The organism is Caproiciproducens sp. LBM24188 (assembly GCF_054130445.1).
On record NZ_CP196862.1, the window covers coordinates 115,343 to 346,028 of the forward strand.

A 230,686-nucleotide genomic window follows, 5' to 3' on the forward strand; every position below is an offset into this window, starting at 1 on the left:
CATTAAAAAGAAGTTCAGTCCCAGCCGTGAACCGCTGGCCGAATACCTGGCGATTCCCAATAAAGGAGATTTCGACAACATCTGTTTTATTCTTCAAATTGACTGCACCAAAGCGGGCAGTTTTGGAAAAAACAAAGCCGAGACGGAAAATTTCGTACGCCAATACATAGAACCGTTTGTGAAGCTTTTGGAAAACGCCTATGTTCAGGAAAGAATGAATTTCATTAGCAGAGGGGCCGAGCAGCTTGAAACACAAACCATTGACACTCATTGAGGGGAGCAGCGAAATCAATAACGGATTTTACGAAAAAGTCAATCAAATTATCGAAGAAGAACGCAAGAAAAACGCGGCAGTCCAAATGCACCGCTCCGACGGAAGCGATGAAATAAAATGCACTTTCTGACGGAAATGCACTTCCTAACGGTTCTATCCCCCAAAAGTTTTTTTGAATGTACCCACTGATTCCACCGCGTTTTCCCTTCCGAAACGGAGCTTTTTTAGAAAATGACTCCTTCACACTTACACTTCACACAGAGGGCGTCCGGCTGCTGCCGGGCGCCCTTTTTCCGTTTTTGCAGGCATACGCCAAACCGCGCAAAATACTTTGAACTTCAAAACGGTTGACAAATGGTTTTCTTTCTGATAAAATACAGAAATTGTAATTTCCTTTCGTTTGAACATCAAAACAAATTTTGGGAGGTGACTGCATGGACAGCGAGTCCGAAAAGATCAATAGCTTTCTGGTTTCGGTATTCAACAATATTCTTCGCATGGAAGAAGCCAGCCTGAAGGAACGAGCCGGCAATCTTTCCATGCGGGAAATGCATGTCATCGAAGCGGTCTGCGACGCTGTAACGCGCCAGCAAAACACCGCTTCAGAAATCGCTCTCTCCCAGAATATTACTGCCGGCACGCTTACTACCACGGTAAGCACCTTAGAGAAAAAAGGCTTTTTAATCCGCCGTCAGGACGACCGCGACAAACGCATGGTCCGAATTTTTCCCACGGAAAAAGGGAAGACTGCAAATGAAATTCATCAATCCTTTCACCACGAAATGGTATCTGCAATTCAATCGGTTTTGAAAGAAGATGAGTTAAAGGCTTTTGTCCGGGGACTGGCGGCCGTGCAGCACTTTTTTGAAAGTAAAAACAAGGATTAGAGGAGTGTAATACGATGGCAGTCAGAATTATAACGGACAGCACCTCGGACATTACGCCCGAACAGCAGAAAGAGTTTGGGGTTACCGTCGTTCCACTGCTGGTTCGCTTTGGGCAGGAGGAGTTTGTGGACGGGGTCACCCTGACCAATGAAGAATTTTACGAGCGGCTGCGGCACTGCGACACCCTTCCCACCACCGCGCAGGTAACGCCCGACCGCTTTACAGAGGTATTTGCTTCCATTCCTCCAGAAGATGAAATTGTGGGGATTTTCCTTTCCAGCGATATGAGCGGCACGTATCAATCCGCCTGCATCGCAAGGGATTTGATTGGCCGGAAGAATATTTTTCTGGTCGATTCCCGCAACGTGACCTTTGCCCTGGGCATTTTGGTGCTGGAAGCCGCGCGCCTGCGGGACGTGGGCGCGAACGGGGAAGCCATCAAGCGAGAAGTGGAAGCGCTGATTGAGCGGCTTCGCTTTTTCGCGGTGGTGGACATGCTCAAATACCTGAAAATGGGCGGCCGGCTTTCCTCCTCCTCTGCGCTGCTGGGCACCATGCTGCGCATTAAACCGATTATCACCTGCAGAGGCGGCCTGGTAGATGTGGTGGAAAAGCGGCAGGGCCGCAGGGCCGCGTTGGAAGCCATCGCCGAAAAAACACGGCTGGAGCGCCCCAATCCGAATCATCTGGTGGTGTTCGGCGACTCCGTAGCCCCCGAGCTGACCGAAATGCTTAAGGCGATGACCGCCGGGCTGTACGACCCCCAGCTGAGCCGGACCATGCCGCTCGGCTCTGTGGTGGGTACGCACGCCGGTCCCGGCTGTGCGGGAATCGCTTATTTTGTCTGATAAAAACGTCCGCTCCCTTTCCGGGAGTAACCAAATAACGGGATTCCCGTTTCGTGGGACGCACCGGACACAGATTGATTGTTCCCCGCTCCTCTGGAAATTTTTGGTAAAAAGAGAAAGGATTCATCACGATGAGTTTTCAATACTGGGAACCGGAAGCGCGTACCGCGTCCCAATTTTGCTGGATGAGCTCAACCGTTCGGGTGAATTGAAGCCCGGCTGCCTGCTTGCGCTAGTGGCGTTCGGCGATGGGCTCACCACGGGCGTCTGTGTCATCCGGTGGACCAAACATGAAACCGAAAGGATCTCTTAGTATGACTTACGAAACCGTAGTAAAGCTTCTGGCGCAGTACCGGGACATGGATACGGACGGAATCAGCATGGAAACCAAATTTGAGGACCTGGGCATCGATTCCCTCGATATGGTGGATCTGGTGATGGCACTGGAAGACGAATTCGGCGTGGAGCTGAATGTGGAAAATGAAAAAATCCTGACGGTACGTGATCTGGTGGAATTCATCGACAACCAGAAGCGCGGCGCGTCGGAAGAATAAATTGGTTGGCGGCTCCGGATTCCCGTGCGAATCCGGACGCTTTTTGTTATGTTCCTTTGCCTGTAAAGTTTGCAAACAGAGAAAGGGCGAATGCGAGGTTAAGTGCGCTTAGAAAAAGGAACGCAACCCGGAAACGACACTGGAAAAACGGGAGCGCTTTGCGCAGGAGGGCGGCGCGGAAAAGGACTGTTTATGGCCGGCCAGTCCGCCGCCCCAGTCCATAAGGAACAGCCCGCCGCTGAATCATCCCCGCGATGTTCACGCAGGCGGAAACTATACTGGAAAGAGGGATACCATGGATACGTTAGCATTTGTATTTTCCGGTCAGGGGGCTCAATACCCCGGCATGGGAAAAGAGCTTTACGAAACCTCTCCCGCCGCGCGGCGGGTCTTTGACGCGGCAGATGCCATCCGCCCCGGCACTTCAAAGCAGTGTTTTGAAGGAACCGCAGAGGAGCTTGCCCAGACGATTAACACGCAACCTTGTGTGTTCTGCATGGACCTGGCCGCGGCGGAAAGCCTGCGTGAAGCGGGGCTGGAACCGTGCGTTGCGGCGGGATTTTCGCTCGGTGAAGTCGCCGCGCTCACCTTTGCAGGTGCGTTTGATTTTGAAACCGGGTTCCGTTTGGTCTGCCGGCGCGCAGAATTTATGCAGGAGGCGGCGGAACGGTACGACGGTGCCATGGTCGCGGTGCTCCGGCTTCCCCCCGACACGGTGAAAGAGCTTTGTGAACGATTTGAAAACACTTATCCGGTCAACTACAACAGTGCGGCCCAAACGGTGGTTGCCCTGCTAAAAGCAAATCAGGAAGCATTTGTCAAAGCCGTGCAGGAAGCGGGAGGAAAGGCCGTTCCCCTGGCCGTGAGCGGCGGATTCCATTCCCCGTTTATGGACCGCGCGGCGGAACAGCTGAGGGAAGTGCTGGACGAGATTGAAATGAAGGACCCGAAGATTCCGGTTTATGCCAACAGCACTGCGCTTCCCTATGATAAGGATCCGAAGGATCTGCTTGCGCGCCAGGTCAACCACCCGGTGCTCTGGCAGAAAACAGTAGAAGCCATGGCGGCCGGCGGCATTGAAACCATGATTGAAGTCGGCCCCGGCAAAACGCTCTGTGGCCTGATTAAGAAAACCGCTCCCGGCGTGCGGATTTTGAACGTGGAAAACACAGCCGGAGTGGAAGCGGCAAAGGAAGCGTTTTCTGCAGAATAATCTCGCATCGAAAAAATTTTAAGGCCTGAATTGTATAAAAACCGCATACTTTCTTTGATAAACGAACAGAGGGGAAGGAATCAAATGGACGTAAAGCAAATTCAGGAGATTGCCGAAGTAATGCGCGACAACGGACTCACCCTGTTGGAGCTTACGCAGGGTGATGTTTCCCTGCGCATGGAGCGCCAGCCCGCTCAGAATATCATTATTCCGGCGCAGGGGCTTGGCCCCGCAGTAGCGGAAACCGCCCCTGCGGCAGCGCCGGAGCCCCACGCTCCGGCCGATCCCAACTGCGTAGAGGTAAAAGCCCCCATGGTGGGCGTGTTTTATCAGGCACCCGCACCGGATGCGGAACCGTTCGCACCGGTGGGTGCCCATGTGAACAAGGGCGACACCCTCTGCGTTATTGAAGCCATGAAGTTGATGAACGAAATCAACGCGGAATGCAGCGGCAAGGTGGCAGAAGTCTGCGTGAAAAACGGACAAACCGTGGAATACGGGCAGGTCCTGATGAAAATCATTCGGGAATAATTTGTGGAAGGAGCTGCACAGCAGTCTGATTCCGTTTCTGGAAACAAAGCACGGCATTTCACCGGAGGCGCTGATGGGGCTCGTTGCGCGCGGTTCCGCAGAATGGGAACCCCATAGCGGAATCTTAATTAGAAGATTAAAATTGCCTGTGAGCCAAGTCGCGGTTTACAGGCAATTTTGCTGTTTGAAAAATGGGGAATCCGTGATAAGATAGTAGGCGGAAACTCCGTTTCCCTCACGAAGAGTCTTAGATTGGAAGTCGAACCATATGATTTATCTGGATTACGCGGCAAACACCCCGGTCTGCGAGGAAGCGCTTCAGACCTTCTGCCAGGTGTCCCGCGAGTATATTGCAAACCCAAATTCCCCGCACGCGATGGGGCTGGCCGCGAAAGAGCGGCTGGACGAAGCAACGCGGCAAATTGCGCAGCTGCTTATGGTCGAGGAGGAGGAAATCATTTACACCTCCGGTGCAAGCGAATCCAACAACCTTGCCCTGCTGGGCGCGGCGGAGGAATATCAGAAATACGGCAAACACATTATCACCACTTATTTGGAGCATTCCTCCGTGAACGGCGCGGTGGCAGAGCTGCAAAACCGCGGGTTTGAAGTCGACTACGTCGGCCTAACCGAGGACGGCTTGGTGGACCCGGAGGAGCTGCGGGAGCTGCTGCGCGAGGATACGATTTTGGTTTCCATCTGTCAGGTAGACAGCGAAATCGGAATTCGCCAGCAGATCGGCGCCCTGGCAGCCGTAGTAAAAACCGCGCCGCACTGCCTGTTCCATGTGGATGCCACTCAGGCGGCAGGAAAAATCCCCTTGGAAACCGCACACGCCGACCTGATCACCTTTGCGCCCCATAAATTTTATGGGTTAAACGGCTGCGGCGTTCTGATTAAGAAAAAGAACATCCTGCTCCGCCCACAGATTCACGGCGGCATCAGTACCACTCCGTTCCGCAGCGGAACCCCGGCGCTGGCGCTCATCGCTTCCACAGCGAAGGCGCTTTCGGTCGCCGTCCAATCCATGGACGAGCGGTATCGCTATGTAGAGGGATTGAATCGGAAACTCACCGCCGCGCTCAGTAAATATAAGGGCGTGCGCATCAACAGCACAAAGCAGTCCGTCCCGTTCATTCTAAACCTCAGCATCCCAGGGGTAAAGACGGAACGGTTTCAAGAGGAGCTTTCCAACCGGGGCATCTGCCTTTCTACCAAATCGGCCTGCTGCGCACCCAACACGGTTTCGCGCCCGGTGTTCGCCTTAACTAAGGACCGCAGGGCAGCGCTTTCTACCCTGCGCATCAGCCTAAGCCACCTAACTACACAGGAGGAACTGGATACCTTTCTTGCCGCATTCGACGAGTGCTGGAAAAACAATGAACCGTAAAGAGAAAACTAAGAACCGTGTTAAATCAGGAAATTTGGCATGGCTCATGGAGTAAATGATAGAAGGAAGAAAAGATGGAAAAATACGAACAGGCCGAACGGAGCATCGTAAAAAAATACCGCCGGGAAATCTGGATTCCCTTCCTTTCGGCCATCAAGCAATACGACTTGATTCAGGAAGGCGATAAAATTGCCGTCTGCATTTCCGGTGGCAAAGATTCCATGCTGATGGCAAAGTGCATTCAGCACCTACAAAAATACAGTGAATTCCCGTTCGAGGTGGAATACCTGGTGATGGACCCCGGCTATAACGCAGTAAACCGGCAGCGGATTGAAGATAATGCGCAGGCGCTGAATCTCCCCATCAAAATCTTTGAGACCAAGATCTTCGACATCGTCGCCAAGGTGGACCAATCCCCCTGCTACCTGTGCGCCAAAATGCGCCGCGGGCACCTGTACAAGCACGCGCAGGATTTGGGGTGCAACAAAATCGCGCTCGGCCATCATTTTGATGATGTGATTGAAACCGTGCTGATGAGCATGTTTTACGGTGGAGAGTACAAAACCATGATGCCCAAGCTGCACAGCACCAATTACCCCGGTATGGAATTAATCCGCCCGATGTATATGGTAAAGGAAGCCGATATTATCGCATGGAAGCGCTACAATGACCTCAACTTCATTCAGTGCGCCTGCCGCTTTACGGAAAACTGCGTTTTGGGCGACAACGGCGGCGGCTCCAAACGGCAGGAAATGAAGGAACTGATTAAAAAACTTCGCCGCACCAGCCCTGGCATTGATAAAAACATTTTCCACAGCATTCATAATGTAAATTTGGAAACCATCATCGGCTGGCGGCGGGGCAGCGAACAGCACAGCTTTCTGGATGATTACGACCAAGAAGAGTAGGCCCTTCCTTCATTGGAACCTTCTGTTCCTAAAGTTTACCGCCCGGTACTCCCGCACACATGCGGGGCTGCCGGGCGGTTTTTTATGCTTTTTCCGGTGTGCAGCCGTTTTGTTCCTTTTCAACTTCCACCTATTAGTTGTACGTATAAGTTTCTACATCAATTTAATTTTATATTGACAGGTTTGCATTGCTGTTTTATTATATTATACATAGAAATCGCGGAAAACTAAGTTTAAAATTATGGGGATTGATCGTTTCCGGAGCACACGAGTTCTGTTTTAGAACGGCGGCTTCGAAACTGCTTTCGTCAGCGTTTCCCCTGCTCTCGGGAGCACATAACACCCTCCGCCGAAGAAAGGAACCGGAGCATGGGACTTCCAAAATACATGATCTTGGTCAATCGGATTAAGGATAAAATTGAAAACGGAGACTTGAAATACGGGGATAAGCTTTATTCCGAAAATGAGCTGAGCGCCATGTTCAACATGAGCCGCCAGACGGTTCGGCAGGCGCTGAATGTTCTGGCGCAGGAAAATTATGTGGAAAGCCGGCGCGGCAGCGGCACATACATTACATACGTACCCTACGCCAAGCGCCCCGCCACCCACACGGTGGGCGTGGTGACCACCTATGTGGGCGCCTATATTTTCCCGCAGATTATTCGCGGTATTGAAACCGTTCTGACGGAAAACGGCTACTCCATGCAGCTTGCCTTCACCCACAACAAAGTGCAGAACGAAAGCCGGGCGCTGCACTCCATGCTGGAAAAAGGAATCGATGGTTTGATTGTCGAGCCGACCCAAAGCGGACTGCCGAACCCCAACCTTGGGATTTATCAGGAAGCGGCTCGGCAGAATATCCCTGTTATCTTCATCAATAGCTTTTACCCGCAAATCAGCCTGCCCCACGTGTCCCTCGATGACCGCGCGGTCGGCTACACGGCCACGCAGCGGCTGATCCGTGCCGGGCACCGAAACATTGCAGGGGTCTTTAAGTCGGACGACAACCAGGGTCACCTGCGCTACGCTGGATATCTGGACGCGCTGTTAGAGGCAAAGCTGGAAATTCGCGACGAAAACGTGCTGTGGTATTCCACGGAAGACCTTTCCGACCTGCCGGTCGAACCGGAGCGCATCCTCCGCCGCCTCAACGGCTGCACGGGGCTGGTCTGCTACAACGACGAGCTGGCCTTAAAGCTGTACGATGTATTAAAATCTGCGGAGATTCGCGTACCGGAGGATGTATCCGTTGTCAGCGTAGATAATTCCGCTTTGGCAGAGCTTTGCGAAGTTCCGCTAACCTCGGTGGTTCATCCCTCGGAATCACTGGGAAGGACGGCGGCGGGCAACCTGCTCCGTTTGATTAGCGACCCGGGATTTCACGCAACGGTGGATTTCCTTCCGGAACTTGTGGAACGAAAATCAGTGCGTGATCTTACCGAACCCGGCCGGTAATACACTGGGCGGGCAAGAAATGATGGGGAAAATGGAAAGCACTGCTTTCCATTGATACATTTTCGGCAAAGTTGTATGTACAAATCCAACATATGAAATTACGGAGGTTGATTGAAATGGCAAAGTACGCAATCGGTTTAGACTACGGAACGCTTTCCGGCCGCGCAGTACTGGTCGATGTGAAAACAGGGGAGGAACTGGCCTCATCTGTTTACGATTACCCCCACGCGGTTATGGACCGCACCCTGCCGGACGGCACCCAGCTGGGGCACGACTGGGCACTACAGCATCCGCAGGATTACCTGGATGTGCTGGCGCACACGGTTCCGGAGGTTTTGAAGGAATCTGGCGTTTCCGCCGACGATGTGATTGGAATTGGCACGGACTTTACCGCCTGCACAGTGCTGCCGGTCAAAGCGGACGGCACCCCGCTGTGCTTCCTGCCGGAATACCGCAACCGCCCCCACGCCTATGTAAAGCTGTGGAAGCACCACGCCGCGCAGGATAAGGCGAACCAACTGAATCAAATTGCGCAGGAGCGCGGTGAAAGCTGGCTGCAGAACTACGGCGGAAAAATTTCCTCCGAATGGGCCATTCCGAAACTGTGGCAGATTCTGGACGAAGATCCGGAAATTTATAACGCGATGGACCGCTTTATTGAAGCGGCGGACTGGATTATCTGGCAGCTTTGCGGAAAAGAGACCCGCAATTCCTGCACTGCGGGTTACAAGGCCATCTGGAACAAGAAAACCGGCTATCCCTCCAACGATTTCTTCAAGGCGCTCGACCCACGGCTGGAACACGTGGTGGACGAAAAGCTTTCCCGCGACATTCTGCCCCTTGGCAGCCGTGCCGGCACGCTGACCTCTCAGGCGGCAAAGCTGACGGGCTTAAAGGAAGGCACCGCGGTGGCCGTAGGCAACGTGGACGCACACGTGTGCGTTCCGGCCGTGGGCATTGACGGCCCCGGCAAAATGCTGGCCATTATGGGCACCTCCACCTGCCACATCATGATGGGCACAGAGGAACATCAGGTTCCCGGCATGTGCGGCGTGGTGGAAGATGGCGTAATGCCAGGCTACTTCGGTTACGAGGCAGGCCAGTCCTGCGTGGGCGACCATTTCGCATGGTTTATCGACAACTGTTTACCCGCGTCCTATTACGAGGAAGCCAAGCAGCAGGGCAAAAACATCCACCGCTACCTGCGCGAAAAAGCGGAACGGCAAAAGCCCGGTGAAAGCGGCCTGCTGGCGCTGGATTGGTGGAACGGCAACCGCTCCGTGCTGGTGGACGTAGACCTGACCGGCATGATGCTGGGCATGACGCTGCAGACCAAGCCGGAGGAAATTTACCGCGCACTGATTGAGGCGACGGCCTACGGAACCCGCATGATTATTGAAAATTACCGCGAACATGGTGTTCCGGTGGAAGAATTCATCGCTTCCGGCGGCATTTCCCAGAAAGACCCCATGATCATGCAGATTTACGCGGACGTGATTAAAATGCCGATTAAAATCGCAGGCTCGCTGCAGGGCCCGGCGCTTGGCTCGGCCATTTTCGGCGCGGTCGCGGCCGGGGAGAAAGCCGGTGGCTACCGCAGCGTGTTCGACGCGGCGCGCGCCATGGGAAAAGTGAAGGACACCGTCTATACCCCCATTCCGGAGCATAGTGCGGTTTACGACAAACTGTTCGCGGAATACCGCACCCTGCACGACTATTTCGGCCGCGGGGCAAACAACGTGATGAAGCGCCTGAAGGAAATCAAAAAGCAGAGCTAAACAATACCGGCGTAATTCCTGTTATATCCTGCACTTATTATTCAATAATGATAAAAGGGAGGATTAAAAATGTCTGCGTTGAAAAAATACGAATTCTGGTTTGTGGTCGGAAGTCAGGACCTGTACGGCGAAGAGGTGCTAAAAACCGTCAATCAGCACGCGAAAGCCATGGTGGACGGCTGGAACGCCGATCCGGCAATCCCTTGCACGTTGGTGTTCAAGCCGGTGGTGCGCAACTCGGATGAAATTGATAAGGTCCTCACCGAAGCAAACAACGACGAAGCCTGCACCGGAGTCATTACCTGGATGCATACATTCTCCCCGTCAAAAATGTGGATTCGCGGTTTGAGCGTGTTCCATAAGCCGCTGTTACATATCAACACCCAGTTCAACCGCGACATTCCATGGGACCGCATCGATATGGACTTTATGAACCTAAACCAGTCCGCCCATGGTGACCGGGAACACGGTTACATTCTTGCCCGCATGCGTATTCCCCAGAAGGTGATTGCCGGCTACTGGGAGGACCCGAAGCTGCGCGAGCGCATGGCACGCTGGATGCGTGCGGCGGTCGGCGCACAGGAAAGCCGCCGTCTGCGCGTGCTGCGCATCAGCGACAATATGCGCGAGGTTGCCGTGACCGAAGGCGACAAAGTAGAAGCACACATCAAATTCGGCTGGCAGGTTGACCACTACGGCGTGGGCGACATTATCCGTATGGTGGATGCCGTGACGGAAACGGAAATTGACGAACAGATGAAGGAGTACGCCGAGCGGTACGATATGGACACACAGAATGTGGAGTCCGTGCGGTATCAGGCGCGCGAGGAAGTTGCCCTCCGGAAATTCCTAGAGGAAGGCAAGTTTGGCGCGTTCCACACCAATTTCCAGGATTTGCAGCAACTGCGCCAGCTGCCCGGCCTTGCCGTGCAGGATTTGATGCGCCAGGGCTACGGCTTTGCGGGCGAGGGCGACTGGAAAACCGCCGCGCTCTGCCGCATTATGAAGTTGATGACCGCCGACTGCAAGGGCGGCACTGCCTTTATGGAAGACTATACCTATCACTTTAACCCAGACTGCGCCATGAACATGGGCGCGCATATGCTGGAGGTTTGCCCCTCCGTCGCGTGCGAACGCCCGAAAATCCGCGTCGTACCGCTGGGCATTGGCGACCGGGAGGATCCGGCCCGCCTGACCTTCAAGGCTGCCTCCGGCCCCGCCGTGCTGGCCACTATTATCGACATGGGCGACCGGTTCCGCATGATTGTAAACGATGTAATCTGCCAGGAACAGACCCACGAGATGCCAAACCTCCCGGTCGCGGCCGTTCTGTGGAAGCCCCTTCCCAGTCTGGAAACCTCTGCCGAAGCGTGGATTTACGCCGGCGGTGCGCACCACTCCGTCCTCAGCTATGCCCTGACGGCAGAAGAACTGCGTGACTTTGCCGAAATTATGGATATTGAATTCATCCACATCGGCGCGCACACCGATATTAACGAACTGCGCCGCGAACTAACCTGGAACGACGTGGTATGGAAGCTGAAAAAATAATCTTTGGAGGAAACCAATATGCTGGAACAACTGAAGGAACAGGTCTGCCGCGCAAACCGGATGCTGCCGGAGCATCATCTGGTGGTGTTCACCTGGGGCAATGTTTCCGGGTTTGACCGCAAAAGCGGATTGTTTGTCATAAAGCCCTCCGGCGTGGACTACCGTGAACTGAAACCGGAAGATATGGTTGTGGTCAACCTGAAAGGGGAAAAGGTAGAGGGACGGCTCAACCCCTCCTCCGATACCCCGACCCATTGTGTCCTGTATAATAAGTTCCCGGAAATCGGGGGCATTGTGCACACGCATTCCCGCTGGGCAACCATCTGGGCACAGGCCGGCCGCAGCATTCCCGCCTATGGCACTACCCACGGCGACTATTTTTACGGTACCATTCCCTGCACCCGTACCATGACACCGGAGGAAATCGCTGGGGAATACGAGAAAGAAACCGGCAACGTCATTGTGGAAACCTTTGACGGCAAGAACCCAAATGATATCCCCGCGGTGCTGGTTCATTCCCACGGGCCGTTCACCTGGGGCAAAGACTGCTTTGAAGCGGTCCACAACTCGGTGGTTCTGGAGGAACTGGCCATGATGGCGTGGCACACAGAGGCCATTGCGCCGAACCCCGGCCGCTCCATGCAGCAGGAACTGCTGGATAAGCACTATCTGCGCAAGCACGGCGCAAACGCCTATTACGGGCAGAAATAAACCCGAAAGCTGACCGGGTACTCTTCATCTATCCCACCAAAAATTAAAATCGACGCAGGAACCGCGAAATCGGTACGGTTCCTGCGTTTTTGTATTTTTCCCCTTTCGTTCGGTGGAACGGAATGCCGGAAACGCCCCCTTCTTTTCCACCCCGCTTGCCGTTTCGGTGGAAAACATCGGCGTGTGCTTTGCCTTCTTAACACAGCCGCAAAATTTCATGTGATTTTCACATAGCCCTCATTTTTAATTCTCATTTCCATTTTTATTCTGAAACAGTGAATTGAACAATCAGAAAGAAGGCTGGATGATTTATGAAAAAAATAGCGGCCGTAATCGTAGGCACCGCGCTTTTTATGAATCTATTTGCCTGCAGTAACCAAACTAGCAGCTCAGCAAGCGGTACCGCTTCCGGTTCCGGAAGCTCGACTGTGACGGGGCAGGTTACGACGATCAGCGGAAACTCCTACACGCTAAAATTAGGAACGATAACCGGCAGCAAATCCACGGACGGCTCGGGCGGAGTTCCTGCGGACAACGCACCGTCAGGCGGCAAGCCAACTGGAAATACACCAACCGGCAGCGCGCCATCCGGTGACAAGCTGAATGGAAATGCACCAACCGGCAGCGCGCCATCCGGTGACAAGCAAACTGGAAATCCTCCAACTGGCAGCGCGCCCTCGGGCAATAAGCCAGACGGAAACCCGCCGGCTGGCGGCCCCGGCAATGGCGGGGGAAACTTTAAAACCTTCACGGCTGGCAGCGAAAGTCTCACCATTACCATTAATGACAGCACTTCCGTTACCATTGAGGGCAAAGATAATAACGTGACCGGCAAAGCAAGTTCCATCAAAGTCGGCGACGTGCTGGAAGTTCAGCTTGGCGAAAACCATACGGCAACAGCCGTCACGGTCAAAAATCTTAGCGGGGGCGGTTTCGGCGGATCCAGCCAGGTTACCAACGGCACCTCTGCCAACACCATTAAGGAATCCGCAACCATTACAGACACAACCTATACTTCCTCCGGGGACGACGAAAATGCCCTGCGGATTGACGGAGTGACTGCCACATTAAAAAATATTACCGTCAATAAGTCCGGCGGAAAAACATCCAACACGGAAAATGGGGACTTCTACGGGCAAAATGCCGGGCTATTGGCCCTGAACGGCGCGAACGTTACCATATCCGGTGCTAATGTGACAACAAACGCCCAGAACGGCAACGGTGTTTTCAGTTACGGAAAAGGAACCACTGTGACCATCAGCGACTCCAAAATCACGACATCAAAGGATAACTCCGGCGGAATCCAGACTACCGGAGGCGGAACCACCAATGCAAAGAATCTGACCGTTTCCACCTCCGGGAACTCTTCTGCGGCAATCCGCTCCGACCGCGGTGGCGGGACGGTGGTGGTGGACGGCGGCACCTATAAAACGTCCGGAACCGGCTCGCCTGCCATTTATTCCACTGCCGCCATTTCGGTCAGCAACGCCACGCTGAGCGCGGCAAATTCCGAAGCGCTGGTCATTGAGGGATTAAACTCCATTTCCTTAAAAAATTGCAGTCTAACCGGAAACATGACCGCCACCAAAACAAACGACGGCTCCGAAAATCTGCATAATATCATGCTTTACCAGTCCATGTCTGGAGATGCCCAGGTGGGGACCTCTAAGCTCTCCGTGAGCGGGGGCTCCATTACCGCAAAATCCGGCGATATGTTTTATGTCACCAATACCAGCAGCGTCATTACTCTGGACAGCGTAACGCTGAACCTGGCAAATGAAAACCTGCTTACGGTGGCGGGCAACTCTTCCAGCCGCGGATGGGGAACCGCGGGCAAAAACGGTGGGCAGCTGACCTTTTCTGCCGCGAACATGAACCTGACCGGCAAAGTAACGGTTGACACCATCTCTACCTTGAATTTCACCCTAGGCGAAGGCAGCAGCTTGAAAGGAACCATTAATATCGTGAAAAATGCTGCAGGCGGTACGGCTGTTTCAAACAACGCCGTGGTCACGATAGCAAAGGGCGCTACCTGGAACCTGACCGGAAACTGCTCGGTGACAAGCCTGACCAATAACGGTACAATTCATTACAATGGATATACCATTACCCTGGCAGACGGAACCGTTCTGAAGGGTTAAACCGGAATCCGACATGGCACACAAGGGCCCAGGGCCCGCATCGCTAGATAAGGGATGTGGGGCCCTGCGTCCTAAGTATTTTTCTTCATTACCAGCACTAATTTATATTTTTTGCCCGTATTTCTACCCATTATGTAAACCATTGAAGATAACTGAGAGGGGCAAAGGCCATACATTTTCCGGGGTATTGCGGCCATCCTACCCTTTCGGTTTCTTTGGTTTTCTACATTGTGTCTGGTTTTATGAAAAGGTCTTGACATTCAGCTTGGAACGTGTTATTATACTTAAGCGCTGTTAAAAATGCTGGCGTAGCTCAGTTGGTAGAGCAGCTGATTTGTAATCAGCAGGTCGGGGGTTCAAGTCCGTCTGCCAGCTCCAATGTGGATGTACGGCGGCGAAATGAGTTGCCGCCGCGCACCGCACGAACCGCGCCAATTGAATATGGAGGAGTTCCCGAGTGGCCAAAGGGGGCAGACTGTAAATCTGTTGCTTTATAGCTTCGATGGTCCGAATCCATCCTCCTCCACCAAAAGCAGTATGTTGCAAAGAACATACTGCTTTTTTCTTTGTAAATACTATTTAAAACTTCTGGAGGATGGATTCGGAAGCCCGTTTAGAAAACGTGCCTGTGGCACGTTTTTAGGGCGTGGACTTCCTGCGCAGTGCAGTTGTGCCACAACAGCGGCAAGCGTGTAACCAGCCAATTACAATATCCTCCTCCACCAAAAGCAGTATGTTGCAAAGAACATACTGCTTTTTTCTTTGTAAATACTATTTAAAACTTCTGGAGGATGGATTCGGAAGCCCGTTTAGAAAACGTGCCTGTGGCACGTTTTTAGGGCGTGGACTTCCTGCGCAGTGCAGTTGTGCCACAACAGCGGCAAGCGTGTAACCAGCCAATTACAATATCCTCCTCCACCAAAAGCAGTATGTTGCAAAGAACATACTGCTTTTTTCTTTGTAAATACTATTTAAAACTTCTGGAGGATGGATTCGGAAGCCCGTTTAGAAAACGTGCCTGTGGCACGTTTTTAGGGCGTGGACTTCCTGCGCAGTGCAGTTGTGCCACAACAGCGGCAAGCGCGCAGCCAGTACCTGTTCGCTTTTCGGATAGGCGTAGCTGATGAACCGTCGAAGACACAATTCCGTGCTTCTTTCACCGAATGTCCCTGCGGGTTGACAAGGGCCTTTAAACATGATATGCTTTTTACGACACGAAGCCATGAAGGCTTCTCTGCACCCTTAAAATTATTTTGTGACAAAATGAAACCCATGAAGGGCTCGCAAAGCCCTTTGTGGGTTATTTTTTGATTGGAGGAGTATCCATGCATATTCCTGACGGTTACCTGGCGCCGCAGACCACGGTTCCGGCCCTGGTGGGAATGGTACCCTTATGGTCGGTCGCGTTCCGCAAGGTAAAAAGGACATTGAGTGAAAAGAAAATCCCTGCATTGGCGCTTTGCGCCGCCTTTTCGTTTTTGGTAATGATGTTCAACATCCCGGTGGCAGGTGGAAGCTCCGCGCACGCAGTCGGTGCGGTTCTAATCGCGATTCTGCTTGGGCCGTGGGCTGCCGTTCTCTCCGTTTCCACCGCGCTTCTGATTCAGGCGCTGGTGTTTGGGGATGGGGGAGTGCTGGCGTTTGGAATAAATTGCCTGAATATGGCGGTCGTTATGCCGTTCGCTGGTTACGCCGCATATCGCTCGATTGCCGGAAATTCCAGGCCGGGCAGTCGGAGAAACCTGATAGCTTCCTTTGTCGGCGGGTATGTTGGGCTGAATCTTGCCGCCTTCTGCGCCTCCGTGGAATTCGGAATTCAGCCTCTTCTGTTCAAGGCTGCGGACGGCAGTGCGCTTTACTGTCCTTATCCGCTGTCGGTTTCCGTTCCGTCCATGATGTTTGCACACGGCCTGATTGCAGGCCCGATTGAGGCAGCCGTCACTACGGCCGCTGTGGCCTATCTTGCTAAGGCCGCGCCCGAATTGTTTGCGGCGGCAGGGATTGCGCCGCAGTCTTCCGCCTCCGGCTCCTTCTGGAAACGGTATAAAGCCATGCTGATTCCCCTCGTGGGACTCGTAGTTTTGACGCCGCTTGGTTTGATTGCCACCGGAACCGCTTGGGGCGAATGGAGCACCGATGAACTGATGGAACGCCTGGGCCATATTCCACAAGGGTTAGAAATGATGGCGGACAAATGGGGCGCCCTGCTGCCGGATTATTCCCTGCCTGCGCTGGGAAGCGGTCAGGCAGGCGCCGTAGGCGGCTATCTTCTGTCCGCCGTAATTGGTATTCTGCTGGTTGCGGCATTGATTTTGTGCCTGTCCGCGCTCATAATCAAAACGCAGAAAGGAAAAACCAAAGGTGACGCCACAAAAGAAAAACGCTGAGTTGCAGCCGGAGGACATCCCGCGCTGGCTGCTGGAAACGAACCCAGATGATGCGGCCCCGTTCCCGCAGCGCCGCACACATTTTATTTCCAAAACCATCCGCCGTATTGCGGAAATCTTTGAAAACGAATTTATCTGCGAACGGTATGCCGCCCTGCCAAATTTCTTACAGCTGCTGGATGCCCGGTGCAAACTGTGCGTATTTCTGGCCTTTCTGCTTTTATCTGCATTTTCTTCCAGCCTGGTTGTTTTAACCGCTCTTGCGGTTGTCGCGTTCCTTTATGCATGCCTTTCCGGGCTGGACTGGAAAGCGTTCCTGCGAAGGGTGTGGGGATATGTACCGCTGCTGGTTCTGGTATTTTCCCTTCCCGGCGCTTCCAGCTTGGTGACCAAAGGGGAACCTCTCTTTTTTCTGCTCCCGCCCGGAACTGCGGGATGGGCGGACGGCCTTTTCTTTTCCGCCGCGGGGCTGACCGCAGCAGTACGGCTGGCGCTGCGCTCCGGCGTTTCGCTCTCCTTCTCGTTCCTATTTTTGCTGACCACACGCTGGGCGGATTTCACCGGCGCGCTTTCCGCCCTGCATGTTCCGGACTTGTTTCTTTCCATCCTGAATATGGCGTACCGCTACCTTTTCGTCATATCGGAACAGGCGATCAGTATGATGGAGGCCCGCTTCCTGCGCACGGTCGGAACCCTAGGCACGGGGAAAAACCGTCGCTTTATGGGCCGGAGTATGGCGTATCTTTTTTTAAAGTCACATCTTCTCAGCGAAGAAATATACGATGCGATGGCCTGCCGGTGCTTTAGCGGCAAACCGGTGACCATACGGGAGCGGAAGTGGAGTGTCTCTGATTCCCTTTTCGCCTTGAATAACACGCTCATCATTCTGATTCTGATTGTGGGGGAACAGCTCTTTTGAAAAGCAACGAATGGAATCCAACGCATTGTGCCGAAATTTTCCGGCTGGAGCATATCAGCTACGCCTATCCGCAAAGCGAACCGGTACTAAAGGATTTAAGTCTGCACGTAACGGCAGGGGAGCGGCTGAGCATTCTTGGCGCAAACGGCTGCGGAAAATCAACCCTGCTCAAAATCTTAGCCGGTCTTCTTTTTCCGCAGAGCGGAACCTTGACAGCGTTTGGAACGCCGATCAGCGAAAAGACGTTTCCCAGCCTTTCCGGTTTGTACCACCGCAAGGTGGGGTTCATTTTTCAGGATTCCGAGGTTCAGTTGTTTTGCAGCACCGTACTGGAAGAGCTTGCGTTCGGCCCGCTTCAGCTTGGCCTTTCTAAAGAAACGGTACGAACCCGAATCGACGAACTCGCCGCCATGCTGGGCATTGAATCCCTGCTGGAAAAACCGCCGTTCCGCCTGAGCGGCGGCGAGAAGAAAAAGGTTGCAATCGGCAGCGTTTTGATGATGAACCCGGATGTTCTGATTCTGGACGAGCCCACCAACAGTCTGGATCCCCGGTCGCAAACCTGGCTGCTGCGGCTGCTGCAGGCCCTGAGCAAAGCCGGAAAAACGCTGATTTTTTCGACACATAATCTGGACCTGGTCCCCCAGATTTCCGACCGGGCCGTCTTGTTTGACGAAGACCATTCCATCGCCGCCGATCTTCCGGTCCGACTGCTGCTGAAGGACACAGAACTTTTAAAACGGGTGAACCTGGTGGACGAGCATTTTCACACACATCCGTGGGATTTCCTGCAAGGCGAAACCGAATAAACGGAATAAAACAAAGAGGAACGGGAACGTTCCTCTATTTCTTTTGCGGCAGTTGCCAGACACAGATTGTATTTTAATAAAAAACAGCAGAGGCTTCAGAAAGAAGCCTCTGCCGTTCAAGCTAGTATTTAATTTTCTCTTGAGAAATAAAGCTGTCCAACTTAACCATCCCCCAATTCTATTGTGTAATTGGTCTCAGGCTGTTTGAAACACTTATCCATCTCAATTCCAATTAAACCTTTGCTTTTACGGGTACATCAACGGTACCCGATTCTATTTTGTGCTTTCACCCGTCCATTATGCACGAGGAATCAGGAAATTTATTCTTGTTTTTCAGCGTCTTGTTTCGGTTTTTGTGCCATTGCAATTTTACATGCCTTGACCGCGTCCTCCAAACGATCCGCCGATATAATAAAGCGCCCCTTATGGCAAAATGTGAGCGTGCCAACCCCGGAAATCGTCTGCAACTCCTCCGCCGGCTTTCCTGCCCACGCTTCGGGGAAATTGCATTTCACTTCCTTGGTATTAAAGTCCGCCGGAATTACCTGCGCGTTGTACCCGCCCCGCTGCGAGGGATACACGACAAATTCTGCGTCGGATGGAATCAAAACCATTTTCCATGGAAGGAATCGCGGCAACCGTACGATGTGATCCTCCGACTTTGCAAGCGCGTCCTCCACGATTGTTTTTGCGCGAAGCACGCTGCGCACGCCTTCAAATTTTTTATTGAGGATGACAACCGCCAGTGCGACTGCTTCTTCAAAGCATTCATCGGGGGAACGGTCGGAATCCCAGTTAGGGTTGAACGAACCAATAACGCTTGCCAACGGATTGCCGCAGCCCGTGTTGTCGTCCTCATCCAGCGGCTGAATAAAGGTTTCATCAAAATGAGCAGCTTCCCGTTCGGCTTCTTCCGGAGTACAGCAATCATGGAAAATTTGTTTTCCAAATTCGCGCCACAACAGCCCGAGCGCCGCATAAGGGACGCCGTTTTCCCTCACCTCGGAATCCTCTTGATGGTGGTCAAACCGGCCGCGGCCAAGGTCGAAAACAAGGCCGTCGAACGATTCCGGCACCTCGAAGGCGCGCAGGATATGAATTTTAGGATTGAGTATTTTTAAAAGCGCGGCGGAAAACACGTCGTCCGCATGAAATTTTCCTCCGTGTGTGAGCGCAGTATTAGGGAGATCCATTTTTGCCGTCTCTTTTCTATTCGATATTTTTCGTTGGTTTTATTTTCTGCATCTTTTCCGGTTCCATTCCCTGCGTTTGCGCAGGTATTATGGAAAAGCCCGGTTTTTTACCCTTTTAAACTATATCACCAAACGGCAAAAACATCAAACGAGTGTACGGTGCGCCGGCCTATTATAACGTATTTTTCTGGTCCCGGTACTGCTTTGGTGTGCACCCCACCAGCTTTTTAAAGCTGCGGACAAAATTTTCCGTATTTTCATACTGCAGCTTTCGCGCAATTTCGGCAATGCTCATTTCGGTTTCCAACATCCACTTTTTTGCAATGTTAATCCGATATTGCAGCAAATATTCCCGGAAATTAATCCCCATTTGCTTTTTCAGAATCCGGCGGATATAGCTGGGGTGGTAATTCAATTTTTCAGCGCAGGATTCCAAGGTCAACTTGGTTGCGTACTCACTGTGAATGATATGGAGTACCGAGTCGCAGATTTCTTTCAAGTGACTGTCTGCGCTTCTTTCAATCTGCTGCATAACGGATTCCGCGACGGTTTTAACCAGCCACTGCTCCACTTCCTCTTTCCCGTGAAGCCCGTACAGCTGGCGGATATATTCCGAGTCGTTCTGGCAGGACTGCGCGCTGGTTTGGGTATGCACAATGGTAAGGCTGACCACCAGCCGCATCAAATAGATTTTATAAACGCACCGGTTGGACTGGATATCAAATATCGACGTGACGAACTGATGAATCATTTCGCTGCATTTAGCCCGGTCACAGGTTTTCACCGATTCAATGATTTCATCCTCCAGCTCTTTCGGGTAGACTGCGTTCTGATTGTTCTCGCTTTTTTCATCATCCACGAAAAAGACTGATTTATCCTCCAGAAAACGATAGTATAGGGTGTCGATGCACTCGTTGTATTTTTTATGTATTTCCCCGTATCCGTTTACGGCACGGCTGATGATAATGCTGACCTCCAGTTCCAGCTGAGTCCGCAGGAACAGCTGAATCTGATTTGCCGCTGCCATGGCCCGTTCCTGGTAATCCCCTTCCACCGACAGAATGGTGACCTGACGGTTGTTCACAATGGCGGATAGTGCAATGGAATGGTCCGCAAACATTTCCGTTACAATATTCCCGATTCCGTACAGGATGATATCCAGGTCGCTTTCCTTGTACTGCTTCTGGTTGACCAAATTGGGTTGAATCAGCAAAATTGCGACGGGCGGTGGCGGGTCCGGCAAGCCGTACAGGCTGATGCGGTTTTTCAGCAGGTCATAGCTGTTCTGCGTCGTCAGAAGCTTCATGACGAAATATTCCTCCAGCTTCTGCGCCTGAGCCGATATTTTCAGCTTCATGTCCGAATGGTCGGAAATCAGCCGGCTGACGCGTTCCTCAATCCGCTGAATTTCCCCTTTTGCGGCCGGATTGGGCGCTATGTCACCCTTGGTCAGGGCTTTGTCAATCCGCTGAATCGGCTGATAGGCAACCCGCGAAATGATAATGGAAGCGGTAATAATCACGAGAATTAGCAGGCAGCAAACGGAAAAGGTGAAATTGAGAATCGTGTTGGATTCCCGGGTAATTTCGGACATGGGCGTCACAAGGAAGTAGTACCAGCCATTATAAGAGGAATGAATGTAGCTAATTTCCCACCGGTCTTGCTGCGTTGCGGCTTCCGTTCTTCCGGTCGATTTCGAATTTTCATGAATTAACGTCTGAAGCTGCGATGAAAGCTCCTCAAGATTTTTGGAATCCATACGGTCCGAATAGATCATGTCCCCGTTTTTACCCAAAATAATCGTTTTTCCCACAGAGCTGTTTGCATGGATCAGCTTGCTGAATCCGCTGTAGGGAAGATCGATTTTTCCAATGAACACCCCATCGGCGCAGGTGTACTTCTGCACGGCGGAAACACAGCTTACCACAGACTGGTTCGAAGCGTTCCGAATCACCGCGTGGTCGTCCCACAGGAAATTGTCCGAGGATTTCAGATAAGAGGAAACGGCTGGGTTCAGCGTCTCGTAATCATTCAGGTCATAAATCATGTATTTGTCCAGCGCCCACTTTTTTTGTGCGTTCACCAAACTAACATTATATATATCAATGCCGCCGGAAGGCAGGCTGCTGATTTCGTCTTCCATTCGATTGAACGCTTCGAATTCTGTTCCCGACCTATTCGCATTGACCGACTGTGTAATGGAGGGCGAAGCGACAAACTGCAAAAGCGTTTTCCGGACCGAAACCAGTTGGTTTTCCACGGACATCTGCACCTGCTGAAGCTGACTGACGCAGCCGTCGCTCACCTTTCGCTGTATGATTTGAGCCGCGCTGTGGTAAGAAAACGCACCCACAACCACCGAAGGAATGGTGCCGAGCAGAATACAGGTCAAGGCAATTTTTATCAACGATTTTGATTTCAAAAAAGACATAGAATCCTCCCCATAAAAGTCATTTTGTGTGAAGCCGGTTGCCGCGACGAAATTCCGAAAAGAATTTACCATTGAAAATGTTTTATAGAGATTGCCGCAGGGCGAAGGCATGACTGTTTAAATTGGTGAAATACATCCTCTTTTATCCAATAGTATAATACTTTTTATTTAAAATGACATGTCATTTTAGCGCCAAATCGCCGAAATCCCATTCGGAATATAGAAATTCAGAATAAAATCCGTCATATTAGAGGCAGGATTTTGCTCCCGGCCTGCAGCGGGCCGCCGGCGGAATCAAATCTTAATTGTAGCGAGGAGCTTCAGTATGAGTGCATCAGCGAAAGCAGCATCCCCTCCGGCGGAGCGGAGCACCCTGTCCGAACGGATGCGGAAAACAATGAAACATGTAAAACGGGACAAATGGCTGCTTCTTATGGTCCTTCCCGGTCTGGCAATTTTTATTCTGTTCCGGTATGTGCCGATGTTCGGGCTGATCGCGGCCTTTGAGGATTACAAGGCATACCTTGGATTCTTCCGAAGCCGCTGGGTCGGATTCACTCATTTTGCCACCTTCCTGCAAAGCCCGAACTTTCTGCAGCTGCTTCGAAACACGGTTCTGTTCGGATTTTATAAAATGCTGTTTGTATTCCCACTTCCCATTATTGTGGCCCTGATGTTGAACGAAGTGAGGATCAACTGGTACAAGCGCGTGGTTCAGACGCTGATTTATATCCCCCATTTTATTTCCTGGGTGGTAGTGGCGTCCCTTACGGTCACTTTGTTCGCCTCACAGGACGGTGTGGTTAACAACCTGTTGGGAACACACACCAACTTTCTGGCGAATCCCTCCAGCTTCCGGGCGGAAATTATTCTGCAGCAAATCTGGAAAGAAACCGGATGGGGCACCATTTTGTACTTAGCCGCATTAACGGGGATTGACCCACAGCTGTACGAAGCCGCCGAAATTGACGGCGCCGGCCGTTGGAAAAAGATGTGGCACGTAACGCTGCCGGGCATTCGGGGCACGGTGGCCATTCTATTCATCTTGGGTATGGGAAGCTTTCTGAACACGGGGTTCGAGCAGCTTTTGCTGATGCTCAATCCGCTTACGCACAGTGTGGGCGACGTTTATGATACCTTTGTGTACGACATCGGTATTAACAACGGTCAATTAAGCTACTCCACTGCCATCGGCCTGTTTAAATCCGTTGCTTCCCTGATTCTGATCATCGCTTCCAACCGAATTGTGAAAAAACTGGGCGAAGACGGCCTGTACTAAAAAAGGGAAGGAGGGTTTTATTTTGAAGAAAAAAAAGTTTCATTTCAGCCATACGTTGTTCAACGGCGTGAATATGGTGATTCTTCTGATAATGGGGCTTACCTGCCTGCTTCCATTCATTTTCGTCATTGCCGCATCGTTGAGTTCTCCCGAAGAATTAATCAAATATAATTTTATCCTGTGGCCGAAGGGGTTCACACTGGACTCCTACAAATATGTGCTGTGCAGCACGGACTCGGTCGCCCGCAGCTTGGTTGTCTCCGTCAGCATGACGATTTTGGGAACCATCATCAATCTTGCCTTTACCAGCTTTATGGCGTATCCCCTGTCGCATTCCAACCTGTTCGGATATAAGGTTATTATGAAGCTTGTCACCATCACCCTCGTGTTCGGCGGGGGAATGATTCCCACCTACCTGATTATTTCTGCCTATGGAATGCTGGATTCCTTCAGTTCGGTTTTGATTCCGGGCGCGGTCAGCGCCTATAATTTAATCGTATTTGTCAGCTTTTTCCGATCCCTGCCGAAAGAACTGGAGGAAGCGGCAAAAATTGACGGGTGCAACGACCTAGGAATCTTTTTCAAGATCATACTTCCACTTTCCACACCTTTGCTTGCCACCTTTACGCTGATGTTCGCGGTGGGGCACTGGAACTCTTGGTTTGATTACGTCCTTTATATCAACGACGGCGCAAAGTGGCCGGTTCAGGTCATCCTTAGAAATATTCTGGCGTCCTCCAATTCCGCAATTGGCGATACATTGATGATGGGCGATGACTATGTTCCACCGCAAGATGTGGTCCGCTACTGCGTGATTGTTGTGGCTACGCTTCCCATTCTGGTGATTTACCCCTTCCTGCAAAAATACTTTACCAAAGGGCTTACGCTAGGTTCCGTTAAGGGTTAACCTTAAGCAGCCGCTGATTCGGTCGCAAGACTGCAATTCTAAGCTGCAAAAACACGGAACAAAAGCACCTTTGAATTGCTTTCATCAGTGACCGCTTAATCATTAATAAGGAGGATCTTGTATGTACTGTAAACAGAATTTGAAAACCAAATGCGGCGCAGTCCTCTGCGCGGCGGCTCTTCTGGCAGGCGCGCTTTCCGGCTGCGGCGGCCAAACGAGCGCTTCCAGTGCGGCGGCAAATGCTGGCACTTCCGGTGCTTCCGGCACGACCAGCAAAGAACCGGTTTCCTTCACCGTGATTGTGCCTTACCAAGATGAACTTCCGAACAACAACAACCCGGTGCTGAAAAAAATTGAGGAGGAGACAAACTCCAAAATCAACATTGAATGGACTCCGATGATTTCCTACGGCGATAAGTACAATGTCATCATGAGTTCCGGGCAGATGCCGGACGTCCTGATCGTTCCGGACCTGAAGGCTTCCACCTACATAGATGCCGTTGCCAACGACCAGTTCTGGGATCTGACTTCCTATCTCTCCAGCGGAGAGTATGACGGGTTTAAAAACCTGAACGCCATTACCCTGAAAAATAGTACGACCAACGGAAAGAACTATGCGATTCCGCGTGAACGCACCATAAAGCGCAAGGACGTTTGCTACCGCGCCGACTGGGCAAAAAAAGCAGGCCTGGATGCACCGGACACCATTGAAAAGCTGTATAAAATGGCGAAAACCTTCGCCGAAGGCGACTTTGACGGCAACGGCAAGAAAGACACCATTGGCCTGCTGCTCGGTACCGTCAGCGATGGCGGCGGCCAGACCATCGACTGTTTGAACACCCTTGTGGTGGCAAATGGTGGCTTCAACAGCTGGGGTGTGAAAGACAATAAGATTGTCGCCGACAAGACCACGCCCGAATACCTGAAAACCATTAAGCTGCTGCGGCAAATGTGCCAGGAGGGCATTATCAGCAAGGATTTTGCCATTACCAAGACAACCTCTCAAATGAGCGAATACATTGACAAGGAAAAGGCCGGCCTGTGGTTGAACTATGGCCTCCCCGGCACCAGTGATTCCCTCCTGCTGTCCAAGCAGAAAAAAGACCCCAACATCAAGCGTTCCGACATCTACGGTTTTACCTATATGAAAGACGCCCAGGGCAACGACCGAATCCCTGCGGAAACGGGCTACAACGGCGGAATTGCATTCCCCAAATCCTCTGTAAAGGATGAGGCCCGGCTAAAGAGCCTGCTGTCCGTATTCAATTTCCTCAACACCAAGGAAGGGCAGCGCCTGCTCAACAACGGCATTGAGGGACGGCATTACAAGGTTGTGGATGACACGACCTGCACGGAAATTACAGGCAGCAACAGCAAAAATCTGAAAGCAGAATTGAACGGTCTGAACCAGATGGGCGGTGCAGGGAACCTCGTTTTAACCACGGTCAGCGACACCATTGGAAAGGACCTTGCCACGGCGCGTGTCACCTTTAAGGACACCGACCTGATTGCAGATGCTTCCGCACCGCTGAATTCCAAGGAATATTCCACCAACAATTCCAATCTGAACAAAGCTTTCGACACCGCACTGTTTAAATATATCCTCGGTGAAATCAATGATTCCGAGTTCCAAGCCGCAATTAAAACCTGGCAAACCTCCGGCGGTGATAAAATCGCGCAGGAGTTCACGGAAGACTACAACAAATCCATTAAAAAGTAAAAACCGGCGGACGGGGGCGGATTTTTCCGCCCCCGTCCTAGCAAAAGGACTTATTACGACCGAGCCGCGTTTTTGAAACACCACGGTTTCAAACCGGCTGCCTAAGAAAGGATACATCTGTATGAAATCGGTTCAGATAAAATGGCTGCAGCGCGGCGCAGGGAACCGCTCCGGCGTCACCTGGGGCGTCCCGTGGAAGCAGGGGGAGCAGCGGGCAGACGCAGATTTTGTCGTAACAGGCAAGAATGGTGCGGTGCATCCCGTGCAGACTTGGCCGTTGGCGTACTGGCCGGACGGAAGCCTGAAATGGAGTGCCCACGCTGCAGTGCTACCCGCTGGGGAAGATGAGCTTTTCCTCCGGGCAGGGCATGCGGAACCGGCGCAGGCCGTGCGGGTTGCCCGGCTGGAAAACGGTTCCGTTGAAATTGATACAGGACGGCTGCTCTGCCGCCTTGCCGTGGGAGGCCAAAAGGCAGTTGACTTCATTGCCTGCGGGGGAAAAACCGTCTGCTCCGGCGCTGTGCCGGAAGCTGTTCTGGAACATCGTGCGGATACCCCTTACGGTCGCAGGACGGAAACCGTCCGGTGCCCGGGGCAAATCGATTCGCTGCGCATTCTGCAGGAGGGCCCGGTGCGCTGCTGTGCCGAACTGAGGGGCAAGCACCGTTTGGAGGGGGAAGATCGCACCTTGCTTCCTTTTACCCTTCGGTTTTTCTTTTACGCCGGGGAGGACCGTATCCGCATACAGCATACCTTCCTTTATGACGGAGATCCGCAAAGCGACTTTGTAAAGGGAATTGGCCTTGCGTTTCAGGTTCCGATGGACGGGGAGCTGTTCAACCGGCGTGTTGCGCTGTGCGGGGACTCCGGATTCTTTTACGAACCGGTACAGCTGCTGCAGTCCTGGCGGCCAAAAATCACTCGGGAGCTATATCGAGCACAGCTGGAAGGCAAAAACATTGGTCCCGATTTCCCGGAATTCGCGGTCGCTGCACAGGCGGCAAAGGACATTCCGGCCTGGAACGATTATCGGCTGGTACAGGATTCCCCCAACCACTACCGCGTGGAAAAGCGCACGCATCCCGAATGCTGTTTCGTTCACGCGCTGGACGGAATCCGCGCCGGGGGGCTTGCTTTTGCCGGTGGGGCGCACGGCGGCCTTGCGGCAGGCATTGCAGACTTCTGGGAAAAGGCACCCCGTTCGCTGGAACTTTCCGGCATGACCGAGTCCTGCGCAGTGCTGAGGGCATGGCTCTATTCCCCGGACTGCGAAGCAATGGACCTGCGCCATTACGACACGCGCGCCTATGTGCAGACTTACTACGAAGGCGCAGAGGAGCTGCGCAGCACACCCTGTGGAATTGGGAATACCAACGAGCTTTTCCTCTGGGCTTTTTCACAAACCCCGGACCGGGTCACATTGAAGGACTGCGCGGAAACCGTCCGCTGTGCTCCGCTTCCCGCCTGTACGCCGAAATACTACCACGAAACCGGGGCCTTCGGCGTGTGGAGCCTGCCAGATTCCGGCAGTGAACGCCGGGCCGCCCTGGAACACCAACTGGATTCCCTCACAACGTTTTACTGCGAAGAAGTGGAGCAGCGTGGCTGGTACGGCTTCTGGAATTACGGCGATGTAATGCACACCTACGACGGCGACCGCCACTGCTGGAAGTACGATATGGGTGGCTACGCATGGGACAATACAGAGCTGATGTCCGACCTGGCACTGTGGTACCAATTCCTGCGCACGGGCAGCCGTAAGCTGTTCCGGATGGCCGCCGCCATGACGCGGCACGTCAGCGAGGTGGACACGTACCACACCGGGCCTTACCGGGGGCTTGGGTCGCGCCACAACGTGCTGCATTGGGGCTGCGGCTGCAAGGAGGCGCGCGTTTCCATGGCGGCACACAACCGTTTTCTATATTACCTGACGGCGGACGAACGGCTGGGTGAAATTATGGACGAAGCGGTAAACGCCGACTTTTCCACACTGGAACTCGACCCGATGCGCGCCTATTTCCCAAAGGACTCTTTCCCGACGCACGCACGCACCGGCCCCGACTGGTCCTCGTTCTGCTCCAACTGGATGACCGCCTGGGAACGCTTTCAAGATGAGGCCTGCAAAAAGAAGATTCAAACCGGAATAGAGTGCCTAAAACACATGCCGCTGCGCATGATTTCCGGCCCCACCTTCGGGTACGATCCGAAAGACGGAACGCTGCATTTCCTGACGGAATCCCCCGGGGAACACCTGATGATCTGCCAGGGGGAACCGGAAATATGGATGGAACTTGCCGGACTGCTGAATGACCCGCAGTGGAACGAAATGCTGGCGGAATACGGCCGCTTCTATCAGCTGACCCCAGAGGAAAAGGTACGGCAAAGCGGGCTGGAAGTCAAGGGGCAGGGATGGTCGTTTCCGCTGTTTGCCGCCTCCATGTCTGCCTTCGCAGCGAAATTTTACCATGACGACAAGCTGGCCGAAAAGGTCTGGAACATCATTGAATGCGACACCGCGGCTAAATTCCGCGCGGAACCCGCGCCGGACGGCACATACGCGCGCCCGGTTTCGGAAATTCAGAATCTTTCGACCAATGAGGCGGCCCAGTGGTGCTTAAATGTCATCCAATGCCTGGAGCTTATCGGCGACCGGCTGTAAGGGCCTGACTGCTTTTTATTGACGGAGGATCACCAAGTATGAGTGAAAAATTGATCTATGAAAACCGCCTTGCCACGCCGGAGGACATCATCTCCTTTCATCTGGAGGGGAACGCACAGATTACCTTTGAAAACGGAAGGATGCGCCTGAAAAATGCGCTGGACGAAGCCCTTGGGCAGAAAGCAAATTTCGTGCTGTGGTGCGACCGCGACTTTCCCGAAAATCTCCGCATCTGCTGGGATTTCTGGCCGGTGGAGGAACCGGGGTTGTGTATCCTGTTCTTCTGCGCCAAGGGTCGCCGCGGAGAAGACCTGTTCAGCCCGTCCCTAACTCCCCGCGCGGGCGAATACGAAAGTTACCACCACGGGGACATCAATGCTTACCACATTTCCTACTTCCGGCGCAAATGGGAGGAAGAACGTTCCTTTCACACCTGCAACCTGCGCAAAAGCTACGGATTTTATCTGACTGCTATGGGCGCCGACCCGATTCCCTCCGTGGAGGATGCCAAACCGCCCTACCACATGGAGGTGGTGAAAAATCGCAACGAAATCCAGTTTTCCATCAACAGCCTGCCCGTGCTTCACTGGCGGGACGAAGGCTGCGGCCCCGTACTGGGCGGCGGAAAAATCGGCTTTCGCCAAATGGCACCGCTTTGCGCGGAATACTCCAATTTAAAAGTATACCAACTTGAGGAACCATGAAAGGACCTTAACACATGAATTCAAATCAATCCATACAGATTTACATTGCCGGAGATTCCACCGTGCAGACCTACTCGCCGGAAAACGCACCGCAGGCCGGGTGGGGGCAGTTTATTTCCGACTATTTTACGAATGAAGTGAACTTTCACAACCATGCCATGGGGGGAAGAAGCTCCAAAACCTTTGTTGAGGAGGGGCGCCTGAACACGATTCTTCAGCAGCTTCAGCCGGGCGACTGGCTGCTGATTCAAATGGGGCACAACGATGCAAATCAGGCCAAGCCGGAGCGCTACACCGAACCATTTACCGAATTTCAGCGCTACTTGTCGATGTACCTGGATGGGGCGCAGGAAAAAGGCGCCTTTCCGCTGCTGATTACTCCGGTTGCCCGCCTGAATTACAAGAATGGCGACTATGCGAACGATTTTCCGGAATACTGCGAGTCCATGAAGCAGCTTGGCGCCCGGCGAAACGTTCCCGTCATTGACCTGATGAATGCGGCGCTCCTGCATTACCAGAAAATTGGCTTCAACGCTGCGCGGGAGTACTACATGGCGTCCTTCAACGGCACCGACTACACCCATTTTAATGAACACGGCGCAAGGCAGATTGCCGCACTGCTGGCGGAGGAAATTCGGGAAATGAACATTCTGCTTTCTCGGTTTGTAAAAGAAAAAGGAGAACAGGTATGAACGAACAACAGATTTTGACCCCGAAATTCCCCCACGTGCTCCACGGGGCAGACTACTACCCGGAGCAGTGGCTGAAGCATCCGGATATTTTACAGCGTGACCTGGAACTGATGCAGAAGGCCCAAATCAACTGCGTTTCCCTCGGCGTGTTCGCCTGGAGCGCCCTGGAACCGCAGGAGGGCATTTACCACTTCGACTGGATGGAAAAGGTCATTGACGACCTTTATCAAGCGGGGGTGTACACAATTCTGGCCACGCCGAGCGGGGCGCGCCCCGCGTGGATGGCGCAGAAATACCCCGAGGTGCTGCGCGTGTCAAACGACCTGCGCCGCAACACCTTTGGCGGGCGGCACAACCACTGCTACACTTCGCCCATTTACCGGGAGCAGACCCGCCGCATGGACACTGAGCTGGCCCGGCGTTTCGGACGGCATCCGGGCGTGATTTTGTGGCACCTTTCCAACGAATACGGCGGCGAATGCTTCTGCCCGCTGTGCCGGGAGGCATTCCGGAAATGGCTCAAGCAGCGCTACGGGTCGCTGGAAGCGCTGAACGACGCGTGGTACACCAGCTTCTGGAGCCACACCTACACCGACTGGTCACAAATTGACCCGCCCCTGCGCACCGGCGAGGGGCGGCTGCACGCGTTGAATCTGGATTGGAAACGTTTTGTCACCCATCAAACGGTGGACTTCTGCCGCATGGAGGCGGAAACCGTGCAAAGCATTGTGCCGGAGCTTCCCGTTACCACCAATATGATCGGCTTTAAATCCAACTTGAACTATTCCAAATTCCACGATGAACTGAACGTGATCGGCTGGGACTCTTACCCCGTTTGGCACAAAAGTGATGCAGATGACCTGGAAGAAGCACAGCAGGCGGCATTTACCCATGATTTTATGCGCTCCTTAAAGCATCAGCCGTTTCTGCTGATGGAAAGCACCCCCTCCACCGCAAACTGGATGGACGTAAGCAAGCAAAAGCGCCCGGGAATGCACATGCTGGCCTCTATGCAGGCGGTTGCGCACGGTTCCAATTCCGTTGAGTACTTCCAGTGGAGGCAGAGTCGGGGCGGGTGCGAAAAATTCCACAGCGCCGTGGTGGACCATTATGGCGGGGAGGACACCCGGGTGTTCCGTGAAGTCGCCGAAGTAGGAAAGCGGCTGAAAAAGCTGGAGGAACTGGGGCTGTGCAGCAGCATCAACCGCCCGCGCGCCGCTGTGATTTTCGACTGGGAAAACCGCTGGGCGGTGGAAGATGCACAGGGCCCGCGCCGGTGTGGAATCAAATACATGGAAACCGTTGCATCGTTCCATAAGGCGTTCTGGGAGCTGGGAATTCCGGTGGATGTGGTGGATATGGAGGCCGACCTTTCCGGATACCGTCTGATTGCTGCACCGATGCTTTACCTGTGCCGCGCCGGGATTCAGGAGAAACTGAAGCAATTTGTGCGCGGCGGCGGAACACTGGTGGGCACCTACCACAGCGGCGTGGTGGACGAAAGCGACCTTTGCTATTTAGGCGGAACCCCCGGCGGAATGACCGACCTGTTCGGGCTGCGCATCGAGGAAATTGACGCACTGTACGACGGGCAGGCCAACCGGATGCTACTGACCGGAACGCACCGGCCGCCCCTGAAGGCGGAGTACCCGGTTTTCGAGCTGTGCGAAGTGGTCCGCTGCACCTCCGCCAAGGTGCTGGCGGAATACGGGGAAGACTTCTATCGCGGCTGCCCCGCACTGACCGTAAACGACTACGGGCAGGGCCGCGCTTATTACCTTGCCGCCCGAACCGATTACGCGCTGACCCGCGACCTGATTGCCGCGGCTGCCGCCGAAGCGGGGGTAAAGCCCTGCCTCTGTGCGGAGTTCCCCCATGGGGTCATCGCCGTAAAGCGCGACGGAACCCCAAACCTGATTTTTGTTTCCAACTTTAATCCGCGCGCTGTTACCGTGCCGTTAAATGCCGAATATCAAGACGCGGAAAGCGGGCAGCTGCTTTCCGGCAAACTGCCGCTATCCGCGTATGAAGTCCGTATTTTGACCGATTCGAATAGTTCCAATTAAAGTGGCCGGTACAGACGAAGGAACACCGGCCCGAGCAGGCCGGATTCCAGCCCGGCGCCAGAAATCCGGTTGGCTGCACTGTTGGTGACAACCAGCCGGAGGGACCCGATGTGCCGCTGGGCCTCTTTCGTAATCTCGAACCGGTAAGGTGCCCACAGGCGCACCACGGCCCGTTGCCCGTTGACCCAAAGCTCCGCCAGCTCCCGCACATCGCCGCAGTCCAGCTGAACGCTCCGAATTTCCTCTGGAACAGCAATGTCACAGGAAATCTCGTAAATTCCTTTCCCGGAATATGCTTCCCGCCCCGGCAGCAGGGTCCATGATTTCAGCTCAGTCAAGGGGATTTCCCCGTCGCTATCCTCAAATCGCAGCGTAAAGCCGGATAGGGGAATGGAGATGCATTCCGTCAGTGGTTCCTCCGGAAGCCCCGGGGCAATATCCGTTCCACTGCGCAGAATTAGGGATTCCCTGCGAGGAAGATTCAGGCGAAAGAAAATCAGCCCGTTTTTCCTCCCGGTAACAAATGCCGGCGAAACGGTTCCGTCTGCGGCGTTCCACACTTCCAGATTTCCGTCCGCGCGAATGCCGACTTCCTGCTGAATGGCGGTTTCCCCTTCGTTTACGAAAATGGTGAACCGCGTGCCGCCCTTGTTCAGCCGGCTGACTCGCAGGGCGGGGCAGTCCAGCGCGAGCACATCCGGCTCCATCCGGGCAGAAATGGCTCGGGCGGCTTCATCCGGTTTCGAAATCCAGACGGTATTCTTTGGCCAGGATTCGGACCCCAGTCCGCAAGCTACCACAATTCCACCGTTTTCTGCAAAGCGGTGCAGTAGGGAAAGGGTACGCGGCGATACGACGTGCGGAGCCTCTACCACAATGGCGCGGTAAGCCTGGTTTCGGATTTTGATTTTTCCGCCGTCTAATACGGCATTTTCCGCAAGGAATTCCTGCTCCAGATAATTGAATTCCATCTGCTTCTGCTGCAGCCCTTTCGCGCAGCGCCACGGCATATAGCTTTTCCCGCAGAGCACCGCAATCTGCGCCAGATTGACGGAGTCGGTGTTTAACCAGCACATCCGCTTCGCATAGGAGGAAAAGACGGAGAAGTAATCCCACCACAGGTTATTGGGGCCCACATCCGGTGCGCGTTCGTTTCGGCGGGCCTCCCCCGCGATGGAATAAAAGAACGCATGAGGATACAGCAGGTTGACCCCGCGCACGAACAGCCAGTCTAAATACCATTTTAGGTCGTCGGCGGAAAACTCCCACTGCCGCCCGTGCGGCCCACAACACCCAAAGCATTCGTTCGCATTGCGCCGGCGGCCAAACTGCCGTGCCGCGTCGGAAGCACATTTTGCGAGTACGCTGTCCGGCCCAGTCACACCGTTTTCTCCTCCCGGTTCCACACAGCGCCATACAATATCCTGCCCGGGAATCTGGAAGCAGCGCTCCACGCCAAAATCCCAGCTTTTCGCCGGGTGGCCGGTCAGGGCAATACCGTGCGCCGCGCACCACTCCGAAAGCGGGCGGTAATACGTCTGCTCCAGCCGTGTGCTGAGCGCTTCCTCATAGCGTGCGCGCAGAGCGCCGGTCTCCGCCCCGCGGTCGTACCAAAGGGCGAGCAGGTCCTGCGCTTCCCCGCCCAAGGAACGGTAGAAAGAGAGAAACCCCTGCGTCCACGGCTTCAGACGAGTTTCGTCCACGCACCGCCCCAACAGACTGGGCTCATCGGTGAACATGGCCACAACCGTACTGCCTAAGGCATTTCCCAGCTCTCGCGCGTATCGGTCATAGGTAATTTCAATAAACTTTTTTACAGAGTCCGGATTCAGCAAGTCTGCGGCGGCGGGTGCGCCGGACTCCCCGTCGTCCTCGCCAAAGTGAATTCCCCGGATGGTACCGCGGGAATATGTAGAAATCATTAGAATCAAATCATGGTCCGGCAAAAAAGGAAGGTCCAAAAGGCGGTCCAGTTCCACCGGGTGCACCGCGCCGGTCAGCGTGTTTTCATTCACCCGACCCTCGCAGGAAAACGCGGCCTCCACCTGTTCGCCCGGTCCCAGCAGGGCGAGTAGATTGACCGGCTCCCCCGCATGAACCACCGCTTTGCGCAGTGCCCGCGCGGCAAATTTTGGGTTAGCTCGTACCACTAGGCCGTGCGCCGAGCCGGACGGGTACATTCCCTCGTCGTAAAGCACGACCCGCATCCCGCGCAGTTCCGCCTGCCGGACCAAAAAACGCACGTCCTCAAAGTACTGCTCACCAAGATACTCATAATCTTCCGGCAAACCCATGCGGGGATGAAGCACAAAGCCCTGTATCCCTTTTGCGAGAAAATCATCCAATTGTTGAATCAGCTTTTCCCGGCTGAGCCGGTCGTTCAAAAACCAAAAGGGAATCATGGAAAACTCCGCATCCGGATTTTGAAATTCTTCTTTCATCCTGCGGATGGTAAAATCTTCGTTACTCTGCATGCTCTTTCTCCTCCGTTTTTATGGCGCTGTGAATGTTCGAAATAGTTGCAAGCTCGATTCATACCGGTTCGCCCGGAAATAAGATTTCCGGAAAGAATCTGCAGTAAATTATAGCACCGCACCGGCGACGGGAAACCGTGCTGACAGTGCGACCTTTTGAACCCAAGCAGTCATTTTAGAACCAATTTCATGCCATGTGAAAAAATCCTGCCTTTTTCCCGATATCCGGACGGAAATCCGGCTGTGCCGCATCGAGCAAAGCCTTGGCCGTCAGAGAAAGGAGTCATTCTTATGAAACCATCATCTATCTTTCATAAAGCATTTGTTTTTAGAGTAAACCATTCCGATCTTGTTCCCAACGAGGTGACCCCGGCCGGTGCTGTCCCCGTTACGCCGGAGGACTGGTATTCCGAACCGACCGGATACGGCTTTGTAACGACAAAACAGCTGGAAGAAGACGAAGCACTTCGCATCCCGGAAACCGGCAGCGGGTTCTTGCCCGGCGGAAACTCCGATTTTTGTGGGGAAGTTCTTGCTGCGCGGAGCGCTTCCGGGTACTCCGGCTGCCGCGCAGCTGCACCGGAAGTTCCCCTGTATTTTCGTGTTTGTGTGCCCCGCTCTGGAAATTATCACGTAACGCTCACGCTCTGCGGGCTTGGGCAGGAAAAGCGCATTTCCGTTTTCGTCGAGCGCCGCCGCTGCGTGCTGTGGAACGCAGCAGTCGCGGAGGGAACGCTTTTGCCGGTTTCTTTTACCGCCAACGTGTGTGGGATTATTCCGCGCGGTCAGAAAATGGAACAGGAGGACCGCTGGCTGGACTTTACGCTGGCAGGCGACGGGGCCTTCCTGGTTTCGGTAGAAATTACCGAAGCGCCCGATACACACACCGTTTTTCTGGCGGGCGATTCTACGGTAACCGACCAGCCGGCGGATATTCCGTATTCCCCGGAAAAGAGCTACTGCGGCTGGGGACAGATGCTCCCCGCGTTCCTTAGGAAGGGTATTGCCGTTTCCAACCATGCACACTCTGGGCTTACCACAGAAGCGTTTTTTGCAGAAGGGCACTGGACGATTGTAAATCGGGAAATGAAGCCGGGCGACTACCTGTTCGTTCAGTTTGGGCACAACGACCAAAAACAGAGGACGCTTTCCGCCTACGGCGGCTACGCGGAAAATTTGAGGAAATTCGTCCGGGAAGCACAGAAAAAGGGTGTTCACATCCTTTTGATTTCCCCGGTCAGCCGGGCGTTATGGAATGCGCCGGGCGGCACCTTTAACGACCTGCTGGCCCGCCGGGCACAGGCCTGCCGCGCGGTGGCAAGAGAAATGGGCGTTCCCTTTCTGGACCTGCACGAATGGAGCATGGAATTCTTCCTTGGGCAGGGGCGTAAGGAAGCGGCACGCTGGTTTCATCCCGGCGACCGCACGCATTTCAACGACTTTGGCGCGTATGTGATGGCGTTTTTGGTTGCTCGGGAACTGGGCAGCTGTGGCTTTGCGGAGCTGGCGGAGCATTTGCGGGACCTGCCCCGAAACTTGGAAGAAGCTCTGAAGCAAAGCGGCGGTCTGGCTGTACCGCTCATGCAGGAAAAAACGGACGGCGGAGAAGTTAACGAAACAGGGGATTATTTTGACAAATCCCTAAGCGCCCGTGCGGCGTTCGGTGACGACATTGAAAGTATCCTGCAGGCTGTTTCCAACCGATATATTGCAGAAAACCCGGCGCAGCCCTATGTGTTCCGCCTTTCTTCCCGCGCGGGAATCCGGCAGGACGCGGAGTATCAGTACCGGTTTGGGTTCGACTCCATTTTCCCCGGAACCGGTCTGGGAAAAGTGGTGTGTGCGTGGGCAAAGTTCTGGAGCGATACGGACCGAACAGAATCTTTCCGGGCGGCACCGGACAGCCCGATGGAGATTTATGTAAACGAAGAACGCGTTTTCCGTTCCAATTACTATGAGGAAAAAACTCAAACGCTGGGTTCCCCGGTGCGCGCCTGCCTGAAGCAGGGCTGGAACAGCATTGTTCTGGCGTTCTGGAAAACGGACCTCGGCTTTGGCGGAAGTTTCGGCACCCCGTTTTTTAAAAACAAGCCATGGCATTTTCTTGCGCCTACGCCGGAACGCGATGGGCAAGAAGGCTTTGTGTACACAGAGCCATGTGACCAAATTCCAACGCTTCCCCGCCTGAATCAGCATGAGCAAGAAACCGGGCTTACATGGTTTCCGGTCTGCATATGGAATGAAACGGAACGAAGAAGCGGCTGCCTGAAACGGATTTTCGGGCTGCATCCGAGGCGGTTTGCCTACGGATGGACACGTGTTTTCTTTCAGGATAACACATCGGTCCTGCTGGAGGGGGAAAACACCGGGGAACTGACCGTGTTGATCGACGGAACAAAGGCGTTCCACACCAGCAGACGCGGCATTTTCTCGACGGAACTATCTTCCGGTGCGGGATGGAAGGACGTGGTAGTGGAAAGCCGCTGTACACAGGGCGACGACTGGGGCTTCTGTCTAACCTTCCTGCAAAACGGGGAAAAATGCCGAACGGCAAACCCCTGCATGCTGCGCGGCACAAACGACCCGTGGATTTACTGCGGAACCTTTGGAGAACGCCGCGACCCATGCGACCTTGCCCGCATGAGCCAGGTGTTCCATACGCCCGATGGGGAAGACGCGTGGCGCGCCGACCTGCCGCAAATGGCGGTTCGTCCGTTTTTGGAAACCCCGAATTATGCAAACTGGAATTACCCGGTGGGCGTAACCCTGTATGGGTTGATGAAAACCGGAGAGCTGCTGAACCGCGCGGATTATCGGGATTACGCAGCGCACCACATCGAAGCCTGCACCGAATATTACGAGTACGCGCTCTGGGATAAAAAGACCTTCGGCGCACCGGGCGTGGACGCACAAATTGCCGCGGTGGACAGTCTGGACGACTGCGGGTCCTTCGCTTCCTCCATGCTGGAAATGGCACAGGAAAGAGACTTGCCCGGATTCCGTGAAATTGCCCGCGATACGGCGGAGTATATTGAACACCGGCAGGCACGTCTGCCGGATGGCGCGCTGTACCGGTTCCGTTCGTCGCTGGAAGAAATGAAAAACACGATGTGGCTGGACGACCTTTATATGAGCGTCCCGTTTTTGGCGCGGTATTACCGGCTGACGGGCGACGCTTCGTGCCTGGATGACGCGGCGGAGCAGTTTCTTCTGTACCGGGAAAAAATGTTTCTGCCGGATTTAAAGGTCATGTCCCACGTATATTACACCGACCGGAAGCTGGCCAACAAAATCCCGTGGGGCAGGGGCAACGGCTGGGTGCTGTTCTCCCTGACTGAATTGCTCCTCATTCTTCCAGAAAGCCACCGCCGCAGGGAAACACTGCTGGACTTTTTCCGCACGCTCTGCGAGGGTTATCTTGCCCTGCAGGATCCCCGCGGCATGTGGCATCAGGTATTGAACGACCCAGAGTCCTACCGGGAAACCTCCTGTTCCTCCATGTTTGTGTGCGCGTTTGCACGCGGCGTGCGCCACGGGTGGTTCCGCGACCCTGCACCTTACCGCGCGGCGGCAGTGAAAGGATGGGAGGGCCTAACACGGAACGCGGTTGACCGCGGCGGAAATCTTTATGGAATCTGCCGGGGCTCCGGCCACTCCTTTACGCCACGCTATTACAAAGAGGACCTAAACTGGATTCTGAACGATACGCACGGGATTGGTGTGTTCCTGCTTGCCGGCGTGGAAGTGCAAAAGATGTTAAACCAAGACCGCGATAATTAAATCGAAATGCATCGCAACAAGATTCTATTGCAAAACAGCAATTCGAAGCCGCAAATAGGCTAGCTTAAGCGGTTTTCGAATTGCTGTCATCCTCGGTTCCCGTCATCGTTTCGATCCCGATTGTATAAAAGTCATTCACAAAGCAAAAAAGAAAGGGTTTAAACCATAGTGGTTTAAACCCTTTCTTCTTTAACTGGCGCGCCCGCGGGGATTCGAACCCAGGACCTTCTGATTCGTAGTCAGACACTCTATCCAGCTGAGCTACGAGCGCACTTATGATGCTGTTGATCAGTGACAGCTTTACTATTATATTGGATTGGTGGAGAAAAGTCAAGCCTTTTTTACGATTTCTGCTGCAGGGAATTTTTTTAATTCTTTATTCCATTTTCAGGGGTTCTGTGTTAAAATAATAACAATCAAATCAATTTAAGATTTCGGCGGTTTTCGTTTTCCGTTTGTAAGCTTAAAAATCCCATACGAAACAACCGCCGAATGAATGTAGGAGGTTTCGCCATGTCCGAAATTACAGGAACAGTCAGCAAAAGGTATTCCGCCAGAAGCTTAGTGACCACAGGCATGATGATTGCCCTGACCATCATTCTGGCCTTTACGCCAATTGGCATGATCCGACTGCCGGTGGTCAGCATCACCATTGCACACGTCCCGGCAATCATCGCGGCAATGGTAATGACCCTGCCAGAAAGCATGGCAGTTGCGCTCGCCTTCGGATTTTCCAGCCTGTTCCTCGCCATTTCTTCGCCGGCTTCGATTCTGGACCCTTATTTTGTAAACCCGCTCGTTTCGATTCTGCCGCGGGCACTCATTCCCGTAACCGCTTACTTCACCTATCACGGCCTCAAAAAGCTCATGAAAAACGTTCGCCAGGGCGACAGCATCGCCATCATTGTCGGTACCGTTGTCGGGAACCTGACCAACACATTCGGCGTGTACGCCATGCTGTATTTGATTTATGCCCAGCAGATTTTTGAAAAAACGGGCAAACCGGCGCTCAGCCTGATTATCGCGGCGATTTCCACCACGACGTTATATAAATGCATTGGCATTGTGATGATTGTTCTGCCGATTGTAAAAGCACTGAAAAAGGCCATACGCCGGTAAGGCGGTTAAGATTGCGGTGCTTTTTCCGTTTTTAAGAACAGCGCCGCGCAGCTTTGCGGTTCCAACCGAAGCAGTCCGGATTTCTCCGGCAGGGAACCGATAACCGCGTGCGCCCCGCACCAGCGGGATTCCAACTGGATGCTCCTGCTTTCACGGGTCGGGTTAAAGGCGCACAGCAACGCCTCTGAATCGTTCCGGCGCTCGTAAGCCATGCAGATATCCCCGTAAACCGGAACAAATGCACCGTCCTTCAGGACGGAATACTCGCTGCGCATCCGCCCAAGCATACGGTACCACTCCACCAGATCCCGTTCCTCACGCCCCCACGGGTAACATCCCCGGTTGAACGGGTCGCGGTAGCCTTCCATGCCGGCTTCATCCCCGTAATAGATGCACGGCACCCCCGGCAGCGTGAACTGCATCAGGGAAGCCAGCCGCATCAGCCGCAGCCCTTCCTTGCGTTGTTCGGGGCTCAGGCGCTGTTCGCTCTGCCATTTGCGGTCCTTGCCGCGAAGTGGCTCGCCGGCCAAAAAGGTAAGCGCGCGCACCGTATCGTGTGTGCCGATGTGGTTCATCAGGATGCGCGTGACCTGCGGCGGGTAGTTTTCCAGAATATCCAGAATCTTTTCCAGGCATTCCGATGCATTCTGCCCCGTCAGGTATCCAAGAATCGCATCGCGGAACGGATAATTCATCACGCTGTCCAGCTGGCTGCCCAAAAGATATTTTCGCCGCACGCCATAGGCCGTTTTATTGGAGGCATCCTCCCAGACTTCGCCCAAAATTACTGCGTCGGGGTCCCGTTCCTTCGCTGCTGCGCGCAGGTTGTCAAGAAAACCGTCGGGCAGCTCGTCGGCGACGTCCAGCCGCCACCCGGAAGCCCCGGAGGAGAGCCAGCTTTGAATAATGCCGTTCCTTCCGTTGATATATTCGTTATAGGAAGGGTTCAACTCGTTTACATTAGGGAGCGTGCTGAAATTCCACCAGCAGTCGTAGGAATTCGGCCACTGGTGAAACGTATACCAAGAATAGTATGGAGAGGTCTGAGAATGATACGCGCCCTCCGACGAATAGCGCCCTTCGCGGTTGAAATACACGCTGTCGCTGCCCGTGTGGCTGAACACGCCGTCCAATAGAATATGGATGCCCAGTGCCTTTGCCGCTTTACAGAGCGATTCAAAATCCGCACGCGTGCCAAGCAGCGGGTCCACACGGGAGTAATCCGCCGTATTGTACCTGTGGTTGGAATGCGCCTCAAAAATCGGATTCAGGTAAATACAGGTTACTCCGAGCGACTTCAGATAGCCAAGTTTTTCCTCAATTCCTTTCAGGTCGCCGCCGAAATAGTCCTGATTCGTAATTTCGCCGTTTTCATCCGGTTTCCAGTCCGGCTGCTCATACCAGTCCTGGTGCAGCCTGCGGTCCTGTGGAACACCGGATTTCGGCTGGCCGGAACAATAGAAACGGTCCGGGAAAATTTGGTACATTACGCCGCCTGCAAGCCAGTCCGGCGTTTGAAAACTGCGGTTGTAAACGGTCAGCTGCCAAACACGGCCGCCGTCCCCCAGAACACCTTCGCTGTCCGACCCGCGTGTAATCTTTTGGGTGCCGTGCCACGTATCCACGGAAAAGGAATAAAAATACAGTCCTGGCTGTTCCGGGGTAAAGTGGCACTCCCACCATTCGTAGCAGTCGCCGTTCATGCCGCACCAGAACATGCCAAGGGTCTGTTCCCTGCCGGTGGAATCGTTGAGCACGGTGAGCCGCGCGGCGGAACAGCGAAGGTCGCGCGGCATCGTTATTTTAAAATGAATCCGGGTACCTTCCGCCACCGCTCCAGCGGGGTCGCGGTATACCGGATTACGGGAATTAAACATAACTGCCTCCATGCCGTCTTAGTGAATTCATTGTAAGGAGAAACAGGCAATCTTTTAAGGGTAAACCGAAAACATGCGATTGCCTGATTGAGCGCACCGCATCCGTAAACCAATTGTTCCTTTAACTTCGGCAGGTGGGGCGCATCTGCAGCAGCTTACTCCTTCTGCCGAATTTTCCGCCCGTGGCGGCCTTCTTCCGGCACCGGAGTGGCGTGCCAAATGCGCTCCGCGTACTCCGCAATGGCGCGGTCGGCGGCAAAACGCCCCGCGTTCGCAATGTTGGTCAGGCACATGCGCTGCCATTCCGACTGGTTGGCATAAAGCTCTTCCGAACGTTTCCGTGCGCGAGCGAAGGACTCAAAATCCGCCAAAACCATGTACGGGTCGCTGTTAACCAACGAATCGCCAATATGATGAAAGTCAACGCCGCCAAATCCCCGGTTCATCTCGTCAATCGCGCCGCGGATGACGGCGTTTTCCTGATAAATCCTGCGTGGAATATAATTGGGCCGCAGAGCGGTGACTTCTTCGGCGGTCATGCCGAAAAGGAGGATGTTCTTGTCGCCCACCGCCTCGCGAATTTCCACGTTTGCGCCGTCCAGCGTGCCAAGCGTGACCGCACCGTTAATCATGAACTTCATGTTGCCGGTGCCGGAAGCCTCGGTACCCGCAAGGGAAATCTGCTCGCTGATGTCCGCGGCGGGCATCAGCAGCTCCGCCAGCGTTACGCGGTAGTCTTCCAAGTAGACAACCTTCATTTTTTGGTTCACGCGCGGGTCGCTGTTAATAGTATTACCCAAATTCACAATAAAACGGATCATTTCTTTGGCAAAATAATAACCGGGCGCAGCTTTTGCTCCGAAAATATAGGTGCGCGGGGTAAATGGAGCATCCGGGTTTTCGCGCAGGTATTGATAAACGGTCAGAATCTGAAGTGCGTTCAGGTGCTGCCGCTTATATTCGTGCATCCGCTTTACCTGCACGTCGAAGATGGAATCCGGGTTCAGCGCAATTCCGTTTTCCTTTAAGACATACTTTGCCAGCCGTTCCTTGTTGGCACGTTTGATTTGTGCCAGCTTTTCCAGCACCGCCGTGTCATCCCGGAAGTTCATCAGTTTCTCCAGTTCCCCTGCGCGATGGAGGTATCCGTTGCCGATGAGATCGGTAATCAGGGAGGCAAGCCTCGGGTTTGCCTGATTCAGCCAGCGACGGTGTGCAATGCCGTTGGTAACGTTTGTAAACTTTTCGGGCATTTCGGTGTAAAAATCATGGAACACACGGTCTTTCAAAATTTCGCTGTGAAGCTGCGACACCCCGTTTACGGTGTGGCAGCTTGCTACGGCAAGATTCGCCATTTTTACATAGCCGTCGTTCAGCGGCGCCATACGCCCAACTTTATAGCCATCCACACCACGGGCATGCTGCTCCGCGCAGAAGCGGCGGTTGATTTCTTCCACAATTTGATAAATGCGCGGAAGCATCATTTTGAAAAGATCCACGCTCCAGCACTCCAGCGCTTCCGGCATGACGGTATGATTGGTGTAGGAAACGGTGCGGGTCACAATATCCCACGATTTTTCCCATGAGTATCCGCATTCGTCCAGCATAATGCGCATCATTTCCGGAATGGCCAGAACCGGATGTGTATCGTTTAAATGAATCGCGGCCAGTTCCGGCAAATTGTCGAGCGTGCTGTTGCGGAACAGATGGCGGCGGATAATGTCCTGTATGGTGGCAGAGACCAGAAAATACTGTTGGGTCAAGCGAAGGCTTTTGCCCTGAATGTGGTTGTCCTCCGGATACAGAACCTTGGTAATCGCCTCCGCCATGGCGTTCTGTTCCATAGCGCGCAGGTATTCGCCGCTGTTGAACAGCTTCATGTCGAATTCAGGGGAGGAAGCCTCCCAAATGCGCAATCGGCTGATTCCCTTCCCCCCATAGCCAGGCAGATACATGTCGTACGGAATGGCCAGCACGTTGGTATAATCCTTGTGTTTTACCACATGATACTGGTTGTTCCAATACTCTTCAATCCGACCGTTGAAATGAACCTCCACGCTTTTTTCCGGCACGGCCTGCATCCAGATTTTTCCCCCGGGCAGCCAGAAATCCGGCAGCTCGGTCTGCCAGCCATCCACCAGCTTCTGGCGGAAAATGCCGTATTCATACCGCAGGGAATACCCCATGGCCGGGTAGCCCTGCGAAGCAAGTCCGTCCATAAAACAGGCGGCAAGCCGGCCCAGCCCGCCGTTGCCCAACCCGGCGTCCGGCTCCTGCTCATACAGGGCATCCAGCTTTACGCCGAGCTCCTCCAGCGCCGCCCGAAAGTTTTCTTCCAGCCCCAGGTTGAACAAGTTGTTTTTCAGCGAACGTCCCAGCAGGAATTCCATGCAAAGGTAATACACCTGCTTGGTTTTGGTTCGTTCCGTGCGCTCCCGGTATTCGGCACGCTCCTGCGCCATAAAGTCGCGAACCGTGAGCGCTGCCGCTTTATAGTACTGTTCATCCGTGGCGTTTTCCGGACTGACGCCGAAGACGGATTCCAATTTTCCCAAGATGCTTTTCTTTATTGCTGCGGTAGAACGTGTTCCACTGGAAAACTTATTGTTCATAAAAGATTCCTCCATGATTGCCCGGGCGGGCCTGCCAAAACCAATAATTTATGTTGATTATATACCAATTATCCGGTTTTTTCAACTGTAGTAAAAATCGGAGCAACAGGGATAAAAATCCGCTATATTTACCATTATATCAAGGTTTTTTCGGTTTGATACAACGTCCATACGGACATGCTCTATTATTAGCAAAATAATGCCTATATTTATGAAGCTTGAACAAAATACATAAAACTTCCTGTCCCCGCTGGAACCATTGCCCTGCTCTTTTGCAAGTTTTCCCCGGAATCACGGTAAATTTAATGAAACTTCTTCTTTCTTATGTTATAATGTATTATAATGAATTTAATCATGTGAAACGAAGCAAACAAAGTAAATGAAAACTGCACCGCGGGAAACAAGCGGGCCAGAATCCGCAAATGTGTGAAAGGGTATGACTTCATGAGTAAAAATAAAATCAAACTGAATATTTGCGGCAGTGAATTTGTCATCAGTTCAGAAGACACAGAAAGCTACATTCGTTCCGTTGGCGACGAAGTGGAACAGGCTATTGAGGACATTACCAGCCGGAACGAGCACATTTCCGTTTCCATGGCGGCCATGCTCGCCGCACTGAATTACTGCGACGAAGCGCACAAGGCTGCCCGTGCGGCGGACAACCTCCGTTCCCAGATCAAGGATTACCTGGAGGATTCCAACCGTGCCAGAACGGAAGCAGAGGAATCTAAGAAGGAAATTGACCGGCTGAAAAAGGAGCTTCAAGCCCTGCGTGCAAAGCTGACCGAGGGATCCTCCGACGGAAAAGACGAGGAAAAAACGGTTTCTCCGGCACAAAAGCCCAATGCTGCGCCGCCCGTGCAGCGCGCCCAAACCGGCAGCTACACCCGGGTTCAGCACGAGGTAACCCCGGAGCAGGAAGGTTTTATCAGCTTTTTTGAGAAGAACACGGATGAAGAATAACGCATTTTCCGCGGGTTCCACGGAACCCGCACAGACAATGGAGGTCCTTGCCCCAGCAGGTTCGATGGAGAGCCTGACCGCCGCTGTCCGCGCCGGCGCGGACGCGGTGTATCTTGGGGGTCGGTCGTTCAGCGCACGCGCCTCCGCAAAAAACTTCAGCGACGAAGAGCTGAAGGAGGCAGTTCGCTACTGCCACGCGCGTGGTGTAAAAGTGTACCTTGCCGTGAATACTATTCTGCTTGAGCACGAGTTGCCCGCCGCGCTCGAGTTCCTTCGTTATGCCTGTACGCTCCCGGTAGACGCGGTTCTGGTGCAGGACACCGGGCTGCTGTACCTGCTGCGCAAATGCGCGCCAGAGCTCCGGGTGCACGCCTCCACCCAAATGAGCATCCATACGCCGCTGGGCGCGTTGGTGCTGGAACAGGCGGGTATCCGTCGGGTGGTGCTGTCCCGTGAGCTTTCCCTCCGGGAAATTGTAGAGATTCACCGCGCTACCCCCGTGGAGCTGGAGGCCTTTGTGCACGGTGCGCTGTGCATGTCGGTCAGCGGGCAGTGTTATTTCAGCGCGGTTCTCGGTTCGCGCAGCGGCAACCGTGGTATGTGCGCGCAGCCCTGCCGCCTTCCGTTTTCCGCACAAGGGGGCACGGGACACGATTTAAGTCTGAAGGATTTGTCCATGATTCCGCGTATTGGCGAGCTGCGCCGTGCAGGCGTTTGCAGCGCAAAAATTGAGGGCCGCATGAAACGCCCCGAATATGTGGCCGCCGCCGCACGTGCCTGCCGCTTTGCGGCGGATGGAGAACCGGTGCCGGACGAACTGCTGCAAAATCTGCGGGCGGTCTTTTCCCGCTCCGGTTTCACCACCGGATACCCCGATGCAAAACTGGGCCGCGAGATGTTCGGCGTGCGTTCCAAAGAGGATGTGACCGGTGCAACCAGCGCTGTGTTTGCCAGCCTGCATACGCTGTATCAGAATGAAATGCAGCGTATTCCGGTTCATTTTATGCTTCGCATTCAAAAAGGGAAACCCGTTGTCCTTTCCGCGCGGGATGAAAACGGCCATGCGGCCAAAGCCGAAGGCGAACCCCCGCAGGACGCCCTGCACCGCCCAGTCGACCGCGCCCGCTGCGAAGAACAGCTGCGGAAAACCGGCGGTACGCCGTTTTATGCCGCTGAGATTTCCTGTGAAATCGGAGAAGGGCTTTCCGTTGCGGTTTCCTCGCTGAACGCCCTGCGCCGGGACGTGCTGGAACAGCTGCTCACCCAGCGCAGCGAAAAAAAACCGGTGCCGTTTACAACGCACCCGCTCCCGGAATCCGGCAGTCACCGCGCCCAACCCATGAAATTCCGTGCGCGGTTTTTCCACGCCGATTTGCCGGAAGCGGCCAAACAATGTGAGTTAGTATACGTTCCGTATTATACGGACTTAAAATTACTAGAAGACTATCGTAAAGAGGGATATCCGGTCGCCGTAGAACTGCCGCGCGGCATGTTTGGAATGGAAGATGCCCTGCGCCGCCGTCTTTCCGATTTGAAAAAAGCAAGCATTACCGATGTTTGGGCCGGGAACCTTGGTGCGGCCGCCTTGGGGAAAGAACTCGGCCTGAACGTTCACGGCGGATTTTCCCTGAACATCACCAATTCCGCCGCCCTTGCGTGGTATACGGAGTTCGGTTTAGCCGACACGGAGCTTTCGTTTGAACTAACCCTGCAGCAGGCCGCCAACATCGGTGGGGAATTGCCGCGCGGCCTGCTGCTTTATGGACGGCTGCCGTTAATGCTGTCGCGCAACTGCCCCGCGGCCAACGGACCGGGCGGATGCCTCCACTGCAAAACCGCTCCGTTCCTGACGGACCGCAAAGGCGTACCGTTCCCTGTCCAGTGTTATGGCAGCTGCAGCGAAGTGCTGAATTCGGTGGTGCTTTCCATGTCGGACCGGCTGAGCGAAGTGCGCAATCAGGATTTCGGTGTGCTGCGCTTCACAACAGAAACCCGCGCGCAGGCGCAGGAGGTTCTGGAACGATACTTCACCGGCGGCACTCTGCCGGGGGATTATACCCGCGGACTGTACTACCGTGGAATTGAATAAAGGTAAAACACATCCCGCACAAAACGGGATTTCACAACGAAAAGAGAAGAAAGAGGAATACCCATGCAGCCGCTGAAAATCAAAAAACTGCACCCCAACGCCGTACTGCCCACCCGTGCAAGCGACGGCTCCGCAGGAATGGACCTGTACGCCCTGTTGGACGCGCCGCTCACACTGGAGCCGCGCGGACTGTACCGCATTCCCACCGGAATTGCCATTGCGCTGCCGGGGCCGGAAACCGTCGGCCTGCTGTTTGCGCGGAGCGGGCTGGGGGTAAAGCATGGAATTTCCCTTTCCAACGCCGTGGGCGTGATTGACAGCGACTATCGCGGGGAGCTGATTGTGGGGATTTGCAACCTGAGCGACCACCCGTACACCCTGACCCCGGGCGAGCGCTTTGCCCAGCTGGTCGTAATGCCGGTGCTTCTGCCCGCTGTGGAGGAAACAGATGACCTGGGTGAAACAGCACGCGGTGCCGGGGGATTTGGCTCCACTGGGAAATAATGTTCCCGCGAAAAGAGGACTGCTGCAAAATGGTTTTGCAGCAGTCCTCTTTTCGATTTGTATGGCAGAAAACGGGAAATAATGTTGTGGTGGAATCTCTTGTAAAAAACAAGGACTTCAGACCGACAGAAAATCGCCCAAAATTTTATGCATTCTATTGCCAAAACACACAGAACAGGATAAAATATCGAATAGAATTTTTAATGCATTTCGAGAATCGCAGACCGTTTTTAGGCACAACAACTGTGTAAAAATCGAAAGAAAAGTCTGTGATTGTTTTCGGGGTAAAAAATCATCTTTCCCTGTACAATGAATTTTGTAAAAGAATAGGGGTTGTAAGAATGTTAGTCCTGGCGTCCACTTCGCCGCGCCGCAGCGAGCTTTTAAAAATGGCCGGCTACGAATTTTCCGTCGTGCCCCCCGAGGCAAACGAAAATTATTTACGGGGAACACCACCCGTACAGATTGTGGAGCAGCTCTCCACACGAAAAGCAAAGCTGGTGGCAAAGGACCACCCAGACGACATCGTTCTTGCCGCGGACACTCTTGTGGTATTGAAAGGGCGCATTTTAGGCAAGCCCAAGGATGAGCAGGAAGCAAAGGCTATGCTGAAGCTGCTGAGCGGCAACGTGCATCAGGTTTACACCGGGTACTGCATCATTTCCGGCGGGAAAATGGTGACCGGGCACGAATGCACCTCCGTGGAATTCTACACGCTGAAGGATAGCGATATTGAAGCGTACCTTGCCACCGGCGAACCGATGGACAAAGCCGGGGCATATGGCATTCAGGGGCGCGGCGCGCTGCTGGTAAAGCGGATTGACGGGGATTTTTACAATGTAATGGGGCTTCCCATCGGCAAAATCAACCGTCTGCTGAAAAGCCTGTGACTCTGCATGTATGAATTCCAGATTGTTCATAATTTAAGTGTTGAGAAATGATGTTGAAAAGGGTATAATAGATTCTATCTGAGATATGTCGTAAATGAACTTTAAAACCGGACTGGGACTTGGAGTTCGTTGAACGAACGGGAAGCGCCTTTCCTCGCTTTGTGTTTTACGCCTTTTTAAAGTTGCTTCCCACTATTTTGTGCGAGCTGAAAGGGGAAAATGATACATGTTTTCAAAAGATATAGGAATTGATTTGGGTACTGCGAATACCCTTGTTTTTATGAAGGGCAAAGGCATCGTCATGCGCGAGCCTTCCGTTGTCGCCGTTGATGTGCGTACCGATACGGTACTTGCCGTTGGCACCCAGGCAAAAGAAATGATCGGACGTACGCCTGGCTCCATTGTTGCCGTACGACCGCTGAAAGACGGCGTTATTGCCGACTTCGACATCACCGCGACCATGCTCAAACACTTTATCCGCAAAGCAATTAAAACAAATGCGTTCTCCCGCCCGCATATTATCGTCTGCATCCCGTCCGGCGTGACCGAAGTTGAGCGCCGCGCTGTGGAGGACGCCGCCCGTCAGGCCGGCGCAAACAACGTGGAACTGATTGAAGAACCCATGGCCGCTGCAATCGGCGCGGGCCTTCCTGTCAGCGACCCGACCGGCAGCATGGTGGTGGATATCGGCGGTGGTACTGCCGAAGTCGCTGTCATTTCGCTGGGCGACATCGTTACTTCCGTTTCCGTCCGTGTGGCAGGGGACAAGTTTGACGAATCCATTATTTCCTATGTTAAGAAAAAGTACAATCTGCTTATCGGCGAACGTACCGCAGAGGACATTAAAATCCAAATCGGTTCCGCTTACCCGACGGAAGACAACGAGAACGCCAGCGTGGAAATTAAAGGACGCAACCTGGTGGATGGCCTGCCAAAGAATGTGACCATCACCGCCGAAGAGGTACGCGAGGCGCTGAGCGACCCGCTGTCCATGATTGTCGATGCGATTAAATCTACTTTGGAAAAGACTCCGCCGGAGCTTTCTGCAGATATTATCGACCACGGCATTATGCTAACCGGCGGCGGCGCGCTGCTGCGCGGTCTGGACCGTTTGGTAGAGCTGGAAACCGGAATGCCCGTCCACGTGGCAGAAAGCCCGCTGGACTGTGTAGTAAACGGCACCGGAAAGCAGCTTGAGATAACCATGCCGTCCTCTTACTACAAAAATAACCGCAAATAACAAACGAACCCGCAGATGGAAGCGGTTTCTATGCATTTGAACGAGCGGAGGGTAGGTGAACTCTCCGCCTATTTTTTCAGAGTGGGCAATGCGTGCACGCGTAAGTGCAGCATACCATTTATTGTCCATTGTTCATCATTCATGATTCATTGTTAATTGGCAAGGGGGTGCTGCGTTGAAAGACGTCTTTCATTCCAATGGCTTTAAACTGGTTGTGGCTCTAGCTTTCATTCTGTTCGGGCTGATGCTTTACACCGCGGGCAGCGGCGGTTCCGTCGTTTCCAGCCTGCTCGGTTTTGTTTCAACCCCCATGCAGAAGGTCAGCACCGTGGTGACCAACAACGCCGTGGCCACAACACAGGCTGCGACGCGTTCCAACGCGGAACTGCTGGCGGAAAATGACGCCCTAAAACAACAAATTGCGGAGCTCAACAAAAAACTAATCAATTATTATACGTATCAGCAGGAAAACGCACAGCTGCGAAAATTTTTGGAGCTGAAAAATGAAAACAAGGATTTCAAGCCGGTTTCGGCCGCGGTCATCGGGCGGGACCCGAACAGCGATTTTTACAGCTTCCAAATTGATAAAGGGTCTTCTTCCGGCGTAAAGCTGAACGACCCGGTCATTACCGAAAACGGCGTAGCCGGCTGGATCTCCAGCGTGAGTGCGGGGTACAGCCGCGTGACCACCATCCTTTCGCCGGACACCAAAATCAGTGCGGTCGACAAGGTGAACCGCGACTCCGGCGTCATCAACTGCAACATTAAAATGGCGGACAGCAACCTTTTAAAGCTGTCATACCTGGATGCCAACACCACCGTAAAGGCGGGGGATATCATCGTAACGAGCGGACTGGGCGGGGTGTACCCACGCAACCTGGCAATCGGGACCGTAACAAAGGTGGATCACGACCCCTATGACGTTTCGCTGTACGCGGAAGTCAAACCGTTTGTCGATGTGAAAACCGTCCGCGACGTAATGGTCATTACTTCGTTTGAAGGGCAGGGGCAGGCTTTGCCGGGGGATACCGCCTCGTCATCCACACCCTCGAGCGGGTCGAAGTAAATGGAAAAGCTGAAGTGGATTCGTTATTTCGCCTATACAATTGAAATTTTGGTCGTTTTTATGGTTCAGGAAACACCGGGGCTGATTCCCTCGATGTTCGGCGCGCGCCCGGTCATGCTGATTCCGGCCGTGCTGGCCATTGCCCTGTTTGAAAGCGAACTGGCTTCCATGGCTTTTGGGCTTTTCGGCGGCCTGCTGATTGACTTCGGTATCGGCGGCGCCCTGGGGTTCCACGGCCTGCTGCTGATGTTGGTCTGCTACTTTCTGGGGGTTCTGGCAGCGAACCTCATCCGCACCAATTTTCTAACCGCTATGATTGTTGCCGTGCTGGTCACCGGAGCCATTCTGCTGCTTCAATGGGTATTTTTCTATGTACTGGCAGATTACAGCGAATCAATTTACGCGCTGACGGCGCATTACGCACCCCGGTTCCTTTATACCGTGGTGCTGATGCCCATTGCCTATTATTTCAACCGCGCGCTGGCACTGCAAGTTCGCACCAAGAATGAATAACTGCTCCGTTGATTCCCTGAATATAGATGTTTTGATTGTCCGTAATGCTTGATGATTCATAAACCGTGATTGAACCGAAAAAGACTGGAGGTTGGCCTTGAGCAAGCTGAAAGAAAACGCAAGATACATTTTTTGCGGAATCATCGTTATGGCCGTGCTGGCCGTTTACTGCCTGCGCCTGGTGGATTGGCAGATTGTGAACGGATCCTCTTGGCTGCAAAAGGCCACTTCGTCCAGCGTGGCGAAGGTCAGCATGGATGCCGCGCGAGGCGAAATTCTGGACGCCAAGGGCGTAGGGCTGGCCGTAAACAAAACCGTTTACGCCATTGTGTTTGACCGTGCACATATGCCGGACGGTACCGCCAACAAAACCATCGCTCAGCTGATTGCGCTGCTTACCAAACGCGGGGAAACATGGGAAGACACGCTTCCCATCACACTGGACAAGAACGGAACCTATCAGTTTATCGCCGGCAAGGAAAAGGAAGTTGCCGCCCTGAAGGCAAAGGATTTCCTAAACATGAACTCCTATGCGACTGCAGAGCAGTGCATGAGCGAACTGGTGAAGAAATACGAAATTACAGGCTATACAAAGGCGGAAACCAGGGCCATCGTATCCGTCCGGTACAACATGACCAAATCCGGATTCGGCCTTTCCACGCCTTATACTTTTGCAAAAGATGTAAGCAAGGAAACGGTCGCCATTATTAACGAAAATTCCTCCCGTCTGCCCGGTGCGACGACAAAGGTCACCACCGAGCGGCAGTACCCGCTGGGCGACCTGATGCCGCACATTCTGGGCTATGTGGGTTCGATTTCCAAAGAAGAATACGATACCTTGAAAGACAAGGGATACGCCCTGAACGACCGCCTTGGCAAAACCGGCATTGAACAGGCGTTTGAAAGCGCCCTGCGCGGCAAGCAAGGCGAAAAGGTCGTGGAAACGAACAAGTCCGGTGCGTTGGAATCGGAAACGGTAACCAAAGCGCCCGTTTCCGGCAATTCGGTTTTTCTAACGATTGACAGCAACCTGCAAAAGGTGTTGAACGTATCGCTTGCCAAAAACGTAAAAGCTACTCAACAGAACGGCGTAAAGCTGTGCGCCCAACATTATAAAGGGAGTTCCTCCAAACACGGCGAGGACTGCGTGGCCGGCGCGGCCGTGGTCATCCGCGTAAAGGATTTTGCCATTTTGGCCGCTTCCACCTACCCAAGCTATGATTTAAACCAATATTTGGACAATACCAGCTATTATTCCACCCTGGTAAAGGACAAGACGCATCCGCTCATTAACCGGGCCTTCAACGGCGTATTCACCCCCGGTTCCAGCTTTAAGCCCAGTGTGGCGCTTGCCGCACTGCAGGAAGGTGCCATCAGCAATTCTACGGTGATTACCTGCAACCACACCTACACCCGCTTTATTAAGCAGGACCCTAACTTCCACCCGACCTGCCTGGGCACTCACGGGCCGATTACGCTGAACACCGCGCTGGCCAAATCCTGCAATATCTTCTTTTACGATACGGCTTACCGCACCGGAATTGAAACGATGAACCTGTACGCCAAACGGCTTGGGCTTGGGGTAAAAACCGGAATCGAACTAAGCGAAAGCTCCGGGATTCTGGCCGGCCCGGCAGAACGCTCCGCTTCCGGAGGAAGCTGGTCCTACGGCGATACCGTACAGTCAGGCATCGGCCAGAGCGACAACCAGTTTACTCCTTTGCAGCTGGCAACCTACGCCGCGACCATTGCAAACAACGGCGTACGCCTGAAACCGCACCTGGTCGATAAAATCACCGATTACACCCGCACTAAGGTCATTACCCAAAACGGCGCAACCGAAGTGGACAACGCCGGCGTTTCCGCGCAGAATTTGAAATACGTGCAGCAGGGCATGCGTTCCGTGATTACCAGCGGAACCGGCGCTTCGGTGTTTGGCCATTACGGCATTGCCATCGCCGGTAAAACCGGTACGGCACAAGGCCCCGGTTCAGATAACGTTGACTTCATCGGCTACGCACCGTATGACAATCCGGAAATCGCCGTTGCCGTTGTGCTGGAACACGGCGCGACTAGCCTGTATTCCAACAGCATTGCGAAAGACATTTTTGATGCCTATTTTTACGGGAAAACGGTGGATGCAAGCGGAAATCTGGTCATGCCAGCCACCCATGCCCCGGCTTCTTCCACTCCTTCGAGCAGCCGTTAAGGAACCACCCGGCAAAGAATATTAAAATCGGGAAAGTGAAGTTTCAGGAATATCTTCCGATAATTGTGAATAGAAATTTAAATTTATTAATTTGTAAAATCAAACAAGAAAAACGCTTTGACTAGCATGAATTCTTGTGGTAGTATGATAATGAGGTTATATCATGGGAGCTGTAACAGTAATTACTTCAGGAAAAGGCGGCGTGGGAAAATCCACCGTTTCCGCCGGGCTTGCGGCAGCATTTTCCGCGCGCGGCAGACGTGTTCTGCTGATTGACTGCGACGCGGGCCTTGGCTGCCTAGACCATATCCTTGGCGTGGCCGAGCAGCGGGTGTTCGACTTGGCAGATATCGTTTCCGGCCGGGCAGAACCGGCAGACGCGGTATATGCCTGTGGGACTCTGCCCAATGTGTTCCTGCTTCCCGCCCCGGGCAGCCAGGAGGACGTTGTCAGCCCGGCGATTATGAAGCAGCTGACAGAAGCTTTTTCCAAGTATTACGACCATATTTTGATTGACTGTCCGGCCGGCGTGGGCAACGGTTTTGCCAGCGCAGTCGCCGGCGCACAGCGGGCTTTGGTGGTTTCCACCCCAGACCCGGTGTGTTTGCGCAACTCCAATCGGACAAGGCAGCTTTTGGAGCAACTCGGTGTGCCCCAGCAGCGGATGGTAATCAACCGCTTCAGCAGCCGTAATTTTCGGCTGCAGGGCTTTTACCCCGACCTTGACACCGTGATTGACGCGGCAGGAATCCGGCTGATAGCAGTCATTCCGGAAGACCCGCTTCTGGCGGCGGCGGCAGCGAGAAGCGAACCCGCCCCGGCCAATTGCCCCGGTGCCTTGGCTTTCGGCCGCCTTGCGGCCAGACTGGAAGGCGAGCAGGTGCCGCTGGCGCCCCTTCAGAAATTTTAAGGATGACCGTTAGAACAGGAGGAGTATCACAGATGAACATTGCATTAATCGCTCATGATGCCAAAAAGGAACTGATGGTGCAGTTCTGCATTGCCTACTGCGGCGTTCTGAGCAGACATGACCTGTGCGCTACCGGAACGACAGGGAAAATGGTTTCGGAGGCCACTGGGCTTGAAATACAGCGCTTTCTGGCGGGCTCCCAGGGCGGCGACCAGCAGATTGCGGCGCGTATCGCCTGCAATGAAGTCGACCTGCTCCTGTTTTTCCGTGACCCGCTGAGCCCCAAGCCGCACGAGCCGAACGACATGAATCTGCTGCGCCTGTGCGACATGCATAACATCCCAGTCGCCACCAATATTGCGACTGCGGAAGTGCTGATCCACGGATTGGAACGCGGCGACCTTGACTGGCGCAATATTCTGAACCCGAAGGGATGAATCCCCGGGGAATGATCCCCGTGCCTTTCATATTTTGATATTGTAACTATCGGTAATGACCGGGAAGAGTACCCAAACACCCCGCCACAGGGAGGGCGCGCCGTGACTGAGAACGCACCTGCACACGGGTTATGGTGAAGACACCCGCGAACCGAACGAGCCCCGCGTTTCGGGGCATAAAGAGGAGGGCTTCGGCCCTTGAAAAAGGGTGGCACCGCGAGGATTTTCCCTCGTCCCTTTGACTGGGACGGGGGATTTTTGTATACTCGCACTTCCACATAAACCGAAAAGGAACAAGTGGGAACCGTATAACACCAAAGAGGACCAAAATATTTCGTCTGAAAAATGCTGGGGTACCCTCCGTAAGGAGGGCAGCGCCCGAAGCAAACAATTTATTTTTGATTCCTCAGCAAGGGTATTGGCTTCCCACGATTCATTGGTCACTATAATAAAGCAAATAAAGGAGAATTGACTATGGAGTTCATCAAGGCCCAAAAAGGAACGCAGGACCTGCTGCCCGCCCAGACGGAAAAATGGCAGGTTGTAGAAGACGTAATGCGCAGTGAGGCGAAGCTCCACGGTTTCGGAGAAATCCGGACCCCGGTTTTTGAAGATACTCGCCTGTTCCAGCGTTCCGTGGGCGAAACCACCGACGTAGTGCAGAAGGAAATGTATACGTTCACCGACAAAGGCGGCCGTTCCATCACGCTGCGGCCGGAAGGCACCGCAGGCGCGGTGCGCGCCATGCTGGAGCACGGCCTTTTCAACGAAGGCCTGCCGCTCAAGCTGTTCTATCTCACCTCCTGCTACCGGTATGAAAATACGCAGGCGGGGCGCCAGCGCGAGTTTCATCAGTTCGGCATTGAACTGCTTGGCTCCGCTTCCTATGTTGCCGACGCAGAGGTCATCTGTTTGGCAAAAAGCATCTTTGACCGTCTGGGCGTGAAAAACCTGAAGCTAGAAATCAACTCCATCGGCTGCCCGGACTGCCGTGCCAAATACTACGCAGCGCTTCGGGAGTATTTCAGCGCCCGCAAAGAAGAGCTGTGCGAAACCTGCCAGGGAAGACTGGAACGCAACCCCATGCGTATTTTGGATTGCAAGAGCCCAATCTGCTCCAAAATTGCAGCGGGCGCACCCAAAATGCTGGATTACCTGTGCGACGACTGCAAAGCGCACTTTGAGGGCGTGAAAACCTGCCTGGATGCGGCAGGTGTAGCATACACCGTGAATCCTTCCGTGGTACGCGGACTGGATTATTATACCCGCACGGTATTTGAATTCGTTTCCAGCGACCTCGGCGCGCAAAGCACCGTTTGCGGCGGCGGCCGTTACGACGGTCTGGTAGAAGAACTGGGCGGCCAGCCGATGCCTGCGCTGGGCTTTGGTCTTGGCATGGAACGCCTGATGCTGATTCTGGAAGCGCAGAAGGTGGAATTCCCTGAACCGGAAACGTGTGACCTTTATATTGCCTCACTCGGCGACAAGGCGAAGCTGGAAGCGTTCCGTCTGGCGCACCGCCTGCAGGAATACTCCATTGCGGCGACCTGCGACCTGAACGACCGCGGCTTGAAGGCCCAGATGAAATATGCGGATAAAATTTCCGCCAAGTATTCTATTGTTCTGGGCGACAACGAGCTGGAATCCGGCAAGGCGGAAATTAAAAATATGAAAACCGGAGAAAAATCCAAAATATCGCTGGGCGAAGATTTTGTGGAACAGTTTATTATCCTGCAAACCAAAAACGAGGACGATATTGCCTTTTAAAATTTTTTAAAATATAGGAGGCTGTTATGAAATCATCGATTTTGGACCAGTTTCGACTCACGGTAATGGAGCAGCACCTGAACGTGTACGCCATTAAGGTGCAGCGCGCCAACGGCGAAAACGTCAGCCACAGCTGGCGTTGGTCGACGTTCCGGGAATGCCTGTATTCCGGCTCGAAAACCTTTACTTCGATCGCGGTGGGAATCTGCGTGGACGAAGGCCGGCTCCGCGTAACCGACAAGGTGCTGGACTTTTTCCCGGAATACCGCGAAATTGCCTCTCCGGGCAGTGAAGCAATCACCCTGCGCGACCTGCTGCACATGGCGTCCGGCAAACTGGAATTCTGGTTCGGGGAACCGGATGAGCAGGTGCTGAACGCCAAAAAAGAGGATTGGGCAGAGCTGTTTTTCCGTGTGCCGGTCACCGGCGAACCCGGAAAAACCTTTTTCTACTCCAACGCCTGCACCTATATGCTAGGGCGCGTGGTGGAAAAAGTCAGTGGGCAGAATCTGCGGGACTTCCTTGTGCCGCGCCTGTTCACCCCGATGAACATCTTCAATCCGCAATGGCAAACCTGCACCGCTGGGCATCCCATTGCCGCAACCGGCCTGTACCTGACCACAGACGAGTACTCCCGCCTTGGACTGATGATGCTGAACGGCGGCGTATACGAAGGAACGCGCATTGTAAGTGAAAACTACCTGCAAAGCGTTTCCGGCGATATTCTGGACAATAACACGCCCGGGAATATCGAGCCGGAGGGCACCGCCGGCTACGGCTATCAGGTGTGGCGCTGCTCGCATCCGGGCGCGTACCGCGCCGACGGCATGTTTGGCCAGTACTGCGTTGTGTTCCCCAACGAGCAAGCAGTGGTCACCGTGACTTCCCATGAAGAAAAAGCGGCAAATGACATTCTGCGCGCCATTTACCGGGATATTATTCCCCGGCTGTAACCCCCTGCCGAGGTGCTCGGGACCGGCGGCCAGAGAGCAATCATCCACCTATCATTCAAACAGCATCCTGATTTCTTATTGGTATCAATCTTAACGGAGGCTTAACAAACTATGGCAGAATTCATAACAGGAATGAAGCGAACTCATTATTGCGGGGAACTTCGCCCCGCGCACATCGGCAGCACCGTGACAGTCTGCGGCTGGGTACAGCGCCAGCGCGACCTTGGCCAGCTGATTTTCATCGACCTGCGCGACCGCACGGGCATTGTGCAGCTCGCGTTCGATGACAGCACCGACCGGGAAATTTTTAAAAAGGCATTTTCTGCCCGTTCCGAATACGTATTGGCTGCAACCGGCGTGGTGCGCGAGCGCACCTCCAAAAACCCGGAGCTGCCCACCGGCGACATTGAGCTGGAAGTCACCGCCCTGCGCGTACTGGCAAAAAGTGAAACCCCGCCGTTCGCCATTGAGGAAAACTCCCCCGTGCAGAAGGAAACCCGCCTGCGCTACCGTTTCCTTGACTTGCGCCGCCCGGACATGCAGCGCACGCTGCAGGCACGCCACCGTTTGGTGAAAGTTGCTCACGATTTCTTCGATGAAAACGGCTTTTTGGAGATTGAAACGCCTGATCTTGTCAAATCCACCCCGGAGGGCGCGCGCGATTATCTGGTACCAAGCCGTGTGTTCCCCGGCAAATTCTTTGCCCTGCCGCAGAGCCCTCAGCTTTATAAGCAGCTGCTGATGGTTTCCGGCTTTGACCGCTATATGCAGATTGCTCGCTGCTTCCGCGACGAAGACCTGCGCGCCGACCGCCAGCCGGAATTTACCCAAATCGACTTTGAAATGTCCTTCGTGGACCAAGAAGACGTGATGGCCATCGGCGAAGGCTTTATCCGTGCCGCGTACAAGAAGATGCTGGACATCGACATCCCGACCCCGCTGCCGCGCCTGACCTGGAAGGAAGCCATGGACCGCTTCGGTTCCGATAAACCGGACCTGCGCTTTGGTCTGGAACTCAGCGATGTGAGCGGTGACCTGAAAAACACCGAATTCCGCGTGTTCCGCGGCGCCATCGACGCCGGCGGCAGCGTGCGCGGCATCAACTTAAAAGGCCTTGCCGACCAGCTGAGCCGCAAGGAAATCGACAAGCTGGGCGAATGGATTAAGACCTACGGTGCAAAGGGCCTTGCTTGGACGCGCCTGGCTTCCACCGGCGAAACCTCCTCCTATGAAAAATTCTTAAGCGCGGAAGAAGCCGCCGCGGTTCGCAAAACGCTCGGCGCAGAACCCGGGGACGTGCTGTTCCTAGTGGCAAGCGACGAAAACAGTGTGGTGTACGCTTCACTGGGCGCGCTGCGCTGCCAGCTGGCTCGTAAATTTAACCTGATTGACAAATCCCAGCCGAAGCTTCTTTGGGTTACGGACTTCCCGATGTTCGAGTACAGCAAGGAAGAGGGCCGCTGGATGGCGATGCACCATCCGTTCACCATGCCCAACCCTGAAGACCTTGACAAGCTGGAAAGCGACCCCGGCTCCGTGCGCTCCATTGCTTACGATATGGTCATCAACGGCTATGAAGCGGGCGGCGGAAGCATTCGTATCCATGACACGGAATTGCAGGAGCGCATGCTGGAAGCACTCGGCATTTCCCCGGAAAAGGCACAGGAGCGCTTCGGCTTCCTGCTGAACGCTCTGAAATATGGCGCTCCGCCGCACGGCGGCATGGCCTGGGGTCTGGAACGCCTTGTCATGGTGCTGCTCGACATTGATGACATGCGCGACGTCATCGCCTTCCCGAAGGTGGCGTCCTCTGCTGACCTGATGAGCGACGCCCCGAACGACGTAGACCTCGACCAGCTGAGCGACCTTGGAATTGGAATTCTTCCGAAGGAACAGCCCAAGGAATCCTGATTCGTTGAAAATTTCATTTGCTACATCCTTCTCCTGTTTGTATCAGAAAGCCGGTGCAGGCCATATTCATGGCTCGTACCGGCTTTTTCTCAATACTGTTTACTCTTGTTGGCTTCGAGGCAGGAAATCGTTTTGAAGCACCGCCATCAAAAGAATCGGCTCCCTTGTATCATCCGTTTCTCCGGTATATAATAAATTTATCTTAATATCGCCTTACATTGTATACTATTAGTATAATATTTAAGTAATATACTATTTTTGATTTAATTGGAGGGAACCCCCGTGCCGGATTCGCAAAAGATTAATTACCAAAAAGAGCTGGACCGCCTGATTGCGGGGCTGGGGGATCGCACTCCCACACTGTTCCTGCATGCCTGCTGCGCGCCATGCAGCAGCTATGTGCTGGAATACCTGTCGCAGTACTTTGACATTACGCTGTTTTACTATAACCCCAACATTTTCCCGGAAGCAGAGTACCGCAAACGGGTGGAAGAAGTACGCCGCCTGCTTTCCGAACTTCCGGTAAAGCACCCGGTCCGGCTGCAGGAGGGGAAGTACGACCCCGAATCGTTTTTCGCGCTTGCCAAAGGGCACGAGGCCGAACCGGAGGGTGGGGAGCGCTGCGCCCTCTGCTATGAGCTGCGCCTGCGGGAAGCCGCTGTGCTGGCCAAGGCAGGCGGGTATGACTATTTCACCACCACGCTGTCCATCAGCCCCTACAAAAACGCGCAGAAACTGAACGAAATCGGTGCGCGGCTGGAGCGGGAGTACGGCGTTTTGTATTTACCCTCCGACTTTAAAAAGCGGGACGGCTACCGCCGCTCGATTGCCCTTTCGAAGGAATATCATCTGTACCGGCAGGATTACTGCGGCTGTGTGTTCTCCAAGGCGGAGCGCGACCGGCGAGTAGCAGAACAAGCGAATGTTTCGGCGGAAAACCGTTGACACTTCCAAACGTAACCGACGTGCAAATACCGGTACAAACTCCGACCACCCTGCGGGAGCAAACCCGTGCGGTAGCCCGGGTGCTGCGCAGCGATTCGCATGTTCTACCGCTTTTGGTCGCAGCGGCGTTGTTTTCGGAGTGCCATCAAACCATACTCACCTTTTTAAATCAGCTCCAATACGTGCGGTGTGCCATTCCCACCGCCGCTATGGGGTACTTGTATATTCTGATGACGGTCATCGGCCTTTTGGCCGCGCGCTCCCACAAGCTGACCGCGCGGCTGGGGGAACCCCGCAGCATGACCCTATTGCTTTTGGCCGGGTGTGCTGCCTGCCTACTGCTGACGCTGACCGCGAACGCAGTCCTTTCCGTTTTGGGGCTTGCAGTACTGAATGCTGCGTTTTCCCTGTTCAACCCAATTCTACTAACCATAGAGAACCGCCGGATTACAGGCGGCAACCGGGCATCCATTCTATCCGTATACGCCATCCTGATGGATTGTGTGGCAGTGGGAACCAATTTAACGTTCGGCTGGGCGGCGGATTCCGGCGTGGCAAATGCCATGCTACTGGGTGCAGGTTTCTGCTTTGCCGCACTCGGCCTGTACGGTTACTGGGCGCACACCGAAGGAGAGAAAAAATATGATTCGCGAGGTAACAAAGGATGACCTTTTCGCTCTGCTGAACCTTTACACCCAGCTGCACGGCAATCCTGTTCCGAAGCACTTTCCTCCCTTTGGGAGCAAATTTTCAACGACCCGAAGCACCATATTCTGGTGGATGAAGAGGCTGGCGTGCTCGTTTCTTCCTGCATCCTGCTGATTGTACCCAACCTGACGCATGGGCAGCGGCCCTACGGCGTAATTGAAAACGTCGTAACCGACCGGGCATTCCGCGGTCAGGGGCGTGCTTCCGCTGTGCTCCGCGCCGCAAAGCTGCTGGCGCAAGCGCGGAACTGCTATAAGCTGATGCTGATGACTGGTTCCAAAGAAGCAAGCACGCTGAATTTTTACCGGCGCGCCGGGTTCAACACGATGGATAAAACGGCGTTTGTGCAGTGGTTGAACCCCTAGCCGGTTGGAATTGCTCTTATCGATAAGAAAGGAACACCACCATGCAGCAACAATTCTACCAAATTGAACCGGGCATTCCGGCCGACACGAACGAGTTGGAGCGCCTTTACGACATGTTGAATGAATCGTTGAACCGCGGGGTCAATTACCCCGGCTGGAAGAAGGGCCTGTACCCAATCCGGGAGACAGCAGAAACCGGAATCCGGAAACACACGCTGTTTGTGGCGCGCACACAGGGGCGCATCGCAGGCACCGTTATTCTGAACCATGAGCCGGAATCTGCCTATGCCGGAGCGAATTGGACCATTGAAGCGGAAGACAAAGAAGTTTTTGTCGTGCATACGCTGGCTGTTCACCCGGACTTTCAACAGGCTGGGGTGGGGCGTGCGCTAATTGAATTTTCTAAGCAGCTGGCCCAGCAAAAGGGAATGAAAGCCGTGCGGCTGGACGTTCGCTCCGGCAACCTGCCCGCCCTGCGGCTGTATGAGTCCTGCGGCTTTCGGTATGTGCAGACTGTGGACTTGGGACTGAATCTTCCGGGATTGGTTTGGTTCGACCTTTATGAATATAACCTCGGGCAGCGCAGCTCCGCCGAAAGCGTTGGGAAACCGTCGATACCATAAGCTGGTGCGCTACCGCATTCTCGAAATCATGGCATCACAGGGGGAAAACCGAGAAACTGGGGGAGATTCCGGAGACCGTTTTTGCGCTGGCCGCTGTAGGGGATAACAGAACCGGAGTTTCCGCACATCCGCGCGGAAAAAGCGCAAAAAGTTTTTTCCGGCGCTCCGAGAAAGATGACTGTTATGTTTTCCACCAAACACAGGGTATACGGTGGAAAATGGATGACCTCCTGCTTCAAATGGGCCGCCGGTGTGCGGACGAAAGTCGGAACGGTTTCCTGTTTGTCCGGCAGCTGCGGCAGCGTGTTTCCCGGTGCTCCTTTACTTTATCCCATCCTTATGCTAAGATAGGGGTTACCGAGGCCTATCCCGGAATTCCGTGTTTTCTCCTGTCGGATTTTCCCGGATCGGCAGCCCGCGCATTTCCAGGGAATCGAACATGGCCGTGAGGAGGCGGGATATGAAAAAAGACAAGAAGAAAAAAAAGGCGAAGCACGAACAGGCCGAACTGCGCCCGCTAATTTATGCGGACAAAGAGGTTTCAACGGAAGAAGCTGGGGAGGAACCCCTGCGTGACACAGTTCAACTGACGGGGGGAAAATGGAAGCTTCGCATTCTGTGGGCGCTGCGCTCGGGGGAAAGCATCCGCTACGGCGTCCTGAAACAGCAGGTGAACGGCATTACCGACATGATGCTCAGCCAGAGCCTGCGTGAACTAACCAAAGACGGACTGACGGAACGCCGCCAGTTTCAAGAAATCCCGCCCAAGGTGGAATACCGCATCACCTCCGTCGGCGCAGAGCTGCTGCCGGCAATTGAACTATTCCGCGCCTGGGCTATAAAATACAGAAGGGAAGAGCATAAAAATGGATAGACAAAACGATATTCCCCGTTACACGGCGGATGAATCCCGCTATGACACTATGCAGTACCGCTACTGCGGAAAAAGCGGGCTGAAGCTCAGCGCTGTTTCCCTTGGCTATTGGCACAACTTCGGCACGTACGATGTGTATGAAAACGCCCGCGCGGTCACGCGGCGCGCGTTCGACCTTGGCATTACCGTATTTGACCTTGCAAACAATTACGGTCCTCCGGCCGGCAGCGCCGAGGAAACGTTCGGCCGCCTAATGCGGGAGGATATGCATCCTTACCGCGACGAAATGGTGATTACCACAAAGGCAGGCTACCATATGTGGCCCGGCCCCTACGGCGATTTCGGGTCCCGTAAATATCTGCTGGCCAGTCTGGACCAGAGCCTGAAACGCATGGGCCTGGACTATGTGGATATTTTCTACCACCATCGCATGGACCCCAACACTCCCCTGGAGGAAACCATGGGCGCCCTTGCACAAGCGGTGAAAAGCGGCAAAGCACTGTATGTGGGTATCTCCAATTACAGCCCCGAAAAGGCGTTGGAAGCCTCCCGCCTGCTGGCAGACATGGGCGTGCACTGCCTAATCTGTCAGTCGCGCTACAACCTGTTGGACCGCAAGGTGGAGCGTGACGGTTTGTTTGGTGCGCTGGAACAGGCCGGCATGGGCATGACTGCGTTCAGCCCCTTGGCACAAGGCCTGCTGACCGGCAAATACAACAACGGCATTCCGGAAGATTCCCGTGCGGCAGGCCGTTCGGCCTTCCTCAAGAAAGACAACATTACTCCGGAAGTAATCCGCAAAGTGACTGCGCTCGGCAAAATCGCGGCGCGCCGCGGCCAAACCACCGCACAGTTTGCGCTGAGCTGGGTGCTCCGTCAGCCGGTCATGACCAGTGTACTCATCGGCGCCAGTCGGGTTTCGCAGCTGGAGGACAATGTTGCGGCGCTGAACCGGCTTGACTTTTCCGAAGAGGAAATCCGTGAAATTGATGAAATTTTAAAATAGAACCATAAAGGCAAAGAGCCGCTGCATTACGCGGCCTTTTGCCCCGGGCGTTGTTCCTTTTGTCAGTGAGATAGACCGTTCTTGTGGAACGGTCTATCTTTTTTAATATATATTGTGTTTTTTGTGACTGGATAAAATTTAAATCTCTATATATTGTATGATAGTATTGACAACAGCAGGCCCTTGAAGTAAAATGATAAATACTTTCAAGCACGGGATGATTCTTGCCGGTAATTTTTTGGCCCATCATTTGCGTCGTGCAAATTGAATTGATATAAAAACTGCAGATTTTCTCTCAACCCCGCGTTCGGACCGTTTGAACGCGGTGTCTTGTTGTTCTGCAGGAATAAAGGGAAGGATGTTCGAAATGGCAGTAAAAATTCAAAAACGGAACGGTGTTGTGGTGGCGTTTGACGCGGGGAAAATCCGCAACGCCATCAGCAAGGCCAATCAAGCCGTGCAGGATGAATCCATGCCGGATTCCGTGCTGGACGACCTGACCGCCCGCATTGCTTCCAGCTTCGGTGATGACTGCGTTCCCACCGTGGAACAGGTACAGGATGTGGTGGAGGAAAAGCTGATTCAGGCAGACTATGCCAAAACTGCAAAGGCCTATATCCTTTACCGCGCCGAACACGCAAAAATCCGCCAGGCAGAAGGCGACCTGATGGACATCTATAAGGAACTGACGTTCCGGGATGCCCGTGATGTGGACATTAAACGCGAAAACGCGAACATCGATGCGGACACCGCCATGGGCACCATGCTGAAATACGGCTCCGAAGGTTCCAAGTATTTCTGCAACAACTACGTTCTGCCCAAGGACATTGCCGCGGCGCACATGAACGGCGACATCCATATTCACGACGAAGACTTTTACATGCTGACGGAAACCTGCTGCCAGATTGACCTGATTAAGCTATTCCACAACGGCTTTTGCACTGGGCACGGCGCGCTGCGCGAACCGAACGACATTCGTTCCTATGCGGCGCTGGCCTGCATCGCCATTCAGGCAAACCAAAACGAGATGCACGGCGGCCAGGCAATTCCGAATTTCGATTATTCCATGGCACCCGGCGTTGCCAAAACCTTTGAAAAATCTTACTATCAGGCGTTTTCCCAGTTCTTCCAGGTTAGCCGGGAGATGAGCGAGGAAGATGCCGACGCACTGGTGAAGGCCATTCGCTCCGACATCCCGCAGCACATTACTCTTGGCAACGCAGAGGAATTTGGAAAAGCGGTCGTAGCTTTCCTGCCGGAATATCAGCGCAAAAACGGTCTTCCGGAAATTACCGCACAGGAAGCAGAGCGCGCGCACCGTTACGCCGTGAAAACCGGCACCACCAACACGGACAAAGCCACCTATCAGGCCATGGAAGCGCTGGTACATAACCTGAACACCATGAACTCCCGCGCGGGTGCGCAGGTTCCGTTCTCCTCCATCAATTATGGCACAGATACCTCCCCGGAAGCACGCATGGTCATCCGCAACCTGTTGGAAGCGACCTCTGCGGGTTTGGGCGACGGCGAAACACCGATTTTCCCGGTTCAGATTTTCAAGGTGAAGGAAGGCATCAATTACAACGAGGGCGATCCGAACTACGACCTGTTTAAATTGGCCTGCAAAGTCAGCGCGAAGCGCCTGTTTCCGAACTTCTCTTTCTTGGACGCGCCGTTTAACCTTCAGTATTATAAAGAGGGCGACTACAATACCGAAGTGGCCTACATGGGCTGCCGCACCCGCGTAATGGGCAACGTGCACGACAAGACCAAGGAAGTCACCTGTGGGCGCGGAAACCTGAGTTTTACCTCGGTGAACCTGCCGCGCATTGCCATTGAGGCAAAAGGCGACCTTAATAAATTCTACGAGCTTTTGGACAAGCGGATTGAAATCGTCATCCGCCAGCTGCTGCATCGCTTCAAAATTCAGTGCAGCAAAAAGGTTTACAATTATCCGTTCCTGATGGGGCAGGGCGTATGGATTGATTCCGAAAAGCTCGGCCCTAACGACAGCGTGGCAGAAGTGCTGAAACACGGCACGCTCAGCATGGGCTTTATCGGCTTGGCGGAAACGCTGAAAGCACTGACCGGCAAGCACCACGGCGAAAGCGAAGAAAGCCAGAAGCTGGGCCTTGAAATCATCTCCTATATGCGCCGTCGCATGGATGAGGAATCCGAAAAAACCGGCCTCAACTTTACGCTGCTCGCTACTCCGGCAGAGGGCCTTTCCGGCCGTTTTGTCCGCATGGACCAGAAAAAGTACGGCATTATCCCCGGCGTAACCGACCGGGAATATTACACCAATTCCTTCCATATTCCGGTGTACTTCCCGATTTCTGCCTTCCGGAAAATCAAGTTGGAAGCGCCTTATCATGCGCTGACCAACGCGGGGCACATCAGCTATGTAGAGCTGGACGGTGACCCGTCCAAGAACCTGGACGCGTTTGAAGCGGTGATCCGCTGCATGAAGGAAAGCGGAATCGGTTACGGCTCTGTCAACCACCCGGTGGACCGCGACCCGGTTTGCGGCTACAACGGCATTATCGACAACGAATGCCCAAAGTGCCACCGCCATGAAACCGAAGACGGCCCGAAATTCGAGCGCATCCGCAGAATTACCGGATATTTGGTGGGCACCATCGACCGGTGGAACAACGCGAAGCGTGCGGAAGAAAGGGATCGGGTAAAGCATGGGCTGTGAACTGCGCATCTGCGGGGTGGAACCGGAGTCCATTGTGGACGGAAAAGGGTTCCGGTACGTGATTTTTACACAGGGCTGCCCGCACCACTGCCCCGGATGCCACAATCCGCAGACGCATGACTTTCACGGAGGCCGGTTGGTAAACACCGACGATTTGTTCCGTGAAATCTGCGAAAATCCGCTGCTGAAGGGTGTCACGTTCAGCGGGGGGGAACCGTTCTGCCAGCCCGCCCCTTTGGCGGAGCTTGCCAAGCGCATCCACGAACGCGGGATGGATGTGACCGTTTATACCGGCTACCGGTACGAACAGCTTTTGGAGCGGGATGACCCCGCCATCGCTGCGCTGCTGCAGGAAGCCGACCTATTAGTCGACGGCCCGTTTCTGGAAGCGGAAAAGGATTTAACCCTGTTGTACCGCGGCAGCCGCAACCAACGTCTCATCGATATGAAACGCACGCGGGAAACGGGAAACATCGTGCTGGACGGCGAATAACCGGAACGTCTACAACCCCGATAACAAATAAATTCAAAACCGGCTGAAAAATTTGCCTGCGGGCCGTTGTTTGACCCACAGGCAAATTTTTCATAGAGAGGGTGCCGTGAGATGGAAATCCATCTTTCTTTCGGCATTCTCCTTTGGCGACTCTAAAATATTTGGCGAAATTTTGTAAATAATTCCATATGTGGTACGATATAATATATATACAATGTGCTGAAAGAATCCATATTTGACCGCAAGGATGTGCTTGCTATGCAAAAGTTTTACTCCGATATTAAAATAGACGTGGCCATGTTCGGTGAATTTTCCATCACCATTGACGGGCATCAGCTCACCAACCTGAAGGGGCGCACCAAGCGGGTATGGATGCTGATTCAATACTTGATTGCCAACCGGCATAAGGAACTGACGCTCGACAATATTGTGGAAGTTCTCTGGGAAGACAACGAATGCGGCGATCCGCTGAATGCGCTGAAAAACTTGATTTACCGCGCGCGTGCCCTGTTGAAAGAGCTTTCGGGCAATGACCGGCTGGAGTTTATCAAATACGAACACAACACATACGCCTGGAATAACAGCTTTGACTGTACGGTCGATTCCGAATTGTTCGAGCAGTACTGCAAGCAGGGAAGGGACATTTCAAACTCGGCCCACGTGCGGATTGAAAATATGAAAAAGGCGCTTGCCCTTTACAAGGGCGAGTTTCTGCCGAAATCCTCTTACAGCAGCTGGGTGGTATCCTCTGCCGCGTATTACTCTGCGCTTTACAACGAATGCGTAATCAAGCTGTGCGGCCTGCTGATTGAAGAACAGCGTTTTGCAGAAATTGTGGAAATCTGCGAAATTGCTTTAAAATATGCCCCGTTTGAAGAGGCCATTCATAAAATGCTGCTTTACGGCTACATCAGCATGGGGCAGCGCGGCCAGGCGCTGGACCACTATAACGAAGTGGTGGATTTGTTTTATCGGGAGCTTGGGGTGGACATTACGGATTCCCTCCGCCCGATTTACAAACAGCTGATTAACAGCATTAACCATATTGAAATCGACCTTTCTGTTATCAACAACGACCTGCGGGAAGCCGCGGCGGCGGAAGGCGCTTTCTACTGCGATTATGATGTATTTAAGTCGATTTACCGCGTGCAGGCGCGTACTATTCTGCGCACCGGGCAGTCCATTTACATTTTGCTGTTCACCCTGACCGACCCGGAGGGTGCAATTCCTCAGCCTGAAGTGGCCAAAGTTGCCGTCAGCCGCCTGAAGGACTCCATTCTTTACAGCCTTCGCAAAGGGGATGTGGTTTCCTCGTTCAGCGCAACACAGTTTATCGTCATGCTTCCGGTGATTACCTACGAAAATGCGCAGAAGGTCGCAGACCGCATTCTTCAAAAATTCCATTTTTCCTACCGCAAGGATAATGTAACGGTCAGCGTCCGAATTAACCCGGTTGATTCGGTCATATAAAAGAGTCATCCGCTTCGGCGGATGGCTTTTTTCGCGGCGTTTCTATTTATGATACGTGCCCGCCTGCGGCGGGCACGTTTTTTTAATTTAAGGTGTTCTACTCTTTGTAGTTTTCCACAGGATTTTTAAATTCTGTGGAAAAAGGCGTGCCGTATGAGTTTTCTCTCTTTACGGTACGCCTTTTTCGAAAGCAGGAGGATATTTGGAACAATTTATTCATTTTTTCCGAGAAATTCCGGTTTGTATTTGGAGTATAGAATCCGTTGGCGGCTGTAAAGCCCAGTGTACCCAGACAGCATGTAGCTGACCGCCGCGGCCAGTAAATAATACGGTGCGCCCTGCGCGCCGAACAGTTCTACCCCCAACAGAATTGCAGTAAGCGGACAGTTGGTTACGCCGCAGAATACGGAAATTAACCCGAGCGCTGCGCCGAATGCGGGGCTCAGGCCAAGGAGAGAAGCCGCGGTGCAGCCAAAGGTTGCGCCCACAAAAAAGCCGGGGACAATTTCTCCGCCCTTAAACCCGGCACCTATGGTCAGCGCGGTGAAAATCAGCTTTAAAACAAATGCTTCCGGGCGGGCATTCCCTTTCAGCGCGGCGGAGATCACATCCATGCCCGCGCCGAGATACTCCCTTCCCACGGCAAGGGACAATAGCAGCACCAGTGCGCCGCCCACAGCTGCCCGCAGGTAGGGATTCGCCAGCCAGCGGCGGTACAGCTTGCCGGTTCCCCGCAGGGTCCAGCAATACAGAACGCTCAGGGCCGAGCACAGCGCGGCAAGCAGGATAATCAGCAGCATTGCGGAAACGGAAAGGGACGGGATCCCGGCAATTGGATAAACCTCCGGCGCAATCCCCAGGCTGCGCGCAAGGAATACCGCAAGCAGGGAAGCTACCGCGCAGGGAACCAGTGCGGCATAATACATCACACCCACGCTGGTAACCTCCATGGCAAATACGGCGGAGGTAATAGGCGTTCCGAACAACGCAGCAAACGCAGCGCTCATGCCGCACATTGTGATAATGTGAAGGTCTTTTTCATCCAGTTTCAGTACACGGCCGATAGAAAACCCTAAGCTGCCGCCCATTTGAAGCGCAGCGCCTTCGCGGCCGGCGGAACCGCCGAACAGGTGTGTAATCACGGTTGAAATAAAAATCAACGGCGCCATCCGGAACGGCAAGGGGGACGGGGAACGCACAGCCAGCAGCACCAAATCCGTTCCCTGTGGTTTTTTTACGCCGCATACACGGTAAAGGAACACCTCCATCAAACCGGCAATTGGCAGCAGCCAGACTAGCCACAGCGTGGTTTTGCGCAGCGACGTGGCAAGGTTAATGCAATAAAGGAATCCCGTTCCAACCAAACCCACCACGGTTCCGGTCAGCACCGCGATGAAAAGCCACTTGAAAAAAGCGTATGGCGCCTGCGTCCAACCAATCACTTTTTCCTTGTTTAATTTATTCTCTTTCCAAAAAGGGTGGAACACCGTATCCATCTCCAAATCGGCATCCGGTTAAAAAACGCCGGTACCTTGCCGGGGCAATGTACAAGCGTTAAAACAATCAATCGAATGCCTTGAAATTCTTTTCATTCATTTCTTTTCCATTATACTTCATCCCAAGGAGGAATGAAATTGACGGAATCTGTAAATTTCAGCAGGATCCGTTCTGAAAAAATGGGAAATGCGGCAAGCAAAAGCGCTGCAAAATGCAGAAAACACATTTTGCAGCGCTTGTATTAATCCGGTCAATGCAAAGCCGGAATTATTTAATTCCTGCCAGCTGACGGTAATCATACATCACTTTATCCAGGTCGGGAGAAGTGATATTTCCGATTACCTCGCCGTTCATCACAACCGTGTAACGGCGGTCGCCGTTTTTAAAGAATTCGATTTTATCCGTGGACGTTTTGTCAAAATAATGGTATTCCACCGCATAATTCGGGGTGCCGGTCGGCTTGGTGCTGTTTTGCTCCAGCAGCTCAATGCTGATCAGCTCCTGATAAAACTTCTTGTAGTCGTTTTCGTAGTCAATGGATTTGCCCGCGTTCGCCATCACCTTGTAGGTGTACTGCGCTTTATCCTCGGTCGATTTGGATTCATCCTTAGTCCGTTCCACATTCAGTGCTGTGGTGGAACCATTCTGCGTAAAGGAAATGGATTTCACCGTTTCAATGTTGGGCAGGTAAATCAGCTTCGACCGCATCGAAAACGCATCGGTCTGCGCCCAGGAACTTACGCTCTCCGCGAGAATGGAATAGACCACTTTGGTCTGGTCCACCATGAAGTAATAATTGCTGTCCTTTTTCGCGCCCAGCATAATCTTATGATTTTCCTTGTTCACGGTATATTCCACAATGGCCGAAGGCTGGTCCAGCCCATAGGTTTTCAAGTCGGCCTCGGTGGGATTCACTTTAACCACCGATTCAGCATTTACCGTAGCAAGGGCCCCCGTCAGCGTGGAATATTTGTTGCCGTCTACGTCTGCATTGATGGGAGAAGTAATGCGGTCCTTCGTGTCGGATTTCTGGATGATAATCGGCTGGGGATAATTTTTCCCGCTCAATTTAATCAGCGTAAATTCGTTGTCCTTATCTCCGTTCTGAATGCTCAGAACATCCTTGCTGATAAAATAAGTTTCATCCTCCAAAATGCCGCTGTCCACACTGACTACATACACATTATTGGAGTTCTCCCCGGCCATATAGTACGAGGAACTGTCGGTCGCGCAGACACTGCCGATCTTATAGTTGTAGCTGCTGCCGTCTTTGAACTTGACCTCTACCGTCGCCTGCGGATCCTTCAGCCCGAATTCTTCCGGATTGCTGACGGTGCCGAGGTTCTGCGTTGCCACCAGACTGAACCCGTTTCTAATAACGGATTCGGCGGCATAGGAGTCGATGGGAACATTGTCGAGGCCCTGGACGGTATAGGTGATGGTTTCGCTCTCCGAAGAAGCGGTGGAGGACCCGGAAGACGACGCGGTAGAAGAGGCCTTGGTCTTTTCTACATGCGGAATCAGCGTATAGCCGCCCTTTTTATTTTTGACCGTCATGGAAACAATGTCGCTGCTCTTCTTGGAAACCAAGTCCATGGTTGGGGTGGAGGAAGAAGACGGGGTTTCGGTCTGGCTCTGTCCACCCGTAAGTGACAGGGCGGCAACCGCGCCGCCCAGCACCACGATGCAAGATGCTACAATTACAAGGTTCCTTGTGCTGGTCTTCATATTACAGGTGCCTCCTCTTTCGGAACACAACAATGCCTGCAATGGCAATCAGCAAGGGGATTAAAATGGTGAACACGCCGACGCCAAGAATTTTGCTCGCCTGTGTACCCAGTGTAATATCGGCTACGTTGGTTTGCTGGGAGGTGGTTGTAATTTCGGTGTCGGTGTTGCTGGTTCCGGTTGCATATTTAGAAAGGTCAACCGCGTATTTCGCGTTTCCAAACGTGCTTGCACCCAAAATCTGAGCGTCGAACATACCGGTACTGCCCACCGCAATCACATTCGCTTTATAGGTCTTATCGCCGGAGGTTACGGTGTCCTGTGAAAGGACGATGGTATTGTAAGCCTTCTTTTCCGGCGTATCCGTTTCTTTGGTGTTGTTATCAATCAGATAGGTCGTGGTGTTCGACTTGGCAAGGGAGTGGGTAGATTTGGTACCCTTGTTCTGGAACAGAATCTCAATCGGGTTTGACTGCGGCGTAGAGAAATACCCATAGTCGGTGGATTTGCTGTTCAGTGTAATGTCGGTTCCCACGTTGGAAAGAATGTAGCTCGGGTCATTCGTATAATACTTGCTCTGGTCGCTTTCCACAATGTATGCCTGCGGAACCTGAATGCCCCATTCGGCCAGGAAGCTTGCCAGCTTCGGCATGGACTTCTGGCTGGGATGGAACGTAAGCAGCAGGGAACGGTCGCCTGCAAGTTTGGTGCTGCTCAGAAAATCATCCAGCTTCTTGATTTCCTCATCGGTGTAATCCGTGGTGGGGCATCCGATGACAATCAGCTGGGCTTTCTCCGGAATCTCATCCGTTAAAAGGTTGAAATCCTTGTTTTCAAAATTGTTGCTGGTCAAAAGCTGTTTATATGCCGAGGTATCCAACTGTTCGCCATGGCCGGTGTCGAACGCGACCACCGGAAGCGTGTCGGAAATTACGGTGTTCAAGCCGGAAGCAAGCGCACTGTCCACCATGGAATAGGTGTTGGTGCTGCCGTCTTGGCCGTACTGAACATCAAACAGTTCCGTATAGGTCAGCACACGGTGGCGTTTGCTGCTTTTAATCACAATATCGCCTGTGGTAAGGTTGTCGTCTTTATAGGTATTAGCGAACGTTGGGTTTTTCACCAAGTCAATGTACTCTACCTTGATGTTGGAGTTGCGTTCTGCCATTTTTGCGGCAAGCGTTCCAACCTGGCTGTACTGCAAGCCGTAACCGGCAAGAATCTGGTCGTTTCGGGTCTGTTCCTCCGTCGCCATAATCGAAATGGTCACCGGTTCCTTGACCTTGTCAACCACTTTGATCGCCTGCTCGGAAAGGGTGTTCATATTGTTCTTGGTCAGGTCAATGTTGATGGACGGGAAACGCTGGCCAAGGAGGCTGACGACGACGTTCAGCAGAATGATGACCACCAGGAATCCGGCGGTAAACGCGGTAGAAATACCGCCCCGCTTAAACTTTGTACTGGTAAAGTACTCCTTTACCGCACTTTTTTTCGGTTTGGACTCTTTTTCCTGCGCCGCAGGTTCCTTTGCGGCTTCCGCCTTTGCCTCTTCCGGTTTGGCGGTTTCCGCCGAGGCCGTATTTTCCTCCGGTGCCGTCTGTGCGGATGCCTCTTCGGGCTCCGTCTGATTAATCTGATCTTTATCATCCATATTTGTATTCATTCTTTCATTCCCCCCTTAGCTCCATCTTCTGCTTTCGAGCTTTCGGGCGGTCAGGAAAACAAAAACCGCGATCACGCTCAAAAAGAACACAAGGCTGGAAATATCGAACGTGCCTTTGGTAAAGGCAGAGTAACGCGAATTGAACGAAATCCACTGAATCAGCTTCTGCACTACCGGCGAGGTGACCAGGCTAGAAATCTGATCGATCACAAGCAGCAGAATGGAAACACCGAAGGTGGAAACCGCTGCAACCACCTGGCTCTGTGTCAGGGAAGAAAGAAACACGCCGATGGAAGCCATGGCAGCACCGTACAGCAGGGCCCCGAACAGGTTGCCGAAAATCAGCGGCCAGCTGGGGGATGAGAACAATCCAATTACCAGCACCGGCAACAGGCTTTCCAGGGTGGCAAAAGCAAACACCAGAAACGCTGCGAGGAATTTGCCCAACACAATCGAAGTGACCCCGACCGGCGCGGTCAAAAGCGCCTGATCCGTGCGGTTTTTGTTTTCCTCACTGAAGCTTCTCATGGTAACAATCGGAATAAACATCATGCTCCACATGAACATGGTACCGTAAACATTCGCAATATAAGAAGAGGAACGCAGCATCATGACCTGGTAAAAATAATAGCCGTAAAGCAGTACCAGAACGCCAACGCATACGTACCCGATGGGGGAGTAGAAATACGCTTTCAATTCCCGTTTCAGAATTGCTTTCATGCGGACTCTCCTCCTTTCATAGCGCCCTGAAGCGCCGCGTTGTCACGCAAATAAGACGCGCTGGTCAGGCGCAGGAAGACGTCTTCCAGCGAAAGGTCGGTATTGCGCATGGCCAGAATCGGCCAATCCTTCTTCGCAGCAAAATGGAATAAATCACGACGCAGGTCGGTGCCTTCGCGTGCTTCCACGGAAAGCTCATAAACGCCGGGTTCCTTTTCGCCAAAGCTTTCGACGCTTACTACGTTTTTCAGTGTTTTCAGCCCGGCCTTAATTTCCTTTTCATCGCCCGCCATGCGCACAATCACCTTATGCTCCGTGCTCAGATTATGGGCCAGGCTGTCCGGTGTACCGTCGGCCACCAGATTGCCCTTGTTGATGACTATAATTCGCTCGCATACCGCCTGAATTTCCGGCAGGATATGGGAGCTGAGGATAATGGTGTGTTTTTTGCCGAGCCCTTTAATCAGGTTGCGGATTTCAATAATCTGCTTCGGGTCCAAACCAACCGTGGGTTCGTCCAAAATCAGAACAGGAGGGTTGCCGAGCAGAGCCTGGGCAATGCCGACGCGCTGCTTGTAGCCCTTGGAAAGGTTTGCAATCAGCCGGTTGTATACGTCGTTAATACGCACCAGCGTGCAGATTTCCCGGATATGTTTTTCACGTGGAAGCGTGACCTTTTTCAGTTCATACATAAAGTTCAGGTACTCCCGAACCGTCATGTCGGGGTAAAGCGGCGGAATTTCCGGCATATAGCCGATTAAGCGCTTCACTTCATTGGGGTTGTCAAGTGTATTGTATCCCCCTACCGTTACCACGCCGGAACTTGCCGACAGATACCCTGTAATAATGTTCATTGTGGTCGATTTGCCGGCGCCGTTCGGTCCCAAAAAACCGACAACTGTGCCTTCATCCACAGAGAAACTGATATTGTTCAAAGCGACATTTTGACCATATCGCTTTGAGAGGTTCTTCACCTCAATCATCCTGCGTCCCTCCTGTATTTTAGCCGTTCTTTTCCGGCAGCCTGTCCGGCCGAAGCACAACATGACAACTTACCATGGGGCCACGGCCGAAAATATCCGCTTCAAAATAGAAAAATCCGCCCGGAAAGGCTTTTCTAAAGACCGCGCAAAGCCACCCGACGTGATTTTTTCGGATTGTTTTTCGGATCATGGAATATGCACAAAAAAGAACATAGCTTATTTCAAGTCTATTTTATTTTAACAATTTGATTTCCGTAAATTGTAAACTTTCTTTTAAGAATCCCACGGTTTTTTATAAATTTTAGGTGATGGTCTTGTGAACATGCCGGTCACCGCAATTTTTTTGCCGCTTCTTCCCGAAATTTCTGCTAAAATCCCAGAAAAAAACAAAACGGACGCCGCAAGAAATTTCCTTGGCGCCCGGAGATTTATTCCTTTTGATGGTCCGGCTCTTCCTGCCTGTTTTCGTTGATGTTGGGTTCCTTCGGCGGATTTTCCACCGTTTCCTGATTTTTAGTGGAAAACTTTTGCTGCTTTCGTTCCTTTGCGCGCTGAATGATCTCCAAAAGCACCGCAACAACAATGCCCGCGCAGAGGCCGATGGCGAGCCACGCATTTTCAGGGCTGGTAAAGGCAAAATAAGCTGCCGCTACCAAAAGAGCCAGATAAAACATCAGGCGTTTCCCATGTTCTTCCGACACTCCGAATTTTTTCAGCCATTTCACCGCCGGTCATCTCCCTGTTGAAATCAATCTTCAAACTTTGTATCGGCCTTGCCAAAGGAACCGCGCCGTTCAGATTTTCCCCTGCTCCAGAAGACGGGCCGTTTTTAAAATAAGAACCTGTGTTTTTGCATCAGTAATTTCATTATTCATAACCATATCCACGGCCTTTTTCACCGGGATGCGTTCCAACTGCAAAAATTCGTCTTCATCCGGGTCATCCGCCCCGAAAGAGGCGACCCGGCAGGCATACAGGTAGATAATTTCATTTCCGTAACCGGGGGAGGGGTACAGCTTTCCCATGTTCTGATAACCGGTTCCCGTAGTACCGGTTTCTTCGCGCTGTTCGCGTTTGATTGCCTCAAACGGGTCTTCGCCGGGTTCCAGCTTTCCGGCAGGCAGCTCCAACAGCGCCTCATGGTACGGGTAACGGTACTGACGCACAAAAAGCAGTTCGTTCTGTTCCGTCAGGGCCGCCACGCAGCATCCGCCGGGGTGGTCAATGCATTCGCGCGTGGAAATTTTCCCGTTCTGCAGTTCCACCTTATCCACATGGAACCGCAGCACACGGCCTTTGTAATATTCTTTCTCTTCCAGCGTTTTTTCCATGAACTCCATTGTTATTACTCCTCACGGATTGTTCTGAAATGTTTGTTTCCCATTTGGTGCGACCCTTTGTCCGATTTTCTGCGTCCATGAAAACCGCATGGTATTTGGACCTAACAAAGGCTTCGTGAATACAAATAAGAATCCACCTTATTTTTTATTCTCGCTGTAAGCGTAAGTATAGTTCTTGTCGTACTCATACAGCTCACGGTAAATCTGTGCAGCGCGGGTGCGGTAAAAATCCATCACCTGCGAGGCTGCGTTCACTTGTGCCATGCTGCCGCCGGTAGCCTGTTCTTCCTCGCTGATTTTTTTCAGCGCGTCCGACTTGCTGCTTTCCCACTTTTTCTGTTCCTCGGTGAGCTGTTTCGGCTTATCGCTGGAATCTGTTTTCATGTGGTTGGTCAATTCGGAATAGGCGTGGCCAATCTCCATCTGCCAGTAAACCGCGTATTTGTTAGAAACGTTGACCATATCCACGGTGGAAACCGCTTTTGCAGAGTCCTTGATATAGGCTTTATCAATGGGGTTCTGGGCAAATTTTTCATTGAATTCCTTATCGTCCGTCTGCACCGGAATGACCGGGCCATTCTGGGAAGTGGTCGGCTGGTTCGGAAGCGAAGACGATACTCCCGCCACGGAAGAGAGGGAAGAGGCGGATTCCGAAGCGGAAGTTCCGCTTTCCGGCGCGGAGCTGGGAGTACTTTGGCTGGAAACGACCGCACTGCTGCCTTCACCCTTATTCTGGTTAAACCCGCAGCCGGCCAACGCTGATGCTAAAATTGTGAGTACTAGTACTGTGCTGAGTATCTTTCCGCTTTTCATCCGTCAGTTCCTCCTTTATTCTTGTGTGGTTTCTTCCGTCTCGGTGGTTTCCTCCGCGTCCTCATCCGCTTCGGTTCCGGCATCTGCATCCGCGTCGCCTTCATCCGGCGGAAGCTCGTCTTGCTCTTCGCCTTCTTCATGGGCGGTGCGAGCCAGTGTGACTACTTTGCTGTCTTCGTTCAGGCGCATGAGCAGAACGCCCTTCGCCGGACGTGAGCATTCGCGGATGGAATCTGCCGGAATGCGGATGATGATGCCGTCGGAAGCAATCAAAATGATGTCATCGTCGCGGTTAACTACTTTGATGCCCGCAACGCATCCGTATTTTTCAACGTGATAATTCAGCAGGCCTTTGCCGCCTCTGGACTGAATGCGGTAATCGGAAATTGGGGAAAGCCTGCCGTAGCCGGTTTCGGAAACCGTCAGCACCAAGCCGCCCTCCCGCAGGGAGCTCATGCCCACTACGGTGTCGCCGTCTTTCAGGGTAATCGCCTTTACGCCGCGTGCCGTGCGGCCCATGGGGCGTACATCCGTTTCCGCAAACCGGATTGCCATGCCCAAGCGTGTGGCAATCAACAGTTCGGTCTTGCCGTCGGTCCGGCGCACCCAAGAAAGCTCGTCGCCTTCGTCCAAATCAATCGCGATGATGCCGCCCTTACGTGCGGTATCATAGGCGCTCAGGCTGGTACGCTTGATAACGCCGTTGCGGGTAACCATAACCAGATAGCTTTCCTCGTCGAATTCGGGTACGCGGATCATGGAGGTCACGCGCTCGTCCTGCGCAATGGGCAGCAGGTTGGCGATGTTCATGCCCTTGCTGGTACGGGAACCTTCCGGAATTTCATAGCATTTCAGCCGGTATACGCGGCCGTAGTTGGTAAAGAACAGGACGTAGTCGTGGCTGTTGATAACGAACATTTCGCTGGCCACATCTTCTTCCCGGCGTGCCATGCCGCTCACGCCGCGCCCGCCCCTGCGCTGGGTACGGTAGGTATCCGTCGGCTGGCGCTTTACATAGCCGAAGTTCGTCAGGGTCAACACGCACTCTTCCTGAGGAATCAAATCCTCAATGTCGACCTCTCCGCTGATGGCGGCAATTTCGGTACGGCGTTCATCGGTAAATTTGTTTTTCACCGCGATGGCTTCCTCTTTGACTATGGCAAGCACGCGGCCCTCGTTCGCTAGAATATCTTTAAAGTCAGCGATTTTCACGAGGAGGGCGGAAAGCTCATCCTCCAGCTTCTGCCGTTCCAATCCGGTCAAGCGGCCGAGCGGCATCTGCACAATCGCCTGCGTCTGCGGGTCATCCAGTCCGAAACGCTCGGTCAGGCGTTCCCTTGCGTTGGCAATGGAAGCAGAGGAACGGATAATCTGAATCACTTCGTCGATATGATCGACGGCAACTTTCAATCCTTCCAGAATATGCGCGCGTTCCTCTGCTTTTCTCAGGTCAAACTGAATGCGGCGGCGGACAACGCTTTCCTGGAAGTTGATGTATTCCTGAAGAATTTCTTTCAGCGTCAGTGTTTTCGGTTCCCCGTTCACAATGGCAAGCATGTTCACGCTGAAAGTCGTCTGCATCTGGGTATAAGAATACAACTGGTTCAAAATCACCTGCGGGGAAGCGTCGCGCTTTACCGTAATGACGATATGCATTCCCTGCCGGTCGGAGTGGTCCTCAATGTTGGAGATACCATCCAAACGCTTATCCTTGACCAGGTCGGCAATCGTTTCAATCAGGCGCGCCTTGTTCACCTGGTACGGCAGCTCAGTCACAATGATGTGGAAGCGGCCGTTCTTTTCCTCTTCAATTTCGGCACGGGCGCGCACGGTAATGCGGCCCCGGCCGGTTGCGTAAGCGGCGCGGATTCCGGAGCGGCCCATAATAATGGCCCCGGTCGGGAAGTCCGGCCCTTTAATGCTCTGCATCAGGTCATCCAGCGTGGCGTCCGGATGATCAATCAGGGTACACACCCCGTCGATGACTTCGCCCAGGTTATGCGGCGGAATATTGGTCGCCATACCCACGGCAATACCCGTGGAACCATTGACCAAAAGGTTCGGGAAATGGCTTGGCAGCACGGTGGGTTCTTTCAGGCGGTCGTCGTAGTTTGGCGTGAAATCCACCGTATCCTTGTCGATGTCCGCCAGCATTTCCACGGCAATCTTGCTCATGCGGGCCTCGGTATAACGGTAGGCAGCCGGCGGGTCGCCGTCCACGGAACCGAAGTTGCCGTGCCCGTCCACCAGCATATAACGCATGGAAAAATCCTGTGCCAAACGCACCAACGCATCGTAAACGGAGGCGTCGCCGTGCGGATGGTACCGGCCCAGCACGGAACCGACGGTGTCAGCGCATTTGCGGTATGGCTTGTCCGGCGAAAGTCCGTTTTCAAACATGGTGTAAAGAATTCTTCTGTGTACCGGCTTCAAGCCGTCGCGCACATCCGGCAACGCGCGCGACACAATAACGGACATGGAGTACTCTAGAAAGGATTTTTTCATCTCCTTTTCCAGATCCACGTTAATTATTTTTTCCTCAAATTGTTCATCCATTAGTGGGCACCTTCCTGATGATATTTTTCCTTCAGCTTCTTTTTCAGGACGGCCCGAACCTGTTCGCACTCGTCCTCGCTCATCGACCGTTTCGGAACAAACTTTACTTCGTCGATTCCGGTGTATAAAAGAAATACCTTGGCGTCTTCATAGGCGCTGTTCAGAAATTCATAGGGAATATCCGCCCGGTAGCGGTCGGTGGAAATCTGTACGGATTGTTCCCCGAACCCGGCGTTTTGGGCAGTAAACCGTTCCCGGTTCGCTTCGTAATAAGCAAATGCGCGCCAGCGCGCAAAGGAATGGATCATAACATCGCAGAACACCCCAACCAGCACACCGGCCACGGCAATTAGGGTGTAAAGCACATTTTGGGTAAATCCGGCGCTGAAGAACGCACGCAGCACCAGCGCGGCAAACACAATCGCACAGCCTGCGCCGCGCAGTCCGTTCAGCAAACCCTTTTTCATGCATGCCTTGGCCGCCGCGGTTTTAAAATCGGCGTAATCCGATTTGGTTACCAAAAAACTGACGGAAACGGAATTTTCCAACAGGGTTCCTCCTTCAGCCGAATTTTTGATACCGGGAAGCGAACGCATCGGCAAAGAAAGCGGAGAGCATCTCCCGGTGCGCCGCGTCCAGCCCGTCCTTTTTCACAATCAGCAGGAAGCGTTCCCGCCCTCCCACCAAGGCAACCAGGCCGGGGATTTCCACACATCGGGCAAAATCCGTCCAGTATTCGGTAAAGCATTCCCGTTCGCTTTCCACCACAATGCTGTCGCGGTAAATGCGCACTTTCTGCGGCAGAGCCAGCAGCCGGTTGGAATCAAACGCCCGTTTCGCGCCGTTTTTGATGTCGGCGGGCTGCAGAAAGAAAAATACGACTGCCAGACCCAGAAACGCAAGAATTCCACAAATTGGACCAAAGAATGTGGAAAACTTCATGCGGTACACCGGAATGATGGAAGCGCAGAACACCGCCAGCGTGGCGCAGATACCCGCCTTAATTTCCCTGCGGTTCCACAGGGAAGCCGTGCTGACCGCCGCATAAAACGCGGACGCGTAATCTTCGGCGCGGATGGTTTGTTCCAGCGCTTCCATTGGCTCTCCTTCGTAAAATGTCGGCATACGTTTCCTTTCCTGCGTTCTGTCGCATCCTTTATTTTACCGGCCGGGTTCCGGCAAACAGCATGGCCTGAACTTCCGGCAGAACTGCCGGTTCAATGCAGCGGAGCGGAAGAATGACGATCTGGCTGCCTATGTAAAGAACCATTAAGCCCTTCATGGTCAACCGCTGGATCGTTCCGTCGAGCGGAATTTCCTCCCCGGGGCGGAAACCCATTTCCAGGTGGTCCGGATAGATTTTAATCCGGATTTCCTTTCCATCCGCCGCGGCTTTCGCTGAGTTTCGCAAATGATACAGGGGGGATGGAACAACTAGAACTACCAAAAGCAGGCAAACAATTCCAAGCGAGGTAAATCCACCGCGCCCGGCAGCGCCCTGCAACAGATAATACACGCCGAGTACCAAGCCAAGCACCGCCGCAAACACGGAAAGCGCAATCCGCTTTTGTGTGTACTGCGTCTTGACCAAAACAGGAAAAATTTCCTGTTCTTTCAGCGTGTAATGAAGCGCGATTCCGGTGTTGTATTCCTCATATTCCGCCGCACCTTCATCGGCAACCAGCTCTGCTTCGGAGCCGTCCCACTCCACGCCTTCGGTTTCCTCTTCCGACTCTTCCGAGTCGAATTCGCCGGCACCCGGCACCTGTTGTTCCGCTTCCTCGGGGGCCCGTTCCCCCTGGGGTTCCGGAGGTTTCGCTGCCGTATCCTGCTCGTTTGCAAATTTTTTCATTTCTGAACTCTCCTTAAAGTATATAAAAATTGTCTTATACAAACAGTATAGCACATCATTGGAAATCGGTTCTGCTGTTTTTTGGCGCCTTTTGGCGCTTTGTTCCGCAGTTAGATATCCAGGTTCTGCACATACTTCGCGTTTTGCTCAATAAATTCCTTACGCGGCTCCACCTTGTCGCCCATCAGAATCGTGAAGGCTTCATCCGCCGCCGCGGCATCCTCCACCTCGACACGGAGCATGGTGCGCGTTGCCGGATTCATGGTAGTTTCCCACAGCTGTTCGGCGTCCATTTCGCCCAAGCCTTTGTAGCGCTGGATTTCATAATTGCTGCCGAGTTCCGCCATCAGCTTGTCGCGCTCCCGATCACTGAACGCGTAATAGTGATTTTTTGCCTTGGTCAAGCGGAACAGGGGAGGCTGTGCCAGATACACATGGCCTTCCTCCACAAGCGGCTTCATAAACCGGAAGAAGAATGTCAGCAGCAGTGTGCGGATATGGGAGCCGTCGACATCAGCATCGGCCATAATAATAATTTTACCATAGCGCAGCTTGCTTAAATCGAATTCCTCCCCAATGCCGCAGCCCAGTGCAGTTACAACCGGCATCAGCTTTTCGTTTCCGTAGACTTTGTCCAAACGTGCTTTTTCCACGTTCAGCATTTTGCCCCAAAGGGGAAGAATGGCCTGGAACCTCCGGTCGCGTCCGCATTTTGCGGAGCCGCCGGCGGAATCCCCTTCGACGATGTAAATTTCGGTTTCTTCCGGGTTGCGACTTTGGCAGTCTGCCAGTTTGCCCGGCAGGGAAGCGCTTTCCAACGCAGATTTACGGCGGACAAGATCGCGCGCCTTGCGCGCCGCCTCACGCGCACGGGAAGCAGCAAGCGCCTTGTCAAAAATGGCACGCGCAGTCGCCGGGTTTTCTTCCAAATAGGTGGACAGCTTATCGCTGATCATGTTGCTGACCAAGGTGCCTATTTCCGTATTGCCCAGGCGGGCTTTCGTCTGGCCTTCGAACTGGGCCTCCTTCAGCTTAACGCTGATGATAACCGTCAACCCTTCGCGCACGTCTTCACCGGACAGATTCTTATCGTTTTCCTTGAGAATATTATATTTCCGCGCGTAGTCATTCATGACACGGGTCAGCGCACGTTTGAACCCATCCTCATGCGTACCGCCGTCGGTGGTGTGAATGTTGTTGGCAAACGAAAGCATCAGTTCGTTGTAGGAATCGTTATACTGCATCGCGATTTCCGCGGTGGCGGAATCGTCCGGTGCGACTGCCGTGAAATGCATAATATCCGGGTGAATGACCTCAACGGCCTTTTTCTTGTTGATAAATTCCACGAAGCTGCTGACGCCGCCGTGGTAGCAGTAGTTGTTCTGAATCCGGTTGTTCGGGTCGCGTTCGTCCACCAGTTCAATGTGGATTCCTGCGTTCAAAAATGCCTGTTCGCGCAAACGGGTCTGCAGTGTTTCGTAATCGTACACGGTGGTTTCCTGGAAAATCTCCGCATCCGGTTTAAAGCGCACCAGCGTTCCGGTGCGGTCCGTTTCGCCGCGCAGTTCCAGCGGGGTTGCAATTTTGCCGCGTTCAAAGCGCTGAAAATAGTGTTTTCCTTCGGTGAAAACTTCCACCTCGAGCCACTCGGAAAGGGCGTTTACCACGGACGCACCCACGCCATGCAGACCGCCGGAAACTTTGTATCCGCCGCCGCCGAATTTTCCGCCTGCGTGCAGCACTGTGTAAACAACCGTAACTGCAGGAATTCCCAGCTTCGGCTGAATGCCGACCGGGATACCGCGGCCGTTGTCCAGCACGCTGATCACGTCGCCCGGCAGGATTTTCACGTCGATTTTATCGCAGAATCCGGCTAGCGCTTCGTCGATCGCGTTATCTACGATTTCGTACACCAGATGGTGCAGACCGCGCGGTCCGGTGGAGCCAATGTACATGCCAGGGCGCTTGCGGACTGCTTCCAGTCCTTCGAGCACCTGGATTTGATTGGCGTCATATTTTTGCTGCGCCTGAGTAATTTCGCTAAACTCCAAGTTTAACCCTCCAGTTGTTTTACACCGAGTATATTTTACATTCCCGTTTTTGCAGATTTATGAATGAGTTTCCCGTTCCCTCGTTTTCCGGAACCGGACGGCATAAGGGAGGAGGAAATAGAGCACGACGACCCCGATTGCCGTAACCGCCAGAAGGAACCACAGGTTCATAGTGGGGACGGTCAGAAAAAGCCAGTTTAGTCCGATCAATGCCAAAACCATGAACAGACCAAAAACATATTCAAACTTTCTGTATATTTTAATTTTATTATTACAATGAGGACAGATTATTGTTTTCTGATGTCGGCTTTCTTGTACCTGCCGGTACAAAAACCGTGCTTCACAGTAGGGGCAGAGTGGAAGCTTCAGCACAACTGCAATCCTCCTTTCCCCGTTTCGGGCCTTTCGGAACCGGTCTTAACCGTTTCACCCATGTCATCGATTTTTGAACGAATCCATCACAATGGTGTGCTCCATCGGATCCCGATGCGGGGGCGCCTTATGCCCGTGGTTCGGCGGGCCTCCCGGTGCGGGCGGGCGCCTTCTTACGGGCGGACGCTGCAGCCGCACAAAAAATGGGGAACAAAGAAAGAAAACAAAAAATGGTAGAAACTGCAGCACCAAAAAGAGAATGCTGTACGTATTGATAAGAAAAAACTGAAGAACAAAAAGAATCATTCCCAGCAGAATCACAACCGCGGCAAAAGGATAAATTCCTCTGCTCATGGTAATGTTGGAATAACCGCCGCATTCCGTGCAGTGGTACTCGCCCTGCGTTTTCAAAATCCACGCGCCGATGATTCCAATCTTTTTTCCGCAGAAGGGACACTCGGTCTTTCCGAATTTCTTCATAAGCTCAGATGATCCAACCTTCCTATACGGACTTTCCCCGGAAACCGGGAGGAACCTTTGAAAAAGATGCCGTTGCGTAAAATTTACGGAAATGATGCATCTGTTTCGGATTAGTGTCCGTGTTAAACATTGGCGATTCCCTCAATAAAACCGGTGCGCTTCAAAAGCGTAGAAGAGGAAATCTGCGTGATATAGACGGTGACTTCTTGATTTTTCCCAGAACAGAGCACAAAAGACTTGGGCATTTCCATGGAAACGTTGACCACGCGGTTTTCTTTTTGTGCCCGCGCAAGGTAATCGCGGGTCACTTTGGAAATGGTGGAGGTCTCCATATCGAAAATCCCCAAAATATCTTCGATTTTAATCACCGTGTCCTGTCCCAGATGCAAATACATAACAATCCCTTTCTCCTCCAAGCCGCGTGCCGGCTGTTTTTTAGGCGCTTAGTTCGGGGTTTTGGGGCCGCTCTGTTCCACAAGCCGGCCGGCGCGCATTTCAAAGCTTTTGCCGGTGCGCAGCCGCCGGACAGTGTCGGGTTCGCAGCAGGTCATGAACACCTGGCAGTCTTCCAAGTGGTTCAGCAGGTAATCCTGCCGGCCGGAATCCAGCTCGCTCATCACGTCGTCCAGAAAAATCACCGGTTTTTCCCCTGTGCGTCGGCGCAGAACCTCCGCTTCCGCCAGCTTGAGCGCCAGCACTGCAGAGCGTTTCTGCCCCTGCGAACCAAACGCCCTTGCCGACTGGGAGTCAATGGTAATTTCAAGGTCATCGCGGTGCGGCCCCACTCCGGTATGACCGGAATAAAGATCGTCCCGCCGTGAATCGCGCAGCGCCTCCCGCAGATGATCGGCGCTTTTTACATAACGGAGGCCGAATGCCTCTTTATTTTCACAGATACCGGCGTAAATGGTTTTGGCCGGCTCTTCGATTTGTCGAATGTATTCCATTCTTCCGCGCACGACCTCCTCGCCGCAGCGCGCGAGCTTTTCGTCCCAGACTTCAAGGGTGTCCAGCAGCTCGGAATGGTGGGGAATATCTTTCAGCAGCGCGTTTCGCTGCACCAGCGTGTGATTGTACCGGGTCAGCAGCGCCGCGTAGGAGGGTTGAATCTGACACAGCGCGGAATCGATAAAATTCCGGCGGAACGCGGGGCCTTCCCGTACCAAAGAAAGATGTTCCGGGGAAAAAATCACCGCACAGAACGTACCGATTAACTCCGCCGCAGAACGCTTCGGAATCTCGTTCAGGCTTGCGCTGCGCCGGCCGTTTTCCACCCGGATGCGCGCGGTCTGTTCGCGGTCTTCACTGAAAAATGCCAGGTTCAGTTCGGCGTACGGTGCACCGTGACCAATGAGGTCTGCGTCTTTGGAACCACGAAACGAACGCCCGCCGGTAAACAGCCACATGGCTTCCAGCAGGTTGGTCTTTCCCTGTGCGTTTTTCCCGTAAATCACATTGATGCCGCTGTCCGGCTCAAACTCGCCGGGCAGAAGATTCCGGTAACCGGAATACGAAAGGCGCAGGATATTCACCCTTTACACACCTCATAGGTCACGTTTTTGTATTCGGCGCGGTCGCCGGGGCGCATTTTCTTTCCGCGCATCGTGCAAACTTCGCCGTTTACCTTCACTTCTCCGCCCTGTACCACAACCTTGGCCTGCCCGCCGGTTTGGACGGCACCACCCAGCTTCAGCAGGGAATCCAGGCGAATAAACTCGGTATCAATCGGTATTTTTTGTTCTGTCATTCTTTTTTCCTGTTCTTTCTGTTCGTTTCACTGTCAAGTTTGTTCCGTTCCACACATCAGCCTTCGCTTTTCAGGCGGACCGGAAGCACCAAAAACAGGAACGAATCCCCTTCACGGGGTAAAATTTTCATCGGACTTAATGCGCCATTCAGCTGAATACGCACCTCGTCGCCTTCTGCATTACGGAGTGCGTCGAGCAGATAGCGGTTATTGAAGCCCATTTCCACCGGGTTTCCGGTGATTTTTGCTTCCAATTGGTCGTTTGCGCGGCCGATTGCCGTAGAGCAGGAAACCTTGATTTCGTTTTCCTCAAACCGGCAGCGAACCGGGCTTTTCAGCCGGTCGGTAATCAGCAGGGAAACGCGTTCCACGCTGTCAATCAGTGCGCGGGTGTTGACGAACATCTCTGTTGTGCTTGCTGTGGGAATGGCGGCGCGGTAATCCAGAAATTCCCCTTCCAACAGACGGGAAATCACGCAGTAACTGCCGATCTGAAATAGAATATGCCGTCTGCCAATCTGAATTTCCAATTCCTCGTCGTCATCGGAAAGGAGCTTGAGCACTTCACCTAAAGTTTTTCCCGGAACAACAAAATTGGTTTCCTCCTCACATTTTGCCGCTTCCTCCCGGATGGCAAGGCGGTATCCGTCCACGGAAACCAAACGGATTTTCCCTTTTTCCAGTTCAAACAGCGTTCCGGTGTGAATTGGCTTTGCGTCGCTTTCGGCTACGGCGAAAATCGTCTGCCGAATCATGCTTTTTAGGACGTTGTTGGCGATTTTAATAGAGGTTTCCCCGGTGATGGCCGGCAGTTCGGGGTATTCTTCTGCTGGGATGCCGACAATGGAAAATTCCGCCGGGCCGCTGGTAATGGTAGTAATATTTTTTGCGTCCACGGATAAGGTTACCGTATCCGCCGGCAGGCGGCGAACAATGTCGCCAAACAGCCGGGCACTTAGGACGACGCTGCCGTGTTCGTCCACGCGGGCCTCGAATTTCGTGGTCATACCAAGCTCCAGATCGTAACCGCAGAGTTCCAGTTCGTTTTCCGTTGCTTTTAGAAGGATTCCTTCCAAAGCCGGAACCGAAGATTTGCTGGAAACAGCCCGTTGAATATTCAACACGGTTTCATTCAGTTGCTGACGGTTGCATGTGATTCTCATAGTTTCATCCTTCGCATCCTTTTATAAAAGCAATAAAAGATTTAATTTAGTAAGAGCAGTAGGGAGCGCGAAAAAGTTGAAAGGTTCAATTTTTTCAGAATTGATGCGGAAAAACAGCTTTCAATTCCAAAAATCAAATGGTTGAGGATTTGTTAACAGTTTGTATTAAAAAAATGTATTTAACACAATGTTGAAAACTCTGTGGGGAATGTTGAAAGAAAGTGCAAAATTCTGTGGAAGATGATTGACGTAATTTTTTTCGTTTCCACAGCAAATGTGAAAAAGTGCAAAAGTTGTAAACTTGTTAACTTTTTCGGATGTTTGGAAAAAATCCAAAGAATCTCCCCAGCGTTGCCTTTCGGCCGCTTGAAAAAACACAAAGATACATATATATAGGAATATATAAATATAAAGAAAAGGAAAGAATTGATTGATCCGAATTGAAAGCTGAGCTTAGCGGTCGCGAATATTTTTGATGATATCCTCCACGGTCGCCTTGATTTTCGGATCGCGGGCCAGTCCTTTTTCGACCTGCTGAATGGCATAAACAATGGTGGAATGGTCGCGGCCGCCAAATTCCTCACCAATGGCGGTCATTGGCATCTGTGTAATTTCACGCACCACATAAATAGCGATTTGGCGCGCGTTGGAAATGTTTGCGGAACGTTTGCTGGAACGAATGTCGTCCCCAGACGTGCCGAATGTACGCGCCACCTCGTCGATAATTTTTTCTACGGTTACCGGCGTTGGCTGGTCGTTGTTAATGATATCGCTGATTGCGGCCTGTGCAGTCGCAATCGTCATGCCTTCGCCGGAAAGCAGATGGTACGCCTTCATTTTTTTGACTGCGCCCTCCAGCTGACGAATGTTGTTTTTCAGCCGGTTGGCTATGTATTCCGCAACATTGTCCGGAAGCTCCACTTTCAGTAGCTCCGCTTTGCGTTTTACAATCGCGATGCGCGTTTCAAAATCCGGCGGTTGAATATCGGCCGTCAGTCCCCATTCAAAACGGGTGCGCAAACGGTCTTCCAGGGTCGCAATGTCTTTGGGCGGCCGGTCGGAAGTCAAAACAATCTGCTTTTTTGCTTCATAAAGTGTGTTGAAAGTATGGAAAAACTCCTCCTGCGTCGAATCCTTGCCGGCGATGAACTGAATATCGTCCACCAGCAGCACGTCCGCTTTCCGATAGCGGTTATGGAACTCTGCCGTCGTGCCGCGCCGAATGGCTTCGATCAGTTCGTTGGTGAACTCGTCGCCCTTAATGTAAAGAATATTCATTTGCGGATTTGTGCGGCTGATTTCATTGCAGATTGCGTAAAGAAGGTGGGTTTTTCCAAGCCCTGAATTTCCGTAAATAAACAGGGGATTATAAAGTGTGGCAGGCTTATTCGCCACAGCCATAGAGGCTGCATGGGCAAATTTGTTCGACGGCCCCACAATATAAGTATCAAACGTAAATTCGTAATCGTCATTGATCGGGGGTGTTTCCACCACCTGCCTTGGCTGGTCCGTTTCGTCCGGCGTGCAGATCCGGATTTGGATTTCCTGCCCGAAAATCTGACGAAACGCTTCGTTCAGAAGATCCATATAATAATGGGTCAAGGTCTGACGGTGAAGCTCGTTCGGCACCTTCAGCACTGCGGTTCCCTGCTCAAAGTCCAAATTCACAGGTTCAATCCGGCTGATCCAGGTTGAATAGGCAATATCGGTAATTTTCTTTTTACAGTAATCGCAGACAAGATTCCAGATCTCGGTAAAGGATTCCATTCTTTAAACCTCATTTTGTTTAAAAAAATTTATACATATAATCATACTGATATATATTAACACAAAACCAATCGTTTGACAAATTTCATTTTTTCACAAATCTACATTATATTGTATAGGAACCAGGCCGCAGAACCCAATCATTTATTTTTTTCATCCTTGGATTTACCGCTTTTTGGCACCTTATGGTGAAAACGTTCACACAGGACAAAACGCAAAAAATGAGGATGAAAGAATATTTTCTTTCCCTTCTTTTATTTTGCGCTGTATTGTGGTATATTTAATCAGTAAGACACCCATTTTTCGAAACATTACGTATTTCCCTACAAACCGGGCCATAATTTCCCTTTCAAGGGAAAAAATAAGGTTGACAGTTTGCTTGTGAATACGATATAATGCTATATTGCAAGGTTTGTACCCCGAAAGGAGGATTTTTTCATGCTGAGAACATATCAGCCTAAGAAGCTTCACAGACAAAAGGAGCACGGCTTTCGTAAGAGAATGTCCACAAAGAACGGCCGCAAGGTATTGGCTCGCCGCAGAGCAAAGGGCAGAGCTCGTTTAAGCTACTAAGCAGGAGGGCCACGAAAAGTGGCCTTTCTTTATAGGCGAGCACTCGTAAAAATTGTAAAAATGATTCAACACCACAACAGCACCGGACGGAGTCATTTCCGAACGGTGTCCTTGGCGGCCGCTTTGCGGACCGCGGAAGAAATGGTCGAAAAGGCTTGAAATTGGGACAGCCCCGGACAAAATGATTTCCGGATGGTTTTCGTGAGCGATTGCCTGCTGCGGTCGGATGATTCGGGACAGGAGTATGCGGTTTAATTTATGGATTATTATGTACCGATTAAAGAAAATAAAGATTTTCAAAGAATTTATCACCGGGGAAAGTCCTATGTCAGTCCCGTTCTTGTCACTTATGTTCTGAAAAACCGCAGTGGAACCATACGAATCGGCATTACTACCAGTAAAAAGACCGGAAATGCTGTAAAGAGAAACCGCTCCAGAAGAGTGATCCGCGAGGCGTTCCGTATGCTGGCCCCGCAGGTGAAACAGGGATACGATTTTATATTTGTTTCCCGGGGGAAAACCCCATTTGTAAAATGCACGGACGTTTTCCGTGCCATGGCAGGCCAACTGAAAAGCGCGGGGGTTTTAAAATGAAGCGCCCGTTGATTTGGCTCATTCGCTTTTATCAGACTGCTATTTCTCCGCACAAAAGACCTAGCTGCAAATATTATCCTACCTGTTCGAATTATGCACTGCAGGCCATTGAACGTTTTGGGGCGCTGAAAGGGACGTGCCTCGCTATTTACCGAATTTTGCGCTGCAACCCGTTCAGCCGCGGGGGGTATGACCCCGTTCCGGAAAAACGGGATAAGCGATAACCAAATAGAGGAGTACCGTCAAAGATGAACGATATTTTCAATTTTTTTGGAAGCATTCTGGGTTATCTGCTCTGGTTTTTATATTATGTCGTGAACAACTATGGCGTGGCCATTATTTTATTTACGGTCATTCTGAAAATTCTGACCTTCCCGTTTTCGGTTAAGTCGCAGAAATCCATGGCAATGACCAGCCGCATGGCGCAGAAACAGCAGGAGCTGCAGAAAAAGTACGGCAACGATAAACAGAAATATCAGGAAGAGCTTCAAAAGCTGTACGAAAAAGAAGGGGTAAACCCCGCAAGCGGCTGCCTGACAAACTTTGTCCCTCTCTTCATTATGATGGGCCTGTACTATACGGTGATTAACCCGCTGCAGAACGCGCTCCATCTTTCTTCCGATTCCGTCATAAAGGCGGTTAATATGCTGAAAGAAATTCCCGGCGTGGGCGCTGGTTTTAATACAAATTACGCGCAGATTGAAATTGTAAAGCATTTCGGCGACCTGAAATCGTACTTGACGATGTTCAGCGGCGATGAAATGGCCCGATTGGAATCGTTCAGCCATGGCTTTCAGTTTTTGGGCTTGAATCTTCTGGATTCTCCGGCGGACGGCGGTAATATTTTCGGGACGATTTTCCGTTCCAACCTTTGGATTATTCCGGTGCTCTGCCTTGTAACCTCGCTGTTAAGCCAGTATTTTATGATGAAACTTCAGCCCGGCATGCAGCAGACCCAGCAGGGCTGTATGAAATATATGCTTTATATTCTTCCCCTTTTCAGTGCATGGATCGCCTGCACCGTACCGGCGGCAGTCGGTTTTTACTGGATTATATCTACCATTACCGGATTTTTGCAGACCGTAATTATGAATATTTGGTTCAGTCCGGCGGATTTGAACGCCAAAGCTGAGGCCCAGCGTATTGCGCTAAGGGAACTCGAAGAAGCCAAAGTCCAGGCTTTGCCTGCCGCCCAACGGATGAAGCTCGCGGCTGCCACGGCCGAGAAGGACGCTTCCTCGCAGCCTGTGAAAACGGCGCCGCGCAAGGCAAAGACAAAGAACAGCAAAAAGAATTCCACCGAATATTTAGGGTCGAAAAAATAAAAACACTCGGGGAGGTATTACTGTGATCAAAGAAGCAATTGCAACCGGCGAAACCGTCGAGTTGGCCAGGGAAGCAGCCTGCAGGGAACTGGGGGTAGAAACCTATGATGCCGAATTTGAAATTCTTGAGATGCCTACCAAAAAGACGTTTGGACTTTTCGGCGGCAATCCCGCGAAAGTCAGAGTGTTTATCAAAAGCAGCCCGGCAGATGCCGCGGCCGATTATTTAAAAAATGTACTGGCTCATATGGGGTTGAAGTCAGTTGACATTCAGATTACGGAGGAGGAGAACGGTGCGCTGCTTTCGTTGACAGGCGACGATATTGGCTTTGTCATCGGGCACCGTGGAGAAACGCTCGATGCTCTGCAGTATTTGGCGGGGCTTGTGGCGAATCACATTGATAATTCCTACTACCGCATTACGCTTGATATTGGAAATTACCGTGAAAAGCGCAAGGAAACCCTTGAAATTCTCGGAAAGAAGATGGCCGCAAAGGCGGTCAAAACCGGGCGCAATGCATCGCTGGAACCGATGAATCCTTATGAGCGCAGGATCATCCATACTGCCGTACAGACTGTGGAAGGGGCAAAATCATGGTCTGAAGGCGAAGAGCTGGCCCGCCATGTGGTAATTGGGCCGGAAGCAGGAGAAAGACCGCTTCCGCGGAAAAATTACGGTAGGGGCCAGCGCCGTTCCGGCGGGGACCGTCCGCGCGGCGGCAATTTTGCAAAATCCGCGCAGCAGCAGAGCCGCTCGGCGGCTTCCGCTTCCACCACTCCGCGGAAAGAAGTGGCCGACAGCAAGGCTCCGTTGTATGGCCGCATTGATTTGAAGAAATAAAGCAATACAAGAACACAAAAGGGGCGGTTCGAAAGGATCGGCCCCTTTTTCCATGAATAAGTGTTAGAAAATCGAACTGCGTTCGAAAATGATGGGCGGCAAAGCGAAGCCCGGTTTGCTGCAATAGAAAGTGTGGTGTTTGACCAAATGATAAAGAATTATACTTCCGCTTCTTCCTCCACCATTGCGGCAATTTCTACCCCGCAGGCGGTCGGCGGAATCGGAATTGTAAGAATCTCCGGCCCAAAGGCCAAAGAGGTTGCACAGCGTGTTTTTACCGCAAAAAGCGGAAAACAACTGCGGGATTTAAAAGGGTATCAGGCGCTTTACGGCACCGTGTACGACGGGGAGGAGCGCATTGATGAGGCAATCGCACTGAATTTTAATGCTCCGGCTAGCTACACCGGGGAAGATGTAGTGGAACTTTCCTGCCACGGCGGGCTGTACCTGATGCGCCGAGTGTTGAAAGCGGTGTTCGCCGCGGGTGCCGTTCCCGCCGCGCCGGGTGAATTTACGCGACGCGCGTTTCTGAATGGAAAAATTGGACTGACCGAAGCGGAATCGGTGATGCAGTTGATTGGCGCGCAGGGGGAACAGGCCGCAAAGGTCGCACTGGCTGGGCACGACGGCGCACTGGAAAAGAATATTACTGAAATCCGGGAGCATCTGATTCAAACGGCGGCGCATCTATCTGCATGGGCGGACTACCCGGAAGAGGATATTCCGGAAATTAGTTCCGACACACTGACCGCAACCTTAGCGAAAGCACAGAGCAAGTTGGAACATCTGCTGCATCAGTTTGACGCGGGCCGTGTGCTGCGGGAGGGTGTCCGCACCGTAATTGCAGGCAGACCAAACGTAGGAAAGTCCACATTGATGAACCTGCTAGCTGGCTGTGAACGTTCGATTGTCACCGAATTTGCCGGAACCACCCGCGACGTGGTGGAGGATACAGTGCTGCTTGGCGATGTTCCGCTTCTTCTGGCAGATACGGCGGGGATTCATATGACGCAGGACCCGGTGGAGCAAATTGGGGTGCTGCGCGCCCGGGAACAGATTCAACAAGCGCAGCTTGTACTTGCTGTGTTTGACTCTTCCCAGGAGCTGAACGAAGAGGATCGGGAACTGGTCGATTTTCTTGGGGATGTGCCTTCTATTGCGGTGATTAATAAAAGCGATTTGCCAACTAAAATTGACAATGAGTATATCATAAATAAGTTTAAACAGATAGTATATATTTCTGCATTAAAAGGCTCCGGCCTGAAAGAACTGCAAAAGGCGGTGGCAGAGCTGCTGCAAACGGAGCAGCTGAACCCCGAGGAGGGTATTTTGTTTACGGAACGCCAGCGCGATGCAGCGCGGCGCGCAAACGACTGTGTGAAAGAAGCAATTCAGGCGGTGGAGCACGGCGTTACACTGGACGCGGTAACGGTATCCATCGAAGGCGCGGTTTCTGCGCTGCTGGAACTGACCGGGGAACGCGCGACCGAAGCGGTTGTGGATTCTGTTTTTTCAGATTTCTGTGTTGGAAAATAATACTAATAGTATATTATTATTAAATTATCACAAATTGTATATTTTACTTTGATTGTTTTTTCGGTTCATGATTCATTGTTGATTGTTCACTGATTTGATATAGGGGTGATACTTATGAAATACCATGCGGGCGACTATGATGTTGTCGTTATTGGAGCAGGGCACGCTGGCATTGAAGCCGCGCTAGCTTCGGCACGGCTGGGGTGCAGAACCTGTGTGTTTACTATAAATATGGACGCGGTAGGGAACTGCCCCTGCAACCCCTCCATCGGGGGAACCGCAAAGGGACATTTGGTGCGTGAAATTGACGCACTCGGCGGAGAAATGGGCAAAACCGCCGACGAGGCCATGATCCAAAGCCGGATGCTGAACCTTGGAAAAGGACCGGCGGTTCATTCCCTGCGCGCGCAAATCGACCGCCGCGAATACGGGAAAATTATGAAGCACAAGCTGGAGTTGCAACCGAATCTTCAACTGAAACAGGCCGAAATTGTGGACATCCTCCGGCTGGAAGATGGCACCTGGCAGGTAATCACCCGCATGGAGGCCGTTTACAATACCAAAGCAGTCATTATTGCGACCGGAACTTTTTTGGCAGGCAAAATCTATGTGGGCGACGTTTCCTATTCCAGTGGGCCGGATGGAATGTTCCCCGCCGGGTTCCTGAGCGAGCCGCTGCGAAAGCTGGGGCTGAAACTGCGCCGGTTTAAAACGGGAACGCCCGCACGTGTGTTAAAATCCAGCATTGACTTTACTGGGCTGGAGGCCCAGGAAGGCGACGACCCGGTGGTGCCGTTTTCCTATGATACGCTGAAACCTTTGAAAAATCGTGCCGCATGTCATATTACGTGGACGAATGAAGAAACAAAGCGCATTATTCTGGAAAATATCCACCGTTCCCCATTGTACGGTGGAAAAATCGAAGGAGTTGGCCCGCGCTACTGCCCAAGCATTGAAGATAAAATTGTACGCTTTGCAGATAAAAAGCGGCATCAGCTCTTTATTGAACCGTGCGGGATGGATACCGAGGAAATGTATTTGCAGGGAATGAGCTCTTCTTTGCCGGAAGATGTTCAGCTTGCATTTTATCGTTCCATTCCCGGCTTGGAGCATGTGGAAATTATGCGTTCCGCTTATGCCATTGAATATGACTGCGTGGACCCGGTGCAGATGAGTGCCACGCTGGAATTTAAGGACCTCCCCGGTTTGTACGGTGCGGGGCAGTTCAACGGCAGTTCCGGTTATGAAGAAGCTGCTGCGCAGGGACTGGTTGCCGGAATCAACGCCGCGCTGAAGGTGCAGGGCCGGCCGCCCATGATTCTTGACCGTGCCAGCTCCTACATTGGTACATTGGTGGATGACCTGATTACAAAAGGCGTAACCGACCCGTATCGTATGATGACTTCCCGCAGTGAGTACCGTTTGGTTCTGCGTCAGGATAACGCAGATGAACGGCTTACCCCCATCGGGCATGAAATCGGCTTAATTTCGCCGGAGCGCTGGGCAAGGTTCCAGCAGAAGCAGGAGCAGAAAAAGCAGGAACTCCAGCGTGCGGAAAAGACCGTATTTCCGCCGAGCGAAGAGCTGAATCAGATCCTTGTTTCACATGGAACATCGCCGGTTTCTTCAGGCGTGAAGCTGATTGACCTGATCCGCAGGCCAGAACTGAGCTATGAAATTCTGGCTCCCATCGACACGGACCGTCCGGACCTACCGGCCGCGGTTTTTGAAAATGTGGAGATTGAAATTAAATACGAAGGTTATATTAAACGCCAGAAAGCGGAAATTGAGGAGACCCGGAGGCTGGAAGAGCGTCGTCTGCCGGACGGTGTGGATTATACGGAAATCGTAGGTCTGCGCGCAGAAGCACAGGAAAAGCTGAACCGTGTCCGGCCGGCGAACATTGGACAGGCCTCTCGTATTTCGGGTGTCAGCCCGGCGGACATCAGCGTGTTGCTGATTTGGCTTGCCCGGCAGTCACATTCGGAAAAGACCTGATCAAATCCGGAAAGGCGGAAGGCTTATGGAAGATATAAGAGAATTACTGGTTCGCTCTGCGGCGGAATATGGGCTGGAATTGGATTCCGATGCGGCGCAGCGTTTTCAAACCTACCTGGAGCTGCTGGTGGAATGGAATGAAAAAATGAACCTGACCGCCATTACCGAACCAAAAGAGGTTGCCCTGAAACATTTTTTGGACAGCATTCTTTTACTAAAGTATCTGGAAATCCCCCAAGGAGCCAAGCTGATCGATGTTGGCACTGGCGCAGGCTTTCCGGGTCTGCCGCTGAAAATTACGCGGCCGGATCTGCGATTGACTCTATTGGACGGCCTAAACAAGCGCCTTGTCTTCTTGCAGGAGGTTTTGAATCAGCTGAAACTGGAAGCGGAGATTGTACACGCGCGGGGGGAAGAAGCCGGGCGAACGCCGAAGTACCGCATGGCGTATGATTATGCCACAGCGCGCGCGGTAGCTCCACTGAATCTCCTCTGCGAATATTGCCTGCCATTTTTGCGGCAGGGCGGAGTTTTTGCGGCGATGAAAGGCCCTAATGGTCGGGAGGAAGCGGACGGCGCGAAGAACGCCATTGCGCTTTTGGGCTGTGAACTGGAGCAAATCCAGGAATTTTCTCTGCCCGGTGGGGACGCGAGGAGTTTGATTCTCATCCGCCGCACAAAGCCGGTGAACGCCATTTATCCGCGCCACGGCTCAAAAATTAAAAAAAGCCCGCTTTAAAGCGGGGAAAACCAGGGGTGCGGTGAAGCGAGCGTAAAATTCGCTTTTCGGCACCCTTTTTTTGTCATTTGCTATTGGGAACAGAATTCTCGAACGACTTATAGAAACCGGAAAACGGAGCGCCGCTCAAAAGAAAGTGGAAAGGGAAGAGAAGTCGATGGAAGCACGATATCAGCGGGTGGAACTGCCGCGGGGAAGGAGAATTCTCGTGGTCAGTGACCTGCATGGCAATTTAGCGGGATTTCAGGCACTGCTGGAACAGGTGATATACGGTGAAAACGATATTCTGATAATCGTGGGGGACATGCTGGAAAAGGGACCTGACAGCCTTGGGCTGCTGCGGTATGTGATCCATCTGTCCCAATCGCACACTGTTTACGCGGTATGTGGAAATTGCGATGATTTTTACGATGAAATTATGAAGCCGGGTATTCCGGAAGAAAATCAGGATTGTCTGCATTATATGCTCAACCGGAAAAAGAGCATTTTAAACGAGATGTGTTGGGAAATTGGCGTGGAAGTCCATGAGAATACGGATATGACCAAGCTGAAACAACAGCTGCGGGAGACCTTTCCGAAGGAATTTGCCTTTTTAGGCACGCTTCCAGATATTTTGGAAACGCAGTGTTACGTTTTTGTTCACGCAGGGCTGCAACCCGGGGACTTGCGTCATCAGGAACGAAATTTCTGCCGTCACACAGGGAGTTTTCTCTCTCTGGGATATTCTTTTGAGAAAACGTGCGTGGTTGGTCATTGGCCAGTTTGCCTATATGGCGAACACGGAATCTGCCACAACCCAATTTTTGACCGGGAGCATAATGTTATCAGCATTGACGGGGGTAATGTTTTAAAGGAAGGGGGCCAAATTAATGTCCTAATTCTGCCGGAACTTTTCTCAGAATCCATTGAATGGCAGAGCTACGATGGCCTGCCTTTGTCCACAGCGCTGGAAAATCAGCCGGAATCGAACCAGGAAAGCATCCATCTTCGTTGGACGGATGGAAAAGTAGAGATTTTAAAACGGGAAAAGGATTATTGTTACTGCCGGCATGAATCCAGCGGGGCACTTGTCTGGATACCGGAAAGCTGGTTGTACGAGCGAAACGGCAAATGGTTTACGGATGATTATACCGAATATCATCCCAAAATCCATGCCGGCGATCGGATTGCGGTACTGCAAAGGACCTCCAAAGGCTGTTTTGTTAAAAAGGAAGGGGTCTGCGGGTGGTATTCCGGAGCTGTTTCGGAAGGGAATGAAGAGGAAAGAAACCTATGCAGCCAATGGCCAAATGCATGGCCTGCCGGTGCGGGAGTAAAACGATTTCTGGGAACAAAAGCCGGGGAGTGGTGGATTGAAAACTTTCAACCATGTTCTCAAAATCAGTGGAAAGATTTCAATTACCTTGTACCAGGCGGCGGTTCGCTGTGAGCAGGCTAAGCGCTTTGGTGCAGGTACTGGCGAATTTCAGGAAAAAACGTGGCCGTTAGAACACATGCTTTTGTTTCGGAATTTGGCTATGCGGAGTTTCTGCCGATTGTTGGGATACTGCGCAGGTCGGGGAGAAGTCCGAAGCATTCCACCGTTTTTGAAATTTCTGTGGAAAGATTTCTACCTTCGATGCATATTCTATCCAAACAGCGAAACGCTGATATTTCAGGAAATATTTTTACCATCCGCCATAATATTACAAAAATCTGCCTTCATACATGCTATTCTTTATAGGAAAGGACAAGCAGAAAGGCGGTGCGTTTGCATGTTTTTCAGCGATAAAAACAGAATCGTGCAAATCGACATCAATTCCATTCACCCAAACCCAGCGCAGCCCCGGAAATCCTTTAATGAGCAGGAGCTGCTTGCGCTTTCCAGAAGCATCCGGGTAAACGGGCTTCTTCAGCCGATTACCGTACGCCGTGTGGCAGGCGGGTATGAAATCGTTGCCGGGGAGCGCAGACTGCGCGCCTGTAAAATGGCTGGGCTGGAAACCGTCTCCTGCATTGTAACTGACTGCTCGCAGGAAGACAGCGCGGTGCTTGCTATGACGGAAAACCTTCAGCGCCAGGACCTGCAGATTTTTGAAGAGGCAGAAGGAATCCGGCGGTTGATTGAAGAATGGAATGTGACGCAGGAGGAAGCAGCGGCCAGGCTGGGGAAAAGCCAATCCACGCTGGCCAATAAAATGCGGCTGTTGAAGCTGTCCGAAGCGGAACGGGCAAAAATCATGGAGGCAGGGTTAACAGAGCGCCACGCTCGGGCGCTGTTGCGTATCAACGATGAAAAGCTTCGTGCAAAGGCACTGGATGAAATTATCGAGCGCAATATGAACGTACAGCAAACGGACACGTACGTCGAACGTCTTTTAAGCGGCAAAAAGAAGGACAAGAACCGCCGCATTGTTGTAGTAAAGGATGTTCGGGTGTTTTTAAACACCATTAATCATGCCATTGAAACCATGAAGAAAAGTGGAATCAACGCCCAGACCGTAAAAAAGGAAAGCGAAGATTATATTGAGTGTATTGTAAGAATTCCGAAAACGGAAGCCACCGCAGGGGGCAAAAAACCTGCCTAAGATTGAGTACAAGGTTTACTCCTATTCCCTATATCATTTCCCGCAAAACGGGCCGGACTTTTGTCCGGCCCGTTTTGTCCTCTTCATTCTTGTTGCCTTCTATGGCTTATGATAATAACAATTTATGAGTATATGCTTTAAATAAAAAGTGTGTTTACCGATGAGCACAAAGGCATGATGCGACTTGTTTGTGAATATAGTTTGGTAACGAAGTTTTCGTACTGAACGAATAGGTAGAGCAGACCAAAGGATGGGCCAAGACCACATACGGACAATGTTTCACATGAAACATTGCAGAAAAACGCATGAAAAATCTTTATTCTGAGTGCAAAGCGTGATATAATAAAAAGCAATGCACAACGAATACGGATTTGCCCGGCAGCAGTTTAACGGCAATGCATCAGGAGGAGAAAAATGGGAAAAATTATTGCGATCGCCAACCAAAAGGGTGGAGTAGGAAAGACGACGACGGCGGTAAATCTCTCCGCGGCGCTGGGCATGAAGGGAAAAAAGACGCTGCTGATCGACATCGACCCGCAGGGGAATTCTTCAAGTGGCCTGGGGGTTGACCGCAGAACGCTGAAGAAAACGGTGTACGAGGTGCTCGTCGGTGACACAAAGGCAGAAGACGTGGTAATTCATACTGAATTTCAGAACTTGGATTTAGTTCCGTCCAGCATGGACCTTGCCGCTGCAGAAATTGAGCTGGCCGGGCTGGAACACCGGGAAGCGATTCTGAAAAGCGCGTTTCTGCCCCTGCGGGAGCGGTATGATTATATGATTATCGATTGCCCGCCTTCCCTTGGCATGATTACCACTAACGCGCTCTGCCTGGCAGATACGCTGCTGGTTCCGATTCAATGTGAGTATTATGCGCTGGAAGGACTTTCTCAGCTGATGAATACCGTACGCCGGGTGAAACGGCAGTACAACGAACAGCTGGATATTGAGGGCGTTCTTCTTACCATGTATGACGGAAGGCTAAACCTGACCCAACAAGTGGTGGAAGAAGTGAAAAAGTACTTCCCACGCAAGGTGTTCGCCACCGTTATTCCGCGTGCGGTGCGCCTTTCCGAAGCGCCGAGCTTTGGGCGGCCAATTCAATATTTTGATAAAAACTCACGCGGCGCGGTCTGCTACGATATGCTGGCGGATGAAATTCTGGACAACAACAGGCGTTCCGGCCACCGCTGAGGAAAACGTTTGCGGAAGAATCCAAACCTTAGTGAAGGACGGAGGCAATAAACGAGAAAGGCCCGCCTAACACGGCAGGCGGAAGGAGGAAAGCAATGGCGTTGAAAAAGGGCGGTCTTGGAAAGGGCCTGGACGCAATTTTCGCGGAGAACGATACCGACCGCAATGCGTCGGTTACCCTGAAGCTCAGCGAAATTGAGCCAAACCGATCACAGCCCAGAAAAGATTTTAATGACGCGGCACTGGCTGAACTGGCGGATTCCATTCGTCAGCACGGAATTTTACAGCCGCTTTTGGTGCGCCCCTTGGTTGGCGGCGGATATCAAATCGTTGCCGGGGAACGGCGCTGGCGCGCGGCACGCATGGCCGGTGTAACCGAGGTTCCCGCCGTGGTTCGTGAAATGAGCGACAGCGAAGTGATGCAGCTGGCGCTGATTGAGAATCTGCAAAGGGAAGACCTGAGCCCCGTTGAAGAGGCGCAGGGCTATCAGTCTTTAATTGAAACATACGGCTTTACACAAGAGGAGGTAGCCAGCACAGTGGGGAAATCCCGCCCCGCGGTAACCAACGCACTGCGGCTGCTGAATTTACCGAAGGAGATTCTGGATTTGGTTGCTTCCGGCAAGCTTTCTGCCGGGCACGCGCGCACCCTGTTGAGCTTTCCGACCGCGGAATCCATGATTAGCGCCGCAAAGCTGGCGGTGGAGCAAGGTGTGTCCGTCCGCGAGCTGGAGCGCATGGCGAAAAAGGCCGGGGAACAGGCAAAGCTGAAGGGACGCGATAAAGCGAAATCCCGCATCCGGTATTATGAAGAAGCCGAACTGGCGCTGCACGAGCATTTGAACCGTAAGGTGCAGGTAACGGGCACAAAAAAGCGCGGTGTGCTTCAAATCGAGTTTTATGGCGAGGAAGACCTTGCCGAACTGCTGAAACTGTTTGAAAAGTAACGGTTGATTTTTGTAAATTCTTATAAAAGATGGAAGCAGCCGCAGATGGAAGCCGTCTAAAGACGGAATCAGCGGTTGCCTAAAAATAAAAGGAGTACAGAACATGCTGGATATTAAACTGATTCGCAGCAATCCCGATTTTGTAAAGGCGGCGGCCAAAAAACGCGAATTCGACGCAGACGCGATTGTGGACGATATTCTGAAAATCGACGCACAGCGCCGTGAAGTGACCGGCCGTGTAGAATCCATGAAAGCGGAACAGAATGCCGCTTCCAAGAAAATTCCGCAGATTAAGAAAGAAGGCGGCGATCCTTCTCAAATTATGGCGGAAATGAAGGAACTTGCCGGTAAAATTAAGGAATGTGACGCAGAACTTTCTGAGTTGGAAGAAAAGCAGCATTCCCTGCTGCTCGGCCTACCCAATATGCCGGACGAAGACGTTTGCGCAGGCGGTAAGGAAAACAACAAGCCTCTGCATTATTACAAAGAGCAGCCGAAATTTGATTTTGAGCCGAAGAACCATGTGGACCTTTGCGAAAGCCTGCACCTGATCGATTATCAGCGCGGCGCAAAGCTGGCCGGGGCAGGTTCCTGGATTTATACGGGTATGGGCGCACGCCTGGAATGGGCTCTGCTCAACTATTTCATCGATGAGCATATTAAAGACGGCTATCAGCTGATGCTGGTCCCGCACATGCTCAATTATGAGTGCGGCTATGTGGCCGGCCAGTTCCCGAAATTTACCGATGAGGTCTATTGGATTCAGAACCCCACCAGCAACGACAATAAATTCCTGCTTCCTACGGCAGAAACCGCGCTGGTTAACCTGCACCGCGATGAGATCCTCACCGAGGACGAGCTGCCGAAGAAGTACATTGCTTATACGCCCTGCTACCGCAGAGAAGCAGGCAGCTACCGCTCCGAGGAGCGCGGCATGATCCGCGGCCACCAGTTCAATAAGGTGGAAATGGTTCAGTACACCACTCCCGATAAGTCCGATGAAGCGTTCGACGAACTGGTTCGCAAAGCAGAGCATTTGGTGCAGGGCCTTGGCCTGCATTACCGCTTGAGCAAACTGGCCGCCGGGGACTGCTCATTCTCCATGGCGCGCACCTACGACATTGAAGTCTGGATTCCGAGTATGGGCATCTACAAAGAGGTCAGCTCCGCGTCCAACGCCCGCGACTATCAGGCAAGAAGAGGCAACGTGAAGTTCCGCGACAAGGACAAGAAGCTGCAGTTCTGCCATACGCTGAACGCGTCCGGCCTGGCAACCAGCCGTGTGATGCCCGCCATTGTGGAGCAGTACCAGAATGCAGACGGAAGCGTCACCGTTCCGGAAGTTCTGCGTCCTTACATGGGTGGCATTGAAGTCATTAAACCCGAATAAACCAATTATATAAATATGTCATCAGACCGGAAGTTTTGTTTTTCTTCCCAAAAGGAAGGAAGACGGGACTTCCGGCTGTTGTATCTGCTTCTTTTCGAAAACTGGAATCGAGCGGCTCCGGAGATAGCCATTCGTGCGGCTAGTATGTTTCGAGAGTTGTTTGAATCTGCAGGGAATTAGGAATTTTCGGAGAAAGGATGTTCTGTTTATGTCTGATTTGGTGAAGGAGTACGCCAGCACCATGCGGGTTGCAACCTATGAGGTGGGCGCGCAGTGCATTCTGCGGCTAAGCGTTCTGCTGCGCATGTGCCAGGATGTAAGCGAGCGCAACATGGCACTGCTTGGTCTTGGCTATGAGAAACTGCGCGCGGACGGGATTGTGTTTCTTCTGATTACCAATCAGGTCAAAATACACCGGATGCCGGTCCACGGGGAAACAATTACCATGAAGACCCACCCGCGCGGGATTTCTGGCGCGCAGTTCTATCGTGATTTTATCGTATATTCCGGAGAAGAAAAAATCATTGAGGTGTTGCAGACCTCGGTCATTGCGGACGGCAATACGCATAAGCTGCTGCGGCCCAAGAAGTTTTTGGATTACGGAATATTCAGCGCAGAAAAGGTTTCGGAAGAAGGCCGCATAACCAAACTGTCTGTGCCGGACGATCTCCCTCTGGTGGGGGAAAGACCCATCCGGTTTTCGGACCTGGACTACAACACACACCTAAACAACGCCGTTTATGCCGACATCCTGACGGATTACCTTCCGGGCGGCGCGGCGGGCCGTCAGTTTGCCGAAGTGCAGATTAATTACGTTACGGAAAGCCGTCTGGGCGACACACTTCAAATTTATGCCGCGGAGCGGGACGGCCGCATCTGGATGAAAGGCGTGAACGAACGGGGCTGCGGATTCACCGCCTCCGCAGTAATGAAACCTTTTCCAAAAGAGGAAATGAAAAAGGCGCGCATCGGTATTGAAATCTCAAATTCGTGATGATATAATTACAAAATATATAACAAACCTTGTACGTGAATCACCGTGATAGAGAGAACTCTTAGCGAGATGTATTTACGGCAGAGCGGCTATTTTCCATACGCAAAAGGTCCGATTTTGAAAAATCTCAGTTTGTGCTCGTCTTTTTCGGCACAGATTGGCGATTTTTCATTTTATAAACAGGAAAATACTTTCGCACTTATTTACCCGTGGCCATCGTAAACACGCAGAGGAAACACAGGAAGATGATGCACCGGCTTTTTTACAGAGGCGGCGCGATGTAAAGAGGAGGAAATCATGTTAAACACGGACTATTCTCAGAAGTTTGTTAAAGAAGCGCTTACGTTTGACGACGTGCTGCTGATTCCGGCGGAATCCCACGTTTTGCCGAAGGAAGTCGACCTTACCACAAACCTGACCAAAACCATCCGGCTTAACACCCCGCTGATGACGTCGGCAATGGATACGGTTACGGAAACGGAAATGGCGATTGCCATCGCGCGGGAAGGCGGCATTGGAATCATTCATAAGAATATGCCCATTGACAAACAGGCCGACATGGTGGACCGCGTAAAGCGTTCCGAAAATGGAGTGATTGTCGACCCGTTCTTTTTGTCCCCGGAGCACCTGGTCCGGGATGCGGATGAGATTATGGCCCGTTACCGTATTTCCGGCGTGCCGATTTGCGAAAACGGCAAACTTGTGGGCATCATTACCAACCGTGACCTTCGTTTTATGAGCGGCAGCGATTATGACCTTCCGATTTCCCAGGTCATGACCAAGGAAAATCTTGTGACCGCGCCGGTTGGCACCACGCTGAAGGAGGCGCAGGAAATCCTGCGCAGGCACCGCATTGAAAAGCTGCCAATCGTAGACGCCAAGGGCAATTTAAAAGGCCTGATTACCATTAAGGATATTGAAAAAGCGGTTCAGTACCCGAATTCTGCAAGAGATGCAGGCGGCCGTCTTCTGTGCGGCGCAGCCATCGGAGCCACTGCGGATGTACTGGAGCGTGTTGCGGAGCTGGTTAAGGCGCAGGTGGACGTTGTGGTGCTCGATTCTGCACACGGCCACAACAGCGGCGTCATTGACGCGGTAAAGAAAGTGAAAAAGGCATATCCAAACCTTCAACTGATTGCGGGCAACGTCGCTACGGCCTCCGGTACGCGCGCCCTGATTGAAGCTGGCGCGGACTGCGTAAAGGTCGGCATCGGCCCCGGTTCCATTTGTACTACGCGAATTGTTGCCGGTATTGGCGTACCGCAGATTACCGCAGTTTACGATGCAGCCTGTGCGGCGGCCGAGTATGGAATCCCGGTCATTGCGGACGGCGGCGTGAAATATTCCGGGGATATTGTAAAGGCGCTTGCCGCCGGCGCGAACGTCGTTATGGTGGGCTCGCTGGTTGCAGGCTGTAAGGAATCCCCCGGAGAAACCGAGCTGTACCAGGGCCGCCAGTTTAAGGTATACCGCGGTATGGGCAGCCTTGCCGCTATGGGCCACGGCAGCAAGGACCGTTACTTCCAGCAGGATGCCAAGAAACTGGTGCCCGAAGGCGTAGAAGGCCGCGTACCGTACAAGGGACCCCTTTCCGACACCGTGTATCAGCTGTTGGGCGGCGTGCGCTCCGGCATGGGCTACACCGGCTGCGCCAACATTGAAGAGCTGCACGAAAAAGCACAGTTTGTCCGGATTACCGGTGCCGGCCTGAAAGAAAGCCATCCGCACGACATTCAGATTACCAAGGAAGCGCCGAACTATTCGCTTTCCATCTAAATTTACGCGTTGGGCAAAACGAAAAGCCGGCCGCGTGCCGGCTTTTCGTTTTTCTGATTTTTAATTCTCTGAAAAGGGTATAATGCCCCGAAGATCGTGTATAATGTTAAATACCGCTGTTTCGATTCAAAATATTTTTGAAAAAAACTCGGAAAAATTAAAAAATGTGTTGACAAATAGGGTATGCCTAAGATATAATATAAAACGCTCCGCATTTCACTTATGCGGACAAACTGAATAACTGTGGCGGCATAGCTCAGTTGGCTAGAGCATTCGGTTCATACCCGAAGTGTCATTGGTTCAAATCCAATTGCCGCTACCAAATATGGCCCGGTGGTCAAGCGGTTAAGACACCGCCCTTTCACGGCGGTTTCACGAGTTCGAATCTCGTCCGGGTCACCATTTTTATATCCAGGTCAATCTCCGGCGGGTTTCCAATGGTGATTGACTTTGCATATTCCGCACACATGCGGACTATGGACGCATAGCTCAGCTGGTTAGAGCGCTCGCCTCACACGCGAGAGGTCATGGGTTCGAGTCCCCTTGTGTCCACCACGGGAAACGCGCACTTCACTTTTGTGAGGTGCGTTTGCTTTATCCCCGTGCCTTTTCGTAAAACGGGCCGGGCACAATGGCAACCGCGGTTCCGTGTTTTCGCGGCTGTGAGCCGCCGCGCGGCAACGAGGACGGAATTTACCTGATACAGGAAGGGATTATGAAAATGAAACAGATAAAGAAACTGACAGTTCTAACTCTTGCGCTCATTATGGTGGGCACCATGGCGGCATGCGGCATGGGAGACGTAGGCGGCACGCCTGCCCCGTCCGGCAGTTCAACTTCCTCCCAGGCCTCCTCTGAGGCTTCCCCGCAGGTGGACGAATCCAATTATGAAGACAGTGTGGACGGCCTGGCCAAATACCTCGCAGCAAAATCGCTGATCTCCGGTACGCCCTCCACCATGCGGGCGGATTTTATCGGGGCAGAAAAGGGTGTACGGTACCAGTTTGGCCTGAACGGGAAGGACAATGTAACGGTAGAGCTTTATCAGTTCCCCAGCACCCTGAATGAAACGGCACAAAAAGTATTGGACGCGGTGAAGTCCAAGGGCAGCTTCACCATTATGGATCAGCAGGTTTCGGCGGTTCTTTCGGACAGTGGGAAATACATGCTGATTTATAAGGACACCACAACCAACAACGACCAGAACAAAAAGCGTCAGGAGGACGTTACCAACGCGGTAAAAGCCTTTAAGAACGCATAATCCTTGGTTGATGAAATTCTAATTTGAAATAAGGAAGACGTACTGCTTTTTCGGCAAAGCTGTGCGTCTTTTTTGTTGTCACCGATTAACCGGAAGATTCATGGCAGTGGGATGCACCATCGTACGTAGCCACAGAAGCCGCCGTCAGGCGGCGAACAAAAGGGGACCGGAATTTAGTTTCACTGCCGTAGAAACAGTACGGGAAAGGCGGCAAGACGTTTTAAGTAAGAACTTAGGGAAACAGTTTCTTTGTAAAAGATCGGCCGAAGATAAAAAGGGAAAGCCTTCAAAACAAACGTAATTTGCTTTGAGGCTTTTTTTCAATTTTTAAGAAAGAATTAATTCACCAAAAGTTGACAAACGAAAAATACCAGCATATAATCAAACAGAAAAAATATAGTAAATAATGGAAATTGGAGGATTAAAATGAGAAAAAAACTGCTTTCCCTGATCCTGGTTTTCGCAATGGCTTTCACCGTTGCTTTGCCCACCTATGCGGACACAGCAACGGGTTCCCTAGCGCTTACCAGCACCACCATCGGACTAAAGCCGGGTGAAAGCGCTGGGCTTTTTGCCGCAGATAACAGCGTGGCCGTTACGCTCACTTCCGCTAACCCTGCGATTGCGTCAGTCAGCGATAATATGATAACGGGCGTTTCGTTCGGCCGTACAACAGTTACCGCGACAGCCGCCGACGGACGTACCGCAACCTGCGATATTCACGTTGCCTATAAAGGCGTCGATGTATCCAGCCACAACGGAAAGATTGCTTGGACGGACCTGAAAAATAACGGCGTGGATTTTGCCATTATCCGCACCGGCTACGGCGACGAACTGCCGGCGGTGCAGACGGATTCCCAGTTTGTCGCCAATTATAACGGCGCAGTTGCGAACGGCATTAAGGTGGGCGTTTACCACTACAGCTACGCAACCAGTGTCGCACAGGCAATAAGGGAAGCGCAGTTTTGTCTCAGTATTTTGAATAATCGTCATCTGGACTACCCGGTCTTTTATGATGTGGAGGACAAATCCATTTTCAGTAAGCTGACAACGGCTCAAATTTCCGCCATGGCAGCCGCGTTCTGCCGCACTATTACCAACGCGGGCTACCGCGCAGGAATTTACAGTGGTGCCCGGTATCTGACGAATCTGAACACTCCTGAACTTAGTGCTTATGACAAATGGGTCGCGCATTACGATGTGGACTCTGCAAGCTATACCGGCCCGTACTCCATCTGGCAGTTCTCCAGCAAGGGCGGCATCGCCGGGGCAAACGGCAACCTTGATTTCGATTATTGCTACCAGACTTATCCGCTCCCGGCTCAGCAGAGCGCTTCCGATAGCAGCATGACATCCGATACGGGTGCTACGCTGTCCATGAAGAAGGGAAAAAGCTATACCTTTAAGTTTACACCGAGTTCGACTTCGAGCACCCCAAGCTTCAGCACGGGCAATTCCAAGGTGCTTAAAGTAAGCTCCGTTACAAAATGGAAGGGGAGCTACTTGGTGAAGGTTACCGCGACCGGAAAGGGCTGCACTTCTGTTTATTCCACGTTTAAGGGTCAGCAGGCGGTGCGTCGCTGCGTAGTAACGGTTTCCTAAGCAACTGTTCCGAGCAGGGAAGGACTGGACCAACGTTCCCAAAGGAAAGATAAGACATTAACAATATGTATTTCCGGCTGCTGTTCCTAAGCGGCCGGATTTTTTTGCATCGAATTCCGCGATACAATAAAATGGAAGAACTATTTGCAGAAGCGGTGCTTGCCGATGACGGTGATAACCGGACGGGAGAAAATCCATTTACTGGTGCTCTTAGCCGGGTTGTAATAATAGATTGCGCCGCCGGACGGGTCCCAGCCGTTAATTGCGTCACGTGCGGCCCGGTAGGCGGAATCGGAAATCTCGTGATAGATACCGCCGTCCGTCATGCAACTGAACGCGCCGGGCTGATACACGACGCCCGCGAGCGTATTAGGAAAGGACGGGTGCTGAATCCGATTCAGAATGACGGCCGCAACCGCAACCTGGCCTGCATAGGGTTCCCCGCGCGCTTCTGCAGAGGTCACCTGAGCCAGAAGGCTGACATCCTTGCTGCTGAATCCGCCTAGCCCCCCGGAAGTTCCCCCGGAGCTGCCAATTCCCAGCGCAGCAAGGGTTTTCGGGCCGGCAATTCCATCCGCGGTCAGTCCGCGCGAGCGCTGAAAGCGAGTCACGGCATTCTTGGTCTGGGTTCCATAAATACTGTCCACGGTTCCCGTATAAAACCCCAGACTTTTCAGCTTGGTCTGAATCTGTTTAACTTCCGCGCCCTGCGAACCGTATTTGGAAAGGGTGGAAACGGAATCCCCCAAATTCGTTACAACCGCAATCACCAGAACATTTAAAAGAATTACCACAAGGATGCACCAGCAATATTTCAGTTTCTTTTGCTTTTCCATATTCTCCAGATTTAACATGTAATCACCCCGTTTCAAATTTTTCCCAAAGAGGCCGGGATTATCCGTACGGAAGAAAAACAGAGCGATGAATCTTCTCCAATCCGACTATGAACAAGGAAAAAGGTATGGAAAAACCGCGTTTTATGCGGTTTTTGACCCTAAAAAGCAGGAAAAAGCAAAAAAATCAAAAAAATTTGAAAAAAGGGGTTGACTTATGGGGGTGTATTTGGTATTATAGTCAAGCGCCTTACGAAAGGCGAACGGCAAGAGCGAAACGGAAGTTAAGCGAAGCCGGGCAGGACCTTGAAAATTAAACAACGTAACGAATTAGGAACCCGTAAAGATTCCGGAAAAGTTGAAAGACTTTGAGGATTTACGAAGTTGGCTGTCACTTAAGAAAAAAGACAGCAGAATACACGTTAGTGTATCGTATTTCGAGCGATTCAAGCTCTGAATATTCGATGTAAACACTCGAAAGAGTGATTTATATACAATATTTTAGAGAGTTTGATCCTGGCTCAGGACGAACGCTGGCGGCGTGCCTAACACATGCAAGTCGAACGGAGTGATTCGAAAGCTTGCTTTTGAATCACTTAGTGGCGGACGGGTGAGTAACGCGTGAGTAACCTGCCTTTCAGAGGGGGATAACATCCTGAAAAGGATGCTAATACCGCATAACATATCGAGGCCGCATGGTCTTGGTATCAAAGGAGCAATCCGCTGAGAGATGGACTCGCGTCCGATTAGCCAGTTGGCGGGGTAACGGCCCACCAAAGCGACGATCGGTAGCCGGACTGAGAGGTTGAACGGCCACATTGGGACTGAGACACGGCCCAGACTCCTACGGGAGGCAGCAGTGGGGGATATTGCACAATGGAGGAAACTCTGATGCAGCAACGCCGCGTGAGGGAAGAAGGTCTTCGGATTGTAAACCTTTGTCCTTGGTGACGAAACAAATGACGGTAGCCAAGGAGGAAGCTCCGGCTAACTACGTGCCAGCAGCCGCGGTAATACGTAGGGAGCAAGCGTTGTCCGGATTTACTGGGTGTAAAGGGTGCGTAGGCGGCTCTGCAAGTCAGGCGTGAAAACTATGGGCTTAACCCATAGACTGCGTTTGAAACTGTGGGGCTTGAGTGAAGTAGAGGTAGGCGGAATTCCCGGTGTAGCGGTGAAATGCGTAGAGATCGGGAGGAACACCAGTGGCGAAGGCGGCCTACTGGGCTTTAACTGACGCTGAAGCACGAAAGCATGGGTAGCAAACAGGATTAGATACCCTGGTAGTCCATGCCGTAAACGATGATTACTAGGTGTGGGTGGTCTGACCCCATCCGTGCCGGAGTTAACACAATAAGTAATCCACCTGGGGAGTACGGCCGCAAGGTTGAAACTCAAAGGAATTGACGGGGGCCCGCACAAGCAGTGGAGTATGTGGTTTAATTCGAAGCAACGCGAAGAACCTTACCAGGTCTTGACATCCAACTAACGAGGCAGAGATGCGTTAGGTGCCCTTCGGGGAAAGTTGAGACAGGTGGTGCATGGTTGTCGTCAGCTCGTGTCGTGAGATGTTGGGTTAAGTCCCGCAACGAGCGCAACCCTTGTGATTAGTTGCTACGCAAGAGCACTCTAATCAGACTGCCGTTGACAAAACGGAGGAAGGTGGGGACGACGTCAAATCATCATGCCCTTTATGACCTGGGCCACACACGTACTACAATGGCCATTAACAGAGGGAAGCAAGACCGCGAGGTGGAGCAAAACCCTAAAAATGGTCCCAGTTCGGATCGCAGGCTGCAACCCGCCTGCGTGAAGTTGGAATTGCTAGTAATCGCGGATCAGAATGCCGCGGTGAATACGTTCCCGGGCCTTGTACACACCGCCCGTCACACCATGGGAGCCGGTAATACCCGAAGTCAGTAGTCTAACCGCAAGGGGGACGCTGCCGAAGGTAGGATTGGCGACTGGGGTGAAGTCGTAACAAGGTAGCCGTATCGGAAGGTGCGGCTGGATCACCTCCTTTCTATGGAGAACTGATCGGTTGAAAGAAACTGGTCTAACATCCAAGGTCGGTTACGGAAGCCTAATTTGAAAACGTTGTTTAATTTTGAAGGCCCTGAAAAGAGCTTTCAAGAAGTGGAAACAAGGGTAGAACAACCTGAGTGACGCTGCCTTTCATAATGGGGGTTTAGCTCAGCTGGGAGAGCGCCTGCTTTGCAAGCAGGAGGTCAACGGTTCGATCCCGTTAATCTCCACCACGGGCACAGCCCGAAAAACAAATGTGGCTATATGGGCACAAGAATTAAACCGGATAGCCTCTAGCCAGAAATATGGGCTTATAGCTCAGCCGGTTAGAGCGCACGCCTGATAAGCGTGAGGTCGGTGGTTCGAGTCCACTTAAGCCCACCAAAGCAAACAACGATGTTGTTTGCACGTGTACATTGAAAACTGAATAAAGAAGAAGCAGATAAAGCGAGAAAGAAGTTATTTTTAATTAGAAATAATTAAATCTACAATTTCAAAGAACCAAGAAAACACATGGTCAAGCTACAAAGAGCGCAAGGGGAATGCCTTGGCACTGGGAGCCGATGAAGGACGCGACAAACTGCGAAAAGCTATGGGGAGCCGTAAGTGGGCATTGATCCATAGATATCCGAATGGAGCAATCCGGCTGGAGTCATGTCCAGTCACCGTATACTGAATTCATAGGTATACGGAGGGAACCGCCTGAACTGAAACATCTAAGTAGGGCGAGGAAGAGAAATCAAACGAGATTCTGCGAGTAGTGGCGAGCGAAAGCGGAAGAGGCTAAACCGGGGATAGCAATATCCCCGGGGTTCGGACGGCAATGTGGATGCTGGAATTTAGCAGAATGGCATGGGAAGGCCAACGAAACAGTGTGAGAGTCACGTATGCGAAAAAGGAAAGCGCCTAGCCGTATCCAAAGTACCGCCGGACACGTGAAACCCGGTGGGAAGATGGGGGGACCACCCTCCAAGCCTAAATACTACCCAGTGACCGATAGAGAAGAGTACTGTGAAGGAAAGGTGAAAAGGACCCCGGAAGGGGAGTGAAAAAGAACCTGAAACCTTGTGCTTACAAGCACCGAGAGCCCGTCAAAGGGTGATCGGGTACCTTTTGTAGAATGGTCCGGCGAGTGAATGTATCTGGCAAGGTTAAGGACTTCAGGTCTGGAGCCGCAGGGAAACCAAGTCTGAATAGGGCGTATGAAGTCAGATGTATTCGACCCGAAACCGGGTGACCTACCCATGTCCAGGTTGAAGTGGGGGTAAAACCCCATGGAGGACCGAACCGACTCCCGTTGAAATGGTAGCGGATGAGGTGTGGGTAGCGGAGAAATTCCAATCGAACCCGGAGATAGCTGGTTCTCTCCGAAATAGCTTTAGGGCTAGCCTTGTATTAGATTCCCGGAGGTAAAGCACTGAATGGTCTAGGGGCCGAAAGGTTACTGAAGCCTATCAAACTAAGAATGCCGGAGAATTGATGTACAGGAGTCAGACAGCGTGAGATAAGTTTCGTTGTCAAAAGGGAAACAGCCCAGACCCACAGCTAAGGTCCCAAAATATGGTTAAGTGGAAAAGGATGTGGGGTTGCACAGACAACCAGGATGTTGGCTTAGAAGCAGCCACTCATTAAAAGAGTGCGTAATAGCTCACTGGTCGAGTGACCCTGCGCCGAAAATTTAACGGGGCTAAATCATATACCGAAGCTTGGGATTCCGTAAGGAATGGTAGGAGAGCGTTGAATAAGGGGTGAAGTCAGAGCGGAAGCGCTGGTGGACTTTATTCAAGTGAGAATGCCGGAATGAGTAGCGCGAAATGTGTGAGAATCATATTGGCCGAAAGTCTAAGGTTTTTGGAGGAAGGTTCGTCCGCTCCAAGTAAGCCGGGAGCTAAGGTGAGGCTGAGAAGCGTAGCCGATGCACATACGGTTGAAATTCCGTAGCCGCCAAAAGATTTAAGTAAGAGGACACCTGAGAAGTGCATAACCCGGGCGATGGTTGCCCCGGGCGTAAGGGACCGAAATTAGAGTAGGGAAGTATGCATGAATCAGGGCGAGAAAAGTCTTATGTATATCTGAGGCGCCCGTACCGCAAACCGACACAGGTAGACAGGAAGAGAATTCTAAGGCCAACGGGAGAAGGGTAGTTAAGGAACTCGGCAAATTGACCCCGTAACTTCGGGATAAGGGGTGCCACAGCAATGTGGCCGCAGAGAATAGGCCCAGGCAACTGTTTAGCAAAAACACAGGTCTCTGCCAAATCGTAAGATGACGTATAGGGGCTGACACCTGCCCGGTGCTGGAAGGTTAAGAGGAGATGTGCAAGCATCGAATTGAAGCCCCAGTAAACGGCGGCCGTAACTATAACGGTCCTAAGGTAGCGAAATTCCTTGTCGGGTAAGTTCCGACCCGCACGAATGGTGTAATGATCTGGGCACTGTCTCAACTACCCGCCCGGCGAAATTGTAGTACCGGTGAAGATGCCGGTTACCCGCGACAAGACGGAAAGACCCCATGGAGCTTTACTGCAGTTTAATATTGGGTTTCGGTAGCTTATGTACAGGATAGGTGGGAGACTGGGAAACCGTGGCGCCAGCCGCGGCGGAGTCGTCCTTGGGATACCACTCTTAAGTTGCTGAAATTCTAACCTGCGGCCGTGAATCCGGCCGGGGGACATTGTTAGACGGGCAGTTTGACTGGGGCGGTCGCCTCCAAAAGAGTAACGGAGGCGCTCAAAGGTCAGCTCAGCACGGACGGAAACCGTGCCTTAGAGTGTAAACGCACAAGCTGGCCTAACTGCGAGGGTGACGGCCCGAGCAGTAACGAAAGTTGGAGTTAGTGATCCGGCGGTATGAGAGTGGAATTGCCGTCGCTCAACGGATAAAAGCTACCCTGGGGATAACAGGCTGATCTCCCCCAAGAGTCCACATCGACGGGGAGGTTTGGCACCTCGATGTCGGCTCATCACATCCTGGGGCTGTATTCGGTCCCAAGGGTTCGGCTGTTCGCCGATTAAAGTGGTACGCGAGCTGGGTTCAGAACGTCGTGAGACAGTTCGGTCCCTATCTGTCGTGGGCGCAGGATATTTGCGGAGAACTGTCCTTAGTACGAGAGGACCGGGATGGACGCACCTCTGGCGCACCAGTTGTCATGCCAATGGCACAGCTGGGCAACTATGTGCGGATCGGATAAACGCTGAAAGCATCTAAGCGTGAAGCCGGCTCCAAGATAAGATATCCCACAGCGTAAGCTGGTAAGGCCCCTTGAAGACTACAAGGTTGATAGGCTGCGTGTGTAAGCACGGTAACGTGTTCAGCTTGGCAGTACTAATAGGCCGAGGGCTTGACCATATTTTTTGGTTTGCCCAATATGCAGTGCACACTGCATGGCGCTTTCTGTTTCACATCTTTATTCAGTTTTCAGTGTACACAATGTATTCCTTGATATAAATTTAAAACTGTCCATTTGGACAGTTTTTTTGTTTTATCTAGAAATTTATCAGCTAAGAGTACGGAGCAGAAATAGCAGCCATACCCTCAGATTTCTGTGTCGGGAAAAGACCGGATCACAAAAAATACGCCGTTTTTTCCGTGTCGGAGCCTCTCACTTTTCTTTATAAAGAAAATTAAAGTTGACAAAAAAGCGGATCTGCTATATTTTTGTATTAATATTTTAATACAGGAGTGAGGGCTTTTTATGATAGAACAGTTTCTTACATATGAAATCATTGGTTCAGCGGATGGACCGATATCAATGTTGATCTCTGAGGGCCTCTGGTTTGCAGCAATAATTTGTATTTTATCCTTGCTTCTGCTTGCAGGGCATGTGCTGATCGCCCTTGCGGTTTATAATGATGCACGTTCCAAATCGAACCGGGATGCACTGATGTGGGCGCTGCTGGTTGGATTTTTGGGATTGATTCCGGGAATTATATATCTTTGCGTCCGGAATAATGTTCAGAATTATGTGATTTGCCCGCAATGCGGGTGTTCCCATTTGATTCAGGACCTTACCTGCCCAAGATGCGGGGCAAGTAATCCTTATTTTCAGCAGTCGGTCAATCCTCTGGCACCGCAGCAGGCGCATCAGGCAAAAATACAACTGATTATCGGGTTGATTCTGCTGCTGGTTGGAATTGTTGGAATCATTGTTTCGGTCATTGCTTTTCTGACGGCACTTTTACAGAATCCCATGGTCGCCATTCATTAAATTTTGGACCAAACAATCTAACTGATTTGGGGGAACAGAATGCTTGAAGTTATCAACTTAACAAAAAAGTACCAAAAAACGTTGGCGAATGACAACCTGAATTTCCGGGTTGAACCGGGTGAAATTGCGGTTTTAATCGGCCCGAACGGTGCCGGAAAGTCTACGGCGATTAAGTGCATTGCCGGGCTCTTGCGTTTTAACGGAATTATTACAGTATGTGGTTACCCAAATAAAAGCGTAGAGGCAAAACGCTGCTTTGGCTATATTCCGGAGCTGCCCGCTCCAATCGAAACGCTCACCGTGGAGGAACATTTGGAGTTTATCGGGCGGGCTTACCGGGTGGAAAATTGGAAGGAAAAAGCGGATGCTTTGCTGGAACGCATGGAACTAGATGACAAACGCCAAAAGCTGGGCAAGGAGCTTTCAAAAGGAATGCAGCAAAAGCTGAGCATTTGCTGTGCGCTGCTGCCGGAGCCCAAGGTGGTGCTTTTGGATGAACCACTGGTCGGCCTGGACCCCCACGCCATTAAAGAACTAAAAACTATTATTATGGAACTGAAAGCACGCGGCTGTTCCGTTTTAGTCAGCACCCATATGCTGGACAGCGTTTCCGAGTTCTGGGACAAAGCACTGATTATGATGAACGGGAAAATTGCAGCCATCCGCACCCGTGCGGAAATTGAACAGAGCGGGGAAGACCTGGAGCAGCTTTTCTTCTCCATTACCGAGGGAACGGAAAATGGGGTGGCAAAATGAATGCAATGCTCTATTTAATCCGCAAGGAGATAAAGAATTCCCTGTTGGATATGATTCGCCATCCGGGTAAGCTGATTTTGTATCTCTTCCTAATTGCATTGTTGTTGTATACATTTTTTACACAGGCGAAGAGCCAACCTCAGGTGGACCATCTAGACTTCCGTATTCTGCACGGGATTTATCTGGGAATTATGTTCCTGATTGGATTGCCCGTAATTTTTACCGGTCTGAAAAGCGGTGCAACCTTCTTTCGAATGTCCGATGTGAATTATCTGTTTGTTTCCCCGATTTCACCGCGGAAGATCCTCGCTTATGGATTAGTCAAGCAGATGGGCTCAAGCCTTCTGGTGGTGTTTTTCCTGCTGTTTTACAGTGGAATGGCCTCAGAAGCATTCGGAATCGTACCATGGCAAATGGTGGCGCTTGTGTTCGGAATTGCGCTGCTTCTGTTTACCACCCAGCTGATTACGCTGCTGATTTACGGCTTTGTCAGTGGAAACCCCAGCCGTGTAAAAAAAGTGCAGGCGTGCCTTTATGTTTTGGTAGGGCTTGCCGCTCTCTTTGTCATTGAAAAGGCTTTGACCGGCGGGTCGCCCCTGGAAGATCTTCTGGCGGCGGTCGCTTCCCCGATTCTGACGTTTCTTCCGGTTTTTGGGTGGGTGAAGGGACTGGTTTTTGCAATCCTTGAGGGGGGTTCTACGGAGATTATTCTGTACACGGTGCTCAATGTGATTGCCCTGGGCGGAAGCCTGCTGCTTTTCCTGCGCAGCAATCCGGATTATTATGAGGACGTTCTCCAGTCGACGGAATCAACCTATGAGGTGCAGAAAGCGGTGAAAGAAGGCCGCAGCCTTCAAAAAAACAATCTGCCGGCAGCCAAAGTGCGGGTTGGTCAAACCGGGATCGGCCACGGATGGGGCGCCAATACCTTCTTCTATAAACATCTGCTGCAGCATAGGCGAAAAAGCAGGCTGCTGTTTTTCAGCGCTTCGACGGTTGTGCTGACGGTAATTGCGGTTGTAATGGGAGTGTTCCTGCAGCATGTTACGGGGGATAATTCTGACCGGATGCCTTCCGGAATGATTATGGGCATTTGCCTTGCGCTGTGCTGCTATATTCTATTTTTCTTTAATATGGCAGGCGACTGGTCCATGGAGCTGATGAAGCCCTACATTTATCTAGTGCCGGAAAAACCGTTTCAAAAGCTGGTTTGGGCCAGTATCTCCACGGTATTGAAGCCCGCCATGGACAGCGTTGTCATTTTTACCGTGCTCGCGGTATTTTTGAAGGCGAACCCTGCCACGGCGGTCATTTGTATGCTTTTGTATACCTCGGTTGGATTTATCTATGTTTCATCCAACGTACTGTTCGAGAGGCTATTCGGACAGATGGCGAACAAAGGGCTCATTATGCTGTTTTATATACTGCTGCTTATGGTCCTTTTGGCGCCCGGTGTCGTAATCAGCGCGGTACTGTACTTTAACTTTTCGTCACTTCCCGGCCTGATTGTGGGACTGCCGGATGTTATTTGGAATATCGGCGTATCACTGGGAATCTTCGCCGCGTGCCGCAACATGCTAAGTACGGTGGAGTATAATCTATAAATAAGTAATCGGATTGCGTTGGGAGAAGAATTTTCGGAGTGGAATTCGGTGGAGTACGTCTCTCTGCTGCTCTTGCCGGAACAAGCCTTTGGTAGAAAAAGCGGGCTTTTCCGGCGCTTTTCTCCCGCGTGATCAAAAAAATAAAAAATATAAAAAAACACTTGCATTTTGTCGCGCGCTGTGGTATTATAATCAAGTCGTCAAGAGAACGACGAAATACAGTTGGTGCTGATGATGATGAGGGTCCACCCGTTCCCATTCCGAACACGGAAGTTAAGCTCATCGATGCCGAAGATACTTGGCTGGCGACGGCCCGGGACAATAGGAAGGTGCCAACACCGAAAGCAGTCACCCAATAGGGTGGCTGTTTTTTTATACTTATTGATTTATTTTTGTTCGATGAAAAAGGGAACGGCCGCAGCCGTTCCCTTTTTATATTTGATTTATATAATGTGAAATTGGACTTTTTCTTTCCGGCAGATTTGCTGAACCGCCTTTTTACCGGAGAGCGCATTGATAAAAGTAGCGGCCGCCGAAGTTGCCCATATGCCCGCGAAGTAAAAACGATCAAGCCCGGGAACGGTGATTTTGTTGCCCGTGATCATATCCTTGACGCTGAAAGATTTTTTGGGCGCGTTGCAGAAGCCGTGCGTGCCGCCCATAAAGCGTTCCCAAGTAAGCAGCGTGGGAATGTCAATGACCTCCACTTGATTGGTGATGCCGGGGAAATGCATCTCAAGGATTTCAAGAACTTGCTGCGCGACCTTTTCCTTTTCCGCTTCATATTCCGGCCTGCTGAACTTTTTCCAGTAGGAATAGGAGGACACCAGTTCAACCTTAATTACGCCCTTACCCTGCGGTGCCATCGATTTGTCATACCCATAGATCTGCATTTCAAGGGAATCCAGCGTGTGCCCGGCAATGGTTACAGGCTGTTTCAAAAGCTGTATCATGCTGGAGGGCTCGGCAGAAAGGTCGCGATTTACGCCAAGGAACACATGAACCGCCCAGTTGGTTTCATCTTCCGGTTCGGCGTAGTATTCGCGCAGACGTTCATCCATAAACCGGCCGTCCAGCATTTCCAGCAGTGTTTTTCTGCCGTCTGCGTTGGAAATAATGTAATCGGCGGAATGCTCCGTGCCGTCCGTTAACCGTATTCCGGAAGCTGCGCCGTCTTTTACTAATATTTTTTCCACCCTGCTGTTAAAATCAATTTTACCGCCTAACTCTTTATACTTTTTTACGATTCCATCAATGAACGACAAACATCCGCCCACCGGCCATGCGAGATCTCCCTGACAACCGGACGCGTGGCGCATAATATGCGCCACCGCAGGGGAATCTGGTAAGGAATATACCAACAGAGGGAACGCCCTTTGCAGGAACGGGTCAGAAAAACGCTCGGCCACATTCTTCATGGGAGTAGTCAACCACTTCCGGTTTTTGATAAACAACGGAAGGTTTTTCAGCATGCCCGGAAATCCATCCAAAAGCCGCTCACCCATCGCATCGCTTGCGGAAAAGTTCCGGATTGCCTTGACGTATTCATGGATTACGCCTTTATCTTGGGGAGAAAGCGAGAGCAGATGTTCTTCCAATGCTTTGGGGTCGTAATAATCAATCATCATTTTGCCGTCCGGGGAAGCTACGCTGACGCATTCCTTTGTGTAAACCATATCGGTAGGCATTGCGCCCAGCTCCGACCAGATTTGGTTCAGCTTGGACTTGGGGGAGCAGCCCATCAGGTGGTGAATACATACATCAAAGGTGTAGCCGCCCCGCTTCCAACAAGCACACTGGCCGCCCGCACGGCTGTGCATTTCGTAGATGTGGGTGTCGAACCCGTTCATCTGCCCGTAGATACCCGCTGCCAGTCCGCCCAGACCAGCGCCGATGATAATAATTGATTTTTTCATAGATTTCCCCCTTTTCCGTAATGACCATCCGAATACCCCATTCCCCGTATCGGTTAGGTGTGTGAGCCGCAGACCGGGCTCGGCGGTGCGGTGAAACTTCCTTGAGTATAGAACAAATTCCTTTAAAGGCCGCATCGGCAAGGTTCCCTTACATTTAATACTTGCTTTTTTGGCGTTTTCGTTTATAATATATTTAACACTTTAAAGCATAAAGCAATTAAAGTATCCTACTAATATAAGCCGGATATATTATGGAAGAGGGACAAGGGCATGATTATTGTCATGAAAAACGGCTCCACAAAACAAGATGTGGAAAAGGTAATCGGAATTTTAAAAAGTCATGGACTGGGAGCAAACCTTTCCGAAGGGTCACAGGCAACGATTATCGGCGTGCTGGGGGATAAGGCGAAGCTGGGCGGTTTTGATTTTGAACTTCTGGACTGCGTGGAAAAATGCGTTCCCATTATGCACTCCTATAAACTGGCCAGCCGCGAAATGTGCCCGGACGGGCGGCTGGTGCACGTGGGCAATGAAGTCATCGGCGGGAAAAAGCTGGTCATGATCGGCGGCCCCTGTGCGGTGGAAAGTGAAGAGCAGATTCGCCAGGCGGCGGCGGGGGTAAAAGCAGCCGGTGCGGCTTTTCTGCGCGGCGGCGCGTACAAACCCAGAACCTCCCCATATTCTTTTCAGGGAATGGAGGAGGAAGGGTTGAAGTTGATGCGCGCGGCGGCAGATGAATTCGGGCTGAAAGTGGTCAGCGAAATTGTGGCACATGACCAGATTGACACGGCCGCGAAATACTGCGACATGTTCCAAATCGGCGCGCGAAATATGCAGAATTTCCGTTTGCTCCGGGAAGTGGGGCGCTCTAGGGTTCCGGTTCTGCTGAAGCGCGGGATTTCCTCCACCATTGAAGAATGGCTTGATGCGGCGGAGTATATAATGAGCGAGGGAAATTACAACGTTGTGCTTTGTGAACGCGGAATCCGCACATTTGAAACGGCGACCCGCAACACGCTGGATGTTTCCGCCGTACCGGTAGTGAAAGAGCGCAGCAGCCTGCCGATTATTGTGGACCCATCCCACGCGGCGGGGAAAATGCGGTATGTTACGCCGCTTGCATTGTCGGCCATCGCGGCAGGGGCGGATGGCCTGATTGTGGAGGTTCACCCCAATCCGCAGGAAGCGATGAGCGACGCTGCACAGCAGCTGACGCCGGAAACCTACGCCACGCTTTTCCAAAAAGCCAGAAAGGTTGCGGAAGCAGTCGGCAGAACGCTGTAATCCCGTTCAATTCGTCAGGGAGTACTTCACAGTCCTGCAAAGTGACGGGGGAGAAACAGCCTTCACCTTGCCTTGTCCCGTTCCTAAATGAAAGAGAAGAGGATTTTTCCGCATGAAAGAGCAGGGGAAATCCTCTTTTTACTGATTGTATTTTTAATTTAAACTTATACGAAACAGCATCATGGTTTGTCCGAAGAACCAATGTAATTAAACAGACAGTGTTTTTTATCCAATACCATAAGTAACATTTATACTTTGTTAGACGAAAAGTATAAATTAACGTATTAATTGTCAACTACTTAAATTAAATAAGTTGACAATAATTCCAACGCTTTCTATAATAGAAACATCCTATTGCGAGCCATAGATTTTTGAAACACATTTGTTGCTCGGATTTCAATTGGTGGAAACAGAACAAAAACAGAAAGAAGGACAGAATAGACATGAAACAGAAAACAGTTGCTTTGGTACAATGTGCTCTTTTTGCCGCACTGACTGGGGTGCTGTCACAAGTGTCCATCCCGATTGGACCGGTTCCACTGAATTTGGCCACCTTTTCCGTGCTTCTGGCAGGGAGCGTTCTGGGAGCCAGATACGGCGCTGTCAGCCAAGCGATATTTACGCTGCTCGGGGTGGTTGGCCTGCCGGTTTTCGCGGGAATGAAAGGCGGTGCGGCGGTTCTTGCCGGACCAACGGGCGGGTATATTATCGGATATATTGCCACAGCGTGGCTGGTTGGTCTGCTGGCAAGGCAGTTTGGCAAAAGCTGCTCAAGGCTTGCCGTGTTTATGGTGGCGGGGATGCTGCTTTGCTATACGTTTGGAACCGCATGGTTCCTTGTTCTTACCAAAATGGAGGTGCGGCAGGCACTAGCAATTTGTGTGTTTCCATTCCTGATTGGGGACGCAGTAAAAGTTGCCGCGGCTGCATTGGTTGCCCCCAGACTGTACCAGACGCTTAGCAAAAATGGGTTGATCAATCCAAATTTGCAGAAAAAACCAGTAGAAATTCATTTTTCAAAATTTAATGGAAATTAGTGGAATTAAAATTTGTCCACACAGAACGGTGGAATACTCTGTTAAAAATGTTGAAAAGGTTAATGATAATACCAAAAGTACAAAGAAATCCAACTTATAATTCTAAATTAGCGATAAAATGGTGGAGTTTTCCATACGTTCAGTATACAGGTTGTTGAAAATACAGTTGGTAAAGTTGAAAATATGGAAAGTTTATCGTGGAAAACCCTTCCGCAGAGGAATCTTCAAATAAATGGCAATGGTAAAAAATGACGGATTCAAATTGCAAAACTGCAAAATTGGCATTCGTTCAGTATCAAACATGCAACGACCACAAAGCAGGAAAAATGAAATGACGGCGAAGTTAGGGGGCGTATGGGGCCAAAAACAGAAGAAAACGGGAGCAATAGAAAAGTAAATTAAAAAATTGCAATTTTTGTATTGACAGGCCCTGCTCCGTGTGGTAATATCATAAATGCAATTGCTTTGTGCCGGTTTTCGGCGCCCTTTTTGAAAGGCAGCCCTGCCAAAAGGGCGGGGCGTTGTAATATAATGGTAAAAATGAATTACCGAATGATTCAGGAGGGAAAAACATGTCCACCTATATGCCCAAGGCTGGTCAGATTGACCGCAAGTGGTATGTAATCGACGCTGCCGGAAAACCGCTGGGCCGCGTCGCTGCGCAGGCAGCTGTTTTGCTTCGCGGAAAACACAAAACAACCTTTGCACCGCACGTTGACTGCGGCGATCACGTTGTGATCATCAACTGCAAAGAAGCGGTACTTACTGGCAAGAAAGCCGAAAAGAAATACTATTATCATCACACCGGTTATATCGGTCACCTGAAGGCGACCCGCTATGACACCATGATGAATGAAGATCCGTGCAAAGCCATGGAACTTGCTGTAAAAGGCATGATTCCGTCCAACACCATCGGCCGCGCAGCACTTTCCAGACTCCGTCTGTTTGAAGGCGCGGAACACAAGCATGCGGCTCAGCAGCCACAGCCTTGGGAAATATAAGGGAGGAGGACTAGACTTATGTACGAGAAAGCACCTTATTTTTATGGAACCGGCAGAAGAAAAAGCTCTGTTGCCCGTGTAAGAGTTTACCAGGGTACCGGTAAGGTCACTATCAATGATCGCGACATCGACGATTATTTCGGCCTTGAAACGCTCAAGCTGATTGTCCGTCAGCCGCTCATGCTGACCAACACCAACGATAAGTTTGACATTGTCTGCCGCGTTGCTGGCGGCGGTGTAACCGGCCAGGCCGGTGCAATCCGTCACGGCATTGCAAGAGCCCTGCTCCAGTACGACAGTGAAAACCTGCGTCAGCCCCTGAAGAAGGCTGGTTTCCTGACCCGTGACCCGAGAATGAAGGAACGCAAGAAGTACGGCTTGAAAGCAGCCCGTCGCGCTCCGCAGTTCAGCAAGAGATAATCAGCTGTTCAAACTGCATCAAAATGGTTCAAAAAGCCCGGAAAATCAAGGTTTTCCGGGCTTTTCCTATGCCCTGAATGGCTGATATAGTTTGATGAAGTTTGATGTAACGAGACCCATTTTAACACAATTTTTAGTGGTTACCAAGTGGATAACCGGCAAAAAACAGGCTAAAAAGAGGGCCAAGTGGTTACCAAATAGGATAACCGAAGGCCGTTTTTTGCCCTTTGGAGAGGTGACTTTTTCTTCTCCTTCATCGACCATTTTCATCTGATTAGTTTGAGATAATTTGACCTAATTTGAATACAACAGAATAAATCTAATCGCCAAGCGCTCAGTATTTTTCTACTGGGCGCTTTTTGCGTTTCCGGGGAATTTCATTCCGGGATAAGAAAAGGCCGTCACTTTCAATTTTTGAAGTGGCGGCTTTTTCTATTTCCAGAAGCCATAGAACAATTCAGAAATGAGGTGAAGTCATTGAACACGCAAATCATCGCCATCGCCAACCAGAAAGGTGGCGTTGGCAAGACAACCACCTGCGCGAACCTGGGGATCGGGCTGGCGCAGGCCGGGAAGAAAGTGCTGCTGATCGACGGGGACCCGCAGGGCAGCCTGACCATCAGCCTGGGCCACCCCCAGCCGGACAAACTGCCCTTTACCCTGTCCGACGCGATGGGCCGTATCCTGATGGACGAGCCGCTTCGTCCCGGTGAGGGTATCCTGCACCACCCGGAGGGCGTTGACTTGATGCCTGCTGACATCCAACTCTCCGGCATGGAGGTCTCCCTGGTGAACGCCATGAGCCGTGAGACCATCCTGCGGCAGTATCTGGACACGCTCAAGGGACAGTATTCCCACATCCTGATTGACTGCCAGCCCTCCCTGGGTATGCTCACGGTCAATGCCCTGGCCGCTGCCAACAGGGTCATAATCCCCGTTCAGGCAGAGTACCTGCCCGCCAAGGGTCTGGAACAGCTGCTCCAGACCGTAAACAAGGTGAAGCGGCAGATCAACCCCAAGCTCCAGATCGACGGCATATTGCTGACGATGGTGGACAACCGTACCAACTTTGCCAAGGAGATCGCCGCCCTGCTGCGGGAGACCTACGGCAGCAAAATCAAGGTGTTCCGCACCGAGATTCCCCATTCTGTCCGAGCCAAGGAAATCAGCGCCGAGGGCAAGAGCATTTTTGCCCATGACCCCAGTGGCAAGGTGGCGGAGGGGTACAAAAATCTGACCCAGGAGGTGATAAAACTTGAAAAGCAGCGCGAAAAAAGTAGAGCTGGCTCCATACGATGACTTGTTTTCCACCGAAGAAAGCCGCCAGGATGCCAAGCTGGAAAAAGTACGGGAAATCCCACTGTCTGAGCTGCATCCTTTCAAGAACCATCCCTTCAAAGTCAAGGATGACGAGGCCATGATGGAGACCGCCGACAGTGTTCGGCAGTACGGTGTTCTGGTTCCGGCGATTGCCCGCCCGGACCCGGAGGGCGGCTATGAGCTGGTTGCCGGTCACAGGCGGCACCGGGCCAGTGAGCTGGCCGAGAAAGAAACCATGCCGGTCATTGTCCGGGACCTGGACGATGATGCCGCCACCATCATCATGGTGGACAGCAATCTCCAGCGGGAAAGCCTGCTCCCCAGCGAGAGGGCCTTTGCCTACAAGATGAAGCTGGAGGCTATTAAACATCAGGGAGCCAGAACAGATTTAACTTCTGTTCAAGTTGGACAGAAGTTAAGCGCCCGTGACAAAGTAGCCAAAGATGCGGGTGAGCGAAGTGGTATCCAAGTCATGCGGTACATCCGCCTGACCGAACTGATTCCCGAGCTACTGAATTTGGTGGACGAGGGAAATATTGCGTTAAGTCCTGCTTATGAAATATCTTTCCTTACCTCTGGTGAGCAAAGGTCGCTCCTGACCGCCATAGATTCCGAAGTGGCATATCCTTCTCTTTCTCAGGCACAGAGAATGAAAAAGCTCAGTCAGAAAGGTGTGCTTACGGAAGAAGCTATATTAGCAATTATGTCAGAAGAAAAGAAGGGCGATTTAGATAAAGTTGTCCTAAAAAGTGACACTTTGCGTAAATACTTCCCCAAAAGTTACACACCTAAAAGGATGGAGGAGACCATCATCAAGCTGCTGGAGGGGTGGCAGAAAAAGCGCCAGAGAGACCAGAAACGATGAAAGGAGCCGCCTATGAGGGATATTTCAGCCCGTGAGCTGAAAGGACACAACATTCTCGCCGTGGAGCGTTTTCAGGACAACACCCGCTGGATGATCGAGTTTTCCATCCTGCGTCCCTGCTCCTACGGCAGCCCCGGCGATGAAATGCGGCTGTTTCTCACGGAGGACGGGTATCAGGCCGCCCTCGTAAGCCAGAAGCGCCGGGAAATCAAAATCAAGCGGTATGCCCGTGTGATCGAGGGCCATGTTCTCGACTTCAAGCCGGACAAGCGCCGCCGCCACCCGTAAACCTGCCACTACCGCGAAAGGAAAGGAATGAATATGTGTACTGTCCAGAGCATCAAGGATGCTATCGGGGAAAACTGCCAGTCTCTGTATGACATGGAATCCACCGACATTGACCGGGTTTTGCAGACCCTCCCGTTTTCGGGGCATGATTCGTTGTTCGACCAGCCGCCGCTGCCCAAGCGTCCCTACCGGCCCCGGAAGAACACGAAAACCAAGAACAGCTGAACGCCACAGTCTTTTTTACGAAAGATTGTGGCTTTTTTCATGCCCTGAGAACAGAAAGGAGTGAAGTCAATGGCGGTCTTTCGGATTGAAAGAACCCGCGACTATACGGTTATGAGCAATCATCACCTGCGGAACCATGAATTGTCCCTGAAAGCAAAAGGGTTACTTTCCATGATGCTGTCCCTGCCGGATGACTGGAACTATACCACCCATGGCCTTGCAAAAATCTGCAAGGAGGGCGTGGACGCCATCGGGAATGCGCTGCGGGAGCTGGAAACTGCCGGTTACATCGTGCGCCACCAGCTGCGGGACCGGCAGGGTCGGATCAGCGACACCGAGTATGTCATATATGAGCAGCCCCAGCCCCGGCAGCCGGAAACGCCTGGGCCGGATACGGCTGAACCGGATACGGCTTCACCAGATACGGAAACCCCGTATCTGGATAAACCGGATACGGAAAAGCCCGCAGAATTAAATATAGAGAAATCAAATACCCAAAAATCAATTACTCAGGGAGCAAGTACCGATTCCATTCCCTTCCGGGAACCAGCGGCGGTAAGACCGCCGGAACGGAAAGGAAGGGATGCGATGTCTGTCTCAGAGATAGAAAATTATCGGGAATTGATTCTGGAGAACATCGAGTATGACTATTTGTGCAGAGAGTTTTCGACCTACCGTGAGGACCTGGACGAGATTGTGGAGCTGATGGTGGAGACCGTCTGCGCCAAGCGGAAAACCACCCGAATCGCTGGCAGCGACTTCCCCCATGAGGTGGTCCGCTCCCGTTTTTTGAAGCTGGACAGCTCCCACATCGAGTTTGTCATGGAGTGCCTGCGGAACAATACCACCGAAATCCGCAACATGAAACAGTATCTGCTTGCGGTGCTGTTCAATGCGCCCACCACCATCAGTAACCACTACACCGCACAAGTTAACCACGATATGTACGCAGGCGGCTGGTAAACAGCCGCTTTTCTGCTGCCCGGACACACCGGGAGAAAGGATTTTGCCATGAAACGACCCCTTGCTTACATTACGGCTCCCTGGAGCAACAGCCAGTATGAGAACGCTAAGAACGCTGCGGCCTACTGCCGTCAGGTGTACGACGCCGGGTATTCGCCCATCTGCCCGGTGCTGTTCCTGCCCACCTTCCTCAAGGACGAGATTCCCCAGGAACACAAGGACGGGCTGGATATGGCGCGAGACTACCTGCGCCGGTCCCATGTGCTGGTGGTCTGCGGCCACGGTATCGACGAGACCGTGAAGAATGACATTGCCACCGCCGAGCGCCTGCGGATCACCGCCACCACCCTGGACGGCATCCTGACCGTGAAGGGCCAGGGGCGCGGGAAAGGAGGTGCGCGCCATGCCTGAGCGTAAGACCGTGGGCCAGCTGATGGAGGAAATGCGCCTCAAGGCCGGGGCGCAGAACTACCACGGCCACGAATACATGGATTTGCAGCGGTTTGCCGAGAACACCCGGCACATGATTATCTTCGATGTGCTGACCCACGATTCGCCGGTGGGCTGGAAAGGCGAACGGACCCGCCTGTTTCTGACGGAGGCCGGATACCAGAAAAGCCTGGAGAACCAGGAAAAGGGCCACATCAAGATTCTCAGCCATGCCAAGGTGCGCCAGGGGCATCTGTACTATGACCGCTCCGACCAGCTGCGTTGAAAGGAGCCTGCCATGATGAAATACCTGCTGCGGCGGCTGGTGGTCCCGCCTTAGTATCAAGCGCCACCCCTGCAAAATCCGTGGAAAGGAGGCGATGACCTATGCAGGAGGAAGTGGAAAACAGGACTTTGACGCTGGTAGTCAGCGGAACAAAGTTTACCGGGCGGCTGTTGAAAGCCGCCATCACCAAGTACCTTGCCCACCACAAGGAAAAGAAGCTGCAAAAGCAGAAAAGCCGGGATACCCCCGTGATTCCCCACGGCAAACAGACGGTGAAGCAGCTGATCGGCCAGAATCAGGGCGTTTCCAACATCGAGATCACCGACCCCTCCATCAAGGAGTTTGAGAAGATCGCCCGGAAATACGGCGTTGACTATGCGGTGAAGAAGGACCGCAGCAGCTCCCCGCCCAAGTACCTGATCTTTTTCAAAGGCCGGGATGCGGATGCCCTGACCGCTGCCTTTACCGAGTACACCGGCAAGAAGGTCAGAAAGGCGCAGAAAACAGAGCGTCCGTCCGTGCTGGCAAAGCTGAGCCAGTTCAAAGAGCTGGTGAAACACGCCGTCGTGGACCGGAACAAGCGGAAGGAGCTGGAACGATGAAAAAGCCGCTTGACATCAAAAAGCTCCTTTTGCTGAATATGCCGTATATCCTGATGGGACTGTTCGCCACCAACTTCGGTGAAGGATGGCGGATGGCCGTGGGTGCGGACGCTTCGGCAAAAATGCTCTCGTTCTTCTCCACGCTGCCGGTGACGCTGGCCAGCTGGTGGCCCAGCCTGCACCCTCTGGACCTGCTGGTGGGCCTGTGCTGCGGCGGCGGCCTGCGGCTGGCGGTCTATCTCAAGAGCAAGAACGCCAAGAAGTATCGCCACGGCATGGAGTACGGGTCCGCCCGATGGGGGACCCATGAGGACATTGCCCCCTACATCGACCCGGTATTCCAGAACAATGTGATTCTGACGAAAACCGAGAGCCTGACCATGAACAGCCGTCCCAAGGACCCCAAGACCACCAGAAACAAAAATGTGCTGGTAATTGGCGGCTCCGGTTCCGGTAAGACCCGGTTCTGGCTGAAGCCGAACCTGATGCAGATGCACAGCTCCTATGTGGTCACAGACCCCAAAGGCACCATCCTGGTGGAGTGCGGCAAGATGCTCCAGCGCGGGACGCCCAAACTGGGCAAGGACGGCAAGCCCATGAAGGATAAGCGCGGCAAGGTCATCTATGAGCCTTACCGGATTAAAGTCCTCAATACCATCAACTTCAAGAAGTCCATGCATTATAACCCCTTTGCTTACATCCACTCCGAAAAGGACATCTTGAAGCTGGTCACGACGCTGATTGCCAACACCAAGGGCGAGGGCAAGGCCGGGGACGATTTCTGGGTCAAGGCGGAAACGCTTTTGTACTGCGCCCTCATCGGGTATATCCACTACGAGGCTCCGGTGGAGGAACAGAATTTCTCCACCCTTATCGAGTTCATCAACGCGATGGAGGTCCGGGAGGATGACGAGGAGTTCAAGAACCCCGTAGACCTGATGTTTGACGCGCTGGAGGCGGAGAAGCCAAATCATTTTGCGGTCCGGCAGTACAAGAAGTACAAGCTGGCAGCGGGTGTTATATGCTCTAAGAGGCTTATTTATCATGTTTTTTGTCATGGTTAATGAAGCTGCTTAGATCATTTTACATATAGGAGGTCGCAAGCATGGGAAACGGCAAAATTACTCCGCTATACGAACGGTTATCCCGTGACGACGAGTTGCAGGGCGAGAGCAACAGCATATCCCACCAGAAGCAAATGCTGGAGGAATATGCTCGGAGAAACGGATTTCCCCGCCCGACCCACTTCACCGACGATGGTATAAGCGGTACCCGGTTTGACCGCCCCGGATTTACAGTTATGATGAAGGAAGTCGAGGCAGGGCATGTAGAGGCTGTCATTGTGAAGGACATGAGCCGCTTGGGGCGCGATTATCTCAAAGTCGGCCAGATCATGGAGATTCTGCGGCAGAAAAATGTTCGACTGATTGCCGTCAACGACGGCGTGGACAGCGCTAGAGACGATGACGACTTTACCCCATTCCGTAATATCATGAATGAATTTTTCGTGCGCGATACCAGCCGGAAAATCAAATCCGTTTTCAAGGCCAAGGGCATGACTGGGAAGCATCTGACCGGCACAGTCATTTACGGGTACTTATGGGCTGATGAAAAACGGGAACGCTGGATCGTTGACGAAGAAGCTGCCGCTGTGGTGCGCCGCATTTTTGCCATGACGATGGACGGCCACGGCCCGTATCAGATTGCCCAGCAGTTGACCTCCGCCAAGGTGGAAATCCCCGCCGTTCATTTGGCGCGGCACGGCGAGGGCGTGAACCAAAACAAGACGTTTAAGAATATTTACGGCTGGGGCTCATCCACCATTGTGAATATTCTCAAGAAACGGGAATACCTCGGCCACACGGTCAACTTCAAGACCCGGAAGCATTTCAAGGACAAGAAAAGCCACTATGTGGATGAAAGCCAGTGGGCGATTTTCGAGAACACCCATGAGGCCATCATCGACCAAGCAACCTTTGACAATGTGCAGCGCATCCGGGGCAATGTCCGGCGCTACCCGGACGGTTGGGGCGAGACTCACCCTCTTACCGGCCTGATGTACTGCGCCGACTGCGGCAGCAAAATGTACGTCCACCGCACCAACAACGGCAAGCGCATTCCGCAGTATACCTGTTCCGGGTACAGTAAGGTTCCCGTTGGGACGCTCTGCCCCACCCAGCACCGCATCAACGCCGACGTGGTGATGACTTTGATTGCCGATACGCTCCGGGCTATTGCGGTCTACTCTAAAAATGACCGGGCTGAATTTATCCAAACGGTAAAGGATGCTCAGATTTTCCAACAGTCCAGCGGCATTGTACAGAAGAAGAAACGACTGACGGAGGCTAAAAAACGTTCGGAAGAGTTGGAAAAGCTGTTGTGCCAGATTTATGAGGATAAAATTCTCGGCAAGCTGCCGGAGGCGCGCTTTGCCACTCTTGACGCTCGGTACGCCGATGAACAGGACGAGCTTTCCGTTGAAATGGAAGAACTGGAACAGGCCGTTTCCGGTTACGAGCACAAGCAACAGTCCGCAGAAAAATTCATTGCCCTGATCGACAAGTACGAAAACTTTGATGCTCTGACTACCACCATGCTCAATGAATTTGTGGAGAAAATTGTTGTCCATGAGCGCGACCGCAAAGGTTGTCAAGACACCACGCAAGAAGTCGAGATTTACTTTAATTTTGTGGGTAAATATGTGCCGCCCCACTTTGGGAAAGTCAACCTGACCCCGGAAGAACAGGAAGCAATGCGTAAAAAGGAAGAACGACGGGACAGGCTGCACCGGAACTATTTGCGCCGCAAGGCCAACGGCAAACAGCGGGAATACGAGGAACGAGTCAAGGAGAAAAAGCAAAAGAAAAAAGAAGCTCAAAAATTGGCTCTCTGGGCCGAGGATATGGCAAATGACGTGTTTATCCCTGTCCGCGATTTACCCAGCATATAGTTGTTGAGAAAATCTTGTTTCCATAACTATGTGCCATGCCACCGTTGTTAATATGAAAAGAAAATTCTACCATCTCAAGGAATTAATGAATAAAAGCAACAAATTGCCAACACATTGTTCTCTGAACCGTCCCACACCCCGTTTCCCATTTTTAAATCGGTGTTGGCATCGGCTCGGATGCTGTGTTTTTTATCGTTGAATTGCGAACGATTAACACCGGAAGCGTAGTGTAGGACTGCACTTGCAGCGAGGGTTGTTTCATCTTTCGTAGAAGCATAATTCCGGCCTGTGTCCCCATATCGTAAACATCAATATTCACAACAGTCAACGCCGGTTCCATAATCCGCGAATATGGATAATCATCAAACGAAATAATAGCTATATTATCAGGAATCGTTAGCGCCTGGTCGCGAATGGAATGGAATGTCCCCAACGCAACCGTGTTATTGGCACAAATGATCGCTTCCGGCTGGTCTTCTCGGATTAACTGCTCTGTGATTGCTCGCGCATTCTCAATCGTCACAGCACCCTGCCGAACATCTTCCGGTGAAATAGATATCCCAAGCTCTTCGGCTGCTTTTTGTGCTCCCTGCAGTCTGTGCAGCGAAATAAGGTCATCCTTTCCGCCACCGATATATGCGATATGGCGATAACCTACTTGGAACAAATGTTTTACCGCAATCGAGCCGGACAAATTGTTGTTTGTATCGATCCAGCACAGTTCACTTTCAAAGTCAGGCCTACCGATCACAATGTGCGGAAAATTGCTGCTGGCCAAGACGCTTGATACCTTTTTTGAAACGGCGGAAACGTGGAGTACGATTCCATCTGTATTTTTTTGCTCAATCAGCGACTCAATTACAGTACCTTCATCCTGTTCCTTCGCAAGGTTGATGAAAGTTAAACTATACCCTTTTCCGCTCAGCGTATTTTCCACTCCGCACATGATCTCAAAAAGGTGTGGATTATTAAAAGCGGCGTTTTTTTCTGCCCTCGCGATAAAAGTGACATTATGGGTTTTCTGTCGGGCAAAATTTTGAGCACGGAGATTTGGATGATAATGGAGCTGTTCCATGATATTGCGTACTTTTTGTGTTGTTGCTTCTGAGATAAGCGGCGAATGATTTAGTACCTTGGAAACCGTAGAAACAGAAACTCCGGCTTCCCTCGCCACTTCACGTATACTGACAGGCATGGTTACTATGCACCCCAGTCTTTTTTGTTTTATATTACATCGGTTTCATAAAAATATCAATAGAAAAGTCAGAAAATATATTGACTATTTACTGTTAATCGCCTATAATATGGCATGAAATTCGGATGTTTGCATTAAATTTTATATTTAATAATTACACCGGTTTCATACATTAAGCAGGGAGGTTTTGGTTTTATGAAAAAAGTGTTGGCATCCGTCCTGTCCGTTCTTGTTATGCTTGGAGCCTTAGCAGGCTGTCAGCAGGACAAGAAAGCGGCTCCTTCTGCAAAGCCGGTCGAAAGCGGCGCAAGCAGTATGGCAAAAAAGGAAGCAGTCAATCTCACCATCTGGTATGAAAATGACCAGAAAATCGGCGATGCTCTGCAGGCGCAGCTTAACGACCTTTCGCAGGATGTGAAGGTTACGGTTCAGCGCAAAGATAAAATGACAGATGCACTAAAGCTGGTTGGAAATGATCCTCAAAGTGCCCCGGATATGTTCTTTTTTGCGCATGACAAAACCGGATTATACGCCGAAATGGGAATCCTCGCCCCGATCACCGACTTTATTTCGAAAGACTCTCTCTCTGATTTTATTCCCATGACGCTGAGTGCCGGAACCTATAAAGATACGCTTTATCAGCTGCCGATTTACTTTGAGACACAAATGTTTATGTACAACAAGAAGTTAATGAGCACCCCTCCGAAAACGACCGACGATTTACTGAAATTTGCGCAGAGTAATACCAAAAACGGTACATACGGCTTTGTCGAGCAGCACAGTACCGCTTACTACGCAGTCAGTTGGATTCATGCATTCGGCGGATATATTATTGACAAGGACGCAAAGCCCGGGCTGAATCTTCAGGGTACAGTCGATTCTCTAAAATACCACAAGCAATTTGTCAAATATCAACCATCGGACGGAGACTATAACACCATGACCGCACTGTTCAAGGAGGGAAAGGCAGCTTCGACCATTAACCTGCCGAATCTGGCTGTTGATGCGAAAAAGTCTGGCATTGATGTTGGCTTTGCGCCGCTTCCGACTGTTAACTCAACAGGAAAGCAACTTTCTCCCTATGCGGGAATTCAGGGCGTTTATGTTCTAAAATCCTCAGAAAGCGGTAAGAAAGAAGCAATCACATCTGTTTTGAAGGCATTGATGAAACCGGAAGTCGGCGTTGCAATGTCGAAAATTACAAACGATGCACCGGCAAACAACAAAGCGTATTCCGACGCTTCCGTTTCTTCAAACGAGATCGTCATGAATTTGAAAAATTCCGCGGACACTGTCGTTCCGATGCCGAACGTTCCGGCAATGGACGTCATGTGGTCGGTCACGGAAAATATGCTTTCAGCTGTGAACAAAAAGGGCGGAGATCCAGCAACTGAAGCGGCAAAAGCTCAGAAAAATGCTCTCTCGCAAATCGCAGATATGAAATAACACAATATGGAATGATTGTTTTCCTTGAGGGCGATGTTGCATATGCATCGCCCTTTGGCATAAGAATTGAGGTGCATTATGAAGAAAAAAGGCAGTCGCCCTTATCTGTATCTGACTCCGTCGCTTGTGGTAATCGGGCTTATAGTTATATTCCCTATTCTCTATACTGGATATATTTCGCTCACAAATATGAATATTTACCACTGGTTTCATCCGGAATTTGTCGGACTTCAAAATTATGCGAAGGCTATTTTTGTATTTGATTCCGGATTTCTTTCAGCTTTGCTTCGGACAGTCCTATGGACCGTCATCAATATAATACTTCAGATGGTCATTGCTTATATCATAGCAGTTCTGCTCAACACAGAAGGCCTTCGTGCCCATAAGTTCTACAAAACGATTCTGATGTTTCCCTGGGCAATGCCAGGTTATGTATCGATCCTGCTTTGGAAAATGGGAATGTTTAACAATGAATACGGCTTGTTAAATCAATGGCTCGGAAAGCTCGGATTCAGTGGAGTTAAATGGTTGGACGGAAACGTATCTGCTTTTTTGTCCTGTACCTTGGTCAATCTTTGGCTTGCGCTCCCGTTCATGATTATGATTATCGACGGTGCGCTTCAGAGTGTCGACAAATCTTATTATGAAAGTGCAACGCTCGACGGAGCGGGGTTCTTTACAAAACTCGGAAGGATCACAATTCCGCTTGTGCGCCCGGTTATCGCTCCGGCTGTCGTAATAACAATATTCACGACATTCAAGCAGTTCGACATTGTTTATCTGTTGACACAGCAGCAAGGCTCGAAAACCGGCGCGGATATTCATACTGTCATAACATATACATATGAAAAAGCCTTTGTTACGAATAACTACGGCTACAGCGCTGCTGTTTCCGTTATCATATTTCTTCTGTTGATTTTGTTTTCGATGTTTACGAACAAAGAGCTGAAGGAGGGTTACCGGTGAAATACAGGAAACGAATTGGCATTTTCTTTCTTAACATTTTTTTCATTTTCATTTGTTTACTCTGCCTGATTCCCGTTTTGTATGCACTAGGAATCTCTCTGAACGGCCATAACGACCTGCTCAGTTCTAATTTCACTTTGATTCCTCAAAATGTTACTTTTGATAATTACAGATGTGTGCTGTTTGAAAAGCCATTTTTCCTGTGGTTCAAAAACAGTTTGATTCTATCCGCTTTCACTGTGCTTATTTCTATTTTAGTGGCTGTTCCAGGTGCGTATGCGCTGTCGAGAAAGAGGTTTCGCGGGCGTAAAATGATTCTGAATCTTTTAATACTGCTGAATGCTTTCCCTGCAATTCTGTCCATGTTTGCCGTTTACAGAATTTTAAAGCCGATGGGTCTGATTAATTCGTTCACAGGCCTTATCCTAATTTATATTGGCACGATGGCTATTTTTGGCCTGTGGAACATGAAAGGCTATTTTGATACAATTCCAGAGGAAATTGAGGAAGCCGGGGAAATAGACGGGGCCGGAGATTTCCAGCTTATATGGAAAATCGTTTTGCCGCTTGCCCGCCCTTCCATCATCGTCACGGCGGTTATGATTTTAATCTATGTGTGGAACGAGTATATATTTGCAGTTACTTTCATTACCAGTTCCGGTAAATACACGCTTGCGGCCGGGCTGTATGCTTTGCAAGCAACAGATTATACACGCAACTGGCCTGTTTTTTCCGCTGCGTCACTGCTCGTTTCGATTCCCGTTCTTGTTATCTTTTTCTGTATTCAACGTTACATGACTTCCGGTCTTACCGCAGGCGGTGTCAAAGAATAAATGAATGAAATTATGGAGGTTTCCACATATGAACCGTGAAGCAATTCTTCATATTCCTCTTTCAAACTACGCATATGGCTTAGATGAGACCCATGTTGTTTTTCGTCTTCGGACGGCCAGAAATGATATCAAATCTTGCATCTTACATTATGGAGACCGTTCCTGTAGAGAAACTCCCGTCCTTTTTACCCCTGTGCCAATGAAGATTGCGGCAAGCGATGATCTCTTTGACTATTATGAAATTGAACTTAGCAGCCCCTATACCAGAATCTGTTATTATTTCGAACTCAGTGATGGAAAAACGACATGTTTATATTATTCAGATGAATTTCATTCTGAAACGACGGGAGAACGTTCGGAATATTATCAGTTCCCTTTTAACAGAAGAGAAGATATTGCACAGGTGCCAAAATGGGTAAATGACGCAGTCGTTTACAACATTTTTCCGGACAGCTTTGCTACAGGACGCAGATACATCGCGAAGGAAGGTATGCGGCGCGTTTATCGTGGCAATTCCACCAGCAGTAAGAACGGCGGCACGATCTGCGGTATTATCGATAATCTCGATTATCTGACTACTTTAGGGATAAACTGCATTTATCTTAATCCGATTTTTGTGGCGGGCGAATATCACAAATACGATTTACTCGATTATTTCCACATTGACCCCTGCTTTGGCTCAGATGATGATTTTCGGAAGCTGGTAACGGAATGCCATAAGAATCATATTCGAGTGATTATCGATGGCGTTTTCAATCATTGCGGCTGGAATTTTTTCGCATTTGACGACGTAGTTAAGAACGGAGAAAAGTCGAAATACAAAGACTGGTTTTACGATTTGGCTTTTCCAGTGATTCGCCCCGACAGCATGGATGATTACCCAAATTATTCCTGCTTTGGCTATGAAAGGACAATGCCGAAATTAAATACTTCGAATCCCGAGGTGATTCATTATTTCATGAAAATTTGTCGTTACTGGCTTGAAAACTTTGACATAGACGGGTGGAGACTGGATGCTGCAAACGAAATAAATTTTGATTTCTGGAGAACATTTCGAAGAACGGCAAAATCGGTCAAACCGGATTGTCTGCTTATTGGTGAAATTTGGGAATCCGCTTATCCGTGGCTTCGCGGAGATCAGTTTGATTCATCCATGAATTATGACATACGTAAGAACTGCCGGGATTTTTTTGCAATCGGCAAAATTGATGCAGCCGGATTTGAAGACCGTGTAACAAAAATGATAATGCGATACCCACAGCAGATGCTTTATGCGCAATTAAATGTATTGGATACTCACGACGTGCCACGCTTTTTGACCCTTTGCGAGGGCAACTGGATGAAGTTTCGCCTTGCGGTCGTGTTTCAGATGACTTTTGTTGGGATTCCATCGATCTTTTACGGCGACGAGCAAGGAATTCAGGGGTTAACGGAAGATGAGTACCGTCAACCGATGATATGGGGAAATAAGAGCTTTTTCGAATTTTACCGGGCATTGATTAATCTGCGCCGTTCAAATGTCGCTTTGCGGCAAGGATCTCTCCATACGGTCTGCGCGGAAAAGGGAAAACACCTTTATATATTTGAGCGCGTGTGCGAAGCTCAGTCAATTCTCGTCGCGCTTAACGCGGGCGATCGAAAAGAGGTGATTTCGGTTTTAGGCGGCGACGAATACAATAAATGTCTTTTTCAAGAGGGGGTGAGTGGAAAGGAAATCGGGCCTTGGGGATTTGGCGTGTTTGAAAATTCAAATGTAAAAATCTAATGAATGAAGACTTGGAGGGAATTTTATGCGCAAAAACTTTAAGAGGTTGAAATCCATTTCTGCCAGTGTTGTGCTTTCCCTTGCAATTGTTTTTTCGACGTCGTTCACCGGCAACGGCGTGGTGGCTCACGCTTATAGCAACGGAGCGGTATCTCCCTACAGCAGCAATACCTCTGCTGATTCTTCCGATTCGCCGGTAACGTCAAAGGACGTCATTTACCAGATTCTTACGGACCGTTTCTATGACGGAGACACATCCAACAATATCCCAAGTGGATTTGACAGCTCGCTTTTTGACGGCACGGGGCAAAAATACAGGTTGTACCAAGGTGGCGACTGGCAGGGAATCATTGACAAGATTCCATACCTGAAGTCCATGGGCATTACGGCAGTATGGATCTCGGCACCCTATGAAAATCGTGACACGGAAATCGACGATTACAATTCGGACGGTTCCATAAACAAGTGGACAAGCTACCATGGCTACCATGTCAGGAATTACTTTGCAACCAATAAGCATTTCGGTACTTTTAAGCAGTTTGAGTCTTTACGGGATGCTCTTCATCAAAACGGGATGAAGCTGATTATCGATTTTGTCACCAATCATACCAGCCGTTCCCATAATCCCACTTTAAACAATGCAAATGAAGATGGAAAACTGTATGAACCGGATAAAAAGCCGGACGGCTCTTATGCTCTGGACGCCAATGGGGAACCTTACGACTACAATGGCGATGGAAAAGTAGAAAATCTTCTTGCAGACCCGAACAATGATAAAAATGGCTGGTTCCATCAGTTTGGCGACCGCGGCAACGACAATTCGGTTTGGGGGTATCGAAATAAAGATTTGGGATCTCTGGCGGATTTCTCACAAGAAAACTCCAGTGTCGTCAGCTATCTTGAAAGTGCTGTAAAGTACTGGAGTAACTTGGGAATCAATGGTTTACGTTACGACGCTACGCTGCACGAGAATCCAGCCTTTGTGAAAGGGCTGATGGATTCCGTTAACAAACAATCTACGGTAACTCAGTTCGGTGAATTTTTTATCGGCCGTCCTTCTGATAAATATTCCGAATACTGCAGTTTCCCGAGACGCACAGGAGTCAATAACCTGGATTTTGAATACTATCGCGCAAATTCCACCTGCTTCGGCGATTTTTCAACAACGATGAGTGACTTTGGCAATATGATGCAGTATACGCAGAAAGACTATCAGTTCTCAAACCAGGCTGTAACATTTATTGACAATCAGGATGTTCCGCGTTTCGGGTATCAGCAACAGAATCAAAAACCGTTCAACGCATCGCTTGCAGTGCTGCTTACCGCGAGGGGAATCCCGAACATCTATTACGGGACGGAGCAATATGTAAACCCCGGTACAAACGACAACAATATCGGCAGAATTTTCATGGAAAAACAGTCGAATTTTAATGAGAACACTACAGCATATAAACTCATTAAAAAACTTTCCGATTTGAGACAGAGCAACGATGCAATCGCCTATGGCCAAACATCCGTGCTTTACAGCGACGACAACGTAATGGTGTTTCAGCGTAAATTCTATGACAACACAGTCGTTGTTGCGGTGAACCGTCAACCAGACAGATCATATACGGTTCCCAGCATCAGTGTTGGGCTTCCCTCCGGCACTTATTCCGACTACCTCGGTTCCATGCTGTACGGTGATTCTACAACCGTTTCAAATGGCAAGATCGATTCAATCGGCCTATCTGGCGGCGAAGTGGATGTGTGGTCTTATAATGCTGCAGCAACTGAAACTCCGGAAGTTGGAGACATTATGTCGACCCAAGGCAGCGCGGGAACAAAAGTTTATATTTACGGCAGAAATTTCGGCACGTCACCGACCGTTAAGTTTGGAAATACTGCTGCAACGGTCCTATCTTCTACATCTACAATGATTGAAACGACAGTTCCTTCTGGGGCAGTGCACGGTGATAACTCCGTAACGGTTACAAATAGCGGAATGACAAGCAACGGAATTGTTTACAATGTTCTTTCCGGCGACCAGAACCAGGTCATTTTTCATGTGAAGGCTTCCACAAATTACGGGGATAACATTTACGTGGTAGGTAGCATTCCCGAATTAGGTTCCTGGGACACCAGCAAGTGCACGGAAGCTATGCTTTGTCCAAATTATCCTGAGTGGTACTTGCCCGTCAGTGTGCCAGCTAATACGACGTTCCAGTTTAAATTCATAAAGAAAGATTCGAGCGGCAATGTAACGTGGGAAAGTTCCAGTAATCGGACTATCACATCTTCTTCTAGTACAACGGGAGTAGTAGATACTCCTGTCTATACATGGAGTGCTAATTAATCTTTTCGGTATTCGAATCTTCTTTGTTTTATGAATTGTTAGACGGCATTAAGAGCATCGCCTTCTAGTGAAGTACCCCCGGAGTTGAACGGCAAAGTATGCCAAACAATTTCGGGGGCATCTATATCATCAGTCAATGTGAGCAATGATTATAATTGTTTCGGAGATTGTTGTTTGTGATTTTTGATAAATCACAGCCTCTGTGGTGGTTAGATGTAATCGAGCCATTCCCCATGTAAAGTCTCAAAAGAATCACACTTTTTTGCAACTCTCTATTGCGCCCTTTTTTAGCCAGCACCTTTCAGGGTCTTCCCTGTAAAGGTGTTTTTTTGTACCCGATTTTAGTAAACGTCCTATGGCACGAATTCCTTTTGAATATTAAATTAACTTGGTCCGATATTCAAGTCCACTGCCGTTCACCTTCAACGTCCTTTCTGAAATCCCAGATTATTCAGAAAGGACAAAAAATCATGGAGGTACATATTAAAATTTACGGACAAAGAGTAAACGTGGAAGTGTCCGATGAAGTTGGAGAATACCTTGATCGGGCCAATCACAAAACCGAGAATCTGTTTCATGAGCAGCGACGTCATTGGGACGGACACGAGTTTAGTGAATACCTTGTCGCTCATGAATGCAGCCGGAGTTACTACGAGACACCAGAAGAATGGCTCTGCCGCAAGGAAACTCTGCGAGAGATCATGATGGCACTGGAAAGCTGCACGGAAATTCAGCGACAAAGATTCTTTCTTTACGCATTGGAAGAATTCAGTTGTACCCAAATCGGAAACATCTGCGGCTGTTCCAAATACGCCGTCTGGAATTCCATTGAGGCAGTTCGCAAAAAGTGTAAGAAGATTTTGAAGTATTGATCTACGAAACATAGGTTTCAGGCTAACCGTATGAAGGGTTTTCTGCCCTATCACATGCGCAAGATGGACAGGCAGTTTCAAGCTTTCTGTCCATCTTGCTGTCTGGAGGTTAGCTGTATGCCCACCATCAATCTGCGCAAGTACATCTCGTTGAGGTCAGCAACGAAGTTGCCGAAGCATTTTTATTGGCAAAGCGACGGGAAGACAATTATCATCACCGAACTTGGTATCACAAAGCCTACTACTCTCTGAATTGTGGCGATGGCATCGAAAATAGCATTCTTCACATGGAGCCGTCGCCTGAAGAAATCCTTATTCAAAAAGTCTCGATGCAACAGCTTTATGAAGCCCTCGACCATTTATCGCCCATTCAGGCGCGCCACGTGATAGAGTACAATAAAGTTCGCAATTTCGAGAAGGTATAGAAAAGCCATTGGGACTCCTTTAAAATGAATGGTGTCAAGACATTCAAAAAGGAGTTGGTCCCAATGACTCAAGGAAAGAATAACACAGATCTTACGGAATTGCTACTGAAATGTATGGCGGAGCCCGACCCGATGCTCAGTATGCTGGAATGGCTCTGCGCTCAACTGATGGAGGCGGAGGTTTCCGGCCTTGTGGGGGCGGAAAAGAATGCGCACAATCCGTCTCGAAGTGACTACCGCTGCGGATATCGTCCCCGGAGGCTGGATACTCGCGTAGGGACGATGTATCTCATGGTGCCAAAGCTGCGCAGCCATGGATATATCCCGTTCTTTGTCACTGAACGCAAACGCAGCGAGGCGGCGCTGGTACAGGTTATTCAGGAGGCATTCGTGCAGGGCGTGTCCACACGGAAGATGGAAAAGTTGGCTCACAGTCTGGGGATAGAGAACCTCTCCCGCAGTCAGGTCAGTGAGATGACAAAAGGGCTCAATGAACAGGTACAGGAATTTCGCAACCGTTCTCTGACGGATACTCGTTATCCTGTCATTTGGACGGATGCCCTGTACGAAAAAGTCCGTATGGATGGCCGTGTCGTCAGCATGGCGGTGATGGTTGTCTGCGGCGTCAACGAGCAAGGGCACAGGGACATTCTCGCCGTGGAGCCGATGCTGGACGAATCCAAAGAGAGCTATTCCCAGTTGTTTCAAAGTCTTTTGGATCGCGGCTTGAAAACACCGCTGCTGGTGGTTTCCGATGCGAACAAAGGGCTGATTGCCGCCATCCGAGAAAGTTTTCCCGGCGCATCCTGGCAACGCTGCAAAGTGCATTTCATGCGAAATATTCTGGCCCATATACCGCAGAAAGAAAAAGAATCCTTTGCGGTCCAACTGAAAGAAATCTGGCTGGCGCCTTCCGTCCAATTAGCGCGACAGCGCGCAAAACAGTTGTCGGAGCAATATGGGAAGCGGTTTCCCAAAGCAATCGAGCTTCTGGAAGACGGGCTGGAGGACTCACTGGCTTTCTATGCATTCCCCGAGCTTGATGCCCGTAAAATCTCATCGACCAATATGCTGGAACGGCTGAACAAGGAAATCCGGCGCAGAACCAACGTCGTCGGGATATTCCCAAACAAAGATTCCTATCTGCGGTTGGTTACAACATATCTCATGGAATACGCTGAAGACTGGTCCGTTTCCAGAGCATATTTGAATCCCAAATCGATTCAGACACTTCTGCTAAGCGCAGCTTAATTCATTTCGTGGAGTCCCCAAATTGCGAACTTCTCTTGACATAGCCTCTCTGGCAAAACCGCAAAATCCATTCTGATTTCCTGCGGTGCGCGCCTTGCCGTGTTCGATATTGCGGAGCTGCGGGAGGTCACTTCCTATGACGAGCTGGAGCTGGACACCCTGGGAGACCAAAAAACCGCCCTGTTCCTTATTATGAGCGACACAGACGATAGCTTTAACTTCCTGATCTCCATGTGCTACACCCAGCTGTTCAACCTGCTCTGCGAAAAGGCGGACGATGTGTACGGCGGGCGGCTGCCGGTCCATGTGCGCTGCCTCATTGACGAGTGTGCCAACATCGGTCAGATTCCCAAGCTGGAAAAACTGGTTGCCACTATCCGCAGCCGTGAAATCTCCGCCTGTCTGGTGCTGCAAGCACAGTCCCAGCTCAAAGCTATTTACAAGGACAGCGCCGACACCATTGTTGGAAACATGGATACTTCGATTTTTTTGGGCGGCAAGGAGCCGACCACCCTCAAGGAGCTGGCCGCCGTGCTGGGCAAGGAAACCATCGACACCTACAACACCGGCGAGAGCCGTGGGCGGGAAACATCCCATTCTCTCAACTACCAGAAGCTCGGCAAAGAGCTTATGAGCCAGGATGAACTGGCCGTTATGGACGGCGGCAAGTGCATCCTCCAGCTGCGTGGTGTTCGTCCGTTTTTGTCGGACAAGTACGACATCACCAAGCACCCCAATTACCCGTACACCGCCGACGCGGACCCCAAGAACGCCTTTGACATCGAGGCGTTCCTGTCCACCCGGCTCAAACTCAACCCCAACGAGGTCTACGATGTGTATGAAGTAGACGCAGAGGGCGCGTAAATCTGTTCCGCTGTGAAAGGAGTGGTCTTATCTACCCGCCTCAACCGCCCCGGATGGGGCCATCGGCGTACAAAGCGGACAATCACCAAAAAAATAATGAAAAAAGGAGGACAGCCGGAATCAGCCCCCGGAAACCGGGCGGCAGATTGCTCCGGCTTTTGTATGCCTATGAATGACTAAATCAAACTTTTCAAATGATTCCGGCTAACTACAATTTATGGCATTTTTTACTCAGGCTATCACCGTTCTTCAGACCCTCGTTATCGCCCTTGGCGCTGGTCTCGGCATCTGGGGCGTCATCAACCTGCTGGAAGGTTACGGCAACGACAACCCCGGCGCGAAGTCCCAGGGCATGAAGCAGCTCATGGCTGGCGCTGGTGTCGCCGTGGTCGGCATGGTCCTCGTACCCCTGCTCTCCAGCCTGTTCACCGTCTGATCGTTCCCGTCGTTAAGCTGTCATAAGAAATCCTTGCCGCCCCTGCTCCCAAGCGGGGGCGGCTGAAAGGAGGTTGACACCGTATGGATTTCTTACTCGATGCCCTTACTGACTGGCTCAAGGAAATGTTGGTAGGCGGCATTATGAGCAACTTATCGGGGATGTTCGACAGCGTGAACCAGCAGGTCGCAGACATTGCGACACAGGTGGGCCAGACCCCCCAGGGCTGGAACGGGAGCATTTTCAGCATGATCCAGAACCTCTCCAACTCCATCATGGTGCCGATTGCTGGCGTGATCCTGGCTATCGTGATGACGCTGGAGCTGATTCAGATGATTACCGACAAGAACAACCTGCATGATGTGGACACCTGGATGATCTTCAAGTGGGTGTTCAAATCTGCCGCCGCCATTTTAATCGTGAGCAACACCTGGAACATCGTGATGGGCGTGTTTGACGCCGCCTAAAGTGTGGTGGCGCAGGCGGCAGGCATCATCGGTTCCGACGCTTCCATCGACATCTCCTCTGTCATGACCGATATGGAGTCCCGGCTGATGGATATGGACCTGGGGCCGCTGTTCGGCCTGTGGTTCCAGTCGCTCTTTATCGGCATTACCATGTGGGCGCTCTATATCTGCATTTTCATTGTCATTTACGGCAGAATGTTGGAAATATATTTGGTCGCATCGGTGGCCCCCATCCCTATGGCCACCATGATGGGCAAGGAATGGGGCGGCATGGGCCAGAACTACCTGCGCTCGCTGATTGCCCTGGGCTTCCAGGCATTTCTCATCATCGTATGTGTGGCGATCTACGCCGTGCTGGTGCAGAGTATTGCCACCGAATCCGACATCATTATGGCCATCTGGAGCTGTGTGGGCTATACGGTCCTGTTGTGTTTCACCTTGTTCAAAACCGGGAGCCTCGCAAAATCTGTGTTCAACGCACACTAAGGAGGGTCTGTATGGGAAAATATCAAATCATTTACGCAGATCCTCCCTGGAGCTACCGCAGCGGCAAGGTGAACGGGGCGGCCCAAAATCATTACCCAACTATGTCGGATGAACAGTTGTACCAACTTCCGGTATCTACGCTGGCAGCCGATACCAGTGTTTTGTTCCTGTGGTGTACCTTTCCCAAACTGCTCGAAGCGTTGAAACTCATTAAAGCGTGGGGATTCACCTTCAAAACCGTTGCGTTTGTCTGGCTCAAGCAAAATAAATCCGGCAACGGATTCTTCTTGGGCCTCGGCTGGTGGACGAGAAGCAACGCTGAGATTTGTCTGCTGGCCGTGAAAGGAAACCCCAAGAGAAAGAGCGCCAGCGTCCGGCAGCTGGTTTTTGCACCTGTCGAGCAGCACAGCAAGAAACCTGACATTGTTAGGGATCGCATTTTGGAACTCATGGGCGATTTGCCGCGCATTGAGCTGTTTGCCCGTCAAACCGCACCCGGATGGGATGTGTGGGGCAACGAAGTAGACAGCTCGATTTCATTTCCATAAAGAAGGAGGTAATCCCATTGGCTTATGTACCCGTACCCAAAGACCTTACAAAAGTCAAAACCAAGGTCGCGTTCAACTTAACCAAGAGGCAGCTGGTCTGCTTCGGCGGCGGGGCGCTCATCGGCGTACCGCTTTTCTTTTTGCTCCGGGGGCCTGCGGGAAACAGCGTGGCGGCCATGTGTATGATGCTGGTCATGCTGCCCTTCTTCATGCTGGCGATGTATGAAAAGCACGGCCAGCCTCTGGAAAAGATCGTGGGCAACATCATCAAGGTGGCCGTCATCCGGCCCAAGGAGCGCCCGTATAAGACCAACAACTTTTATGCCGTTCTGGAGCGGCAGGAAAAACTCGACAAGGAGGTGTATGACATTGTTCACGGCAATCAAAAGCTGGCTGCACCGGCTGTTCGGAAAAAACGAAAAGACCGCGCAGCCGGTTAAACCCAAGAAGATGAAAAAACTGTCCCGCGCCGACAGAAAGCAGATCGAGGCCGCCATCGCCCGCGCCAACCGCACGGACCGAAAAGAGAAGTCGGCTCAGGACAGCATCCCCTATGAACGGATGTGGCCGGATGGTATCTGCCGTGTGGCAGGCAGCCACTACACAAAGACCATCCAATTCCAGGACATCAACTATCAGCTCTCGCAGAACGAGGACAAGACGGCGATCTTTGAGGGCTGGTGCGATTTCCTCAACTACTTCGACAGCTCCATTCAGTTTCAGCTGTCCTTTTTGAACCTTGCAGCCTCCGAGGAAACCTTTGCCCACGCTATCAACATCCCTCTCCAGGGGGATGACTTTGACAGTATCCGGGTGGAGAGTATATGACCATGCTGCAAAACCAGCTGGCAAAGGGCAACAACGGCCTTATCAAGACCAAGTACCTGACCTTCGGTATCGACGCTGACAGCCTCAAGGCCGCCAAGCCCCGTCTGGAGCGTATTGAGACCGACATCCTCAACAACTTCAAACGCCTGGGCGTGGCCGCCGAGACCCTGGACGGCAAGGCGCGGCTGGCACAGCTCCACGGTATCTTCCACATGGACGAACAAGTGCCGTTCCGCTTTGAATGGGAGTGGCTGGCTCCGTCCGGTCTGTCCACCAAGGACTTCATCGCGCCGTCCGGCTTCGAGTTCCGCACCGGCAAGCAGTTCCGTATGGGTAAGAAATACGGGGCTGTTTCTTTTTTGCAGATTCTCGCGCCGGAGCTGAATGACCGGATGCTGGCTGATTTTCTGGATATGGAAAGCTCCCTGGTGGTCAGTCTGCACATCCAGTCCGTGGACCAGGTGAAGGCCATCAAGACGGTCAAGCGCAAAATCACCGACCTGGACAAATCCAAAATCGAGGAACAGAAAAAGGCCGTCCGGGCCGGATATGACATGGACATCATTCCCTCCGACCTTGCTACCTACGGTGCCGAGGCCAAGAAGCTCTTGCAGGATTTGCAGAGCCGGAACGAGCGAATGTTCCTTGTGACTTTCCTGGTGCTGAACACGGCGGACAATCCCCGGCAGCTGGACAACAACATCTTCCAGGCCAGCTCCATCGCACAGAAGTACAACTGCCAGCTGACCCGGCTGGACTTCCAGCAGGAAGAAGGGCTGATGTCCGCGCTGCCTCTGGGCCTCAATCAGATCGAGATTCAGCGGGGGTTGACCACCAGTTCCACGGCTATCTTCGTGCCGTTTACCACCCAGGAGCTGTTCCAGAACGGCAAAGAGGCGCTGTACTACGGGATCAATGCCCTGTCCAACAACCTTATCATGGTGGACCGAAAGCTGCTGAAAAACCCCAACGGCCTGATTCTCGGTACGCCTGGTTCCGGCAAGTCCTTCAGTGCCAAGCGTGAGATCGCCAACTGCTTCCTGCTCACCAATGATGACATCATCATCTGTGACCCGGAGGCCGAGTATGCACCTCTGGTGGAGCGTTTGCATGGGCAGGTCATCAAGATTTCGCCTACCTCCACCAACTACATCAACCCGATGGACCTGAACCTGGACTACTCGGACGATGAAAGCCCGCTGTCCCTCAAGTCTGACTTCATCCTATCTTTGTGCGAGCTGATCGTGGGCGGCAAAGAGGGCTTGCAGCCGGTACAGAAAACCATCATTGACCGCTGTGTGCGGCTGGTCTATCAGACCTATCTCAACGACCCGCGCCCGGAGAATATGCCCATTCTGGAGGACCTGTACGACCTGCTGCGGGCGCAGGAGGAAAAAGAGGCACAGTACATCGCCACGGCGCTGGAAATCTATGTAACCGGCTCCCTCAATGTATTCAACCACCAGAGTAATGTGGACATCAACAACCGTATTGTCTGCTATGACATCAAGGAGCTGGGCAAGCAGCTCAAGAAAATCGGTATGCTGGTGGTCCAGGACCAGGTGTGGAACCGTGTCACCATCAACCGCGCCGCTCACAAGTCCACCCGCTACTACATCGACGAGATGCACCTGCTTCTGAAAGAGGAACAGACCGCCGCCTACACGGTGGAGATTTGGAAGCGGTTCCGCAAGTGGGGCGGCATCACGCAGAATGTCAAAGACCTGCTTTCTTCCCGCGAGGTGGAGAACATCTTTGAGAACTCCGACTTCGTGTATATGCTCAACCAGGCGGGCGGGGACCGGCAGATTCTCGCCAAACAGCTGGGCATTTCCCCGCACCAGCTCAGCTATGTGACCCACTCCAGCGAGGGCGAGGGCCTGCTGTTCTATGGCTCCACGATCCTGCCTTTCGTGGACCATTTCCCGAAGAACACCGAGCTGTACCGCATTATGACCACCAAACCCCAGGAACTGAAAAAGGAGGATGAATGACCATGAACCCCAATACTGAACTGGATACCATGATGTTTTTCGACAATGCCCTGGAGAGTGAGCGCACCCAGCTGCTCACCGAGCTGGCCGATGCCGTCAGCGAGACCCGCACGGCGGTGGATCAGGCGGCGGAGCTGAATGAGGACGGCGAGGCGGGCCTGCTGCGCCTGACGGAAATCTGGTGCGCCATGAACGGCGTTCCCGCTGTCATCATCTTTGAGGGCGGGCAGTCCGAACTGCTGGCCAATGTGGTGGCGCAGATCTACGCCCATCTGCTTCAGCACCCCTCCCGTGACCCTGTGGGGCTGGCCGTCTATGTGGAGCTGCGCTACATGACGGCTTCCCTCATGCTGGGGGAATGGTTTGAATAAGGAGCCGCGCCTGCGCTTTACGGAGGAAGAACGGGCTGACCCGGCGCTGGAGAAGCCCATTCGTAAGGCGGACAAGGCCGCCGCCAAAGCGGATAAGGCGCAGGCCAAAATCCCGAAAAAACAGGTCCGGCAAAAGACGGTGGACCCGGAGACCGGCAAAGTGACCACCAAGCTGGTGCTGGAGGACAAGAAGAAGCCGCCCTCCAAGCTGTCCCATGCGGTGCGGGACACCCCCGCCAATGCCGCCCTGGGAAAACTCCACAAGGAAATCCGGGAGACCGAACAGGACAATGTGGGGGTGGAGAGCGCCCACAAGTCCGAGGAGGCTGCTGAGAGCGGCGCACGGTTGGTTCGGGAGGGCTACCGCAGCCACAAGTTGAAGCCCTACCGCAAGGCAGCCCAGGCCGAGCAGAAACTGGAAAAGGCCAATGTGAACGCCCTGTATCAGAAGTCCCTGCGGGAAAATCCCCAGCTTGCCAGCAATCCCATTTCCCGCTGGCAGCAGAAACAGGCCATCAAGAAGGAATACGCTGCCGCCAAGCGCGCCGGTCAAGCTGCCGGGAATACCGCAAGCGCAGCCCAAAAGACCGGCAAGGCCGCCAAGACGGTCAAGGAAAAGGCACAGCAAGCGGGCGCGTTTGTCATGCGCCACAAAAAGGGCTTTCTGATTGCTGGCGCGATCTTCCTGCTGGTCTGTATGCTGCTCAACACCATGTCCTCCTGCTCCATGATGGCGCAGAGCATCGGTTCTGTGGTGTCCGGCACCACCTATCCGTCGGATGACCCGGAGCTGGTGGCGGTGGAGGCGGACTACGCTGCCAAGGAAGCGGCGCTGCAAGCCGAGATCGACAACATCGAAAGCAGCCATCCGGGGTATGACGAGTACCGCTACGACCTCGATATGATCGGGCATGACCCCCATGAGCTGGCGGCCTACCTGTCCGCTGTCTTGCAGGGCTACACCCGGCAGAGCGCCCAGGCAGAGCTGGAGCGTGTATTCGACGCACAGTATGAACTGACGCTCACCGAGGAAGTGGAGATACGATACCGCACCGAAACTTCCACGGACCCCGTGACCGGCGAGACGACCACCGAAGAAGTCCCGTATGAGTATTACATTCTGAATGTGAAGCTCACCAGCAAGCCCATATCTTCCGTGGCTTCGGAGCTGCTGACCCCGGAACAGCTGGAAATGTACCAAGTGTACCGGCAGACGCTGGGCAATAAGCCGCTGATCTTCGGCGGAGGTTCCCCGGACATGAGCAATTCCGAGGACCTGACCGGCGTGGTATTCGTCAACGGCACCCGCCCCGGCAATCAGGCCGTGGTGGACATAGCCAAAAGTCAGGTGGGCAATGTGGGCGGACAGCCCTACTGGAGCTGGTACGGTTTTAACAGTCGCGTGGAGTGGTGCGCCTGCTTCGTGTCCTGGTGCTACGGCCAGATGGGGCTGTCCGAGCCGCGCTTTGCCTCCTGCCAGTCCCAGGGCATCCCGTGGTTCCAGTCCCACGGACAATGGGGCGGGCGTGATTACGCCAACATCGCCCCTGGCGACGCCATCTTCTTCGATTGGGACCTGGATGGGTCTGCGGACCATGTGGGCCTTGTGATCGGCACGGACGGCAGCCGGGTCTACACGGTAGAGGGCAACAGCGGCGATGCCTGCAAGATCAAGAGTTATTCCCTGACCTACGAGTGTATCAAGGGCTACGGCCTGATGAACTGGTAACAGAGTTTTTTCAAGAAGGAGTGATTGATTATGGCTAAGAACAAAATCCAGCGCATTGACCAGGAGATTGCCAAGGTCCGCGAGAAGATCGCGGAGTACCAGGACAAGCTGAAAACCCTGGAGGCGCAGAAAACCGAGGCGGAGAACCTGGAGATCGTCCAGATGGTGCGCGCCCTGCGGCTGACCCCGGAGCAGCTGAACGCCATGCTCTCCGGTAGTGCGGTCCCCGGCATGGCCGCCGCCTCCGCTGACTACGACGAACAGGAGGACACCGACCATGAAGAATAAGAGAATTTTCAAGACCCTTTCGGCCCTCTGCGCCGCCCTGGTGCTGATGATGGGCCTTTCCGTGACCGCCTTTGCCCAGGGGACGGACCAGACCCCGGCAGAGGACGCCACCAATGACGCCAATGTGGTGGTGGAGGAAACCGAGGACAGTCCGGCCCTGACCCCGGATGGCAACGCCGCCCTGGTGGATGACTTCGGCGGCAACAAGCAGCTTATCACCGTCACCACCAAGGCGGGCAACTACTTCTACATCCTCATTGACCGGGCCAACGAGGACAAGGAAACGGCTGTCCACTTCTTGAACCAAGTGGACGAGGCGGACCAGATGGCGCTGATGGAGGACAGTCAGGCCACCGAGGAGCAGCCCGCCACCTGTACATGCACGGAGAAGTGTGTAGCCGGTGCGGTCAATACTGACTGCCCGGTGTGCGCCACCAATATGAGCAGCTGTACGGGCAAGGAGCCGGAACCGGAGACCCCGGAGCCGGAGGAACCGGAGCAAAAAGCCACGGGGCTGAATCCGGCTTTGCTTTTGGCGGTGCTGGCCTTGATGGGCGGCGGCGGTGCCTTTGCCTACTTCAAATTCATCAAGAATAAGCCCAAGACCAAGGGCAGCGACAATTTGGACGATTACGACTACGGTGAGGATGATACTGCCCCGGAGGACGAGGACCCCTGGGAGACCGATGAATCCGACGAGCTGGACGCTGACTGGGGCAGCGACGAGGAAAGTGGGGGCAAACCGATTTGACCCGGTTCACTGACAGCCCCTATGAACGCATGATGACACGCAGGCCGGAGAGCGGGAAGGAAACTTCCCGCTCTCCCTCTTTATCTCCCGGCCACCCCTGTTATGGCTGTGGAAACTATGGAAGGCCATGTGTAGGATTCTGCCACCGGCAACTAATTACACAGATGCAAGAAAGGAGGAATAAAAAGCATGAGATTGGTAATCGCTGAAAAACCGTCCGTCGCCCAAAGTCTGGCCGCCGTGATCGGGGCCACCACCCGCAAGGACGGCTATCTGGAGGGCGGCGGCTGGCGAGTGAGCTGGTGTGTGGGCCACCTGACTGGACTTGCCGACGCCGATGCTTATAACCCCGACTACGCCAAGTGGCGCTATGATGATCTGCCCATCCTGCCGGATCACTGGCAGATGGTAGTGGGCAAGGACAAGAAAAAGCAGTTTGATGTGCTGAAACGGCTGATAAACGCCCCGGATGTGACTGAGGTGGTGAACGCCTGCGACGCCGGACGCGAGGGTGAGCTGATCTTCCGTACCGTCTACGAGCTGGCGGGTTGCCAGAAGCCCATGAAGCGGCTCTGGATTTCCTCGATGGAGGATTCCGCCATCCGTGAGGGCTTTGCGAACCTGCGCCCCGGTACGGACTATGACGGCCTGCGGGATGCGGCCCTCTGCCGCGCCAAGGCGGACTGGCTGGTGGGTATCAATGCCACCCGGCTGTTTTCGGTGCTGTACCACCGGACCCTTAACATCGGGCGCGTCATGTCCCCGACATTGGCCCTCATTGTCCAGCGGGAGGCTGAGATCGACACCTTCAAGCCGGTGCCGTTTTACGCGGTCACGCTGGAGCTGCCCGGTTTCTCTGTTTCCGGGGAGCGCATGGAGGACAAGGCCGCCGCCCAGCAGCTGAAAACGGCCTGCCAGGGTGCGGCTGCCACGGTGAAAAAGGTGGAGCGCAAGGACAAATCTGAGAAGCCGCCCGCCCTCTATGACCTGACCACCCTCCAGCGGGACGCCAACCGGCTGCTGGGGTTCACAGCCCAGCAAACCCTGGACTATTTACAGAACCTCTATGAAAAGAAGCTCTGCACCTATCCCCGGACGGACAGCCGCTATTTGACGAGCGATATGGCTGAAAACCTACCTGTACTGGTTAATCTGGTTGCCAATGCCATGCCGTTTCGGAAAGGGATCGCCATTTCCTGCGATGCGGCCCAGGTCATCAACGACAAAAAAGTAACCGACCACCATGCGATAATCCCTACTCGCAACCTCCAGGGCGCGGACCTGTCCGGCCTGCCGCTGGGCGAAAAGGCGGTGCTGGAGCTGGTGGCCCTGCGGCTGCTGTGCGCCGTGGCCCAGCCCTATACCTTTGCGGAAACCGCCGCCACGGTGGAGTGCGCCGGAGCGGAGTTTACCGCCAAAGGCCGCACGGTGAAAAATCACGGCTGGCGGGCGCTGGACGCTGCATACCGTGCAGGGCTGAAAAATGTGGAACCGGACAAGGAAACCGAGGACAAGGCTTTGCCGGAGCTAATGGAGGGCCAGACGCTGCCTCTTTCCGGCGCTGCTGTCAAGGAGGGCAAAACCTCGCCGCCCAAGCATTACACGGAAGATATATGTTATAAAGGGCGGTTTAAGAAACTGCCCAAATACAATAACGCGGCGGCTCATTTGTGGTGAAAGCAGGTTCGCGGAGAAAGGAGATGTTTCGGCCTTAAGAGAAAAAATACCGTGGGACACAAAATATGGATGGCTTGTGTGCAGTATTCAATACTGCACACAGTCGCTTTATTTGGGAAGGGTACTTGTAATTTCAAAAATATTATTTTTGCATTTGCAAAATACCGTTTTAATTTCAATGATTATGTGCTATAATAAAAATAAGGAGGCGATAGTTATGAAGCACTATGAAAAACTGATAGAACTCGGTTGCTTTTCACGGTGTGATCTTGTAACTATAACAGGTTCGGATGCAGCCGCGAACTCTCTTATACATGATTATTTACAAAAAGGATATATTGAGCGTGTCCGCCGTGATTTATACACTGCAATCAGTATTGAAACAAAACAGCCGGTTCCGACACGCTATCAGATTGCCTCCCGGCTGTTTGAGGACGCCTGCGTCTCCCATCACAGCGCGTTTGAATACTACGGATATGCCAATCAGGTTTTTTATGAGGTCTACGTGACTACCCAAAACCGTTTTCAGAGTTTCGAGTATGACGGCGTTACTTACCATCGGATTGCGCCTCGGTATGAAGCGTCTGCCGAACTTTCAGGCGGCGTTCGCGCCGCCGGTTTGGAACGCACTGTCATTGACAGTATCAATGATTTTGAAAAGATTGGAGGCTTGGAAGAAACTTTGCGTTGCCTGATGCTGATACCCGCGCTTAAGCCGGACAAGCTTCTGCGTACACTGGCGGCATATAACAGTGGCTTCCTTTATCAAAAAAGCGGTTATTTGCTGGAAAGCCTGCGTGACAGCCTGGACTTGCCCGAAAGTTTTTTTGCTGAATGCCGGAAACATATATCAGGCAGCAAAAAGTACCTGATGAAAGAACACAACAACTTTGTTTGGCATGAAAAGTGGCGCTTGTATGCTCCCGCAGACATACGGGCAATAACGAACAAAGGAGTAACGGATGATGACGCAATATGACCGGATTACGCTTGGCAGGCAAGCACGGGAACTCGGTTTTGTCCGCGATACGTTTGAGAAAGTATGCCGCCTTGCAGATATTCTCTCATTTATTAAAAATGATCCTCTGTTGTCCAGTTGCCTTGCGCTGAAAGGCGGTACGGCAATCAACTTGACTATATTTAATCTGCCGCGTTTGTCCGTTGATATTGACCTCGATTTTATAGGTAATCTGCCAAGAGATGAAATGCTTTCCAATCGAGGCAAAGTAACGGACCACATTATAAAATATATGGAATCATCCGGCTACGCACCCAGCCTGAAATCAAAGAAATATCACGCGCTGGATTCGTTCGTATATGAGTACCAAAATTCAGGTGGCATGAAGGATAACCTGAAAATTGAGATAAACTATATGCTTCGCTGTCATGTGCTGCCGGAGTCCCTCAGACAGGTAAAACTTCCGTGGGCTAAATCAGAACTGACTGTCCTAAGTTTAGCACCGATTGAAATATTCGCTTCGAAAATCGTTGCACTGCTTAACAGGACGGCACCAAGAGATTTATACGACATACATAATATGTTGCAATATGGCTTATTTGACGAGAGCGAACAGGCCATGCTTCGAAAGTGCACGATGCTGTATAGCGCTATAGGTTCAGAAACTGTCCCAGAAAGTTTCCATTTTGACAGCATTGCCAAGATCCCTCAATACCGAATCAAGACTGATTTGCTCCCGGTATTGCGCCGTGGCGAACATTTTGATTTGAAGTCGACGCAGGACGAAACCATCCGGTATTTGTCGGAACTCCTTACTCCAAATGAAAACGAGTTGGCGTTTTGGGAGGCTTTCCGCAAGAATGAGTATCGTCCGGAGTTACTGTTTGATCAAGCCGATATTCTGGAACGTATTTCCCACCATCCAATGGCTATGTGGAAATGCAGCGGCAGAAATGCCAGGCATAGAGAACGGGAACGATAGAATAAAGGCTGTATCACCGATGGTGCTGATGTCAGAATTATCAGGCAGTGTGAATCATTGTGCCGCGCGTTCAAATCTGCGCAACTCAACATTTTTTGCAAGCACGGTTTTAAAAATACTTTCGACCAAAACGGCGGCGCTCCTCAGAACGCCGCCCTTCGGCCGTGCCGTTGTATCAAGTTGCTCGTATTGGCTCATGTCGTTCATTCCTTTATGCTGATATTATATTCCGCATTCGTGTAAAAGCAAACATTGACATGCGGCCTTTATTTATCCTTTTCCCGATTTTTGTATACGTTGTACCGGTTTTTACACTGTGGACTGCAAAAAACAGCGCTGGGGCGGCTCGCCATGAACGCCCTGCCGCAATGCTTACAGACACGCAGAGGCTTTGCCTCGTCCGTCAGCATGAAGCTGAACATCATCTGGATGCCAAGCAGCAGCGAATGAAAATCCCACAAGATGGTCGGCTTATCCAGCAGCGCAATATGATACGTCGGCGCAATACCGTCAAAAGCCGCCATGCCTTGTCGATACAGTTCGCGGGCGGTTTCATCGATTTTGTCGTATTCTTCATAGTAAAGAAGGCTGGAACAAAGGGTAAACGCCCAATCCTTGAATTGCTGTATCTGCCAATCGTAGCGTTCGGCATATTCCCGCTGAAAGCCCATGTTTACCGCCATCGGCTTATCGCTCATCGTCATCGCCAGCGCAATCATGGTGCGGCCGGTCACGTTCCATGTCGATGCTTTCCCGTCCTTCACAAAGTCCGGTTTCCCAAAAGGGAAAAACAGCGCGGTATACGCATTGACTTTCATGGACTCATCCTTGATAAAATGGTTTTTGGGCAAATATACAGCCTCATAATCCATGAAGCATGGCGTTGTCGGCAGAGCTGTCATCAGTCCCAACAGCCCATAACGGGAGGCAAAATTCATGACTCCCTGCCGTATCTTTTCTCCCCCGGCACGGTTCATGCACAACAGCCCCACGTTTAGCGCGTCGAGCACCATCGTCTCGGCGTTCTTTAACGGATCGTATACCTGCGGCGCGGCTTTCGCTGTCGGCGTGACATACAGTTTGCCGTTCCCACCCTGCTTAAACTCATATTCACTGTACCGCACCCAATGGGAGCTTGCATTTTGGAACAGGTTTTTCATCACACGCCTCCAAATTGTAATCTCAATCAATAACAATTATATTACTATCCTATCAGCCGTCCTTGTTGCCGTCAAGGGCGGATTTTTTGTGTCCATTCAGGAATACTCGCTCTGTAGTCGTTAAGGGCAGCCCTTTTTTCTCCCGAATGGCCAGCTTTACCAGTAGTTTTTTCCGAAGATCAAACAACAGCAGGGAACGCAGTTTGCGGATGTTGCGCTCAGTCTGGCCGCGTATTGCGGCGATTCTTGCAGTTTCGTACATTCGCACGGCATGGTAATACAAAACCTCTTTATGGTTTTCGGACAGTCTACGTATCAGTTCGGATATATCCTCGTCTTCCACTAGATGATGCATCTCATAAGGACAATCAAAAATCACATCAAGGAAATCGCCTTTCAATACCTGACGCCATGATGTATAGCCAGTCGGAACCGGGACGACAACATCCACAGGGGAACCCCATTCGAGAGGAATGCCTGAGCGACCTACTTCGTGGTTCCCTTGCCTGTGCTCCCGGTTCCTGTCAAGCCTGTCCCACCATTCCACGACCGCTTCAAAATCTTCGGTGGTTCTGGCGGCGTCCTCAAGGCGGGTCAGCGCTTCGCGTTCCAGTTCCCGTTTTAGTTTTTCGTGCACCACCGGATCACCACCTTTAAATCTTTTTCGCTTTTTTTGAAAAAAAGTTCCGTTTTACCCCCGATTTTTCTTCTATTAGTGAAGGGAGTAATCCGATTAGTGCCTGATTGGTTTACTCCCGTAAAGGCGGAAGGAGGAGTGAGACGGTTCAGATTACACCAGACGGAATCTTTTCATGAATATCATACTGTGAACGCGCACAAAACGCAAGAAAGGAGGCCCATTATTAGTACGATACAAAGGCCAAATGATAAAACTGCCGTCCTGTACAAACGGATCGGTTCCACAAATTACAAGATCAGGGTGCATTTCAGCGAAACCAGTAAAGAGACCATCAACGATAAAATTGTCCGCCTGATTCAAAATGAAGGGCTGTCAAGCGCGGCCGAGCGTGATATAATGGAAACACCACAAATGAGCCGGCCGCCCGAAGGGAGTTCATGAATATGAACACACGGCAGCCGGAGACGACAAGAATTACCGCTCTGTATGAGCGGCTTTCCCGCGACGACGAGCTTGCAGGAGACAGCAACAGCATTATTAACCAGAAAAAGATGCTGGAGGACTACGCAAGGCAAAACGGTTTTAAAAATCCCATCCACTTCACCGACGACGGATGGTCGGGTAGCGGCTTTGACCGTCCGGGTTGGAAACAGATGATTGTCGGAATCGAGGGCGGCAGCATTGGCACGGTCATTGTCAAGGATATGAGCCGTATTGGGCGCGACTATTTGCAAGTCGGTTTTTACACCGAAGTCATGTTCAGGCAGAAGGGCGTGCGCTTTATCGCTATCTCCAATGGCGTAGACAGCCAAAATCGGGAAACCAGCGAGTTCGCGCCGTTTTTGAACATCATGAACGAAATGTTTCCATAAAGAATGGTAAATCTCCAATAGTAAGCCTGTGACGGTATTATCATCATATTCAAAGATCAACTTGCAAGACAAAGGGACAAAGTGCTGGAATCCAGCACTTTGTCCCAATCTACCGAAAAAGTCTATCAAGAAGATGGAACGTCGTAAGGAAGGTTTTAGTTACAAAACTGGTAAGGGTCATTATTTAAACTAAAGGAAGTCTCGTAGCTCTTCATCTGAACTACAAGGGGCTTCCCTTTATTTTATAGAAAATTTAAGTAAAGCTGAGATATAATTATTCCTTGCTAAAGCAATTTGAATAAAATGTAACTGCATTATTCGGGTATAGATGTTATAATCAAAATAAGAAAGAAGGGAATGACTGGTGTTACTTTATATAATGGCAATTCAGAATGACAATGATCGCAACACAGTGGAACGGCTATACCGTGAAAATTATAGATGGATGCTGTACATAGCCAAATAAATTCTAAAGGATCAGAACAAAGCGGAAGATGCTGTTTCTCAGACTTTTGTGAAAATAATTGATAAGCTTCAAAAATTCTCTTTTGAAAACTGTAACAAAACAAGGGGCTTAATCGGTATACTAGTGAAGGATATTTGTTATGACATGCTAAAAGCTGAAAAACACCAAAGTTTTATTCCAATCGATGAATGCGATTTGCCTGGTAATTCGGATGATTTCCCTTTTGATCAACTCTTGTCTGAAGAAAATTATCAATCAATGCTGTCTGCTTTATCTTGCTTGAGTGAAAAATCGAATAATATTCTGAGGTTAAAGTATGTTTATGATTATTCAGATAGTGAAATTAGCCATTTCCTCAATATTTCGCAAGAGAATGTACGGGTGCGTCTTCACCGCGCCAAAGCCGCTTTACTGCAGGTATTGAAGGAAAGGAGTGCTAATAATGAATAAAAGTAAAATGAACGATCAGATTTTTGATGCCATGCTTCAAGCAGCGGTGGAAGAAAAGTTTCAAAAGGAAATGCAGGAATTGCCGCAGTCCAAAGACCTGGGGGACGAGTATGAACTTTCTCAGCCTGCGCAGTTAAGGATCAAGAAAATGATTCAGAAGGCATATCGACGTTCCATTTTGTTGAGAATAGAGAAAATATCAAAAAGAGTAGCGATCATTTTGGCCATTATTATACCGACCTCATTAGGGAATCTCCTCAGTGTGGAAGCGTCCCGGAATACTATTTTCAATACGCTTTTAAATTGGAAATCAGACCATGTAGACATCCATTATCAGGATAGGAATGCTTCTTCAAACATAGCTTCATCCACATCCATCAGCTCCGTCATAAAGCCCACATATCTTCCAGAAGGTTTTTTCGAGATACAAACGATTACAGTTGGCTCAAAAAGCGAGACGGAATACCGGAATAATCATGGAATAAAGATTCTTTTGGATCAGATTCCTTTAGCGAAGGAAGAAACCATTGCGGTAGATACGGAACACACCACTCGCAAAGAGATTGGAATTCAGGGAGGAAAAGCATCCCTTTTTGTTGCAAATACTACGAAAGACAAGTCATATTTGGTTTAGAAAGATCATTCACACAGTTTTTTGTTAAGCTCTGAAATTTCTTCAGATCAGCTTGTCAAAATAGCTGAAAGCATAGAAAAATAAATTTTTTTTTGAAAAAGTTGTAACAAAACGGAAGTCTCAATCGGTATATAAGTAGGAGGAAAAATTTAGAAAACAAAGGAGCTAAATTATGAAAAAGAGAATTTTGGCAATGATGCTCACGGTTCTAATGATGTTTTCGGTAAGCGTTCCGGTTTTCGCGACGGCAAAGCCAACTGCACAGGGAGCAAGTTCAGAAATTCACGTTTCATGGGTAAATACGGATACTGCTACCGCGACCCTAAATTTTTCTGGCGATCGAGCCGACTGCTCTTCCATCATTCATGCAAAGGACGGTGCAACAAAAATCACTGCTACTGCCCTTTTAAAACGGGTAAACGACAATGGAACTACCACGGTGAAAGCATGGACGGGATTAAGTGCATCGGGAGATACTTTCTACTTTGACAGACAATATTATGTCTCTAGCGGAAATACATATGAATTGGAAATCAATGCCCAAGTTTACAGAAATGGAAAAGTAGAATATATTAGTGTCTCTGATAGGGACTATTGCGGTTAAGGGATCCAACACGCAGCGCGTAGCGTGTAGAAATAAAGGAAACAGGAAAAGAGGCAGGTCCAATGTGGCTAATGCGGGATGAAACATTCCTCTCTGGATGGCGTAGGTGTCAATCACGATAATTGAAGATCAAGGAGGTTTTCAGAATGTTGAGAAATATTAAAAAGCTTGTTAGTTTAGTACTGGTTTTTGTTCTTTCCGTGGTCGTCTCTTCTCCTGCGTTTGCGGAGGAAACTAATACCGATTATAAAGACAGCGGCACGGAGTTTATAACTGAACAGGAAGCAAAAAACTACGCTATCGACCTAATTAAAAATGGTGGAGCTAAAGATCTTATTGAGGATTGGAATTGGAATGATAGTACCCAAATAGACGATGAAGTCCCCCTGTTCGATTATGATGGAAATATTAATTCATATCTTTTTCGCTTAAAGACGAATGGAATTTCTCAAGGATATATTTTTGTTAATGCCATAAAATCAGTAGCAGGAGTTGAATCGTTTTCAGATGTCGGAGAACATCCAGTCGATATTATGGCGAAAAAGCAGCTAGGGCATACCATTAAAAAAACAGATAATATTATAAATGCAGGATTACTTAATTATGCTGTGGAAAAGGAAAGCAAATACATAAGACTTGACACGGGGGACCAACTGGATAGTGACTATAACGATTTAGAAAATTCATATGAGAACATGTTATCGACTACTATTAACGGTCGAAAATCTTCTGATCAATTCCGAATTGATGCCACCATCCCAACGGCTGATTCTTTGGATAATATTTCAGCATGGACTTCCCCCTATATCATGACTGATTTCGGAGACGATAACAACTGCACTCCGACGGCACTGACAAATTTTGTTTATTACTGGGGTAATCTGCATCCAAATAAAAAGCCTGGTCTCTGGACTGGCTCAGTATATCAAGATTTAAAAAACTATGTGTTCTGGACGCCATTTGGTACTCCGAACTTCATGATTATTCCGGCCTTGACCAATTTTGGAGAATCAAGGAATATACCAATAGTAAATTCTGATTCTCGTTCAAGTGGAAGCATTGATTGGAATTTTATTTCTAGCGCAATTTATAGTAATATCCCGGTAGTCCTGAACACACATGCCGATCCTCACTATGGTAACCATTCGATTTTGGCAATAGGCTTTAACCATTCATCACAGCCATACCTGCAAGTGATAGATGGTTGGGAAAGAACTATTCATACGGTATATACATATAATAATGCTGCCTCTTTGGCAGAGGCTTCTTATGTAAGGTGGGCTTAACTTGGGAAAAGTGCGTAGACACAAAAAAGTTCTTATAACTCTTGGGATTATAGTAGCCGTTTTTTTGGTGGGCGGAATTCTATGGATGTGCGGCCCCCCGGTATCCGCTTCCACAAATGGCCCTTTCATTTCGGCTGAACAGGCGAAAGTATTGGCAGAAAAGACAATAGCAGATTATGTCTCAAACCCGCCATCTTCTGATCTTGAATGGAATGAAAAATCCGAAGTAACCTATATGCAGCCTGAGTATGATTTGGTGGGCAACATTGTTGCCTACGATTGCCGGGTGGAAACAGACAACAAGCAGACTGGAGGCATTTTCGTTACGACCCAAGGAAAAGGAAATGTGCACAGCGTGTATCCTTCGGGTAAAGCAACGTGCGATATGAAAACGCAGACCGCCCTTGGCCGTGATGCAAAAGAAGGCGACTATATTATTAATGTAGCAGAATGTGGGTACGATGTTGCGCTGAAAAGCAAAAACAACACCTATATAGTTGCAGAAATGTCAAGAGAACCTAAGACTGTTTCAGAACGAACATTTTTGTGGCACGCATGGTGGTACAAACATAATCCACTACAAGGCTATATCGCTTCCTGATATGGAGCAAAATCGGGCCAACTTGGGGCCGTTGACAAACCCTCTGAAAAAATTTTCAAATCGAATTACAGGAATTCATTTTGACAAAGTCTCATTTCTGAACTTTCTACTGGCTACAGAAGGCTGAATTTTCGGATATTTATCAAATTATTACCCATATTCGATGAGTCTGTGACACTCAAGGACTTTGTCAACACTTCGAACTTGGCCCGATGTATCGGAAATTTCTAAAATGTGAAACATTAACGCATAGGTCGGCAGCTAAAGCTGCCGACCTCAGATTGTCGAAGAACCCATCCAACGCGGTTAAACGAAGGATGGGTTCTCTTGATAATATGCAGGATAGGAAAATAAGCAAAGTAAAATCAATAAAAACCCGGAGGGATGGCCATCCCTCCATTTCCACATTGCCAGCTTTTTGAGATTCATGGCAGCAAACTTAAGCTTAACCCAATTCGTCACTTGAGTTAAGCCCCGGTAGAGCGTGTACCGCATCCCATATTTCACTTTTGCATCGGCGAAGACACGCTCAATGGTTTCTTTTCGTTTTTTGTAAAGCTCTTTGTATTTCGGTGTGTGCCTGATATCTTCCGCAAGCTCCACATAATCCTGCCACACATGCCGCGTTACGGTTTTCGTACAGCTTTTACTCTCGGTGCAGCGAGAACGGAATGGACATTTTTCGCAGATGTAACTCCGGCTTTTGTATTCCCGGTATCCCTCACGGTTGGTTGTTGCATAATGCAGAACCTGATATTCCGGGCAGATCACACAGTCATAATATTCGTCGTATACATACTTCCACCATTCCAGATTTCCTGCTTTGGTCATTGGCCGCTTGTATGCTGTGGAAAGTACCCGCCCGTCGTCAAACACCCGTTTACAGATATGCGGCGTTTTGTATGCGGCGTCCGCCACCACCGTTTCAATTTCAGGAAACCGTTGAGTCACTTTGCCATAGACCGCGTCAAATGCTACACTGTCATGTACGTTTCCCGGAGTCACCTCAACGTCAAGGACAAAATTGTGTTTGTCGCAGGCCGTATGTGCTTCGTAGGCAAAGCACTTCTTGTGTTCTCCCTTTTGGAACAACCCGCTTTCCGGGTCTGTTTTGGACACCATGATTTCTTTTTCCTTCGGCGGTTTCGGAGTACTGTCGAATGGCTTCTTCCCATGATCTTCCCGGTCAGCGTTAACCTCTTCCATTAATTCTGAGGCATATCGCTTTGCCGCCTGAGGAACTGCCTTTTTGATCTTTTTGTTGATGTTGGCGTTTGCTTTGATATGCGTCCCATCCACAAATACTGCTTCCGGCTCCAAATATCCGGCGTAATTTGCCTCCTGCAAAATCCACGAAAACACCTGCTCCACGGTTTCCTCTGTGAACCGGTGCTTAAAATTGTAACTCACAGTGGAGAAATGCGGCAGCTCCTCGTTCAGTGTATATCCCAGAAACCACCGATACGCGATATTCATATTGATTTCCTGCATCGTCCGGCGTAAAGAGGGAATTCCGTACAGATGCTGGATCAGAACAATCTTAAACAGGACGACCGGGTCCACACTGGGACGACCGTTGCCCTCACAATACAAATCTTCTACAAAATCATAAATATGGCTAAAATCTACCGCGCTGTCAATCTTTCGCAGCAGATGATTTCCCGGCACCAATAGGTCTGTATTCACAAATTCCACTGCATCTCTGCGTAGTTTTTCCCGTTCCAGCATCTTTCATCACCTGTCTATATTTTACCATTTTACAACGAAAAAGCCCAGCTTTCACTGGACTTTTTCGACAGGCTGTTCTTATTTATTCCGCCTAAAAACGGATGGTTTACAGCAAGGGTTTATTTTGGTCGACTTAACTGAAAAGAGCCCATATGCGGAAGCCTATTGTTCAACAGGAAAGCATCCAGTAGACTACATGATGCTGAAACATTTTAACCATGAGATAACAGCTGAAAACAAAATTGTGCATGCCGGTATGTTTAAATACGCATTTGAAAAAGACAATACTTTTTACGATTTGGAATCAAATAATCCTTTGAATGCAACAAAAAACGACCTGCAAACTTCATACAAAAAGAGTTCACAATTGGCTTGCTCTAAGTCTTCTATTAGTTTGAAAAGCTATGCAAATTATCCGATTTCACATACTCTGCCAATTGATACTCTCAACACAACAAGCGATTTCAATGACGACAATAATTGTGGACCTACTGCATGCACAAACTTCGTTTACTATTGGAAGGACTACAGTCCCAACTTGTGGACCGGAGCAGTTTACCAGGATTTAAAGAGATATCTTAATTGGGACTCAAGTTCCGGCGTTCAAAGAAATGCCTATATACCTGGATTAAGGGCATACGGTAATAGCCGCAACGCACCTATTAAAGGTTCTGATGATAGAACACATGCTTCAATAGATTGGAATTTCATAGCCACCAATATTTACAACGGAATTCCTTTGATTTTATCTCTAGATTCATACCAAGACGTATCTGGGGGGCATGCTGTTGTATGCTTTGGTTATTCAAAATCCACATCGGTCCCCACATTAGTGCTTGCAGACGGCTGGAATAACTCACTGGTAAGCTACGACTATAGAAACGCAGCTGATATAGTAGAAGCTCGTTATACACGTTGGAAATAATATCGGTCTTTGAAGCCTTGTAGGAAGCTAAGTAAAAGTTCCTTCGTAATTTGTCATTTTTAGTTACGAAGGAACTTTTGACTAATTTACTATAGATAGGCAATTTAGTCACTAGCATAAGAGCGGGGATTCGGATATGAGTCCTCAATTATTTATAAGGGAGTGCATAGTAACGTGATAAAATGGAAGCGGGCAATTGGTGTAATGCTTTGTACCTTTATGATTATAAATGTATGTACAGTTCAAGCCATAGCTTATGGAAAAGTTGACAAACTGTACTCGGATACGACCTGGGATATGCAATTGGCAGTTGGGAGTCACTATCGCTTTTTAGTTACACCTGAGGATGCCAATGCACGAATTGGTTATACTGTTGGAAATGGGAAAGTGCTTAGTACCTATGTTCCAACACAATCTATCAAAAACAAAAACGGGACTCAGACCTATTGCTTTGCCTTTAAATGCCTTTCAGAAGGAGAAACAGGTATTTATATTACTGTGAATAACAAGCCAACACGACTCTTCAATGTAAAGGTAGATAATATGACCACAATGAAACAGTCAATTGGTTCTAATGCTGCGAAATTCTTGAAAATTCAAATATTTACCAAAGGAAAGTGTAAAACCATTACCGACCAATTAGTAATTGGAAATCTACTCAAAGATATATCGTCTATTCAGTTAAAAAAATTGCAGAATGATCCCCAAATGGATGGGAGCACATACACCATTAAGTTTTATCCTTCCAATAGTAATGGAACTTTTACTTTTAGTGATGGTGGAAGTGGCAATTTCTCTAAAGAAAAGAGCTGCACTTTTCCGATTTCTGTTGGATGGTATCAGATAAATAAAGGTTCGTCCTATGATACTTGGATGAAAGCAATGAATTACTATTTCAATTCAGCTTCAGGAATAGTAAGTAGTGTCAAATAACCTTCAGGAAATTATCCGTTTAAGGGCCGAGATACGAGGAGAAAGATTGAAATATTCTTTCTCTTCGCATCTTTTTTAATGTCTGTATACTAGGGTTAAATCCCTCGCCTTTCAGGCGAAACCTTTAGGTCAACCCCTTCTTGTAGAATACAAATCCATAAGAAATATCATAGTTTGTAAAAACAATAATTCACATTCAGTGAAATGTAGGACTACATTCCTTCGTGCTTTAGGCCGCTTCCAGCCGCCAATCGAACCTACCGTCTTTCAGGTGGTAGTGGTTTAGTTTTCCAACCACTCCATAAATTCGTCCAGCGTCATTTTCCCGTTTGCGCACTGCTCCCGCATCTTCCTCGCTTGTTCCGACCACTCATAAAAGGCTTCCTGCGTGATTTTTCCGTACTTGATCCATGCAAATCGCTTCTTGTAGGCTTTGCTGTACGCCTTGAATGCCGGATTTTCCGCCTTTTTCTTTTCCCAAACCCGCAGCGCGCCGATTTCCTTGCAGGTGCGCCCGACGCTGTCGAACGGCCTGTCGCAGTATTCCGTGTTACTATGCCCGGTCAACGGAAAGTATTTCCCGCAGTTTTTGCAGACGCGGAACGGAACTTCTCTCCGGATGCATTCTCGGATAAAATAGTCGCTTATCTCATAAATGTCATTGGGGTACAGCACTTCGGTAAAGGTTTTCCGATCGATCCGTTCAAAGCGAACGGCCAGCGGTTGGAACGGAAAAATCTCAAGACCGTTCGTGCTTTTCCCCTCATAATAATCCGCCATTTTCTTCTGAACCGGCTCTTTTGGAGATAGAACATCCAAAACGTTTTCCCATAGACTCTTCACCTGGTCCTGTATTGTAACGACTTCGGACGGGATGTGCGTCAGCTTTTTGTATGGTAGCAGATCAATCACGTTTTCAAAATTCTGCTGTTCCGCCTGTTCCAAACGATCTCGCCAGTCAAGGCGCAGAAGTTCAAAATAGATGTGCTTCTTTGCAATGGTGTCCAGCCCTTTGCGGACTTCATCGGCAAGCCGTGTGTCTTTCTCCGAATACAGTTGACGGAGATCGGTACCCATTTTTTCAAACAGATTGCTGTATGACATAATATCCAGATATAACAAATCCATCAGGCTTTGCGAAAACGCGAAGCCCTTTTTTATTGTTTTCTGTCCGTTCCCATATTCAAAATATTCCTTTTCCCCGGATATGTAAACCTTAAAGCTATACTCCATTTCTGTCACCTCAATATAGATTATCGACTTATTGTAAATATATTATACATAGGTATTGACAAGAAAGCAAGAGAGGGTTAAGATATCGATATAGACTACAGAATATGTTTATTGCAATAGTCCATTAATGGTCAAGAAAGGAGGCCCGCTGAAAATTGAATAGCATATCCGGCAAGAGATACGAAAGCCTTGCAAACAGTTACGCCATGACCGAACTGCGTTCGGCGGCAATTCGCGCACCGGGCAAATCAGGGATCAATTCTCGAATGCCCGCGCCCCCATTGCATCGAACCAATTTCAGAGCGAGCCGATCCAAAAGGGCCGATACCTGCAAGGCCAGGCAATATGCGGCGGCTTCCGCGGAGCGGGGCGTCAGGCGCAGGAACAGTAACCGGATATGCGCAAAAGAGGCCGCAAAACCACGGCAATGGCTTTGCGGCATGGGAAAAAGGAATTCACTTTATCACCAGTATAGCGGCGGAGCCACGGAAACGCAAGCCCTTCCCGTGCGGAAAGCGAAAGGGCCTTGCGGAAACCGAGAGCCGCGCGATACTACCCCGAAGGGGTAGGCCAGCATATTGTTTGTATTGACGGGGCGCTGCCCGCAATCCAAACATGCTGGCCGGGGGCAGCCCCCGGACGCCGCAGAGGTCTATACCCATGACCCCGGCTGCTGGAGAAGCTGCGTCGGCTGGCGGAGAAATACCCTGACCAGATCGTGAAAAAGGACCGGCAGACCTTTCTTGTCCCGAAACGCTGCGTGTCCGTCCGGGAGCCGTACAGCAACCAGCGCCGCAAGGCGGCCAGTGAACGGGCCAAGGCTGCCGGGTACAGGCCGCCCACCCCCAAGAAGGGCAGCGAGTAAGCATGGCCGAGAGCGTCTTTGAGGCTGTCAAGCAGTCCGTCACCGTCCGGGAAACGGCGCAGATGTACGGAATCGAGGTCAACCGGAGCGGCATGGCCTGTTGCCCGTTCCACGATGACAAGAATCCCAGTATGAAGCTGAACGAGGAATACTTCTACTGCTTCGGCTGTGGAGCCACCGGCGATGTAATCGACTTCACCGCTCGGCTATACAATCTGTCCCCCAAGGAGGCCGCTGAGAAGCTGGCCCAGGATTTTGGCCTGGCTTATGACAGTCAGGCTCCTCCCCGGAGGAGCTATATCCGGCAGAAAACCGAGGCACAGAAGTTCAAAGAGGATCGGGACCATGCCTTTCGTGTCCTGGCTGACTACTTTCATTTGCTCCGCAAGTGGGAAACGGACTACACACCCAAAACACCGGAGGAAAATCCCCATCCCCGATTCATGGAGGCAATCCAGAAAAAGGACTATGTGGGCTATCTGCTGGATTTTTTCCTGGAGGATACCCCTGATGAACAAAGACTGTGGATTGCCGAACATCAATCAGAAATCGCCAATTTGGAAAGGAGAGTGAAAATCATGGCTGATAAGCCCACCAACCGGGAGCGGTTGCAGGAAATCACGGCAGGCATTGAACAGGGTATCAAGGAGCTGTTCGAGAGTGAAAAGTATATGCGCTACCTGTCCGTCATGTCCAAGTTCCACCGTTACTCCGTCAACAACACCATGCTCATCTATATGCAGCGCCCGGACGCCACCCTGGTGGCCGGGTTCAACAAGTGGAAAAACCAGTTTGAACGCCATGTGAAAAAGGGTGAGCATGGCATTACCATCATCGCCCCTACGCCCTACAAAAAGAAGATCGAGGAAATGAAGCGCGACCCGGACACCCAGGCTCCTATTCTGGACGCGGATGGCAAGGCCGTCATGGAGGAAAAGGAAATCGAAATCCCCATGTTCCGCCCGGTTAAGGTGTTTGATGTTTCGCAGACGGACGGAAAGCCTCTGCCGGAGCTGGCCTCCAGCCTGTCCGGGACGGTGCCGCACTATGAGGCGTTCCTGGAGGCGGTGCGGCGCTCCGCTCCGGTCCCCATCGAGTTTGAGCCAATGACTGAGAACATGGACGGCTATTTTTCCTCCGAGCAGCAGCGGATCGCCCTCCGGGAAGGCATGAGCGAGGTACAGACCATTTCCGCCGCTGTCCATGAGACCGCACACAGCAAGCTCCACGACCCCAAAAAGTATGAGGCGGAGCCGACCTGGAAGATCGTGATGGTGAGTGAGGGCGGTGTCAAGCACGATTATCGCCTGGACTTCGCCACCGAAGCGGAGGCGGAACAGGCCGCCGCCGAGGAAGGCTGGCGCTATGTGGACGAGAATCAGTTTGAGTGGCGGTTGGAGGTGGAGGAAGATCTGACGGCGGTGAAACAGGCCGCCAAGAACCGCAACACCGAGGAAGTGGAGGCCGAGAGCATTTCCTATGCGGTCTGCCAGTATTTCGGTATCCAGACCGGGGAAAACAGCTTCGGCTACATCGCTTCCTGGTCCAAGGACAAGGAGCTGAAGGAGCTGCGGGCCAGCCTGGAGACCATCAACAAGACTTCCTGTGAGTTGATTAACGACATCGAGCGCAACTACAAGGAAATCTGCAAGGAGCGCGGCATTGACCTGACCGCCGCCCCGGAGCCGGAGCAGGCAACCCGGCAGGTTGCGGAAGAAGTATCTCAGCCCAGCGCCGAGTACCGGGAGGCCCTGGTGGTGCTGGACGATACCACCTATCTTCATATTCAGCCCTGTGACACCGGCTGGGACTACACGCTCTACGATATGGCAACTATGAAGCAACTGGACGGCGGCCAGCTGGATGGAACCGACATGGGCCGTTCCGCAGCGGTCAGCCATATCTGCGAGGACCTGGGGATGGGCGACAGGTCCATCAAGTATGCGCCGCTGTCCATGATCGAGACTTTGCAGGAGGCGGCTTACCAGCAGATGCAGGAACAGGTCAGCCAGCAGACCGCAGAAGCCGCAGCCGCCCAGCTGCCGGATGCCCAGGAGCAGGCGTTGGACGAGTATCCCATGCCCGACCCGGCGCTGACCCAGGACGATCTGGAGAAATGCGGCTGCCTGGACAGCGACCTTCTGCCCCTCTCCAAAGAGCGGGCCTATGAGCTGATGGCGCGCGACCTGACCGTTTACATCGTCCAGGAGGGCGAGAACCCGGAGATGGCCTTTGATACCGCCGACCTGGACGCCCATGACGGCATCTTCGCCGTGTCCCGCGAGGAATGGGAGAAAAGCCCGGAGTTTGATAAGCTGGTCAAGGACCGCATGGCCCACCAGGAGGAACGGGAGCAGGCGTTTCTCACCCACAAGGGGGACTGCTTCGCCATTTATCAGGTGAAACACACCGACGAGCTGCGGGACATCCGCTACGAGGGCCTGGAATGGCTCCAATCCATCGGGCAGACGGTGCAGCGGGACAACTATGAGCTGGTCTACACCGCTCCGTTGCTGCCCTCTGATCTGAAAGGCGATACCGCTGAACAGCTCTTTTACCGCTTCAACAATGAACATCCTGTCGATTATGGCCATCCGTCCATGAGCGTAAGCGACATCGTTGCCATCAAGCGGGATGGCAAGGTATCCTGTCATTACTGCGACAGCTTCGGCTTTGAGCAGGTTCCCGGATTCCTGCCGGACAATCCGTTGAAAAATGCGGAAATGGTCGTGGAGGATGACTATGGCATGATCGACGGTATCATCAACAACGGCCCCAAGGAGCCGACGGTGGCCCAGCTGGAACAGCAGGCCCGCAGCGGCCAGCCGATCTCTCTCATGGATTTGGCTGCCGTCGCCCACCGGGAGGACCGAGAAAAGAAAAAGTCCGTCATGGAGCAGCTGAAAAGCCAGCCCAAGGCGGAACACAAAAAGACAGCGCCAAAAAAGAGCGCGGAAAGGGAGATTTGATATGGGAAACTTCACTTTTGAGGAAACGAACCTGCTTTGTATCTACAACACCGGCAGCCGCACCGGGCTGATCGAGGCTCTGACCGAGATGCGCGGTGAACTTTCGCCGGAGGAAATCGAGCTTCGGGAACTGACGGACAGCGCCCTGGGGAAACTCCAGGCTATGAGCGACGCCGAGTTTGCCGAGCTGGAGCTGTACCCGGATTTCGACGAGTAAAAACCACACCAAGACCCAGCGGGGCGGCCTGATGTGCCGCCCCATTTCTATTTAACATGAAGGGAGGACAGAAAACCATGCCATCCAAAGCTGAATTTTACCGGCAGATGGCCGAGCAGGTATCGACCCGGCTTGTGGGCAGCTGGAAGGAATGGACGGCCTTTCTCACTACTGCCGCCCGCCTCTACAAATATCCGTTCCATGAGCAGATGATGATTTACGCCCAGCGCCCGGACGCCACCGCCTGCGCCGAGTACGACCTGTGGAATGAGAAAATGGGCCGGTATGTGCGTCGTGGCTCCAAGGGCATCGCCCTGGTGGACGATTCCGGCGACAGGCCCCGGCTGCGCTATGTGTTTGATATTTCCGACACCGGGACCCGTGAACATTCCCGCATCCCCTGGCTGTGGCAGCTGGAGGAGCAGCACATCGGGCCTGTGTCGGCCATGCTGGAGCGCAACTACGGCGTTGTCGGTGACGATCTTGCCCAGCAGCTCACCGATGTGGCCGGAAAACTGGCGAGTGAGTATTGGGACGAGCATCAACAGGACTTCCGCTACATCGTTGACGGTTCGTTCCTGGAGGAGTACGATGAACTCAACATCGAAGTCCAATTTAAGTCCGCCGCCACCGTCAGTATCGCCTACGCCCTGATGTCCCGCTGTGGGCTGGATACGGAACAATATTTCCAGCATGAGGACTTCATGCCGATTTTCGATTTCAATACCCCGGCCACGGTTGGGGCGTTGGGAGCGGCGGTCAGCCAGATGAACCAGCAGGTGCTGCGGCAGATCGGCGTCACCATCCAGAACTATGAGCGCGAATAACTCGCGGAAAGGAGCGTTACACATGGAGAACAACCTGACTTACACGAGGAACGGCGATTACCTGATTCCCGACCTGAAGCTGACCGAACAGCCGGAGAAGCCCCTGGGCAAGTACGGCAGGATGCGGAAAGCGTACCTGAAGGAACACCGGCCCCTGATCTACAATCAGCTGCTGCTGACCGAGAAGCTGTACCCGCACCTCATCGAGATCGACGAGACGGCGAACAGCCGTCTGGAGCAGATGATGCCCCAGCTGGCGGAGTCGGCGGGCGCGACGGAGGAGCTGAAAGCCCGCGATCCGATGCGCTGGGTGGGCCTGATGAACACCTGCAAGGCCCAGGCCGAGGAGATTCTGATGGCGGAGCTTATCAACAGCTGACCTTAAACCTGTTCCTCTCCGAAGCGGAACAAATCCAAAGAATAGATGAAGCAGAGAATGTGCAAACATCCTCTGCTTTTTCTTTTGCCCAGACCGACATCGACCATGTGCTGCGGATGGGCGGTAACACCTATCGCCAGAGAGAGTGCATTGTCGCGGCCTTTGAGGAACAGAAATCCATTTCCGAGATTGCGGCCTATCTGCAAACCCTCTATATCGGTGGCAACGGGGTTGGCAGCATCACTGCATGGTATGCCGAGGACGGCATCCACCTGTCTCACGGAAAGTCTGCCCGTTATGATAAGTCTGCCCAGGTCATTTCCTGGGAGAGTGCCGCCGAGCGTATCGGGCAGCTTTTGAAGGATGGCCAATTTGCCACCAATGTGGAGCTGACCGAAGCCGAGGGCTATGAACGCTTCCGTTTGGCTGAAAAAATCTGGCATCTGTACCATGATTTCAGCGATGAAGCCAGAGAATCCGGGTATCTGCCCAGCCTTGCCAACAATCCGGGGCGCGGTTTCCCGGAAGAATCCGCATGGCTTACCGAGCAGCTGAAAAGCCCGGAGTTCCGCCAGACCCTTGCAGAAGAATATGCAGCATTCTGGACAGCCTATCAGCAGGACCGGGATTTGCTGCGGTTCCACTACCACAAGCCCAAAGAGATTTGGGAAAACCTGCAAGATCTGTCCTTGCCCCGTACTACCTTTTCCTCTCAGCTGACAGAAGTACCTGCGGCCAAGCAGTTCATTTCCGATGACGAGATTGACGCCGCCATGACCAGAGGCAGCGGCGTGTCCGGTGGAAAAGGCCGCATTTTTGCCTTTTTCCAGGAAGTTCACACCGATAAGGAAAAGGTGGATTTTCTCCGGCATGAGTACGGGATCGGTGGGCGCTCCCATGCCCTGTCTGGCGCAATGGGCAGCCATGAAGATCACGACGGAAAAGGTCTGCGCTACAAAAAAGGCGGCTGCCCGGATGTGCATTTCACCTGGGAGAAAGTTGCCAAGCGGATTACCGGACTGATTCAGAAGGGCCGCTATCTTACCGAACAGGAACAGGCGGAGTACGATAAAATCCAGGCAGAAAAGGCCCTGGCCGAAGGAGAAACCGTGGAAACGCAGCAGCCGGACCCGGCTGTGTGGGAATACAACGACATCAAGGAGCGCCACCCGGATGATATGGTCCTGTATCAGATGGGCGATTTCTTCGAGCTGTATGGTGAGGACGCCAAAGAAGCCGCGCCGGAGCTGGGGCTGCAACTGGTCTCCCGTGCTATCCCTGGCGGTGGTCGTGTGGAGATGTGCGGGTTTCCGGCAAACCGGCTGGAGCAGTACCTGGAACAGCTTCGCACAAAGCATGATGTGACGGTTTCCGCCACCCTGGAGGGCAGCGCCCAGCGCCGGGAATATTCCGTCCTCTCCATCGACCACGAAGCAGAACAGGACATCAGCGCCCATGAAGCAGAGTACGGTGCTGACGGGTTCCGGGCATTCCGGGATGAAGAAGCCATCCAAGCTGCCACCCTCCGGGAGCTGCATGAGCGATACAAACCCATCGTGCTGGAGGCTGTTACCCAGGACATCAGATACCGGAACGCCTGCGGACACAGTGACCATGAAAGCGCCGTAATCGAAGGGAGATCGGCTATCCAGCGCGCTGTCTTGGCGTCCGGTAACAAAGAGCTGCTACATCTCTATTCTTATACCCCGGAGTTCCGGCAGCGCCTTCATCGGGAAGTCATCGACGAAACCTATCCCCAGCTCCATGAGCTGCTGCGTCCTCTCTCGGACAATGACATTGACCGGGCTATCCAGGACTGGAATGGCAAGATCGAGAGCAAACACGCCGTTGTCCGCTACATGAAAGACCATGCGCGGGAAAAAGACACCGCTGCGTGGCTGGCCCGTGAGTTTGACGGCGGCGATGGTAAAACCCCGTTTGCGGTCCGCCCGGAAAGCCCCAACGGAACGGTGCTGCCCTGGCCCAAGGTACAGCGCCGGATCGCCCAGCTCATCAAGGAGGAGCGTTTCTACACCCAAGTCGAGCAGGACAATCTGGACGATGTGGACCCCATCGCCATCCGGGAGGCCCTGGCCCAGCGCGGCATTGTGGACGGCCATGTGGTGGACCCGGAAAAGCTGGACAACGATCCCTTTGTTCAGCAGGTCATGCGGGATGTGGAGGCCATATCCAGAGAGACCGCCCAAGCAGACCAACAGGAACGCCCCGAACCGGCTGCCGAACCCCCGGCTTATCACGCCGAGACCGTGGCCGTCTATCCAGGTGACAAGAACCATCTGCCCTATGATGTGGTGGTTCAGACCCTGCGGACCAATGAGCCGGAGCCGCCAGCGCCTGCCGCCGAGCCGGAGAAAACCCTGGATGAAGTGCTGGACGAACACCCTGTATCCGTTCAGGTCAATGGCGAGTGGCAGACTTTCCCCAATGCCAGGGCCGCTGAAGAAGCTGTCTATGGGGAATACAAGGAGAACCTGCGCCGCACCGCCGAGAATTTCCGTATCACCGACGATCACCTGGGCGAAGGTGGCCCCAAGGCCAAGTTCCAAGCCAACATGGAGGCAATCAAACTGCTGAAATACCTGGAGGAAACCACCGGGCAGGCAACGCCGGAGCAGCAGCAAGTCCTCTCCCGGTATGTGGGCTGGGGCGGCCTTGCCGACGCATTTGACCCCGACAAGGAAAGCTGGAGCAAGGAATATGCCCAGCTGAAGGAGCTGCTGACCCCGGAGGAATACGCTGCCGCCAGAGGCTCTACCCTCAACGCCCATTACACCAGCCCCACGGTGATCCGGGCCATCTATGAGGCCGTGGGCCGCATGGGATTTGAGACCGGCAACATCCTGGAGCCGTCCTGCGGTGTGGGTAACTTCTTCGGTATGCTGCCGGAGAGTATGACCGGAAGCAAGCTGTATGGCGTGGAGCTGGATTCCATCAGTGGGCGAATTGCAAAGCAGCTCTATCCCAAGGCTGATATTATCGTGGCCGGATTTGAGACCACCGACAGGCGGGACTTCTATGACCTCGCCATCGGCAATGTGCCTTTCGGCCAGTATCAGGTTCGGGACAAAGCCTATGACAAGCTGAATTTCAACATACACAACTACTTTTTCGCCAAAGCTCTGGACCAGGTGCGTCCCGGCGGCGTGGTGGCCTTTGTTACCAGCCGCTATACGATGGATGCCAAGGATTCCACCGTGCGCCGGTATCTTGCCCAGCGCGCCGAGCTGCTGGGGGCAATCCGTCTGCCCAACAATGCGTTCAAGGCCAATGCGGGGACCGAGGTTGTGTCGGACATCATTTTCCTGCAAAAGCGGGATCGTCCGCTGGACATCGTGCCGGAGTGGACGCAGACCGGCCAGACCGAGGATGGCTTTACCATCAACCGCTATTTCCTGGACCACCCGGAAATGGTGCTGGGGCGTCCCACCGCTGAAAGCACCCAATACGGCAAGCAGGATTACACCGTGGCCCCCATCGAGGGGCTGGAGCTGGCCGATCAGCTGCATGATGCCGTGAAGTACATTCGCGGCACCTACCAGGAGGCCGAGCTGCCGGATTTGGGCGAAGGCGAAGCCATCGACACCTCCATCCCCGCCGACCCCAATGTGAAGAACTACTCTTACACCGTGGTGGATGGGGCTGTGTATTTTCGGGAGAACAGCCGCATGGTGCGGCCTGACCTCAACGCCACCGCCGAGGCTCGTGTCAAAGGCATGGTGAAGCTGCGGGATTGCGTTCAGGAACTGATCGACCTGCAAATGGACGCAGCCACGCCGGACAGCGACATCCGGGAGAAACAGGCGGAGCTGAACCGGCTCTATGACGATTTTTCCGCTAAGTACGGCCTTATCAATGACCGGGCGAACCGGCTGGCCTTTGCCGACGATTCCAGCTATTATCTGCTCTGCGCGCTGGAGATTGTGGACGAGGACGGCAGGCTGGAGCGCAAGGCGGATATGTTTACCAAGCGGACCATCAAGCCCCATGAGGCGGTGACTTCTGTGGACACCGCCAGCGAAGCTCTGGCCGTATCTATCGCGGAAAAGGCCCGTGTGGACATGGAGTACATGGAACAGCTCACCGGCAAGACCAGCGACGAGCTGGCCGCCGAGCTGCAAGGCGTGATCTTCCGTCTGCCTGGGCCGGTGCCGGAGGGAGAACGGCCCGCCTATGTGACCGCCGACGAATACCTGTCCGGCAATGTGCGGCGCAAGTTGCGACAGGCGCAGCGGGCCGCACAGCAGGACCCGGCCTTTGCCATCAATGTGGAGGCCCTGACCGCCGCGCAGCCCAAAGACCTGGACGCTTCGGAGATTGAGGTGCGCCTGGGCGCTACCTGGATCGACAAAGAGTACATCCAGCAGTTCATGTATGAGACCTTCAACACCCCGTACTATCTCCAGCGCGCCATCCAGGTCAATTACGCTTCTTACACCGCTGAATGGCAGGTCACGGGCAAAAGCTCTGTTTCTGATAACGATGTGGCGGCCTATACCACCTACGGAACCAGCCGCGCCAACGCCTACCGGCTGCTGGAGGATGCTTTGAATCTGCGGGATGTCCGCATTTACGACACCGTGGAGGACGCAGACGGCAGGGAGCGCCGGGTGCTGAACGCCAAGGAGACCACCCTGGCCGCCCAAAAGCAGCAGGCCATCCGGGACGCTTTCCGCGATTGGATTTGGAGAGACCCGGAGCGCCGCCAGGCCCTGGTGCGCCAGTACAATGAGGAAATGAACTCCACCCGGCCCCGTGAATACGACGGGTCTCACATCACCTTCGGCGGCATGAACCCGGCCATCACCTTGCGGGACCACCAGCTGGGCGCTATTGCCCATATCCTCTATGGCGGCAATACGCTGCTGGCACATGAGGTGGGCGCGGGCAAAACTTTTGAGATGGTGGCCGCCGCGATGGAATCCAAGCGCCTGGGGCTGTGCCAGAAATCCCTCTTTGTGGTGCCGAACCACCTGACCGAGCAATGGGCGTCGGAGTTTTTGCGGCTCTATCCCTCTGCAAAAATCCTGGTCACAACCAAGAAAGACTTTGAGACCCACAACCGGAAGAAGTTCTGCGCCAGGATCGCCACCGGTGACTACGACGCCGTTATCATCGGCCACTCGCAGTTTGAGCGTATCCCCATCAGCCGGGAGCGCCAGGAGCGGCTCCTTCAGGAGCAGATCGACGAGATCACCGAGGGCATTGCCGAGGTGAAGTACAGCGGCGGTGAGCGTTTCACGGTCAAGCAGCTGGAGCGCACCAAGAAATCCCTGGAGGCGCGGCTGGAAAAGCTCCAGGCCGAGGGTCGCAAGGACGATGTGGTGACTTTCGAGCAGCTGGGTGTGGACCGGCTATTTGTGGACGAGGCACACAACTACAAGAATCTGTTTTTATACACGAAAATGCGGAATGTGGCTGGCCTCTCCACCAGCGACGCCCAAAAGTCCAGCGATATGTTTGCGAAGTGTAGATATATGGACGAGATCACCGGCAGTCGTGGTGTTATTTTCGCCACCGGCACGCCGGTCAGCAACTCGATGACAGAGCTATACACCATGCAGCGGTATCTCCAGTATGACCGCTTGCAGGAACTGAGCATGACCCACTTTGACTGCTGGGCGTCGCGCTTTGGTGAAACGACGACGGCGCTGGAGCTGGCACCGGAAGGCACCGGCTACCGGGCGCGCACCCGCTTCTCCAAGTTTTTCAATCTCCCGGAGCTGATGAACCTGTTCAAAGAGGTGGCGGATATTAAAACCGCCGATCAGCTTCATCTGCCCACCCCGGAGGTAGAATACCACAACATCGTGGCCCAGCCCACCGAGCAGCAGCAGGAAATGGTGAAGGCGCTATCCGAGCGTGCTTCCCTGGTACACAGCGGCACGGTGGACCCCTCCCAGGACAATATGCTCAAGATCACCGGCGATGGCCGCAAGCTGGGCCTGGATCAGCGCATTATCAATCAGGCGCTGCCGGACGAACCCGGCACCAAGGTCAACCAATGTGTCGCAAACATCATGCAGATCTGGCGAGACGGCGAGGCTGACAAGCTGACCCAGCTGGTGTTCTGCGATATTTCCACGCCCCAGGCGGCCCCTTCCAAAAAGGCAGCCAAGGCGCTGGACAACCCCACGCTCCATGCGCTGGAACAGGCTGTGCCGCTGGAAGAGCCGGAGCCGGTCTTTACCATCTACGAGGACATCCGGCAAAAGCTCATCGCCCAGGGGATGCCCGCCGATCAGATCGCGTTCATCCATGAGGCCAACACCGAAGTGAGGAAAAAGGAGCTGTTCGCCAAGGTCCGTACCGGCCAGGTGCGCGTCTTGCTGGGCAGCACCGCCAAGATGGGCGCTGGCACCAATGTGCAGGACCGGCTTGTGGCGCTCCATGACCTGGACTGCCCGTGGCGACCGGGAGACCTTGCACAGCGCAAGGGCCGTATCGAGCGCCAGGGCAACCAGAATCCGCTGGTCCATGTGTACCGCTATGTGACTGAGGGAACCTTTGACGCCTATTTGTGGCAGACGGTGGAGAACAAACAGAAATTCATCAGCCAGATTATGACTTCCAAATCGCCGGTGAGAAGTTGCGACGATGTGGACGAAACGGCATTGTCCTTTGCCGAGATCAAGGCCCTGTGCGCCGGAGACCCCCGTATCAAGGAGCGCATGGACCTGGATGTGGAGGTCTCCAAGCTGAAGCTGATGAAAGCCGACCATCAGAGCAAGCAGTATCGCCTGGAGGATCAGCTGCTGAAATACTTCCCGGAGGAAATCGAAAAGCACAAGGGCTTTATCCAGGGGTTTGAGGCAGACCTGGAGACCCTGGCTGCCCACCCTCACCCGGAGGACGGCTTTGCCGGTATGGAAATCCGGGGCGATACCCTGACAGACAAGGAGAACGCCGGTGCCGCCCTGCTGGACGCCTGCAAGGAGGTCAAAGGCTCCGAGCCTGTGCAGATCGGCAGCTACCGGGGCTTCACTATGTCCGTGGAGTTTTCGGCCTGGAAACAGGAATATACGCTCCTGCTGAAAGGCCAGATGACCCACCGGGCGAGCCTCGGCACAGACCCACGCGGCAACCTGACCCGCATTGACAATGCGCTCTCTCAAATGCCCCAGCGCCTGGAGGCGACCAAGGCCCAGCTGGACAATCTGTACCAGCAGCAGGCTGCCGCCAAGGAGGAAGTGGGCAAGCCTTTTCCCTATAAGGATGATTTGCGGGTAAAATCCGCCCGTCTGGTGGAGCTGGATACGCTTCTGAACCTGGATGGCAGAGGCCGTTCCCAGCCGGAGTCCGTGATCGCCAAGAGCGCACGGCCCTCGGTGTTGGACAGCTTGAAGCGCCCGGTGCCGCCCCGCAGTCCCGAAAAGAAACCGAAACAGCATGAGGAGGTGCGATAACATGAAACCCAACGATCTGAATACGGCCCTCTATGAGAAGATGGCCGCCGAGCAGGACAAATACCGGGACTGGTTGAAAAGCCAGCCCCCGGCAGAGGTCCTGAACCACGCCTACGAATACACCATCCGGGAGGACATCGTGATGGCGATGGAGGAATTGGAACTGACCGACGCCCAGGCCCAGGCGCTGCTGGATTCGCCCACGCCGCTGGCTGATGTGTACCGTTACTTTGAGAAGCTGGAGACCGGCTACATGGATGTGATCCGGGACAGCATTGAAAACCGGGCCGATGACGCTTGCAAGGCCCAGGTGGAGCTGCGGAAAGCCGCCATCTATCCTCACTCGGCTGCCTATGCGAAAGAGCATGGGGAGCTGGAGCAGTACCGGGCCTCCAACCGGGCAAACCTCCAATGCAAAGAGGCCATTGAAGCGGCGGTGAGGGAACACTTCGACGGGATGTATCTCAGTCACGATGCCGCCAAGGGCGTGATTGAGACCTACGGTATGGACCGGGTCATGCTGGTCCTTGCCAACACCGTCCAGCTCCAGGACTGGGATGGGCGCTACTCGCCCCGCAACAAGGAATGGGCCAAGACCATCCCCAACTACAACTCCGATACCGTTCGGTGCGGCTATGCCGTAAACAGCCACCCCGCTGTCCTGAATGGGTTTATTGATCTGGTGCGCGAGGAACATCTGCGCCGCCAGCCCTTGACGGCAGAGGACATCCAAGCAGAGGCGGAACGGATTTTGCGGGAGCTGCGCGCACCGGATGTGCCGAACAGCCCCCACGGGACCCATTACATGGCCCGCATTTCCTCGGAGTTTCTGAATCGTGCCGGGAGCAAAGACCATGACCGGCTGATGAACCTCCTGCCGTTTCGCAGTCTGGCCTTTACCGGCATGAAAGGGTTGCCTGGGACCTATGCCACCATCCTGGCCAGCGAGGACCGTTCCAAGGAGCTGCGCCAGCTCCGGCCTTCTGTCCGAGAGCATTTGAAGCAGGAACCGAAACAGGCAGCCCCCAAAGCTCCGGGCCATAAGAAACGGGAGCCGGAACGGTGAGCGCCCCGAAGCGCAAGCGGGATGTCCAGGTGAATTTTCGGGTCTCCCCGGAGGAGCTGGCGCTGATTGAGCAGAAGATGTCCCAAGTTGGGACGAAGAACCGGGAAGCCTATCTGCGGAAGATGGCCCTGGACGGTTATGTGGTGCAGCTGGACCTGCCGGAGCTGAAGGAGCTGGTGTCCCTGCTGCGCCGGAGCAGCAACAATCTGAACCAGCTCACCCGCCGGGTGCATGAGACCGGGCGTGTCTACGACGCTGACATGGAGGATATTGCCCAGCGGCAGGAACAGCTATGGGAGGGCGTGAAGGAAATCCTGACCCAGCTCTCCAATCTTTCGTGACAGGGGTATATATCCCATCTGCGGAGGGAGGAACGGCGTTCTTTTCGCCGCGCCTCCCTCCGCTTTTTCTTTTTGTCTGTATCCTTGCCTTTTGATGGGGCTTGCCGGATAATAAAGGCAGATAGCAAAGTGTTCTCACATCTCACAAAGGAGTTGAGATACCGATGTTGACCTTTGAAAAGGTTTTAGAGATTTTCGAGGACTATCTGGCGCAGGATATGGAGCTGGAAGTCTACAAGAGCCGGTACGGATATGTCTGCGTGTCCTTCAACGGCTCGCCCCCGGACCCACCCTATTGCGAGGGTGATGTGTGCCGGACCCCGGAGGAACTGTTTGACCATCTGCTGGTCGAGTACGAATCCTTTGCCTCCATTCAGCTAACAAAAGGACGCCGGGAAGAAAACGAGGCCGACGAGGAGCAGGTCCGCCGTCTGTGCCAGAAGTATTTGGATCGTCGAGAGGAGGCCATGAAATGACCGTATTGAAACTGATTTTGAAGATTGTGATTGCGCCGGTGATTCTGCTGCTCACCCTGGCCATCTGGATTTGCGTGGGGCTGGTTTATGTGTCCGGCTTGGTGCTGGGCCTGCTCAGTACGGTGATCGCCCTGCTGGGCGTGGCCGTCCTGGTAACATACTCTCCGCAGAACGGCCTTATCCTGCTGGTGATCGCGTTTCTCATAAGCCCCTTTGGGCTGCCGAAGCTGGCCTTTTGGCTGCTGGGCAAGGTGCAGGATTTTCGGTATTTATTACAAGATTCAATTTATAGATGAACAAAACACCCCATTTGGTACGGTATCTAAACCGATCATATGGGGTGTTTTAATATAAACCTGTCACATTATCTATGATTAAATTATTTGATTAGACGCAATATGTTGAAGAAGACACCTTAAAGGTATATACTGTAAAAATAGGTTGAAATGTATCAGAATGCCTAGAACTATTGATGTATCTGAAAATAGCAACCTCATCTAAAGATAATATCAATACAAGAATTTTGTCCGAGTCAGCTTGGACAATAAATATTCTGTCAGGATCGTTGTTCAAGCTGCAAAAGAGGTGGATTAGTTGTTTTCAATGAGAGATATTTCCAAACAGGACAACCTGCTCCTAGCATATAATCGTCTATTAACCAATCCAGAGAGCACCTATAAAAATTTTTTTAGAGATACTTATTCTGCGTATGGAATGGCTATTAGTAAAAATATTGCTTTATTACATAAGAAGGTAAAATCTGGATATTTGCCAGTTGATACGGTTCGTGTGTTTATGCCCAAAGCAAATGGCTTAAGTAGAATGTATACTTTGATGTCCATCGAGGATCAAATTGTATATCAAGCATATGCGAATGTTTTAGCAGAAGCTTTAGTAACAAATCCAAAGGTAAAAAGGCGATACAAGAAAAGTGTATTTGGCAATTTATATTCCAATGCTGATAGTTTGTTCTTTTATCAGAAATGGCAAGATTCCTATAAAGCTTATACGAAAGCTATAATTAAGGCATATGAAAATGGAAACAAATATATTGCCTCATTTGACCTTACGGCTTGTTATGACAGTATAAATCATCATCTGTTACGAACTATATTAAAGGACAAATGCCACTTTAGTGATAATTGTGCTGATCTGTTTATTCAATTACTGGCTCGATGGGAGTCATCGGACGGTTTGGAACTTGCTACTGGAATACCTCAAGGCCCCCAAGCATCTGGGATAGTAGCAGAGGCAGTTTTACAAGAATATGATTTATATATTGAGGGACTACAAAAACAGATTCCCTTTCGCTATTTTCGATATGTAGATGATATTCGTATCCTTGCTGATAATGAGGAAACTGTTCGCTGGGTGTTATTTCTTTTAGACAAAAAGAGTAAAGAGCTAGGATTATTTCCTCAGTCATCTAAAATTGCTATTCATGAGATTTCAAATATTGATGATGAAATTAAACGCATCAGTAAACCATTATTCGAAGATGAACTTGATGATGAGAAAAAACCAGACATAGCTGTAAATGCAATAAAGTTATTGATGAAGGAAGAACCCGCTGATCTTACAACGATCAAACGCTATTTTCAATATGTAAAGCAAGACACAAAATCAAATAAACTAGCTATTGCTGCGGTTGAAAAATTCCCTAATATGATTCACTCGTTTGCATTCTATGTGCAAAGGTATCCTAGAAGAATACCTCAGCCTGTCGAAAAAGTCCAGTGAAAGCTGGGCTTTTTCGTTGTAAAATGGTAAAATATAGACAGGTGATGAAAGATGCTGGAACGGGAAAAACTACGCAGAGATGCAGTGGAATTTGTGAATACAGACCTATTGGTGCCGGGAAATCATCTGCTGCGAAAGATTGACAGCGCGGTAGATTTTAGCCATATTTATGATTTTGTAGAAGATTTGTATTGTGAGGGCAACGGTCGTCCCAGTGTGGACCCGGTCGTCCTGTTTAAGATTGTTCTGATCCAGCATCTGTACGGAATTCCCTCTTTACGCCGGACGATGCAGGAAATCAATATGAATATCGCGTATCGGTGGTTTCTGGGATATACACTGAACGAGGAGCTGCCGCATTTCTCCACTGTGAGTTACAATTTTAAGCACCGGTTCACAGAGGAAACCGTGGAGCAGGTGTTTTCGTGGATTTTGCAGGAGGCAAATTACGCCGGATATTTGGAGCCGGAAGCAGTATTTGTGGATGGGACGCATATCAAAGCAAACGCCAACATCAACAAAAAGATCAAAAAGGCAGTTCCTCAGGCGGCAAAGCGATATGCCTCAGAATTAATGGAAGAGGTTAACGCTGACCGGGAAGATCATGGGAAGAAGCCATTCGACAGTACTCCGAAACCGCCGAAGGAAAAAGAAATCATGGTGTCCAAAACAGACCCGGAAAGCGGGTTGTTCCAAAAGGGAGAACACAAGAAGTGCTTTGCCTACGAAGCACATACGGCCTGCGACAAACACAATTTTGTCCTTGACGTTGAGGTGACTCCGGGAAACGTACATGACAGTGTAGCATTTGACGCGGTCTATGGCAAAGTGACTCAACGGTTTCCTGAAATTGAAACGGTGGTGGCGGACGCCGCATACAAAACGCCGCATATCTGTAAACGGGTGTTTGACGACGGGCGGGTACTTTCCACAGCATACAAGCGGCCAATGACCAAAGCGGGAAATCTGGAATGGTGGAAGTATGTATACGACGAATATTATGACTGTGTGATCTGCCCTGAATATCAGGTTCTGCATTATGCAACAACCAACCGTGAGGGATACCGGGAATACAAAAGCCGGAGTTACATCTGCGAAAAATGTCCATTCCGTCCTCGCTGCACCGAGAGTAAAAGCTGTACGAAAACCGTAACGCGGCATGTGTGGCAGGATTATGTGGAGCTTGCGGAAGATATCAGGCACACACCGAAATACAAAGAGCTTTACAAAAAACGAAAAGAAACCATTGAGCGTGTCTTCGCCGATGCAAAAGTGAAATATGGGATGCGGTACACGCTCTACCGGGGCTTAACTCAAGTGACGAATTGGGTTAAGCTTAAGTTTGCTGCCATGAATCTCAAAAAGCTGGCAATGTGGAAATGGAGGGATGGCCATCCCTCCGGGTTTTTATTGATTTTACTTTGCTTATTTTCCTATCCTGCATATTATCAAGAGAACCCATCCTTCGTTTAACCGCGTTGGATGGGTTCTTCGACAATCTGAGGTATCCTAGAAGAATACCTCCGACCATTAGCAATTATATTTATAAATGTTGTCAAGATAAGACCCAACAATTCTCTTCAGGCATATTGTTGCAGGCTGTTATCGGTAATCTAAATGATAAAGATGCACACAGATTTACAGAACTTGCAAAACAGTTACTTAATGCAGATAAAAAGAGTAGCTTTATTATAGATAGTAGATATCGTTTACAACTAATCGCATTCATCCTTTTGTATGATTCCAAATTTGGAAGTAGGCAGAAAAACTACATTAAGAAAAGTAACTGGTGGGTTAGAAGCAATGTGGTTTATCAGGCACAAAAAAATGGTTCCTTAAATAAACTTGGACCGTCTTTTATTGAAGAATATATCAAGTCTCAAGAGTGCGAGTTAGCTACATCTGGTGCATACTGCTATTTACTGGCCCCGATGCCTAATAATTTGCCCCCAGTTAATACGCTTTCTCCATATGCTCAAAACATATTTAAACAAGCTGGAGTAATAAAACGAAATAGATATTCCAATAGTCAGATTCAACGATATTTGAAGGAGTTGGCAAACATTCAGCAAAAACTTCAATGGAAAAAGAAGTTAGGGAAAGATCATGATCAAATTGAGAGGACATTATTTACTGCAATAGGCTATTGGAAAACAGATCTCACTGCATTTGTAAACATTTGGGACACGATGGACGATAGGATTTGTAGTCTAATTACAAAGGATCATCCGGAACTGGGCGGCTACACACTTGGAAAGATTGGAGCGATAGTACAAAGTAGAGGATTTATCAGCAATATGCCTAAATTTCACAAAATGTGCATGGAGTTACATCAACTACGACTTCATTCACATTTATCACATTCTGAAATCAAGAGTACTCATCAGTATACGGGGCCAATCCCTCAAAACAAGAGAAGGTTGATTATTAAGCTCATAAAGGAAGGTGTTGAAGAACTAATTCAATATTGGTAACCCATTACAACATTTTTTATAATAATGATTCACACGGCGGTCTGCTTCGGCAGGCCGCTATTCTTTTTCAAGGGAGGTATCGTAGTAATGGCAACCACACGCATCATGCCGCTGCATATCGGCAAGGGCCGGACCGAGAGCCGAGCCATCAGCGCGATTATCGACTATGTGGCCAACCCGCAAAAAACCGACCACGGCAAGCTCATAACCGGCTACGAGTGCGACAGCCGTGTGGCCGACGCTGAGTTCATGCTGGCCAAGCGTCAGTATATTGCCGCCACCGGACGGGTCCGTGGAGCGGACGATGTGATCGCCTACCATGTCCGCCAGTCCTTCTGCCCTGGGGAGATCACCCCGGAGGAAGCCAACCGGCTGGGCGTGGAGTTTGCCAAGCGATTCACCAAGGGCAAACACGCTTTTATCGTCTGCACCCATATTGACAAGGCCCATGTCCATAATCATATCATTTGGAGTTCGGTCAACCTGGACTGTGACCGGAAGTTCCGCAATTTTTGGGGCAGCACGAAGGCTGTCCGGCGTTTGAGCGACACCATATGCATCGAGAACGGATTGTCCATTATCGAGAACCCAAAGCCCCACGGAAAAAGCTACGACCAATGGCTGGGGGACCAGGCGAAGCCCTCCCATCGGGGATCGCTCCGTGCTGCCATTGACAACGCCCTGGCACAAAAGCCCGCTGACCTGGACGAGCTGCTGAAGCTGCTCCGGGAATCCGGCTGCGAAGTATCCAAGCGCGGAAAATCCTACCGCTTGAAGCTCCCCGGCTGGGGAAAAGTGGCCCGGCTGGACAGCCTGGGCGAAGGCTACACCCAGGAGGACCTGCTGGCCGTTCTTGCCGGTCATAAGCAGCACATCCCACGCAAAAAAATCATCATACAGCCGGAGCCGCCCAAGGTCAATCTGCTCCTTGACATCCAGGCAAAGCTCCGGGCCGGAAAAGGTGCTGGGTATGTGCGGTGGGCCAAGGTTTTTAATCTGAAACAGATGGCGCAGACTGTGAACTATCTCACCGAGCATAATCTGCTGGAGTATGCGGTGCTGGAAGAAAAGGCTGCGGCAGCCACAGCCCACCATAATGAGCTATCTGCCAAAATCAAGGCAGCGGAGAAGCGCATGGCAGAGATCGCTGTTCTGCGGACCCATATCATCAACTACGCCAAGACCCGCGACACCTATGTGTCCTACCGGAAGGCCGGTTACTCCAAGAAATTCCGAGAGGAACATGATGAAGAAATCCTGCTCCATCAAGCGGCGAAAAACGCCTTTGACGATATGGGGATCAAGAAGCTGCCCAAGGTCAAGGAGTTGCAAGCCGAGTATGCCCGGCTCCTGGAGGAAAAGAAAAAGACCTATGCCGAATACCGGCGCTCTCGTGAAGAAATGCGGGAGCTGCTGGCGGCAAAGGCCAATGTGGACCGGCTCTTAAACATGGAGGCGGAACACGATACCGAAAGAGAAAAAGACCACGAGCAGCGGTAAGCTGATCGTGGTCCAAAGCGTTCGCAGAACGCGCAGCCGCAGAATGAAATTCTGCGTTCATGGGGGCTTGGGGGATACCCTCAACAAGCAGCGCCTGGAGTCGAATGGCTATCCAGGGGCATTGCTTGCCCCTTTTTACCCGGAAATGAAAGGAGCCAGTGAGGAAACAGTCAAATTTCACTCACCGGCTCAATTCGTTTCAAATTTCTCGGATAGTTCTGTTAGTTCTTTCGCAGTCTCCTGCGTATGGTGCAAGAGGGTTTCACGCATTTCTGACGGACAGCTGCAATAAAGCATCTTCATCTGATTGGCTCCCTCATCCTCTGAAGAAACATCTGGATTGATCAGAGTGTCCAGAGAGCGGAAGCACTTTTGCCAATGCCTTCAAAATCAAATAGGACGGATTTATTTGTCCCTTTTCAATGCTGGCGATCTGCTTGACAGATACATGGCTCAGATCCGCAAGCTCCTGTTGCGTCAGGTCTTTTTTCTTTCGGGCTTCCCGCATTTTTTGCCCCAAAGCGGTCAAATCATCAATCGGCATAATCACTCACCTCAAATATATTCTATCGTGCCGATTTGCACAAAGGAATAACCTTATTATGCCGGTTGATAGGAATGATTATACTGATTTTTGGTAGAACGAGAGCCAAAGACTATTTTTAATATTTGTTTTTCAAGTATAATTACAGTATAATAAATGACCCATCTGAATTTAGAGAGGATTTTCAAAATTCGCAATAATTATTAAAACAATCTTTTTTGATTTTGTTATTATGCTTGATGGAAAGGAGGGAACATAAATGGGCAATCAATCAGTCATCAGCATAGAGGCAGTCATTGACTATATCGAAAGTCATCTTGACGGCAAACTGGAATTAGAAACGGTTGCGGAGGCTGTTCACTATTCAAAATATCACTTGCACCGGCTATTTACCGGCACCGTAGGAATGACAATCCATGATTATGTGCAACGCCGACAGCTTACGGAAGCGGCGAAGCTCCTGGCCTTTTCGGATAAGCCTATTATCGAAATTGCGTTTATCTGCGGATATGAGAGCCAGCAGTCTTTTTCATTGGCTTTTAAGGCTATGTATAAGTCACCACCCGCAGAGTACCGCGAAAACCGGAGTTTTTACCCTTTGCAATTACGCTTTACATTACATCGGAAAATGGCGGCTATGGAATTTACAATGCAGGACATTCGTTTAGCCAAAAGGGAAGATATTTCCGATTGGATGAACTTAATGCGGCTTGTGATTGATGGCTATCCTGTGATGGATGAAGTTGATTACTTAGCTAAACTGGAAAAAAGTATTGACGAAAAACGGGCGCTTGTGTTAAGAGATGGAAATATTCTCATTGGAGCGATGGCATTTACCTATTCTCCAGGCAGTATCGAATTTCTTGGGGTGCATCCACAATATCGTAATCATGGACTTCAAAGGTTATTCCTGGATGCTTTGTTGGAAATATATCTGCCGGGGCAAGAAATAAGCACAACAACCTATCGAGAGCAAGACAAAGCAGATACAGGACATCGGGATATGTTATTACAACTTGGCTTTGCCGAAAAAGAATTGCTGACAGAGTTTGGCTACCCTACGCAACGCTTTGTGCTCCCTCCTAAAAAACAGGAGGATATGTAAAATGGATGACACACAGCGCACAGGCTGGCAGAAAAGAATACTTCTTTTCTTGACCAGTCAATGTATTACACTCTTTGGCTCTACGCTTGTCCAGATGGCGCTTGTCTGGTATGCGACCATGCAAACATCCAGCGGGGCGTGGGTTGCCGCATTTACAGTCTGTTCCTATCTGCCGCAATTTCTCATTTCGTTTGTAGGCGGCGTATGGGCAGACCGATACCATAGGAAAAAATTGATTATAGGCGCAGATATGCTGATTGCTTTTGCCACTTTCATAATGGTTTTGGCAATTCCGCATATTTCATCAGAGCCCGCTCTGCTTGGCGGTCTGCTTGTTATGTCGGTCATTCGATCTTTAGGGGCAGGAATACAAACTCCAGCGGTCAACGCTGTTATTCCACAGCTCGTCCCGGAAGATCAGCTTATGCGATACAACGGCATCAATGCAACCATGCAGTCTATTGTCAATTTCGCGGCTCCGGCGGCGGCAGGCGCAGTTTTTGCAATCAGCACATTGAGAACAACACTTATGATAGACATTGTAACGGCGATCACGGGAACGGGCCTATTGTCCTGCCTGGCGCTTCCGAAACAGAATACTTCCGCCCGGAAAGCAAGTGTTTTTTCTGACATGAAAATTGGCGTTAAGTATGCTTTTTCAGACAAGCTGATTGGAAAACTTTTAATCATTTATGGGCTATTCACTTTCTTTTGTGTTCCAGCAGGCTATCTTGCAGGACTTCTTGTTCGGCGAGTATTCGGTGATACTTACTGGTATCTTACCGCAGTGGAAGTAGTAGGGTTCGCAGGTATGATGGCAGGCGGAGTTATTATGAGTACATGGGGAGGTTTTAAGCACCGAGGAAAAACTTTGGCAGTTGGACTTTTTGCGTTTGGCTCTTTTGCAATCGGAATGGGCTTTTCAAAGAATTTTATTTTTTACCTTGGCCTAATGGTATGTTATGGAGTCGCATTAACAATGGTGCAAACAGCAATTACCACTATGTTACAAGAAAAAACGGACACCTCTATGCAGGGGCGTGTATTTGGATTACTTGGCACGATGTATGCTGGCTTTTTACCGATTGGTATGGCTATGTTTGGCCCTTTGGCTGATATTCTTCCCTTGCAGTGGATTATGATTGGATCAGGTATAGCCCTTATTGTAATTGCAGGTATAGCTTATTATAGTCGGGAACTCAAAACAATCTAAAAGAAAAAAGTCGCCCAACGGGAATAAAAAAAACCGTTGTTTCGGCGGCTGGGTATTTATGCGCCAAAACAAAATACAGTGGCCTTACGGCGGTTTTGAAATAACATATTTCAGAGCCGCCGTTTCTTTTGTAATACGAAAACTCCCGGCTATGCCGGGAGTTCCAAAAAAGCTTTAGCGATGAGTATAGTAAAAAGCCTCCTTTTGATATAATAAAGCTGCGGTCTGCCAACTGCAACAAGACATATCAAAAGGAGGAACATTCGACATGAAGACGAATGACATAGATAGTTTAAACCATACGAGCTGGAATTGCAAATACCACATAGTGTTTGCTCCCAAGTACCGTAGAAAAGTAGCATATGGAAATATGCGGGTTGAGATAGGGAAAATATTAAGAGAACTGTGTAACTGGAAACAGGTGGAAATTGTAGAGGCAGAGGTTTGCCCCGACCATATACACATGTTGGTAAAGATACCACCGAAGATGAGCGTATCCGGATTCGTAGGGTTTCTCAAAGGGAAAAGCACCTTGATAATTTTTGAGAGGCATGCAAATTTGAAATACAAATATGGAAATCGTACATTCTGGTGCAGGGGATATTTTGTAGACACGGCAGGAAAGAATGACAAAGCAATAGCCGAGTATATCAAAAATCAACTGGCAGAAGACCAGATTGAAGACCAGATGACGCTAAAGGAGTACGTCGACCCGTTTACGGGTAGCAAGTAACAAGCTTTTGCAATTGGCAGACCGTACCAGCGCCTTGAGGCGCCGCCAGAAAAACAGGGCTTTGCCCGCATATGAAGAACCCCCGGCTTTGCCGGGGGGTAACTATTCAACGATGCTCATGCGATCAGGAGGGCGGTATTATAGGAGGATACCGCCATGTCAATTTTCGTCATTCACAATAGCCATGAGTTACACCAGCTAAAAAAAGTCTTGCCCCTCCTCCGGGGAGATATGACTATCTATCGGCATTATCATTCTTACTAAAACAGAAGAATCATAGTCATTTTTGTTGCGCCAGTTTCCCATTGCGGGGAGCTGGCGCTTTTTATTGTCGATTTTTCGGGAAAGCTCCCGAAGTATGTCGCTGCCGATCTCCGCCTCCTTTCGATTCACTCGTCAATCGCCCGTGAATCGAAATGGAGGTACATAATGAAGAAAGTCAATCTTAGGGACTTATATCCCGATGTTTACAAAAATGATCACTTTGTAGAAGTAACGGAAGATGTGCTGGAGACGATCCGAGCCGCTGAGCGCGCAGAGGCTGCCTATGACCGGAGAATGTATCGCTATAAGGCGCATTACTCCCTGGACTGCGACAACGGCATTGAAAATGCGATCCTGATGAAGCCCCAGACACCGGAAATGCTTCTGGAGGAAAAGCAGCTGCGGGAGCAGCTTTATGCCGCAGTGATGGCTCTGCCGGAGAAGCAGGCCAAGCGGATCTATGCCCGGTATTACCTGGGTATGCGCGTGAGTGAGATCGCCGCAGAGGAGGGTGTAGACCCAAGCCGTGTTCGTGACAGTATCCGGCGCGGTCTGAAACAGCTGGCAAAGTATTTTTGAAAAAGTTTCGTTTGGTGCGCTCGTTTTTTGCTCTTTTTGTCAGAGTTAATAAGAAGGACAAGTTTTCTCCCTTCAACAGCACTTTGACAATTTCATAGACAGCATAACAGGTACATAACCCGTGTACGAGCGAGTGTGGAACGCCGCGAAGATGGAGCAGCCAGGAGGGAGGTGATGGACAAGCTGTTTCGGAGCGATCAACGGCCCTGTAACCCGGATGGTGGCACATCCGGCGCGATGACGGCGCGGGGGCTTAAAGATACTTCCTCACGGCCCGCCAAAGACTTGGGGGGAACCCTGCGGCGCACGTTATGAACGACGCTGCGGAGTTATGACAGCCGCGCCAGCGGAGACCTGTTCTGTCCCCGGCGTCAGGGATGCGTGGCAAATGTGACGAAAGCAACGGATATAATCTGAAAGGATGCGTCCATTTGCTGTTAGCAACAAGACAACATTTAGGTGCAGTCCTTTCTTTTCAAAGTCAGATACCATGCGCTGGCAGCTCCGGTTGCCAGCGCATTCATGTGATTTTGAAAGCCACAACCACATCCTTGACAGAAAGGGGGAACATTTATGGAAAAACTGATTTCTCGAAAAGAGGCGGCCAAAATCCTGGGTATCAGCATTGCAACTTTGGATGCAGCGCGCACCAGCGGGCTGATTTCCTATGTTCAGTATGTGCAGAACGGCTGTGTGTATTTTACAGATGCGGGCCTTCAGGAGTATATCGCAAAATGCACCCATCGTGCAAAGCCGGTGGAAAAAAGCACTACATACCGTAAGCCGCGAAGCGCCAGAGCTTGAGCTATTCCGTATCCTTGCTGGAACCTAAAATGTCTGATAAAACAAAGGTACAGCGCTGGAGATTATTCTTAGGAGGTGACGGAATTGGCCAAACGGCAAATAATAATTCCTCAATATGGCACCGTCATGAAAAAGGGTGTTCTGTATTATAGAACCAGAATCAAAGATGCGAATGGAAAGCTCATTGCTCTTTACGCAAAAACACCTGAAGAACTTTACAAAAGAGAAACGATTGCATTGGAGCAGATTGAGAATGCTACTTTCCATCGGAAAACGCCTACGGTGGCCGAGTATTGTGAAAAGTGGCTGCTGATGCAATCGGTCCATGTGCGAGCAACCACCTTGACGGACTATACCTCAAAGGTCAGGCGGCATATCATTGCGGAACTGGGAGATAAGCGGATGGGAGAGGTTAGCTTGGACGATATTCAGCTTGCTCTCGTTCCGGTTTCTAAGAAATCCGTATCGGTTTACAAGTCCGTGGTGATTCTTTATAAGTCTATCTTTCGTTCAGCAATGGAAAGCCGGATTATCGACCACAACCCGACAATTCATCTAATGACAAAAGGGGGCGGCGTTCCCCAAGAGGATCGGCAGGCTTTGACGGACGAACAGGTAGAACGCCTTTTAGACGCTATCCGAGGTTTGCCGCCTTATGTATTTGTTATGATCGGCTTGTATGCGGGCCTACGACGTGAAGAAATTCTTGCACTGCAATGGGATTCTGTATATCTGGATACGGACACTCCATACCTGACGGTAAGGCGGGCATGGCACACAGAGCATAACAGACCGGTCATCCTGGATGAATTGAAAACAAAGGCGGCGGAGAGAAATATCCCTCTCCCTGTTTGTCTGGCAGAGTGCTTAAAAGAGGCAAAAGCAACCTCAACTTCGGAGTATGTAGTTTCAAACCGGGATGGTGAACCGCTGTCTTACACACAGTTTAAGCGGCTCTGGCAGTATATTGTTACCAGAACCGTTAAGGAACGGTCGTATTATCGGTACGAAGATGGAAAGCGTGTAAAACATACGGTTACCCCTGTTCTTGGAGAAAAGGCAGCTCATAATGGCAAGGTGGTTTACAGCTTGGATTTTGAGGTTACTCCGCATCAGCTGCGGCATACCTACATCACCAACCTTATTCATGCCTCGGTAGATCCCAAAACGGTTCAATACCTGGCAGGCCATGAAAGCAGCAAGATTACCATGGACATCTATGCAAAGGTCAAATACAACCGGCCGGACGAGCTGGTGAGATCAATGAGCAGCGCATTTGCAGGCTGGGAAGCAGTATAAGAATAAAATAGGAAGTGAAACAGGAGCGAGGCAAGGATGTCTCGCTCTTTGTTTTGCATCAGCCGTATCTTTGATTAAATTGAGGCTTTCTGATAAAAAGGGAGTGTAGATACGGAAACTGCACATTATCAGGAAAGGAAGATCGAAGATGGCTAAAAAGAAACCGGAGGTCCCGAAGTATGGAACCATTACATTAAAAGGAATCCAGTATTACAGGACCCGGATTATGGACGCAGATGGTAAGCAGGTGAGTCTGTATGCCACCACTTGCGAGGAATTATATGAGAAGGAATTAGAGGCGCGACGGCAGGTGGAGGAGATCATCTTTCATCGGCAGCATCCAACGGTGGCAGAGTATTGCGAAAAGTGGCTGTTGATGCAGTCGGCAAAAGTTTCTGCCTCTACGCTCAGAGGCTATACGAGGGACATGAAAAACTATATCATCAAACCCTTGGGCGAGATGTATATGGAGGAAGTCACTTCTGATGATATTCGGTTGGCGCTTGTCCCGCTGTCGAAAAAGTCAGAGGGATTGTATAATAAGGTAAATATGCTCCTAAAATGTGTTTTTTACACGGCAGAGCGGAGCCAAATTCTCGAACACAATCCCTGTGAAGGAATATCGGGCAAAGGTGGAAAACCCGCAAAAAAGAGGGAAGCATTAACCGATCAGCAGGTAGCCGTGCTTCTGGATACAGTCAAAGGGCTTCCCCCCTACTTATTTATTATGCTTGGATTGTATTCCGGTTTGCGCCGGGAAGAAATCCTCGCGCTGCAATGGGACTGTGTATTTCTGGACGAGCCTACACCTTATCTATCGGTAAGGCGAGCATGGCGTACAGAGCATAACAGGCCCGTGGTTTCTACGGTGCTAAAGAGTAAAGCAGCCAAAAGGGATATTCCGATTCCCAAGTGCCTGGTGGATTGTCTGCGGGAAGCCAAGGCTGCCTCCAAATCGGAATATGTGATTGCCGACAGTGAGGGACAGCCCTTGTCATATTCGCAGTTCAAACGGGTCTGGCAGTACATCGTCGTTCGATCTGCCAAAGAGCGCACCTATTATAAGTATGTGAACGGACAGAGCATCAAGTACACGGTTCAGCCAAGCCTGGGAGGGCATCAGAAAAATAATCCCAACATTGTGTATAGCCTGGACTTCGAGGTAACTCCTCACTTGTTGCGCCATACCTACATTACCAATCTCTTGTATGCAGGCGTTGACCCCAAAACGGTTCAATACCTTGCCGGACATGAAAACAGTAAGATAACTATGGACATCTATGCAAGAGTGAAGTATAATAAGCCAGAACAGCTGGTTGATGTAGTAAATTCTGCATTTCACCAAGCGGTTCCCTCTTAAAAGCGGCCTATTTCTTGGGTTAAGGAATAGGACAACCGATAAGCCGACATCGAAAAAAGGCCGGAATATCAAGGAAAATGAGCGCATAGACGATAGAAGTACGGCTTGAAAGCAGCCCGTCGCGCTCCGCAGTTCAGCAAGAGATAAATTTTATCCAGAAGCTTTAAAGCCCCGGAAACTCAAGGTTTCCGGGGCTTCAGATTGTCGAAGAACCCATCCAACGCGGTTAAACGAAGGATGGGTTCTCTTGATAATATGCAGGATAGGAAAATAAGCAAAGTAAAATCAATAAAAACCCGGAGGGATGGCCATCCCTCCATTTCCACATTGCCAGCTTTTTGAGATTCATGGCAGCAAACTTAAGCTTAACCCAATTCGTCACTTGAGTTAAGCCCCGGTAGAGCGTGTACCGCATCCCATATTTCACTTTTGCATCGGCGAAGACACGCTCAATGGTTTCTTTTCGTTTTTTGTAAAGCTCTTTGTATTTCGGTGTGTGCCTGATATCTTCCGCAAGCTCCACATAATCCTGCCACACATGCCGCGTTACGGTTTTCGTACAGCTTTTACTTTCGGTGCAGCGAGAACGGAATGGACATTTTTCGCAGATGTAACTCCGGCTTTTGTATTCCCGGTATCCCTCACGGTTGGTTGTTGCATAATGCAGAACCTGATATTCAGGGCAGATCACACAGTCATAATATTCGTCGTATACATACTTCCACCATTCCAGATTTCCCGCTTTGGTCATTGGCCGCTTGTATGCTGTGGAAAGTACTCGCCCGTCGTCAAACACCCGTTTGCAGATATGCGGCGTTTTGTATGCGGCGTCCGCCACCACTGTTTCAATTTCAGGAAACCGTTCCGTCACTTTGTCATAGACCGCATCAAACGCCACGCTGTCGTGTACGTTTCCCGGAGTCACCTCAACGCCAAGGATAAAATTATGTTTGTCGCAGGCAGTATGCGCTTCGTAGGCAAAGCACTTCTTGTGTTCGCCCTTTTGAAACAGCCCGCTTTCCGGGTCTGTTTTGGACTCCGTGATTTCTTTTTCCTTCGGCGGTTTCGGAGTACTGTCGAATGGCTTCTTCCCATGATCTTCCCGATCAGCGTTAACCTCTTCCATTAATTCTGAGGCATATCGCTTTGCAGCCTGAGGGACTGCCTTTTTGATCTTCTTATTGATGTTGGCGTTTGCTTTGATATGTGTTCCATCTACAAATACTGCTTCCGGCTCCAAATATCCGGCGCAGTTTGCCTCCTGCAAAATCCACGAAAATACCTGTTCCACAGTTTCCTCTGTGAACCGGTGCTTAAAATTGTAACTCACAGTGGAGAAATGCGGCAGTTCCTCGTTCAGTGTATATCCTAGAAACCACCGGTAAGCGATATTCATATTGATTTCCTGCATTGTCCGGCGTAAAGAGGGAATTCCGTACAGATGCTGGATCAGAACAATCTTAAACAGGACAACCGGGTCCACACTGGGACGGCCGTTGCACTCACAATACAATGCTTCTACAAAGTCATAAATATGGTTAAAATCTACTGCTCCGTCAATCTTTCGCAGCAGATGATCCTGTGGCACCAATAGATCTGTATTCACAAATTCAACTGCATCTCTGCGCAGTTTTTCTCGTTCCAACATCTTTCATCACCTGCTTCTATTTTACCATTTTACAACCAAAAAGCCCAGCTTTCGCTGAACTTTTTCGACAGGCTGAAGCCCCGGAAACTCAAGGTTTCCGGGGCTTTTCTTTTTGTAATACGAAAACTCCCGGCTATGCCGGGAGTTCCAAAAAAGCTTTAGCGATGAGTATAGTAAAAAGCCTCCTTTTGATATAATAAAGCTGCGGTCTGCCAACTGCAACAAGACATATCAAAAGGAGGAACATTCGACATGAAGACGAATGACATAGATAGTTTAAACCATACGAGCTGGAATTGCAAATACCACATAGTGTTTGCTCCCAAGTACCGTAGAAAAGTAGCATATGGAAATATGCGGGTTGAGATAGGGAAAATATTAAGAGAACTGTGTAACTGGAAACAGGTGGAAATTGTAGAGGCAGAGGTTTGCCCCGACCATATACACATGTTGGTAAAGATACCACCGAAGATGAGCGTATCCGGATTCGTAGGGTTTCTCAAAGGGAAAAGCACCTTGATAATTTTTGAGAGGCATGCAAATTTGAAATACAAATATGGAAATCGTACATTCTGGTGCAGGGGATATTTTGTAGACACGGCAGGAAAGAATGACAAAGCAATAGCCGAGTATATCAAAAATCAACTGGCAGAAGACCAGATTGAAGACCAGATGACGCTAAAGGAGTACGTCGACCCGTTTACGGGTAGCAAGTAACAAGCTTTTGCAATTGGCAGACCGTACCAGCGCCTTGAGGCGCCGCCAGAAAAACAGGGCTTTGCCCGCATATGAAGAACCCCCGGCTTTGCCGGGGGGTAACTATTCCAAACAGAGACCATGGCTTTCTCTCTATATATAGAAGGAAGCGACAACAGATAAAATAGAAAATTTACTATTATATATAGAAAGAAAAAGAGCGATTATTTTTCAAACTTAAAACAAAAGTTATAGGTTATTATAGATTAAGTAAATTTTGATTTTTTATCCATAATTTATGACCGCATCATCTTATGGAAGAGGTCCAGAAAAACGCTACTATATATAGTAAGAAATTTCAGCCGAAAACGAGGGTAAAAGCAATGCAATTTTACACCCGGTTTGTTCAAAATAGAAAACAAGATAAATGGAAAAGGAATCCTAAATATTGACAAAAAGCGGCAATTATTATTCAAAATTAGAAAGAAAAAGAAAACTTTTGTGGAAGGAAAGGACACGGCGTAATTTTGCTAAATAATTGCAAAATATCCAAATTACGACAAACCAGATAAAATGCAGTAACAGAGCCATTTTTTAAAGAATTGCAAAGATATTACGTGCCGAAAAATGGCAGAAAAGTATCAAAATCGGCAAAAAAAACAGCACTGTAATATTTGTAACAAGTTTGTAACTTTCGAATTCTTGCAATTTGCACAGAAACGCTTCGGAGAAAATCCGCAGGAAAAGGGGAAAAGAACCTTACAAAGGCTAAAATAATTCTTTTTAAAAATAATTACAAATTTGTAATTGTACAAATTGCACAAATTCACATCTCTGTAACATTTGACAACTATGCATTCAGTGAATATAATTACTGCCATCGTGCATATCCTAAGAATTGATGGCTGGCAAATGTAGGGAAAAAATTTAACAAAAGACCCTGCCGGCACAAGGAAAAGGGTGAATTCATGCAATTTCTAAAGAGAATCAGTCCGCAAGTGCAAAATGTCATAAAAAGAGTCTCTGCTTTGGCGGTCATGATCGTAATTACGGTTAGTTCCGTCATTACCGTAGCGGCTTCTACGTGCAATGCCTTGGTAGAGTATAACGGCGAAAAGAAAAACGTGCAGCTCATGAGCAGCAGTACAGAGGATATTTTGAAGGCGGCCGGGGTTGAAACCCATCCTTCCGACCAGGTTACGCGGAAAGAAACTGGAACCGACGGCGAAATCACCATTGTGGTCCGTAGCGGTTACCGTGTAACAGTAAAGGCCGACGGCAAAACAGCCGCGGCGCAGGTTCATTACGGCGACACGGTGGCCAAAGCGCTGAGCACGGCGGGTATTACGCTGAAAGCAAACGATCAGGTAGAGCCTTCCGCAAGCGAACTGGTATCGGATGGATTGCAGATTGCCGTAAAGCGCCAGTATAACGTTGCGGTCACTGCCGATGGAAAGACCCAGTCTGTTCTGGTTCCGGAAGGTACTGTGGGGCAGGCACTGAGTCAGGCAAATGTTACCCTGGATGAGGATGACTTGGTTACGCCCGCAAAAGAAACTGCCGTGACGGAAAATATGAACATCAAGGTTTCCCGTGTGACGTTCCAAGAGGTTACTACCGTACAGCCGATTGCCTATTCCCATACGACTGTGAATGACGCTTCGCTTTATCAGGGCGAGAAAAAAATAAAAACACCCGGAAAGAACGGATCAAAAACCGTCGTAACCCGGCAGAAGCTGGTGGACGGCAAGCTGGTTTCCAGCGAAGTGGCCAGTACTTCCGTAACGGCGCAGCCAGTCGCCCAGGTGACCAGTGTGGGAACCAAAAAGCGCCCCGCCGCCGTTGCGAAGATTCGCGGCGACGGAACTGTGGTGGACCATTTGGGCAACACGATTCGTTATAAACAGTGTTTCACCGGAAAATGCACCGCGTATTCCGGCGGTGGACGCACCTCCACCGGCCGTGCGGTTTCCTTCGGTATGGTTGCGGTTAACCCAAACATCATTCCGTATGGCTCTCGGCTTTATATCTGCTCCACCGACGGCAAAACCGTTTACGGTTATGCCACTGCAGCAGATACTGGCACCGGTGTTATGAAGGGCCGCATTCTGGCAGATTTGTATTACCCAACGTCGAGCAAATGCAAGAGCTTCGGCGTACGCAATATGAATATTTACGTGTTGAGCTGAGTCCTGCCTGAAAACAGGAAAGGCTGGAGCTGCCTTGATTTCGATTTCCCCGTTGCGGCGGCGTTTCGACCGTGACGGAGCGTTCAAGAAGAAATGATTATTTTTCCCGACCGACGGGAACTTATTATACCAAAAAGAACGGGGCGCGCCCCGTTCTTTTTGCGTGTGGGATATCGGTGTACCGAAATAGTCTCAGGTGAAAAAATTCCCTTGCATTTAACAGAACATATGTGTTATTATAAGACAGGGTTAGAACATATGAGCGACGATCGATCGGAGGATTTTGATTATGGATACCATCATTGGTGTTTTGATGATAACACTTTCCGTTGGGATATTGGTCCTCTTTCGCCCGCGTTTTCAAAGCAGCCGCATCCTGAGCGGCATAGCTCTGGCCATGGGGCTGATGACGCTGGGAACCGCTTCGGGCGATATGGTGTACCAACTGTTTCAGCTTGCGATGCAGGCGACGGTCGCCGTTTGCTGTGTGTTGCAAATTCGCCGGGAGGCAGTGCTCCGCGCCCGCCGCGCCGCGCGGAAACGCAGCAGCGACTTGCACAGGGCCAGCCGGGAGGCCAGAAACTGCGCGTAATGCTTGACAAGTCGGGTTTTCCAAGCTATAGTGAAATTACAGAATGTTACAGCGGTTTGAATGGGGGATTCGTGTGGCTTATCTTTACGCTGCCATGTGGCTGGCGGCAGGTCTGATCCTGATTTTTCGAATGGGAAAGGAAAACCGGGTCTTTTACGCAGCCGGCGCTTTTTTTCTGCTGCTGGGCGGATGGTGGCTTGCCGACGCGCTCCTTCCGGGGGATCAGTTCGCGGGAACGGCCGGCTGGGTGCTGCGGGGCATCACGTTTGCGGCACTGCTGGTCATGTGTGTCGCGTTCTTTCGGGAGAACCGAAAGGAAAAACAAATGCAGAGCCCGGAACAAACCGATGGGGACAAGCCCGAGAAGTAACCTGGGCTGTTGAGGGAAAGGTGAAAAATCACTGCCAAAACGGGGCAGGGTGCATAAAATAGAGTGCGGGGCATACTTTGACCGCTTTATATAGATTGCCCGTCGGAGCTGGTTTCCGGCGGGCACCTATTTATTTTACGGGGCATGCGGCAGGGTTGAAAAGCGGCGCGTTTTAGGGTAGAATAATACAAAAGATTACCGGGGCCGCCGCAGGGCAGTTCCTCATGGAGGATTTAAAAATGTTGATTGCACCTTCCGTACTGGCATCCGATTTTTCACAGCTGGGAAACGAAGTAAAGCGGGTTGCCGCTGCAGGCGCCGACTGGATTCATCTGGATATTATGGACGGGCATTTTGTTCCGAATATTACGTTCGGTGCGCCGGTTGTTGCGTCCATCCGCAACCACACGGACAAGCTGTTTGATGTACACCTGATGTTGGACGAGCCGCTCCGCTATGTGCCGGACTTTTTAAAGGCGGGCGCGGACCTGATTACGTTTCATATCGAATCCCAGTCAGACCCGAAAAAGACGATTGCCGCCATTCGGGAAGGCGGCGCTAAGGCCGCACTTTCCGTCAAGCCCGGCACGCCGGTGGAGGCAGTTTATCCTTTTTTGGACGACCTGTATATGGTGCTGGTCATGACGGTGGAACCCGGGTTTGGCGGTCAGGCGTTTATGGAGGACATGATGCCGAAGGTCGAGGCGCTCAAAAAGAGGAAGCCGCAGCTGATGGTAGAAGTGGACGGCGGAATCGGCGTCCAGACAATCGGTGTGGCGGCGCGCGCGGGCGTGGATGTCTGTGTGGCGGGGACCAGTGTGTTCCGGTCGCCGGATGCACAACAAGCGATTGCAGAACTGAAGGCCGCGGCGCAAAACGCCCTGCGGTAAGAGCGAAGTACAAACAGAACGCATTGGGTGGGTTTAGTTTAAAGCGAACGGGGTGACAGGGCGTGATATTCAAACACGGCGTCATGTTGGAGCAGCACAGGGAAGAATCCCTGAAATATCCGATTCAGACGGTTCCGACGCCAGAGGGATTTCCCCGGCCGAAGTACTTTGCTCCGCCCAAGGGGAAACCCGGTACAGAGGCCATTCTTCAGGCCGCAGAGGCAGCGGGCATTGTGGATGAATTTGACGGTGTGCCCCTCAGCCAGAAGCTGAAGCGGATGCGGCGGCTGAAAATCAACACCGTTTTGGCCTGCTGCGCGGATGAGGACCCCTACATTTCCGGGGCTGCCGCCGTTTTGCGCGAAAACCCGGACGCGGTGATTTCCGGTTTGCTGCTTGCTGCGCGTGCCTGCGGCGCGAAGGAAAATAAGATCGTCGTGGAAACGAAGCGGGAAGCAAAGGAAATCCGCAGGAAAAATCCGAATGCGGAATTGATTGTGTCGGGGACGCGCTATCCTGCGCGTGCCCTGTTGAAACGAAAACTTCAAGCGGCGGGGAAAAAGACCGCATATGTGGGGGCCCAGGCCTGTATTGCGCTGGCTCAGGCGCTGGACGACGGAAAAATGCAGAGTGAAACCGTCATTACGGTAGCGGGCGATGCGGTGGAGACCCCCTCCAACCTGCGGGTGCGCATCGGCGTGCCGCTGCAGACCCTGTTTGATTTCTGCGGGGTGAGCGACCGGGCCCGCGCGGTTTATATTGGCTCTTCCATTGCGGGGAAAATGGTCACCGACCTGAGTACGCCGGTGACGGCGGATACCCGCTGCGTAATTGCAACCCTGCGCGTGCCGAAGCGGAAAGTCTATTCCTGTGTGGGCTGCGGCCGTTGCAGCCGCGCATGTCCCCGAGGCATTGTACCGTGGCGCATTTTGCGGGAAGTCGGGCGGGAAAAACCCGATCCGCTGCGCATGCTGAATGCGCAGAAATGCATTCGCTGTGCTTCCTGCTCATTGGTGTGCCCTTCCGGTATCGATTTGGCGGGCGCGGTTTCTAAGGCTGCGGCCATCCGAAAGAGCGGTGATTTTGATTGAACCTAAAAAGAACAAACGTGCCGCTTATCCGGAGCGAGTCCACGGTGGCCTCTATGATGCGCGACGCGCTGTTTGCGCTGGTGCTGCTGCTGGTGCTGCCGGTGGTCCGCTATGGGTTCCGTCCGGCGGTCATGGCCGTGGTGACGGCGGCCGTGTGCGCTGTTTCGGAAGTGCTGTTTAACCTGATTCGAAAGCTGAACCGGGGGCTGAGCGACTGTTCCCCTATGGTAACCGGATTTATCATTGCGTTGATGATGCCGGTTAACGCGCCGCTCTGGCTCCCCTGTACAGCGGGCCTGTTCGCGATTCTGGTTGCAAAGGGGCCGTTCGGCTCCACCGGGCGCAACCCATTCAATCCGGCCGCGGCGGGAATCGCTTTTGTAACGGTCTGCTGGCCAAGCCTGGTGTTTTCCTATTGCGACCCCGAGCTGGTACGAAACCTGCCTTTGTTTGCGGATTGTTCCGTGCCGACGGCTGTTTCGCCCGACGCAGTGCTAAAAAGTGGGCTGAAGCCGCAGATTTTGCCGTTCGATATGCTTTGGGGCGATTTCCCGGGTCCGGTCGGCACCACAGCGGTGCTGGTGGTGGCGGCATGCGGACTGTATTTGTTTTTGAAGCGCACCGCCCGGTGGGAAATTACAGCATTCTTTCTGGCTGCGGCAGCTTTCATCGCTGCATTTTTTCCGCGCATCGCGTGCAGTGCAATGACTTCTGTAAAATATGAGCTGCTTTCCGGTTCTTTACTGTTTTGCTCGGTATTTCTGGTAACAGATCCTGTCACCGCCCCGCATACTACGGCCGGGCGGTGCATGTACGGCGCATTTGCGGGCGCCATGGTTATGGTGTTTCGGCGGTACGGCGCATATCAGCAGGGCGCCGTTTTCGCGGTGCTGATTGCCAACGCGCTGGCGCCGCTGATGGATGACCTTGTGTTCCGGGCAAGAGGGTGGGGGAGTGAGCTTCGTGAAATATAAAGGCCTTTACCGGGGCACCACGAAAATATTTGTCAACGGATATTTTTATCGCAACCCCGTGCTGATTGCGGCGCTTGGGCTTTACCCAGTGGCGGCGGCGGGCTATAACCTGCGCAATGCGGTGGAGCTTTCTCTGCTGTTTTTGTTTCTTTCCCTGCCGGTGGGGTTAATTGCCTGCATGGTGGGCCAGATGATTCCCTACTGGGCGCGCCCCGGCGTTATTCTTGCCGCGGCGGGTGTGTGCTGGCTGCCAGCCGCCTGGCTGACGGAGCGAGTGCTGCCCGGTTCTATTACGGCGCTCGGGATGTTCGGCGGGTTAATGGTCTGTAATTCCGTGATTTTGTCCCGTGCGACAGAATATGATGTGACGCACATTGCGCCCGCGGTTGTTGCCGACGCAGTGGGAAGCTCGGTTGGGTTTGCGCTGGTGATCTGCTTCTGCGGCATCGTGCGCGAGCTGTGGCTTAAGGGGAGCCTTTGGGGCGTGAACACAGGAGTTTACGGCACCGGGGACGGAGGCATTTCGCTGCCGTTTTTCGGGTTTATCCTAGTGGGATTTTTGGCGGCATTCCTGCAGTGGATTAACCGCGTTCGGGGAGACAAGCAGAAGAAGGGGATGCGTGAATGAACGATTTCTTGCAGGTGCTGATGACCGCGCTGGCGGCGCTGACCGTGGAAAATGCTCTGTTTTCCGGGGGGATTGGATTCGGAAAAATGCTTCGCGCCGCCCGCCGCCCACGGCAAATTCGCATGCATTCGCTGCTGGTCGCCTGGTTTTCGCTGATTTCCATTCTGCTTGGCTCGGTGCTGAACCCGGTCATTCAGGAAAACGAGGTTTTGCAGTTTATGCGGCCCGCCCTGTACGCGCTCTTCACCGCGGCGGCATATCTGCTGTTTGCGTTTCTGGTGAAAGCGTTCTTGCCGAAATTCCATATCAAGTACGGGGAGTTGCTTGCCCCGGCGGCGATCAATACGGTGGTGCTTGCCATGCCGTATGTGCAGAAAGCCTTTAAACTTTCACCGTTTCAGGCGGTGGGGTACGCGCTGGGAACCGGTGCTGCGTTTTACCTTGGTTCGCTGATTTTAGCGGGGGCCGCCCTGCACTGCAAGGATGAGGAGTGCCCCAAAGCCTTTGCAGGCTTGCCGTCCCTGCTGATTTACATTGGAATTTTATCACTCGCATTTGCAGGTTTTACGGGCGCAAAGCTGTTTTAAAAACGAAAAAAGGGCGCCGCGAAATGAATTTCCATTCATTGCGCGGCACCCTTTTTGCTTTGATTCCATTTTAGGGAACGCCGATGGATCCGTAACACGAAATTCAAAGCCAAACGCATCGGCCGCCGATTTTCCTCTGTGGCGGCTTCGGAAGAAAAAAGTAGGCGCCCTTAGTGTTGCAAGGTGTTCCGAAGATATGTATCGATTAGCCGGCGCTTGTTCCAAATCCTCAACCGTTTCTTGGGGGCGTTGCTGCCGGGGACGGACGGTACCTCCCCTGGGAATTCCAATATATTTCCTTGGGAAAGGATTTCGTTCATAAACCAGTCCTCTGTTGCAAGAGCCAGCCAGGGCTCGGACGCGGCGTTGGTTTCCTCGTCCGCAGTTCGGAAGGGCTGGTCGATTTTCAGTGGATTGCAGGGCACAAGAGGCGGACTTTCCAAGTCCGTCATCAGCGACTGTTCCCTGACGTGGTAAAGAACCAGTCCGCTGCACGGGGTATCCCAGTATTCACCGGTGGGCAGATTCATTTTGTTCAGTAATTCGATGAGCTCGTCCTTTTTCATATGGTGGTGTTCTCCTGATTAAATTCCATGCGGATAACAGGGGAGGCCGCCGGAAAGACACGGCGGATTTCGTGTTAATATTTGGCAGCCTTTACAAAGTCATCCACTTGGTTTTGATGGCCGGAATTTGCTTTGCCGTAAAGAAGGGTGTCGTTCATACGGATAATGGTATAATTCAGTTCCCCATTGACCACGGTGAATTTGTTATAGGAGGAAGAGTCCAGCGTGGTGGTTTTTGCGCCGGTTCCCTGGGAAACGTTTGCTTTCACGGAGGTGTAGGCAGTCTGTGCGTCGGACTCAGTTTTAAAAGTGATAAAGATCAGCTGCGTCTGCGTTTTGGAGTCGTCAGCCTGCAGATACTTGACGACGGCAGTGTTCGTCGCGCTCTGTTCCGTTACGGTAAAACCCAGATCCTTTGCCTGCTTGGAAAACTCGTCTGCAGAAATCGGGGTGCGCGCGGAACAGCCCGCCAGGGAAAAGAACAGGACCATAGTCAGCAGAATAGAGAAAAACAGAATCCTTTTTTTCAACAATAAAACCTCCAGTAAAAACGGTCGAAAGATCGTACTTTGCGTTGTAAAAAATGTGTGACCGGACCGAAGCCCGGAATAAAAATATTATAGTACGCGAAGCCTTGGTTTACAAGAAAAAAGCGGTGCACAGTATAAAAAATTTGCTCGCCTTTTTGAATTGTTGGAAAATACCGATTTCTGGCGGCACAAGCCCCAGAAATGCAGAAAACAATTTCCAGAAACACCCTTGTAAAATCCTGCATAGCAAGGACTTTCTGGAGGATAATAAGTCATGACAACACCGCACACAGGAGGTAATAATTGTGAAAGCAACAGGTATAGTCAGAAGAATTGATGATTTAGGCAGAGTTGTCATTCCAAAGGAAATCCGCCGTACCCTCCGTATCCGCGAAGGTGACGCGCTTGAAATTTTTACAGATACACAGGGTGGTGTGATTTTTAAAAAATATTCGCCGGTCGGCGAACTTTCCTCATTTGCCGCTCAATACTGCGATGTGCTGGCCAAATCCGCCGGCCTGCCCACACTGGTCTGCGACCGTGACCACGTCGTCGCGGCGGCAGGCGTTTCCCGCAAGGAATACCTGGAACGCCGCGTAACCCCCGACCTGGAAGATTATATGCAGAATCGGCGCTCGTTTGTCAGCACCGGAAAATCTGAGCTGTTTCCGGTGGAAGGCATCGACCGTCCTGCCGCGGTAGTCTTCCCGATTATCGCGTCCAGTGATGTAACAGGTGCGGTTGTTCTGTTGGAAGGGGACACCGAAACCGTCCCCGGGGAATCCGAAACCAAGCTGGCACAGGTCGCGGCGGGTTTTCTTGGCAAACAAATGGAGGAATAACGGCAAATCGTGTCCGGGGCCGGACGCACTGCAAAAGCAAAGCGCCGGGCCCCGGCAGTTACAGTTTTTTCCCGATTTTCCCTTGCAATTATGCTTCGATTGTGTTATCATAATCAAAGTAATATTAAGTTAGGATGAAAGAGTGGGGCGACCCGCTCTTTTGTTTGTATTATGAGGTGAATCGATTTGGCTTATTCAAAAAAAGGCGGAAACACGGTAGAAGTGGTCCGTGCGCTCGCGGAGCCGATTGCGGCCGGTCTGGGGCTGAGCGTTTGGGATGTTCGTTTCCTGAAAGAGGGCGCCGATTGGTTCCTTCGCATTTTCATCGATAAGCCCGGAGGGGTCGGTATCGATGACTGCGAGGCCATGAGCCGTGCCATTGATAAACCATTGGATGAGCTGGATCCGATTGACCAGTCGTACTGCCTGGAGGTTTCTTCCCCCGGAATGAACCGGGAACTGGTTCGTCCGGAGCATTTTGCGGCGTTTTTGGACTCGCCGGTGCGTGTAAAGCTGATTCGCCCGCGTGAGGATGGCGCCCGCACACTGGACGGGACTTTGAAACGCTATGAAAACGGCGAAATCCAGCTTCAGGCGGACGATGGGGAGCTGCTTGTTTTGAACTTGAAGGACACCGCGTCCGTACGGGTTTTGGATGATGATTTTATTGGAGGGATTGAGGAATGAATAACGAGGTTTTCGAGGCGTTGAGCCTTTTGGAAAAGGAGCGCGGCATTCCAGTTGATTTTATGCTGGATCGGATTAAAAAGGCGATTGTGACCGCCTGCAAGAACAGCTATGGCAACGAGGATTGTGAGGTTGACATGGACCCCGCAAAAGGAACGTTCGATGTTTTCCTGCGCAAGACCGCCGTTGAGGACATAACCAATCAGGGCACGGAAATTCTTCTGGAAAAGGCCCGGGAGATCGATCCCTCCGCTGTGCCGGGCGACACGGTCGCGGTGCCGCTTAACACCAAGGAGTTCGGCCGCATTGCGGCGCAGACTGCGCGCAACATCATCCGTCAGGGCATCCGCGACGGTGAACGCGGGCAGATGCTGCAGGAGTTCCAGAGCAAGCATCAGGAGCTTGTAACCGCGCGCGTGGAGCGTATTGACCCCCGTACCGGCGCGGCAACGTTGATCATCGGCAAGGCCGAGGCGGTCCTGCCCAAAAGCGAGCAGGTTGCAGATGAGAAAATTACGGAGGGTGACCTCATTAAAGTTTATGTGGTAGATGTAAAGGAAACGGAAAAAGGCCCCCGCGCCATGATCAGCCGGGTGCATCCGGACCTGGTGAAACGCCTGTTTGAAACCGAGGTCCCCGAAATTTACGACGGAACCGTGGAAATTAAGGCGGTCGCCAGAGAAGCTGGTTCCCGCACGAAAATTGCCGTGCTGAGCCACAACGCCGACGTGGACGCAGTCGGCGCGTGCATTGGCGCGCGCGGTACGCGAGTTTCCAATATTGTGAATGAACTGGGCGGGGAGAAAATCGACATCGTGGAATACAACGAAGATCCGGTTAAGTTCATTGCCAGCGCGCTTTCCCCGGCGGACGTACTTTCGGTTGTTCCAGCGGAGGACGGCAGCCATTCCTGCCGTGTGACCGTTCCCGACAGCCAGCTTTCGCTTGCCATTGGCAACAAGGGCCAGAACGCGCGTCTTGCCGCCAAGCTGACTGGCTGGAAAATCGACATTAAGCCGGAAAGCGGATTCTTCGGCGAATAACACAGGTTCTGACTGGAATCAGGGAATAACCGGCGGACATTCGCAGTTTGTTTGTTTCAGCCGTTTTTATAGATATTTTCGAAATGAAAGGCGGTATGTGCAATGCATCCCAAGAAAGTGCCGATGCGTATGTGCACGGGCTGCGGCCAGATGAAACCGAAAAAGGAACTGGTAAGGGTGGTAAAGTCCCCCGAGGACGAAATCTCCTTAGACCTAACGGGCCGTAAACCGGGGCGCGGCGCTTATGTCTGCAAAAGCGCAGACTGCCTGAAAGCCGCCCGCAAAGCGAGAAAGTTTGAAAAAGCCTTCTCCTGTAAAATTCCGGACGAAGTATACGACCGTATGGAGGAGGAAATCAGCCAAAATGAGTGATGCGCTGCTGCACTTTTTGGGCTTGGCCCGCCGGGCCGGAAAACTTTCGCTTGGCAGCGACCCCGCACAGGAGTCCCTGCGGAAAGGCCGCGCACGGCTGGTCCTTTTGGCGAGCGACCTTTCTCCCCGCACGGCCGGTGGAGTGGAGCTTGCGGCGAAAGAAAAAGGCGTTGCCGTGGTGAAAATCGGGGCAACCATGGATGAAATCAGCACGGCTCTCGGCAAGCGGACCGGCGTGGTTGCGGTGAATGACCCGGGGTTTGCGAAAAAACTGATTGCGCTGTGCGCGGATGAACGAGGAGGAATCTGATATATGATGATAAAGTACAGGGTCCATGAAGTGGCAAAGGACCTGAATCTGTCCAACAAGGACGTCATCGACGTCCTGCAGAAATATACGGGTGAAACAAAAAAACATATGACCGCTTTAACGGAAGACGAACTGGATTTGGTGTTTGAAACCTTTACCCAGAGTCATCAACTGGCAAGTCTGGATTCCTACTTCGCGCAGGCGTCCCAGCGGGAAGTGGTGGTAGAGCAGGAGCGCACCGGCCTTACCGTGGAAGCGGCAAAGCCGCAGGAAAAAGCATCGGCCAAGGCGGCGCACACCCAGCCGTCGGCTTCTGCACAGAATAAGCAGGCGGCCGCGAAATCAACCCAGCAGTCGCCCCGCAAGGCGGTAAAACCCGGCAAGATTACGCCGGTCGGCCCCGCCCCAACGGCGAACCGTGCTGCTGCATCCAAGCAGCCTGCCAAGGCAGCGCAGAACAGCCAGCGTGCGGCTCAGAACCAGCCGAATGCTGCGGCGCACAAGCCCCAGCAGAGCGCAGCCCCCAAAGATACCTCCAACACCATTCGCCGGCCGGAGGGCCGTATTGTAGACACCCGCGCCGCACATGTGGAGCTGGACCGCTACAATGAAAAATACGACCGTCTTGCCTCCGAAAAGGTCCGTACAACGGACAATACCGTGCAGAAGCAGAAGCTGACACAGCGCAGCAGCCAGTATCGCGGCAAGCCGAAGAACTCCCGCAAGGAAACGGAAGCAGAGCGTCTGCGCCGCATTGCGCTGGAACGCAAGGCAAAGCCGATTACCGTTCAGATTCCGGATGAAATCACGGTCGGTGAGCTGGCGCTCCGGTTGAAGGCGACCGCGGCAGAAGTCATCAAGAAGCTGATGGGCCTGGGCGTGTTCGCCACGGTGAACGACGTCATTGATTTTGATACCGCATCGCTTGCCGCTATGGAATTCCATGCTAAGGTAGAAAAGGAAGTTGTCGTTACCATTGAGGAACGCATCATCGACGACAGCGAGGACGAGGACGACAATTTGGTTCCCCGCGCGCCGGTTGTGGTGGTTATGGGCCACGTTGACCACGGCAAAACCTCTTTGCTTGACGCCATTCGCCATGCCAACGTGACCGCGACCGAAGCGGGCGGCATTACGCAGCACATCGGCGCCTATCAGGTTGCGGTGGGTGACCGCAACGTAACATTCCTGGATACCCCGGGTCACGCGGCGTTTACCACCATGCGTGCCAGAGGCGCTCAGGTAACGGATATTGCCGTGCTGGTGGTTGCTGCGGATGACGGTATCATGCCGCAGACGGTTGAGGCCATCAACCATGCCAAGGCCGCAAATGTTTCGATTATTGTTGCGATTAATAAAATGGATAAGCCCGGCGCAAACCCACAGCACGTAATGGAACAGCTGACCGAATACGAGCTGGTTCCGGAAGAGTGGGGCGGCGACACCCCGTGTATCCCGGTTTCTGCTGTGACAAAGCAGGGCATTCAAGAGTTGCTGGAAATGATTCTTCTGGTAGCCGATATGAAAGAACTGAAAGCCAACCCGGACCGCGCCGCAAGGGGTACCGTGATTGAAGCGCGGCTGGATAAGGGCCGCGGCCCGATTGCTACTATGCTGGTTCAGAACGGCACCCTGCACACTGGCGACATCCTTGTTGCCGGCACCAGTGTGGGCCGTGTGCGCGCCATGACCAACGCTAATGGGCAGAGGATTAACGAGGCCGGCCCAAGCGTTCCGGTTGAAATCACCGGCCTGGACGATGTGCCGACTGGCGGCGACACTTTCAACGCCGTTTCGGATGAACGCCTTGCAAGGGAGCTGGTGGAACAGCGCCGCAACCAGCAGAAGGAAGAGATGTTCAACTCCCGCACCAAGGTTACGCTCGACAATCTGTTTGAGCAGATGAAGCAGGGCGATATGAAGGAACTGCAGATTATCGTGAAGGCGGACGTTCAGGGTTCGGTGGAAGCGGTTCGTCAGTCGCTGGAAAAACTGAGCAACGACGAGGTGCGTGTGAACGTGATTCACAGCGGCGTCGGCGCCATCAGCGAATCCGACGTGATGCTTGCCACCGCTTCCAACGCGATTATCGTGGGATTTAACGTACGCCCCGACCCGGTCGCAGAGGAAAACGCCAAGCGCGACGGCGTAGATATGCGCTTGTACCGCATTATTTACGACTGCATTGAAGAAATCGAGTCCGCCATGAAGGGTATGCTCGCGCCGAAGTACCGCGAGGTTATGCTCGGCAAGGCGGAATGCCGCGAGGTATATAAGATTACGAACGTCGGCACGATAGCCGGTGCCCATGTTACTACTGGCAAGGTGACCCGCGCCGCCCAGATCCGTGTGGTGCGCGACGGCATTGTCATTACCGAAGACAAGGTTGCCTCGCTCCGGCGCTTTAAGGATGACGTGAAGGAAGTCGCCGAAGGCTACGACTGCGGCATCGGGCTGGAACATTTCAGCGATATCAAGGTTGGCGATATTCTGGAAGCCTTTATGATGGAGGAATACCGCGATTAACCTGCCCTGCGCGGAATAACAGGAACTGGGGCAGCATCACGCGGTATTTTAGGATGCGGGTCGAATGGACCCAGGGATCACTTTTCTTGCCGTAATGCGGCGTGTTCAAGCAGCCAATCGTAAATAAAACGTGATTTTTTTATTACACTAGTCAATGCCGTGGCATTTGCCGCGGCATTGACTGAGTAATCGCTGATTCTGCCGCAAAGGGCCTTAATCAGTGGTTCTCTGGGCTCGATTAGAAACAATCGGCCAGTTTTATGGCTTTGTTTACTGTTATGAACAAGCCGGAAAAATTCTGAATAAAATTAAGGGGGATACCATTATGGCCAGCCACAAACTGGGACGCGTGACCGAGGATATACGACGCGAACTGACCGCGATTTTTCGGGAACTGAAAGACCCGCGCGTGCAGGGATTAATCAGCATAGTCCGCGTGGAGGTCACGAACGATCTCTCCTTCTGCACCGTGTATATCAGCGCCATGGAAGGAATGGAACGTGCCAAGCAGGCTGTGGCGGGGCTGAAATCCGCCTCCGGCTTCATTCGGCATGAACTGGGCAATCGGCTTCAGCTCCGCCATGTTCCGGAGCTGCTGTTTAAGCCGACCGATTCCATTGAATACGGCGCGAACATCAGCAAGCTGCTGAACGACCTGAGGAGTGATCAGAATGATCCGTCTGAATGAAGCGGCGGATTTCCTACTGGCAAAGGACCGATTTGTCATTCTGAGCCACAACTACCCCGACGGGGACACGCTGGGTTCTTCCACGGCCCTGTGCAGGGGACTGCAAAAGCTGGGCAAGCACGCCATGATTCGCTGCTCCGACGAAATTGGGGCGAAGTACCGGTATTTGTTCGAGGGGGTCACCCCGGAGGACTTTACGCCGGAAACCGTGGTCGCGGTTGATATTGCCGACACCGCCCTGTTCGGCGAACCGCTGCTCAGCCTGTATGGGGAGAAGGTCGATCTTTGCATCGACCATCATCCGTCCAACACCGGCTACGCCGCACGGAGCTATGTGGACCCGAAAGCGGCGGCGACTTGTGAAATTATCTTCGATCTGCTCCGCCTGCTCGGCGTGGAGCTGGATGTTTTTCTTGCCGCCAGCCTGTACACCGGCATTACGACGGACACGGGCGGCTTTAAATATACCAACGTCACCCCGCGCACCTACCGCATTGCTGCGGATTTGGTGGAAACAGGTTGCGATGCGCCCGGAATCAACCGGAGCATGTTCGACACGAAAAGCCGCGCCCATATGGAGCTGGAACGCCGCGTGATGGACACCATGGAGTATTCTCACAATGACCGCATTGCTGTTGTTTCCGTAACCCAGCAGATGATCCGGGAAACGGGTGCAACAGAAGACGATATGGACGGCATTTCCTCCATTCCGCGCCAGGTGGAAGGTGTACTGGTCGGTATTACCGTGCGCGAAAAAGCGGAGGGCGGCTATAAGATTTCTCTGCGCGCCCAGCGGCCGGTGAACGCTTCCGAAATCTGCGCCAAGTTCGGCGGCGGCGGGCACCCCGGTGCGGCGGGATGCACCCTGCAAACTACGTTGGAGGAAGCCAAGGCACAGGTTGTTGCGGCGGCCTCGGCGTATTTAAAGCAATTAAACTTATAGCCGTACGGGTTGTTCTGCTGCGATACGGCTTGATTTCATTTCACTCCATGGAACGTAAGGGTTCCTGGGGAAAGGCAGATTCAGGAGGGATTTTTTGGACGGCGTTATCATCGTGGACAAACCGCAGGACTTCACTTCGTTTGACGTGGTCGCAGTCATGCGGCGGCTGAGCGGAGAGCGTAAAATCGGGCACACCGGAACGCTCGACCCAATGGCCACGGGCGTGCTGCCCCTCCTTCTGGGAAAGGCAACGCGCGCCATCCCCTTTCTGGACGATACCGACAAGGAATATGCCGCGTCCTTTCGTTTTGGCGTTTCTACCGACACACAGGACAGCACTGGAAAAATTCTGGCAGAAAGCGACGTACCCGTGCCGCGCGCCCGACTGGAGGCGGTTTTGCCCGAATTTTGCGGGGACATTTTGCAGGTGCCGCCCATGTATTCCGCGGTGCGGAAAAATGGACAGCGGCTTTACGACCTTGCGCGGCAGGGCATCGAAGTGGAGCGGGAGCCCCGCCCCGTAACGATTGACCGGCTGGAGTTAAACGACTACGACGAAGCGGCCCGAACCGGCAGCCTGACCATCCGCTGCTCCAAGGGCACCTACATCCGCACCATCTGCGCGGACCTTGGGGAGCGGCTGGGTGCGCACGGCGTGATGACCGCCCTGCGGCGAACCGTGGCTTCCGGCTTTACGTTGGCGGACGCGGTCACGTTGGAGCAGGCAAAAGAGTTGGCCGTGCGTGGGGAACTGCAGGAACACGTGCTTCCGGTGGAGCGCCTATTTCTGCGGAACCCGGTCCTTACGGTGACCACCGCGCAGGCGTCACGTTTCTGCAACGGAGGCGCACTCAGCCTGAACCGCACCGCGCTGGCGTCGGAAAGCGAGCAGGACGGCGCCGTTTACCGCGTGCATTCCCCGCAGGGGGAATTCCTTGGGTTGGGAACGGTTTGCGCGGCCAGCGGCGAGCTCCGGGTGCTCCGGCTGTTTGCCGAAGCGCATTCGAACTAACTGCACGGCGGGTATTTTGTAATACAAATTTGGAGCGCATGGACCATGAAGATCTATTCGAAACTGGCACCGTCTTCCGGTGATTCGGCGGTTGCGCTGGGCAATTTTGACGGCCTGCACATCGGCCATCAACAGGTGATTTCCCGCGCAGTCGCGGAAAAGGAGCACGGACTGATTCCCACGGTTTTTACATTTGCAGCGAATCCTTTGAAGGACCTCGGCGGAAACCCCGGCGGGGAGCTGATTACCCAGGAGCGTAAAATCGCATTGCTGGAAGAAATGGGCGTGGAACAGCTTTATATTTTGTCTTTTTCGGAGATTAAGGATTTATCGCCGGAAGAGTTCGTTTCCGGTGTGCTAGAAGGCATCTGCCGGGCAAAGCGGGTCTGCTGTGGGTTTAACTTTACGTTCGGCCGCGGCGGGCATGGCAACAGCACCATGCTGACCGAGCTATGCGAAGCTCGGGGCATTGCGGTCAGCGTCATCGAGGCGGTGCTTTCCGGCGGCGAAACGGTCAGCTCCACGCGCATTCGGGGGTTGATTTCCTCCGGTGCTGTGGATGAAGCAGCCAAACTGCTGGGCAGGCCGTACGGTTATGTGACCCAAGTGGTGCACGGCCGTCGACTTGGGCGGGAGCTGGGCACCCCCACCCTGAATCAGGCGATTTCGGAACGGCTTGTCCTTCCGCGCTTCGGCGTGTATGTGTCCCGCGTGTTTCTGCGGGGGAAAGAGTACATTGGCGTAACCAACATCGGCGTAAAGCCCACCGTCGGCTCGCCCTGTGCGCTGGCGGAAACCTGGATGCCGGAATACACAGGGCCGGATTTTTACGGCGAAACCGTCCGAGTTGATTTAATAAAATTTCTTCGCCCTGAAATCTGTTTTTCTGGTTTAGAAGAGCTGAAAACGGCAATTCTAAAGGATGGGGAAGATGCAGTTCACTTTTTTTGTGAATCGAGCAAAACCGAGAGCTGACTGAATTTTCTTTTCTGCAAAGCAGTTTTTCGAGTTCCCATTCGGCCTGCAGACAAGCCCTTAGGAAAAAATGATTTACAAAAAGAAATGTTCATGTTATAATTTATCTGTATTATGCCCCTTTCCCGGATTACGGAGCAAGCCCCGAACGGGGATTTCACCGGCCGCATTCTGCGAATGAGGGTAAATTTTAAAAAGGTGGAAAGAACCATGTTAAAAGAAGAAAAGACAGCGATTATTAAAGAGTATGCCATGCACGAAGGCGACACCGGTTCTCCGGAGGTTCAGATTGCTGTTCTGACCAAGCGCATCGACGATTTGACCGAGCACCTGAGAACCCATAACAAGGATCACCATTCCCGCCGTGGTCTGCTCAAAATGGTTGGCCAGAGAAGAAATCTTCTCAACTACCTGATGAAGACCGACATCGAGCGTTACCGTACCCTGATTGCCAGACTTGGCATTCGTAAATAATCACAGTCTGTTTGGGCAGGCGGCATATGCCGCCTGCCTTTAGGCTATTTATTCTTATTTATCATTTTGAGTTTTTAACATTTACAAATCAAACGGGTGAAATGGATTTTAGCAGTGAAACGAACCCCCGTGCGCGGAGGCTGGTTTTATTGCTAAACCTGTTTCCCCGCTATGAAAAAGGAGGAACAGTATGTTCGAAAATTTCAAAGTGTTTTCTACCGATTTTGCAGGACGCCCGCTGGTTGTGGAAACCGGTAAAATGGCGCAGTTAGCCAACGGCGAATGCCTGGTGCGCTACGGCGAAACCGTGGTTCACGTTGCCGTAACCGCTTCTGCCAAACCGCGTGAGGGTGTGGATTTCTTCCCGCTTTCCGTTGACTTTGAGGAAAAGCTTTATTCCGTAGGCCGCATTCCGGGTTCTTACCTGAAGCGTGAGGGCCGCCCGAGCGATAAGGCCATTTTGGTTTCCCGTGTGATTGACCGCCCCATTCGCCCGCTTTTCCCGAAAGATATGCGCAACGATGTTTCCGTCGTTTGCACCGTGATGTCAGTTGACCACGATTGCCTGCCGGAAATCGCGGCTATGGTGGGTACCTCCATTGCCCTCAGCATTTCCGATATTCCGTGGAACGGGCCGATTTCCGGCGTTTCCGTCGGCTATGTGGACGGCGAATACGTGATTAACCCGACCTCCGCACAGCGTGCCGTTTCCCAAATGGCGGTCACCGTAGCTTCCACCGATTCCCGCATCGCCATGATTGAGGCGGGCGCGAACATCGTAAGCGACGAAGTGATGTACAACGGCATTATGGCGGGCCATGAAGCCAACCAGAAAATCATTGAGTTTATCAAAGGCATTCAGAAGGAAATCGGCAAGCCGAAGTTCGAGTACCCGAGCAACGAGCCGGACGAGGAAATGCTCAATGCCATCAAGGAATTTGCCATGGAGGACGTAAAGCTTGCGCTCGATACCGACGACAAGAACGTCCGCGACGAACGCCTGAAGCCGATTTACGAAAAAGTGCATGAAAAGTTCGACGAGATTTACCCCGAGCAGGAGGCAAAAATCGACGAATGCATGTATCGCACGCAGAAATATATTGTCCGCCGCTGGCTGCTGGATGAGCAGAAGCGCGTGGATGGCCGCGGTATGGATGAGATGCGTCCGCTAGCGGCGGAAGTGGATCTGCTGCCCCGCGTGCATGGTTCCGGTATGTTTACCCGGGGCCAGACGCAGGTGCTGACGGTGGCCACCCTTGGCCCGGTCAGCGACGAGCAGCTTCTCGACGGCATTGACGAAGAGGAAACGAAGCGCTATATTCACCAGTACAACTTCCCGTCCTATTCCGTGGGCGAAACCAAGCCGAGCCGCGGCCCGGGCCGCCGTGAAATTGGTCATGGCGCACTGGCGGAACGCGCGTTGGTCCCGGTGATTCCTTCGGTGGATGAATTCCCATATGCCTACCGTCTGGTTTCCGAAGTGCTGTCCTCCAACGGCTCCACTTCCCAGGCTTCCATCTGCGGTTCCACACTGGCCCTGATGGCTGCGGGCGTGCCGATTAAGGCGCCGGTCGCGGGTATTTCCTGCGGCCTGATTACCGAAGGCGACCGCTGGATGACCATGGTGGACATTCAGGGTCTGGAGGACTTCTTCGGCGATATGGACTTTAAGGTGGCCGGTACTAAGGAAGGCATCACCGCCATTCAGATGGACCTGAAAATCAGCGGCCTGACCCCGGAAATGGTGAAGGAAGCGCTGGAAAAGACCCATAAGGCCAGAAACTATATCATTGATGAAATCATTTTGAAAACTATTCCGGAGCCGCGCAAGGAACTTTCCAAGTACGCTCCGAAGATGCTTTCCATGACGATTCCGGTGGATAAAATCCGCGAAGTAATCGGCACAGGCGGAAAGGTGATTCAGAAGATCTGCGCAGAATGCGACGTTAAGGTGGACGTGGAGGAAGACGGCCACGTTTATGTTTCCGGCATCGATGCCGACAACTGCAAACGCGCATTGACGATTATTGATACGATTGTGAACGACCCCGAAGTGGGCGCGATTTACAAGGGCAAGGTAACCCGCCTGATGGATTTCGGCGCATTCGTTGAAATCGCACCAGGCAAAGAGGGCCTTGTGCATATTTCCCGTCTGGACGTGAAGCGCACCGAAAAAGTGACCGATGTGGTCAACGTAGGCGACGAGGTCATGGTTAAGGTGTTGGAAATCGACGACAAGGGCCGCTTGAACCTGTCCCGCCGTGATGCTTTGATTGAGGTGGAGGGTCTGGTTCCGGAAAACGAAATTTCCGATGCACCCCGCCGTCCGCGCCGCGATGACCGCCGCCGTGACGATCGTCCCCGCGCAAGCAACGGCTTTATCGCCAACACCAATAAACCAAGACAATAATTTTCATGATCCGCACTCATAATATACGTCACAGCCATCCGATTTTCGGGTGGCTGTCCGTTTATCTCCGGAAAAGGGGAGTATGGGTGGCGCCGAAGTCCCCATTTATAGATAGTTCTTCAATCCGCTTCTAAAATATGATATAATTTAGTTTACTAAACCGAAGGAGTAAAAGATATGTCCGCAGTCACTCAGGCGAAACGAATTGTAGTAAAGGTCGGCACTTCTACGCTGACTTATGAAAACGGAAAAATGAACCTCCGCCGCATGGAAACGCTGTGCAAGGTGCTGACCGACCTGCAGAATTCCGGCAAGGAGATTATTCTGGTTACCTCCGGTGCCATCGGGGTCGGGGTTGGAAAGCTGGGTCTGCGGGAGCGACCGCAGGAAACGGAAAAAAAACAGGCCGTCGCCGCCGTGGGGCAGTGCGAGCTGATGTTTACGTATGACAAGCTGTTCGGGGAGTACAACCGCACCGTGGCGCAGGTACTGCTTACCGCGGACGTAATTGCCAATGAAATCAATAAGAAAAACACACAGAATACCTTTAATGAACTGATTAAAATGGATATTATTCCCGTCGTGAACGAAAACGACTCCGTTGCCATCGACGAGCTGGTGGGAAACAACTTCGGCGATAACGACACGCTTTCCGCAACCGTCGCGATTTTGACCAATGCCGACCTGTTGGTTATCCTCACTGATATTGACGGGCTGTACGATGCCAATCCGCGTGTTAACCCGGACGCGAAGCGAATCCCCTATGTTGCGCAGGTTACGGACGATATCCGCGCGCTGGCAGGGGGTACAGGTTCCAACCGGGGCACCGGCGGCATGAGCACCAAGGTAAAGGCGGCGGCCATGGCAAACGAGGCAGGAATCTGTTGCTGCGTAATAAGCGGCGCCGACCCGAAGATACTGTACCGTCTTTTCGACGGGGAACAAATTGGGACAGTTTTCGGTGGACAAAGGAAGTAAAATAAGGAAAATGAACCGAGAACAAAGAACATGAGACCGGAAAGAGTAAATTGTTTTCACAAAACCCGTATCTACAAGCGGCAAATCGGTTTCAACGGTGATTCATTGTTCATTGATTAAAGGAGTGTTACGGTATGACTGCTCTGGAAACCATGGGAAAAAACGCAAAACTGGCAGCGCGCGTGCTGGCAACGGCGGGCGCAAAAAAAGATAAAGCCCTGCTTGCCATGGCCGACGCACTGGAAGCAGGAGAGGCAGAAATCCTTGCCGCAAATCAGGAGGATCTTAATGCTGCGCGTGCCGCCGGCATGAGCGATTCCCTGCTGGACCGTCTTGCGCTGAACCACGCGCGGATTCAGGGCATGGCACAGGGCGTGCGCGCGGTAGCGGCGCAGAGCGACCCGGTCGGTACCGTGGTGGGCGGAAGCGTCCGCCCGAACGGCTTAAAGATTGAGCAGGTGCGTGTGCCGCTCGGTGTCATCGGTATTATTTATGAAGCCCGTCCGAATGTGACCGCCGACGCCGCGGCGCTGTGCCTGAAAGCGGGCAACGCCGTGATTCTGCGCGGTGGAAAAGAAGCGTTCCGTTCCAATCAGGCAGTTGCACAGGCGATGCGCTCCGCCCTGGAGCAGGTCGGTCTGCCAAAGGACTGCGTGCAGCTGGTGCAGGACACCAGCCGTTCCTCCGCGGTAGAGATGATGCAGCTGACCGAATACCTTGACGTTCTGATTCCCCGTGGAGGCAAGGGGCTGATTCAGTCCGTCGTGCAAAATTCCCGTGTGCCGGTTATTGAAACCGGCGCTGGCAACTGCCACGTTTTTGTGGATGAATCCGCCGACCTGGAAATGGCGGCAGAGATTATCTTTAACGCCAAAACGTCACGCCCTTCCGTGTGCAACGCGATTGAAACCATCCTTGTCCACAAAAAGATTGCGGAAAGGGCGCTGCCGGTTATCAAAGCCCGGCTGGACGAAAAGCATGTGGAGCTGCGCGGCTGCGAGCGGACATGCGCCATTTTGGGGGATTCGGTGCTCCCCGCCACAGAAGAGGACTGGGCAACGGAGTACCTGGATTATGTCCTTGCGGTAAAGGTTGTGGATAGCCTGGAGGAAGCGATGGAGCATATTGCGCGGTATTCCAGCGGGCACAGCGAAGCGATTGTGACCGAAAGCTACCGCAATGCGCAGCGGTTTACCCAAGAGGTGGACAGCGCGGCGGTGTACGTGAATGCTTCCACACGCTTTACCGACGGCGGCGAGTTCGGGCTGGGCGCGGAAATCGGAATTTCCACCCAAAAGCTGCACGCGCGCGGGCCCATGGGTGTGAACGAACTGACCTCTACAAAATTTATTGTGACCGGCAGCGGTCAAATTCGATAGGAACGGGGCTGTTTGAATGAGCAAGAAAAAAGAAAAAAAACAGGTCAGCGGCTTTTCAGCCGACTACCGAGGCGCTTTCGATCAGTCGGCGGAAAAGGAGCCCGTTGACCCTGTCATCGCCGAGCAGGATGTCGACGATTTCCTGCCGGAAGACCATGAAGATCCCGACGAGGAGCTGCTGACCAAATGGTCCGAGGAACCGGAGCCGGCTGAGCAGCCAGCTCTGCCCGAGGAGCAGCCGGAGGAACTTCCCAAATCAAAACCCGCCGCCCGCCGGCGCGGCAGGCGGCGCTACGGCGTGGCGGTGGGTTCCCTGGTACTTCTTCTTGCCCTGACGGGCGTGGTGTTTATTGTCGGCACGCTGGGGAAGCAAATTTATTCCGCTGCGACCGACGACAGCAAACTTCGCGCTTACGACACCTTCCTTACGCCGGTGGTCATGCAGGACCCGCAGCCGTTCGCATCCCCGGACAAAGCTCCGGATGACCTGGTTCTGAACGCTTCGCTTTGGAAAGCGATTACGGCGAACAATGGAACGAATTACACGGAATATGACGACGCGGGCAAAGTACTGGTGCCGCTGGGCGACGTGGTGCAGGCTTGCCGTGACCTGTTTGGACCAAACTGTCAGCTTCAGCCGAAAACACCCGCGCAGGAAACCTTTTTTACGTATGACTCTGAGGAAAATAAATTTCACGTAGCACTTTATTCTTCCGACAGTACGTTTATGCCGTACACCGTGAAAGCCAGTAAACAGGGTGACAGTATCGTCCTGCGCGTTGGTTATGTTTCCCCGAGCGATACCTGGAGAACCCAGACATCCAGCACGGTGTCCGGCCCGAAGCCGACAAAATATATGAACTATGTATTGAAAACCGATACCGCGACCAACAAGGAGTATATCTACGCGGTGCAAGCCGCGTCCTGAATCGGTGCGTCCAGACTTTTTTTCTTCTGACCTTTCAGATTCATTCCTGTTGGGATGGTTTGCAAAAATACGCCCTGTTTTGCACACAGGTGCGGTCCTGCTGAAAAAGCGGGTTCCGCACGGTGCTTACAGGATCAGGTACATCAGAGCCAATATCACCCCCGTATCGGCCTTTTCTTCCATTAATATGACTAGAAGAACTAAAATCAGGGTTCGTTCACTGTCGGCCATCAAGCTGTCGAAAAGATCCCCTACCGGCCCGGGAAGATTCGGTTTAAAGCCGCTGGCAGGGGGATTGTGCGCGTGGGGAGGCGGCGGTTCAGCCGGGGCACGGGGCGGCTCCTGTGTATGCCGGACCGGAACGGAACCGGGCATGGGTGCTCTTCCCGTGGGGGGCCTTGCCGGCGCAGGGGGAGGAACAGGAGGTTTGGCCCGGGCCTGCATCTCCCTTGCCCTCCGAATAGCCTCTTGCTGGAGGTACTGCATATCGTAGCTGTTGTTTGTATCGGCCATGGCCTCTACCCCTTAGAATAAGTTGAACAGTCCGCTGCTTTTGAGCAGGGGCAGAACACGCATCAGCTGAAGCAGCTTGATGGCTTCATCCAGTTTTTTCTGGCGCTCAGGGCCCAGAAGTGGCCGCAGCGCGTGCAGCAGCCGTGTGTTGTCGTCTTCCTGACGGATGGCGGACAACAGTGGCGCCACTTTCATAATGGTGGTCACCGTGTCGCCATCCAACGGGGACGTGGATTTCGGTTGCTCCGGCTGCGGCGGCTGTGGTGCGGGCGCTGGCGGAATTGCCGGCGCACCGGCGGCCGACCCACCCAAAAGACCGGCAAGGTTCTTGATTTGTTCAAGACTGCCGGGGTTGTTCAGCAGCTCGCCGAGCTTCGAAGCAAGGTCATCCATTATTTTCCTCCCTTTATTTTTTTCATGAGCTGCTGTGCTTCCGGTGTGCTCAGAATTTTTTGCGTTGCGGTTTTGTCGGCCAGGATGCTTTCCAACGTCTTCTTGTCCTGATCGCTAAGCATGCTTAACAAACTGTTGATCATTTGCTTTTGATCTTCATTATTTGGCATACTATCACCCCATATCATTGTATGTTGAGGGTCTTGAATATATAACCCCCGCTGTGTGCTTTACGGCTTGTATTCTACGGGAACGGCATTCCATCGGCCGGAACGGTTTGCCCGTGTTTCGCTCCGGCAGCGGCGGGAATATTATAGATTGCTGTTCTAAATTATGTAATGCACGGAGAAACGGTGATAATGTTGACGGAAAAAATAACAGATCTTGAAACAAAGGAAGCGAACGATGCAATGCGGGTTTTAGTGGTGTCTGATACACACCGGGATGAATACGCCCTGCGCAGGGCGATTTTAAGCCAACCCCGGGCCGAAGTGGTAATTCATCTGGGCGATGGCGAAGAGGAAGCCATTTTGATGAAAGAAAGCTTCCCCGATAAAATGTTTGTGCTGGTGCGCGGGAACTGCGACTGGAATTCCATGCTGCCCGTGAAAGAGGAAATTACCCTGATGCAAAAGCGCCTGTTCTGTACGCACGGCTATACGTATCGGGTAAAAATGGGATTGTGGGACGCAAAAGCGGCCGCGCGTGACGCAAAGGCGGATATTCTGCTTTATGGCCACACCCACGTGGCACAAACCGATTATGAGGACGGCCTGTATATTATGAATCCCGGCAGTCTGCACGGTTCCCAAGGAACGTACGGAATTATCGACATTACCTCCGCCGGCATCGTAACCAATATTCTGAAACTTCATTGAATAAACAGAAAAGTAGGGAAAGATTTTTCTTAGAATACGATTGACAGCGGATTTTTGGAATGCTACCCTTTTATAGAGAACGAATTATTACGGGAAACGATGAGGGAATCGCGGATTCCATCGTAAGGCCGCAGTTCAAAGCCGCGGATCATCTGACTTGAGTGGCTTTTGAAGGGCTTTCAACAGCGGTTCCCAAGAACCAATTCAGCTTATTATTTTATTTAGAAGGGATTGAGACTGATATGACAGAATATGAGAGATGGCTCAATACAGAACTGGATGACCCTGATTTAACGGAGGAACTCCGCAGCATTCAGAATCAGTCGGAAGAAATCAACGACCGGTTTTACCGCAATTTGGAATTCGGAACCGGCGGACTGCGCGGCGTAATCGGCGCCGGGACGAACCGGATGAACGTATATACGGTGCGAAAGGCGACGCAGGGCCTTGCGAATTACCTGAAAAAGCATACGAAAAAAGCCTCTGTGGCCATTGCATATGACAGCCGCATTAAGTCGGAGCTGTTCGCCCGCCAGAGCGCCGCGGTACTTGCCGCCAACGGAATCACCGCGCATATTTACCCGTGGCTTTCGCCTACGCCGACCCTTTCCTATGCCGTTCGGTACCTGAAATGCGATGCGGGCATCTGTGTAACCGCAAGCCACAACCCGGCCAAATACAATGGTTACAAGGTTTACGGCAGTGACGGCTGCCAGATTACCCTGAAAATGGCAGACGAGGTACTTGCTGAAATCAATGCGCTGGATATTTTCAATGATGTAAAGCAGATGGACTTTGACGAGGGTCTGCGCCAGGGCTTAATCCAGTATATTGCCGATGACGTGATCGACTCCTTCCTCGACGAGGTGCAGGGACAAAGCGTCATCGAAGGCACCTGTGACGGGCTGAAGGTGGTTTACACCCCGCTGAACGGCACGGGCCGCGTTTGTGTAACCCGGATTTTGGACCGCATTGGGGTAAAGGACGTTACCGTAGTGCCGGAACAGGAATTCCCGGACGGCCATTTCCCGACCTGCCCGTTCCCGAACCCGGAAATCCGGGAAGCGCTGCAAAAGGGCTTGGAATTAAGCGAACGGGTCAAACCCGACCTGCTGCTGGCCACGGACCCGGACTGCGACCGCTGCGGCATCGCCGTAAACCAGAATGGGAAATTCGTGTTGATGACCGGAAACGAAGTAGGCGTACTGCTGCTGGACTTTATTGCCCGCAGCCGGATTCAAAACGGCAAAATGCCGAAAAATCCTGTGGCGGTTACCACCATTGTCAGCACCGATATGGCGGACCCGGTAGCGAAGGAATACGGTATTGGCATGGTTCGCGTGCTGACCGGATTTAAATACATCGGCGACCAAATTGCGCTGTTGGAAGAAAAGAACGAAGCCGAACGCTATATTTTCGGATTTGAGGAGAGCTACGGTTATCTTTCCGGCGGCTATGTGCGCGACAAAGACGCGGTAGACGCCAGCATGCTCATTTGCCAAATGGCGTACGACTACAAGAAAAAAGGCATGACTTTGGTGGATGCCATGGAAGCGCTCTACCGTAAGTACGGTTATTATAAGAATTCCTTGATGAATTTCGGCTTTGAGGGCGAAGACGGCATGATTCAAATGGGGAAGATTATGGACACCCTGCGCCAAAATCCACCGAAGGAAATTGCGGGCGTTCCCGTAGTGGGATGGAGCGATTACCAGGCCTCTGTGCGCCACGACGGTGGAACAGAAACGGAAATTACCCTGCCGAAGTCCAACGTGTTGGAATATCGTATGGAAAACGGCGGCAAGCTGATTGTCCGCCCAAGCGGAACCGAGCCGAAAATCAAGATTTATCTTTCTGCGAACGCTGCCAGTCATGAAGCGTCGCAGGCACTGGTAAAGGAAATGGAGGCCGCGGTGCCCGCACTGCTGGGCATTTAACGGCTCGCCCGGCAGGGCAAAACGGGCGGGTTCCCGGTGAAAAGAATCAGCGGCACTTTCGTGCCGCTGATTTTGTTATGGAAGACAGTGCCGCTGCGCAACAACCGCGCAGGGGACAGGTACGGCAATACCGTGCGGAAAAGAGGGACATAATGGCAAAACGGTTTATCGACTGCGGAGCTTCCGATTTTCGGAATATGAATAAATATGAAATCTTGAAATCTATTGCCCAGAGCGAAGGACGCGTGCTGGCGTGTGAAACCATCGGCGCAGTACAGCCCATGTTGGGCAACCTGACCAACGCGGAGCTTGCGGCGGCTATGGGGGCGGATTTCCTGATTCTGAATATGTTTGACGTGAACGACCCTTTCCTGTGGGGGATGCCGCCGGTGGAAAAGGGCGAAATCATCCGTGAGCTGAAACGCTTGACGGGACGCATCATCGGCATTGAGCTGGAACCGCAGGATGGCAGCTACCCGGGCGCAGAGGACGAGGATGGGGAACGCATGGCCGACGGACGGCTTGCCACGCTGCAAAACGCACAGAAAGCCTGCGCCATGGGTGCGGATTTGATTGTGCTGACCGGCAGCCCGGCCGCGCTGGCGCAGAACCCCGCCATTATCGACTCGCTCCGGGAAATTTCAAAGGAGCTGGGCGATCGTGTAATTTTGGCCGCCGGGAAGGTGCATCCTTCCGGCATGCTGAAAGAGTCAGGGCAAAAACTGATTACGAAAGACGATATCCGCCTGTTTGCGGATGCAGGGGCGGATCTTATCCTGTTGCCCGCACCGGGAACCGTGCCGGGCATTACGATGGAATATATCCGCTCGTTGGTGGAGTTTGCCCACAACGCGGGTGCGCTGACGATGACCACGGTGGGAACTTCGCAGGAGGGTGCCGATCCGGATACCATCCGGCAGATTGCCCTGATGTGCAAAATGACCGGTACGGATATTCATCACCTGGGCGACACAGGTTATGTGGGCATGGCGCTGCCGGAAAACATTATGGCCTATTCCATTGCGATTAAAGGGGTGCGGCATACCTACCGCCGAATGGCACGTTCTATTAATCGATAAGGCACAAAATAACTATTAATTATATAAGTTTAAAATTTTTTTTATAAAATACGTAGAAATTGTTGACATATTAACGGCTGCATGCTATTATAATTACAGTTATACGAGACAGAACAAACGTAGTTCGCGCGATATATTTGAATCAGCGCCATGCGTATGCATACTATCTTTTAAAGATAGGTCGGTCTGTATATTCACAGGAGGTTGAGGATTTTCCTCAACCTCCTTTTTCGTTGTATTTCGAAGAACAAGAAGAGCTTTGCCCGTATAGAAGGACCCCCCGGCTGTGCCGGGGGGTGGGGTAACTCTTCATATGAAAAGCAGGGGTCAGCCGTTTATTTCATGATCCCCGCCAGGCATGGAATTTTTCTTTTCTGAAGACGGAGAAGATTTGTGGGAAAGAATGTTTGTTTCCGATTTCCACAGCTGCTGTATCAGAAATTCTTCATCTAGTTCATAGAACGGCATGCAGGGTTCCGGTTTTTCGGGAAAGGATGCAAGCTGCTTTTCCATGACAATTAAATCATACCATTTTCCGAATTTATATCCGGTATTTTTATAAACACCCAGCGCATAATAGCCTTGACTGCGGTGAAACCCTTCGCTGGCGGGGTGTGGGTGCGTGATGAGCGCATACAGATTGATGTAGCCCTGCTCCCGAAGAATGGTTTCCATACAGGAGTACAATGCGGCGGCAATTCCCATGTGGTGGAATTCCGGTGCAAGGTAGATGCTGACCTCGGCGTCCCATTGGAACGCCGCACGGGGGCGGAAACGGGCCGCATAGGCGTAGCCGGCCGCCTGGCCGTCCACTTCACAAATCAACCACGGAAATTGGTTTGTGACGGTTTGAATCCGGTTTTTAAAATCCTTTAATCCAGGCACTTCATATTCAAAGGTAATTGCTGTGTCCCGCACATAGGGAGCATAGATTTCCAGCATGGTTTTTGCGTCGCCTATATTGGCGAAACGGACTTTTATTTGTTTCATTCAAATCGACCTTTATTAACAGTATTCCTAAACGGATTATAGCACGGAAACCGGGGGATTCCTAGAGAGTAAACGGATGTAATATATGGCATCTTAGTTTCCCATTTTTAAAACGCTAAAAATGTAAGAACCGCTTGACAAACCCGAGCGGTTCGTCTAAACTAACTATAGACACCCCACCGGGGTGTAGGGTTTTGCTTTTAAGGGGTGATAATATGAAGCAAAAATATAATATTACGGGAATGACCTGCTCCGCTTGTTCCGCTGCGGTGGAAAAGAGCGTGCGAAAGGTGGAGGGGGTTGCTTCTGTTCAGGTGAACCTTCTAACCAACAGTATGGCGGTGGATTACGATGAAGCGGTAACCGAAAGTGGCGCAATTATCCGTGCGGTGGAAGAAGCAGGCTATGGGGCCTCCGAACAGCGCGCGGGCAGCAAAGCGGAGCAACCAGTGAAGGTTGCGCCTTTGGAAGGGCAGCTCCGTGGGATGAAACGTCGGCTGATCGTTTCCTTTTCGTTTTTGATTCCTTTGCTCTACATTTCCATGGGGTATATGCTGGGACTTCCTCTGCCGGGGTGGCTCCACGGCACGCAAAACGCGGCGGTATTTTCGTTCCTGCAGTTTTTGCTTACGCTCCCGGTTGTTTTTGTAAACCGCAGTTATTATCAGGTGGGCTTTAAAACGCTGGCACACCGGTCGCCCAACATGGATTCGCTGATTGCCATCGGTTCCTCCGCCGCGCTGGTGTACGGCGTATTTGCCATTTTTAAAATCGGCTATGCACTAGGCCATGGCGACAGCATGACGGCGGAGCATTACAGCATGGACCTGTACTTTGAGTCTGCCGCAACTATTTTGACGCTGATTACGCTCGGCAAGTTTCTGGAAGCTCGTTCCAAGGGGAAAACATCGGAAGCGCTGGCAAAGCTGATGGACCTTGCGCCGAAAACTGCCGTGGTTCTGCGCAGCGGGCAGGAGCAGGAAATTCCGGTGGAACAGGTTGCCGTGGATGATATTGTTGTGGTCCGGCCGGGGCAAAGCATTCCGGTGGACGGCGTGGTGACAGAAGGCAGCTCGGCGGTGGACCAGTCCGCCCTGACGGGCGAAAGCATTCCGGTGGAAAAGCAGCCGGGTGACCCGGTGATGGCTGCCACCATCAACAAAACCGGATTTTTGAAATTTCGCGCGCAAAAAGTGGGCGAAAATACAACGCTAGCTCAGATTATCGCGCTGGTAGAGGATGCGAACGCGACCAAAGCCCCGATTGCCAAGCTGGCGGATCGGATCAGCGGCATTTTTGTGCCGGTGGTCATCGCCATCGCCGTGCTGTCCGCCGCCGTGTGGCTGCTATTGGGACAGTCGTTTGAATTTGCCCTTTCCACGGCGATTGCAGTTCTGGTGATTTCCTGCCCCTGTGCGCTGGGCCTTGCCACGCCGGTGGCTATTATGGTTGGCACGGGGCGCGGCGCTTCCAACGGCATTCTGATTAAATCAGCGGAAGCGTTGGAGGTAGCCCGCTCGGTCAAAACGGTGGTGCTCGACAAAACCGGTACCCTTACGGAGGGAAAACCCCGTGTGACGGATCTTTTTCCCGCGTTCGGTGTTTCGGAAGAGGAACTGCTCGGGGTTGCGGCTTCGCTGGAACAGCCCTCGGAACATCCGCTTGCCGGGGCGATCTTGGAATATGCTCAGGAAAGAAAAGTCAAAATCCGCCCGGTGGAGGCGTTTTCCGCCATTCCTGGGAAAGGGGTATCCGCCGTGCTGGACGGGACAACATATTTTGCGGGGAATCCCGCACTGATGGATCAGCAGGGAATTGATGCCTCATCCGTAGCGAAGCAGGCAGAGGCACTGGCGCAGGCTGGGAAAACGCCGCTTTATTTTGGCGGCGCGGGCCGGCTGCTCGGCGTAATCGCCGCGGCGGATGTCATTAAGCCAACCAGCCATGAAGCGGTTGCACAGTTTAAGGCAATGGGCATCGACGTAGTAATGCTGACCGGCGATAACCGCCGTACAGCGGAAGCCATCCGCGCGCAGCTTGGAATTGACCGCGCGGTTTCCGAGGTGCTCCCGCAGGACAAGGAAGCCGAAGTTCGCCGGATTCAGCAGCAGGGCGGCAAGGTGGCTATGATTGGTGACGGAATCAACGATGCCCCGGCGCTGGTACGTGCCGACGTAGGCATCGCCATCGGCGCGGGAACGGATATTGCGATTGATTCTGCGGACATAGTGTTGATGAAGAGTGACCTGATGGACGCAGTTACGGCCATTCAACTCAGCCGCGCGACGCTGCGCAATATCAAAGAAAACCTGTTCTGGGCGTTCTTTTACAACTGCATTGGCATTCCGCTTGCGGCGGGCGTTTTTTACGCCCTGTTCGGCTGGACGCTCAGCCCCATGTTTGCCGCAGCGGCCATGAGCCTGAGTTCCGTCTGTGTGGTGACCAATGCCCTGCGGCTTCGCTTTTTCCACCCCCGCAGGGAAACGATTTCTATCAACGGCGTAAAACAGACCTCCACGGAGCATTCCGTGATAAATATACAACAAAATACGGCATTGCCGGAAGGAGAAGATTTGACCATGAAAAAAGTAATTACCATTCAGGGAATGAGCTGCGAACACTGCCAGAAGCGCGTGGAAGACGCACTGAACGCCATTACGGGCGTAGAGGCCAAGGTGGACTTAAAAAAGGGAACTGCAACGGTATCCATGAAGGACCCGGTCGATGATGAAACGCTGAAAAAGGCAGTCAGCGACGCGGGGTACAAACCGGTCAAGGTGGAAGAGAAAAAGGGCCTGTTCGGCAAGTAAACAGATGGGGGATACACGGATGCAAGCGGACAAGGCGAAAGTGACCCGGCTGCTCAAGACCGCGCGCGGCCAGCTGGACGGTCTGCTGAAAATGGTGGAGGACGACCGTTACTGTACCGATATTTCCAACCAGCTGATGGCCACACAGGCGATTCTGCGCGCAGCCAATAAAGAAATTCTGCACGCGCATTTGAACTGTTGTGTGCGGGAAGCATTTGAGCAGGGCGATGAGCTGGAGAAAAATAAAAAAGTTGAAGAAATATTAGCAATGCTTGATCAACTGACCAAATAACAAACAAAACTCAAACAGGGCCGGAAGAAATTTCATTCTTCTTGGCCCTACTTTTATGGAATTAATCGGAATAAGTAGCTTTTGATTTAATTTATAAAAAGATTAATACATAAATTTATATAATTTTTGTATATTTAATTCAAATAGCGTAATATGGGATATTAATAAAATATTAAATTTGCCGATACTCTTATTGCGGGATGATGCATCAGCCAACGCTTAGCGGCACGCAAAGGCAAGGGAAATGCGCCCCGGGCGAATGATTCCGAGCAAAAGGATTAAGACGGTTTCAAAATATCGGATTCCCGCGAAAAACCTGTATTTTTCTTTCGCGTATAAGTCGAAATCCCTCCATAAAACGAAACGGCATACGCCTTTTGGCGTATGCCGTTTCGTTTTCACTCTTTCCGCAGGTCCGCTTGTACCGCTGCACCGGAAAGGGAACTTCCATTAGAGAGAAGCCTTGTAAATCGCCAAAACATCCTTTTCATCGAGCGGGTAATAGGCATTCTCCAATCCCATGGACGCTGCTTTCTTGGCCATGATTTCCAGATTTTCTTCGCCAATGCCGACTTCGCGGAGCGTGGAGGGAATGCCGATTTCCGTAAAGAAATCCCGCGTCTTCTGAATGGCCTGTTTCGCAATCTCCATCTTGTCCAAGTCCTCACGGATGCCCCATACGTTGATTCCGTATTCCGCAAACCGG

The 230,686-nt window shown here is 51.7% G+C and carries 199 protein-coding genes, 8 tRNA genes, 3 rRNA genes and 9 pseudogenes (2 of these 219 cut by a window edge); 174 read left to right on the forward strand and 45 right to left on the reverse strand.

Annotated elements, in window-relative coordinates; translation table 11 throughout:
• From ACSVDI_RS00505 to ACSVDI_RS00585, 17 genes are all read left to right on the forward strand, one after another.
• A protein-coding gene (locus tag ACSVDI_RS00505; protein WP_457943926.1) for a hypothetical protein crosses the window boundary here: on the forward strand, window positions 1-274 show its final stretch. Its footprint begins 620 nt before the window's first position; 274 of the gene's 894 nt are visible here — the last part of the coding sequence; its start codon lies beyond the left edge, outside the window; its stop codon occupies window positions 272-274.
• Window positions 246-404 carry a hypothetical protein gene (locus tag ACSVDI_RS00510; RefSeq protein WP_457943927.1) on the forward strand — a complete coding sequence of 53 codons (159 nt, stop codon included), beginning with the start codon at window positions 246-248 and terminating at the stop codon, window positions 402-404. Before ACSVDI_RS00505 ends, ACSVDI_RS00510 begins: the two co-directional genes overlap by 29 nt.
• A gap of 304 nt (window positions 405-708) precedes the next feature.
• Window positions 709-1,161: a MarR family winged helix-turn-helix transcriptional regulator gene (locus tag ACSVDI_RS00515; protein ID WP_457943929.1), complete on the forward strand. Its 453-nt coding sequence runs from the start codon at window positions 709-711 to the stop codon at window positions 1,159-1,161.
• Window positions 1,162-1,175: 14 nt separating this feature from the next.
• Window positions 1,176-2,009 (forward strand): DegV family protein, encoded by an 834-nt coding sequence (locus ACSVDI_RS00520; RefSeq protein WP_457943931.1) that lies wholly within the window; start codon window positions 1,176-1,178, stop codon window positions 2,007-2,009.
• Window positions 1,984-2,322 carry a 3-oxoacyl-[acyl-carrier-protein] synthase III C-terminal domain-containing protein gene (locus ACSVDI_RS00525; protein WP_457943933.1) on the forward strand — a complete coding sequence of 113 codons (339 nt, stop codon included), beginning with the start codon at window positions 1,984-1,986 and terminating at the stop codon, window positions 2,320-2,322. Before ACSVDI_RS00520 ends, ACSVDI_RS00525 begins: the two co-directional genes overlap by 26 nt.
• Window positions 2,300-2,563 carry an acyl carrier protein gene (locus ACSVDI_RS00530; RefSeq protein WP_457943934.1) on the forward strand — a complete coding sequence of 88 codons (264 nt, stop codon included), beginning with the start codon at window positions 2,300-2,302 and terminating at the stop codon, window positions 2,561-2,563. Before ACSVDI_RS00525 ends, ACSVDI_RS00530 begins: the two co-directional genes overlap by 23 nt.
• A 295-nt stretch (window positions 2,564-2,858) precedes the next feature.
• On the forward strand, window positions 2,859-3,776 hold the full coding sequence (fabD, locus tag ACSVDI_RS00535; protein WP_457943936.1) for an ACP S-malonyltransferase: 918 nt from the start codon (window positions 2,859-2,861) through the stop codon (window positions 3,774-3,776).
• Between the two features lie 84 nt (window positions 3,777-3,860).
• Window positions 3,861-4,307, forward strand: a complete 447-nt coding sequence (accB, locus tag ACSVDI_RS00540; protein ID WP_457943937.1) for an acetyl-CoA carboxylase biotin carboxyl carrier protein — start codon at window positions 3,861-3,863, stop codon at window positions 4,305-4,307.
• Between the two features lie 268 nt (window positions 4,308-4,575).
• Window positions 4,576-5,697 carry a cysteine desulfurase family protein gene (locus ACSVDI_RS00545; RefSeq protein ID WP_457943939.1) on the forward strand — a complete coding sequence of 374 codons (1,122 nt, stop codon included), beginning with the start codon at window positions 4,576-4,578 and terminating at the stop codon, window positions 5,695-5,697.
• 74 nt (window positions 5,698-5,771) lie between these two features.
• Window positions 5,772-6,605, forward strand: coding sequence for a tRNA lysidine(34) synthetase (locus tag ACSVDI_RS00550; RefSeq protein ID WP_457943940.1), 834 nt, complete (start codon window positions 5,772-5,774; stop codon window positions 6,603-6,605).
• Window positions 6,606-6,974: 369 nt separating this feature from the next.
• The gene (locus tag ACSVDI_RS00555) at window positions 6,975-8,060 is read left to right on the forward strand and encodes a substrate-binding domain-containing protein (RefSeq protein ID WP_457943941.1); all 1,086 of its coding nucleotides are present in this window, start codon (window positions 6,975-6,977) and stop codon (window positions 8,058-8,060) included.
• Window positions 8,061-8,176: 116 nt separating this feature from the next.
• Entirely contained in the window at window positions 8,177-9,838 is a 1,662-nt protein-coding gene (araB, locus tag ACSVDI_RS00560; RefSeq protein WP_457943943.1) for a ribulokinase, read from the forward strand.
• Window positions 9,839-9,907: 69 nt separating this feature from the next.
• Window positions 9,908-11,389, forward strand: coding sequence for an L-arabinose isomerase (gene araA, locus ACSVDI_RS00565; protein ID WP_457943945.1), 1,482 nt, complete (start codon window positions 9,908-9,910; stop codon window positions 11,387-11,389).
• An 18-nt stretch (window positions 11,390-11,407) separates the two neighbouring features.
• A complete protein-coding gene (gene araD / locus ACSVDI_RS00570) occupies window positions 11,408-12,100 on the forward strand; it encodes an L-ribulose-5-phosphate 4-epimerase (protein ID WP_457943947.1) in 693 nt (230 codons plus the stop codon).
• Window positions 12,101-12,411: 311 nt separating this feature from the next.
• Complete coding sequence (locus ACSVDI_RS00575; RefSeq protein WP_457943949.1) at window positions 12,412-14,241, forward strand: beta strand repeat-containing protein; 1,830 nt, start codon at window positions 12,412-12,414, stop codon at window positions 14,239-14,241.
• 302 nt (window positions 14,242-14,543) lie between these two features.
• Window positions 14,544-14,619 (forward strand) — tRNA-Thr (locus ACSVDI_RS00580).
• Between the two features lie 65 nt (window positions 14,620-14,684).
• Window positions 14,685-14,770 (forward strand) — tRNA-Tyr (locus ACSVDI_RS00585).
• A gap of 46 nt (window positions 14,771-14,816) precedes the next feature.
• On the opposite strand, the gene ACSVDI_RS00590 is transcribed toward ACSVDI_RS00585, so the two are convergent.
• Complete coding sequence (locus ACSVDI_RS00590; RefSeq protein WP_457943951.1) at window positions 14,817-14,945, reverse strand: hypothetical protein; 129 nt, start codon at window positions 14,943-14,945, stop codon at window positions 14,817-14,819.
• 67 nt (window positions 14,946-15,012) lie between these two features.
• A complete protein-coding gene (locus ACSVDI_RS00595; RefSeq protein ID WP_457943951.1) occupies window positions 15,013-15,141 on the reverse strand; it encodes a hypothetical protein in 129 nt (42 codons plus the stop codon).
• A 425-nt stretch (window positions 15,142-15,566) separates the two neighbouring features.
• Here ACSVDI_RS00595 and cbiM point away from each other — a divergent pair, with 425 nt between their 5' ends.
• From cbiM to ACSVDI_RS00610, 3 genes are read left to right on the forward strand one after another with little or no spacing between them, the layout of a single operon-like run.
• Window positions 15,567-16,628: a cobalt transporter CbiM gene (cbiM, locus tag ACSVDI_RS00600; RefSeq protein ID WP_457943952.1), complete on the forward strand. Its 1,062-nt coding sequence runs from the start codon at window positions 15,567-15,569 to the stop codon at window positions 16,626-16,628.
• Window positions 16,603-17,547: a cobalt ECF transporter T component CbiQ gene (cbiQ, locus tag ACSVDI_RS00605; RefSeq protein WP_457943954.1), complete on the forward strand. Its 945-nt coding sequence runs from the start codon at window positions 16,603-16,605 to the stop codon at window positions 17,545-17,547. Before cbiM ends, cbiQ begins: the two co-directional genes overlap by 26 nt.
• Window positions 17,544-18,356 carry an energy-coupling factor ABC transporter ATP-binding protein gene (locus ACSVDI_RS00610; protein ID WP_457943956.1) on the forward strand — a complete coding sequence of 271 codons (813 nt, stop codon included), beginning with the start codon at window positions 17,544-17,546 and terminating at the stop codon, window positions 18,354-18,356. Before cbiQ ends, ACSVDI_RS00610 begins: the two co-directional genes overlap by 4 nt.
• A 320-nt stretch (window positions 18,357-18,676) precedes the next feature.
• Here ACSVDI_RS00610 and ACSVDI_RS00615 read toward each other — a convergent pair whose 3' ends face one another.
• Both ACSVDI_RS00615 and ACSVDI_RS00620 read right to left on the reverse strand, forming a co-directional pair.
• A complete protein-coding gene (locus ACSVDI_RS00615; RefSeq protein ID WP_457943958.1) occupies window positions 18,677-19,549 on the reverse strand; it encodes an MYG1 family protein in 873 nt (290 codons plus the stop codon).
• Window positions 19,550-19,721: 172 nt separating this feature from the next.
• On the reverse strand, window positions 19,722-21,980 hold the full coding sequence (locus tag ACSVDI_RS00620) for a helix-turn-helix domain-containing protein (RefSeq protein ID WP_457943959.1): 2,259 nt from the start codon (window positions 21,978-21,980) through the stop codon (window positions 19,722-19,724).
• A 325-nt stretch (window positions 21,981-22,305) separates the two neighbouring features.
• Between ACSVDI_RS00620 and ACSVDI_RS00625 the strand changes: the two genes are divergently transcribed.
• The 7 genes from ACSVDI_RS00625 to ACSVDI_RS00655 all read left to right on the forward strand — a co-directional run bounded on the left by ACSVDI_RS00625 (window position 22,306) and on the right by ACSVDI_RS00655 (window position 32,007).
• Window positions 22,306-23,259 carry an ABC transporter permease gene (locus ACSVDI_RS00625; RefSeq protein ID WP_457943961.1) on the forward strand — a complete coding sequence of 318 codons (954 nt, stop codon included), beginning with the start codon at window positions 22,306-22,308 and terminating at the stop codon, window positions 23,257-23,259.
• A gap of 22 nt (window positions 23,260-23,281) precedes the next feature.
• Window positions 23,282-24,166, forward strand: coding sequence for a carbohydrate ABC transporter permease (locus ACSVDI_RS00630; RefSeq protein ID WP_457943963.1), 885 nt, complete (start codon window positions 23,282-23,284; stop codon window positions 24,164-24,166).
• A 121-nt stretch (window positions 24,167-24,287) separates the two neighbouring features.
• Window positions 24,288-25,886, forward strand: a complete 1,599-nt coding sequence (locus ACSVDI_RS00635; protein WP_457943965.1) for an extracellular solute-binding protein — start codon at window positions 24,288-24,290, stop codon at window positions 25,884-25,886.
• Window positions 25,887-26,007: 121 nt separating this feature from the next.
• On the forward strand, window positions 26,008-28,545 hold the full coding sequence (locus ACSVDI_RS00640) for an exo-rhamnogalacturonan lyase family protein (protein WP_457943966.1): 2,538 nt from the start codon (window positions 26,008-26,010) through the stop codon (window positions 28,543-28,545).
• Window positions 28,546-28,583: 38 nt separating this feature from the next.
• Window positions 28,584-29,249, forward strand: a complete 666-nt coding sequence (locus ACSVDI_RS00645; RefSeq protein ID WP_457943968.1) for a DUF1961 family protein — start codon at window positions 28,584-28,586, stop codon at window positions 29,247-29,249.
• Between the two features lie 14 nt (window positions 29,250-29,263).
• Complete coding sequence (locus ACSVDI_RS00650; protein WP_457943970.1) at window positions 29,264-29,941, forward strand: rhamnogalacturonan acetylesterase; 678 nt, start codon at window positions 29,264-29,266, stop codon at window positions 29,939-29,941.
• On the forward strand, window positions 29,938-32,007 hold the full coding sequence (locus tag ACSVDI_RS00655) for a beta-galactosidase (RefSeq protein WP_457943971.1): 2,070 nt from the start codon (window positions 29,938-29,940) through the stop codon (window positions 32,005-32,007). The genes ACSVDI_RS00650 and ACSVDI_RS00655 overlap by 4 nt, the downstream gene beginning before the upstream one ends.
• On the opposite strand, the gene ACSVDI_RS00660 is transcribed toward ACSVDI_RS00655, so the two are convergent.
• Complete coding sequence (locus ACSVDI_RS00660) at window positions 32,004-34,481, reverse strand: glycosylhydrolase-like jelly roll fold domain-containing protein (RefSeq protein ID WP_457943973.1); 2,478 nt, start codon at window positions 34,479-34,481, stop codon at window positions 32,004-32,006. The two genes, ACSVDI_RS00655 and ACSVDI_RS00660, sit on opposite strands and share 4 nt — an antisense overlap.
• Window positions 34,482-34,772: 291 nt before the next feature.
• Here ACSVDI_RS00660 and ACSVDI_RS00665 point away from each other — a divergent pair, with 291 nt between their 5' ends.
• Complete coding sequence (locus ACSVDI_RS00665) at window positions 34,773-38,261, forward strand: glycoside hydrolase family 88 protein (RefSeq protein WP_457943975.1); 3,489 nt, start codon at window positions 34,773-34,775, stop codon at window positions 38,259-38,261.
• Window positions 38,262-38,455: 194 nt separating this feature from the next.
• Here ACSVDI_RS00665 and ACSVDI_RS00670 read toward each other — a convergent pair.
• Window positions 38,456-38,532, reverse strand: a tRNA-Arg gene (locus tag ACSVDI_RS00670).
• 242 nt (window positions 38,533-38,774) lie between these two features.
• Here ACSVDI_RS00670 and ACSVDI_RS00675 point away from each other — a divergent pair.
• A complete protein-coding gene (locus tag ACSVDI_RS00675) occupies window positions 38,775-39,380 on the forward strand; it encodes an ECF transporter S component (protein ID WP_457943977.1) in 606 nt (201 codons plus the stop codon).
• A 5-nt stretch (window positions 39,381-39,385) separates the two neighbouring features.
• Here the strand turns inward: ACSVDI_RS00675 and ACSVDI_RS00680 are convergent, their stop codons facing one another.
• Entirely contained in the window at window positions 39,386-41,257 is a 1,872-nt protein-coding gene (locus tag ACSVDI_RS00680) for a glycoside hydrolase family 13 protein (RefSeq protein WP_457943979.1), read from the reverse strand.
• Between the two features lie 155 nt (window positions 41,258-41,412).
• Window positions 41,413-43,869: a glycogen/starch/alpha-glucan phosphorylase gene (locus tag ACSVDI_RS00685; protein WP_457943981.1), complete on the reverse strand. Its 2,457-nt coding sequence runs from the start codon at window positions 43,867-43,869 to the stop codon at window positions 41,413-41,415.
• Between the two features lie 444 nt (window positions 43,870-44,313).
• Between ACSVDI_RS00685 and ACSVDI_RS00690 the strand changes: the two genes are divergently transcribed.
• From ACSVDI_RS00690 to ACSVDI_RS00795, 22 genes are all read left to right on the forward strand, one after another.
• A complete protein-coding gene (locus ACSVDI_RS00690; RefSeq protein WP_457943983.1) occupies window positions 44,314-44,832 on the forward strand; it encodes a cell division protein ZapA in 519 nt (172 codons plus the stop codon).
• A complete protein-coding gene (locus ACSVDI_RS00695) occupies window positions 44,822-46,921 on the forward strand; it encodes a DUF3656 domain-containing U32 family peptidase (protein ID WP_457943985.1) in 2,100 nt (699 codons plus the stop codon). The genes ACSVDI_RS00690 and ACSVDI_RS00695 overlap by 11 nt, the downstream gene beginning before the upstream one ends.
• Window positions 46,922-46,984: 63 nt before the next feature.
• The gene (gene dut / locus ACSVDI_RS00700; RefSeq protein WP_457943986.1) at window positions 46,985-47,425 is read left to right on the forward strand and encodes a dUTP diphosphatase; all 441 of its coding nucleotides are present in this window, start codon (window positions 46,985-46,987) and stop codon (window positions 47,423-47,425) included.
• A gap of 341 nt (window positions 47,426-47,766) precedes the next feature.
• Window positions 47,767-48,315, forward strand: coding sequence for a Maf family protein (locus ACSVDI_RS00705; protein WP_457943987.1), 549 nt, complete (start codon window positions 47,767-47,769; stop codon window positions 48,313-48,315).
• A 226-nt stretch (window positions 48,316-48,541) separates the two neighbouring features.
• Complete coding sequence (locus ACSVDI_RS00710) at window positions 48,542-49,555, forward strand: rod shape-determining protein (protein WP_457943989.1); 1,014 nt, start codon at window positions 48,542-48,544, stop codon at window positions 49,553-49,555.
• 175 nt (window positions 49,556-49,730) lie between these two features.
• A complete protein-coding gene (gene mreC, locus ACSVDI_RS00715; protein WP_457943991.1) occupies window positions 49,731-50,621 on the forward strand; it encodes a rod shape-determining protein MreC in 891 nt (296 codons plus the stop codon).
• Complete coding sequence (mreD, locus tag ACSVDI_RS00720; protein WP_457943993.1) at window positions 50,622-51,134, forward strand: rod shape-determining protein MreD; 513 nt, start codon at window positions 50,622-50,624, stop codon at window positions 51,132-51,134.
• Window positions 51,135-51,231: 97 nt separating this feature from the next.
• Window positions 51,232-53,343, forward strand: coding sequence for a penicillin-binding transpeptidase domain-containing protein (locus ACSVDI_RS00725; protein ID WP_457943995.1), 2,112 nt, complete (start codon window positions 51,232-51,234; stop codon window positions 53,341-53,343).
• 163 nt (window positions 53,344-53,506) lie between these two features.
• Window positions 53,507-54,253, forward strand: a complete 747-nt coding sequence (locus tag ACSVDI_RS00730; protein ID WP_457943996.1) for a nucleotide-binding protein — start codon at window positions 53,507-53,509, stop codon at window positions 54,251-54,253.
• Between the two features lie 32 nt (window positions 54,254-54,285).
• The gene (locus ACSVDI_RS00735) at window positions 54,286-54,690 is read left to right on the forward strand and encodes a methylglyoxal synthase (RefSeq protein ID WP_457943998.1); all 405 of its coding nucleotides are present in this window, start codon (window positions 54,286-54,288) and stop codon (window positions 54,688-54,690) included.
• A 474-nt stretch (window positions 54,691-55,164) separates the two neighbouring features.
• Window positions 55,165-56,457, forward strand: a complete 1,293-nt coding sequence (gene hisS / locus ACSVDI_RS00740) for a histidine--tRNA ligase (protein ID WP_457943999.1) — start codon at window positions 55,165-55,167, stop codon at window positions 56,455-56,457.
• 26 nt (window positions 56,458-56,483) lie between these two features.
• Window positions 56,484-57,410 carry a serine hydrolase domain-containing protein gene (locus ACSVDI_RS00745; protein WP_457944000.1) on the forward strand — a complete coding sequence of 309 codons (927 nt, stop codon included), beginning with the start codon at window positions 56,484-56,486 and terminating at the stop codon, window positions 57,408-57,410.
• A gap of 111 nt (window positions 57,411-57,521) precedes the next feature.
• Window positions 57,522-59,321: an aspartate--tRNA ligase gene (gene aspS / locus ACSVDI_RS00750; RefSeq protein WP_457944002.1), complete on the forward strand. Its 1,800-nt coding sequence runs from the start codon at window positions 57,522-57,524 to the stop codon at window positions 59,319-59,321.
• A 282-nt stretch (window positions 59,322-59,603) separates the two neighbouring features.
• Window positions 59,604-60,266, forward strand: coding sequence for an epoxyqueuosine reductase QueH (locus ACSVDI_RS00755; protein ID WP_457944003.1), 663 nt, complete (start codon window positions 59,604-59,606; stop codon window positions 60,264-60,266).
• Complete coding sequence (locus ACSVDI_RS00760) at window positions 60,263-60,934, forward strand: MFS transporter (RefSeq protein ID WP_457944005.1); 672 nt, start codon at window positions 60,263-60,265, stop codon at window positions 60,932-60,934. Before ACSVDI_RS00755 ends, ACSVDI_RS00760 begins: the two co-directional genes overlap by 4 nt.
• Window positions 60,935-61,012: 78 nt before the next feature.
• Window positions 61,013-61,339, forward strand: coding sequence for a GNAT family N-acetyltransferase (locus tag ACSVDI_RS00765; protein WP_457945655.1), 327 nt, complete (start codon window positions 61,013-61,015; stop codon window positions 61,337-61,339).
• Between the two features lie 41 nt (window positions 61,340-61,380).
• On the forward strand, window positions 61,381-61,962 hold the full coding sequence (locus ACSVDI_RS00770) for a GNAT family N-acetyltransferase (protein ID WP_457944007.1): 582 nt from the start codon (window positions 61,381-61,383) through the stop codon (window positions 61,960-61,962).
• A gap of 460 nt (window positions 61,963-62,422) precedes the next feature.
• Window positions 62,423-62,836 (forward strand): winged helix-turn-helix transcriptional regulator, encoded by a 414-nt coding sequence (locus ACSVDI_RS00775; RefSeq protein ID WP_457944009.1) that lies wholly within the window; start codon window positions 62,423-62,425, stop codon window positions 62,834-62,836.
• Complete coding sequence (gene mgrA, locus ACSVDI_RS00780; RefSeq protein ID WP_457944011.1) at window positions 62,829-63,842, forward strand: L-glyceraldehyde 3-phosphate reductase; 1,014 nt, start codon at window positions 62,829-62,831, stop codon at window positions 63,840-63,842. Before ACSVDI_RS00775 ends, mgrA begins: the two co-directional genes overlap by 8 nt.
• A 367-nt stretch (window positions 63,843-64,209) precedes the next feature.
• The gene (locus ACSVDI_RS00785) at window positions 64,210-66,543 is read left to right on the forward strand and encodes an anaerobic ribonucleoside triphosphate reductase (RefSeq protein WP_457944013.1); all 2,334 of its coding nucleotides are present in this window, start codon (window positions 64,210-64,212) and stop codon (window positions 66,541-66,543) included.
• Window positions 66,533-67,036, forward strand: coding sequence for an anaerobic ribonucleoside-triphosphate reductase activating protein (nrdG, locus tag ACSVDI_RS00790; protein ID WP_457944014.1), 504 nt, complete (start codon window positions 66,533-66,535; stop codon window positions 67,034-67,036). The genes ACSVDI_RS00785 and nrdG overlap by 11 nt, the downstream gene beginning before the upstream one ends.
• 258 nt (window positions 67,037-67,294) lie before the next feature.
• Window positions 67,295-68,506, forward strand: coding sequence for a BTAD domain-containing putative transcriptional regulator (locus ACSVDI_RS00795; protein ID WP_457944015.1), 1,212 nt, complete (start codon window positions 67,295-67,297; stop codon window positions 68,504-68,506).
• Between the two features lie 212 nt (window positions 68,507-68,718).
• On the opposite strand, the gene ACSVDI_RS00800 is transcribed toward ACSVDI_RS00795, so the two are convergent.
• From ACSVDI_RS00800 to dnaA, 19 genes are all read right to left on the reverse strand, one after another.
• Window positions 68,719-70,002 (reverse strand): chloride channel protein, encoded by a 1,284-nt coding sequence (locus ACSVDI_RS00800; RefSeq protein WP_457945656.1) that lies wholly within the window; start codon window positions 70,000-70,002, stop codon window positions 68,719-68,721.
• Between the two features lie 268 nt (window positions 70,003-70,270).
• Window positions 70,271-71,731 carry a DUF4340 domain-containing protein gene (locus ACSVDI_RS00805; RefSeq protein WP_457944017.1) on the reverse strand — a complete coding sequence of 487 codons (1,461 nt, stop codon included), beginning with the start codon at window positions 71,729-71,731 and terminating at the stop codon, window positions 70,271-70,273.
• Window position 71,732: 1 nt separating this feature from the next.
• Window positions 71,733-73,394: a Gldg family protein gene (locus ACSVDI_RS00810; RefSeq protein WP_457944018.1), complete on the reverse strand. Its 1,662-nt coding sequence runs from the start codon at window positions 73,392-73,394 to the stop codon at window positions 71,733-71,735.
• 15 nt (window positions 73,395-73,409) lie between these two features.
• A complete protein-coding gene (locus ACSVDI_RS00815; RefSeq protein ID WP_457944020.1) occupies window positions 73,410-74,114 on the reverse strand; it encodes an ABC transporter permease in 705 nt (234 codons plus the stop codon).
• Complete coding sequence (locus tag ACSVDI_RS00820; protein ID WP_457944022.1) at window positions 74,111-75,097, reverse strand: ABC transporter ATP-binding protein; 987 nt, start codon at window positions 75,095-75,097, stop codon at window positions 74,111-74,113. The genes ACSVDI_RS00815 and ACSVDI_RS00820 overlap by 4 nt, the downstream gene beginning before the upstream one ends.
• 428 nt (window positions 75,098-75,525) lie before the next feature.
• Complete coding sequence (locus tag ACSVDI_RS00825; RefSeq protein WP_457944024.1) at window positions 75,526-75,822, reverse strand: hypothetical protein; 297 nt, start codon at window positions 75,820-75,822, stop codon at window positions 75,526-75,528.
• A gap of 69 nt (window positions 75,823-75,891) precedes the next feature.
• Window positions 75,892-76,437, reverse strand: a complete 546-nt coding sequence (locus ACSVDI_RS00830) for an NUDIX hydrolase (protein ID WP_457944026.1) — start codon at window positions 76,435-76,437, stop codon at window positions 75,892-75,894.
• A gap of 138 nt (window positions 76,438-76,575) precedes the next feature.
• Window positions 76,576-77,250, reverse strand: coding sequence for a lysozyme inhibitor LprI family protein (locus tag ACSVDI_RS00835; RefSeq protein WP_457944028.1), 675 nt, complete (start codon window positions 77,248-77,250; stop codon window positions 76,576-76,578).
• A gap of 15 nt (window positions 77,251-77,265) precedes the next feature.
• The gene (gene gyrA, locus ACSVDI_RS00840; RefSeq protein ID WP_457944030.1) at window positions 77,266-79,806 is read right to left on the reverse strand and encodes a DNA gyrase subunit A; all 2,541 of its coding nucleotides are present in this window, start codon (window positions 79,804-79,806) and stop codon (window positions 77,266-77,268) included.
• Window positions 79,806-80,354 (reverse strand): YcxB family protein, encoded by a 549-nt coding sequence (locus tag ACSVDI_RS00845; RefSeq protein ID WP_457944031.1) that lies wholly within the window; start codon window positions 80,352-80,354, stop codon window positions 79,806-79,808. Before ACSVDI_RS00845 ends, gyrA begins: the two co-directional genes overlap by 1 nt.
• 13 nt (window positions 80,355-80,367) lie before the next feature.
• Window positions 80,368-80,931, reverse strand: coding sequence for a YcxB family protein (locus ACSVDI_RS00850; protein WP_457944033.1), 564 nt, complete (start codon window positions 80,929-80,931; stop codon window positions 80,368-80,370).
• Window positions 80,932-80,962: 31 nt separating this feature from the next.
• Entirely contained in the window at window positions 80,963-81,658 is a 696-nt protein-coding gene (locus ACSVDI_RS00855; protein ID WP_457944034.1) for a hypothetical protein, read from the reverse strand.
• Between the two features lie 110 nt (window positions 81,659-81,768).
• Window positions 81,769-83,709: a DNA topoisomerase (ATP-hydrolyzing) subunit B gene (gene gyrB, locus ACSVDI_RS00860; protein WP_457944036.1), complete on the reverse strand. Its 1,941-nt coding sequence runs from the start codon at window positions 83,707-83,709 to the stop codon at window positions 81,769-81,771.
• A 435-nt stretch (window positions 83,710-84,144) separates the two neighbouring features.
• Window positions 84,145-84,561 (reverse strand): hypothetical protein, encoded by a 417-nt coding sequence (locus ACSVDI_RS00865; protein WP_457944038.1) that lies wholly within the window; start codon window positions 84,559-84,561, stop codon window positions 84,145-84,147.
• A gap of 122 nt (window positions 84,562-84,683) precedes the next feature.
• Window positions 84,684-84,956 (reverse strand): extracellular matrix regulator RemB, encoded by a 273-nt coding sequence (gene remB / locus ACSVDI_RS00870; RefSeq protein ID WP_457944039.1) that lies wholly within the window; start codon window positions 84,954-84,956, stop codon window positions 84,684-84,686.
• Between the two features lie 48 nt (window positions 84,957-85,004).
• Window positions 85,005-86,093, reverse strand: a complete 1,089-nt coding sequence (recF, locus tag ACSVDI_RS00875) for a DNA replication/repair protein RecF (RefSeq protein ID WP_457944040.1) — start codon at window positions 86,091-86,093, stop codon at window positions 85,005-85,007.
• Complete coding sequence (locus ACSVDI_RS00880; RefSeq protein WP_457944042.1) at window positions 86,090-86,308, reverse strand: RNA-binding S4 domain-containing protein; 219 nt, start codon at window positions 86,306-86,308, stop codon at window positions 86,090-86,092. The genes recF and ACSVDI_RS00880 overlap by 4 nt, the downstream gene beginning before the upstream one ends.
• A gap of 56 nt (window positions 86,309-86,364) precedes the next feature.
• Window positions 86,365-87,471: a DNA polymerase III subunit beta gene (gene dnaN / locus ACSVDI_RS00885; protein WP_457944044.1), complete on the reverse strand. Its 1,107-nt coding sequence runs from the start codon at window positions 87,469-87,471 to the stop codon at window positions 86,365-86,367.
• A gap of 453 nt (window positions 87,472-87,924) precedes the next feature.
• Window positions 87,925-89,238 (reverse strand): chromosomal replication initiator protein DnaA, encoded by a 1,314-nt coding sequence (gene dnaA, locus ACSVDI_RS00890; protein WP_457944045.1) that lies wholly within the window; start codon window positions 89,236-89,238, stop codon window positions 87,925-87,927.
• A 438-nt stretch (window positions 89,239-89,676) separates the two neighbouring features.
• Here dnaA and rpmH point away from each other — a divergent pair, with 438 nt between their 5' ends.
• The 20 genes from rpmH to ACSVDI_RS00990 all read left to right on the forward strand — a co-directional run bounded on the left by rpmH (window position 89,677) and on the right by ACSVDI_RS00990 (window position 108,575).
• The gene (gene rpmH / locus ACSVDI_RS00895; RefSeq protein WP_457944046.1) at window positions 89,677-89,811 is read left to right on the forward strand and encodes a 50S ribosomal protein L34; all 135 of its coding nucleotides are present in this window, start codon (window positions 89,677-89,679) and stop codon (window positions 89,809-89,811) included.
• 258 nt (window positions 89,812-90,069) lie between these two features.
• Entirely contained in the window at window positions 90,070-90,405 is a 336-nt protein-coding gene (rnpA, locus tag ACSVDI_RS00900; RefSeq protein WP_457944048.1) for a ribonuclease P protein component, read from the forward strand.
• Window positions 90,402-90,629, forward strand: coding sequence for a membrane protein insertion efficiency factor YidD (gene yidD, locus ACSVDI_RS00905; RefSeq protein WP_457944050.1), 228 nt, complete (start codon window positions 90,402-90,404; stop codon window positions 90,627-90,629). Before rnpA ends, yidD begins: the two co-directional genes overlap by 4 nt.
• Window positions 90,630-90,653: 24 nt before the next feature.
• Window positions 90,654-91,730: a YidC/Oxa1 family membrane protein insertase gene (locus ACSVDI_RS00910; RefSeq protein ID WP_457944051.1), complete on the forward strand. Its 1,077-nt coding sequence runs from the start codon at window positions 90,654-90,656 to the stop codon at window positions 91,728-91,730.
• 22 nt (window positions 91,731-91,752) lie between these two features.
• On the forward strand, window positions 91,753-92,571 hold the full coding sequence (gene jag / locus ACSVDI_RS00915; RefSeq protein WP_457944053.1) for an RNA-binding cell elongation regulator Jag/EloR: 819 nt from the start codon (window positions 91,753-91,755) through the stop codon (window positions 92,569-92,571).
• 147 nt (window positions 92,572-92,718) lie between these two features.
• Window positions 92,719-94,107: a tRNA uridine-5-carboxymethylaminomethyl(34) synthesis GTPase MnmE gene (mnmE, locus tag ACSVDI_RS00920; RefSeq protein ID WP_457944054.1), complete on the forward strand. Its 1,389-nt coding sequence runs from the start codon at window positions 92,719-92,721 to the stop codon at window positions 94,105-94,107.
• Window positions 94,108-94,221: 114 nt separating this feature from the next.
• The gene (gene mnmG, locus ACSVDI_RS00925; protein ID WP_457944056.1) at window positions 94,222-96,105 is read left to right on the forward strand and encodes a tRNA uridine-5-carboxymethylaminomethyl(34) synthesis enzyme MnmG; all 1,884 of its coding nucleotides are present in this window, start codon (window positions 94,222-94,224) and stop codon (window positions 96,103-96,105) included.
• 25 nt (window positions 96,106-96,130) lie between these two features.
• A complete protein-coding gene (gene rsmG / locus ACSVDI_RS00930; protein WP_457944057.1) occupies window positions 96,131-96,844 on the forward strand; it encodes a 16S rRNA (guanine(527)-N(7))-methyltransferase RsmG in 714 nt (237 codons plus the stop codon).
• A 157-nt stretch (window positions 96,845-97,001) separates the two neighbouring features.
• Window positions 97,002-98,273 carry a metallophosphoesterase gene (locus ACSVDI_RS00935; protein WP_457944059.1) on the forward strand — a complete coding sequence of 424 codons (1,272 nt, stop codon included), beginning with the start codon at window positions 97,002-97,004 and terminating at the stop codon, window positions 98,271-98,273.
• 325 nt (window positions 98,274-98,598) lie between these two features.
• On the forward strand, window positions 98,599-99,411 hold the full coding sequence (locus ACSVDI_RS00940; RefSeq protein WP_457944060.1) for a ParB/RepB/Spo0J family partition protein: 813 nt from the start codon (window positions 98,599-98,601) through the stop codon (window positions 99,409-99,411).
• A 414-nt stretch (window positions 99,412-99,825) separates the two neighbouring features.
• On the forward strand, window positions 99,826-100,605 hold the full coding sequence (locus ACSVDI_RS00945; protein WP_457944062.1) for a ParA family protein: 780 nt from the start codon (window positions 99,826-99,828) through the stop codon (window positions 100,603-100,605).
• 95 nt (window positions 100,606-100,700) lie between these two features.
• On the forward strand, window positions 100,701-101,552 hold the full coding sequence (locus tag ACSVDI_RS00950; protein ID WP_457944064.1) for a ParB/RepB/Spo0J family partition protein: 852 nt from the start codon (window positions 100,701-100,703) through the stop codon (window positions 101,550-101,552).
• 103 nt (window positions 101,553-101,655) lie between these two features.
• The gene (gene serS / locus ACSVDI_RS00955; RefSeq protein ID WP_457944066.1) at window positions 101,656-102,942 is read left to right on the forward strand and encodes a serine--tRNA ligase; all 1,287 of its coding nucleotides are present in this window, start codon (window positions 101,656-101,658) and stop codon (window positions 102,940-102,942) included.
• Window positions 102,943-103,150: 208 nt separating this feature from the next.
• Window positions 103,151-103,936, forward strand: coding sequence for an acyl-[acyl-carrier-protein] thioesterase (locus tag ACSVDI_RS00960; protein WP_457944068.1), 786 nt, complete (start codon window positions 103,151-103,153; stop codon window positions 103,934-103,936).
• Window positions 103,937-104,233: 297 nt separating this feature from the next.
• Window positions 104,234-105,712, forward strand: a complete 1,479-nt coding sequence (guaB, locus tag ACSVDI_RS00965) for an IMP dehydrogenase (protein ID WP_457944070.1) — start codon at window positions 104,234-104,236, stop codon at window positions 105,710-105,712.
• Window positions 105,713-105,957: 245 nt separating this feature from the next.
• A tRNA-Met gene (locus tag ACSVDI_RS00970) sits at window positions 105,958-106,034 on the forward strand.
• Window positions 106,035-106,039: 5 nt separating this feature from the next.
• Window positions 106,040-106,114 (forward strand) — tRNA-Glu (locus tag ACSVDI_RS00975).
• A gap of 76 nt (window positions 106,115-106,190) precedes the next feature.
• Window positions 106,191-106,267: transfer RNA gene (locus tag ACSVDI_RS00980), tRNA-Val, on the forward strand.
• Window positions 106,268-106,343: 76 nt separating this feature from the next.
• Window positions 106,344-106,973, forward strand: coding sequence for a hypothetical protein (locus ACSVDI_RS00985; protein WP_457944072.1), 630 nt, complete (start codon window positions 106,344-106,346; stop codon window positions 106,971-106,973).
• Between the two features lie 426 nt (window positions 106,974-107,399).
• On the forward strand, window positions 107,400-108,575 hold the full coding sequence (locus tag ACSVDI_RS00990; protein WP_457944074.1) for a GH25 family lysozyme: 1,176 nt from the start codon (window positions 107,400-107,402) through the stop codon (window positions 108,573-108,575).
• Window positions 108,576-108,715: 140 nt separating this feature from the next.
• Here ACSVDI_RS00990 and sleB read toward each other — a convergent pair whose 3' ends face one another.
• Window positions 108,716-109,429: a spore cortex-lytic enzyme gene (sleB, locus tag ACSVDI_RS00995; RefSeq protein ID WP_457944076.1), complete on the reverse strand. Its 714-nt coding sequence runs from the start codon at window positions 109,427-109,429 to the stop codon at window positions 108,716-108,718.
• 107 nt (window positions 109,430-109,536) lie between these two features.
• Here sleB and ACSVDI_RS01000 point away from each other — a divergent pair, with 107 nt between their 5' ends.
• From ACSVDI_RS01000 to rrf, 9 genes are all read left to right on the forward strand, one after another.
• On the forward strand, window positions 109,537-109,725 hold the full coding sequence (locus tag ACSVDI_RS01000) for a hypothetical protein (protein WP_457944078.1): 189 nt from the start codon (window positions 109,537-109,539) through the stop codon (window positions 109,723-109,725).
• A gap of 181 nt (window positions 109,726-109,906) precedes the next feature.
• Window positions 109,907-111,428, forward strand: a 16S ribosomal RNA gene (locus ACSVDI_RS01005).
• A 159-nt stretch (window positions 111,429-111,587) separates the two neighbouring features.
• Window positions 111,588-111,663: transfer RNA gene (locus ACSVDI_RS01010), tRNA-Ala, on the forward strand.
• A 74-nt stretch (window positions 111,664-111,737) separates the two neighbouring features.
• Window positions 111,738-111,814: transfer RNA gene (locus tag ACSVDI_RS01015), tRNA-Ile, on the forward strand.
• Between the two features lie 131 nt (window positions 111,815-111,945).
• Window positions 111,946-114,777, forward strand: a 23S ribosomal RNA gene (locus ACSVDI_RS01020).
• Together the 16S and 23S rRNA genes with 2 tRNA genes alongside form the textbook arrangement of a ribosomal RNA operon.
• A gap of 346 nt (window positions 114,778-115,123) precedes the next feature.
• Window positions 115,124-115,636, forward strand: coding sequence for a zinc ribbon domain-containing protein (locus tag ACSVDI_RS01025; protein ID WP_457944079.1), 513 nt, complete (start codon window positions 115,124-115,126; stop codon window positions 115,634-115,636).
• Window positions 115,637-115,675: 39 nt separating this feature from the next.
• On the forward strand, window positions 115,676-116,392 hold the full coding sequence (locus tag ACSVDI_RS01030) for an ABC transporter ATP-binding protein (protein WP_457944080.1): 717 nt from the start codon (window positions 115,676-115,678) through the stop codon (window positions 116,390-116,392).
• Window positions 116,389-117,996 carry a putative ABC exporter domain-containing protein gene (locus ACSVDI_RS01035; protein ID WP_457944082.1) on the forward strand — a complete coding sequence of 536 codons (1,608 nt, stop codon included), beginning with the start codon at window positions 116,389-116,391 and terminating at the stop codon, window positions 117,994-117,996. The genes ACSVDI_RS01030 and ACSVDI_RS01035 overlap by 4 nt, the downstream gene beginning before the upstream one ends.
• A gap of 221 nt (window positions 117,997-118,217) precedes the next feature.
• A 5S ribosomal RNA gene (gene rrf / locus ACSVDI_RS01040) occupies window positions 118,218-118,334 on the forward strand.
• Between the two features lie 105 nt (window positions 118,335-118,439).
• Here the strand turns inward: rrf and ACSVDI_RS01045 are convergent.
• A complete protein-coding gene (locus ACSVDI_RS01045; protein ID WP_457944084.1) occupies window positions 118,440-119,912 on the reverse strand; it encodes a phytoene desaturase family protein in 1,473 nt (490 codons plus the stop codon).
• Window positions 119,913-120,182: 270 nt separating this feature from the next.
• Between ACSVDI_RS01045 and aroF the strand changes: the two genes are divergently transcribed.
• The 15 genes and pseudogenes from aroF (at window position 120,183) to ACSVDI_RS01120 (ending at window position 131,582) form a co-directional block, all read left to right on the forward strand.
• Window positions 120,183-121,196, forward strand: coding sequence for a 3-deoxy-7-phosphoheptulonate synthase (aroF, locus tag ACSVDI_RS01050; protein ID WP_457944085.1), 1,014 nt, complete (start codon window positions 120,183-120,185; stop codon window positions 121,194-121,196).
• A 443-nt stretch (window positions 121,197-121,639) separates the two neighbouring features.
• Window positions 121,640-122,233 carry a biotin transporter BioY gene (locus tag ACSVDI_RS01055; RefSeq protein ID WP_457944086.1) on the forward strand — a complete coding sequence of 198 codons (594 nt, stop codon included), beginning with the start codon at window positions 121,640-121,642 and terminating at the stop codon, window positions 122,231-122,233.
• A 232-nt stretch (window positions 122,234-122,465) separates the two neighbouring features.
• The gene (locus ACSVDI_RS01060; protein WP_457944087.1) at window positions 122,466-122,630 is read left to right on the forward strand and encodes a hypothetical protein; all 165 of its coding nucleotides are present in this window, start codon (window positions 122,466-122,468) and stop codon (window positions 122,628-122,630) included.
• A gap of 175 nt (window positions 122,631-122,805) precedes the next feature.
• Window positions 122,806-123,234: a 50S ribosomal protein L13 gene (rplM, locus tag ACSVDI_RS01065; RefSeq protein ID WP_457944089.1), complete on the forward strand. Its 429-nt coding sequence runs from the start codon at window positions 122,806-122,808 to the stop codon at window positions 123,232-123,234.
• An 18-nt stretch (window positions 123,235-123,252) separates the two neighbouring features.
• Window positions 123,253-123,654 (forward strand): 30S ribosomal protein S9, encoded by a 402-nt coding sequence (gene rpsI / locus ACSVDI_RS01070; protein ID WP_457944090.1) that lies wholly within the window; start codon window positions 123,253-123,255, stop codon window positions 123,652-123,654.
• Window positions 123,655-124,131: 477 nt separating this feature from the next.
• A complete protein-coding gene (locus tag ACSVDI_RS01075; protein WP_457944091.1) occupies window positions 124,132-124,953 on the forward strand; it encodes a ParA family protein in 822 nt (273 codons plus the stop codon).
• Window positions 124,910-125,839 (forward strand): ParB/RepB/Spo0J family partition protein, encoded by a 930-nt coding sequence (locus tag ACSVDI_RS01080; protein ID WP_457944093.1) that lies wholly within the window; start codon window positions 124,910-124,912, stop codon window positions 125,837-125,839. The genes ACSVDI_RS01075 and ACSVDI_RS01080 overlap by 44 nt, the downstream gene beginning before the upstream one ends.
• 12 nt (window positions 125,840-125,851) lie before the next feature.
• Window positions 125,852-126,127 (forward strand): DUF5720 family protein, encoded by a 276-nt coding sequence (locus ACSVDI_RS01085; RefSeq protein WP_087307675.1) that lies wholly within the window; start codon window positions 125,852-125,854, stop codon window positions 126,125-126,127.
• 33 nt (window positions 126,128-126,160) lie between these two features.
• Window positions 126,161-126,352, forward strand: a complete 192-nt coding sequence (locus tag ACSVDI_RS01090) for a hypothetical protein (RefSeq protein WP_457944095.1) — start codon at window positions 126,161-126,163, stop codon at window positions 126,350-126,352.
• A gap of 69 nt (window positions 126,353-126,421) precedes the next feature.
• The gene (locus ACSVDI_RS01095) at window positions 126,422-127,315 is read left to right on the forward strand and encodes a DUF6017 domain-containing protein (protein WP_457944097.1); all 894 of its coding nucleotides are present in this window, start codon (window positions 126,422-126,424) and stop codon (window positions 127,313-127,315) included.
• Window positions 127,316-127,363: 48 nt separating this feature from the next.
• Window positions 127,364-127,726 (forward strand): DUF7768 domain-containing protein, encoded by a 363-nt coding sequence (locus ACSVDI_RS01100; RefSeq protein WP_457944098.1) that lies wholly within the window; start codon window positions 127,364-127,366, stop codon window positions 127,724-127,726.
• Window positions 127,719-128,030 carry a DUF5720 family protein gene (locus ACSVDI_RS01105; protein ID WP_341004712.1) on the forward strand — a complete coding sequence of 104 codons (312 nt, stop codon included), beginning with the start codon at window positions 127,719-127,721 and terminating at the stop codon, window positions 128,028-128,030. The genes ACSVDI_RS01100 and ACSVDI_RS01105 overlap by 8 nt, the downstream gene beginning before the upstream one ends.
• Window positions 128,031-128,131: 101 nt before the next feature.
• Window positions 128,132-128,632, forward strand: a complete 501-nt coding sequence (locus tag ACSVDI_RS01110; protein WP_457944100.1) for a PcfB family protein — start codon at window positions 128,132-128,134, stop codon at window positions 128,630-128,632.
• Window positions 128,629-129,672, forward strand: a pseudogene (locus ACSVDI_RS01115) (type IV secretory system conjugative DNA transfer family protein); the annotation flags it as partial. The gene ACSVDI_RS01110 and the pseudogene ACSVDI_RS01115, both read left to right, overlap by 4 nt.
• Window positions 129,673-129,737: 65 nt before the next feature.
• Window positions 129,738-131,582: a DUF4368 domain-containing protein gene (locus tag ACSVDI_RS01120; protein WP_457944102.1), complete on the forward strand. Its 1,845-nt coding sequence runs from the start codon at window positions 129,738-129,740 to the stop codon at window positions 131,580-131,582.
• Window positions 131,583-131,733: 151 nt separating this feature from the next.
• Here the strand turns inward: ACSVDI_RS01120 and ACSVDI_RS01125 are convergent, their stop codons facing one another.
• On the reverse strand, window positions 131,734-132,756 hold the full coding sequence (locus tag ACSVDI_RS01125) for a LacI family DNA-binding transcriptional regulator (protein ID WP_457944104.1): 1,023 nt from the start codon (window positions 132,754-132,756) through the stop codon (window positions 131,734-131,736).
• Window positions 132,757-132,972: 216 nt separating this feature from the next.
• On the opposite strand from ACSVDI_RS01125, the gene ACSVDI_RS01130 reads away from it, so the two are divergent.
• The 20 genes and pseudogenes from ACSVDI_RS01130 (at window position 132,973) to ACSVDI_RS01225 (ending at window position 155,049) form a co-directional block, all read left to right on the forward strand.
• Window positions 132,973-134,223 carry an extracellular solute-binding protein gene (locus ACSVDI_RS01130; RefSeq protein ID WP_457944106.1) on the forward strand — a complete coding sequence of 417 codons (1,251 nt, stop codon included), beginning with the start codon at window positions 132,973-132,975 and terminating at the stop codon, window positions 134,221-134,223.
• A 78-nt stretch (window positions 134,224-134,301) separates the two neighbouring features.
• Window positions 134,302-135,189, forward strand: a complete 888-nt coding sequence (locus ACSVDI_RS01135; RefSeq protein ID WP_457944108.1) for a carbohydrate ABC transporter permease — start codon at window positions 134,302-134,304, stop codon at window positions 135,187-135,189.
• On the forward strand, window positions 135,186-136,022 hold the full coding sequence (locus ACSVDI_RS01140) for a sugar ABC transporter permease (RefSeq protein ID WP_457944109.1): 837 nt from the start codon (window positions 135,186-135,188) through the stop codon (window positions 136,020-136,022). Before ACSVDI_RS01135 ends, ACSVDI_RS01140 begins: the two co-directional genes overlap by 4 nt.
• A gap of 28 nt (window positions 136,023-136,050) precedes the next feature.
• Entirely contained in the window at window positions 136,051-137,787 is a 1,737-nt protein-coding gene (locus ACSVDI_RS01145; RefSeq protein WP_457944111.1) for a glycoside hydrolase family 13 protein, read from the forward strand.
• 25 nt (window positions 137,788-137,812) lie between these two features.
• On the forward strand, window positions 137,813-140,122 hold the full coding sequence (locus tag ACSVDI_RS01150) for an alpha-amylase family glycosyl hydrolase (protein ID WP_457944112.1): 2,310 nt from the start codon (window positions 137,813-137,815) through the stop codon (window positions 140,120-140,122).
• Between the two features lie 470 nt (window positions 140,123-140,592).
• Window positions 140,593-140,994, forward strand: a complete 402-nt coding sequence (locus ACSVDI_RS01155; protein WP_457944114.1) for an RNA polymerase sigma factor — start codon at window positions 140,593-140,595, stop codon at window positions 140,992-140,994.
• A gap of 488 nt (window positions 140,995-141,482) precedes the next feature.
• The gene (locus ACSVDI_RS01160; protein WP_135661204.1) at window positions 141,483-142,670 is read left to right on the forward strand and encodes an IS256 family transposase; all 1,188 of its coding nucleotides are present in this window, start codon (window positions 141,483-141,485) and stop codon (window positions 142,668-142,670) included.
• A gap of 48 nt (window positions 142,671-142,718) precedes the next feature.
• Window positions 142,719-143,534 (forward strand): annotated as a pseudogene (locus ACSVDI_RS01165) (VirD4-like conjugal transfer protein, CD1115 family); the annotation flags it as partial.
• Between the two features lie 217 nt (window positions 143,535-143,751).
• Window positions 143,752-143,970 (forward strand): Maff2 family mobile element protein, encoded by a 219-nt coding sequence (locus ACSVDI_RS01170; RefSeq protein WP_038273692.1) that lies wholly within the window; start codon window positions 143,752-143,754, stop codon window positions 143,968-143,970.
• An 83-nt stretch (window positions 143,971-144,053) separates the two neighbouring features.
• A pseudogene (locus ACSVDI_RS01175) lies at window positions 144,054-144,923 on the forward strand (VirB6/TrbL-like conjugal transfer protein, CD1112 family).
• Between the two features lie 11 nt (window positions 144,924-144,934).
• Window positions 144,935-145,471, forward strand: a complete 537-nt coding sequence (locus ACSVDI_RS01180; RefSeq protein ID WP_457944116.1) for an MT-A70 family methyltransferase — start codon at window positions 144,935-144,937, stop codon at window positions 145,469-145,471.
• Window positions 145,472-145,488: 17 nt separating this feature from the next.
• Entirely contained in the window at window positions 145,489-145,911 is a 423-nt protein-coding gene (locus ACSVDI_RS01185) for a PrgI family protein (protein WP_341004714.1), read from the forward strand.
• 10 nt (window positions 145,912-145,921) lie between these two features.
• A pseudogene (locus ACSVDI_RS01190) lies at window positions 145,922-148,293 on the forward strand (VirB4-like conjugal transfer ATPase, CD1110 family).
• A 2-nt stretch (window positions 148,294-148,295) separates the two neighbouring features.
• Window positions 148,296-148,664 (forward strand): DUF3851 family protein, encoded by a 369-nt coding sequence (locus ACSVDI_RS01195; RefSeq protein ID WP_457944118.1) that lies wholly within the window; start codon window positions 148,296-148,298, stop codon window positions 148,662-148,664.
• The gene (locus tag ACSVDI_RS01200; RefSeq protein ID WP_457944120.1) at window positions 148,657-150,393 is read left to right on the forward strand and encodes a CD1108 family mobile element protein; all 1,737 of its coding nucleotides are present in this window, start codon (window positions 148,657-148,659) and stop codon (window positions 150,391-150,393) included. The genes ACSVDI_RS01195 and ACSVDI_RS01200 overlap by 8 nt, the downstream gene beginning before the upstream one ends.
• A gap of 30 nt (window positions 150,394-150,423) precedes the next feature.
• Complete coding sequence (locus ACSVDI_RS01205) at window positions 150,424-150,681, forward strand: DUF4315 family protein (RefSeq protein WP_457944121.1); 258 nt, start codon at window positions 150,424-150,426, stop codon at window positions 150,679-150,681.
• Complete coding sequence (locus ACSVDI_RS01210; protein ID WP_457944123.1) at window positions 150,671-151,432, forward strand: DUF4366 domain-containing protein; 762 nt, start codon at window positions 150,671-150,673, stop codon at window positions 151,430-151,432. The genes ACSVDI_RS01205 and ACSVDI_RS01210 overlap by 11 nt, the downstream gene beginning before the upstream one ends.
• 189 nt (window positions 151,433-151,621) lie before the next feature.
• Window positions 151,622-153,043 (forward strand): annotated as a pseudogene (locus ACSVDI_RS01215) (DNA topoisomerase); the annotation flags it as partial.
• Window positions 153,044-153,326: 283 nt separating this feature from the next.
• A complete protein-coding gene (locus tag ACSVDI_RS01220; protein WP_457944124.1) occupies window positions 153,327-154,088 on the forward strand; it encodes a type IV toxin-antitoxin system AbiEi family antitoxin domain-containing protein in 762 nt (253 codons plus the stop codon).
• The gene (locus tag ACSVDI_RS01225) at window positions 154,072-155,049 is read left to right on the forward strand and encodes a nucleotidyl transferase AbiEii/AbiGii toxin family protein (RefSeq protein ID WP_457944126.1); all 978 of its coding nucleotides are present in this window, start codon (window positions 154,072-154,074) and stop codon (window positions 155,047-155,049) included. Before ACSVDI_RS01220 ends, ACSVDI_RS01225 begins: the two co-directional genes overlap by 17 nt.
• Window positions 155,050-155,103: 54 nt before the next feature.
• Here ACSVDI_RS01225 and ACSVDI_RS01230 read toward each other — a convergent pair whose 3' ends face one another.
• The 3 genes from ACSVDI_RS01230 to ACSVDI_RS01240 are packed head-to-tail and all read right to left on the reverse strand — an operon-like array spanning window position 155,104 to window position 156,849.
• Window positions 155,104-155,256 carry a hypothetical protein gene (locus ACSVDI_RS01230; protein WP_457944128.1) on the reverse strand — a complete coding sequence of 51 codons (153 nt, stop codon included), beginning with the start codon at window positions 155,254-155,256 and terminating at the stop codon, window positions 155,104-155,106.
• 59 nt (window positions 155,257-155,315) lie between these two features.
• A complete protein-coding gene (locus tag ACSVDI_RS01235) occupies window positions 155,316-156,209 on the reverse strand; it encodes a hypothetical protein (RefSeq protein ID WP_457944130.1) in 894 nt (297 codons plus the stop codon).
• 52 nt (window positions 156,210-156,261) lie between these two features.
• Window positions 156,262-156,849 carry a hypothetical protein gene (locus tag ACSVDI_RS01240; protein WP_457944132.1) on the reverse strand — a complete coding sequence of 196 codons (588 nt, stop codon included), beginning with the start codon at window positions 156,847-156,849 and terminating at the stop codon, window positions 156,262-156,264.
• Window positions 156,850-157,035: 186 nt separating this feature from the next.
• On the opposite strand from ACSVDI_RS01240, the gene ACSVDI_RS01245 reads away from it, so the two are divergent.
• From ACSVDI_RS01245 to ACSVDI_RS01275, 7 genes and pseudogenes are all read left to right on the forward strand, one after another.
• Window positions 157,036-157,290 carry a transposon-encoded TnpW family protein gene (locus tag ACSVDI_RS01245; protein ID WP_457945587.1) on the forward strand — a complete coding sequence of 85 codons (255 nt, stop codon included), beginning with the start codon at window positions 157,036-157,038 and terminating at the stop codon, window positions 157,288-157,290.
• A gap of 2 nt (window positions 157,291-157,292) precedes the next feature.
• Window positions 157,293-157,715: pseudogene (locus ACSVDI_RS01250) on the forward strand (recombinase family protein); the annotation flags it as partial.
• Between the two features lie 472 nt (window positions 157,716-158,187).
• Entirely contained in the window at window positions 158,188-158,637 is a 450-nt protein-coding gene (locus ACSVDI_RS01255; RefSeq protein WP_457945588.1) for an RNA polymerase sigma factor, read from the forward strand.
• A complete protein-coding gene (locus ACSVDI_RS01260) occupies window positions 158,630-159,271 on the forward strand; it encodes a DUF4367 domain-containing protein (protein ID WP_457944133.1) in 642 nt (213 codons plus the stop codon). The genes ACSVDI_RS01255 and ACSVDI_RS01260 overlap by 8 nt, the downstream gene beginning before the upstream one ends.
• A gap of 172 nt (window positions 159,272-159,443) precedes the next feature.
• Window positions 159,444-159,875, forward strand: a complete 432-nt coding sequence (locus ACSVDI_RS01265) for a hypothetical protein (protein WP_457944134.1) — start codon at window positions 159,444-159,446, stop codon at window positions 159,873-159,875.
• Between the two features lie 146 nt (window positions 159,876-160,021).
• Window positions 160,022-161,161, forward strand: coding sequence for a hypothetical protein (locus ACSVDI_RS01270; protein WP_457944136.1), 1,140 nt, complete (start codon window positions 160,022-160,024; stop codon window positions 161,159-161,161).
• A 1-nt stretch (window position 161,162) separates the two neighbouring features.
• Window positions 161,163-161,762 carry a hypothetical protein gene (locus ACSVDI_RS01275; RefSeq protein WP_457944138.1) on the forward strand — a complete coding sequence of 200 codons (600 nt, stop codon included), beginning with the start codon at window positions 161,163-161,165 and terminating at the stop codon, window positions 161,760-161,762.
• 306 nt (window positions 161,763-162,068) lie between these two features.
• On the opposite strand, the gene ACSVDI_RS01280 is transcribed toward ACSVDI_RS01275, so the two are convergent.
• Window positions 162,069-163,490, reverse strand: coding sequence for an IS1182 family transposase (locus ACSVDI_RS01280; protein ID WP_283109454.1), 1,422 nt, complete (start codon window positions 163,488-163,490; stop codon window positions 162,069-162,071).
• Window positions 163,491-163,614: 124 nt separating this feature from the next.
• Between ACSVDI_RS01280 and ACSVDI_RS01285 the strand changes: the two genes are divergently transcribed.
• Both ACSVDI_RS01285 and ACSVDI_RS01290 read left to right on the forward strand, forming a co-directional pair.
• On the forward strand, window positions 163,615-164,415 hold the full coding sequence (locus tag ACSVDI_RS01285) for a C39 family peptidase (RefSeq protein ID WP_457944140.1): 801 nt from the start codon (window positions 163,615-163,617) through the stop codon (window positions 164,413-164,415).
• Between the two features lie 174 nt (window positions 164,416-164,589).
• Window positions 164,590-165,348 (forward strand): hypothetical protein, encoded by a 759-nt coding sequence (locus ACSVDI_RS01290; RefSeq protein ID WP_457944142.1) that lies wholly within the window; start codon window positions 164,590-164,592, stop codon window positions 165,346-165,348.
• A 282-nt stretch (window positions 165,349-165,630) separates the two neighbouring features.
• On the opposite strand, the gene ACSVDI_RS01295 is transcribed toward ACSVDI_RS01290, so the two are convergent.
• The gene (locus ACSVDI_RS01295; protein ID WP_457944144.1) at window positions 165,631-166,581 is read right to left on the reverse strand and encodes a DUF6076 domain-containing protein; all 951 of its coding nucleotides are present in this window, start codon (window positions 166,579-166,581) and stop codon (window positions 165,631-165,633) included.
• 587 nt (window positions 166,582-167,168) lie between these two features.
• On the opposite strand from ACSVDI_RS01295, the pseudogene ACSVDI_RS01300 reads away from it, so the two are divergent.
• The 14 genes and pseudogenes from ACSVDI_RS01300 (at window position 167,169) to ACSVDI_RS01365 (ending at window position 186,859) form a co-directional block, all read left to right on the forward strand.
• Window positions 167,169-167,446, forward strand: a pseudogene (locus ACSVDI_RS01300) (immunoglobulin).
• 2 nt (window positions 167,447-167,448) lie between these two features.
• On the forward strand, window positions 167,449-170,415 hold the full coding sequence (locus ACSVDI_RS01305) for an LPD16 domain-containing protein (RefSeq protein ID WP_457944146.1): 2,967 nt from the start codon (window positions 167,449-167,451) through the stop codon (window positions 170,413-170,415).
• 1 nt (window position 170,416) lies between these two features.
• The gene (locus ACSVDI_RS01310; protein ID WP_341004720.1) at window positions 170,417-170,632 is read left to right on the forward strand and encodes a transposon-transfer assisting family protein; all 216 of its coding nucleotides are present in this window, start codon (window positions 170,417-170,419) and stop codon (window positions 170,630-170,632) included.
• A gap of 77 nt (window positions 170,633-170,709) precedes the next feature.
• Entirely contained in the window at window positions 170,710-171,459 is a 750-nt protein-coding gene (locus ACSVDI_RS01315) for a hypothetical protein (RefSeq protein WP_457944148.1), read from the forward strand.
• Between the two features lie 22 nt (window positions 171,460-171,481).
• Window positions 171,482-171,838 carry a TnpV protein gene (locus ACSVDI_RS01320; RefSeq protein ID WP_457944150.1) on the forward strand — a complete coding sequence of 119 codons (357 nt, stop codon included), beginning with the start codon at window positions 171,482-171,484 and terminating at the stop codon, window positions 171,836-171,838.
• 1,193 nt (window positions 171,839-173,031) lie between these two features.
• A complete protein-coding gene (locus tag ACSVDI_RS01325; RefSeq protein ID WP_457945589.1) occupies window positions 173,032-179,262 on the forward strand; it encodes an SNF2-related protein in 6,231 nt (2,076 codons plus the stop codon).
• 1 nt (window position 179,263) lies between these two features.
• Window positions 179,264-179,965: pseudogene (locus tag ACSVDI_RS01330) on the forward strand (DUF3849 domain-containing protein); the annotation flags it as partial.
• 359 nt (window positions 179,966-180,324) lie between these two features.
• Complete coding sequence (locus tag ACSVDI_RS01335) at window positions 180,325-180,669, forward strand: plasmid mobilization protein (protein WP_457944152.1); 345 nt, start codon at window positions 180,325-180,327, stop codon at window positions 180,667-180,669.
• Between the two features lie 164 nt (window positions 180,670-180,833).
• Window positions 180,834-181,145 (forward strand): hypothetical protein, encoded by a 312-nt coding sequence (locus ACSVDI_RS01340; protein ID WP_044946414.1) that lies wholly within the window; start codon window positions 180,834-180,836, stop codon window positions 181,143-181,145.
• Complete coding sequence (locus ACSVDI_RS01345; RefSeq protein ID WP_087290289.1) at window positions 181,142-181,441, forward strand: CD1845 family protein; 300 nt, start codon at window positions 181,142-181,144, stop codon at window positions 181,439-181,441. Before ACSVDI_RS01340 ends, ACSVDI_RS01345 begins: the two co-directional genes overlap by 4 nt.
• Before the next feature lie 307 nt (window positions 181,442-181,748).
• A complete protein-coding gene (locus ACSVDI_RS01350) occupies window positions 181,749-182,885 on the forward strand; it encodes an RNA-directed DNA polymerase (RefSeq protein WP_457944155.1) in 1,137 nt (378 codons plus the stop codon).
• A gap of 51 nt (window positions 182,886-182,936) precedes the next feature.
• On the forward strand, window positions 182,937-184,358 hold the full coding sequence (locus ACSVDI_RS01355) for an IS1182 family transposase (RefSeq protein WP_457944157.1): 1,422 nt from the start codon (window positions 182,937-182,939) through the stop codon (window positions 184,356-184,358).
• A gap of 119 nt (window positions 184,359-184,477) precedes the next feature.
• The gene (locus tag ACSVDI_RS01360) at window positions 184,478-185,359 is read left to right on the forward strand and encodes a hypothetical protein (RefSeq protein WP_457944159.1); all 882 of its coding nucleotides are present in this window, start codon (window positions 184,478-184,480) and stop codon (window positions 185,357-185,359) included.
• Between the two features lie 87 nt (window positions 185,360-185,446).
• Entirely contained in the window at window positions 185,447-186,859 is a 1,413-nt protein-coding gene (locus tag ACSVDI_RS01365) for a relaxase/mobilization nuclease domain-containing protein (protein ID WP_457944161.1), read from the forward strand.
• A 189-nt stretch (window positions 186,860-187,048) separates the two neighbouring features.
• On the opposite strand, the pseudogene ACSVDI_RS01370 reads toward ACSVDI_RS01365, so the two are convergent.
• Window positions 187,049-187,403, reverse strand: a pseudogene (locus tag ACSVDI_RS01370) (helix-turn-helix domain-containing protein).
• Window positions 187,404-187,662: 259 nt separating this feature from the next.
• On the opposite strand from ACSVDI_RS01370, the gene ACSVDI_RS01375 reads away from it, so the two are divergent.
• The 3 genes from ACSVDI_RS01375 (at window position 187,663) to tnpA (ACSVDI_RS01385) (ending at window position 190,454) form a co-directional block, all read left to right on the forward strand.
• Window positions 187,663-188,508, forward strand: a complete 846-nt coding sequence (locus tag ACSVDI_RS01375; protein WP_457944163.1) for a helix-turn-helix domain-containing protein — start codon at window positions 187,663-187,665, stop codon at window positions 188,506-188,508.
• Window position 188,509: 1 nt separating this feature from the next.
• Window positions 188,510-189,721 carry an MFS transporter gene (locus ACSVDI_RS01380; protein WP_457944165.1) on the forward strand — a complete coding sequence of 404 codons (1,212 nt, stop codon included), beginning with the start codon at window positions 188,510-188,512 and terminating at the stop codon, window positions 189,719-189,721.
• A 268-nt stretch (window positions 189,722-189,989) separates the two neighbouring features.
• Entirely contained in the window at window positions 189,990-190,454 is a 465-nt protein-coding gene (gene tnpA, locus ACSVDI_RS01385; protein ID WP_457942767.1) for an IS200/IS605 family transposase, read from the forward strand.
• 198 nt (window positions 190,455-190,652) lie between these two features.
• Here tnpA (ACSVDI_RS01385) and ACSVDI_RS01390 read toward each other — a convergent pair whose 3' ends face one another.
• Window positions 190,653-190,847, reverse strand: a complete 195-nt coding sequence (locus tag ACSVDI_RS01390) for a hypothetical protein (RefSeq protein WP_457944167.1) — start codon at window positions 190,845-190,847, stop codon at window positions 190,653-190,655.
• Window positions 190,848-190,883: 36 nt separating this feature from the next.
• Here ACSVDI_RS01390 and ACSVDI_RS01395 point away from each other — a divergent pair, with 36 nt between their 5' ends.
• From ACSVDI_RS01395 to ACSVDI_RS01410, 4 genes are all read left to right on the forward strand, one after another.
• Window positions 190,884-191,297: a sigma-70 family RNA polymerase sigma factor gene (locus tag ACSVDI_RS01395; RefSeq protein ID WP_457944168.1), complete on the forward strand. Its 414-nt coding sequence runs from the start codon at window positions 190,884-190,886 to the stop codon at window positions 191,295-191,297.
• A 573-nt stretch (window positions 191,298-191,870) separates the two neighbouring features.
• Window positions 191,871-192,101 carry a DNA-binding protein gene (locus tag ACSVDI_RS01400; protein WP_457944170.1) on the forward strand — a complete coding sequence of 77 codons (231 nt, stop codon included), beginning with the start codon at window positions 191,871-191,873 and terminating at the stop codon, window positions 192,099-192,101.
• Window positions 192,102-192,185: 84 nt separating this feature from the next.
• A complete protein-coding gene (locus tag ACSVDI_RS01405; protein ID WP_457944172.1) occupies window positions 192,186-193,400 on the forward strand; it encodes a tyrosine-type recombinase/integrase in 1,215 nt (404 codons plus the stop codon).
• A gap of 148 nt (window positions 193,401-193,548) precedes the next feature.
• On the forward strand, window positions 193,549-194,760 hold the full coding sequence (locus tag ACSVDI_RS01410; RefSeq protein ID WP_457944173.1) for a tyrosine-type recombinase/integrase: 1,212 nt from the start codon (window positions 193,549-193,551) through the stop codon (window positions 194,758-194,760).
• Window positions 194,761-194,986: 226 nt separating this feature from the next.
• On the opposite strand, the gene ACSVDI_RS01415 is transcribed toward ACSVDI_RS01410, so the two are convergent.
• Window positions 194,987-196,408 (reverse strand): IS1182 family transposase, encoded by a 1,422-nt coding sequence (locus ACSVDI_RS01415; RefSeq protein WP_457941925.1) that lies wholly within the window; start codon window positions 196,406-196,408, stop codon window positions 194,987-194,989.
• Window positions 196,409-196,660: 252 nt separating this feature from the next.
• On the opposite strand from ACSVDI_RS01415, the gene tnpA (ACSVDI_RS01420) reads away from it, so the two are divergent.
• From tnpA (ACSVDI_RS01420) to ACSVDI_RS01460, 9 genes are all read left to right on the forward strand, one after another.
• Window positions 196,661-197,125, forward strand: a complete 465-nt coding sequence (tnpA, locus tag ACSVDI_RS01420) for an IS200/IS605 family transposase (protein WP_457942767.1) — start codon at window positions 196,661-196,663, stop codon at window positions 197,123-197,125.
• A gap of 1,016 nt (window positions 197,126-198,141) precedes the next feature.
• On the forward strand, window positions 198,142-199,293 hold the full coding sequence (locus ACSVDI_RS01425; RefSeq protein ID WP_457945590.1) for a ubiquitin-like domain-containing protein: 1,152 nt from the start codon (window positions 198,142-198,144) through the stop codon (window positions 199,291-199,293).
• 289 nt (window positions 199,294-199,582) lie between these two features.
• A complete protein-coding gene (locus tag ACSVDI_RS01430) occupies window positions 199,583-199,885 on the forward strand; it encodes a hypothetical protein (protein ID WP_457944174.1) in 303 nt (100 codons plus the stop codon).
• 73 nt (window positions 199,886-199,958) lie between these two features.
• Window positions 199,959-200,255, forward strand: coding sequence for a hypothetical protein (locus tag ACSVDI_RS01435; RefSeq protein ID WP_457944175.1), 297 nt, complete (start codon window positions 199,959-199,961; stop codon window positions 200,253-200,255).
• A 239-nt stretch (window positions 200,256-200,494) separates the two neighbouring features.
• Entirely contained in the window at window positions 200,495-201,145 is a 651-nt protein-coding gene (gene rpe / locus ACSVDI_RS01440; RefSeq protein WP_457944176.1) for a ribulose-phosphate 3-epimerase, read from the forward strand.
• A gap of 62 nt (window positions 201,146-201,207) precedes the next feature.
• Window positions 201,208-202,236, forward strand: a complete 1,029-nt coding sequence (locus ACSVDI_RS01445; protein ID WP_457944177.1) for a 4Fe-4S dicluster domain-containing protein — start codon at window positions 201,208-201,210, stop codon at window positions 202,234-202,236.
• Entirely contained in the window at window positions 202,233-203,210 is a 978-nt protein-coding gene (locus ACSVDI_RS01450; protein ID WP_457944179.1) for an RnfABCDGE type electron transport complex subunit D, read from the forward strand. Before ACSVDI_RS01445 ends, ACSVDI_RS01450 begins: the two co-directional genes overlap by 4 nt.
• Window positions 203,200-203,838: an Rnf-Nqr domain containing protein gene (locus ACSVDI_RS01455; protein ID WP_457944180.1), complete on the forward strand. Its 639-nt coding sequence runs from the start codon at window positions 203,200-203,202 to the stop codon at window positions 203,836-203,838. The genes ACSVDI_RS01450 and ACSVDI_RS01455 overlap by 11 nt, the downstream gene beginning before the upstream one ends.
• Window positions 203,835-204,425, forward strand: coding sequence for an Rnf-Nqr domain containing protein (locus tag ACSVDI_RS01460; protein WP_457944182.1), 591 nt, complete (start codon window positions 203,835-203,837; stop codon window positions 204,423-204,425). Before ACSVDI_RS01455 ends, ACSVDI_RS01460 begins: the two co-directional genes overlap by 4 nt.
• A gap of 170 nt (window positions 204,426-204,595) precedes the next feature.
• Here the strand turns inward: ACSVDI_RS01460 and ACSVDI_RS01465 are convergent, their stop codons facing one another.
• Window positions 204,596-204,991, reverse strand: a complete 396-nt coding sequence (locus ACSVDI_RS01465) for a hypothetical protein (protein ID WP_457944184.1) — start codon at window positions 204,989-204,991, stop codon at window positions 204,596-204,598.
• Window positions 204,992-205,065: 74 nt separating this feature from the next.
• Window positions 205,066-205,521, reverse strand: coding sequence for a hypothetical protein (locus tag ACSVDI_RS01470; RefSeq protein ID WP_457944185.1), 456 nt, complete (start codon window positions 205,519-205,521; stop codon window positions 205,066-205,068).
• Between the two features lie 305 nt (window positions 205,522-205,826).
• Between ACSVDI_RS01470 and ACSVDI_RS01475 the strand changes: the two genes are divergently transcribed.
• The 15 genes from ACSVDI_RS01475 to ACSVDI_RS01545 all read left to right on the forward strand — a co-directional run bounded on the left by ACSVDI_RS01475 (window position 205,827) and on the right by ACSVDI_RS01545 (window position 221,088).
• The gene (locus tag ACSVDI_RS01475; RefSeq protein ID WP_457944187.1) at window positions 205,827-206,363 is read left to right on the forward strand and encodes a stage V sporulation T C-terminal domain-containing protein; all 537 of its coding nucleotides are present in this window, start codon (window positions 205,827-205,829) and stop codon (window positions 206,361-206,363) included.
• 186 nt (window positions 206,364-206,549) lie between these two features.
• Window positions 206,550-207,050: a ribosome maturation factor RimP gene (locus ACSVDI_RS01480; protein WP_457944188.1), complete on the forward strand. Its 501-nt coding sequence runs from the start codon at window positions 206,550-206,552 to the stop codon at window positions 207,048-207,050.
• The gene (nusA, locus tag ACSVDI_RS01485; protein WP_457944189.1) at window positions 207,047-208,093 is read left to right on the forward strand and encodes a transcription termination factor NusA; all 1,047 of its coding nucleotides are present in this window, start codon (window positions 207,047-207,049) and stop codon (window positions 208,091-208,093) included. Before ACSVDI_RS01480 ends, nusA begins: the two co-directional genes overlap by 4 nt.
• A gap of 102 nt (window positions 208,094-208,195) precedes the next feature.
• Complete coding sequence (gene rnpM, locus ACSVDI_RS01490; protein WP_457944191.1) at window positions 208,196-208,465, forward strand: RNase P modulator RnpM; 270 nt, start codon at window positions 208,196-208,198, stop codon at window positions 208,463-208,465.
• The gene (locus tag ACSVDI_RS01495) at window positions 208,458-208,775 is read left to right on the forward strand and encodes a L7Ae/L30e/S12e/Gadd45 family ribosomal protein (RefSeq protein ID WP_457944193.1); all 318 of its coding nucleotides are present in this window, start codon (window positions 208,458-208,460) and stop codon (window positions 208,773-208,775) included. The genes rnpM and ACSVDI_RS01495 overlap by 8 nt, the downstream gene beginning before the upstream one ends.
• Before the next feature lie 3 nt (window positions 208,776-208,778).
• Complete coding sequence (gene infB, locus ACSVDI_RS01500; protein ID WP_457944195.1) at window positions 208,779-211,301, forward strand: translation initiation factor IF-2; 2,523 nt, start codon at window positions 208,779-208,781, stop codon at window positions 211,299-211,301.
• A 325-nt stretch (window positions 211,302-211,626) separates the two neighbouring features.
• Window positions 211,627-211,989 (forward strand): 30S ribosome-binding factor RbfA, encoded by a 363-nt coding sequence (gene rbfA / locus ACSVDI_RS01505; protein ID WP_457944197.1) that lies wholly within the window; start codon window positions 211,627-211,629, stop codon window positions 211,987-211,989.
• Entirely contained in the window at window positions 211,973-212,932 is a 960-nt protein-coding gene (locus ACSVDI_RS01510) for a DHH family phosphoesterase (RefSeq protein WP_457944199.1), read from the forward strand. The genes rbfA and ACSVDI_RS01510 overlap by 17 nt, the downstream gene beginning before the upstream one ends.
• Before the next feature lie 94 nt (window positions 212,933-213,026).
• Window positions 213,027-213,944 carry a tRNA pseudouridine(55) synthase TruB gene (gene truB, locus ACSVDI_RS01515; protein ID WP_457944201.1) on the forward strand — a complete coding sequence of 306 codons (918 nt, stop codon included), beginning with the start codon at window positions 213,027-213,029 and terminating at the stop codon, window positions 213,942-213,944.
• A gap of 45 nt (window positions 213,945-213,989) precedes the next feature.
• Window positions 213,990-214,919, forward strand: a complete 930-nt coding sequence (ribF, locus tag ACSVDI_RS01520) for a riboflavin biosynthesis protein RibF (protein ID WP_457944203.1) — start codon at window positions 213,990-213,992, stop codon at window positions 214,917-214,919.
• Window positions 214,920-215,129: 210 nt separating this feature from the next.
• On the forward strand, window positions 215,130-215,393 hold the full coding sequence (gene rpsO / locus ACSVDI_RS01525) for a 30S ribosomal protein S15 (RefSeq protein ID WP_457944204.1): 264 nt from the start codon (window positions 215,130-215,132) through the stop codon (window positions 215,391-215,393).
• Window positions 215,394-215,583: 190 nt separating this feature from the next.
• Window positions 215,584-217,803, forward strand: a complete 2,220-nt coding sequence (locus tag ACSVDI_RS01530) for a polyribonucleotide nucleotidyltransferase (protein ID WP_457944205.1) — start codon at window positions 215,584-215,586, stop codon at window positions 217,801-217,803.
• 177 nt (window positions 217,804-217,980) lie between these two features.
• Window positions 217,981-218,781 carry a glutamate 5-kinase gene (gene proB, locus ACSVDI_RS01535; protein WP_457944207.1) on the forward strand — a complete coding sequence of 267 codons (801 nt, stop codon included), beginning with the start codon at window positions 217,981-217,983 and terminating at the stop codon, window positions 218,779-218,781.
• A gap of 134 nt (window positions 218,782-218,915) precedes the next feature.
• Entirely contained in the window at window positions 218,916-220,160 is a 1,245-nt protein-coding gene (locus ACSVDI_RS01540; protein WP_457944209.1) for a glutamate-5-semialdehyde dehydrogenase, read from the forward strand.
• A gap of 16 nt (window positions 220,161-220,176) precedes the next feature.
• Window positions 220,177-221,088, forward strand: a complete 912-nt coding sequence (locus ACSVDI_RS01545) for a hypothetical protein (protein WP_457944211.1) — start codon at window positions 220,177-220,179, stop codon at window positions 221,086-221,088.
• A gap of 126 nt (window positions 221,089-221,214) precedes the next feature.
• Here ACSVDI_RS01545 and ACSVDI_RS01550 read toward each other — a convergent pair whose 3' ends face one another.
• From ACSVDI_RS01550 to ACSVDI_RS01560, 3 genes are read right to left on the reverse strand one after another with little or no spacing between them, the layout of a single operon-like run.
• On the reverse strand, window positions 221,215-221,601 hold the full coding sequence (locus ACSVDI_RS01550) for a hypothetical protein (RefSeq protein ID WP_457944212.1): 387 nt from the start codon (window positions 221,599-221,601) through the stop codon (window positions 221,215-221,217).
• Window positions 221,602-221,613: 12 nt separating this feature from the next.
• Window positions 221,614-221,994, reverse strand: coding sequence for a hypothetical protein (locus ACSVDI_RS01555; RefSeq protein ID WP_457944214.1), 381 nt, complete (start codon window positions 221,992-221,994; stop codon window positions 221,614-221,616).
• On the reverse strand, window positions 221,994-222,164 hold the full coding sequence (locus ACSVDI_RS01560) for a hypothetical protein (protein ID WP_457944216.1): 171 nt from the start codon (window positions 222,162-222,164) through the stop codon (window positions 221,994-221,996). The genes ACSVDI_RS01555 and ACSVDI_RS01560 overlap by 1 nt, the downstream gene beginning before the upstream one ends.
• A 189-nt stretch (window positions 222,165-222,353) precedes the next feature.
• On the opposite strand from ACSVDI_RS01560, the gene ACSVDI_RS01565 reads away from it, so the two are divergent.
• From ACSVDI_RS01565 to ACSVDI_RS01575, 3 genes are all read left to right on the forward strand, one after another.
• Window positions 222,354-222,872 carry a YfcE family phosphodiesterase gene (locus tag ACSVDI_RS01565; protein ID WP_457944218.1) on the forward strand — a complete coding sequence of 173 codons (519 nt, stop codon included), beginning with the start codon at window positions 222,354-222,356 and terminating at the stop codon, window positions 222,870-222,872.
• Between the two features lie 242 nt (window positions 222,873-223,114).
• Entirely contained in the window at window positions 223,115-224,809 is a 1,695-nt protein-coding gene (locus tag ACSVDI_RS01570; protein ID WP_457944220.1) for a phospho-sugar mutase, read from the forward strand.
• 152 nt (window positions 224,810-224,961) lie between these two features.
• On the forward strand, window positions 224,962-225,888 hold the full coding sequence (locus tag ACSVDI_RS01575; protein WP_457944222.1) for a DUF7916 family protein: 927 nt from the start codon (window positions 224,962-224,964) through the stop codon (window positions 225,886-225,888).
• Window positions 225,889-226,215: 327 nt separating this feature from the next.
• Here ACSVDI_RS01575 and ACSVDI_RS01580 read toward each other — a convergent pair whose 3' ends face one another.
• Window positions 226,216-226,878: an N-acetyltransferase family protein gene (locus tag ACSVDI_RS01580; protein WP_457944223.1), complete on the reverse strand. Its 663-nt coding sequence runs from the start codon at window positions 226,876-226,878 to the stop codon at window positions 226,216-226,218.
• 215 nt (window positions 226,879-227,093) lie between these two features.
• Here ACSVDI_RS01580 and ACSVDI_RS01585 point away from each other — a divergent pair, with 215 nt between their 5' ends.
• Together ACSVDI_RS01585 and ACSVDI_RS01590 are read left to right on the forward strand one after the other, a co-directional pair.
• Window positions 227,094-229,688 (forward strand): heavy metal translocating P-type ATPase, encoded by a 2,595-nt coding sequence (locus ACSVDI_RS01585; protein WP_457944225.1) that lies wholly within the window; start codon window positions 227,094-227,096, stop codon window positions 229,686-229,688.
• 19 nt (window positions 229,689-229,707) lie between these two features.
• The gene (locus tag ACSVDI_RS01590) at window positions 229,708-229,980 is read left to right on the forward strand and encodes a metal-sensing transcriptional repressor (RefSeq protein ID WP_457944227.1); all 273 of its coding nucleotides are present in this window, start codon (window positions 229,708-229,710) and stop codon (window positions 229,978-229,980) included.
• Window positions 229,981-230,430: 450 nt separating this feature from the next.
• Here ACSVDI_RS01590 and ACSVDI_RS01595 read toward each other — a convergent pair whose 3' ends face one another.
• Window positions 230,431-230,686 carry the 3' portion of an iron-containing alcohol dehydrogenase gene (locus ACSVDI_RS01595; RefSeq protein WP_457944229.1) on the reverse strand. The gene runs 914 nt beyond the window's last position, so only the last 256 of its 1,170 coding nucleotides appear in the window; its start codon lies off the right edge, out of view; the stop codon is at window positions 230,431-230,433.

Excerpts from the sequence above, each read along its gene's own strand:
- ACSVDI_RS00695 (WP_457943985.1), top strand. The coding sequence starts at position 44,822 with ATGAAGAATAACGCATTTTCCGCGGGTTCCACGGAACCCGCACAGACA.
- ACSVDI_RS00940 (WP_457944060.1), top strand. The coding sequence starts at position 98,599 with ATGTTTTTCAGCGATAAAAACAGAATCGTGCAAATCGACATCAATTCC.
- ACSVDI_RS01025 (WP_457944079.1), top strand. The coding sequence starts at position 115,124 with ATGATAGAACAGTTTCTTACATATGAAATCATTGGTTCAGCGGATGGA.
- ACSVDI_RS01550 (WP_457944212.1), bottom strand. The coding sequence starts at position 221,601 with ATGGCCGATACAAACAACAGCTACGATATGCAGTACCTCCAGCAAGAG.
- yidD (WP_457944050.1), top strand. The coding sequence starts at position 90,402 with ATGAAGCGCCCGTTGATTTGGCTCATTCGCTTTTATCAGACTGCTATT.
- ACSVDI_RS00625 (WP_457943961.1), top strand. The coding sequence starts at position 22,306 with ATGAGTGCATCAGCGAAAGCAGCATCCCCTCCGGCGGAGCGGAGCACC.
- rpsO (WP_457944204.1), top strand. The coding sequence starts at position 215,130 with ATGTTAAAAGAAGAAAAGACAGCGATTATTAAAGAGTATGCCATGCAC.
- ACSVDI_RS01315 (WP_457944148.1), top strand. The coding sequence starts at position 170,710 with ATGCCATCCAAAGCTGAATTTTACCGGCAGATGGCCGAGCAGGTATCG.
- araD (WP_457943947.1), top strand. The coding sequence starts at position 11,408 with ATGCTGGAACAACTGAAGGAACAGGTCTGCCGCGCAAACCGGATGCTG.
- ACSVDI_RS01265 (WP_457944134.1), top strand. The coding sequence starts at position 159,444 with ATGAAAAAGAGAATTTTGGCAATGATGCTCACGGTTCTAATGATGTTT.
- ACSVDI_RS00575 (WP_457943949.1), top strand. The coding sequence starts at position 12,412 with ATGAAAAAAATAGCGGCCGTAATCGTAGGCACCGCGCTTTTTATGAAT.
- ACSVDI_RS00770 (WP_457944007.1), top strand. The coding sequence starts at position 61,381 with ATGCAGCAACAATTCTACCAAATTGAACCGGGCATTCCGGCCGACACG.
- ACSVDI_RS00730 (WP_457943996.1), top strand. The coding sequence starts at position 53,507 with ATGGGAGCTGTAACAGTAATTACTTCAGGAAAAGGCGGCGTGGGAAAA.
- ACSVDI_RS01295 (WP_457944144.1), bottom strand. The coding sequence starts at position 166,581 with ATGGAGTATAGCTTTAAGGTTTACATATCCGGGGAAAAGGAATATTTT.
- ACSVDI_RS00640 (WP_457943966.1), top strand. The coding sequence starts at position 26,008 with ATGAAATCGGTTCAGATAAAATGGCTGCAGCGCGGCGCAGGGAACCGC.
- ACSVDI_RS01045 (WP_457944084.1), bottom strand. The coding sequence starts at position 119,912 with ATGAAAAAATCAATTATTATCATCGGCGCTGGTCTGGGCGGACTGGCA.
- ACSVDI_RS00935 (WP_457944059.1), top strand. The coding sequence starts at position 97,002 with ATGGAAGCACGATATCAGCGGGTGGAACTGCCGCGGGGAAGGAGAATT.
- mnmG (WP_457944056.1), top strand. The coding sequence starts at position 94,222 with ATGAAATACCATGCGGGCGACTATGATGTTGTCGTTATTGGAGCAGGG.
- ACSVDI_RS01575 (WP_457944222.1), top strand. The coding sequence starts at position 224,962 with ATGGCAAAACGGTTTATCGACTGCGGAGCTTCCGATTTTCGGAATATG.
- ACSVDI_RS01260 (WP_457944133.1), top strand. The coding sequence starts at position 158,630 with ATGAATAAAAGTAAAATGAACGATCAGATTTTTGATGCCATGCTTCAA.
- ACSVDI_RS00515 (WP_457943929.1), top strand. The coding sequence starts at position 709 with ATGGACAGCGAGTCCGAAAAGATCAATAGCTTTCTGGTTTCGGTATTC.
- ACSVDI_RS01460 (WP_457944182.1), top strand. The coding sequence starts at position 203,835 with ATGAACGATTTCTTGCAGGTGCTGATGACCGCGCTGGCGGCGCTGACC.
- ACSVDI_RS00655 (WP_457943971.1), top strand. The coding sequence starts at position 29,938 with ATGAACGAACAACAGATTTTGACCCCGAAATTCCCCCACGTGCTCCAC.
- ACSVDI_RS00880 (WP_457944042.1), bottom strand. The coding sequence starts at position 86,308 with ATGACAGAACAAAAAATACCGATTGATACCGAGTTTATTCGCCTGGAT.
- ACSVDI_RS01425 (WP_457945590.1), top strand. The coding sequence starts at position 198,142 with ATGATCGTAATTACGGTTAGTTCCGTCATTACCGTAGCGGCTTCTACG.
- rplM (WP_457944089.1), top strand. The coding sequence starts at position 122,806 with ATGTCCACCTATATGCCCAAGGCTGGTCAGATTGACCGCAAGTGGTAT.
- aspS (WP_457944002.1), top strand. The coding sequence starts at position 57,522 with ATGGCAGAATTCATAACAGGAATGAAGCGAACTCATTATTGCGGGGAA.
- ACSVDI_RS00620 (WP_457943959.1), bottom strand. The coding sequence starts at position 21,980 with ATGTCTTTTTTGAAATCAAAATCGTTGATAAAAATTGCCTTGACCTGT.
- ACSVDI_RS01160 (WP_135661204.1), top strand. The coding sequence starts at position 141,483 with ATGACTCAAGGAAAGAATAACACAGATCTTACGGAATTGCTACTGAAA.
- araB (WP_457943943.1), top strand. The coding sequence starts at position 8,177 with ATGGCAAAGTACGCAATCGGTTTAGACTACGGAACGCTTTCCGGCCGC.
- ACSVDI_RS01225 (WP_457944126.1), top strand. The coding sequence starts at position 154,072 with ATGATGACGCAATATGACCGGATTACGCTTGGCAGGCAAGCACGGGAA.
- ACSVDI_RS00660 (WP_457943973.1), bottom strand. The coding sequence starts at position 34,481 with ATGCAGAGTAACGAAGATTTTACCATCCGCAGGATGAAAGAAGAATTT.
- ACSVDI_RS01465 (WP_457944184.1), bottom strand. The coding sequence starts at position 204,991 with ATGAAAAAGGACGAGCTCATCGAATTACTGAACAAAATGAATCTGCCC.
- ACSVDI_RS00690 (WP_457943983.1), top strand. The coding sequence starts at position 44,314 with ATGAGTAAAAATAAAATCAAACTGAATATTTGCGGCAGTGAATTTGTC.
- ACSVDI_RS00810 (WP_457944018.1), bottom strand. The coding sequence starts at position 73,394 with ATGAATACAAATATGGATGATAAAGATCAGATTAATCAGACGGAGCCC.
- ACSVDI_RS01545 (WP_457944211.1), top strand. The coding sequence starts at position 220,177 with ATGAGCAAGAAAAAAGAAAAAAAACAGGTCAGCGGCTTTTCAGCCGAC.
- sleB (WP_457944076.1), bottom strand. The coding sequence starts at position 109,429 with ATGTTAAATCTGGAGAATATGGAAAAGCAAAAGAAACTGAAATATTGC.
- ACSVDI_RS01540 (WP_457944209.1), top strand. The coding sequence starts at position 218,916 with ATGACTGCTCTGGAAACCATGGGAAAAAACGCAAAACTGGCAGCGCGC.
- fabD (WP_457943936.1), top strand. The coding sequence starts at position 2,859 with ATGGATACGTTAGCATTTGTATTTTCCGGTCAGGGGGCTCAATACCCC.
- ACSVDI_RS00555 (WP_457943941.1), top strand. The coding sequence starts at position 6,975 with ATGGGACTTCCAAAATACATGATCTTGGTCAATCGGATTAAGGATAAA.
- ACSVDI_RS00910 (WP_457944051.1), top strand. The coding sequence starts at position 90,654 with ATGAACGATATTTTCAATTTTTTTGGAAGCATTCTGGGTTATCTGCTC.
- proB (WP_457944207.1), top strand. The coding sequence starts at position 217,981 with ATGTCCGCAGTCACTCAGGCGAAACGAATTGTAGTAAAGGTCGGCACT.
- ACSVDI_RS00855 (WP_457944034.1), bottom strand. The coding sequence starts at position 81,658 with ATGAAAAAATTTGCAAACGAGCAGGATACGGCAGCGAAACCTCCGGAA.
- ACSVDI_RS00680 (WP_457943979.1), bottom strand. The coding sequence starts at position 41,257 with ATGTTTAATTCCCGTAATCCGGTATACCGCGACCCCGCTGGAGCGGTG.
- ACSVDI_RS01340 (WP_044946414.1), top strand. The coding sequence starts at position 180,834 with ATGTTGACCTTTGAAAAGGTTTTAGAGATTTTCGAGGACTATCTGGCG.
- gyrA (WP_457944030.1), bottom strand. The coding sequence starts at position 79,806 with ATGGATGAACAATTTGAGGAAAAAATAATTAACGTGGATCTGGAAAAG.
- ACSVDI_RS01395 (WP_457944168.1), top strand. The coding sequence starts at position 190,884 with ATGAAGAAAGTCAATCTTAGGGACTTATATCCCGATGTTTACAAAAAT.
- ACSVDI_RS00675 (WP_457943977.1), top strand. The coding sequence starts at position 38,775 with ATGTCCGAAATTACAGGAACAGTCAGCAAAAGGTATTCCGCCAGAAGC.
- tnpA (WP_457942767.1), top strand. The coding sequence starts at position 196,661 with ATGAAGACGAATGACATAGATAGTTTAAACCATACGAGCTGGAATTGC.
- ACSVDI_RS01380 (WP_457944165.1), top strand. The coding sequence starts at position 188,510 with ATGGATGACACACAGCGCACAGGCTGGCAGAAAAGAATACTTCTTTTC.
- ACSVDI_RS01495 (WP_457944193.1), top strand. The coding sequence starts at position 208,458 with ATGAGTGATGCGCTGCTGCACTTTTTGGGCTTGGCCCGCCGGGCCGGA.
- ACSVDI_RS01095 (WP_457944097.1), top strand. The coding sequence starts at position 126,422 with ATGGCGGTCTTTCGGATTGAAAGAACCCGCGACTATACGGTTATGAGC.
- mreD (WP_457943993.1), top strand. The coding sequence starts at position 50,622 with ATGGAAAAGCTGAAGTGGATTCGTTATTTCGCCTATACAATTGAAATT.
- ACSVDI_RS01530 (WP_457944205.1), top strand. The coding sequence starts at position 215,584 with ATGTTCGAAAATTTCAAAGTGTTTTCTACCGATTTTGCAGGACGCCCG.
- ACSVDI_RS01205 (WP_457944121.1), top strand. The coding sequence starts at position 150,424 with ATGGCTAAGAACAAAATCCAGCGCATTGACCAGGAGATTGCCAAGGTC.
- hisS (WP_457943999.1), top strand. The coding sequence starts at position 55,165 with ATGGAGTTCATCAAGGCCCAAAAAGGAACGCAGGACCTGCTGCCCGCC.
- araA (WP_457943945.1), top strand. The coding sequence starts at position 9,908 with ATGTCTGCGTTGAAAAAATACGAATTCTGGTTTGTGGTCGGAAGTCAG.
- ACSVDI_RS00960 (WP_457944068.1), top strand. The coding sequence starts at position 103,151 with ATGTCTGATTTGGTGAAGGAGTACGCCAGCACCATGCGGGTTGCAACC.
- ACSVDI_RS01105 (WP_341004712.1), top strand. The coding sequence starts at position 127,719 with ATGCCTGAGCGTAAGACCGTGGGCCAGCTGATGGAGGAAATGCGCCTC.
- ACSVDI_RS01210 (WP_457944123.1), top strand. The coding sequence starts at position 150,671 with ATGAAGAATAAGAGAATTTTCAAGACCCTTTCGGCCCTCTGCGCCGCC.
- ACSVDI_RS01345 (WP_087290289.1), top strand. The coding sequence starts at position 181,142 with ATGACCGTATTGAAACTGATTTTGAAGATTGTGATTGCGCCGGTGATT.
- cbiM (WP_457943952.1), top strand. The coding sequence starts at position 15,567 with ATGCATATTCCTGACGGTTACCTGGCGCCGCAGACCACGGTTCCGGCC.
- ACSVDI_RS00710 (WP_457943989.1), top strand. The coding sequence starts at position 48,542 with ATGTTTTCAAAAGATATAGGAATTGATTTGGGTACTGCGAATACCCTT.
- rbfA (WP_457944197.1), top strand. The coding sequence starts at position 211,627 with ATGGCCAGCCACAAACTGGGACGCGTGACCGAGGATATACGACGCGAA.
- ACSVDI_RS01280 (WP_283109454.1), bottom strand. The coding sequence starts at position 163,490 with ATGCTGGAACGGGAAAAACTACGCAGAGATGCAGTGGAATTTGTGAAT.
- mnmE (WP_457944054.1), top strand. The coding sequence starts at position 92,719 with ATGATAAAGAATTATACTTCCGCTTCTTCCTCCACCATTGCGGCAATT.
- ACSVDI_RS00945 (WP_457944062.1), top strand. The coding sequence starts at position 99,826 with ATGGGAAAAATTATTGCGATCGCCAACCAAAAGGGTGGAGTAGGAAAG.
- ACSVDI_RS01365 (WP_457944161.1), top strand. The coding sequence starts at position 185,447 with ATGGCAACCACACGCATCATGCCGCTGCATATCGGCAAGGGCCGGACC.
- nrdG (WP_457944014.1), top strand. The coding sequence starts at position 66,533 with ATGGGCTGTGAACTGCGCATCTGCGGGGTGGAACCGGAGTCCATTGTG.
- ACSVDI_RS01325 (WP_457945589.1), top strand. The coding sequence starts at position 173,032 with ATGGGCGATTTCTTCGAGCTGTATGGTGAGGACGCCAAAGAAGCCGCG.
- aroF (WP_457944085.1), top strand. The coding sequence starts at position 120,183 with ATGATTATTGTCATGAAAAACGGCTCCACAAAACAAGATGTGGAAAAG.
- rnpM (WP_457944191.1), top strand. The coding sequence starts at position 208,196 with ATGCATCCCAAGAAAGTGCCGATGCGTATGTGCACGGGCTGCGGCCAG.
- ACSVDI_RS00815 (WP_457944020.1), bottom strand. The coding sequence starts at position 74,114 with ATGAAAGCAATTCTGAAACGGGAATTGAAAGCGTATTTCTACTCCCCC.
- ACSVDI_RS00645 (WP_457943968.1), top strand. The coding sequence starts at position 28,584 with ATGAGTGAAAAATTGATCTATGAAAACCGCCTTGCCACGCCGGAGGAC.
- ACSVDI_RS00635 (WP_457943965.1), top strand. The coding sequence starts at position 24,288 with ATGTACTGTAAACAGAATTTGAAAACCAAATGCGGCGCAGTCCTCTGC.
- rpmH (WP_457944046.1), top strand. The coding sequence starts at position 89,677 with ATGCTGAGAACATATCAGCCTAAGAAGCTTCACAGACAAAAGGAGCAC.
- ACSVDI_RS01055 (WP_457944086.1), top strand. The coding sequence starts at position 121,640 with ATGAAACAGAAAACAGTTGCTTTGGTACAATGTGCTCTTTTTGCCGCA.
- ACSVDI_RS01035 (WP_457944082.1), top strand. The coding sequence starts at position 116,389 with ATGAATGCAATGCTCTATTTAATCCGCAAGGAGATAAAGAATTCCCTG.
- ACSVDI_RS00735 (WP_457943998.1), top strand. The coding sequence starts at position 54,286 with ATGAACATTGCATTAATCGCTCATGATGCCAAAAAGGAACTGATGGTG.
- rsmG (WP_457944057.1), top strand. The coding sequence starts at position 96,131 with ATGGAAGATATAAGAGAATTACTGGTTCGCTCTGCGGCGGAATATGGG.
- ACSVDI_RS01355 (WP_457944157.1), top strand. The coding sequence starts at position 182,937 with ATGCTGGAACGGGAAAAACTACGCAGAGATGCAGTGGAATTTGTGAAT.
- ACSVDI_RS01580 (WP_457944223.1), bottom strand. The coding sequence starts at position 226,878 with ATGAAACAAATAAAAGTCCGTTTCGCCAATATAGGCGACGCAAAAACC.
- ACSVDI_RS01235 (WP_457944130.1), bottom strand. The coding sequence starts at position 156,209 with ATGAAAAACCTGTTCCAAAATGCAAGCTCCCATTGGGTGCGGTACAGT.
- ACSVDI_RS00865 (WP_457944038.1), bottom strand. The coding sequence starts at position 84,561 with ATGAAGAAATTCGGAAAGACCGAGTGTCCCTTCTGCGGAAAAAAGATT.
- ACSVDI_RS00615 (WP_457943958.1), bottom strand. The coding sequence starts at position 19,549 with ATGGATCTCCCTAATACTGCGCTCACACACGGAGGAAAATTTCATGCG.
- ACSVDI_RS01510 (WP_457944199.1), top strand. The coding sequence starts at position 211,973 with ATGATCCGTCTGAATGAAGCGGCGGATTTCCTACTGGCAAAGGACCGA.
- ACSVDI_RS01170 (WP_038273692.1), top strand. The coding sequence starts at position 143,752 with ATGGCATTTTTTACTCAGGCTATCACCGTTCTTCAGACCCTCGTTATC.
- ACSVDI_RS00550 (WP_457943940.1), top strand. The coding sequence starts at position 5,772 with ATGGAAAAATACGAACAGGCCGAACGGAGCATCGTAAAAAAATACCGC.
- ACSVDI_RS01570 (WP_457944220.1), top strand. The coding sequence starts at position 223,115 with ATGACAGAATATGAGAGATGGCTCAATACAGAACTGGATGACCCTGAT.
- mgrA (WP_457944011.1), top strand. The coding sequence starts at position 62,829 with ATGGATAGACAAAACGATATTCCCCGTTACACGGCGGATGAATCCCGC.
- ACSVDI_RS01060 (WP_457944087.1), top strand. The coding sequence starts at position 122,466 with ATGGCAATGGTAAAAAATGACGGATTCAAATTGCAAAACTGCAAAATT.
- ACSVDI_RS00850 (WP_457944033.1), bottom strand. The coding sequence starts at position 80,931 with ATGCCGACATTTTACGAAGGAGAGCCAATGGAAGCGCTGGAACAAACC.
- ACSVDI_RS00775 (WP_457944009.1), top strand. The coding sequence starts at position 62,423 with ATGAAAAAAGACAAGAAGAAAAAAAAGGCGAAGCACGAACAGGCCGAA.
- ACSVDI_RS01230 (WP_457944128.1), bottom strand. The coding sequence starts at position 155,256 with ATGAACGACATGAGCCAATACGAGCAACTTGATACAACGGCACGGCCG.
- ACSVDI_RS00745 (WP_457944000.1), top strand. The coding sequence starts at position 56,484 with ATGAAATCATCGATTTTGGACCAGTTTCGACTCACGGTAATGGAGCAG.
- dnaN (WP_457944044.1), bottom strand. The coding sequence starts at position 87,471 with ATGAGAATCACATGCAACCGTCAGCAACTGAATGAAACCGTGTTGAAT.
- ACSVDI_RS01150 (WP_457944112.1), top strand. The coding sequence starts at position 137,813 with ATGCGCAAAAACTTTAAGAGGTTGAAATCCATTTCTGCCAGTGTTGTG.
- ACSVDI_RS00785 (WP_457944013.1), top strand. The coding sequence starts at position 64,210 with ATGGCAGTAAAAATTCAAAAACGGAACGGTGTTGTGGTGGCGTTTGAC.
- ACSVDI_RS01085 (WP_087307675.1), top strand. The coding sequence starts at position 125,852 with ATGAGGGATATTTCAGCCCGTGAGCTGAAAGGACACAACATTCTCGCC.
- ACSVDI_RS01180 (WP_457944116.1), top strand. The coding sequence starts at position 144,935 with ATGGGAAAATATCAAATCATTTACGCAGATCCTCCCTGGAGCTACCGC.
- rnpA (WP_457944048.1), top strand. The coding sequence starts at position 90,070 with ATGGATTATTATGTACCGATTAAAGAAAATAAAGATTTTCAAAGAATT.
- ACSVDI_RS01155 (WP_457944114.1), top strand. The coding sequence starts at position 140,593 with ATGGAGGTACATATTAAAATTTACGGACAAAGAGTAAACGTGGAAGTG.
- tnpA (WP_457942767.1), top strand. The coding sequence starts at position 189,990 with ATGAAGACGAATGACATAGATAGTTTAAACCATACGAGCTGGAATTGC.
- ACSVDI_RS01145 (WP_457944111.1), top strand. The coding sequence starts at position 136,051 with ATGAACCGTGAAGCAATTCTTCATATTCCTCTTTCAAACTACGCATAT.
- accB (WP_457943937.1), top strand. The coding sequence starts at position 3,861 with ATGGACGTAAAGCAAATTCAGGAGATTGCCGAAGTAATGCGCGACAAC.
- ACSVDI_RS01555 (WP_457944214.1), bottom strand. The coding sequence starts at position 221,994 with ATGGATGACCTTGCTTCGAAGCTCGGCGAGCTGCTGAACAACCCCGGC.
- nusA (WP_457944189.1), top strand. The coding sequence starts at position 207,047 with ATGAATAACGAGGTTTTCGAGGCGTTGAGCCTTTTGGAAAAGGAGCGC.
- ACSVDI_RS01130 (WP_457944106.1), top strand. The coding sequence starts at position 132,973 with ATGAAAAAAGTGTTGGCATCCGTCCTGTCCGTTCTTGTTATGCTTGGA.
- ACSVDI_RS01305 (WP_457944146.1), top strand. The coding sequence starts at position 167,449 with ATGGCCGAGAGCGTCTTTGAGGCTGTCAAGCAGTCCGTCACCGTCCGG.
- guaB (WP_457944070.1), top strand. The coding sequence starts at position 104,234 with ATGTTAAACACGGACTATTCTCAGAAGTTTGTTAAAGAAGCGCTTACG.
- rpe (WP_457944176.1), top strand. The coding sequence starts at position 200,495 with ATGTTGATTGCACCTTCCGTACTGGCATCCGATTTTTCACAGCTGGGA.
- ACSVDI_RS01135 (WP_457944108.1), top strand. The coding sequence starts at position 134,302 with ATGAAGAAAAAAGGCAGTCGCCCTTATCTGTATCTGACTCCGTCGCTT.
- ACSVDI_RS01100 (WP_457944098.1), top strand. The coding sequence starts at position 127,364 with ATGAAACGACCCCTTGCTTACATTACGGCTCCCTGGAGCAACAGCCAG.
- ACSVDI_RS00685 (WP_457943981.1), bottom strand. The coding sequence starts at position 43,869 with ATGAACAATAAGTTTTCCAGTGGAACACGTTCTACCGCAGCAATAAAG.
- ACSVDI_RS00805 (WP_457944017.1), bottom strand. The coding sequence starts at position 71,731 with ATGAAGACCAGCACAAGGAACCTTGTAATTGTAGCATCTTGCATCGTG.
- ribF (WP_457944203.1), top strand. The coding sequence starts at position 213,990 with ATGAAGATCTATTCGAAACTGGCACCGTCTTCCGGTGATTCGGCGGTT.
- ACSVDI_RS00795 (WP_457944015.1), top strand. The coding sequence starts at position 67,295 with ATGCAAAAGTTTTACTCCGATATTAAAATAGACGTGGCCATGTTCGGT.
- ACSVDI_RS00650 (WP_457943970.1), top strand. The coding sequence starts at position 29,264 with ATGAATTCAAATCAATCCATACAGATTTACATTGCCGGAGATTCCACC.
- ACSVDI_RS00800 (WP_457945656.1), bottom strand. The coding sequence starts at position 70,002 with ATGGATACGGTGTTCCACCCTTTTTGGAAAGAGAATAAATTAAACAAG.
- ACSVDI_RS00830 (WP_457944026.1), bottom strand. The coding sequence starts at position 76,437 with ATGGAGTTCATGGAAAAAACGCTGGAAGAGAAAGAATATTACAAAGGC.
- ACSVDI_RS00520 (WP_457943931.1), top strand. The coding sequence starts at position 1,176 with ATGGCAGTCAGAATTATAACGGACAGCACCTCGGACATTACGCCCGAA.
- serS (WP_457944066.1), top strand. The coding sequence starts at position 101,656 with ATGCTGGATATTAAACTGATTCGCAGCAATCCCGATTTTGTAAAGGCG.
- ACSVDI_RS01000 (WP_457944078.1), top strand. The coding sequence starts at position 109,537 with ATGGAAAAACCGCGTTTTATGCGGTTTTTGACCCTAAAAAGCAGGAAA.
- ACSVDI_RS01375 (WP_457944163.1), top strand. The coding sequence starts at position 187,663 with ATGGGCAATCAATCAGTCATCAGCATAGAGGCAGTCATTGACTATATC.
- infB (WP_457944195.1), top strand. The coding sequence starts at position 208,779 with ATGATGATAAAGTACAGGGTCCATGAAGTGGCAAAGGACCTGAATCTG.
- ACSVDI_RS01560 (WP_457944216.1), bottom strand. The coding sequence starts at position 222,164 with ATGCCAAATAATGAAGATCAAAAGCAAATGATCAACAGTTTGTTAAGC.
- ACSVDI_RS01350 (WP_457944155.1), top strand. The coding sequence starts at position 181,749 with ATGAGAGATATTTCCAAACAGGACAACCTGCTCCTAGCATATAATCGT.
- ACSVDI_RS01090 (WP_457944095.1), top strand. The coding sequence starts at position 126,161 with ATGTGTACTGTCCAGAGCATCAAGGATGCTATCGGGGAAAACTGCCAG.
- ACSVDI_RS00545 (WP_457943939.1), top strand. The coding sequence starts at position 4,576 with ATGATTTATCTGGATTACGCGGCAAACACCCCGGTCTGCGAGGAAGCG.
- ACSVDI_RS00705 (WP_457943987.1), top strand. The coding sequence starts at position 47,767 with ATGTTAGTCCTGGCGTCCACTTCGCCGCGCCGCAGCGAGCTTTTAAAA.
- ACSVDI_RS00835 (WP_457944028.1), bottom strand. The coding sequence starts at position 77,250 with ATGAAAAGCGGAAAGATACTCAGCACAGTACTAGTACTCACAATTTTA.
- ACSVDI_RS01410 (WP_457944173.1), top strand. The coding sequence starts at position 193,549 with ATGGCTAAAAAGAAACCGGAGGTCCCGAAGTATGGAACCATTACATTA.
- ACSVDI_RS01120 (WP_457944102.1), top strand. The coding sequence starts at position 129,738 with ATGGGAAACGGCAAAATTACTCCGCTATACGAACGGTTATCCCGTGAC.
- ACSVDI_RS00665 (WP_457943975.1), top strand. The coding sequence starts at position 34,773 with ATGAAACCATCATCTATCTTTCATAAAGCATTTGTTTTTAGAGTAAAC.
- ACSVDI_RS01320 (WP_457944150.1), top strand. The coding sequence starts at position 171,482 with ATGGAGAACAACCTGACTTACACGAGGAACGGCGATTACCTGATTCCC.
- ACSVDI_RS01565 (WP_457944218.1), top strand. The coding sequence starts at position 222,354 with ATGTTGACGGAAAAAATAACAGATCTTGAAACAAAGGAAGCGAACGAT.
- ACSVDI_RS00985 (WP_457944072.1), top strand. The coding sequence starts at position 106,344 with ATGGCAACCGCGGTTCCGTGTTTTCGCGGCTGTGAGCCGCCGCGCGGC.
- ACSVDI_RS01415 (WP_457941925.1), bottom strand. The coding sequence starts at position 196,408 with ATGTTGGAACGAGAAAAACTGCGCAGAGATGCAGTTGAATTTGTGAAT.
- ACSVDI_RS01195 (WP_457944118.1), top strand. The coding sequence starts at position 148,296 with ATGAACCCCAATACTGAACTGGATACCATGATGTTTTTCGACAATGCC.
- ACSVDI_RS01310 (WP_341004720.1), top strand. The coding sequence starts at position 170,417 with ATGGGAAACTTCACTTTTGAGGAAACGAACCTGCTTTGTATCTACAAC.
- dut (WP_457943986.1), top strand. The coding sequence starts at position 46,985 with ATGCAGCCGCTGAAAATCAAAAAACTGCACCCCAACGCCGTACTGCCC.
- ACSVDI_RS01110 (WP_457944100.1), top strand. The coding sequence starts at position 128,132 with ATGCAGGAGGAAGTGGAAAACAGGACTTTGACGCTGGTAGTCAGCGGA.
- ACSVDI_RS01270 (WP_457944136.1), top strand. The coding sequence starts at position 160,022 with ATGTTGAGAAATATTAAAAAGCTTGTTAGTTTAGTACTGGTTTTTGTT.
- ACSVDI_RS01430 (WP_457944174.1), top strand. The coding sequence starts at position 199,583 with ATGGATACCATCATTGGTGTTTTGATGATAACACTTTCCGTTGGGATA.
- ACSVDI_RS01030 (WP_457944080.1), top strand. The coding sequence starts at position 115,676 with ATGCTTGAAGTTATCAACTTAACAAAAAAGTACCAAAAAACGTTGGCG.
- ACSVDI_RS01585 (WP_457944225.1), top strand. The coding sequence starts at position 227,094 with ATGAAGCAAAAATATAATATTACGGGAATGACCTGCTCCGCTTGTTCC.
- ACSVDI_RS01590 (WP_457944227.1), top strand. The coding sequence starts at position 229,708 with ATGCAAGCGGACAAGGCGAAAGTGACCCGGCTGCTCAAGACCGCGCGC.
- ACSVDI_RS00950 (WP_457944064.1), top strand. The coding sequence starts at position 100,701 with ATGGCGTTGAAAAAGGGCGGTCTTGGAAAGGGCCTGGACGCAATTTTC.
- ACSVDI_RS01220 (WP_457944124.1), top strand. The coding sequence starts at position 153,327 with ATGAAGCACTATGAAAAACTGATAGAACTCGGTTGCTTTTCACGGTGT.
- ACSVDI_RS00820 (WP_457944022.1), bottom strand. The coding sequence starts at position 75,097 with ATGATTGAGGTGAAGAACCTCTCAAAGCGATATGGTCAAAATGTCGCT.
- ACSVDI_RS01400 (WP_457944170.1), top strand. The coding sequence starts at position 191,871 with ATGGAAAAACTGATTTCTCGAAAAGAGGCGGCCAAAATCCTGGGTATC.
- rpsI (WP_457944090.1), top strand. The coding sequence starts at position 123,253 with ATGTACGAGAAAGCACCTTATTTTTATGGAACCGGCAGAAGAAAAAGC.
- ACSVDI_RS00990 (WP_457944074.1), top strand. The coding sequence starts at position 107,400 with ATGAGAAAAAAACTGCTTTCCCTGATCCTGGTTTTCGCAATGGCTTTC.
- remB (WP_457944039.1), bottom strand. The coding sequence starts at position 84,956 with ATGTATTTGCATCTGGGACAGGACACGGTGATTAAAATCGAAGATATT.
- dnaA (WP_457944045.1), bottom strand. The coding sequence starts at position 89,238 with ATGGAATCCTTTACCGAGATCTGGAATCTTGTCTGCGATTACTGTAAA.
- ACSVDI_RS00530 (WP_457943934.1), top strand. The coding sequence starts at position 2,300 with ATGAAACCGAAAGGATCTCTTAGTATGACTTACGAAACCGTAGTAAAG.